195 protein-coding genes, 1 tRNA gene and 2 pseudogenes (1 of these 198 cut by a window edge) are annotated in these 230,686 nt (G+C 43.9%); 119 read left to right on the forward strand and 79 right to left on the reverse strand.

Annotated elements, in window-relative coordinates; genetic code table 11:
* Positions 1-41 precede the first annotated feature (41 nt).
* From AC04MM_RS00005 to gcvP, 8 genes are all read right to left on the reverse strand, one after another.
* A tRNA-Leu gene (locus AC04MM_RS00005) sits at positions 42-126 on the reverse strand.
* A 54-nt stretch (positions 127-180) separates the two neighbouring features.
* Positions 181-573, reverse strand: coding sequence for a glycine cleavage system protein GcvH (gene gcvH / locus AC04MM_RS00010; protein WP_475378259.1), 393 nt, complete (start codon positions 571-573; stop codon positions 181-183).
* Between the two features lie 16 nt (positions 574-589).
* Entirely contained in the window at positions 590-1,675 is a 1,086-nt protein-coding gene (gcvT, locus tag AC04MM_RS00015; RefSeq protein WP_475378260.1) for a glycine cleavage system aminomethyltransferase GcvT, read from the reverse strand.
* 74 nt (positions 1,676-1,749) lie between these two features.
* The gene (locus AC04MM_RS00020; protein WP_475378261.1) at positions 1,750-2,757 is read right to left on the reverse strand and encodes a small ribosomal subunit Rsm22 family protein; all 1,008 of its coding nucleotides are present in this window, start codon (positions 2,755-2,757) and stop codon (positions 1,750-1,752) included.
* A 9-nt stretch (positions 2,758-2,766) separates the two neighbouring features.
* Entirely contained in the window at positions 2,767-4,209 is a 1,443-nt protein-coding gene (locus tag AC04MM_RS00025; protein ID WP_475378262.1) for a hypothetical protein, read from the reverse strand.
* A gap of 168 nt (positions 4,210-4,377) precedes the next feature.
* On the reverse strand, positions 4,378-5,874 hold the full coding sequence (locus AC04MM_RS00030) for a hypothetical protein (protein ID WP_475378263.1): 1,497 nt from the start codon (positions 5,872-5,874) through the stop codon (positions 4,378-4,380).
* A gap of 161 nt (positions 5,875-6,035) precedes the next feature.
* On the reverse strand, positions 6,036-6,992 hold the full coding sequence (locus AC04MM_RS00035; protein ID WP_475378264.1) for a glycosyltransferase family 9 protein: 957 nt from the start codon (positions 6,990-6,992) through the stop codon (positions 6,036-6,038).
* 7 nt (positions 6,993-6,999) lie between these two features.
* The gene (gene gcvP, locus AC04MM_RS00040; RefSeq protein WP_475378265.1) at positions 7,000-9,855 is read right to left on the reverse strand and encodes an aminomethyl-transferring glycine dehydrogenase; all 2,856 of its coding nucleotides are present in this window, start codon (positions 9,853-9,855) and stop codon (positions 7,000-7,002) included.
* Between the two features lie 262 nt (positions 9,856-10,117).
* Here gcvP and AC04MM_RS00045 point away from each other — a divergent pair, with 262 nt between their 5' ends.
* Positions 10,118-11,227, forward strand: coding sequence for a hypothetical protein (locus AC04MM_RS00045; RefSeq protein WP_475378266.1), 1,110 nt, complete (start codon positions 10,118-10,120; stop codon positions 11,225-11,227).
* Complete coding sequence (locus AC04MM_RS00050; protein WP_475378267.1) at positions 11,197-11,802, forward strand: hypothetical protein; 606 nt, start codon at positions 11,197-11,199, stop codon at positions 11,800-11,802. The genes AC04MM_RS00045 and AC04MM_RS00050 overlap by 31 nt, the downstream gene beginning before the upstream one ends.
* 21 nt (positions 11,803-11,823) lie before the next feature.
* Here the strand turns inward: AC04MM_RS00050 and AC04MM_RS00055 are convergent, their stop codons facing one another.
* From AC04MM_RS00055 to AC04MM_RS00065, 3 genes are read right to left on the reverse strand one after another with little or no spacing between them, the layout of a single operon-like run.
* On the reverse strand, positions 11,824-12,243 hold the full coding sequence (locus AC04MM_RS00055) for a hypothetical protein (RefSeq protein ID WP_475378268.1): 420 nt from the start codon (positions 12,241-12,243) through the stop codon (positions 11,824-11,826).
* 53 nt (positions 12,244-12,296) lie between these two features.
* Positions 12,297-13,616 carry a metallopeptidase TldD-related protein gene (locus AC04MM_RS00060; RefSeq protein WP_475378269.1) on the reverse strand — a complete coding sequence of 440 codons (1,320 nt, stop codon included), beginning with the start codon at positions 13,614-13,616 and terminating at the stop codon, positions 12,297-12,299.
* 4 nt (positions 13,617-13,620) lie between these two features.
* A complete protein-coding gene (locus AC04MM_RS00065; RefSeq protein ID WP_475378270.1) occupies positions 13,621-15,093 on the reverse strand; it encodes a TldD/PmbA family protein in 1,473 nt (490 codons plus the stop codon).
* Between the two features lie 29 nt (positions 15,094-15,122).
* Here AC04MM_RS00065 and epmA point away from each other — a divergent pair, with 29 nt between their 5' ends.
* The 4 genes from epmA (at position 15,123) to AC04MM_RS00085 (ending at position 19,087) form a co-directional block, all read left to right on the forward strand.
* On the forward strand, positions 15,123-16,328 hold the full coding sequence (epmA, locus tag AC04MM_RS00070) for an EF-P lysine aminoacylase EpmA (protein WP_475378271.1): 1,206 nt from the start codon (positions 15,123-15,125) through the stop codon (positions 16,326-16,328).
* A 95-nt stretch (positions 16,329-16,423) separates the two neighbouring features.
* Complete coding sequence (locus AC04MM_RS00075; protein WP_475378272.1) at positions 16,424-17,353, forward strand: S1 family peptidase; 930 nt, start codon at positions 16,424-16,426, stop codon at positions 17,351-17,353.
* 310 nt (positions 17,354-17,663) lie between these two features.
* On the forward strand, positions 17,664-18,497 hold the full coding sequence (locus AC04MM_RS00080; protein ID WP_475378273.1) for a flagellin N-terminal helical domain-containing protein: 834 nt from the start codon (positions 17,664-17,666) through the stop codon (positions 18,495-18,497).
* Between the two features lie 209 nt (positions 18,498-18,706).
* The gene (locus AC04MM_RS00085) at positions 18,707-19,087 is read left to right on the forward strand and encodes a GNAT family N-acetyltransferase (protein WP_475378274.1); all 381 of its coding nucleotides are present in this window, start codon (positions 18,707-18,709) and stop codon (positions 19,085-19,087) included.
* 199 nt (positions 19,088-19,286) lie between these two features.
* On the opposite strand, the gene AC04MM_RS00090 is transcribed toward AC04MM_RS00085, so the two are convergent.
* The 6 genes from AC04MM_RS00090 to AC04MM_RS00115 are packed head-to-tail and all read right to left on the reverse strand — an operon-like array spanning position 19,287 to position 24,676.
* Positions 19,287-19,562, reverse strand: coding sequence for an HU family DNA-binding protein (locus AC04MM_RS00090; RefSeq protein ID WP_409478115.1), 276 nt, complete (start codon positions 19,560-19,562; stop codon positions 19,287-19,289).
* Positions 19,563-19,604: 42 nt separating this feature from the next.
* A complete protein-coding gene (locus tag AC04MM_RS00095; RefSeq protein WP_475378275.1) occupies positions 19,605-20,897 on the reverse strand; it encodes a glycosyltransferase family 4 protein in 1,293 nt (430 codons plus the stop codon).
* Between the two features lie 4 nt (positions 20,898-20,901).
* On the reverse strand, positions 20,902-21,918 hold the full coding sequence (locus AC04MM_RS00100; protein ID WP_475378276.1) for a hypothetical protein: 1,017 nt from the start codon (positions 21,916-21,918) through the stop codon (positions 20,902-20,904).
* On the reverse strand, positions 21,915-22,322 hold the full coding sequence (locus tag AC04MM_RS00105; protein WP_475378277.1) for a (deoxy)nucleoside triphosphate pyrophosphohydrolase: 408 nt from the start codon (positions 22,320-22,322) through the stop codon (positions 21,915-21,917). Before AC04MM_RS00105 ends, AC04MM_RS00100 begins: the two co-directional genes overlap by 4 nt.
* A gap of 13 nt (positions 22,323-22,335) precedes the next feature.
* Positions 22,336-23,349, reverse strand: coding sequence for a quinone-dependent dihydroorotate dehydrogenase (locus AC04MM_RS00110; protein ID WP_475378278.1), 1,014 nt, complete (start codon positions 23,347-23,349; stop codon positions 22,336-22,338).
* 34 nt (positions 23,350-23,383) lie between these two features.
* Complete coding sequence (locus AC04MM_RS00115; protein WP_475378279.1) at positions 23,384-24,676, reverse strand: Glu/Leu/Phe/Val family dehydrogenase; 1,293 nt, start codon at positions 24,674-24,676, stop codon at positions 23,384-23,386.
* 65 nt (positions 24,677-24,741) lie between these two features.
* Here AC04MM_RS00115 and AC04MM_RS00120 point away from each other — a divergent pair, with 65 nt between their 5' ends.
* Positions 24,742-26,073: a hypothetical protein gene (locus AC04MM_RS00120; RefSeq protein WP_475378280.1), complete on the forward strand. Its 1,332-nt coding sequence runs from the start codon at positions 24,742-24,744 to the stop codon at positions 26,071-26,073.
* On the opposite strand, the gene AC04MM_RS00125 is transcribed toward AC04MM_RS00120, so the two are convergent.
* Positions 26,074-26,868 carry a hypothetical protein gene (locus tag AC04MM_RS00125; protein WP_475378281.1) on the reverse strand — a complete coding sequence of 265 codons (795 nt, stop codon included), beginning with the start codon at positions 26,866-26,868 and terminating at the stop codon, positions 26,074-26,076. It abuts the gene before it with no gap.
* Positions 26,869-27,011: 143 nt separating this feature from the next.
* Here AC04MM_RS00125 and AC04MM_RS00130 point away from each other — a divergent pair, with 143 nt between their 5' ends.
* Positions 27,012-28,064, forward strand: coding sequence for a PQQ-dependent sugar dehydrogenase (locus AC04MM_RS00130; RefSeq protein WP_475378282.1), 1,053 nt, complete (start codon positions 27,012-27,014; stop codon positions 28,062-28,064).
* On the opposite strand, the gene rnk is transcribed toward AC04MM_RS00130, so the two are convergent.
* Together rnk and AC04MM_RS00140 are read right to left on the reverse strand one after the other, a co-directional pair.
* Entirely contained in the window at positions 28,061-28,444 is a 384-nt protein-coding gene (gene rnk, locus AC04MM_RS00135; RefSeq protein WP_475378283.1) for a nucleoside diphosphate kinase regulator, read from the reverse strand. The genes AC04MM_RS00130 and rnk overlap by 4 nt on opposite strands.
* 213 nt (positions 28,445-28,657) lie before the next feature.
* Positions 28,658-29,500 carry an alpha-ketoglutarate-dependent dioxygenase AlkB gene (locus AC04MM_RS00140; RefSeq protein WP_475378284.1) on the reverse strand — a complete coding sequence of 281 codons (843 nt, stop codon included), beginning with the start codon at positions 29,498-29,500 and terminating at the stop codon, positions 28,658-28,660.
* Positions 29,501-29,535: 35 nt separating this feature from the next.
* Between AC04MM_RS00140 and rfaE1 the strand changes: the two genes are divergently transcribed.
* The gene (gene rfaE1 / locus AC04MM_RS00145; protein ID WP_475378285.1) at positions 29,536-30,564 is read left to right on the forward strand and encodes a D-glycero-beta-D-manno-heptose-7-phosphate kinase; all 1,029 of its coding nucleotides are present in this window, start codon (positions 29,536-29,538) and stop codon (positions 30,562-30,564) included.
* A gap of 356 nt (positions 30,565-30,920) precedes the next feature.
* Here the strand turns inward: rfaE1 and AC04MM_RS00150 are convergent, their stop codons facing one another.
* Genes AC04MM_RS00150 through AC04MM_RS00160 form a run of 3 tightly spaced genes read right to left on the reverse strand, consistent with a single transcriptional unit; the run spans position 30,921 to position 33,561 of the window.
* The gene (locus AC04MM_RS00150) at positions 30,921-32,099 is read right to left on the reverse strand and encodes a DUF4360 domain-containing protein (protein ID WP_475378286.1); all 1,179 of its coding nucleotides are present in this window, start codon (positions 32,097-32,099) and stop codon (positions 30,921-30,923) included.
* Complete coding sequence (locus AC04MM_RS00155; protein ID WP_475378287.1) at positions 32,089-32,907, reverse strand: TIGR02147 family protein; 819 nt, start codon at positions 32,905-32,907, stop codon at positions 32,089-32,091. Before AC04MM_RS00155 ends, AC04MM_RS00150 begins: the two co-directional genes overlap by 11 nt.
* A 57-nt stretch (positions 32,908-32,964) precedes the next feature.
* Positions 32,965-33,561 (reverse strand): DUF4360 domain-containing protein, encoded by a 597-nt coding sequence (locus tag AC04MM_RS00160; protein WP_475378288.1) that lies wholly within the window; start codon positions 33,559-33,561, stop codon positions 32,965-32,967.
* Positions 33,562-33,775: 214 nt separating this feature from the next.
* On the opposite strand from AC04MM_RS00160, the gene rlmN reads away from it, so the two are divergent.
* Both rlmN and AC04MM_RS00170 read left to right on the forward strand, forming a co-directional pair.
* Positions 33,776-34,948 (forward strand): dual-specificity RNA methyltransferase RlmN, encoded by a 1,173-nt coding sequence (gene rlmN, locus AC04MM_RS00165; RefSeq protein ID WP_475378289.1) that lies wholly within the window; start codon positions 33,776-33,778, stop codon positions 34,946-34,948.
* Positions 34,923-35,846, forward strand: coding sequence for a PfkB family carbohydrate kinase (locus AC04MM_RS00170; protein WP_475378290.1), 924 nt, complete (start codon positions 34,923-34,925; stop codon positions 35,844-35,846). Before rlmN ends, AC04MM_RS00170 begins: the two co-directional genes overlap by 26 nt.
* Here AC04MM_RS00170 and AC04MM_RS00175 read toward each other — a convergent pair.
* Positions 35,843-36,589, reverse strand: coding sequence for a DUF4423 domain-containing protein (locus AC04MM_RS00175; protein WP_475378291.1), 747 nt, complete (start codon positions 36,587-36,589; stop codon positions 35,843-35,845). The two genes, AC04MM_RS00170 and AC04MM_RS00175, sit on opposite strands and share 4 nt — an antisense overlap.
* A gap of 126 nt (positions 36,590-36,715) precedes the next feature.
* Here AC04MM_RS00175 and AC04MM_RS00180 point away from each other — a divergent pair, with 126 nt between their 5' ends.
* On the forward strand, positions 36,716-37,429 hold the full coding sequence (locus AC04MM_RS00180) for a hypothetical protein (protein WP_475378292.1): 714 nt from the start codon (positions 36,716-36,718) through the stop codon (positions 37,427-37,429).
* A gap of 87 nt (positions 37,430-37,516) precedes the next feature.
* Here the strand turns inward: AC04MM_RS00180 and AC04MM_RS00185 are convergent, their stop codons facing one another.
* Entirely contained in the window at positions 37,517-38,554 is a 1,038-nt protein-coding gene (locus AC04MM_RS00185; RefSeq protein ID WP_475378293.1) for an OmpA family protein, read from the reverse strand.
* A 393-nt stretch (positions 38,555-38,947) separates the two neighbouring features.
* On the opposite strand from AC04MM_RS00185, the gene AC04MM_RS00190 reads away from it, so the two are divergent.
* From AC04MM_RS00190 to AC04MM_RS00215, 6 genes are all read left to right on the forward strand, one after another.
* Positions 38,948-41,398, forward strand: a complete 2,451-nt coding sequence (locus AC04MM_RS00190) for a beta strand repeat-containing protein (protein ID WP_475378294.1) — start codon at positions 38,948-38,950, stop codon at positions 41,396-41,398.
* 143 nt (positions 41,399-41,541) lie between these two features.
* Positions 41,542-47,676 carry a hypothetical protein gene (locus AC04MM_RS00195; RefSeq protein WP_475378295.1) on the forward strand — a complete coding sequence of 2,045 codons (6,135 nt, stop codon included), beginning with the start codon at positions 41,542-41,544 and terminating at the stop codon, positions 47,674-47,676.
* A 74-nt stretch (positions 47,677-47,750) separates the two neighbouring features.
* On the forward strand, positions 47,751-49,115 hold the full coding sequence (locus AC04MM_RS00200) for a hypothetical protein (RefSeq protein WP_475378296.1): 1,365 nt from the start codon (positions 47,751-47,753) through the stop codon (positions 49,113-49,115).
* Between the two features lie 14 nt (positions 49,116-49,129).
* Complete coding sequence (locus tag AC04MM_RS00205) at positions 49,130-50,245, forward strand: metallophosphoesterase (protein WP_475378297.1); 1,116 nt, start codon at positions 49,130-49,132, stop codon at positions 50,243-50,245.
* 133 nt (positions 50,246-50,378) lie between these two features.
* Positions 50,379-51,302: a diguanylate cyclase gene (locus tag AC04MM_RS00210; RefSeq protein ID WP_475378298.1), complete on the forward strand. Its 924-nt coding sequence runs from the start codon at positions 50,379-50,381 to the stop codon at positions 51,300-51,302.
* A 7-nt stretch (positions 51,303-51,309) separates the two neighbouring features.
* Positions 51,310-51,996 carry a PilZ domain-containing protein gene (locus AC04MM_RS00215; protein ID WP_475378299.1) on the forward strand — a complete coding sequence of 229 codons (687 nt, stop codon included), beginning with the start codon at positions 51,310-51,312 and terminating at the stop codon, positions 51,994-51,996.
* A 6-nt stretch (positions 51,997-52,002) separates the two neighbouring features.
* Here the strand turns inward: AC04MM_RS00215 and AC04MM_RS00220 are convergent, their stop codons facing one another.
* From AC04MM_RS00220 to AC04MM_RS00230, 3 genes are read right to left on the reverse strand one after another with little or no spacing between them, the layout of a single operon-like run.
* The gene (locus AC04MM_RS00220) at positions 52,003-52,410 is read right to left on the reverse strand and encodes a hypothetical protein (protein ID WP_475378300.1); all 408 of its coding nucleotides are present in this window, start codon (positions 52,408-52,410) and stop codon (positions 52,003-52,005) included.
* Between the two features lie 2 nt (positions 52,411-52,412).
* A complete protein-coding gene (locus AC04MM_RS00225; protein WP_475378301.1) occupies positions 52,413-52,613 on the reverse strand; it encodes a hypothetical protein in 201 nt (66 codons plus the stop codon).
* Positions 52,614-54,236 carry a hypothetical protein gene (locus AC04MM_RS00230; protein WP_475378302.1) on the reverse strand — a complete coding sequence of 541 codons (1,623 nt, stop codon included), beginning with the start codon at positions 54,234-54,236 and terminating at the stop codon, positions 52,614-52,616.
* Positions 54,237-54,563: 327 nt separating this feature from the next.
* On the opposite strand from AC04MM_RS00230, the gene AC04MM_RS00235 reads away from it, so the two are divergent.
* From AC04MM_RS00235 to AC04MM_RS00250, 4 genes are all read left to right on the forward strand, one after another.
* Positions 54,564-55,178, forward strand: a complete 615-nt coding sequence (locus tag AC04MM_RS00235) for an RNA polymerase sigma factor (protein ID WP_475378303.1) — start codon at positions 54,564-54,566, stop codon at positions 55,176-55,178.
* Positions 55,179-55,649 (forward strand): hypothetical protein, encoded by a 471-nt coding sequence (locus AC04MM_RS00240; protein ID WP_475378304.1) that lies wholly within the window; start codon positions 55,179-55,181, stop codon positions 55,647-55,649.
* 110 nt (positions 55,650-55,759) lie between these two features.
* Positions 55,760-56,242 (forward strand): hypothetical protein, encoded by a 483-nt coding sequence (locus AC04MM_RS00245; RefSeq protein WP_475378305.1) that lies wholly within the window; start codon positions 55,760-55,762, stop codon positions 56,240-56,242.
* A gap of 3 nt (positions 56,243-56,245) precedes the next feature.
* Complete coding sequence (locus tag AC04MM_RS00250; RefSeq protein ID WP_475378306.1) at positions 56,246-57,274, forward strand: glycosyltransferase family protein; 1,029 nt, start codon at positions 56,246-56,248, stop codon at positions 57,272-57,274.
* Here the strand turns inward: AC04MM_RS00250 and AC04MM_RS00255 are convergent.
* The 4 genes from AC04MM_RS00255 to AC04MM_RS00270 all read right to left on the reverse strand — a co-directional run bounded on the left by AC04MM_RS00255 (position 57,260) and on the right by AC04MM_RS00270 (position 65,301).
* Entirely contained in the window at positions 57,260-62,824 is a 5,565-nt protein-coding gene (locus AC04MM_RS00255) for an NHL repeat-containing protein (RefSeq protein ID WP_475378307.1), read from the reverse strand. The two genes, AC04MM_RS00250 and AC04MM_RS00255, sit on opposite strands and share 15 nt — an antisense overlap.
* 71 nt (positions 62,825-62,895) lie before the next feature.
* Positions 62,896-63,933 (reverse strand): aminopeptidase, encoded by a 1,038-nt coding sequence (locus AC04MM_RS00260; RefSeq protein ID WP_475378308.1) that lies wholly within the window; start codon positions 63,931-63,933, stop codon positions 62,896-62,898.
* Between the two features lie 2 nt (positions 63,934-63,935).
* Complete coding sequence (locus AC04MM_RS00265; protein WP_475378309.1) at positions 63,936-64,490, reverse strand: outer membrane beta-barrel protein; 555 nt, start codon at positions 64,488-64,490, stop codon at positions 63,936-63,938.
* Positions 64,491-64,530: 40 nt separating this feature from the next.
* A complete protein-coding gene (locus AC04MM_RS00270; RefSeq protein ID WP_475378310.1) occupies positions 64,531-65,301 on the reverse strand; it encodes an energy transducer TonB family protein in 771 nt (256 codons plus the stop codon).
* A gap of 177 nt (positions 65,302-65,478) precedes the next feature.
* Here AC04MM_RS00270 and AC04MM_RS00275 point away from each other — a divergent pair, with 177 nt between their 5' ends.
* The 3 genes from AC04MM_RS00275 to AC04MM_RS00285 all read left to right on the forward strand — a co-directional run bounded on the left by AC04MM_RS00275 (position 65,479) and on the right by AC04MM_RS00285 (position 67,925).
* Positions 65,479-66,003, forward strand: coding sequence for a PilZ domain-containing protein (locus tag AC04MM_RS00275; protein ID WP_475378311.1), 525 nt, complete (start codon positions 65,479-65,481; stop codon positions 66,001-66,003).
* A 107-nt stretch (positions 66,004-66,110) separates the two neighbouring features.
* The gene (locus tag AC04MM_RS00280; protein ID WP_475378312.1) at positions 66,111-67,448 is read left to right on the forward strand and encodes a PhoH family protein; all 1,338 of its coding nucleotides are present in this window, start codon (positions 66,111-66,113) and stop codon (positions 67,446-67,448) included.
* Between the two features lie 9 nt (positions 67,449-67,457).
* Entirely contained in the window at positions 67,458-67,925 is a 468-nt protein-coding gene (locus AC04MM_RS00285) for a MaoC family dehydratase (protein WP_475378313.1), read from the forward strand.
* A 10-nt stretch (positions 67,926-67,935) separates the two neighbouring features.
* On the opposite strand, the gene AC04MM_RS00290 is transcribed toward AC04MM_RS00285, so the two are convergent.
* Complete coding sequence (locus tag AC04MM_RS00290) at positions 67,936-68,376, reverse strand: MarR family winged helix-turn-helix transcriptional regulator (RefSeq protein WP_475378314.1); 441 nt, start codon at positions 68,374-68,376, stop codon at positions 67,936-67,938.
* Between the two features lie 118 nt (positions 68,377-68,494).
* Between AC04MM_RS00290 and AC04MM_RS00295 the strand changes: the two genes are divergently transcribed.
* Genes AC04MM_RS00295 through AC04MM_RS00315 form a run of 5 tightly spaced genes read left to right on the forward strand, consistent with a single transcriptional unit; the run spans position 68,495 to position 72,763 of the window.
* Positions 68,495-69,607: a pyridoxal phosphate-dependent aminotransferase gene (locus AC04MM_RS00295; protein ID WP_475378315.1), complete on the forward strand. Its 1,113-nt coding sequence runs from the start codon at positions 68,495-68,497 to the stop codon at positions 69,605-69,607.
* On the forward strand, positions 69,604-70,596 hold the full coding sequence (locus AC04MM_RS00300) for a thiamine pyrophosphate-binding protein (protein ID WP_475378316.1): 993 nt from the start codon (positions 69,604-69,606) through the stop codon (positions 70,594-70,596). Before AC04MM_RS00295 ends, AC04MM_RS00300 begins: the two co-directional genes overlap by 4 nt.
* Positions 70,586-71,167, forward strand: a complete 582-nt coding sequence (locus AC04MM_RS00305) for a thiamine pyrophosphate-dependent enzyme (RefSeq protein WP_475378317.1) — start codon at positions 70,586-70,588, stop codon at positions 71,165-71,167. The genes AC04MM_RS00300 and AC04MM_RS00305 overlap by 11 nt, the downstream gene beginning before the upstream one ends.
* Positions 71,154-71,780: an SRPBCC family protein gene (locus AC04MM_RS00310; RefSeq protein WP_475378318.1), complete on the forward strand. Its 627-nt coding sequence runs from the start codon at positions 71,154-71,156 to the stop codon at positions 71,778-71,780. Before AC04MM_RS00305 ends, AC04MM_RS00310 begins: the two co-directional genes overlap by 14 nt.
* A complete protein-coding gene (locus AC04MM_RS00315) occupies positions 71,777-72,763 on the forward strand; it encodes a 3-oxoacyl-ACP synthase III family protein (protein ID WP_475378319.1) in 987 nt (328 codons plus the stop codon). The genes AC04MM_RS00310 and AC04MM_RS00315 overlap by 4 nt, the downstream gene beginning before the upstream one ends.
* A gap of 1 nt (position 72,764) precedes the next feature.
* Here the strand turns inward: AC04MM_RS00315 and lipB are convergent, their stop codons facing one another.
* The 5 genes from lipB to lipA are packed head-to-tail and all read right to left on the reverse strand — an operon-like array spanning position 72,765 to position 77,834.
* Positions 72,765-73,361, reverse strand: a complete 597-nt coding sequence (lipB, locus tag AC04MM_RS00320; RefSeq protein ID WP_475378320.1) for a lipoyl(octanoyl) transferase LipB — start codon at positions 73,359-73,361, stop codon at positions 72,765-72,767.
* Positions 73,362-73,408: 47 nt separating this feature from the next.
* The gene (gene lpdA / locus AC04MM_RS00325) at positions 73,409-74,848 is read right to left on the reverse strand and encodes a dihydrolipoyl dehydrogenase (protein WP_475378321.1); all 1,440 of its coding nucleotides are present in this window, start codon (positions 74,846-74,848) and stop codon (positions 73,409-73,411) included.
* Between the two features lie 3 nt (positions 74,849-74,851).
* Positions 74,852-75,178: a DUF2799 domain-containing protein gene (locus AC04MM_RS00330; protein WP_475378322.1), complete on the reverse strand. Its 327-nt coding sequence runs from the start codon at positions 75,176-75,178 to the stop codon at positions 74,852-74,854.
* 8 nt (positions 75,179-75,186) lie between these two features.
* Positions 75,187-76,848, reverse strand: coding sequence for a 2-oxo acid dehydrogenase subunit E2 (locus AC04MM_RS00335; RefSeq protein ID WP_475378323.1), 1,662 nt, complete (start codon positions 76,846-76,848; stop codon positions 75,187-75,189).
* A 2-nt stretch (positions 76,849-76,850) separates the two neighbouring features.
* A complete protein-coding gene (gene lipA, locus AC04MM_RS00340; protein WP_475378324.1) occupies positions 76,851-77,834 on the reverse strand; it encodes a lipoyl synthase in 984 nt (327 codons plus the stop codon).
* Between the two features lie 248 nt (positions 77,835-78,082).
* On the opposite strand from lipA, the gene argS reads away from it, so the two are divergent.
* On the forward strand, positions 78,083-79,879 hold the full coding sequence (argS, locus tag AC04MM_RS00345; RefSeq protein WP_475378325.1) for an arginine--tRNA ligase: 1,797 nt from the start codon (positions 78,083-78,085) through the stop codon (positions 79,877-79,879).
* Positions 79,880-79,950: 71 nt separating this feature from the next.
* On the opposite strand, the gene AC04MM_RS00350 is transcribed toward argS, so the two are convergent.
* A complete protein-coding gene (locus tag AC04MM_RS00350) occupies positions 79,951-80,496 on the reverse strand; it encodes a hypothetical protein (RefSeq protein WP_475378326.1) in 546 nt (181 codons plus the stop codon).
* A gap of 30 nt (positions 80,497-80,526) precedes the next feature.
* Here AC04MM_RS00350 and AC04MM_RS00355 point away from each other — a divergent pair, with 30 nt between their 5' ends.
* Positions 80,527-80,718 (forward strand): hypothetical protein, encoded by a 192-nt coding sequence (locus AC04MM_RS00355; protein WP_475378327.1) that lies wholly within the window; start codon positions 80,527-80,529, stop codon positions 80,716-80,718.
* Positions 80,715-81,476: a DNA/RNA nuclease SfsA gene (gene sfsA, locus AC04MM_RS00360; RefSeq protein WP_475378328.1), complete on the forward strand. Its 762-nt coding sequence runs from the start codon at positions 80,715-80,717 to the stop codon at positions 81,474-81,476. The genes AC04MM_RS00355 and sfsA overlap by 4 nt, the downstream gene beginning before the upstream one ends.
* Here the strand turns inward: sfsA and AC04MM_RS00365 are convergent, their stop codons facing one another.
* From AC04MM_RS00365 to AC04MM_RS00385, 5 genes are all read right to left on the reverse strand, one after another.
* The gene (locus AC04MM_RS00365) at positions 81,477-84,590 is read right to left on the reverse strand and encodes a beta strand repeat-containing protein (protein WP_475378329.1); all 3,114 of its coding nucleotides are present in this window, start codon (positions 84,588-84,590) and stop codon (positions 81,477-81,479) included.
* Between the two features lie 87 nt (positions 84,591-84,677).
* On the reverse strand, positions 84,678-88,223 hold the full coding sequence (locus AC04MM_RS00370; protein WP_475378330.1) for a beta strand repeat-containing protein: 3,546 nt from the start codon (positions 88,221-88,223) through the stop codon (positions 84,678-84,680).
* Between the two features lie 135 nt (positions 88,224-88,358).
* The gene (locus tag AC04MM_RS00375) at positions 88,359-88,937 is read right to left on the reverse strand and encodes a hypothetical protein (protein ID WP_475378331.1); all 579 of its coding nucleotides are present in this window, start codon (positions 88,935-88,937) and stop codon (positions 88,359-88,361) included.
* Positions 88,938-89,023: 86 nt separating this feature from the next.
* Positions 89,024-89,602 carry a hypothetical protein gene (locus AC04MM_RS00380; protein ID WP_475378332.1) on the reverse strand — a complete coding sequence of 193 codons (579 nt, stop codon included), beginning with the start codon at positions 89,600-89,602 and terminating at the stop codon, positions 89,024-89,026.
* A gap of 8 nt (positions 89,603-89,610) precedes the next feature.
* A complete protein-coding gene (locus AC04MM_RS00385; RefSeq protein WP_475378333.1) occupies positions 89,611-92,244 on the reverse strand; it encodes a hypothetical protein in 2,634 nt (877 codons plus the stop codon).
* A 190-nt stretch (positions 92,245-92,434) separates the two neighbouring features.
* On the opposite strand from AC04MM_RS00385, the gene AC04MM_RS00390 reads away from it, so the two are divergent.
* From AC04MM_RS00390 to AC04MM_RS00400, 3 genes are read left to right on the forward strand one after another with little or no spacing between them, the layout of a single operon-like run.
* Entirely contained in the window at positions 92,435-94,195 is a 1,761-nt protein-coding gene (locus AC04MM_RS00390; protein ID WP_475378334.1) for a FecR family protein, read from the forward strand.
* A gap of 15 nt (positions 94,196-94,210) precedes the next feature.
* Complete coding sequence (locus AC04MM_RS00395; protein ID WP_475378335.1) at positions 94,211-95,833, forward strand: hypothetical protein; 1,623 nt, start codon at positions 94,211-94,213, stop codon at positions 95,831-95,833.
* The gene (locus AC04MM_RS00400; RefSeq protein ID WP_475378336.1) at positions 95,830-97,623 is read left to right on the forward strand and encodes an adenylate/guanylate cyclase domain-containing protein; all 1,794 of its coding nucleotides are present in this window, start codon (positions 95,830-95,832) and stop codon (positions 97,621-97,623) included. Before AC04MM_RS00395 ends, AC04MM_RS00400 begins: the two co-directional genes overlap by 4 nt.
* Positions 97,624-97,650: 27 nt before the next feature.
* On the opposite strand, the gene AC04MM_RS00405 is transcribed toward AC04MM_RS00400, so the two are convergent.
* Together AC04MM_RS00405 and AC04MM_RS00410 are read right to left on the reverse strand one after the other, a co-directional pair.
* Entirely contained in the window at positions 97,651-98,178 is a 528-nt protein-coding gene (locus AC04MM_RS00405; RefSeq protein ID WP_475378337.1) for a hypothetical protein, read from the reverse strand.
* Positions 98,179-98,258: 80 nt separating this feature from the next.
* On the reverse strand, positions 98,259-99,050 hold the full coding sequence (locus tag AC04MM_RS00410) for a DsbA family protein (protein WP_475378338.1): 792 nt from the start codon (positions 99,048-99,050) through the stop codon (positions 98,259-98,261).
* A 144-nt stretch (positions 99,051-99,194) separates the two neighbouring features.
* Between AC04MM_RS00410 and AC04MM_RS00415 the strand changes: the two genes are divergently transcribed.
* The 11 genes from AC04MM_RS00415 to polA all read left to right on the forward strand — a co-directional run bounded on the left by AC04MM_RS00415 (position 99,195) and on the right by polA (position 109,806).
* The gene (locus AC04MM_RS00415) at positions 99,195-99,857 is read left to right on the forward strand and encodes a hypothetical protein (RefSeq protein WP_475378339.1); all 663 of its coding nucleotides are present in this window, start codon (positions 99,195-99,197) and stop codon (positions 99,855-99,857) included.
* A gap of 194 nt (positions 99,858-100,051) precedes the next feature.
* Complete coding sequence (locus tag AC04MM_RS00420; RefSeq protein WP_475378340.1) at positions 100,052-100,330, forward strand: cytochrome; 279 nt, start codon at positions 100,052-100,054, stop codon at positions 100,328-100,330.
* Positions 100,290-100,961 (forward strand): cupredoxin domain-containing protein, encoded by a 672-nt coding sequence (locus tag AC04MM_RS00425; protein ID WP_475378341.1) that lies wholly within the window; start codon positions 100,290-100,292, stop codon positions 100,959-100,961. The genes AC04MM_RS00420 and AC04MM_RS00425 overlap by 41 nt, the downstream gene beginning before the upstream one ends.
* Positions 100,962-100,971: 10 nt before the next feature.
* Positions 100,972-102,111: a CpaF family protein gene (locus tag AC04MM_RS00430; RefSeq protein WP_475378342.1), complete on the forward strand. Its 1,140-nt coding sequence runs from the start codon at positions 100,972-100,974 to the stop codon at positions 102,109-102,111.
* Positions 102,112-102,276: 165 nt separating this feature from the next.
* The gene (locus tag AC04MM_RS00435; RefSeq protein WP_475378343.1) at positions 102,277-103,284 is read left to right on the forward strand and encodes a polysaccharide deacetylase family protein; all 1,008 of its coding nucleotides are present in this window, start codon (positions 102,277-102,279) and stop codon (positions 103,282-103,284) included.
* A 124-nt stretch (positions 103,285-103,408) separates the two neighbouring features.
* A complete protein-coding gene (locus AC04MM_RS00440; protein ID WP_475378344.1) occupies positions 103,409-104,353 on the forward strand; it encodes a hypothetical protein in 945 nt (314 codons plus the stop codon).
* Between the two features lie 7 nt (positions 104,354-104,360).
* Positions 104,361-105,629 (forward strand): phosphopyruvate hydratase, encoded by a 1,269-nt coding sequence (eno, locus tag AC04MM_RS00445; RefSeq protein ID WP_475378346.1) that lies wholly within the window; start codon positions 104,361-104,363, stop codon positions 105,627-105,629.
* 15 nt (positions 105,630-105,644) lie between these two features.
* A complete protein-coding gene (locus AC04MM_RS00450; protein ID WP_475378347.1) occupies positions 105,645-106,487 on the forward strand; it encodes a class I SAM-dependent methyltransferase in 843 nt (280 codons plus the stop codon).
* A gap of 46 nt (positions 106,488-106,533) precedes the next feature.
* The gene (locus AC04MM_RS00455; protein ID WP_475378348.1) at positions 106,534-106,839 is read left to right on the forward strand and encodes a septum formation initiator family protein; all 306 of its coding nucleotides are present in this window, start codon (positions 106,534-106,536) and stop codon (positions 106,837-106,839) included.
* A 72-nt stretch (positions 106,840-106,911) separates the two neighbouring features.
* Positions 106,912-107,139: a hypothetical protein gene (locus tag AC04MM_RS00460; RefSeq protein ID WP_475378349.1), complete on the forward strand. Its 228-nt coding sequence runs from the start codon at positions 106,912-106,914 to the stop codon at positions 107,137-107,139.
* 63 nt (positions 107,140-107,202) lie between these two features.
* On the forward strand, positions 107,203-109,806 hold the full coding sequence (polA, locus tag AC04MM_RS00465; protein ID WP_475378350.1) for a DNA polymerase I: 2,604 nt from the start codon (positions 107,203-107,205) through the stop codon (positions 109,804-109,806).
* Between the two features lie 67 nt (positions 109,807-109,873).
* On the opposite strand, the gene AC04MM_RS00470 is transcribed toward polA, so the two are convergent.
* A complete protein-coding gene (locus AC04MM_RS00470) occupies positions 109,874-110,551 on the reverse strand; it encodes a hypothetical protein (RefSeq protein ID WP_475378351.1) in 678 nt (225 codons plus the stop codon).
* A 112-nt stretch (positions 110,552-110,663) separates the two neighbouring features.
* Between AC04MM_RS00470 and AC04MM_RS00475 the strand changes: the two genes are divergently transcribed.
* A complete protein-coding gene (locus AC04MM_RS00475; protein ID WP_475378352.1) occupies positions 110,664-111,476 on the forward strand; it encodes a flagellar basal body-associated FliL family protein in 813 nt (270 codons plus the stop codon).
* Positions 111,477-111,554: 78 nt separating this feature from the next.
* On the opposite strand, the gene AC04MM_RS00480 is transcribed toward AC04MM_RS00475, so the two are convergent.
* Complete coding sequence (locus AC04MM_RS00480) at positions 111,555-112,823, reverse strand: sigma 54-interacting transcriptional regulator (protein WP_475378353.1); 1,269 nt, start codon at positions 112,821-112,823, stop codon at positions 111,555-111,557.
* A gap of 182 nt (positions 112,824-113,005) precedes the next feature.
* Between AC04MM_RS00480 and yihA the strand changes: the two genes are divergently transcribed.
* Genes yihA through AC04MM_RS00500 form a run of 4 tightly spaced genes read left to right on the forward strand, consistent with a single transcriptional unit; the run spans position 113,006 to position 116,968 of the window.
* On the forward strand, positions 113,006-113,602 hold the full coding sequence (gene yihA, locus AC04MM_RS00485) for a ribosome biogenesis GTP-binding protein YihA/YsxC (RefSeq protein WP_475378354.1): 597 nt from the start codon (positions 113,006-113,008) through the stop codon (positions 113,600-113,602).
* Entirely contained in the window at positions 113,599-114,321 is a 723-nt protein-coding gene (kdsB, locus tag AC04MM_RS00490; RefSeq protein ID WP_475378355.1) for a 3-deoxy-manno-octulosonate cytidylyltransferase, read from the forward strand. The genes yihA and kdsB overlap by 4 nt, the downstream gene beginning before the upstream one ends.
* Positions 114,322-114,340: 19 nt before the next feature.
* Positions 114,341-115,975, forward strand: a complete 1,635-nt coding sequence (locus AC04MM_RS00495; RefSeq protein ID WP_475379026.1) for a CTP synthase — start codon at positions 114,341-114,343, stop codon at positions 115,973-115,975.
* Between the two features lie 15 nt (positions 115,976-115,990).
* Entirely contained in the window at positions 115,991-116,968 is a 978-nt protein-coding gene (locus AC04MM_RS00500; protein ID WP_475378356.1) for a KpsF/GutQ family sugar-phosphate isomerase, read from the forward strand.
* Between the two features lie 9 nt (positions 116,969-116,977).
* Here the strand turns inward: AC04MM_RS00500 and AC04MM_RS00505 are convergent, their stop codons facing one another.
* On the reverse strand, positions 116,978-117,661 hold the full coding sequence (locus AC04MM_RS00505) for a hypothetical protein (protein ID WP_475378357.1): 684 nt from the start codon (positions 117,659-117,661) through the stop codon (positions 116,978-116,980).
* A gap of 199 nt (positions 117,662-117,860) precedes the next feature.
* On the opposite strand from AC04MM_RS00505, the gene AC04MM_RS00510 reads away from it, so the two are divergent.
* From AC04MM_RS00510 to AC04MM_RS00580, 15 genes are read left to right on the forward strand one after another with little or no spacing between them, the layout of a single operon-like run.
* Entirely contained in the window at positions 117,861-118,406 is a 546-nt protein-coding gene (locus AC04MM_RS00510) for a KdsC family phosphatase (RefSeq protein WP_475378358.1), read from the forward strand.
* 30 nt (positions 118,407-118,436) lie between these two features.
* Entirely contained in the window at positions 118,437-119,147 is a 711-nt protein-coding gene (locus AC04MM_RS00515) for an outer membrane beta-barrel domain-containing protein (protein WP_475378359.1), read from the forward strand.
* Positions 119,148-119,157: 10 nt separating this feature from the next.
* Complete coding sequence (locus AC04MM_RS00520) at positions 119,158-119,991, forward strand: outer membrane beta-barrel domain-containing protein (protein ID WP_475378360.1); 834 nt, start codon at positions 119,158-119,160, stop codon at positions 119,989-119,991.
* On the forward strand, positions 119,988-121,589 hold the full coding sequence (locus AC04MM_RS00525; RefSeq protein ID WP_475378361.1) for a tetratricopeptide repeat protein: 1,602 nt from the start codon (positions 119,988-119,990) through the stop codon (positions 121,587-121,589). Before AC04MM_RS00520 ends, AC04MM_RS00525 begins: the two co-directional genes overlap by 4 nt.
* Positions 121,590-121,592: 3 nt before the next feature.
* A complete protein-coding gene (locus AC04MM_RS00530; protein ID WP_475378362.1) occupies positions 121,593-124,718 on the forward strand; it encodes a tetratricopeptide repeat protein in 3,126 nt (1,041 codons plus the stop codon).
* Entirely contained in the window at positions 124,718-125,569 is an 852-nt protein-coding gene (locus tag AC04MM_RS00535) for a tetratricopeptide repeat protein (RefSeq protein WP_475378363.1), read from the forward strand. Before AC04MM_RS00530 ends, AC04MM_RS00535 begins: the two co-directional genes overlap by 1 nt.
* Positions 125,570-125,585: 16 nt before the next feature.
* Positions 125,586-125,861 (forward strand): hypothetical protein, encoded by a 276-nt coding sequence (locus AC04MM_RS00540; RefSeq protein WP_475378364.1) that lies wholly within the window; start codon positions 125,586-125,588, stop codon positions 125,859-125,861.
* Positions 125,858-127,891 carry an AgmX/PglI C-terminal domain-containing protein gene (locus tag AC04MM_RS00545; RefSeq protein ID WP_475378365.1) on the forward strand — a complete coding sequence of 678 codons (2,034 nt, stop codon included), beginning with the start codon at positions 125,858-125,860 and terminating at the stop codon, positions 127,889-127,891. The genes AC04MM_RS00540 and AC04MM_RS00545 overlap by 4 nt, the downstream gene beginning before the upstream one ends.
* 18 nt (positions 127,892-127,909) lie before the next feature.
* On the forward strand, positions 127,910-128,587 hold the full coding sequence (locus AC04MM_RS00550) for a MotA/TolQ/ExbB proton channel family protein (protein WP_475378366.1): 678 nt from the start codon (positions 127,910-127,912) through the stop codon (positions 128,585-128,587).
* A gap of 35 nt (positions 128,588-128,622) precedes the next feature.
* Positions 128,623-129,093, forward strand: a complete 471-nt coding sequence (locus AC04MM_RS00555; RefSeq protein ID WP_475378367.1) for an ExbD/TolR family protein — start codon at positions 128,623-128,625, stop codon at positions 129,091-129,093.
* Positions 129,093-129,701 (forward strand): ExbD/TolR family protein, encoded by a 609-nt coding sequence (locus AC04MM_RS00560; RefSeq protein WP_475378368.1) that lies wholly within the window; start codon positions 129,093-129,095, stop codon positions 129,699-129,701. The genes AC04MM_RS00555 and AC04MM_RS00560 overlap by 1 nt, the downstream gene beginning before the upstream one ends.
* On the forward strand, positions 129,673-130,701 hold the full coding sequence (gene lptC, locus AC04MM_RS00565; RefSeq protein ID WP_475378369.1) for an LPS export ABC transporter periplasmic protein LptC: 1,029 nt from the start codon (positions 129,673-129,675) through the stop codon (positions 130,699-130,701). The genes AC04MM_RS00560 and lptC overlap by 29 nt, the downstream gene beginning before the upstream one ends.
* 42 nt (positions 130,702-130,743) lie before the next feature.
* Positions 130,744-131,481, forward strand: coding sequence for an LPS export ABC transporter ATP-binding protein (gene lptB, locus AC04MM_RS00570; RefSeq protein WP_475378370.1), 738 nt, complete (start codon positions 130,744-130,746; stop codon positions 131,479-131,481).
* A gap of 17 nt (positions 131,482-131,498) precedes the next feature.
* Positions 131,499-132,941: an RNA polymerase factor sigma-54 gene (gene rpoN / locus AC04MM_RS00575; RefSeq protein ID WP_475378371.1), complete on the forward strand. Its 1,443-nt coding sequence runs from the start codon at positions 131,499-131,501 to the stop codon at positions 132,939-132,941.
* A gap of 3 nt (positions 132,942-132,944) precedes the next feature.
* A complete protein-coding gene (locus tag AC04MM_RS00580; protein WP_475378372.1) occupies positions 132,945-133,451 on the forward strand; it encodes an adenine phosphoribosyltransferase in 507 nt (168 codons plus the stop codon).
* Between the two features lie 22 nt (positions 133,452-133,473).
* On the opposite strand, the gene AC04MM_RS00585 is transcribed toward AC04MM_RS00580, so the two are convergent.
* On the reverse strand, positions 133,474-134,595 hold the full coding sequence (locus AC04MM_RS00585; protein ID WP_475378373.1) for a hypothetical protein: 1,122 nt from the start codon (positions 134,593-134,595) through the stop codon (positions 133,474-133,476).
* 187 nt (positions 134,596-134,782) lie between these two features.
* Between AC04MM_RS00585 and AC04MM_RS00590 the strand changes: the two genes are divergently transcribed.
* The 9 genes from AC04MM_RS00590 (at position 134,783) to AC04MM_RS00630 (ending at position 145,921) form a co-directional block, all read left to right on the forward strand.
* Positions 134,783-136,738: a phospholipase D-like domain-containing protein gene (locus tag AC04MM_RS00590; protein ID WP_475378374.1), complete on the forward strand. Its 1,956-nt coding sequence runs from the start codon at positions 134,783-134,785 to the stop codon at positions 136,736-136,738.
* A 185-nt stretch (positions 136,739-136,923) separates the two neighbouring features.
* Positions 136,924-138,405, forward strand: a complete 1,482-nt coding sequence (locus tag AC04MM_RS00595; RefSeq protein WP_475378375.1) for a phospholipase D-like domain-containing protein — start codon at positions 136,924-136,926, stop codon at positions 138,403-138,405.
* Entirely contained in the window at positions 138,405-138,878 is a 474-nt protein-coding gene (locus AC04MM_RS00600; protein ID WP_475378376.1) for a hypothetical protein, read from the forward strand. The genes AC04MM_RS00595 and AC04MM_RS00600 overlap by 1 nt, the downstream gene beginning before the upstream one ends.
* A gap of 11 nt (positions 138,879-138,889) precedes the next feature.
* Entirely contained in the window at positions 138,890-140,758 is a 1,869-nt protein-coding gene (locus AC04MM_RS00605) for a hypothetical protein (protein ID WP_475378377.1), read from the forward strand.
* Positions 140,759-140,770: 12 nt separating this feature from the next.
* A complete protein-coding gene (locus AC04MM_RS00610; RefSeq protein ID WP_475378378.1) occupies positions 140,771-141,538 on the forward strand; it encodes a cell division protein FtsQ/DivIB in 768 nt (255 codons plus the stop codon).
* Positions 141,539-141,642: 104 nt separating this feature from the next.
* Positions 141,643-142,929, forward strand: coding sequence for a cell division protein FtsA (gene ftsA / locus AC04MM_RS00615; protein ID WP_475378379.1), 1,287 nt, complete (start codon positions 141,643-141,645; stop codon positions 142,927-142,929).
* Positions 142,930-142,967: 38 nt separating this feature from the next.
* Entirely contained in the window at positions 142,968-144,563 is a 1,596-nt protein-coding gene (gene ftsZ / locus AC04MM_RS00620) for a cell division protein FtsZ (RefSeq protein WP_475378380.1), read from the forward strand.
* A 16-nt stretch (positions 144,564-144,579) separates the two neighbouring features.
* Positions 144,580-145,338, forward strand: coding sequence for a UDP-2,3-diacylglucosamine diphosphatase (locus AC04MM_RS00625; RefSeq protein ID WP_475378381.1), 759 nt, complete (start codon positions 144,580-144,582; stop codon positions 145,336-145,338).
* A 79-nt stretch (positions 145,339-145,417) separates the two neighbouring features.
* Positions 145,418-145,921 carry a chemotaxis protein CheX gene (locus tag AC04MM_RS00630; RefSeq protein WP_475378382.1) on the forward strand — a complete coding sequence of 168 codons (504 nt, stop codon included), beginning with the start codon at positions 145,418-145,420 and terminating at the stop codon, positions 145,919-145,921.
* Here AC04MM_RS00630 and recN read toward each other — a convergent pair.
* The 8 genes from recN to AC04MM_RS00670 all read right to left on the reverse strand — a co-directional run bounded on the left by recN (position 145,912) and on the right by AC04MM_RS00670 (position 157,483).
* Positions 145,912-147,606 (reverse strand): DNA repair protein RecN, encoded by a 1,695-nt coding sequence (gene recN, locus AC04MM_RS00635; protein ID WP_475378383.1) that lies wholly within the window; start codon positions 147,604-147,606, stop codon positions 145,912-145,914. The two genes, AC04MM_RS00630 and recN, sit on opposite strands and share 10 nt — an antisense overlap.
* The gene (locus tag AC04MM_RS00640; protein ID WP_475378384.1) at positions 147,590-148,486 is read right to left on the reverse strand and encodes an NAD(+)/NADH kinase; all 897 of its coding nucleotides are present in this window, start codon (positions 148,484-148,486) and stop codon (positions 147,590-147,592) included. Before AC04MM_RS00640 ends, recN begins: the two co-directional genes overlap by 17 nt.
* A 7-nt stretch (positions 148,487-148,493) precedes the next feature.
* Positions 148,494-150,515 (reverse strand): M3 family metallopeptidase, encoded by a 2,022-nt coding sequence (locus tag AC04MM_RS00645; RefSeq protein ID WP_475378385.1) that lies wholly within the window; start codon positions 150,513-150,515, stop codon positions 148,494-148,496.
* Between the two features lie 90 nt (positions 150,516-150,605).
* Complete coding sequence (locus AC04MM_RS00650; RefSeq protein ID WP_475378386.1) at positions 150,606-151,226, reverse strand: hypothetical protein; 621 nt, start codon at positions 151,224-151,226, stop codon at positions 150,606-150,608.
* A 137-nt stretch (positions 151,227-151,363) separates the two neighbouring features.
* Positions 151,364-152,521 (reverse strand): hypothetical protein, encoded by a 1,158-nt coding sequence (locus AC04MM_RS00655; protein ID WP_475378387.1) that lies wholly within the window; start codon positions 152,519-152,521, stop codon positions 151,364-151,366.
* 6 nt (positions 152,522-152,527) lie between these two features.
* A complete protein-coding gene (locus AC04MM_RS00660) occupies positions 152,528-153,637 on the reverse strand; it encodes a Fic family protein (protein ID WP_475378388.1) in 1,110 nt (369 codons plus the stop codon).
* A gap of 137 nt (positions 153,638-153,774) precedes the next feature.
* A complete protein-coding gene (locus tag AC04MM_RS00665) occupies positions 153,775-155,514 on the reverse strand; it encodes an AMP-dependent synthetase/ligase (RefSeq protein WP_475378389.1) in 1,740 nt (579 codons plus the stop codon).
* Positions 155,515-155,563: 49 nt separating this feature from the next.
* On the reverse strand, positions 155,564-157,483 hold the full coding sequence (locus tag AC04MM_RS00670) for a protein kinase domain-containing protein (RefSeq protein ID WP_475378390.1): 1,920 nt from the start codon (positions 157,481-157,483) through the stop codon (positions 155,564-155,566).
* Between the two features lie 111 nt (positions 157,484-157,594).
* Between AC04MM_RS00670 and coaE the strand changes: the two genes are divergently transcribed.
* From coaE to AC04MM_RS00705, 7 genes and pseudogenes are all read left to right on the forward strand, one after another.
* The gene (gene coaE, locus AC04MM_RS00675) at positions 157,595-158,185 is read left to right on the forward strand and encodes a dephospho-CoA kinase (RefSeq protein ID WP_475378391.1); all 591 of its coding nucleotides are present in this window, start codon (positions 157,595-157,597) and stop codon (positions 158,183-158,185) included.
* Between the two features lie 132 nt (positions 158,186-158,317).
* A complete protein-coding gene (locus tag AC04MM_RS00680) occupies positions 158,318-159,412 on the forward strand; it encodes a hypothetical protein (protein WP_475378392.1) in 1,095 nt (364 codons plus the stop codon).
* A gap of 25 nt (positions 159,413-159,437) precedes the next feature.
* Entirely contained in the window at positions 159,438-160,274 is an 837-nt protein-coding gene (locus tag AC04MM_RS00685) for a hypothetical protein (RefSeq protein WP_475378393.1), read from the forward strand.
* Positions 160,275-160,288: 14 nt separating this feature from the next.
* Positions 160,289-161,389 (forward strand): hypothetical protein, encoded by a 1,101-nt coding sequence (locus AC04MM_RS00690; protein WP_475378394.1) that lies wholly within the window; start codon positions 160,289-160,291, stop codon positions 161,387-161,389.
* Positions 161,390-161,406: 17 nt separating this feature from the next.
* On the forward strand, positions 161,407-164,115 hold the full coding sequence (locus AC04MM_RS00695) for a PD-(D/E)XK nuclease family protein (RefSeq protein WP_475378395.1): 2,709 nt from the start codon (positions 161,407-161,409) through the stop codon (positions 164,113-164,115).
* Positions 164,091-166,352, forward strand: a pseudogene (locus AC04MM_RS00700) (UvrD-helicase domain-containing protein); the annotation flags it as partial. The gene AC04MM_RS00695 and the pseudogene AC04MM_RS00700, both read left to right, overlap by 25 nt.
* Before the next feature lie 785 nt (positions 166,353-167,137).
* Entirely contained in the window at positions 167,138-167,581 is a 444-nt protein-coding gene (locus AC04MM_RS00705) for a hypothetical protein (RefSeq protein WP_475378396.1), read from the forward strand.
* Positions 167,582-167,672: 91 nt separating this feature from the next.
* On the opposite strand, the gene AC04MM_RS00710 is transcribed toward AC04MM_RS00705, so the two are convergent.
* Both AC04MM_RS00710 and AC04MM_RS00715 read right to left on the reverse strand, forming a co-directional pair.
* Positions 167,673-172,871, reverse strand: a complete 5,199-nt coding sequence (locus AC04MM_RS00710; protein ID WP_475378397.1) for a zinc-dependent metalloprotease — start codon at positions 172,869-172,871, stop codon at positions 167,673-167,675.
* 65 nt (positions 172,872-172,936) lie between these two features.
* On the reverse strand, positions 172,937-173,869 hold the full coding sequence (locus tag AC04MM_RS00715; RefSeq protein WP_475378398.1) for a hypothetical protein: 933 nt from the start codon (positions 173,867-173,869) through the stop codon (positions 172,937-172,939).
* A gap of 113 nt (positions 173,870-173,982) precedes the next feature.
* Here AC04MM_RS00715 and AC04MM_RS00720 point away from each other — a divergent pair, with 113 nt between their 5' ends.
* A complete protein-coding gene (locus tag AC04MM_RS00720; RefSeq protein WP_475378399.1) occupies positions 173,983-174,720 on the forward strand; it encodes a ribonuclease H1 domain-containing protein in 738 nt (245 codons plus the stop codon).
* A gap of 12 nt (positions 174,721-174,732) precedes the next feature.
* Here the strand turns inward: AC04MM_RS00720 and AC04MM_RS00725 are convergent, their stop codons facing one another.
* A complete protein-coding gene (locus tag AC04MM_RS00725) occupies positions 174,733-176,142 on the reverse strand; it encodes a TolC family protein (protein WP_475378400.1) in 1,410 nt (469 codons plus the stop codon).
* Positions 176,143-176,171: 29 nt separating this feature from the next.
* Between AC04MM_RS00725 and AC04MM_RS00730 the strand changes: the two genes are divergently transcribed.
* Both AC04MM_RS00730 and AC04MM_RS00735 read left to right on the forward strand, forming a co-directional pair.
* Positions 176,172-179,303, forward strand: a complete 3,132-nt coding sequence (locus AC04MM_RS00730) for an efflux RND transporter permease subunit (protein WP_475378401.1) — start codon at positions 176,172-176,174, stop codon at positions 179,301-179,303.
* 2 nt (positions 179,304-179,305) lie between these two features.
* The gene (locus AC04MM_RS00735; protein WP_475378402.1) at positions 179,306-180,346 is read left to right on the forward strand and encodes an NAD(P)-dependent alcohol dehydrogenase; all 1,041 of its coding nucleotides are present in this window, start codon (positions 179,306-179,308) and stop codon (positions 180,344-180,346) included.
* Here the strand turns inward: AC04MM_RS00735 and AC04MM_RS00740 are convergent, their stop codons facing one another.
* The 3 genes and pseudogenes from AC04MM_RS00740 to AC04MM_RS00750 form a co-directional block, all read right to left on the reverse strand.
* Positions 180,347-180,670, reverse strand: coding sequence for a hypothetical protein (locus tag AC04MM_RS00740; protein ID WP_475379035.1), 324 nt, complete (start codon positions 180,668-180,670; stop codon positions 180,347-180,349). It abuts the gene before it with no gap.
* A gap of 10 nt (positions 180,671-180,680) precedes the next feature.
* Positions 180,681-180,902, reverse strand: a pseudogene (locus tag AC04MM_RS00745) (YkgJ family cysteine cluster protein); the annotation flags it as partial.
* 25 nt (positions 180,903-180,927) lie between these two features.
* Complete coding sequence (locus tag AC04MM_RS00750) at positions 180,928-181,266, reverse strand: hypothetical protein (RefSeq protein ID WP_475378403.1); 339 nt, start codon at positions 181,264-181,266, stop codon at positions 180,928-180,930.
* 230 nt (positions 181,267-181,496) lie between these two features.
* Here AC04MM_RS00750 and AC04MM_RS00755 point away from each other — a divergent pair, with 230 nt between their 5' ends.
* Genes AC04MM_RS00755 through AC04MM_RS00770 form a run of 4 tightly spaced genes read left to right on the forward strand, consistent with a single transcriptional unit; the run spans position 181,497 to position 185,810 of the window.
* Positions 181,497-182,468 (forward strand): BMP family lipoprotein, encoded by a 972-nt coding sequence (locus AC04MM_RS00755; RefSeq protein WP_475378404.1) that lies wholly within the window; start codon positions 181,497-181,499, stop codon positions 182,466-182,468.
* A gap of 5 nt (positions 182,469-182,473) precedes the next feature.
* On the forward strand, positions 182,474-183,883 hold the full coding sequence (locus AC04MM_RS00760) for an ABC transporter ATP-binding protein (RefSeq protein ID WP_475378405.1): 1,410 nt from the start codon (positions 182,474-182,476) through the stop codon (positions 183,881-183,883).
* On the forward strand, positions 183,880-184,941 hold the full coding sequence (locus AC04MM_RS00765; RefSeq protein ID WP_475378406.1) for an ABC transporter permease: 1,062 nt from the start codon (positions 183,880-183,882) through the stop codon (positions 184,939-184,941). Before AC04MM_RS00760 ends, AC04MM_RS00765 begins: the two co-directional genes overlap by 4 nt.
* Entirely contained in the window at positions 184,938-185,810 is an 873-nt protein-coding gene (locus AC04MM_RS00770) for an ABC transporter permease (RefSeq protein WP_475378407.1), read from the forward strand. Before AC04MM_RS00765 ends, AC04MM_RS00770 begins: the two co-directional genes overlap by 4 nt.
* On the opposite strand, the gene AC04MM_RS00775 is transcribed toward AC04MM_RS00770, so the two are convergent.
* The 3 genes from AC04MM_RS00775 to nadB are packed head-to-tail and all read right to left on the reverse strand — an operon-like array spanning position 185,807 to position 188,933.
* Complete coding sequence (locus AC04MM_RS00775; RefSeq protein ID WP_475378408.1) at positions 185,807-186,388, reverse strand: hypothetical protein; 582 nt, start codon at positions 186,386-186,388, stop codon at positions 185,807-185,809. The genes AC04MM_RS00770 and AC04MM_RS00775 overlap by 4 nt on opposite strands.
* 13 nt (positions 186,389-186,401) lie before the next feature.
* Complete coding sequence (locus AC04MM_RS00780) at positions 186,402-187,253, reverse strand: lysophospholipase (RefSeq protein WP_475378409.1); 852 nt, start codon at positions 187,251-187,253, stop codon at positions 186,402-186,404.
* Between the two features lie 39 nt (positions 187,254-187,292).
* Complete coding sequence (nadB, locus tag AC04MM_RS00785) at positions 187,293-188,933, reverse strand: L-aspartate oxidase (RefSeq protein ID WP_475378410.1); 1,641 nt, start codon at positions 188,931-188,933, stop codon at positions 187,293-187,295.
* A 111-nt stretch (positions 188,934-189,044) separates the two neighbouring features.
* Here nadB and AC04MM_RS00790 point away from each other — a divergent pair, with 111 nt between their 5' ends.
* From AC04MM_RS00790 to epsC, 10 genes are read left to right on the forward strand one after another with little or no spacing between them, the layout of a single operon-like run.
* A complete protein-coding gene (locus AC04MM_RS00790; RefSeq protein WP_475378411.1) occupies positions 189,045-190,850 on the forward strand; it encodes a hypothetical protein in 1,806 nt (601 codons plus the stop codon).
* Positions 190,847-192,307 carry a GGDEF domain-containing protein gene (locus AC04MM_RS00795; RefSeq protein ID WP_475378412.1) on the forward strand — a complete coding sequence of 487 codons (1,461 nt, stop codon included), beginning with the start codon at positions 190,847-190,849 and terminating at the stop codon, positions 192,305-192,307. The genes AC04MM_RS00790 and AC04MM_RS00795 overlap by 4 nt, the downstream gene beginning before the upstream one ends.
* Before the next feature lie 2 nt (positions 192,308-192,309).
* Positions 192,310-193,479, forward strand: a complete 1,170-nt coding sequence (gene alr, locus AC04MM_RS00800) for an alanine racemase (RefSeq protein ID WP_475378413.1) — start codon at positions 192,310-192,312, stop codon at positions 193,477-193,479.
* Positions 193,476-194,258: an MlaE family ABC transporter permease gene (locus AC04MM_RS00805; RefSeq protein ID WP_475378414.1), complete on the forward strand. Its 783-nt coding sequence runs from the start codon at positions 193,476-193,478 to the stop codon at positions 194,256-194,258. Before alr ends, AC04MM_RS00805 begins: the two co-directional genes overlap by 4 nt.
* Positions 194,255-195,031, forward strand: coding sequence for an ABC transporter ATP-binding protein (locus AC04MM_RS00810; RefSeq protein ID WP_475378415.1), 777 nt, complete (start codon positions 194,255-194,257; stop codon positions 195,029-195,031). Before AC04MM_RS00805 ends, AC04MM_RS00810 begins: the two co-directional genes overlap by 4 nt.
* Entirely contained in the window at positions 195,028-196,407 is a 1,380-nt protein-coding gene (locus AC04MM_RS00815; protein ID WP_475378416.1) for an MlaD family protein, read from the forward strand. Before AC04MM_RS00810 ends, AC04MM_RS00815 begins: the two co-directional genes overlap by 4 nt.
* Before the next feature lie 7 nt (positions 196,408-196,414).
* On the forward strand, positions 196,415-198,187 hold the full coding sequence (locus tag AC04MM_RS00820) for a hypothetical protein (protein WP_475378417.1): 1,773 nt from the start codon (positions 196,415-196,417) through the stop codon (positions 198,185-198,187).
* A complete protein-coding gene (locus AC04MM_RS00825) occupies positions 198,184-198,825 on the forward strand; it encodes a hypothetical protein (RefSeq protein WP_475378418.1) in 642 nt (213 codons plus the stop codon). Before AC04MM_RS00820 ends, AC04MM_RS00825 begins: the two co-directional genes overlap by 4 nt.
* A gap of 17 nt (positions 198,826-198,842) precedes the next feature.
* The gene (locus AC04MM_RS00830; protein WP_475378419.1) at positions 198,843-199,823 is read left to right on the forward strand and encodes a 3'-5' exoribonuclease YhaM family protein; all 981 of its coding nucleotides are present in this window, start codon (positions 198,843-198,845) and stop codon (positions 199,821-199,823) included.
* Positions 199,808-200,317 carry a serine O-acetyltransferase EpsC gene (gene epsC / locus AC04MM_RS00835; RefSeq protein ID WP_475378420.1) on the forward strand — a complete coding sequence of 170 codons (510 nt, stop codon included), beginning with the start codon at positions 199,808-199,810 and terminating at the stop codon, positions 200,315-200,317. The genes AC04MM_RS00830 and epsC overlap by 16 nt, the downstream gene beginning before the upstream one ends.
* Here the strand turns inward: epsC and AC04MM_RS00840 are convergent.
* Genes AC04MM_RS00840 through AC04MM_RS00855 form a run of 4 tightly spaced genes read right to left on the reverse strand, consistent with a single transcriptional unit; the run spans position 200,309 to position 204,611 of the window.
* Positions 200,309-200,764, reverse strand: a complete 456-nt coding sequence (locus AC04MM_RS00840; RefSeq protein ID WP_475378421.1) for a DUF4112 domain-containing protein — start codon at positions 200,762-200,764, stop codon at positions 200,309-200,311. The genes epsC and AC04MM_RS00840 overlap by 9 nt on opposite strands.
* Positions 200,765-200,771: 7 nt before the next feature.
* Positions 200,772-203,222 (reverse strand): ATP-dependent helicase C-terminal domain-containing protein, encoded by a 2,451-nt coding sequence (locus AC04MM_RS00845; protein WP_475378422.1) that lies wholly within the window; start codon positions 203,220-203,222, stop codon positions 200,772-200,774.
* An 11-nt stretch (positions 203,223-203,233) separates the two neighbouring features.
* Positions 203,234-203,899: an SAM-dependent methyltransferase gene (locus AC04MM_RS00850; protein WP_475378423.1), complete on the reverse strand. Its 666-nt coding sequence runs from the start codon at positions 203,897-203,899 to the stop codon at positions 203,234-203,236.
* 1 nt (position 203,900) lies between these two features.
* The gene (locus tag AC04MM_RS00855; RefSeq protein ID WP_475378424.1) at positions 203,901-204,611 is read right to left on the reverse strand and encodes an HAD family hydrolase; all 711 of its coding nucleotides are present in this window, start codon (positions 204,609-204,611) and stop codon (positions 203,901-203,903) included.
* Positions 204,612-204,734: 123 nt separating this feature from the next.
* Here AC04MM_RS00855 and AC04MM_RS00860 point away from each other — a divergent pair, with 123 nt between their 5' ends.
* The 6 genes from AC04MM_RS00860 (at position 204,735) to AC04MM_RS00885 (ending at position 209,937) form a co-directional block, all read left to right on the forward strand.
* Positions 204,735-205,661, forward strand: a complete 927-nt coding sequence (locus tag AC04MM_RS00860; RefSeq protein ID WP_475378425.1) for a phosphate/phosphite/phosphonate ABC transporter substrate-binding protein — start codon at positions 204,735-204,737, stop codon at positions 205,659-205,661.
* A gap of 40 nt (positions 205,662-205,701) precedes the next feature.
* Entirely contained in the window at positions 205,702-206,490 is a 789-nt protein-coding gene (phnC, locus tag AC04MM_RS00865) for a phosphonate ABC transporter ATP-binding protein (RefSeq protein ID WP_475378426.1), read from the forward strand.
* A gap of 30 nt (positions 206,491-206,520) precedes the next feature.
* Positions 206,521-207,546, forward strand: a complete 1,026-nt coding sequence (gene phnE / locus AC04MM_RS00870) for a phosphonate ABC transporter, permease protein PhnE (protein WP_475378427.1) — start codon at positions 206,521-206,523, stop codon at positions 207,544-207,546.
* A gap of 161 nt (positions 207,547-207,707) precedes the next feature.
* A complete protein-coding gene (locus tag AC04MM_RS00875) occupies positions 207,708-208,046 on the forward strand; it encodes a DMT family transporter (protein ID WP_475378428.1) in 339 nt (112 codons plus the stop codon).
* A 122-nt stretch (positions 208,047-208,168) separates the two neighbouring features.
* Complete coding sequence (locus AC04MM_RS00880) at positions 208,169-208,936, forward strand: GYF domain-containing protein (RefSeq protein ID WP_475378429.1); 768 nt, start codon at positions 208,169-208,171, stop codon at positions 208,934-208,936.
* Between the two features lie 2 nt (positions 208,937-208,938).
* On the forward strand, positions 208,939-209,937 hold the full coding sequence (locus tag AC04MM_RS00885) for a hypothetical protein (RefSeq protein WP_475378430.1): 999 nt from the start codon (positions 208,939-208,941) through the stop codon (positions 209,935-209,937).
* Positions 209,938-209,951: 14 nt separating this feature from the next.
* On the opposite strand, the gene AC04MM_RS00890 is transcribed toward AC04MM_RS00885, so the two are convergent.
* Positions 209,952-210,599 (reverse strand): hypothetical protein, encoded by a 648-nt coding sequence (locus AC04MM_RS00890; RefSeq protein WP_475378431.1) that lies wholly within the window; start codon positions 210,597-210,599, stop codon positions 209,952-209,954.
* Positions 210,600-210,903: 304 nt separating this feature from the next.
* Between AC04MM_RS00890 and AC04MM_RS00895 the strand changes: the two genes are divergently transcribed.
* From AC04MM_RS00895 to AC04MM_RS00920, 6 genes are read left to right on the forward strand one after another with little or no spacing between them, the layout of a single operon-like run.
* Positions 210,904-211,497, forward strand: coding sequence for an NADH-quinone oxidoreductase subunit B (locus AC04MM_RS00895; protein ID WP_475378432.1), 594 nt, complete (start codon positions 210,904-210,906; stop codon positions 211,495-211,497).
* Between the two features lies 1 nt (position 211,498).
* Positions 211,499-213,193 (forward strand): NADH dehydrogenase (quinone) subunit D, encoded by a 1,695-nt coding sequence (gene nuoD / locus AC04MM_RS00900; protein ID WP_475378433.1) that lies wholly within the window; start codon positions 211,499-211,501, stop codon positions 213,191-213,193.
* A gap of 17 nt (positions 213,194-213,210) precedes the next feature.
* Positions 213,211-213,684: an NADH-quinone oxidoreductase subunit NuoE family protein gene (locus AC04MM_RS00905; RefSeq protein WP_475378434.1), complete on the forward strand. Its 474-nt coding sequence runs from the start codon at positions 213,211-213,213 to the stop codon at positions 213,682-213,684.
* Between the two features lie 9 nt (positions 213,685-213,693).
* Entirely contained in the window at positions 213,694-215,004 is a 1,311-nt protein-coding gene (gene nuoF, locus AC04MM_RS00910) for an NADH-quinone oxidoreductase subunit NuoF (RefSeq protein WP_475378435.1), read from the forward strand.
* A complete protein-coding gene (locus AC04MM_RS00915) occupies positions 214,982-216,580 on the forward strand; it encodes an NADH-quinone oxidoreductase subunit G (protein ID WP_475378436.1) in 1,599 nt (532 codons plus the stop codon). Before nuoF ends, AC04MM_RS00915 begins: the two co-directional genes overlap by 23 nt.
* 9 nt (positions 216,581-216,589) lie before the next feature.
* On the forward strand, positions 216,590-217,114 hold the full coding sequence (locus AC04MM_RS00920) for a NuoI/complex I 23 kDa subunit family protein (RefSeq protein WP_475378437.1): 525 nt from the start codon (positions 216,590-216,592) through the stop codon (positions 217,112-217,114).
* A 99-nt stretch (positions 217,115-217,213) separates the two neighbouring features.
* Here AC04MM_RS00920 and AC04MM_RS00925 read toward each other — a convergent pair whose 3' ends face one another.
* Complete coding sequence (locus AC04MM_RS00925) at positions 217,214-217,825, reverse strand: hypothetical protein (RefSeq protein WP_475378438.1); 612 nt, start codon at positions 217,823-217,825, stop codon at positions 217,214-217,216.
* Positions 217,826-217,974: 149 nt separating this feature from the next.
* Between AC04MM_RS00925 and AC04MM_RS00930 the strand changes: the two genes are divergently transcribed.
* From AC04MM_RS00930 to recO, 4 genes are read left to right on the forward strand one after another with little or no spacing between them, the layout of a single operon-like run.
* A complete protein-coding gene (locus AC04MM_RS00930) occupies positions 217,975-218,946 on the forward strand; it encodes a hypothetical protein (RefSeq protein ID WP_475378439.1) in 972 nt (323 codons plus the stop codon).
* Positions 218,947-218,978: 32 nt separating this feature from the next.
* Entirely contained in the window at positions 218,979-219,344 is a 366-nt protein-coding gene (locus AC04MM_RS00935; protein ID WP_475378440.1) for a response regulator, read from the forward strand.
* Positions 219,316-221,031, forward strand: coding sequence for a CHASE domain-containing sensor histidine kinase (locus AC04MM_RS00940; protein ID WP_475378441.1), 1,716 nt, complete (start codon positions 219,316-219,318; stop codon positions 221,029-221,031). The genes AC04MM_RS00935 and AC04MM_RS00940 overlap by 29 nt, the downstream gene beginning before the upstream one ends.
* Positions 221,024-221,638: a DNA repair protein RecO gene (gene recO, locus AC04MM_RS00945; RefSeq protein ID WP_475378442.1), complete on the forward strand. Its 615-nt coding sequence runs from the start codon at positions 221,024-221,026 to the stop codon at positions 221,636-221,638. The genes AC04MM_RS00940 and recO overlap by 8 nt, the downstream gene beginning before the upstream one ends.
* Before the next feature lies 1 nt (position 221,639).
* Here recO and AC04MM_RS00950 read toward each other — a convergent pair whose 3' ends face one another.
* On the reverse strand, positions 221,640-222,572 hold the full coding sequence (locus AC04MM_RS00950) for a tyrosine-type recombinase/integrase (RefSeq protein WP_475378443.1): 933 nt from the start codon (positions 222,570-222,572) through the stop codon (positions 221,640-221,642).
* Positions 222,573-222,774: 202 nt separating this feature from the next.
* Here AC04MM_RS00950 and AC04MM_RS00955 point away from each other — a divergent pair, with 202 nt between their 5' ends.
* Positions 222,775-223,839: a sigma-54 interaction domain-containing protein gene (locus AC04MM_RS00955; protein WP_475378444.1), complete on the forward strand. Its 1,065-nt coding sequence runs from the start codon at positions 222,775-222,777 to the stop codon at positions 223,837-223,839.
* Between the two features lie 147 nt (positions 223,840-223,986).
* Here AC04MM_RS00955 and AC04MM_RS00960 read toward each other — a convergent pair whose 3' ends face one another.
* The 5 genes from AC04MM_RS00960 to AC04MM_RS00980 all read right to left on the reverse strand — a co-directional run bounded on the left by AC04MM_RS00960 (position 223,987) and on the right by AC04MM_RS00980 (position 227,667).
* Positions 223,987-224,403, reverse strand: coding sequence for a response regulator (locus AC04MM_RS00960; protein ID WP_475378445.1), 417 nt, complete (start codon positions 224,401-224,403; stop codon positions 223,987-223,989).
* A gap of 125 nt (positions 224,404-224,528) precedes the next feature.
* Positions 224,529-225,071 (reverse strand): hypothetical protein, encoded by a 543-nt coding sequence (locus tag AC04MM_RS00965; protein WP_475378446.1) that lies wholly within the window; start codon positions 225,069-225,071, stop codon positions 224,529-224,531.
* Between the two features lie 93 nt (positions 225,072-225,164).
* Positions 225,165-225,938, reverse strand: coding sequence for a hypothetical protein (locus AC04MM_RS00970; protein WP_475378447.1), 774 nt, complete (start codon positions 225,936-225,938; stop codon positions 225,165-225,167).
* A 197-nt stretch (positions 225,939-226,135) separates the two neighbouring features.
* Positions 226,136-226,966, reverse strand: coding sequence for a flagellin N-terminal helical domain-containing protein (locus AC04MM_RS00975; protein ID WP_475378448.1), 831 nt, complete (start codon positions 226,964-226,966; stop codon positions 226,136-226,138).
* A 500-nt stretch (positions 226,967-227,466) separates the two neighbouring features.
* Positions 227,467-227,667 (reverse strand): hypothetical protein, encoded by a 201-nt coding sequence (locus AC04MM_RS00980; RefSeq protein ID WP_475378449.1) that lies wholly within the window; start codon positions 227,665-227,667, stop codon positions 227,467-227,469.
* A 157-nt stretch (positions 227,668-227,824) separates the two neighbouring features.
* Here AC04MM_RS00980 and clpB point away from each other — a divergent pair, with 157 nt between their 5' ends.
* Both clpB and AC04MM_RS00990 read left to right on the forward strand, forming a co-directional pair.
* The gene (gene clpB / locus AC04MM_RS00985) at positions 227,825-230,350 is read left to right on the forward strand and encodes an ATP-dependent chaperone ClpB (RefSeq protein WP_475379027.1); all 2,526 of its coding nucleotides are present in this window, start codon (positions 227,825-227,827) and stop codon (positions 230,348-230,350) included.
* A protein-coding gene (locus AC04MM_RS00990) for a hypothetical protein (RefSeq protein ID WP_475378450.1) crosses the window boundary here: on the forward strand, positions 230,322-230,686 show its 5' portion. The gene runs 142 nt beyond the window's last position; 365 of the gene's 507 nt are visible here — the first part of the coding sequence; the start codon lies at positions 230,322-230,324; the stop codon falls past the right edge of the window. Before clpB ends, AC04MM_RS00990 begins: the two co-directional genes overlap by 29 nt.

Consider the following 230,686-nt stretch of genomic DNA (forward strand, 5'->3'; position numbering starts at 1 on the left):
ATATAACGACTGAACAAGTGATCGAACGTGAGTGAGATAAATGGTGCCCAGTGAGGGAGTCGAACCCCCATGCCTCGCGGCGCTAGGTTCTAAGCCTAGTGTGTCTGCCAATTCCACCAACTGGGCACAGACGATAACAGAGACGGTTAAAATAACCGTCCTGATTTTAAAAAACAATATTTATTTTTCGCTGATTAACTTTTTGTAGTCTGGAGCGCGCATTAACGCAGCTAATTCTTTCTCAGAATCCATCTCGATGCGTACTAACCAGCCTAAGTTATTTGGATCGTCGTTTAAAGAAGCAGGATCGTCTAATAATGCCGAGTTCACTTCGATAACGGTGCCCGAAACTGGGGCAAATAAATCAGAAACCGCTTTAACTGATTCAACAACGCCAAAAGCTTGGTTTTGCGTTACTTTTTGGCCTTCTTCTGGAAGATCAACGTAAACGATCTCACCTAATTGGTCCTGTGCGAACTCAGTAACACCCACAGTTACGATATTCTCGTCAACTTGAGCCCATTCGTGGTCTTTAGTGTAATAAAAATCTTCAGGGATATGAAATGTACCCATTGTTAGCTCCTGGTTACTATTTTTGAATAAACGGTGTTTTTACAACGACAGCTTTAACAAGCTTTCCGCGAATGTCCACGAAAATCTCTGAACCTTCAGCTGAATGCGCAGTTTCAACGTAAGCAATGCCGATGGGTTCATCAAGGGTCGGAGAGTGGGTCCCGCTGGTGGTGATACCGATCGTTTGGCCTGCTGAAGTTTTAATCTCGTAGCCCTGACGGGGAATACCGCGCTCTAAGGTTTTATAGCCGATTAATTTACGTTTTAAGCCCTGTTCTTTGGCCGCTACGATCTGCGCCTTGTTCATAAAGTCTTTGGCCTGGGGCTTGATAACCCAGCCTAAAAGCGCTTCGTAAGGATTAGTCGTGTCATCAATCTCGTGTCCGTAAAGAGAAAACTTCATTTCAGTGCGTAATGAATCACGCGCCCCCAAACCAACCGGTACGGCTTTTAACGGGTGGGCTAAAAGTGCGTTCCATAAGGCTGAAGTTCCTGCAGTTTCTACGAAAATTTCGCAGCCGGCTTCGCCAGTGTAGCCCGTGGTTGCAATCATCACGTTGAAATTTTGGAATTTAGATTTTTTAATCGTGTTGCGGGCCCAGGTGCTGGGTTTGTCATTCGGAAATAAGGCATCACAAAGTTCTAAAGCTTTTGGGCCCTGCACCGCGATTTGTCCCCATTGTGAAGACTCATCAGTGATATCAGCACCAAACTTATTGTGTTTAGTCATCCAGGCAAAATCTTTGTCTTTGTTAGAAGCATTTACGCACACTAGGTAGTCGGCATTTTTTTCTAAACAGTAAATAAAGATATCATCGACCAAGCCGCCTTGGTCGTTCGGTAATAAGCTGTAGTGTGCTTGTCCGGCCTCTAATTTAGTTACGTCGTTGGTGGTTAACCATTGCAGAGTTTCAACAGCCTTTGGGCCTTTAACGCGAATCTCACCCATGTGCGAGACATCAAACAAACCGATGTGGTTACGGCAGGCGTTGTGCTCTTCTTTAAGGCCAGTGTATTGCACCGGCATCTGCCAGCCAGCAAAGTCTACGATGCGGGCGCCAAGTTTTACGTGATCATCAAATAGGGGAGTTTTTAAAGACATATTATCCTCTGTGCTATTGCCCCGACAACGTACCCCGTCAGCGCTCGCTGAATCAAGACTTTTCAGGTATGATGTTATGCAAAGCCTTCAATTTTCGTTTTAACTCTTAACTCATTCGATTTTTTTTCGACATCGGCGGGAATACTGATTAACTCTCCGCGCGGAATCGTCTGCTGATTTTTTTCTTTGTGCATCCATGCAAGGAATTCACGTTCACTTGATCTGCAGACCAGCTGGCGGGTTTTGCCTTTTTCTTCTAACGAATCACCCACGGTGCGCGCCAGAGATTTTAATTTTTCTGGTGGCGGCGAACGCTTCGCCAGAATGTAACTGGTGGTGATGGTTCTGTTTTTAAATGGTAAGTGTTGTTCTGTATCCCAAAACCATTTCGGGGCCGTTACATGAAAACGATCATGACACCAATCGGTTTTTGACTGGGCAAGCAACGGACAAGCCTGTTGATGCGTGCACGGCGCCCACAGGTAGTAACCTTTGTCGATCAGCTGCTGGCGAAGCTGTAAAAGTTTTCTGCCATCATCCTGGGTTGAAGGTTCTAAGATCATTAGTGCATCAAAATCAAAAAAACCATCGGGAAGCATCGCCATCTCGGTTAGGCTATACGAAAAAACTAATAAAGATTTTTTGTAATCGACATCAAGATTTTTCAGCCTTAATTCGTTCGAGTATTCAGGATTTTTTAAGTACTGTTTTAAATCGGTAAACTTTTTTAATGCCACCGGTGACTGATCAATTAAGATTTGCTTTTTTAAATCCTGTGGCAGTGTTTGTGCGAGCGCCAGGCTGGCGGTGCCAGGGCCAGTGCCCCAATCGACCGTAGATTGAATATCTTTGAAGAAGTCTACTTGAAGACCACGTAACACCACATTTTCGTTTCTGATGTAATTCAGCGGTAAATAATAATAGCGGTAAGCGTGTTGGCAGTATTCCTGATCCCACGGAGTCAGGTCGTCAGGGTTTTGTACGAAGTGATCAGATAGTGTTTTAATATAATCAGCCAGAGTTAAGGTTTTTAACTCTGGCTGATTAAGTAGATCAAAAATTTTCGAATGCCCTGCTGCCATTCATATATACTACTGCATACATTGGTTAACGCAACTTTGATGTGCCATCTGGATTTTTGGCGACTGGCATTCGGCCGTTTCTTTGTGCCGTATTAAACCATACGACGAACTCGGGGTGGCGACGCTCTTGCCGCTAAAGTAAGCTTCGCAGGCCGCTTTGCCGATACCGAGAAAGGCTTCGGCCATTTTGCTGGATTCCTGGACGTACTCTTTGGCAATGGCTTTGTTTAATCCAACACCGTTTAAAGAAGGCGAACTTTGGCTAACGGTAAAATCAAAGTTTTTTGTCGTCAGCGATTTACATTTGCTGGCGGATTTAATCTGCTTAATGCCAAACGGGTCGGCACCAACTTTATCAATGATAACGACGTGACCTTTAACAGCAACAATATCTCCCGGGCGAAGTGAAGTTTTGGCGGTCATGGCTGCGTTACTAAAGCATGAGAATCCGGATTGTTTTGCATTAATAAATTTCGATGAATTTTGGCGGATATAGATAGCTTTGTTTTCAAGACCTGGTTTGTAGCGCAAACCGCCGGCGGCAATCGCTGCTGAAACATAGGCCGAGCAGTCTACACCTAACACTGAAGTTCCGCTGCCGGCATTTTTAGAAAAGTCGATAATGTTGTTTGCGACCGCGGCTGATCCGCCATAGTCATAAATTAACGGATTACTGTGCACATTAAAACATCCCGCAGCGCCATTGCCGGCAACCTTTATGTACGGATGGGTGCTTTGAACTTTGCTTAAGCTTGTGATGCGGCGTTTGCTGCCGATGCCATCTGGGTGGGTGCCGTAACGTTCAATCCCCTGTACTGGCGGTGTTTTGGCAGTTAGGGCCGGAACTTTCAGTGTTTCACAGCTTTGATAAGCCGTAGCCAATACATTTTGTGAACCGATAAACACATTTTTTAACGGGTTAGTCATGGCTGTAGCCGTTTCTTCGGCCGCTGCTTCGGTTTCGCTGGCGCAGGCTATATCTAATTCTTTGATGGCGGCTTCGACCTTGGCAAACTGCGCTGCGGCCTCTTGATTTAACTGGATGTTTTCAGGTGTCGAGATATCGCCCATCTCGATTTCGATAATGGCTTGCAGATGTTCTAGTGAATCTTTCGGTTTTTTTAATTTAGCCGTTCTGTCGACAAGAACTTTGTAGAGCTCAGAAATATTTTGTTTTAACTTTTCGCCGGCTTCGGGATCTTCGAGTTTTTTCGCAAACACAATGGCGTCAATTTTTTCTGACAAGGGGGCTGTGAATTTAGAAACCTGGGGGGCTTCCTGTTCATTATCCAGGTAGTCGTACATCGAATCGAATATTTTACTCTTGAAGTTGCGGCAACCTATGGCGTCAGCAGTTTGCTGACTTGAAAGTTCTGTGCGTGATTGGTCCTGCATACAGCTTACAAGAAACACAAGCGATGAGAGCAGAATAGTATGTTTAAGTCTGTTCATGTAACCTCCATAGCTCTAAATTGTAGCTTTAGATAAAGGCTCATGAACCGTAAAATTGGCGCATTAAACTCGCCGTATTATGCGGTTTTAACGAAATAACGTAAAAGTAAATAATGACTGTGAACAGCGCCCCAGTTCAGCATTGATGAATGGGGCAATTTGCGCGAATTATTTCAAACACTGGCTCACGCAGCTTTGGCGCGCCATTTGAATTCTCGGAGAAAAACATTCTGCCGTGCCTTTGTGGCGTAAGATACCGTATGACGAACTTGGTGTTGCCACGTTCTTGCCGCTGAAGTACGCCTGGCAGGCCGCTTTAGCAATGCCCATGAAGGCTTCAGTCATTTTGGCAGATTCGGTAATGTAGTCTTTGGCGATATAGCGATTTAACCCAATGCCGCCCTTTGATGGTGAGCTTTGGCTCACTGAAAAATCCCAGTATGTCGTTTTCATCGAATTACATTCGCTGGCAGATTTTAAACGTTTTAATGCAAACGGATCAGCACCGACCTTATCAATGATCACCACGTGGCCTTTAACACCGACGATGTCGCCCGAGCGAATTGAGTTAGTCGGGGTAGCTGTCACGTTGTTAAAACAAGCAAAGCCCGAAGATTTTGCGTTGATAAATTTTGCTGAGTTCTGGCGGATATATACGGCTTTATTTTCTACACCCGGTTTATAGCGTAAACCACCGGCTGCTATCGAAGCTGAAACATAGGCCGAACAATCAACCCCCAAAACGGAAGTTCCAGAGCCTGCATCTTTTGAAAAGTCGATGATATTGTTGGCAACCGAAGCGGACCCACCGTAGTCATAAATGAGTGGATTACTGCGCACGTTGAAACATCCAGACTGCGCACCACCGGCTACTTTAATATAGGGGTGGGTATCTTGAACTTTACTTAAACTGGCAATACGGCGTTTGCCACCGATACCGTCTTGATGGGTACCGTAATATTCAATTCCTTGCACATCAGCAGTTGCCGCAGAAACTTCAGGAATTTCTAAAACAGCACAGCTTTGGTAAGCCGTAGCAAGCACGTTATGTGAACCCACTAATACACTTTTTTGTGCAACGGCTTGCGGCGCATCTGAAATCGCGTCAGTGGGCTGGTCGTTAACCGGTTGTTCAACCACTTCAGGATCGTTTGGTTGTTCTGGCTCTGGAGTGCTGGCGCCACATTGCACATCCATTTCTTTAACGGCCTGGTCAACTTTAGCAAAGGCTTTTGCGGTGACCTGATTTAATTGCACGTTTTCCGGAGAAGAAACGTCTTCCATCTCCATTTCGATAATTGTCTGTAAATGTTCTTTCGCTGTCTTGGTTTGTTTTAACTCAGCAGCTTTTTCGATGAGGACTTGATAAAGATCAGAAATATTTTGTTTTAACTTGGCCACTGCTTCCGGATTATCGATTTTCTGGGCAAGGGCAAGTTGATCAACTTTTTCAGCTAACGCTAAAGAGAATTCAGATAGTTCAGGAGCTGCCTGTTCGTTATCCAGGTAGTCGTACATTGAATCGAACACTTTACTTTTAAAGCTGGCACAACCGATCGCTTCTGCGGCCTTTTGGCTTGAGGCCTCTATCCTCGACTTGGCCTTCATGCAGCCTGTCGTCAGCGCCAAAGAAGAAAGTAAGATGGTTTTTAAAATGTTGTTCATGCCTGTGCCCTTCTTATTCACAAAGGCTTTATCGGAGCGGATTTCCCGCAACTGAAGACGTGTTTATTTTGTAAATAAACTTTACAAGAACAGGAAGTTTCGAGCGATTTTGCAGCGGCAATCGCTTGTGAAATGTCGAGGAAATTTACAGGACTTTTGGCTTACGGAAGCTCGATTTTAGTCATGCAATCAGAGTGATCACAGGCTTCAACGTTGGCTACCTGGGGTAAATAGATATGAATGTTTTTACCGCGCGGGCTCCAGCGTCTTGGGTGATGAACACGGATATGCGAAAAAATGGCGTGCACTTCTTTATCTAAACTAGCTGCTATATGCGCGACACCAGTCGAGGGGGCAATAACTTTCTCAGCGTAATTTAAGATCTCGAGCAATTCACTAAAAGTTAATTTACTTTGTAACCATTTAACTTGGCTGTGGTCTAAGTAAACAGATTTAATTTTATCAAGGTAGGGTTCGTCAGCATCTGTACCGGTGACGACCACGGTGCGGCCTGCTTGGATTTGTTTTGCAATATATTCGATGTATTTTTGTTGCGGCCAATTCAGCGCCGAGCCCATCATCCCCGGATGCACCACGATATAATTCGGCCGCAAGCCAAATTTATCCAGTGTGGCCGTGGACTGCGGTTTTTTAAATTTGAAATAAATATCTTTGGGATCTTCGCTGATCGGCCCGGTGATTTTTTCGATCAGTTCAAGGTTGTACGCAAACTCATGCTTAACCGCCAGTGAGCGCTTCTGGCGCACACCTTCGTTTAAAAACAGAAAGCTGTGCCACTGGCTGAGAACGCCGATGCGGTGACGGATACGCGCTTTAAAAAGTTCAAAGTTAATCCACCACGGGCACTGAAAACTAACCGCGTAGGTAAAATCATGTTCAGCGAGGAACTTGGCAAAGATTTTCTGTGACTCTTCGGGTTTGGCTTTATCAAGCTCGATGTATTTACGTTTTTTTTCGCCGAAGTTTACGATGTTACCCATGCCTTTTTGCACGACCCAGGTCACATCATACGCGCTCTGATCCAAAACTTGATCTGTCGGTAAAGTACAGATCAAGTCGCCAATTTTATCTAAGCGGATCAGAACGATTTTCTTCATCAAGGTTCTATTGGTAAGTATCTAACGGAGGGCAAGAGCACACGATGTTTTTATCGCCGTAAGCATTGTCAACGCGTCCTACTGGTGGCCAGTATTTGTTAGTCTTAACCCAAGGAGCCGGATAAGCCGCCACTTCGCGAGTGTACTTGTGATTCCATTCAGTGGCTAATAACGCTTCAGCCGTGTGAGGCGCGTTTTTAATCACATCAGGACAGCTATCTGCTTCTTTACGGATCTGGATCATAGCATCGCAGAAACGATCTAACTCACGTTTAGATTCTGATTCTGTCGGCTCGATCATTAAAGTGCCAATCACCGGCCAAGACATTGTCGGGGCGTGGAAACCGAAATCCATTAAACGTTTAGCGATGTCAGTCACATCAATCTCGTGCGATTTTTTTAACGGACGAATATCGATAATACATTCATGTGCAACTAAACCTTCTTTACCTTTGTAAACGATCGGGTAGTGCGGAGCTAATTTTTTCGCGATGTAGTTCGCTGATAAAATCGAAGTCATAGTAGCTTGTTTTAAACCAGCAGCCCCCATCATGGTGATGTATGACCAGCTGATTGGTAAAATCGAAGCTGAACCCCAAGGCGCAGACGTTGTTGAGCTTACACCTGTTGCCGGGCCTGCCTCTTTAACTAAAGAGTGTTTCGGTAAGTACGGCGCTAAGTGAGCGCCAACGCCGATCGGGCCAACACCAGGACCACCACCACCATGAGGAATCGCAAATGTTTTATGTAAGTTCATGTGAGAAACATCCGGTCCGAATTTACCTGGTTGAGCAACGCCCACTAACGCATTTAAATTCGCACCGTCCATGTAAACCTGACCGCCGTTTTTGTGAATGATTTCACAAATGTCAGTGATCGCTTCTTCAAAGATTCCATGAGTAGATGGGTAAGTAACCATCATCGCAGCAAGCTTGTCTTTGTGAAGTTCTGCTTTCGCACGTAAATCGTTAATATCAACGTTACCATTTTCATCACAAGCAGTTACCACAACCTGGAATCCAGCTAATACTGCAGAAGCAGGATTAGTTCCGTGTGCCGAAGAAGGGATTAGACACACATTTCTGTGCGATTCATTTCTTGCTTTGTAGTATTCGCGGATAACTAAAAGACCTGCGTATTCACCTTGAGCGCCAGAGTTTGGTTGTAATGAAACAGCCGAAAAACCTGTGATCGCACAAAGTTTGTTTTCTAAGTCTTTAATTAATTTTTGGTAGCCTAAAGTTTGGTTGCTTGGAGCAAACGGGTGAATTTTATTAATTTCAGGCCATGAAACCGGAATTAACTCAGTCGCTGCGTTTAACTTCATTGTGCAAGATCCAAGTGGAATCATAGAGTGAGTTAAAGTCACATCTTTATTTTGTAATTGGTAGATGTATCTCATTAACTCAGTTTCAGAGTGGTATCTGTTGAACGTTGCATGAGTCATGAAATCAGAAGTTCTTACGAACTCTTTGTTCCATTGATTTTTTAAGCCAGCTTCTAGATCAGCTAATTTGAAAGTTAAAGCTTGGCCACCGTTAAACGCCGTTAATAAATCTTGAATTAAAGCGTGGTTACAAGTTTCGTTGATCGAAAAACCAACGCCATCGTTGTAAACACGTAAGTTGATTTCTAATTTTTCAGCGGCTGCCACAATTGCAGCTGTTTTATCAGTTTTGATTTTCACCGTATCGAAAAATTGCGTCGTCGTTGTTTTAAAACCAAGTTTTTCTAAACCAGCTACTGCTAACTGGGTTAAACGGTGAGTGCGCAATGCAATCTTCTTTAATCCTTGTGGGCCATGGTATATGCCGTACATTGCAGCCATGTTCGCTAATAACACTTGAGCGGTACAAATGTTTGATGTCGCTTTTTCGCGGCGGATATGCTGCTCGCGGGTTTGTAAAGTTAAACGTAAAGCTTTTTTGCCGTGTGAATCTACCGACACACCGACCAGACGGCCGGGCAGAGAACGTTTGTAAGTATCTTTCGTTGCTAAGTAAGCGGCGTGTGGGCCGCCAAATCCCAATGGTACACCGAAACGTTGTGAGTTACCGACAACGATATCAGCACCCCATTCGCCCGGAGGAGTAAGTAGTGTTAATGCCAACAGATCCACTGATGCGATCACTAAAGCGCCGTGGTCGTGAAGTTTAGCGGTTACAGCTCGGTAATCTTCAAGAGTACCTTCAGTGGTTGGATACTGAAAAATCGCTGCGAAGATTTCTTTTTTATAATCGTAGCTTGCAGGGTCTGCGATGATCATCTCTAAGCCCAGCGGCTCTGCGCGGGTTTTTAAAACTTCGATCACATGGGCGTGCGCCTGAGGGTGAACGACAAATGTGTTGCAGTCTTTTTTCTTACACAAAGAGTGCGCCATCATCAGGGCTTCAGCCGCAGCCGTGCCTTCATCTAAAAGCGAAGCATTTGAGATTTCCATGCCGGTCAGATCAGTGATCATCGTCTGAAAGTTTAATAAACTTTCCAGGCGCCCCTGAGAAATCTCAGGTTGATAAGGTGTGTATGCCGTGTACCATACAGGGTTTTCAAAGATATTGCGTAAAATCGGCGATGGTGTGATGGTGTCGTGAAAGCCCATACCGATTAAACTTCTGAAAACCTTGTTTTCAGAAACAGTCTTTTTTAGCTGCGCTAAAATTTCAAATTCAGAAATTCCGTCACCCACATTTAATTTGGCATCTGAGAAAATTGTTTTCGGAACTACTTTGGTCATCAGCTCTTCAAAATTTGAAAAACCTAGTGCATTCAGCATTTCCTGTTGTTCTGCAGGTGTCGGGCCGATGTGGCGGCCTGTAAATTCGTTGTTAGTTGAAAGGGTAGAAAGTGACGTATTTAAATCCATGAAAGTCCCCATGTAATTGTTCGCGATTACGCTAACACGAAGGTCTGGGAAAGGCAAAAATGGCGAGGTCGTTGTGCGCTTGTACTTAGCTCTGCGGATGCACGCCTAATGGGCAGCGCGGCATTGGTCTGGTAGGCCAAAAATTTGAAAAGCCAGCTCTCGGTCCGGGAAACATGGAAAATGTATTAAATTATGACGAAAATCGTAAATTGTAGCCTTAGGTCTATCGGATTATTCTCAAATCAGACCGATAGCTTAATATATGAAAGCAAAAAACTGTTTTGTAGTTATAGCTGCTTTAGGGTTAATCGTGGTCGGTGGCTGCGCCAAAGAACCGGATGAGTCGTCATCATCATCGGATTCGCGCTACCTATATATCGCTTCAGGCGCCTGTTATTCGGGCAATAACACCACTTTTACCGCGACAACGGCATCAAACCTCATTTACCGCGTGCGTTTATCGGATGGTGGCCTTGATGCTGTGATTGCTGATTATATGGCGTCCCCATCAAATGCCGGTGATTCACCAGCAGGGATGATCAACGCTGATGATAATTACCTGTATGCCCTTGTTGGAAATGCGACTGCAGGTATGCGCCGTATTGAAAAAATTGAAAAACGTGCCAACGGATCGCGTTCGATTTTTACCAACAATGCGACAGCTTTAAGTGCGCAGCTGCGTGATTTGTTAAAATTATCTAACGGTGATTTTGCGGTTTCTAAGGGTACCGCCATTGAATATATCACCACGGGCAACGTGCGCTTAGGGGCACCGTTTATCAATGCCACGGCAGCACCTTGTAATACGTCAACGACGTTAATTCCTAAAGTCTTAACCTTATCAAATGGTAAATATGTGTTTTTACATGCGGCTACCGGACAAAACCGTGTCGGTATTTTCGCAGCCACTGGCGGAACAACCTGTGCTGCAGCCCAGGCGGCCCCAATAGCAGGAGCATTTCCGACAACAGCTTTTTACGATGCAGCTAATGCAAAGCTAATCGTGGCTTATTCGGGTAATGCGGTGACAACGGATTTAAACAGTATTTACGCGTATTCAATTGATGAGTCGGCGGGAACGATCTCGGGCGCAGAAAAAATTTATGATGCCAGCCTTTATCCGGCAACTTACCCGCATTTATTGTACGGTATCTCTGAAATGATCTACGATGCATCGACAGGCTTGGTGTATATCGCAACGGCGACATCAACGGCAACAACGGTGGCTAACTATGCGATTGAAAAATTCACTTATGATCCATCACAAATCGGCGTCGACAACACGAAAGTGTTAGTTCGTTCCGGGACAACACCATTTATCCAGTACGGGGGCGATACGAAATGTATATCAGAAATGTTTATCGCCAACTAAAAATGGTAAACATTTTAGCTGTGATGGCCGCGGTTACGTTAACTGCGGCGACGGCATTTGCACAAGTCCGCATCGGGCTTGATGTTGCGACCTTGCAGGAGAACCGCTCGTCAACGCAAGTCTCTAGCATTGGCCGTACGCTATATGATCTGTATTTAAATGTGGGATTTAAAAAAGAGTTTCCGCTGTATCTGGCGCTTGGTTATCTTAATATCAGCAGTGTGGAAAATTATGAGGATTCTTCTTACACCAAGCTGACTTCGACCAATGCTTACGTTGGTGCAAATTATCACTTCTGGCACAAAAATGCCGCGAGTCTGCTGGTCGGTGCATTTTACGCTCCGTATGCGAAACTCGCAGTTAAAGAACGCGAAGGTTCAGAGACCTGGGATGGGACAACAATCATCGCCAAAGTTGCAGGTTCTTTTAGTATGGATAAGAAAGCCAAATTCAATGCCGGCGTGTATTACATCAGCGAATCCTTCGACACACGTGCAACTGGAAGTTTGACGACAAAGTCGAGCTTTACGCAAAGTTATTTGCTGCCGTCGATCGGCGTAGCCGTCGGTTTTTAATAAACGCAACGGCTGTATAGGTTATTTTTTTACTGCTTTTTTCTTTGCTTTACGAACTGTAGTTTTTGCTTTGCTTTTTGCCTTATTGGCTTTTTTCGCTGATTTTACACCGTACTCAGCGGCCTTGGCTTTAATCGCTTTTTCGATTTTCGTTCTTTGTGCTTCAGCTTTCTTTTTGTATGACGCTAAGTTTTTTTCAACATCTGTCGCTGATTTCTTAACTTGTGCCACAACCTTATGAACTTCTTTTTGTAATTCATTTTCAGCGGCCACAACTTTTTTTGCCAGGTCTTTGTATTTTTTAACGGCCTGGTCAGCAGATAATTTTTGGATCTTAGTTTGTAGGTCGTGAGTGACGGCCTGCACATCAGCAATAACTTTTTTTACGTTTTTTTGTTCAGAAAGTTTTTGTACGATCTTTTGAATATTTGTAAGAGCCATAAGAATCTCCTTAATCGTTGTATAAACCTATTCTAACTTAAAGACAAAAGCATTTACAGAGTAAAGTTAAAATTCTTAATCAAGGCACCCGGTGTCTTGAATGCGCCAAGATCGCGTTTTAAGTAGGTCATTGTACTCACATACACTGACGACTCTTTGGTGAAGTCGACTAAGTTATCGCCGAAGACATTATAAACCGACTCGTCAAAGCGTAAGTCCTGAATAGGACCGACGATTTCGCCTTTTTCTACGTAAAAGCAGGCAAAGCGGGTCATGCCGGTCATGCGCGCGGTCTGTACGTCAGAGTAGTTGATATAGTGCAGGTTAGACAAATAGAGTCCTTGACCTAACTTTGACAAAATATCTTTTTCTTCTAGAGTGCCGGCTCTAACTTCCAGACTACGCGGAGCTTCAGAAACATCGGCAAAATTTGTCTCGATGTTGTACTCTTTTGCTGTAGCGGTGCTGGTTAACAGTGATTTCAGTTCGCCGTTTTCGATTAAATTAATTTTATTTGGACTCAGTTCGCCCATCGAATTAAACAGCGGCGATAAACCTAAATCAAAATTTTCGGTTAAAGAAAATTTCGGTGATAATTTTAATTCTTTGTCTTTTAATTTTTTTAACGGTGCATAACCTTTATTAAAATTACCCTGACTAAGTGATCCGTAGCTTAAAGTACCTAAGATTTCGGCCACGGCCATCGGCTCAAGATAAACATCGTGTTTGCCGCGCGGAATGGCCTGGGGCGGGCGGTTTAATAAATTTAATTTGTTCTTGGTCGCCAGTGCCTGTGCCTGAAATTCGCTGATCGAAAATTTTTCAGCTGAATAATACCCTTTGGCGGCTTTCGGGCCGTTATATAATGAATAATCAAAAAAGAAGTAATCGGTTTCAAAAAAATGAAACTGCCCTTCGGAATTGATCGAAGCCTGGCGTAACGGGCCAGAGCACCATAACCCGGCCAGATCGGTGTCTTTGTAGGTTTCATAGATTAAGCCCGGGATTTCAGAATCATCAGGGCGTTCTACTTTTTTAAATGTTTCAGAAGAGCCATTGTTTTTTAAAGCAATAAACTGCGGGTGCGGGTCCATTTGCATCAGCTGCACGCGGGCATCATCTAACAGATGTCTGGCGTTTTGCATGTCGTGTTCGGCGTTTAGGGTCAGGTTAAAACGCATCTTAAGTGAACGCTGTTCTTTGTTAAACTGTAAGGTGACTTCGTGCTGGTGCACCGAAGTGTTCTGGCGCACTTTACTTTGCGAAAAACGTAAGAAGGTTGAATCTTCAGAATGTAAAAATAATCCGAGCTGTTCGCCGGCTTTTAGGGTTGCAAATAAGTCACTAGAGAATTTTTTAATATATGTTTTCATTTAATTAGCCACCAAAGATTTCGATGTTGTTAAATAATGCGTACGGCGATGAGTGGCCGACACGGATAATCTGGCTCGGTTCGCCTTTACCGCAGTAAGGTGAGCCATAGGTTTCTACGGTGTTGTTGCCGGTTAATGCTTTTAAACTTTTCCAGAACGGCACGGTGATGCCGCGGTAGTTTGGATTTTTTAACGTACCGACGATTTTTCCGTCTTTAATCTGTTTGGCGATTTCGCAGCCGAACTGAAATTTACGGCGGTAATCATCAATCGACCAAGATCGGTTGGCATGCATGATTACGCCGTTTTCAACCGAAGCAATCATTTGTTCTAAGGTATGTGAGCCGCCTTCAAGATTGATATTGGCCATACGGTCGATCGGGGCGCGGTTCCACGAGCTGGAACGTGAGTTGGCAACGCCTGGGATTTGACTGCGGAACTGACTCTCAAGTGAACCTAGGCCCGCCTGTAAAATACCGTCTTTGATTAAATATTTTTTCTCGGCAGGGTTGCCGACTTCATCAAAGGCATAACTGGCCATTTCGCTTTTGGCCGTCGGATCAAACACCACGTTCATCATTTTGCTTCCGTACTCTAACGAGCCGAAATCCTGTGGTTGCACAAAGCTCCAGCCGGCAAAATTTCTTTCATCACCTAAGATGCGGTCTAACTCCAGCGGGTGGCCGATCGACTCGTGGATCTGCAATAACATCTGATCCGGTGCCAGGATCACATCACAGGTTTCAGTTGGGCAATTAGGTGCAGTTAATAATTCTAATGCTTCTTTAGATGTTTCTTCGCATTCAGCCAGCGTTCGGTCTAAGTCAAAAAACTCTGAACCGATCTGCAGGCAGATACCGCGGCCCCCGTGCAGGGAACGGGTTTGGGTTTCGTTTCCATCCTGAGCTGTCGCAGAGAATGCGCTGACGATAATATTAAAATCCTGCTCAAAGTTGGCCCCTTGTGAAGACATATACTTCTGTCGGCATTCAATCACCATAGCTTCGGCTGATGCGGTGATAATTTTGTCGTTTACTTTTAATTTAAGCGATGTCTTTTTTAAAAAATCATAAATCTGCGCCGCTGATAACTGATCAAGGCCTGTCTGACGCTGGGATTTAAATTGGCCGATCGATTTTGGTCTTACCGACATATCAAACTTTGCCACTGGATATTTCGAACTTACGCCGGTCATTTTTTCGGCTGCAGCAAAAGCTTTGGCAATACCATCAGCGGTCAATTCACAGGTTGCGCCGTAGCCGATGTGGCCATCTTTCATAACTTCGATTAATACACCGATATCATGAAACGTGTGCATCATGTCGGGCTTACCGTTACGCACAGTAAAATCGCGGGTGGTTTCAGAAATCATTTTAAAAGCGACGAAGTCAGCTTTATTTTTATAATGATTAAACTGCTGTTCGAACAGAGAGCCAAAACGTTTTGGTAATTCTTGTGAAAGAGATAGTGTTTGCATAGACTCATTTTATAAGTCATCTTTTACCAATGAGCAAAACAAGAGATGAATATCTTAAGCAACACTGGACGGCCTATCCTGATTGCCCACGTGGTTTCTTACAGTATGGCCGAGTGCATCAGTTGCGGGTCGGGGTAAACAATGTGGCTACCTATAAGGCCAAAGATGCGCCACAGTTTACCGGTGCCGATGTCTTAGCTGATGGCGATCTGATTGCTCTGATGCCACAGGCACAGTTTGTGTTACTGGCACCAAACCATACGAACAGGCCGGGTTTTTATAAAGCCGAAGTTGATCCCTGGCTTAAAAAGAAAAACTATTTCGAATACCTGCACCATTTGCGCACCTTCTTCGGCGAAAAACGTTTTTTAGAAGTTAAAACGCCGACATTGGTTGCCTGCCCGGGAACCGAGCCAAGCCTTGATGTCTTTGAAACTGAATTTATTCTTGGATCAAAAAAGACCAAATACTATTTACCGACTTCGCCTGAACTGCATTTAAAAAAGTTATTAAGTCTGGGCGCTGAACGTATTTTTGAAATTGCGCCGGTCTTTCGCAATGGCGAAAAGACCGAACGCCATCATCACGAGTTTACCATGCTTGAGTGGTACCGTGCGATGTCGTACTTAGCCAATATCAAACACGACACCATTGAACTGGTTGAATATATGGCGGATAAGTTACGTGTTGAGCGCCCGAAAGAAGTGTTAACATTTTCGGTGGCAGAATTGTTTAAAAGCTATTGTAACTTTGACTTTAAGCCGACCACCACCGCAGATGAATTAAAAGCGCTGGCGCAGCAACTTGGGGTCGATGTGCAGAGTGCGACCAGCATCGATGATTATTTCTATTTGATCTTTATGGAAAAAATTGAAAACAAGTGGCCGCAGGATCGACTGGTTTTTGTCGAGAAATACCCGCCGTATCAGGCAGCACTTGCCCGGATCGATAAAGACGGCTGGGCTGAGCGCTTTGAAGTGTACTGGAAGGGTTTAGAGCTGGCGAATGCGTTTCATGAGCTGAATAATCCTGTTATTCAGCGGGCCCGCGCCCAGGAAGACCTGGAAAAGAAGAAACTGTTAGGGAAAAATTCTGTCACTCTGGATGAAGAATTTTTCCGGTCATTAGAGTACGGAATGCCTCCGAGCGCCGGTATTGCTTTAGGCGTTGAGCGCCTCTACATGGCCCTCAAAAACGTCAACTCTATAGACAGTCTTGTTGATTATTCATCGTGATCATTTTCTGGTGGAAAGTGACTGAAATTGTCGCTAAAAGTAGTCCCACGAAACGTTATTAAAAGACGGTTAAGAGATCGTCATGGGGACTTGTTATGAAAACATCTGGTAAGCAAAAGGGTTGGGGAACTTTAGGTTTGCTTACTATGGTGGTCATGATCAGTGCCTGCGCTGAAAAAAAATCTATTAATGGTAACACAGCGCGGGCCACTGAATCAGGATTCGACTATTTTTCTCAAGAATGTAATCCAGGTCATAGAAGCGGTATTGTTGGTGGTCAGACGGTAAGGGCGTTTGACCCCGACTCTAACCGTTCGGTCTTATTAATCTATGAAGATGCAAAAGGCGCACAGCACCTGTGCTCATCAACTCTGATCGCCGATCAAACCTTGTTAACTGCAGCTCACTGTGTGAACGAAGCCATTAAAATCCAGGCTGTGTTTTATACAGATGTAACCTGTGACAGCGGCTATCAGCGTTCACAACACGCTATCCCGGCGGATAAGGCAATTTCTCATCCGGACTATAATTCTGATATCAACTCGTTAAGTGTTTTTGATGAAAATATTGATCTGGCGTTAGTGCATCTTAAGTACAAAGCCCCGGCTCATTACCCGATCTTCAGGATTGCGACTAACCCGGAGTCTTTAACCTCGGATGTCTATCTGTACGGTTATGGTGTGACCGGAACTTTTAATAAAGATCCGATGTTGTTACGCAAAACGACGATCCCTCGAATGGATGCTGATAACCAATCAAATATTTTCTTCAACGCAAAAGCATTATTCTTCGATCAAAAAAGCGGAACCGGTGTGTGCAGTGGTGATTCTGGCGGTGCAGGCTTAATGAATGATAACGGTGAGCTGGTTATCGCTTCAGTGAACTCAGAAGTTTTTAACGACGATCCGTCAAACGATTCAAAGGATCTTTGCCGTCTGTATTCAAAGTCCATCGTCGTGTATCACTATTTAGAGAGTTGGATCATTCCAACCATGGCTCAATGGGGCCAATCTTTAAAGCAGTAAAAATCTGAACAAGTTTAAATTCAGCTGGACCTTTGTCTTAAAAAACACAGGATGTAGGTCCTAATTTCAACACTAAGGTCTAGTTCGCTATAGACCATGGTCTAGTTTTTCCCGACTAGACTAAAGTGCTTCCTCGACTAGCCGAAAGGTAAGCCAAGTAAACGACGCGAGACTTGCAAAAGTTGTTGTTCGGAGAATACTTGGCGATGTGACTGTCCCAAGCCATTTGATGATGAGCCAACTGATGTGAGTGCAGGGTCACCAACACGTACAACAGAACTGCTTAAGCGGTTCAAAAAAGGGAATATCAATGGGTTTAAGAATTTCAACAAACGTAGCTTCGATCAATGCACAAAGAGTAATGGGTGGTAACACTCGTGAAATGCAAAAATCGATGGCGCAATTATCAACTGGTTCGCGTATTACAAAAGCCGGTGACGATGCTGCTGGTCTTGCGATCTCAGAAAATTTAAAGTCAACAATCCGCTCTTACGGACAGGCTTCGCGAAATGCCAACGATGGTATCTCGATGATTCAAACAGCTGAGCAGGCGATGGGTGAGGTTTCAAATATCCTGGTGCGCGTGCGTGAATTAGGTATCCAGGCTTCTTCTGATACGATCGGTGACCAAGAGCGTGGATTCATCCAGTCTGAGGTTGATGCTCTTAAAGCTGAGGTTCAGCGTGTGGCTGAGTCGACAACTTTCGGTTCGCGTAAATTATTAGATGGTACTGGTGGTTTATATGATATCCACGTAGGTACTTCGGCAAATGCTTCGACTGACTGGATCGGTTACGATGCTTCTACGACAAACGTAACAACGGATGCTTTAGGTATCGCTTCATTAGATTTTTCAAACAAAGACGGCGCCCGTGAAGGTTTATCAGCTTTAGATAACGCGCAATCACTGGTTGGTGGTTCACGCGCTAACTTAGGTGCCCTACAAAATCGTTTAACATCAACTGTTGATGTTATCGGTACAATGACTGAGTCGATGAGTGCCGCAAATTCACGTTTACGTGATGCTGATATCGCTTCAACAACTTCTGAATTAGCCCGTAATAACGTGTTATTACAAGGTACGACTTCAGTTTTAGCGCAAGCAAACCAATCGCCGCAAATGGCATTACGCTTAATCGGTTAAGCTGGTTCTATTAAATAGGGAATGATTATTTCAGGGCCTGGGTTATGATAACTCAGGCCCTTTTTTATTTCTCCGACCTTGAGCCGGATGTTTGCCGTCGTCAAAGCGCAGCATATGATATTGTTTTATCGGCTGAGCTTGAAAGAGCAATTGATGAATTGAAATGATTTCTATGTTGACCAGGGCAATTTGATAAGTACTTTGGAGGTATGGAATTATTGCTTCAAAACTTAAAAGAAAATGAGTGGATTTTGCTCCATGATTTTTATTGCGAGTCATCCGAACCCGACGCGCCCAAGTGTAAATTTGAAAATTTAAGTGAAGAAGGAAAGCTAAAAGCATCAGCGCAATACTGTTTAGATAATTTTAAATCTGTCTATTGTGAAAAATTATTAATAGGTTTTGTGGGCTTTTTTCCTGATGATAATGAAAATATCAACCTGTTCTATGTTGTTTCTCCTGAGTATAGAGGCAAGGGATATTTTTCAGCTATTTTGAGATTGTCGCTTGATTATTGCCGCGCCCAATTTGTCGATTATAAATATATTCGAGGATTAACAAGAAAAGAAAATAAAATAAGGCCTCTATAAGTGGGTTAGAGCGATTTTCTTTCATCAGAAAAGGCTCTTTGATTGAGGAAGCTCAACTCAACGTGGTCTACGAAGAATATCTTCTGCAAATTTAAAACCCCTGGTTTTCTCAACAAAAGCTGCTTGCAAACGCAAAATGAGGATTATTGCTCGTAAGAGCTAAAATTAAGTGTAATTGACTCGTAGTTCTACTTCTAAATTATTTATTTAAAGATTCTTTTAATTCTTTGCCGACTTTGAAGAAGGGTAATTTCTTTTCATCGACAGAAATGACTTCGCCGGTTCTTGGGTTTCTGCCTTTGTATGAATCGTACTCACGATTTACGAATGAACCGAAACCACGGATTTCAATACGGTCGTCTTTCATTAAAGCTTCTACCATAGTGTCAAAAATAGTATTCACCACGGCCTCTGCTTTTACGCGAGTGATGCCGGCTTTATCAGAAACAAGATTGATCAGGTCAGCTTTAGTCATATGGCCTCTAAGTTATCGAAAATACTGACCTATTATCTCTTGTTATTTGTCTTTTGCAAATAGACTTTGAAGGGGGCCAGCGATCTTTTTGCGGTGCTTAAAATACGGGGATTTTTGTATTATTTCGTAATAAGCGGCCAATAAAGCCTCAATCATCTTTTCACGGTTGAAAAATTTAAGCACTTTTTCGCGGGCTGCCTCTCCAATAAGCGAAAAAGCGTCTTGCGAGTGCAGGATTTTTTCTAATAATTGAGCAATGCTCTGGTCGTCGGCAGGACGAACAAGGTAGCCATCAAGGCCATCTTCGATAATTTCAGCAATCGGCGATAGCTCTGAGCCAATCACGATTTTTCTCTGGGCCATGGCTTCGATCAAGCTTGGCTCTAAGCCGGTCGATCTTGAACTTAAATCCACGTAAATACTTGAAGCGGCGATACTGTCTAACAGATCTTCGGCCGTCATTGAGCCGGTCATGATCACCCGGCTGCCTAACACCAGCTTTAACATGTCATATTCTACATCTTTCCATCTGGGGCCATCGCCAACCAAGAAAAGATAAATATTCGAATTTTTCATCACGATTTTTTCAAATGCTTTGAGCAGCGGGCGCAGTTCGGTTGCATTGGAAAAATCCGAGACAGCTAAAATGATCTGCGAATCTTCAGGGATCTGCATCTTTAATTTAAAATTGGCAGATTCTTCACGCGGGGCTAAGTCACCTAAGTTAATTCCGTACGGTACTGTGTAAGTGTGGTAATCCGGATATAAAAAATATCGCTCTAAAATGGTACGTTGTTGCGGGGTAGTTACGAAAATACCATCGGCCGTATCGAGTAACGTTCGGTCTTTAGAAAAATAATTATGCACAAAACGGTAACCAAGTTTAATCGAAGTTTTAAACTGCGACTGCAGAGTGCCGTCATTTTCTGCCAGTGTCGAAAATAAATCGGCCATTGTGGTGGCCTGTACGTCATAGGCGACACAGGTCTTGAAATTATTTTTGTGGCGTCCGATTTTGTAACCGCCGTCATCTAAACAATGAACAATATCAAACGGCTTTTCCATATGCAGAGAAATAAATTTTTTATGAACAGCATCGATAAAACGCTGGGTTTTGTAATGTGACTGGCCTTCAAACAGGTAATACGCGCGTACGCCATCCCGGTAGATTTCGGCTTTTTTCAGCGGCGTAGTCGACGACAGAATAGTGACCTCATGGCCTTTTTTAGAAAGTCCGCGGGCCAGTGGCCATAAAAGACCGGTATCCGAAGAGCGCGATTGCACCTGGATTTTTTGACCGACAAGGCAGATTCTTAGTTTTTCCTTCGCTGGCATATAGCTACATTTTAGCTGAATCAGGCTGCATTAAGGAAGCTCTTTGCGAAACGATTTTGGTGTAAAGTCTAGCTAGTTCGTTGAGTTTGACATCTAAAGCACTTCTAAAATCGAACTGCAGTTTAGCTGGACTTTTATGGTTTTCAAGAAAGTTGTTAATTGCCTGCCATTGAGTATTGGCCGGCAGGCGCGGAGAATAAATCAAGCAATTCTTTTCGGTTTTCCAGAAGTTTGCTAACCCAGTGCCCTGATCTTCGTGCAACACTAAAAAGTTATTATAAACAAGGGCAGTGCTTGTCCAGAAGGCCACTTGTTCGCTGGTTAGCTCTAGGTGCTGGATAAACGTGTATGACGAGTGTTCATTGAGGACTTCGGTTAAGGTTGCAGGTTCAGTGAATAATTTAAATTTTTTAAACTGTGGGTGTTTTCTGACAAAGCTGTTCCAGTTTTTTCTGATCACCGAACTGCTGACCGCATCTTTTTTTGTCCGCATCCGCATTAAGTGCGCATCGACATAAAGATTTTCCTGCCCAGTTAATACAGTTAGGGCGTGCAGGTTAATTTTAAGTAAATCATCAAAACTTTTAACCACCGGAAAAATAAATTGCTTTTGTGCAAACGAAAATTCGGTCTTAGCCACTAAGAGGCCGGGCGGAAATGACGGCAGAATTATCTTAGGTCCCCGGTAGAAACGCATTTTCTTTAATTCAGAAATATACGGTAGTGTGATCGAATCGAAAAAATTAAATTCAAATTCTTGCAGTAAGCCCGGTTCTAAGCGGCTGTAGGTCGTCAGCAGTGTGGCCGCACCCAGTGCTTTTGCCGACCAGGCCGACAACACCGTTTTTAAATCGATGCTTGAATCATTGTGAATAAAATGAATCAGATCGTACTTGTTTAAAACTAAACGTAAGGGATGGATGCTTTCGACTAATTCGATATGCAGGCTCATTTTTTCCAGCTCAGAAGCCAGAAACTGCACTTGATCGTTTATTTTAGGACAAACGATCAACACCTTCATAGATTAAATGCCTTGTAGATGCGCGGAAGGTTTTTACGGTTGGCCTCGGGAATGTTACGTGTTGGCAACTCGCTCGGGGCAACCCAATCTAAACCGATATGGTGCTGGGCTTTGGGTTCGCCTTTCCAGAACAAAACTTCGTAGAATAAAATTAAGATGCCGACATCGCCGTAAGAATGCGTGCAGGCAATTTTTAAATCACCGATTTCAGCCTCGATACCTAACTCTTCACGCAGCTCCCGGGCCAGTGCTACTTCCGGTGATTCGCCCATTTCGATTTTGCCGCCGGGAAACTCCCAAAGGCCACCCAAGGTGTGAGTTTCGGGACGTTGGCCAACCAGGATCAAATTGCCTTTTTTCAAGATACCAGCAACAACCGGAATCCAGTTCTTTTTTGCACGCATGTTCTTTGCGGGCTTATTTTGAGGTGTCCTGTTGTCGGAGTGTGGCAAGCTTTGAAACCTTTCTAAAAAAACCAGGGCCTTCAAAGACTAGGGTTGAATAAACCTGCACTAAGTCGGCGCCAAGGCTTATTCTTTCAAAAACATCGTCTGCTGTCATCACTCCTCCGACAGAAATCAGACATTTTTTCTCATTTTGCTTAAGAATAATGTTTTTAGCATGGGTTAAAGCTTGAATTGATTTTTCTTTGAGCGGTTTGCCCGAAACGCCACCTTCTGCAGGAAAATGGGGCGTATGGGTACGATCAAGAGTGGTGTTGGTCAGAATAAAGCCGTCAAAACCGTGCTCCAGCGCACCTTTAAGAACGTTTTCTTGGCCCTCTTGGTCTAAATCGGGGCTTAGTTTTAAGAATAACGGCTGCGTCAGTTTTAATTCATCGTAGTGTTTGCGGATCGGAGTAATAAATGCGGCAAAGTTCTCTTTGGAAGCCAGGTCGCGTAAGCCTTTGGTGTTCGGGCTTGAGATGTTCACGACAAAGGCGTCAGCCACATCGGCAAAATGCGAAATAAGTTCAGAATAGTCTTTGTGGGCATCAGCGTTTTCTGTTACCCGGTTTTTGCCGATATTTACAAATACCGGAGTCGAAGCGTGGGATTTGAATTTTTTGATATTAAAATAAACTTCGGCAGCGCCTTCCGACGGAAATCCCATCTTATTCCACACCGCCTGTGCATGAATATCGCGATTCATGATCACGCCAGGGTTTGGGGCCTGTGGTTGCGGGGTGACAGTGCCGACTTCAATAAAGCCACAGCCTACGCGGCGCCAGGCTTCGAGATGATCAGCGTTTTTATCAACGCCGCCGGCGATGCCCAGTCTGTTTTTAAAAACCAGGTTTTTAAATGTAAAAGGGTTCCACACCGGTGTGGTGTCGGAACCCTTTAGTAGAGAATATAATTCTAAGCCGTAGGGGCTTAGATCATGCGCTAACTTTGACGGTAAAAATAGCCAAGGTTTGCGTAACGACATAAGTCTAACTCCGTCTCCTCGGCGTCCACCGATATTAGCGTGGATACAATCCGCGTAATAACATCGCTTTTTCTAAACGTTGAATCGAAACAGCCATCGCCGCTGAACGCATATCAACTTTTTTCTCTTCTTTAAATTTAACAACATTATCGAAAGCTTTAAGGATAACGCCTTTAAGTTTCGCATCAACATCGTGCTCATCCCAGAAGAAAGACATGATATCTTGTACCCACTCAAAGTAAGAAACGATAACGCCACCGCCGTTGGCGATAACATCAGGAACGATGAAAATACCACGTTGATCTAAGATTTTTGTAGCTGCAGCAGATACCGGGCCGTTGGCACCTTCTACAATAAATTTTGCTTTGATTTTTTCGGCGTTATGAACGTCGATCTGACCTTCTAAGGCACATGGCAATAAAGCGTCGCACTCAAGCTCAAGTAACTCTGCATTCGAGATCTGGTGAGCTTTGGTGTAACCTTTTAATGATTTATTTTCTTTTACGTAATCCATCATCTCTTTCACGTTTAAGCCGTCACCGTTGAAGTAACCGCCAGAGACGTCAGAAACCGCGATGATACGGGCGCCGCGCTCAGAAGCAAACTTAGCAGCAAAAGAACCGACGTTACCAAAACCTTGAATAGCGATTTTAGCGCCATTCATTGATTTGCCTTTCATTTCCATGGCGCGTTCACAAGTGTAGATAACACCTAAACCAGTGGCGTGGTTACGGCCTAAAGATCCACCGATCTCAACAGGTTTACCGGTTACAACACCAGGTTGGGCGTAGCCACCTTGTTCTTGTGAGTAAGTGTCCATGAACCAAGCCATCGTTTGTGGATTTGTACCCACATCCGGAGCCGGGATATCTTTTGTCGGGCCGACAAATGGCGCGATTTCAGAAGTAAAACGACGAGTTAAGTTTTGGTTTTCGGTGCGTGATAACTTAGTTGGATCAACACAGATACCGCCTTTAGCGCCGCCAAGAGGAATACCTAAGACCGAGTTTTTGAAAGTCATTAATGCTGCAAGACCAACAACTTCAGCTAAGTCTACGTTTTGGTGGTAACGGATACCGCCTTTGTAGGGGCCAAGAGTTGAGTTGTATTGAACGCGGTAACCAGTAAAAACTTTTACTGAGCCATCATCCATACGGGTAGGAATAGAAACAGTAATACAACGACGTGGTTTTGTAATACGCTCATAAATATTCGGGTCGCAGTTAATTAACTTTGCGGCCTCGCTAATTGTTGCTAGAGCATTTTGAAATAAAGGCCCTTGTAAATGTGCTTCTGCGTGTGGATTTAAATTGTCTTGAGCTGCCATGAGCTTTCTCTCCTGTACATTGTCTTCTAATGACTTTTGAATGAAAGTATTGTAGAAAAACCTCTATGAACTGTCGAGTAGAAACTCTATTTGTGACTCTGATGCGTCTAACTGTTTTGGTTATAGTTATAGCTGTTAGTCCAGCACTTGCTGGTTATTCAGTGATCACCGATTCGCCGCGATTTTCAGTATACCCTGATTGGATTTATTCGCGCATGCTGAGCTCTAAAGGTTTTAAACCTTCCTTAGTTGTTTCTGACGAGTGTAAGCTTAGTTTTTCATCACCGGAATTGATGCCGGCCAAGTGCGAATCGCAGTACAATCTTAACTTTTGGGAGACTTTTTTAAGCAGAATCTACGTCGAGTTCGACGTCACTGATCAGACTAAGTTTAATCGTGTGCAGTTCGAGCCGCAACCCGGGTTAAAAATCCGCGCCTTACTGGGGCTGCAGACAGAAAACGGGCAAGTGCAGAAAAAACCGTTAGTGATCGTGCGCATGGGAATTCACGGTAATATCGATGAGCTGCTGGCCGAAAGATTTTTAGCCCGCATAGCCTATGTTGATCTCGGCTATCACCTGCTGGTGATTGAAAGTTTAACCAGTCATGGCAATCTGACTTTAAACAAAGACTTCAGTATCGGCGGTATCGAGGAAGGTTTGCACACCTTTTATGTCTTGAACATGATCACACACGACCGCGTTGACTGGGCAAAGCATGTTTCGCACCTGTATTTAATGGGAATCAGTCTGTCAGGGCCTGGAGTGTTTGTGACTAACTACCTGGATGAACATTCACTGCTAAAAGGTAAGCCGAAAAAGCCGGACTTAATGGCGATTGAAATGTTCTGCCCTTTGGTGAATTTTGAAGAGACATATAAAGAACACACGAAACCCGGAATATTTGCCGCGACCGCGGATTTTTGGAACCGCTTTCGTTTGGCCTCATTACGTCTGCGCGACAGAAACTTAGAAGATATTCCCTGGTATTACACGCTGTTTGATTTAACTCCGCGATTTATGCCACAGGCCTTAGAGGAGTTAAACCTAAAACGCGGCCAGCCGATTTTTAATTTGGATAACTTTAAGCAGTTTCCGGATTTACAGCTGCCGCCGGAGTTTGTGGCGCATGTTAAAAAAAGTAAAACACTGTATGAATTAAATGCTTTCTGGAGTTTGTATAAAAACGAAAAGACGCCGATTCATATTTATCTGACACCGAATGATCCGCTGGTGATGAATCAGTTAAATTCAGAATTAATCCGCACAAAAAAGCAACCTGGCGTTTTTAACAAAGTGACCTTCATTGATTTAAAAGGTGTACACTGCGCACTGGCTGCAGAATACCAATGGCCGTTTTTAGTCGAGGTTGTACGCCGCGGCTTTGGTATCCGGTAATTACCGGGCCATCTTCATTAACATAGTGCTGACTTTTTCCTGCTGCTCTTCAGTTTTGCTGCTAACAATGCCGGTAAATGCCAGATTCTTTCCGCGGGCGTACATCAGGTTGTAAAGGCTGACTTCGCCGTTTTCCATTTCTGTAATTACATTGATGGTTTCTTTAAAGAAGACCGTTGTATCCACATCGGCAGCATTGTAGGTGTTGTACGAATGGATAATGTACTGGTTATCGGTTTTTAAAACTCTTTTTACTACACAGTAACTGGATTTACCCAGGCCGAAAATATCTGTTTCCAGGCAAACTTCGTTGGTGTTTTTATCCAGCTTATGAAAACGCTCAAAGCCGTTGATCGCTACTTTTTGAAACTCAGCTGACATCAGCGTCGCAAATACCTTATCGATGTTTAACTTTCCAAGGCAGGCGTTAGATTCTACCTTTAAAAAATTACCTTCGAACGACAGTTTGCTTTTGAAGTTAAAAGCCGAAGTCAGCTGCTCTGGAAAACTGACGTCTACAAAGGCCTCACATTCGCTCGAATCATTAAGGTGGTGAACAAAATTGTTGGTTTCGCTGATCATTTTACCGTGCATTTGCGGGATGAATTTCTGCACGTAAGCAGAGGCCTGCGGCGAGGCATTTTTGCCGGTAAAATATTTACTCATTTCGCTATAAACAGACGGTTGCGCCACAATATCTGCCAGCCAGTCATTTCTGTCGCCCTGTTCGATGTTCCAGGCTTGCGAAGTTATCGAAGTTAAAAAAAACAGAAGAGCCATTGATTTGTTTTTCATACCAGGGATTAATTGCTATATACATGCCGCCCTAAATGCGCCGTGGTAGCCTCAGATGTAACCGGATGGGACAGGTGTAAGAATTTTTTAGACACTGTGTTCTGATTGTGACAGGTGTGTTGTTCTGAGACATTCTAAATGGCATGAAACTACTTACTTTGGCTCTGTTGTTCTATGCTTTGAATCTGTCTGCACAGACAAAAACCTACACTATTGATGGTGATAAATTCACCTTAGAAACTTTGTGTAAAACCGATGATGTTATCTGGGGGCTGGATTTTCTGGCAAGCGATGCCGGCGAAATTATATTTACCGAACGCGGCGGAAGACTTGCGATCTGCGAAGTGAAAACCAAGACCGTAAAAACTGTGGCCGGGGCACCGGCTGTGGAGGCCGACGGCCAGGGTGGTTTACTGGATGTGCTGGTTCATCCAAAAACTAAGTCTATCTATCTAACGTTTTCGGAAAAAGTCACGGCCGGGGCAACGACCAGTCTTTACCGTGCTGAACTTTCAGAAACAAAAACGCGCCTGCAAAACGGTTCGGTGATCTTTAGATCAAACGCCGTTGAAAAATCAGATATTCACTTTGGTTCGCGTCTTGTTGCTGACGGTGATACACATTTGTTTATGAGTATCGGCGAGCGCAATAAGCGCGATAAATCGCAGGATAAAAACCTGCATCACGGAAAAATCGTGCGCGTAACTTTAGACGGTAAAGCCGAGATCTGGTCAATGGGGCACCGTAATCCGCAGGGATTGGGTTTTGATGCGAAAGGTGTTCTGTACAACGCCGAGATGGGGCCACGCGGCGGCGATGAAGTTAACATCGTCAAAAAGGGACTTAACTACGGTTGGCCGGTGATCACTTACGGCCGCGAATACTGGGGCCCATCGATCGGTGAAAAAAGCAAAGCTGGTATGGAGCAACCGCTGTTAAAGTGGGTTCCCTCGATTTCGCCGTCAGGAATGACGTTTTACACCGGCGATCGTCTGAAAAAATTTAAAGACAATTTGTTTTTAGCAACGCTGAGTGGCCAACATGTGCACCGGATCGTGTTTGATAAAGAGATGAAGATGGTTAAAGAAGAAGAACTATTTTCTGATCTTGGTGAAAGATTCCGCCAGGCAAAACAGGGCCCCGACGGAGCCCTGTATTTTTCAACTGACAGCGGAAAAATCTATAAATTGTATTAAGCGGCGTCTTTGCTGACCGACATAACCAGAATTCTTTTATGCTTGCCGCTCGGTAGCGGCCATTGGATTAGTTGACCGACACGCAGACCGATTAATGCTGAGCCGATCGGTGAAAGAATCGAAATTTTATTCTCGTTGATGTTTACATCCTGCGGGTAAACTAAAATGGCCGTGGCGTCTTTGTCGGTATCCAAATCTTTAAATACAACTTTTGAGTTCATGCTGACTGCATCTGAGGGGATATCTTCATTAGCTACAATTGTCGCACGATCAAGCTCGGCCTCTAGGGGCTCAGCAATATCAGGTAATGCGTTTTTTATCAGCGAAGTGATGTTTTGAAAGTCATCTTGGCCTAAAATAATTTGTTCTTGATTATACATATGTTAATCCTTTTCTTCTTCTGTTTTGCAGAAGTTAGTATTTGTTTATTTGTGGTTGTGATTAGTAAATTGGCGACTTAAGTCTTTAGGTGAGCAGTGGTGCTTAGCCGCCAGCTAAAATAAATTTTAAAATAAAAAAGACCGATTGTGTTTGCACATACGTAGTATAACAAAATTGTGCTGCTTTGTAAATGCCGGCTCAAATGGCCAACACTAAACTGTTTGATTCTGCCAAAACACTGAATTTTGCCCAAGTTCGGTGACGTAGCCCTTGATATCCTGCTGTAAATTCTCTGGCAGCTCGCGGAAAGACTTGATGTGGTCGTTGGGTACATACCTGAAGGTAAAATTAATCCGGCGGGTTTCAAAGTCAGTGGTTTTCATGCCCGTAAATAAAATCCCTTTTTCTTCCACTCTTTGCACGCGGTGAAAAAGTTGCTTTTTGAATTTATCGCCGCCAAAAATCTGTAATGACGAATCTTCTAACCACTGCTGCAGGATCACATCGGATCTGTGGGCTTTACTTTCGCTTTTAATAAACTGAAACAAGGCTTTTTCGCCAAACGAAATCGACGCCACCGGACCCGGTTCAAAATCTTTATGTTCGCCGACGCGGGCGGTATCCAGTTTTTTACCGTCCGGTAAAATTTTATTGCCGTAATAATTGATCAGACAGGTGTTTAAATGCCAGCCGCGCGGAATATCTTTTTCGCTGAATTTTTCATGCACCATCTGCTCGATTTTTTTTACGATCTTTTCTAAAACCGGCGGATAACTTTCGGCTTCAACGCAGCGATTTTGAATTCCTTTGGGTGGATGGTAATAGTCTAAACAAGCAAATTGCCAGTTACCTAACCAGTACACAGGGCGAAGCAAGGGGCGGTTGGGTTCGCCTTCGGGTGGCGGATTACTCGCTGAAAAGCGCATTTCCCAGATCGGGTGAAGGCTTTCAAGGTACTTGAGGATCTCTTTTTTCTCATTGGGCGTAATATAGTTAGCCTGGTAAATCAGATTGAGGTTTTGCTGAAATTGTGGTTTTCTAGAGCCATTACGCATAAAAGATAGGCCATATTGGCTACGGGACTTAACAAATGTCAAATTCGATTATTCATTTCAACGTAGATTCGACTGTTAAAAAAAATATTCTTGAAAAAATTTCTGCTTTTTCGAGCAAGAAAATCCTGTTGATTGGAGATGTCGGTGTAGATGAATACGTGTTAGGTGCTGTGAAGCGCATCAGTCCTGAGGCGCCGGTTCCGGTACTGGAAGTTGATGGCGAAGACAAACGTTTAGGTCTTGCGGCCAACGTCGCACAAAACGTGGTGAGTCTGTCAGGACAAGTTAACTTAGTTTCAGTGGTCGGTGCAGATACCGGGGCAGAAATATTAAAAGACTTATTGGCCAAATCAAATGTTCCCACTGAAAACCTTATCGTCGATGAAAAGCGTCCGACCACGCGTAAAACCCGTGTCATGACCGGTCACCATCACTTAGTGCGTGTAGACTATGAAGTTCGCCGCAATTTACCGGCTGAAACCGAGGCCAAGATTTTACAACGGGTGCAGGATTTATTACCGACTGTTGATGTGGTGGTCTTAGAAGATTATGCCAAAGGTATTTTTTCGGTAGCCTTAGTTGAAAAAATCGTGGCGTTAGCTAAAAAATCCGGAAAGTACTTAATGGTTGATCCTCACCAGACAAAATTTGCTGAATTTTATAAAGGTGTGGATTTAATCAAGCCGAATTACAACGAAGCTCTGGCACTTTCAAAAATTCACGAAGAAGATATCGAAAACTTCAATGATCGCGTGCTGACCGTGGGCCGTGCCTTGCAAAAAATGACGGGTGCGCGTGATGTGGTGTTAACGCAAGGTAAAGAAGGTATGTCGATTTTTTCCAGCGACAGCCAGGTTGTACAGGTTCCGACGTTTGCAAAAAAAGTGTTCGATGTGACCGGTGCCGGTGATACCGTTATTGCGGCATTGGCGTTAGGGGTCGCGTCTGGTTTACCGCTGGCACAAGCCTGCGTGTTGGCGAATTACGCTGCAGGCATTGTGGTGGGTAAAATCGGCTGTGTACCGTGTGAACTGTCAGAGCTTAAAACAACGATTCAGGCTTAGTAGAAGGTGGGTTTTAACCACTTGCTCATAAAACTACAGTCATAGTTCTATGTCTTTTTTCGCTCCGTGACTAACTTGTTTATGTACGCAAAAGCGATCTAAAGAAGTTATCCTCAGTTGTAAACTACGGTATCAAGTCTACGATTCGTTTTATTATCTCTAAGAGTAACAAAACTAGACGTAAGTAATACTTAAGCTTCCTACGTATATTCCGAAACTGTAAGTACTGGTTAAGTACTGAAATTTCCGATTTCCGTATCATTTGGACTCCTTCCCAGTCAGGTCGGAGCCGAAATAAAATAAAAGCGAAGTGGTCAAAACCCACTTCGCTTTTTGCATTTTTAGAACCTAATTTTTTATTGAGAACAGTCTTCTAAGTTTAAATACACCGAAATCTTTTTGATTTGTGCCTGGTTCTGTTCAGAACCGGCAACGCTGCCTCTTGATTGTAAGATGTTGTTTACGTTTAAGCGTAAGATTTCAGAGCTGCCACAGCCGGTAGTGATCACATCCGTCTTTCTGAATAGCACCGTTCGGGCCTCAGAGCCTAACACCACAGTTTTGCTGTGCACTTTACCTTGTTGGCCGGCTAAAAAGCCCTCAAAGCGGATAGTGTTGGTTGATTGCAACTCTGCAGACCGCGGGCGGACTTCGCCAGTAACATCAATTAACGAAATCATTAAACGTTTACCTGCAGGTAATTGCAGCGGCACCGCTAAGTTACAGGCTTTGTAATCCACTTTGCGCGCCTCAGAGTTAGTAGTTACAAAACTTTTTAAAGTGATGTCGATCACGTTTTTAGTTAAATCAAGCTCGGTGTAAGCCGGGGCTTTTGCTGAGCAACCTGAACCTTGAACGGTCACATTACCAAGTGTAACTAAATCAATTATCGAATCAGATTCTAACATCGGAATTAACGGAAGAAGTCTTGTCGACATTTTAAACTGGCTCGGAAAATTAATTAAATCTTTAGAGATGACATAATCGTCGTCGTTAACACCAAGGCTGCGTAACATTTCGTGAAAAACGATGTAATAAACATTTCTCTCTTTTTCGAAGTGATCCATCCAGGCCGCGCCATTTAAGATCACTAGCCCCGGAATACCAATCGCATCCACGATTGAACCAGTGTTATCCATCAGGATATCATTTGTTACAACGATACGCTCAGTTGTAAGAGTAGCTTTTAAATCGTCGACAGCTAGGCCGTGCGTTGTTAACACCTGTTGCCCGTTTTCAGTTGTCGCTAAAAACTCTAATACGTTTTCGCCGATTTGGATGTACGTTGAACGGATGTAATCACCGCCGTTACCGACTTTGTGACCTTCAGTTGAAAATTGGGTTTCGGTCGTAAATTTTCCGTTGGCAAGTTTGATGAGTTTAATGCTTCCCGGGATGACGAAGGATTTACTGCCAACAGCAATAATTTGCGGAAGCTTAACTTCTAATGCTTTTAACAACGGCTGTGTTTGGGCATTGGCCGTTACGCTAAGAAGTAAAGTGATAGCGAACATAAGTAGGTTTTTATTTTTCATTCGATTCTCCTGGTGGGGAAGAGTTTGAAAGCGGGTACATGTAAAACGTTAATTTATAAACTTCAGATTTTTCGCCATCTTCTAAAAACTGCGTTAAACGATCCTGAAATTCACGGATCATCTGTTTGGCTTCGGCAATTTTATTTTTGTCGGCGGCGACCGTAACTGCGGTAAAATCACGTAATTCAACCGGGCAGTGGTCTAAGATTTTTTCGGCAAACTTTAGATCTTCGTAATGCGATTTGCGAACCGCTTGGTTTGCCACATCGTCTGAAGTTATCAGCGATTCATTGGTCGGCTGGTAGCGGTTGTACTTTTTAACCACCAGGTTCAAATCAATTAAACGCTGTAAAGTTTTTTGCACTTCAGTAACTGAGATCGCCAGGCGTTGGGCGATCCATTCATGATCCGATTGAAAATCTTTGGTTTCCATTAACGACAATAATGCGAAATGCTGCCATTCGCTGATCACGTTAAACTGGTCTGAACTGAGTTTTAAGAAATTGATGTTTTTTTTGTACTTATTTAAAACCGATTTGCTGTCAGCGTCTGCAGCCTGACCCTGGAGTTTGCCGTCGAACAGAAGTTTAATTTCTTCGGATTCTTTCGGATCTAGGTACATGCGGTCTAAAAGTTTAACCGCCATCTTTTTAGAAACTTTACGTTTGCCGGCCATGATCTCGCTTAAGGCACTTGGGCTGATATCCAGCTTCAGGGCAAATGCCCGCAGTGAGAAGGCCGGGTTTTTTCTTTGTAACTGGGCAAAGTGAGAGCGGATTTTAGCTTGAATGGCTAATTGTTCATTCATCTTTCCGCCCCTTTCTTTTTTGCCGGTTAGAACATTTTTGGTTTACCCTGGTGCAATTTAGTTCCCAGCTAGGTCTAACTGCAATTCTCCGACCGAGTCTTCGCCCGGGATTTCGGAGTCAAAACAGCTCTCAAATTTGATATCTAAGACCGACTTTGTAACATAAGCCGAAGAATTAACCTGTTTTGAGATATTCATCAGGGTGGCGTTTAAATTATAGGCCAAGACGACCTCGCTGGAAGCCGCACAGGTTGTCGCAATCGCCGAAGACAGAAACACTTCGCCGCCGTGGTGCTGAAGTTGTTCTTCATGCGGAACTTCTGTTTGCCCTGCGATAAATAACTCTTGGCTTAAGATTACTTTGTTGTTGGCCCATACGCTGACAGTGGCGTCAGACTGTAAGGTTGCAACCAGGCGCAGGCCGGCTGGAACCATGATCGGCAGTCTTAAATTACATGATACACGGCTAACAGTTTTACCGTCTTGGTTGTCGACGTGCATTTTGCTGTACTCGATAAGCATTTTATCTTCGACCGTCGAGAAGTAAACTTCTCCCTGTGGACAGCCGCTTCCGCCAATCGCCACATTGCCGATTTGAGCAAATGCCGATACTGAACTTAACCCGATCACTAAACCGATGAATAAATTTTTCATATGTACCCCCTTATGGTGTTTGGCGCAAAAGCTTAGGCCTCTGCTGTAGAAACAGAATTATCGGGGGTAGGCGGTAAAGTCACGCTATTTTGGAACAAAGTGTTCCAAAATAGCTGGAACAGGAATGAAACTCCCATGGACGTACCCTAAATTTTAAGATACAACGTCCTTTCTAAATTTAATCGACTGTAATAAGTCACAAAAAGGACGGCCTATGACGCTATCTGAACAGACGCAAAGCTCTAATGCTGCGCAAGCAGATCAATCTACTGCAGTGCAAACTGAGTTAGTTAACTTTTACAGCTTCACTCTTCCAGACCTTGAAGCTTTTCTAAAAAAATACGGTAAAGAGAAATTTCGCGCGCAGCAAATTTTCAAATGGGTTTACGAACAACGCGTAACAGACTTCGACCAGATGTTAAATCTGTCAAAAGATTTACGTTCGGAACTTAAAAATTTAATCACGTTCAAATTGCCGCCGGTTTTAAAACATTTAATTTCAGTCGATGGGACACAAAAATTCTTGTTCGATGTCCGTGATGGTAATTCAATCGAAGCGGTTGTGATTCCTTCGGATGACCGTCTTACTTTATGCGTATCTTCAGAGATCGGCTGTAATATGGCCTGCCAATTTTGTTTTACCGGCAAACAAAAACTAAAGCGTCGTTTAACCGCGGATGAAATCGTTGGTCAGTTTATGGTGGTGCAGGATTCTTTAGATAAAGAAGGTAAAGGCAGAAAACTGTCGAACATCGTATTCATGGGAATGGGCGAGCCGTTAGATAATTCAGATAACGTGTTTAAAGCGATCGAAGTGATTCACTCGCCATGGGGTGTGAACTTATCTAAAAAGAAAATCACGGTTTCAACTTCTGGTTTAATACCTGAAATGTACAAAGTTGCTGAGGCGAAAGTGCGTTTAGCGGTTTCATTAAACGGCTGGAGCGATGAAGTTCGCTCGCAGGTTATGCCGATCAACAAAAAATATCCGTTAAAAGATCTATTAGAAGAATGTAAACGCTATTACCGCGCAACGGGCGAAAAAATCACCATGGAATACGTTTTACTTAAAGGTGTAACGGATCAATTAGATCATGCTAAAGCTCTGGTAAAATTGCTTAAAGATGTTCCGTGCAAAATTAATATTATTCCTTTTAATGAACATCCGGGTTCAGGTTTTGAGCGCCCGAGTGATGAAGCGGTTCAGGCTTTTCACCAAGAGACCATGAGACTTGGCGCGCAGGTTCTTTTACGCCGCACCATGGGCCGTGATATCTTCGCAGCCTGCGGCCAGTTAACTACTAAAAATGTTGAACGTCCTGAAACTATGGACATCTCAAACTCAAAAATCGGAGGAACAAATGTCAGAAGTTTTAGTCGTGGGTAGTTTAGCGTACGATTCAGTAAAAACCCCGTCAGGAAAAGCCGAACGTTCACTAGGCGGATCAGCAAATTACTTTTCAGTTTCATCAAGTTTATTTGCCAAAGTGCGCGTTGTGGGTGTTGTCGGTTCTGATTATTCAGACGCTGACCGTGAAATCTTACATCAACGCGGCGTTGATTTAGACGGTATGCAAGTGGTGCCGGGTAAAACTTTTCACTGGGAAGGCACTTACGAGCACGACTTAAACGAAGCCGTAACATTAAAAACCGAGCTAAATGTATTTGCAGATTTTAACCCTGAGTTGCCGGCAAAATACAAAGACACACGTTTTGTTTTCTTGGCGAATATCGATCCGGTATTGCAATTAAAAGTTCTATCGCAGATTCAAAAACCGCTTTTTGTCGGTATGGATTCAATGAACTTCTGGATCAACTCAAAACAAGCCGATCTTATCGAAGTGATGAAAAAAGTTGATATCGTTTTCGTGAACGAAACCGAAGCTAAAATGTTAACTCAAGTTGATAACGCCATCGTAGCCATCAAAAAAGTAGCTGAGCTAGGGCCTGAATACGTTGTTGTAAAACGCGGTGAATATGGCTCGACAGTTTACTCTAAAACGCATGGTTTTTTCCAGTGCCCGGCATTGCCGGTAGAACAAGTGGTGGATCCGACCGGTGCCGGCGATTCTTTTGCCGGTGGTTTTTTTGGTTACTTAGCGTCGCTACGCCCATCAGGCCAAGAGCACAAACCAACCTGGAGCGAATTAAAACAAGCAACACTTGCGGGTACGGTGATGTCGTCACAGACGATCCAGGATTTCAGCTTAAAAGCGTTAGCTAAGGTTGATAAGTCGTCTTACCAATCGTTAAATGCTGATTTAGTTAAAATGATTACGGTCTAATCCAATTTGCTTAAAGGGCCCAGATAAACTGAAAGTTTATAGACTTCTGTGGCCTTTGAAGTTTCAGCGATCTCGGCTACCTGTTCTTGAAAAAGCCGGATCGCTGATTTCACTAATTCCATCTTTGATAAATCAAAAGCTAAAGTGATTGAAGACATATCACGCAATTCTACAGGAACATCATTTAGATTTTTCTTATGAATTTCTAAATCCTGGCGGTGTGACTTTTTAATAGCTTCAGAGGGGATATGATCAAAAGTTTCAACGTCCTCGGTTGAAACTGTAATTTTAGAGCCATCTCTTTGAATCAGCTTGTAGGTTTCAAGATTGTTGAGTGTTTTTTCAACGGTTTCAATTTCAAGTGAAAGTTTCTTTGCGATCCATGCCGGTGAAGAATTGAATTTTTCGGTTTTTGTTAGCGATAGGATCGCCAAGTGTTCCCAGGATAATAATTTATCAAAAGCATCGTGCTCGATTTTTTTAAACTTACGGGCTTTTTTATTATTCACCAGAGGGTTGAAGTTGAGAACATGATCCTGTTCAGCTTCGCTGTAGCCTAGCTTGCCAAGAACCTGGCGGGCTTTTTTTTGCGAAATACCGCGTTTTCCTGAAAGAAAATCAGTCAAGGCGCCAGAACTAAGTCCGATTTTTTGCGCGTAAGATCTCTTGCTGAATCTTTTGTTCTTATTAGACAGTTTTTGAAAGTTGTCTTTAATGATTTGGATAAGCAGGTCATTTTTCATGATTTCCTTAAGGGTAGTGATTGTTTGAGTGAAGTCAAAAGCAAATACAGGCTGCTCGCAAAATATGGAGCACAAAAAGCCGCGCGTTAGAGTTGCCTATGAAAACAAAATTTGGGATAAAAAGTCATGTTTAAAAAAATGATCAGCTTTATTCTTCCGCTCCTGGTGTCTTTACAGCTTCATGCAATCGGCCGTGTTGGCAATGGCGGCAATATTATTGTTTGTTTAAAACCTGGCTCGGGGGTTTGTTACGGGCGCGACCAGTATGAAGGTGCTTTCTATGATACCTATGAAGCTGATGTTCGTTATAAAATGCAACCCTTGTCCATGCATCCAGCAGCCATAGCGCCCAAGATGGCTATGGATTATGCACTTAAGCTGATTGAAGCAATTAAAAAATACGATCTAGAAATGTATGGCCGGTTATCTTTTTTTCTGAACAATTTTTATAACGAAGCCAATTTTGTTGAAGGCATGCAGCTATTGCCGATTCCTGACACGGGCATTTCATTTATTCCTTATCATTCAGAGCTTCGTCAGTTAGTGGTGCAGCGTGAACCGATTGCTCCGCAGGATAAACGCTACGTTATCTCGCTTGATCTATGGAATATGATGAGCAAGGCCGATCAAGCGCATGCAATGCTGCATGAAGTGCTTTACAGATATGCTCTAGAGCTAAAGCGTAATGTTGAAAGCTCTGAGTACATCAGATACTTTAATGCCCTTGTGATTTCGGCTGAAGTCTCTAAACTTTCACAATCTGAATTTCAAAATCTTGTGTGGACTATTTTTGCTAAAGGATACGGAAAAGGTCCGCAAAATCAGGTTGTTAGCCGCTGAGGCTTGGTATCTTTGCCAATTAACAGTGAACCAATAAAAAAGGGAGGCTATAAACCTCCCTTTAATTTTTTAATTTAAATTAAAAAACTATTTCTTCTTTTCAGCAGTTGTTTTGATTTCAGCAACTACGCGGCGGTTAGCCATGCGGCCTTCAGCAGTTTTGTTATCAGCGATTGGATCTGCTGAACCAAAGCCACTGGCTTCGATACGTTCAGCTTTGATACCAGCTTTGACTAATTCGGCTTTTACAGCCTCAGCGCGGCTAGCTGAAAGTTTTTTGTTTGTTTCAGCTTTGCCAGTGTTATCCGTGTAACCTTTGATGTGAACATTTGTTTCCGGATATTTTTTCATGAAATCAGAAAGTTTAGTTACTTCATCTAAAGTTTCAGTTTTGATAACGGCTTTACCGCTTTCGAATAAAACTTTAACGGCGATAGCTGCTTTTTCAGTTTCGGCGCAACCGTAAGAGTTAACAACAACGCCAGCTGTTGTGTTCGGGCATTTGTCGTCGTCATCAGATACGCCATCTTTATCAGTGTCTTTAGCTGCTACTTTGTCAGCGACTTTAGTGACAGCTGCTTTAGCTGCGGCGGCTGTAGCTTTACCATCGAAGTTAAATACGATGGCTAAGAAAGGATTTACAGCCTGTGGTGTTTTGATATCGCTCGTTACTTTTTCAAATAAGTGGTAAGCAATACCTGCTTGCAAGCTTACGTGTTTGAAAAGATCCAAGTTAGCACCGACAGCTGCTTTTGTTGCTAAACCATCTTTTGCTTCAACACCACCAATTGAAGTTTTGTGATCAGCAAAACCTAAACCCAATTTAGCGAAGAAATTTAATTTGTTAGCTGGGTTAAAATTATATTTTAAACCTAAAGAATAGATTTTTGATGAAAGTAAAGCTTTGTCGAAATCTAAGCTATCGTGTTCAAGTTCAGCAGACCACTTATCGGTTAAACCGTAGCCGATCCAGTAGTTGTTCGAGTGACCTTCTTCAACCATGTTTTCGAAATTATCGTATAAAGTAGGGTGGGTTTTACCAACGCCAAGGCCGGCTTCGATTTGGCCGGCTTGGGCCATGGCCATGACAGGTGCGAACATAAGTGCTGCAATAATTCTTTTCATTTTGTGTGCTCCTAAAAGTTTGTTGAAACTCGAGCATAAAGTTCTAATCAAGAAATTGTCAAATGGGTGACAGCAAATTTTGTTTTTTATTTTTCGTGCAAAAAAAAGGGGAGTTATTTGCATAACTCTCCTTAGTGTGAATAACGTCTGGTTGGAACGTTTGTGTTTGTATGTACATAATTTATCGACGTTTTGTGTTTTGTCTTGAGAGCCAGAATGCACAAACTGCTTCACTTAACTGGAGCGGATACTCGGTTTTTTTTAGTATTAATCAAACGGTTGTTTTCATCGCTCCTATTTTGTGGAGCAGAATGCTAAATTATAGACCTTTTTGGAGCAGTTAAAGGCATTAAATCTGTAACTAAATGGCCGGTAACTGCCGATAAGTTAGCCATGAACTTCCAGCACGTAAGTCAGTTTCTGTTTCTTTTGGCGTTTGCGCATATTGCGTGGGCTTCGCCACAAGTTACAACATATCAGGCCAGAATTATTAAACCGGATGGCTATCCGCTTGAAGCTGCAAACGTAAATTTTAAATTCTCTATTTTAAATCCTGCGGGTAATTGTATTTTATTTTCTGAAACTTACGCGTCAGTCAGTCTGGTCGGAAGTGGTGGGTTGATAGCGTTTCCTCTGGGTTCAGGCGTTAAGTCTTTTCCAGCCAGCAGTACAACGTTTGCCGATGTTTTTAATAATTCAGCGGCCAGTTTGGCGTGTGAGGCCGGCGGACCTAATCCTGATTATCAGCCGGATGCATTTGATAACAGAAAAATCGTCATGCAATTTAACGACGGTACTGGTTGGCAAACTCTGCCGGCGATGAGCATCAACGCTGTACCTTATGCAATCTATGCCACCGATGCGATGAGATTAGGTGGCGTCAGTGCCACTTCGTTTGTTCAATACAGCACGATTCCAACATGTGCCGCTTCTGAATCGTTAAGCTACAGCGGCACAAGTTTTTCTTGTGTGGCTGCGGGCAGTGCGCCAGTCAATGTCACATCAGGTACGGTGGTTACTGCGTTAGGTTATACGCCTGCCGATGACGCCAGCGTAACTGCTGTGTCTTCAACACTAACGTCAGTCAGTTCGTACGCTGCAGCTGTCAGTTCAACCGTGTATTCGGTGTCTTCAACAGTATCGTCATTAGAAAATTCAGTTTCAACTTTACAAAGTTCAGTGGCGGCTTCGTTAGCGGCGATAGTTTCATCACAATGGACGACATCCGGGACGGCGATTAATTATACTATTGGTAACGTCGGTATTGGGACGAGTTCGCCAGCCCATACATTAGACGTAAGTGGTACTGTAAATGCGAAAGGGTTAAAAATTAACGGTGTTGATTTTGCTCCGGCAATGCAGTGGAGTGTTAATGGAAACTCGGGCACTTCAGCAACTACGAATTTTATCGGAACCACGGATAATGTTGATTTAGTGTTTAAGCGTAACAACACTCAAGCCGGGGTAATTGGGTCGGCGCGAACAGCGTTTGGCGTAAATGCTTTATCCCCAGCATCAACAGGTTCGTATAATTCAGCTTTTGGTAACAGTGTTTTACGCAATAATACTACAGGCTATCAAAATACAGGTGTCGGTGACGGTGCATTAGAAGCGAACACAACTGGAGCGTCAAACGCGGCCTTTGGTATGAATGCTTTAGATTCTAATACGAGCGGTAATTACAATGTCGGTGTTGGCCAGTCGGCGTTGAGCAGCAATACATCGGGTTCATTTAATACAGCAGTTGGTACTGACGCTTTAGTTTTTAGTACAACAGCCGCGTATAATACTGCACTAGGTTACGATGCTTTATTTAATAATACTACGGGCAGTATGAATACCGCTGTTGGATACCAAGCAGGGTATAATCCGACAGTTTCGCTGCAGACAAACTCTAATTCAGTGTTTTTAGGAGCAAGTGCCACAACAACAGTCAATGGCTTAACAAATGTAATAGCGATCGGTTACCTAGCGCGTGCAACGCAAAGTCATCAAGTCGTTCTAGGTAATGATTCAATCACTCAAACGTTACTACGCGGTAACGTTGGTATCGGCACCGTAGCCCCAGTAACAAAGCTAGATGTGAGTGGCGGTGTTCGCATTAGCATGGAATCAGCAACCTGTGCCGTAAGCTATGCGGGAACTTTACGCTATAATGCTGGCAATGTAGAATTTTGTAATGGCACAACGTGGGCGGCGTTTAGTACAGGAAGCGTGACGAGCGCATCGATTCAAACAGCACTTGGTTACACTCCGGCGAACGAAACGGTGGTTACGAATTTATCTTTGATGACGGCAACTTCATTTAGTGCGGTGACTACAAATTTTTCTACTGTCGCTACCAGCTTTACAACCTATGCGGCTAGTCTTACGGCTATCACAAATACGGTGAGTAATATAACATCATCGCAATGGGTAAGCCTTGCAGATGGTATTAACTATACAAGTGGAACGGTAGCGATCGGAACAACGCCGACCACATCAAACACGTTAACAGTGAGTGGTAATATGGCTGCCAGCGGTCGTATGATTGCCAGTGTGGTGACCAATGCAAATACTCTAGCTGCCGTAACTGCGGATTTTACAAATACGAATTTTATTCGCGCAACGGGAGCAAGTGCTGGTTGCGGAACTTTGAACATCACAAATACCAGCCCAGGGGGAACATTTACAATCACAATTCCGAATGCAACAGCAACTTGTACGACGATCAACTGGAATGGCTCGGCAACAAATGTGAAATTACCAGTTGGATATGGCACTGGTGGTTTACTTGTTTCCGGTGTCATCTATAGTTTCTTGGATGACGGAGCATACTTGTGGGTTTCTTACGTACCTTACTAATTTTATTTGCGGGTGCATTTTTGAGTGCGTCGTTAGTCCATGCTCAAATGGCGGGATCGTCTATTCCTTTTTGGCAGCGCACAGGTTCTGAATATGGGGATGCAATTTTAGGTACAGGCCCATTATGTTTAGAGGGTGCTGCTTTGGCGGCAGCGCAGCCGATGGCTAACCGTTTAGTGATTGGCGGAAATTTTACGAAAGCCCGCCGCTGTACTGGGTCTTTTGCGGCCATTTCAAAATCGACAGGTTCACTAGCTACCCCATCAATGCCGTTGGTTAATGGTACGATAAATACGGTTATCTCAGATGAGGCAGGTGGTTGGTACATCGGCGGAAGTTTTACCAGCGCTAATGGAATTGCTCGAAGTAGAGTGGCTCGCATCAACAGTGATGGATCAGTTAATCCAACATTTGTAATGCCAGCCGTTGACTTTCAAGTAAATGCGCTACTTCTTGACGGCGGTGACCTCTATGTTGGAGGCAACTTTTCAACAGTCTCAGGAACAGCTCGCAATTTTCTAGCGAAAGTCGATGCGACCACTGGTAGTTTTAACTCTTCATGGAATGCAGGTATGCAAGCTGGTTCGACGGTTAATTCTTTACTCAAATACAACGGAAAAATTCATGCCGCTGGTATTTTTACTTTGGTCGCTGGGGAAAGCCGCGCCAACATCGCAGTTTTTGATCCGGCAACGGCGGCCTTAGAGCCAATTACTTTTGGAGTAAATAGCACTGTTAACTCGATGAAAATTGTTTCTAATACGTTACTGGTTGGCGGAGACTTTTCTATCGTAGGAAGTGGTGGTAATTCTTCTTTGGTTAATTCTACTTCAGGCACACAAGTGTCTGCTTTTCCTCAGGCCAATGGTGCTATTCAAGCTATGATTCCTGATGGTAGTGGCGGCTGGTACGTGGGAGGCAGTTTTACTAAAATCGGCAGTGTTGCGCGTAACCGTGCGGCACATATCGATGCCAATAATAATGTTACCGCATGGAACCCTGATGCAAATAACACAGTCAGTGCCCTTCATAAAAAAGGATCTGTCATTTATCTGGGCGGATCCTTTACCACTTTGAATGGGGGAGCGGCCAGATCTAGATTAGCGGCTGTTAATGATACTGATGGCTCGTTAACCAGTTGGAATCCAGGGCCTAATAGTAGTGTAACTTCGATTACATCATATCAGACTTATATTTTAATCAGTGGTGGTTTTACAGAAGTTCCTACGGGAAATTTAAGAACATATTTTGCGGTTATTGATGAAGTCACAGGAAATGTATTGTCAGCAGAAATTGCCGCCGACGCCACGATTAATTCTTTGCATGTCAAAAATGATAAATTGTATATGGGAGGCAGTTTTCAAACCATCGGACGCAATAGTTACGGCGCCCCCGTTGATACCACGAATGGTTTGCAAGATGCTAATTTTCCGGTTGTAAATGGACAAATTAGAGCGGTTATTCCCGATGGCAGCGGCGGTTGGTACATTGGCGGTCAATTTACGCAGGTGGGTTCGGTATCACGAACGAACTTAGCCCATATTCAAGCTGACCGTACAGTTTCAAGCTGGGATCCAGCACCGAATAGTGTCGTCTATGCTTTAGAAAAAAATGGTTCTACGATTTATGTCGGCGGCGCATTTAGCCAAATCGTTGGAGTCACAAAATATAGGCTTGCAGCGGTAGATACATCAGGAACTTTGGTAGCCGGGTTTACAAGTTCTTTACCCACTAACGATGAAATTACCGCACTGGCCTATGACAATGGAAAACTTTATGTGGGTGGAACCTTCGATCCATTTGCTGGAGGTGCAGGTCGTGAAGGTTTAGCCGTTTTGAATGCGAGTACTGGGCAGCTGACAGAGAATAATATTACCGTAAGCAATAATTCAGTAACCGCCCTTAAAATTGTTGGTGCGAAACTTTATGTGGGCGGGCAATTTCCTTACGCGGGTTATTCGTCAACAGGCTTAATTCTAGATAAGACGAGCGGAACAGTAAAAGCCAAAACTCCAGCTATTGAGAGTGGAGTTAATATTTCTATTCCCGATGGCAGTGGTGGTTGGTACATTGGCGGAATCTTTACGTCCGTGAACGGTGTGGCTCGTAATCGGCTCGCACACATCTTATCAGATGGCACCTTAGGAGCGCTTGATATTAATTTCAATGGCTCGATTAACGCAATGTATTTAGATGGAACAACCTTATATGTCGGCGGCAGTTTTACACTTATTGGAGGCGTACCCAGTGATCGCCTTGTGCGTTTGAATACAACTACGGGGGTTGTCGATACAACCTGGAACCCCGGTGTAACGGGCACAGTTAACGTTATTCGTAAAGTCGGAAGCGCAATCTATATCGGCGGAAGCTTTCTTACCGTCAGCGGAACAGCGCAAAAAAATCTGGCCAAATTAGATGCCGCTACAGCAGCCCTTTTAGATCGAACTTCAGCTGACAATGCAGTTTATAGTTTTGAAGATGACGGCACCAATTTGTTTGTGGGTGGGCAATTTACGACGGTTGGGCCAGTCAACCATGCGCAACCGTTAAATGCTGTCACTGGATTAACAGATTGGGCCAATTTTCCAACGATTAACGGAATAGTTTATACCGCAATTTCTGATGGTGATGGGGGTTGGTATATTGGTGGAACTTTTACAAGTGTTGGTGGCGTGACGCGTAACCGTGCGGCACATATTACTTCAGCCGGCACAGTATCAGCATGGAATCCTAACTTAAATAGTTCTGTTATTACTTTATTAAAAAATGGAAGTTATATTTATATAGGCGGAGCTTTTAGCAATGTAAGCGGCACAGCTCGCAATCGTTTAGTGCGAGTAGATGCAACAACTGCAGCATTAGATACCACATGGCTCACAACTGGCCCTAATAGTGATGTTAATACTTTATTGATGGACAGTGGAACCGGTACTTTATACGCGGGTGGAAATTTTACGACAATCGGAGGTTCTACGCGAGTATCGATTGCATCAATAAATGAGGCCAGCGGAACGGTGAACACGGCCTTTAATGCCAGTCTATCGTTAACACATGCAGTTTATACTATAGAAAAAATTGGATCTAATATTTATTTTGGATTCGGTGGTGTTAACACCATCGGTGGACAATCTCGCAGCTATGCAGCTGCGGTTGACGCGACAACGGGAGCTGTCCAAACATGGGCGCCAACATTTAACAGTGCGGTTAAATCTTTTGCAGTCTCTGGTTCCGTTTTGTATGCTGGCGGATCATTCACAAGTGTAAATAGTACGACACGCAACCGATTAGCTGCTATCGATACTGCAGGAACATTACAAGCGTGGAATCCTAATGCCAACAGTAATGTAAATAAAATTTATTTAAACGGAACAAATATTTTAGCTGCTGGTGTATTTACAACTATTGGGGGCAGTAATACCCGCAATGCTTTTGCAGAAATAACTCCTGCAGGGGCAGTCACAGCATGGACCCCCCAAGGAACTAATAGTTCAACTGGTGAATTTATTTCTGTCTTAAATGGCAGTGTATTTGTCGCAGGAAATCTTAATATTCCAGGTTACGCAGCACGGCCGAACTTAGCATCAATTAACATAGCTTCAGCAACGGTCAACAATTGGACGCCAAACCCGAACAGCACAGTTCAAGCCCTCGCTTTATCGGGTTCAGATCTATATATCGGTGGAGGCTTTACATCTGTCAGTGGGACAGCTAGAACAGCTTTTGCATCTATAAATAAAGATACTGCCGCACTGAATGCTTTGGCTTTAGCTGGTGCAACCGGAAGTGTGACGTCCATTGCCTTAGATGGCGCTAGTAATGCCTATATCGCTGGAAGCTTTACCGCAACCGGAGCTGTAGCCGGAAGAGCTGTGGCCCGTATTAGTTTAACAACGGGGCAAACTGTCGTAGGCACTCCACTGAATGCCATTGATGCTACTTTTAATATCGGAGCATCTAGTTACAACCATGTTGCTGTTCAAGGTAGCGAAGTTTTTGTTGCTGGCCCCGCCCCCCGCATGATTGGTTACCAGTCACGTACTAATTTTGTTATCTATGACCTAAACACCAAAGAAATTGAAAACTATGCTCCTAATCCTAACAGTGCTGTGTATGCCATTGAAAGCGATGGTACAAATGTATTTGTAGCTGGAATGTTTACTAACTTTGCCAGCACGGTACGAAATTATATTGCTGCATTTAACAAAGATACTTTGGCCTTAAACAGTTTTAATCCTGCATCGAATGCGTCCGTGCATGCCTTAGCCGTTGATGGCACAAAACTTTATATCGGTGGAAGTTTTTTAACTACCGGTGGTGCGCCACGTACACGGACAGCAGCTTATTTACTGTCGGATCTTTCACTAACGGCTTGGGAAGCGCCAGCAAACAATACTGTTTACGCGATAGCGCCTTCTGGGGGATCTATCTACCTCGGAGGAACTTTTACCCTTGCTGGTGGAATTAAACGTGCACGTTTGGCGTCAGTTGATTTAACCGCGCTGCAAGTTTCATCGTGGGACCCGCCGGATCCGAATAATCTTGTTTACGGAATCAGTTCACAAGGATCAAAAATTTATACGGGCGGAGCTTTCACTTCTGTAAGTGGAACAGCTCGCTCTTACATAGCAGCGTTTGATGAAACATCCGCAGCCCTGGATACCACTTGGGTACCAACGGCGGGTAACGTCGTGACTTCACTTGTGGCTACCCCAAGTGCCGTGTATATGATTGGCTCATTTTCAACTATCAATAGTACAACTCGCAATTATATGGGCGCTGTTGATTTAGTAAGTGGAACATTAACAGGTTGGAGTCCTAACAGTAGCGTAACATCAATCAGTAATATCGCGACCGACGGTACAAATGTTTTACTTAATGGGAACTTTACGCTGGTCGGTGGATCTTCACGAACAGATTTTGCGGCCTTTAATGCCGATACTGGAAATTTAAATCCGGCAGTATTAAACACGAGTTCTGGCTATATAAATATGATCGAGGCTTCAGCTGACGGAAACACAATTTATGCAGTAGGAAGTTTTACCTCGATCAACGGCACATCTCGAAATCATGGCGTAGCTTATGATTTTACGACGCAAAATTTAACCAATTGGAATCCTGGGGCAAACGGTCTAATTGCTTCCGTAAAAATTGATGGCAATACAGCATATTTAAGTGGAGGATTTAGTACTCTTGCGGGAGTTAGCCGATTCCGTATTGGCGCGATGGATGTAACCACGAATGCCGTGACCACTTGGAATCCCGAAACCGACGCCCAAGCGAATGCAATCACCATTACCAATGATTCTGTTTTTGTGGGTGGTGCTTTTACGGCGGTCGGCAATTTAGTGCGTAACAACTTATTGGCTATTGATACGACCACCGGTAATTTAACCACATGGAACCCCAACGTAAACAGTACGATCAGCGCAATTACAGCAGGTAATAACAAAATTTATATTGGTGGAATATTTTCAAGCGTTAATAATAAAGCCATCAGTTACCTGGCTGCTGTTGACAGTCGCAGCGCTTTACCGTCAAAAGTGGTCAACGGGGCGCTTAACGGTGGAGTGAATGCATTTTTATTGGATAGCAATACGCTTTATGTCGGTGGAGGATTTACAAGTTTTTCAGGGAATGTACGTAATAGAGCTGCCGCTGTTGATTTAGCTAACGGTGCAGTGCTGCCTTGGAATCCGAATTTAAATAGTACTTCTTTAACTTTAGCAAAAACTGGTTCGGCCATATACATTGGAGGAGGCTTTACAACTGTGAGTGGTACAGCACGGAGTTATTTAGCTAGTGTTGATGCTACAACTGGAGCCTTAGATACGGGCTGGAATCCTAATCCGAATAATACTATCTATAGTTTATTGTCTTCTTCGGGAACCTTGTATGTCGGCGGAAATTTTACATCTATTAGCGCGGTAGGGCGTGGCCGTATGGCAGCATACAATACGGCCGACAACAGCATTTTAAATTGGAATCCGAACGTGACAAATAACACTGTCAGAGGACTGGTGCTTTCAGGATCAAAAATATATTTCTCTGGCGATTTCACTCAGGTCAATGCTGTCAACAGAAATGGTGTTGCTGCTGTAAGTGTGGCGACCGCGGCTCTTGATGGCTGGGAGACACCTAGAGTGATCTCGGGAGCACCGAATATTTATCTGCTTTCAAACGGGGCCATTGTCTTGTTGGGTAACGGTAGTTTGTTGAATGGAGCCACTAAATCAGGTTTTAGTGTTATTGATTCAGTTATCGGCTCAATTTTATACTGATGTTTCAAAATGAGACAGAATATTTTGATACATTATGACTGAAGTTTCCCTTTCCAAAGTCCGATAAATACGATATGGCAAAAGACCAAAAACCGAAAAAAGAGCAAACGCAATCAGCGGATGATATTTTATCTTCGTTAATGGAAGATTTAAAAGATGTGGATAAAGCCATTTCTGATGATGAATCTTTTGCAAATGATTTAGGTTTAGATCCCGATCTGTTAAAAAATATTTCTGCTCCCGAAGAAGAAGTTGAAGGCCTGCTTCAATTAGAGGATCAGGCTTCAGTTTCCGGTCTTTCACCGGAAGAATTTAATATCGATGTTGATGATGTCGGTCAGCTAGAGGGATTGCCGACAACAGGTGATGTTTTCGAAATCCCGGCTGAAGAAGTTGCTGATCCATTGGCACAATTTAATTTTACGAAAGACGCCGATCCGGCAGTAGCTACGGCATTACCTTCGAAAGAAGAACCAAGTTTATTTGATAACTTGTCTTCAGAACCGGTAGCGCCGCCTGTAGCTGAAGCAGCTGTTCCGCAGCCGCCAGCGAATATACCAAGCCGTGAACCGAGCCTGTTCGGCAATGATAATATCGCAGCCGGCGGTAATGATTATTCAAGCATTGGTGAAAACGAAAAAACTGCAGCCACTGAAATTCAGGCGGATGCGCCGGAGTTATTAAGAGATTTTGCTGATAGCGACAATGGCGATGGCGAAAAAACTGTAGCGGTTGCCGGTTTCTCGCAACGAGCTTCTGAAGATTACGGTGATAAAGTTAAAGTATCCGTCGGACAAATGCGCGGTAATGCGTTTTCAAGCGGTTATGCAGCCTGGGGCTCGGCAGATTCAAATTTAGCGCAAGCTGAAAACTTACGGATTGCCCAAGAGAAAATTTTAGATTTAGAACGTGAAAATGAAAAACTTCGTTCACAAAATGAAGAGTTAATTGCAGCTTCTGAGATCGTGAAAGAACGTGCGGATTTATTAACCTCACAGCTACATGAATTTAAAGCTGACCGCGATTCACTAGAGCGTTCATTCAAAGATGAAACGGCAATTTTAAAAAGCCAGATCATGCGTAAAGACGCTGAAATCGTAAAAGCGCAGATGAAAATCGAAGAGCTTGAATCCAGAATGAAATTTGATTTAAAGAAAATTCGTGTGCGCGAGCGCGAACTAGAAAATCGTCTAGAATTAATCCGTGCCGAGAAGAATGCGCTGGTTAAGACTAAAGACGAACAAATCCTGGATGTTCGCCGTAAAATGGATCAAGTTCAGCTTGAAGTTGAAAGCTACCGTCAAAAGTGTGTAGAATTAAATAAGGTAATTGACACTAATCAGGAGTCGTTCAAACGAACAACGCGTGCTCTGCGATTAGCAATGGCTAACTTAGAGTTACAAGAAGAAAACAAACCAGCACTTAAAAAAGTAGATTAGAACAACCGAAGGTTATGGCAGCAACGATCACGGATGACGTTAAAAGACCAGCAAAAAAGATCAAACTTGTGATCAGTGATTTGCATTTGGGCAAAGGCCGTCTTTTAGAAGACGGTGGTCTTAACTCGCTCGAAGAATTCTATTATGCCGATAAATTAGTTGAGTTTTTCCAGTACTATTCATCTGGTGCGTACCGTGATTACGAAGTCGAAGTGATCGTGAACGGTGATTTTTTAAATTTCTTACAGGTCGATTATAAAGGCCACTACTTGACGGCCATCACTGAAACGGTGGCTCTTGAAGTCTTAAAAAAAATAGTGCAGGCGCATTCACAAGTCTTTAAGGCAATGGGCGATTTTTTGGCGCAGCCATTTCGTCAGATCACCTATGTGATCGGTAATCATGATCAGGGTATGATGTTTCAGGCCTGCCGTGATTATTTAGACCAGTATGTCGGTAAGCCGCTACAGTACAAAAGCATTATCTATTTTGTCGACGGAATTCATATCGAGCACGGGCACATGCATGAAGCCGCCAATAGAATGGATCCGCGCAAATTTTTTATTAAACAGGGTGTGCCTGAACCGATTTTAAATTTACCGTTTGGGTCACATTTTTTCGTTGAGTTGGTTTTGAAGATCAAAGAGCGTTACCCGCACGTCGATAAAATCCGTCCATTCGGGGCGATGATCCGCTGGGCGCTGTTTAATGAAACTGCTGTAATGATGAAGTCCGTCGGGCTTCTATCGCGGTATATCTACCAGATTTTATTCTCGGCAGATCCGCGCTATAAATGGCCGCTGAAAAAACTATTAAAAATCTTTTTAGAAAGTGCCATCTTTCCGGATTTAAGTCTAGCTGCGAAGCGCATACTCGCTGATGAACGGGTGCATTCGGTGGTTTTTGGCCACACTCATGTTTACGAATACCGTAAATGGGGTACCAGAAAAGAGTATTTTAATACCGGCACCTGGACAGAACTGACTTCTTTAGATGTTACCTCGTTGGGTCGTATCACTAAATTAACCTACGTTCTTTTCGAATACACCGAAACGGATTCACGTCCGCACGGCCGTCTGAAAGAGTGGAAGGGGTTTCACCGTATTGAAGAAGACGTTGCAGTTTCGTAGGCGGCGGGCCAAGTTGTATCATAATTTTAGTCAGTATTTTTATGCGTTTCTGACTGCCCCATAAGTCTAGGCTAAGATTGATCATCATAATTTTATCAATCATACTGTTTTGAGTAAAAGGTGAGAGTTATAAATGTCGAAGCATAACGAACAACAAGAAGCAACGGTGATGGGAGCATTGAGCGACACTTTTAAGGGTGCGCTAAAACAAGCTGATGATGCTCCACCGGCCCTTGTTTGTCTTGTGGGACCGACAGAAGCGGTGGGTAAACAATGGTTAATTACCAAACCGGATATGACGATCGGGCGCTCTACGGACTGTGATATCTACATTGCCGATTCTTCATTAAGCCGTTCACATGCAAAAATTATTCAGGCTGGTTTTGATGTTGTGATCATGGATATGAATTCAACGAATAAAACTTCGGTGAATGACCAGATGACACAACCTATGGTGCAAAAAAAATTGCATAACAGCGATAGAATTAAAGCCGGAAACGTGATTTTTAAGTTTTTGGAAAAAGGCAGTATCGAAATCATCGCCAACCAAAAAACGTTAGAAAAAGCGCAGAAAGATGCTTTAACCGGCGCTTACTCTAAAGGGGCGCTGTTAGAAAAAGCTCCTGAGTTAATTCAACGGGCAAAAAACCTAAATGAACCTTTATCAGTAATTACTTTTGATATCGATTTCTTTAAAAAGATCAATGATGGTTTCGGCCATCCGGGCGGCGACTACGTCCTACGTGAGTTAGGAAAGCTTATGCAGGCCCGCCTAGTCCGCGCCAACGATTATTTTGCCCGGTTCGGTGGGGAAGAATTTGTCACCTTACTGCAGGCGACAAATTTAAAGACAGCCGCAGAAGTGGCAGAGCGTGTACGCCAGACGGTTGAAGCCCACGAGTTTATCTTTGAAGGCCGTAAGGTGCCGGTAACGATCTCTATCGGTGTGGCCCAGTACAATAACACGGACACGTGGGAGTCTGTTTACGACCGTGCCGATAAAGCCCTGTACCAAAGTAAACAGGGTGGCCGTAACAGAGTTACCGTCGCTAATTAGTTTGTAGATGAATAACTTTTTCGAAAAACTACCAAAATCTGAAGTCGAAAATATTTATAAAAAAAATATTTTTCAGAAGTGCCAGATTACTATTGATGGTCGCACCAATGAAATCGTGCGCGTTGAACTGACCGCTTCTGAAGTAGAACGTTTCGGAAAACTCTATATCCTGCCGCAGGAAGTTTACGAACTTAAAGACAAAGTCTGTGCGTTCAGTTTCCGTGTGGGCACACGTGTGTTCTTTTTTAAGTCTAAAATTCTTCAGGACGGCAAAGGCTTTTACGTTCCTGTCAACAACCTGGATATGTTAGAGCTGCGCCGCCGCCGTCATGTGCGTTTTGAGGTGCCGGAAAATTTTCAGCACGAATGTTACGTCATTACATCGTTAAACCGCAATGCCCGGGTTGAAGCCAAGCTGATCAACTTTTCTGAGTCGGGCGCAAAAATGATCGTAATGGCAGATCTTGTCCTTTTTCAAAAGGGCAGTGGAGTTATTATATCCCTGAAAGTCGGTAAACGCGCCGTGTTCCTGGTCGGCAGTGTTATTAGGTTTGTCAGCCGTAAGCCAAAAGAAAACCCAGAGCTAGGCATTGAGTTCGTTAACCTGACCGATATCAAGAAAAGCCGTATTTTAAATGTGTGTGAAGATTTAACCCGTTTAATTGTTCAGGCAAACCGTAAACAGCGCCGCTAAAGTTATTTAAAGTCGCCAAGTTCTGCAACGGCTGAAGGCATAATTTAAAACTTCGCCGTAGCCCGGTGACGAATCTAAGACTTTTCCTAAGCACACCCAGATCGCTATATCTTCGCCATTCGGGGTGTCTTTAAAAAGTTGCTGGGTTTTGGCCAAAGACCTCTTCACAGACTCATCTAATAATAAATTTGCAATGTAAGAATTCGATTTGTACCGGCGGTCATTTAAATCCTCGGGAGTAGCCGTGATGTATTCGTATTTCGCGCCAGTCGCAGCTGCCGGCTCTTTTTTTGCCATCGATGCTGAGACAGTCACATTAGGCGCATCAGCTGTCTCTGTTTTTAAATGCAAACCGGATTTTTGCCAGTAAATTACGGCTGCGATGGCCACAATAACAAGTATTTTATATTTCATAATTAGTGATCCTTAGCTTTTCCTACAACCGCTGTTTGATAGCCATAAAGCGCAACGTAATAAAAGTTTTTTACATAACGCCCAACCGGTGCCGGAGCGCTTTTGGTCAATACAAGCGTCTGACTGAAATCTGCAGGCAGATCTTGAATCATGCCGTTATTTCTGAAGTAGCCCGAATCACCGGCAGGGATGGCAAGAGCCACTTACATATTTAAATGCGGCACTTCGGTTTTTTCATAAACTTTTAAATTATAGATTTTACCCCACGGGTCGTAAATTTTTAAATAGTCATCTTCCAGGCCGTTAACCGCCAGGGCATGGGTTTGGCCAGATTTTTTCCATTGGCATTTGAAATCAGACGTTTTCCAGTAATTGCGAAATTCATCTGATTTAGCGATCTCAACTTTTTGCGGGTAACAATCCATTATAATGGCCTGGCCGCGCGCGAAAGTATTGTTTTGTCCAACAGTTAAATTTTTTGCTGCGGCCTCAATGCTGAATTGATCCGTTAAAAGCTTAAAAGTTTTTCTTAATGTGGTGGCTTCAAAAGAAGATTTAACTAAATTTCCAACCGAAGGGTCTATGCGGCTAAAAAATTTAAGAATCGACCGGTCTGTATGTGTTCCCCCTTTAGCCCAGTTGGTCGAAGCGATTTGTCCCACTTTATAAATTAGATCAGCGTACTGCGCTGTTCTTTCATGGATATCTGTAATGTCGCGAATTTTTTCTAAGGCAGGTAAGCGGTTCTTCCAGAGAAACGGGTCTTGCAGGCTTTCGGCCTTAGACGAATACACGGCACCTAAAGTCGACATTGTTAAGGCGACGGCCCCGCACCAACCCATGTCGCGTTTAATATTACTGTCGCCGGTGGCGGCGCTGACATGCTCAACTAGCTTTGGTGATGCTTGATAGAGAATTGGCATGTCGGCTTTCACGCAAAACTTAGTTTTTGTGTAATCACAAGAATCCACTTTGTTCCATACGTTTTTTTCGCCGACGAGATCAGCGGCTGCACATTTAGCCGGTGCCATTACGATAGTGCCGCTGCCTTGCTCAATGGCAAGGTTCTCCTTACCGTTTGCAGCATCAAATTTAATCGGTTCGCTGCTTGGGTTTTTTAAGACCCCGATGATTGACCACGACCGGCTGTCAACCTCGTGTCCAGCGCACCCGTGAAACGGCAGATAATGTTTTTCGATAAACTTTTTGCAAGCAGCCGCATCGACTGTGGCTTCGCGAGAAAAAATTTCGGTTATTACTTTATTATAAGCCGGGCTGTTATCAAAAATCTGGTAAACCACACAAGTTTTTCCGGCCGTAAAATTATTTATTGGGCTTGAGAGAAAGGCGTTGCCCGGAAGAGCCGCGTAAGAAATTTCCGGTAGATTAACTGATGTGGTCACCGAAGTTACAGCCGGAGCCAGTGGGGCCGCTGCCTTGTCTGCAGAGGCAACAGCGGGCGCCACGGGTACCTTAGCCGTAGTGAAGTGGATAGCAGTTACGGCGCTTGCGGCATTTCCGTTTTGGCAGGCAACATAATAAGTATAGCTTGTCTGTGGTTTTAACCCGGTTAGGCCCTGTTCATGTAAACGTGTGCCGCCGGTAAATTTAAATTTCGCAGGCATCAACTGATAACTTTGATTTTTCGTCGACCATTTACAAATGGCGTTAGCCGAAGTTGTCACCTTTAATACAGACGAAGTCGGTGTTATCGATTTGACTCCACCGGCGCCAGAAGTCCCCACAGTAAGTGGTGTCACAGCATATATATGTAGTGGCATCGATAAAACAAAAGCTGATAGAATAGATCGCATGATCCAAGTCATTCCCCACCCCCCCCCCTGAACTAAGGTCTGGTTTACTTGTCGGAGAAATCATTAAAAGCTTTATATAGTTAGCTGCAGTTATCGCTGCAGAATGTGCGAATGTTTGCGGGCATAAAAATTTCTTATACATGATATTACTAAACGCTAAAAAGATTAATTAATTCAATATGTTAGGCCATTTTGACTCTTGTGCTGTTGGCCTGCGTATTGCTTTAATAATTGGCAAGCATGCTGGGATCTAAGGAATAGGTTCTTAGAGGGGGCAGCATGAAAAAAGGTTAAGAAGCGTAGAAAACTTGTTAACCGAACTTAGACAGGGGTGTGTCTATGATTCAAGTAGAGAAGACTGACTTACAATTGGTCGAAGAAGTACGAAACGGTCATCGTGCTTCGTTCTCAGAACTTGTGAAACGACATCAAAAGGGATTGCTACGGTTAAGTATGAGATTTGTTAAAGACCTGGATATTGCACAGGATGTGGTGCAAGAGTCTTTTATTAAGACTTACGAGAAACTAAACTCTTTCGAAGGACGTTCGTCTTTCAAGAGTTGGCTGTATCAGATTACGGTGAACACGGCACGCAATAAATTGCGTGAAGACCGCTACGATTATTCTGATATAGAGGATGTTCAATTGGGTATTGACCCCCAGGCTGAGAAATCTCTTGTTCATAGAGCCGTCGGTGAAATCTTAAATGCTGAAGTTGAAAAACTTCCGTTCAAGCAAAAAACCGCTTTGGTGTTACGTGTATACGAAGACATGAGCTTTTCTGAAATCGCTGAAGTGATGGAGTGTCCATACGACACAGCTAAAGCGAACTACAGACATGCGCTGTTAAAATTAAAAGAAGTTTTCGAAGACCGTGCAGAGTTAAAATCTTGGACAAACGAGATTGGTGGATTCTTCACGGAACTAAATACAAAGTATGCGGAGGCTGAGTAAATGAAAGAAAATCAGGGATTGAAAGAACAATTAAAGCGGGAAGACCCAATCGAGCTTCCCATGGATGATATGTTTTTCGATAGGCTGCATGACAAGATCATGGCCGATGTCGCAAAAACAGAAGTTAAGCCTGCTGCCAGCAAGTGGGCCAAGCCGTGGGTGTTCTTAGAACGTCAGGCCCGTTATTATCGCCCCTCCAACAATATAAAAACGCTTCACCTTGTGAAGATGGGTATGGTCGGTATCAGCCTGACATTGGGCTTAGGTCTGGCCACAATGAGTCTAAAACTTTTTGACATGAGTTCACAAAATCAGATCGCTTCAAATAAGCAGATGATTATTGAACAGGCGTTGCAAAACCCACAAGACTGGGTAGAGATGGCGGCAGCAGTACAAAATGATTCTGATTTTTATGCAGAAGTCTTAAATGAGAGATTAAGTTCTAACCAGGGAGTGGATTTACAACTTTGATCTCGTACCGGATTTAACGCCAGCATAGTTGGGCAACAATAAAGTGAATCTTGGAAACGGACGTCCAAATTCATTTGTTTAGTTCCGCAAAAATAGACATAATTTGAGAAATGTCTTTTTTAACAGTCCTTTTTTCAATTTTAATCAGTTTGCCAACGCTTGCGCAGATTGCTCCGGCTCCCAAGAAAAATTCTGTCGAAGACATCTTTATCTGGAAAGTCAGTGATGAACTGAATTTGTCCGCCGCAGATGAAAAAAAATTCGCCGATATTCACCGCGACTTAAATAAACAAAAAACTCTTCTTTCAATGCAGCTGCAGAAGTTGTCGTTTCAAAGTAAAGAAAATCCCGGGCTATCAAAAGCCCGCGCCAGTGAGATCATTAAAGACTACAAAAAAACTTTAACAGCCTACAACAACCTAAGTCTGCAGGAGCTAGAGAAGATGAAGTCGTTGCTGGGTGATAAAAAGTTTTTAGACTATCTGGCTATCAAACAGGATATCAATCTTAGATTAAAATCCCTGGTTTTAGGTGAAGAACCAAAAGCCAAACCGACAAAGCTTCCGCCGCCGCAGATTATTGAGGAGAAGTAAGAAATGGCTTCATCTCGCATGAAATCAGTCTTGCTGGTTGAGCTGAGCACTTCGCACACCGAAATTATTGAACCTTTTGTGCGTGCGCTGCAAGGGTGCCGAGTCGATATTGCGATACCTGAGGCCGGTTATAATAAAATGCCGCAGCTAAAACTTTTTCGTCATGTGCATCTGATCAATGAAAAGATCGGCTGGAAACAAGCAGGCGAACTGATCAATGCCAGTCACTACGATTTAATTGTTTACAATTCAGCTCAGGGTAAGAACATCCGCAATCTGGTGGTTAAAACATTTTTTAACAAAACACCGGTGGTCGGTTTTCACCATAACCCGATCAGCCTTGTTAAAAGCTTTACCCAGAAATTTATCAATATCAAAGTTAAGAATTATCTGGTGCTGGCAGATTTTAATAAAGACTATGTCGTGCGGCATGGATTTGCGCCTGAGAAAGTCGAAGCCTTTTACCCAGTGACTGTGGCCATGCCGGTTGATTTTGCAAATAACAAACTAATTGCAATTCCCGGGGTGTTAGAACAGGACCGCAGGGATTATTTTGGCCTGATAGATATGGTCAAAAAAGATGCGAAAGCTTTTAAAGGTTACCAGTTCTCGTTGTTAGGCAACAGTCAGACACATGACGGCCCGAAAATTAAAACATTGGTGCGCGAGGCTGGGCTTGAAAGCTATTTCAAGTTTTATGATGGCTATGTGCCGGATGAGACATTAGAAGAAGAGTTGCAGGCCGCCAAATTTGTTATGCCGCTGATGCATCCGAATAACCGTTATTTTGATGTGTATTTAAAAACGAAAATCTCTGGCGCATACAATCTGGCGTATGCGTATCAGTTGCCGTTACTGATGCATGAAGCATTTAAAGAGGTCAAAGAATTCGACACCAACTGTGTATTCTACAGCCTCGACAACCTGGCCGATAAAATGAAATCTCAAGTTGAGTTAGACCGCAAGTTTTATACGAAGTTTTCTCCGGGCGTGCAGTCGCACAATCTGATGCGATTTTTATTCGGTGTTTAAGTTGATTTTGAGTACACGATGGTTGTTTGTATCTGTAATACACAGATTACTTCCGCAGGCAGAAATGCCTTTAGGTCTAGCTAAAGAGTAGCCCGAGATTTCGTTCTGATTAGCCGTGACACTCAATTTGCTGTTTTGACCAATAATATGTGTCGATTTTTGATTGTTCGTTGTGGGTATAGAATCCCACACCTGAATACGGCTATTCACGTTTTCAGAGATGTAAAGTCGATTATTGAGTATGGCAAGACCCTGAGGTGAATTCATTCGTGAGTCTCCACTGGACGGACTGCCCGTGTTCATGTCGGGTTGGCCGATGACAGTGTCTGCAGGTGTACCGCTCAATGTCGGGATTGTGTTCCATACGAGCACGCGGTGATTTCCGCTATCTGCAACAATAAGTGTGCCTGAACTAATAAGCACGGCGGTGGGATTGTTTAGAGTAAATTCTGAACGGCCGCCGTTGTTAGCCGTGTTAGTCGTAAATAAGTTTTGTCCTAAAACCACATCGGCAGCTTGTTTGTTGCTGGTAGGTATCGTGTTCCAAATTAAAACTCGACGGTTAGAAGAGTCTGTCGCGACCAAAATATTTCCGTCAGAAGCTAAAGCCGTTGGTCGATTTAAACTGGTGCTACTCACGCCGCCATTATTTGCAGTATTTGTCGTAAAGAGACTTTGTCCCAAGACGACATCTGCACTTTGGTTGTTTGCTGTTGGTATTGAATTCCAGATCAAGATTCGATTGTTAATGTTGTCTGCAACAAGTAATTTACTTCCGACAATAATTGCATGCGTTGGTATATTTAAACTTGACTGAGAAACAGCACCTGTCGTGGATGAGCCATCAGGTTGACCTATAATAATAGCAGCAGTGCCGCTAACTTCATCGTTATTCCACATCAGCACGCGGTTATTGGAGCTATCAGCGACCAGGCTATGGCTGTTGTTTGTAAAGACTGAACTTGGATCACGAAGGGTATTCGCTGTCACAGCAGTTGGTGCGATACGATTTACTGAACTCTCTGCAAAGGCAGGTTGACCTAGAACATAATCTGCCGCAGAGCCATGACTTACAGGCAGTGTATTTCTTACGCTGATGCGATGGTTAGTACTTTCAGAGATAAAGAGTTTACTGGCGGCATAAGCTATACCCCAGGGTGCATTTGTTGCAGCCGATGCGGTGCCCGTTGAAGCAGAGCTAAAGTTAGCCTGGCCAATAACAATATCTGCGGCTTGTCGTTGTAGTGTAGGAAACGTATTCCATACCAAGTTCCGATGATTGATATTATCACTCACAAATAAGCGCGTATTGTCTGTGGCTAAGTACACCGGCCTATTGAGGGTAAGTGCCGATGTTCCACCATTGTTGGCTGTGCCTGAAGCTAAATCTGGCTGCCCTAATGAAAGGTCTGCAGATTGAGAGTTTATTGTAGGTATATTATTCCAGATTAAAACCCGGTTGTTGTTATAATCTGCAACAGCAAGTTTGTTAGTACCAAATGTAACTAAACCATAAGGTGAATTTAACGTTGCTCCACTGATGCCGCCATTGTTGACTGTGCTTGAAGAAAAATTAGGCTGTCCCAAGACCAAATTCGCGGGTTGTTTATTCTGGGTTGGCAAACTATCCCACATCAGTACGCGGTTGTTGGAGTTGTCGCTTACAAAAAATTGTTGATTATTATAGGTTAAAGCTGCGGGAAAGTTTAATGTTCCGGAAGAAATGCCGCCGTTGTTCGCTGTATTTGTCGTAAAGTCTGTTTGACCCAAAACAAGGTCTGCACTTTGACCGTTGACTGTAGGAATTGTATTCCAGATCAATACTCTATGGTTTGCAGAGTCCGCTACAACAAGTTTATTACCCATAAATTTAACATCATTCGGAGAATTCAGAGTCGACGCGGTCGGTGAAGCTAAGCCTTTATTGGCGCTGATACTTAAAAGAGTATCTTGTCCTAGGACTAAATCGGGAAGTTGTTGAAAGGTTGTCGGTAATGAATTCCAGATCAGTACACGGTTATTGCTGTAATCGGCTAATGCTAAGCGCGTGCCATCACTGTCAACTCCGCGTGGTGTATTAAAACCATATTGCGCAGAAAAAATAGTGCTGCTATTGATCTGGCCTAAAACGCCTAAGAAATTTTGTTGTACCGAAAGTAGCCTAGGGGTTTGATTAACATTGCCCACAGAGTCTTTATTCCAAATACGCAGAAAATGAATATTTTGAGTGGTTGTCGCGGTTGCATAGGTAAACGCTGAGGCCGCTGTTGAACACGTTTGCCAGCCTGCAGCCCCAGGTAATGGCGCTGTGTCAGTTTCGTTAATAAACAATGCTTGTGTATCATTACAATCTGCGGCAGTAAATTTAAACGTCGACTTTGTGCCGACATACTTTTCACTGATAGCCAGGATAGGTACAGCCGCCGGCGGTGTACGATCGATAGTGACTGTCATAGACGTGTAGTTTGCAGATACAAGACCCGCTAAATCTTTTTGCCAGACATAAAATGTGTATGTGCCATCAGTTAGATTCGCCGGAATTTCAAATGCATTTGCCGTGGGTGCGCAAATCTGCCAGCTGTTGTCGTTTGCTGTGGGTTTGGTTGGTGAAGTCGAAGTGTAAAACGCAGCTGAATTATTGCAATGCCCTGAGTAGTTGGTAAACGTTCCTGAAGTTGCATTCGTAGCTCCCGTTAAATTTGATCCAATGGTAGGGGTTGTAGGGTTTGAATGTTTATAAATAACTGAAACTTTACCTTGAACAACAGGATTAAAAATACCTTGATCATCTTTGTACCAGTAGTACAGATGACGCAAACCTTCTTCATTAGAAACTAACGTATGGCGAAGAGCAGATTTAGTTGTCGTGCAATTTGACCAGCCAGAACTGTTTTCATCTGGCATATCTGTGCTTTCGGTAAATAGAATTTTTGAAATATGTTGGCATGTTCTCGCGGTAAAATTGAATGTTTTGTTTGAACTCACTTGAACTTGCGAAAGTAAAATATTGGGGTAAGGTGTTACACTGATGCGTGCATTGTCGGCAATAAATAAGCGATATCCATCTGAATAAATACTTTTAATATCGTTATAAATATAGGGGTCAGGTGTAAAAGCTTTTTTCACGGCGTAGACCGAAGATAAATCAATACCAAAGACAGCATCGGCTTCTTGAAAATTTGTGGTTGGCCATGAATTCCAAATTTTTAACTGGGCGTGGCCACCGCCAATACTGGCCATTAAGTTGGTTCCGTCAGAGTAAAAACTTGACGGGAATGAATCAAATTTACGCAAAGAATCCTGATAGCCGTAGTTTGTTGTGCTGATAAAATCAGCCTGCCCTAAAACTAAGTGTGCTGGCTGATTGTAACTCGTGGGTATGGTATTCCAAATCAGTGCTCTGTAATTGTTTTCACCAATAATGAATTTTGAGCCTGCAAAAAGAACAGAGCCAGGCTGATTCATGCTGGAAGCACTGATACCTTGAAAATTCACAGTTTTCGTTGATTCTGAGTTTTGTCCAAGGATTACATCTGAGGGCTGTTTGTTATAAGTTGGAATCGAATTCCAAATTTGCACACGGTGATTATCATCATCGGCTACCGCCAGACGCGTGCCATCTGTAGTTATCTGCCCAATCGTACTAAAAGTTGATGAGGTCACCGGGGTATTTATCATGGTTGTAAAATCCGCTTGCCCGAGAACTACGTCTGCACTCTGTCCGTTTTGGGTCGGAAATGTATTCCATTTCAGTACGCGGTAATTTTTACGATCAGCTACAAATACGGCGCCACTCGCAGTCGATGTGACTGAAATAGGGTAAGAAAGCGTCGAAGCTGAGCGACTCACGTTTTGATTGGCTTTTGTACTGACAAAATCAGTCTGGCCTAAAACCAGATCTGCCGCTTGGTTATTTGTTTGTGGGTTATTCCAGATAAGAACCCTGTTCTTTTCAGGGTCTGCTGCCAGAATTTTAGATCCCTGCACATGTATGTAGGGCTCTAAAGTCGCTGCAGCACCGTTGCCGGGATTATTCGTTTCATTTGAAATCATATCTGGCTGACCGATTACGACATCGGCGCTGGCGTGGTTAGTTGTGGGTATAGAGTTAAAGACGAGAACACGATTATTATTGGCATCAGCCACAACAAGTTTGTTGCCGGCTATCGTAGCTTTTATAGGGCTATAGAGTGATTTTGCCGATACGCCCCCATTGTTTATCGCATTAGAGGTAAAGTCGGGCTGGCCAACGACAACATCCGCAGGTTGTTTATTGCTGGTTGGTAAGTTATTCCAAACTAGCACACGCTGGTTGTTATAATCAGTTACTACTAATTTCGTGCCGGAAACTGAAGCGGCAGTCGGGCCATGAAGTGAGCTAGCGCTGAGGCCTCCTTGATTGGCTTGGTTTGTTGTAAAGTCGTTTTGTCCAAGCACTAAATCTGGCAGCTGACCGGATACTGTAGGAAACGTGTTCCAGATCAAAACGCGATTGTTGAGATAATCTGCCACAATTAAGTTTGTACCATTAGAATCAAAATTCATTGGCCGGCTCATGGTGGCCGTTGAGGCGGTGTTGGTCGTCATCGTAGATTGTCCGAGAACAATGTCAGCAGGCTGGCTGTTCTGGGTTGGCACGTTATTCCAAATCAAGATGCGGTTATTGTATGAGTCGCTCACAAGAAATTTATTTCCGACAAAGTAAACGTGGTAGGGGCGATATAAGCTTTGTGCTGTTACGCCAAAATAATTTTGTTGGGCCGAAATAAAATTAGGTTGTCCGAGCACAACGTCTGCTGCAGCAAAGTTTTGACTTGGTATAGAGTTAAAAATAAGCACACGATGATTCATATGGTCAGCAACGGCAAACTTGCTTCCGTTGCTATGAACACCGAGCGGTTCGTTAAACGTTTCAGGGCCAAGTCCAGCAAAATTTTGACCGACGGTTGTAAGCCCGGTTTGTCCTAAAACCAAATCCGGTTTTGCTTGATTGCTGGTCGGAATAGAATTGTATTTTAAGACACGGTTATTGGCATAATCAGAAAACCATAATGAAGTGCCATCAAAAAACGGGTAATAAGGACGATTTAAACCAAAGACAACATGTTTTGGTAAACCATCACTCGTACCTAAAAAAAACTCCGGCGCGTAAGTGATATTTAAAGTCCGTACCGGGTTGGGATTTACGACATTGTTTTTCTGTGCAAAAACATAAATCGTTTTGGGGCCAACAGATGAATTGCGAAGTTGATAGTTGAAATCGTTAGAACTGTTAATGCAGTTTTCCCAGCCGATATCAATGGTTTCGGGCGGAGTGGCATTTTCAGAAATGTAAATTTGACTTATGCCTTCACAGGATGTGAGACGAATGGTGATATTCTTTGTTTTTGTAATTAACGGTGTCGCCAAGTAGGCTATCGGAGGAGCTGCCTGTTGAGTAGATTCTAAGTTGACAATGGTGCTTAAACCAGCGAAAGGTGAACAAGATGTCCCCCATACGACATATAAAATCGCGATTACAATCTGGATTAATTTGGTTACACACAACACGACACTATATCGGTAGTAAACTAAAACTACAGTAGTGCTAAGGTTGTCTCAGATTGATATTTGTGCGTCTTTTAAATGGAATTTATAAGTGTTTTGAGGTCGGCCGCCGGATCGTCGGATTTTTCTAGCGTTTTTACTTTTTCGATGAATTGATCCATGTTTTCGCCGCATTGAGCATAAAGCTTTTCGAAATCGCTCAAGTCTTCCATGTAGGTGCGCAGTAAACCAAGAGTTGCATTGTTCATCGTTTCAGTTAAAAACCGGCTATAGCTCGCGGCTTTCATTTTAGGGCTCAACTGCGTTCTAAAAGCTTCTTTGATCTTTGCAAACTGTTCTTGCCGCAGTTTTTCGTTTTGTTCAGAGTTAGATTTATACCAGCTCTCGAGCTGTCTGATCTGTTCAGAGATAAAAGCAGCAAAAAGCTTATCATCCTCGTACTCGGCCAAGATGGTTTTAAGAGTTGGCGAGTCTGCACCTTCATGTTTTTTATAGAACATTTCAGTGCCTTTGTTGCCGATAAACACCGCCAGACGTTCATTAAAATCAGCGTTGTTTTTGATGTAGATCGTGGTGTGGACGATTTCGTGGATAATCGTATTTACCAAATCATGGTCTTTATAACGAAGCATCGACGATAACACTGAATCTTTAAACCAACCAAGAGTTGAGTAGGCCGATACGCCGCGCACATTTGTGTCTAAGCCCTGTTTTTGTAAATCTTTGGCTTCTTCTTTGGCCTCTTCTTCGCTGAAAAAACCTTTGTACGGCATTTTACCAATGATCGGGTAAGACCATTGGTAGTTTTTGAGTTCCCATTTGTAAGCGGCATTGACCACCCAGGTTACATAGGGACGTTTAAGATCAATGTAGGTGTCGTAATTTTTAGTCTGTTTTAAATGTAAATCATTAAAAGCAAACTCACGCGCGGCTTGGCTTAAACGGAGTTTACTTTTTTGCGCTTCGGTGAGCGCGCTGTCGCCGAGGGCTTCGTGTACGGGCACGCGGTCAGCCATCATTGAAAACTGGTTTTTGGCTGACTTAAAATAATAGCCAAGCTGGCAGCTTGAAAGAAGCAGAATAGTAAAAGCAAGCAGGGTGGTTTGTATCATGATTATAAAAACCAGTTAAGTCCCGCTTTAAAGGCGGTATCTTCGGTTTTGGTGCCGTCATCCATCGGCGTTTTCCATATGTCGTAACCTAAGCGAATCGAAAATTTTTCAGTCAGTTTATATTTTAATCCCACACCGTAACTTGGGGCTACGCCATCTTTGGTGGGAATCTCATAGGCGTTGGCGTTCTGGTATTTGATCAACGCTTTTTTGGTAATGTAGGCTGCCCCACCTTTGATGTAAGGCTGAAAATCACTGCGCTGGTCAGTTAAAATAAAAATCAAATCGGTGCCTGCAATATTTGACGTCTGCTGGATCACCCGTTGTGAAGTGACATCGTTTTCCTGATTTTCGTAAAACGATTCGGTGTAACTCAGCTCTAACGCGATTTTTTCAAAGAGATAAAATGACAATGATGCGGATTTGGTTTCAGATTGGTAGTAGTTGGTCGCATTAAAATTTTTCTTTGAAAAACCGTAACTTAAACCGATCTCGGTGGTCATGGCCTGGGCGGTGAAATGTGCGAAAATAAGAGTGAAAAATAGTACTGATTTCATTCCTCTATTTTATCTGAAAACCGGGGCTGTGGCTGTGCTCTCAGTTCACGATAACGCGAATTCTGTACCTAAGACGAACGCGACCACCGTCAGACTGGACTTTGGCTTTGGGTGGATTCGGAAAAAACTTCGCATTTTTAAACGCGTAGATACCCGCTTCATCAAACGGTTTAAAACCAGAGCTCTGCATGATCAGGCCTTCTTGATAAAGACCTGTTTGATCAAGCCAGATTTCAACCTCGGTCGTCCAGGCTTTGCCAGCGAGGGTTTTGTAAACATCGGTCGGCATTCGGGCAAACAGCGCATCTAAACGCTCGGCCCACCGCGGGTAAAATAAACTTAAAATGCGGCTGTAAAACGACGCATAGATGTGGGCATCGGCATTTAAATTGGTGGCAGAGCCACTCTGAATTTCGCGGGGTAACTCATAGGGTACTGTCGATTCCTGCACCCGCGCCATTTGCTGCTGCATCTCCTGATGTAGGGCTTTGGCAAACTCAGGCACATCGCCATCTTCGTGACTTGCCGGATTTTTTTGTGCTGGTTGGTTTTGGGCGGAGTTTGCTTTCTGTTGGCCGCGCGAAGGATCGCGGTTTTCAAAAGCTCCGAGCTTTGAAGCGCGGGTTTGTTTTTCAAAACGCTGGTTTTTCTCGGCTATAAACTGCGCCGGATCGGACATGTCTTTTGGTTCTGGTGTGTTCGAATTTTTAACCACCGGTTTTTCGAAGTTATTATTGCGTTTTTCCTGCGGTTTTTCTTCGACGACTTCGATGATTGTCTCACTCGACGTAGGTCTGGTCAGTGCTGGCAAATGCCAGACCCCTTGGTACATCAGAAAGTGTATAAACAGACTAAGCGCTGTCAGCGCCGTTAAACGCAACATAATGCTTTAAACTGTATCATTTCTGGATCTCAAGTTAAGACAATTTTTTGCCGATAGGAGTAGTGCATATAGGTAGGGGAAGCTTTGTGACCCCAGGGGGATAAAATGGCAAAAGTGATCGATATTACGCCACGTCTGAAAACAGTAAATACAACAAATACTCACGAAATCGGTGGTAGCGATCAAAAACTGCTTAATATGCAGGAACTTAAAGGCAAGTTTCAGCCAATTATTCTAAAAGAACGCCGTCAGGTTGAGCGTACGATTTTATCTGACTTAATTAGTGGCATGTTGGTGTTGCCGGAAAAAGGTTTATACAAAGTTTCGATGTACGATATTTCGGGCGATGGTTTATCTTTTACTTTAGATAAACATATGGGGTCGTTCCAAGTGGGCGAAGAGATCGCATTACGTGTTTACCTTAACTCTAAAACTTACTTTCCTTTACATGTAAAAGTGAAGCACGCGACGTACGATGCACAAGAAGAAGTGGTTCGTCACGGTGTGGAGTACATGAAGGGATCTGCGACAGATGTTGCGCTTCAGCATTTTGTGAACTTCATTATTTCATTAAACGAAGGTTTACAAATCGACGACGGCGATCTGCTTGCCGGCCCGTCGCTGGCGTAAAATTAACAAAAATATTTTTTAATTTTCTTTACACTGAAGTCTGACTGATGTGCAATTTATGTAGGTGCTCGTCTGCGAGCGCCGGTCATAATTCCACGGAGGTCGAATTGAGTTCTAATCCTACACCAGCAGCCAAAACTAAACGCCGTAAAATTGTTTTAGACACGAATGTCATTCTATTTGATGCTTTCGCGTTACTAAAATTCGGTGATGCTGATTTACATATTCCGTTTGCCGTTATCGAAGAAGTCGATAAGTTCAAACGTGACCAGGGTGAGAACGGTCGAAACGCGCGTCAATTCAGCCGCTTTGTCGATGTCTTAAGATCAAAAGGTAATTTAGCTCAGGGTGTGCAGATCGATAACCACGAAACTATCGTGTACATCACAACAGACATGATGATGGCCGGAGTTCCTGCCGAATTGGATCAGAACAAAGCCGATAACCGTATTTTAAGTACGGCCTTAGCTCTGCAAAAACAGCATCCGCGCGCAAAAGTAGAGTTGATTTCTAAAGACATTAACTTACGTATCAAAGCCGATGTTTACGGCATTAATGCCAAAGATTACGATAACTCTGATGTGAACCAGGATGATCTTTACGAAGGTTATCTAGAGATCGAAGTAAAGCCCAACGACATCGATACTTTTTACCGCGAGAAAAAATTCGTTCCGGATGTAAAATTATACTCTAACCAGTACGTGATTTTAAAAGATGCTTCTAATCCGAATCATTCGGCCATTGGCCGTTTTTCGGGTATCGAAAAAGCCATTGTGCCGTTAATCAATCCGCCGGATTCGATCTGGGGAATTCATGCCCGTAACGTCGAGCAAAGTTTTGCTCTTGATGCTTTGTTAAACGACGAAATGATGATGGTTTCACTGGTTGGTAAAGCGGGTACGGGTAAAACCCTGTTAGCGATTGCAGCGGGTTTATTTAAAACTTTAGATGAAGGTCGTTTTCAGCGTTTATTAGTATCGCGCCCGATCTTTCCGATGGGTCGTGATATCGGTTATTTACCGGGTGATATCGAGCAAAAATTAAATCCGTGGATGCAGCCGATTTTTGATAACGTAGAATTTTTAATGGGTGCTGATAAAAAAGCTGCAGGCCGTGCCCAAGAGCTGATCAACCAAGGTATGCTGAATATCGAGCCACTTACGTATATCCGTGGCCGCAGTATTCCTAAGCAGTACTTGATCGTTGATGAGGCGCAGAACTTAACTCCGCACGAGATTAAAACGATTATTACCCGTGCTGGTCGCGGTACTAAGGTGATTTTAACCGGTGACGTCTATCAGATCGATAATCCGTACGTAGATTCAGCGAACTCTGGATTAACTCACGCAGTGGAAAGATTTAAAGGTCAGAATATTGCGGCCCATGTCACACTGACTAAAGGTGAGCGTTCTGAGCTTGCAGAATTAGCGGCAAATATTCTATAACTAGTTGCTATGTCATCATCAAAATTTTTAGAAGAAGAAAACGCAAGACAACAACAAAAAGACGTCGGCTACAAAGCCGTCGTCAAACAGGTTATTACCGACAAAATGGTTCGCCAGTTTGCCGAAGTGTCTGGTGATTTTAATCCGATCCATCTTGATGATGAGTACGCTAAAACGACTATTTTCAAACAACGTATCGCGCACGGGATGATCTTGGGCGCGATCATTTCTCGCTGTTTAAATACGGCAATTGGCACCGGCGGTATTTACCGCGGCCAAACGTTAAAATTTTACAACCCGGTATTTATCGACGACGAAATCACTTTTGAACTAACGATCACCAAATTACACCGTAGCCGTGGTTTAGGAGTAATTGAAACGATTGCCAAAAAGGCTAACGGTGATGTTGTTGCTAAAGGTGAAGCCACCATCGTGATGGCGGCCAATGTCGCTGGTAGCGAAGCCGGCGCTCAATAGTATAGATTTCTTATTTTTTTAATTGAGCTTCCAGATTTTTAAGAATCAGGCGAACACCATCGCGGATTTCAACGAATCTATCCATTGAAACATCAAGTTTACAGAACATTTCAAGGCCGACATCTTTGGCTTTGCTTTCCATGTCTTCGCCTTTTTTTGTAAGCTTGATAAAAATTTCGCGTCCGTCAGTGGCAGATTTTCTTTTGCTAATCAATTTTTCTTCAATCAGGCGATTAATCAACGGGGTCAGTGTTCCCGAATCTAAGAGTAAACGGTCGCCGAGCTGTTTGAGTGAAACATTGTTTTTCTCCCACAGCAGGGTCATGACAAGAAACTGCAAATAGGTCAGCTTCAGCTTTTTAAGTGGTCCTGCATAGGCCTGCCCCATAAGCCTTGAGGCAGTATATAGGTTAAAACACAGAGCTTGCTCAATTTGGATTCGTTCTGACATGCGGCTAGATATATCAAAAGGACCCTGTAAAACAATCAAAATTCACCCACCCTATAAAAAATAGATTGTATACAATCTATTTTTTGGATACAGGAAAGCTGCAAGCAATGAGGTCTCAGTGTTACAGACGATAAAATCCAGCCCTGGCGCATTCGGGATGGATGTTGTTCAGAAAAAATATAATCTAAGTTTAGGTGAGCCCCACTTAAGCCGCTTTCCTTTAAGTGTATTAGCTGATCTGGTGACTGTTAAAGAAATTCATCGTTATTATCCGTCTTGTGGCAGCGAGACTTTACGTCTGTCATTATTACGTAAATATTATCCCGGATTAAATCTTGATAATATCAGCATCACCCACGGTGCAATCGGCGCATTGGATGTGATTTTGCGCAGCTATAGTCATTTATCTGATGGCCCAACAGAGATCTTACTTCCTGATCCGGGCTTTCCGCCTTATGAAAAGTTAGCTGAATTTTCTAAGTTACAAATCAAAAGGTATAAAATTAATTTAGCGCCAAGTGCAGAAACTTTGATTGATTGGTCAGGTCTGGCTGAGCAAATCAGTGCGCAGACGAAAATTATTCTTTTTAATTCACCGAATAACCCAACGGGCAAGTTGTTTACTGCTGATGATATGTTACAGCTTCGCCGGCTGTTAGAGGCTCATCCGCAACTGCATTTCATTATGGATGAAGTATATCGCGAGTTAATTTTTACTGCAGATAGACACCCGGAACTGACTTCGTTTTTAGACCGCGGGTACATCGTTGGAAGTTTTTCGAAAATGTACCCTCTGCAGGGTGCGCGCGTAGGCTGGGTTGTCACCAGCCCACAGCATATGAAAAAACTTATGCCTTATTTTAACAATGCTTACGGCGCTATTTCATCTTTTGGTCAGGAATTGGCCCAGACGATGTTAGAGAAAAATCTTAATTTTAGGGCTCCTTATGAAGAAGCCCTGGCTACGGTTGAAAAAGTACTGACTGATTACCAGATCCCGCACGTGACTCCACAAGGTGGTTTTTTCTACTTCTTAGATTTTAAATATGATGACCGTATCGTGACCCAGAAGCTTTTAGATCAAGGGGTTATGGTCACGGCTGGATCAGCTTTTGGTGATGCAGGTAAAAATCACATTCGCATCTGCTTCGCGCAAAAAACCGCGGATTTAGAAGCAGCTTTGCAAATTATCGCGACCCTGTGGCATGAGCTGCAGCATGAGAACTTATGAGTTTAGTTAAAGATCAAATCATTCAATTTATCGAAAATTTGAATCTGCAGCATGTTTATGGTGTGAGTGGCGCTAATATTGAAGATTTGTTTTCTGCTTTTCAGCATTCTAAAAAAACTAAACCGGTTTTGGCAAAAACTGAATACCAGGCGGCTTTAATGGCCATGGGCAGTTATTTAGTGCAACAAAAACCACATGTCGTGCTAACAACCTCTGGAGCCGGTGTACTTAATACCTTGCCTGTACTTGCTGAAGCATTCACAAGCCGAGTTCCGTTTGTCCTTATTGCCGGCCTGGTTCCAACCCCGTTGCAAGGTAAAGGTGGTTTTCAGGATACTTCAAATCAAAACGGAACCCTGGATCTTGAAGCCATGATTAAACCAAGTGCTGGATTTTTACAGCAGGTCAGCAAAGCTTCAGAGGTTATGCCAGCGTTACAGCAGGCCTTTGTATCTGCAGAAGTAACGAAAAAACCAGCGGTTATCCTGATTCCCAAAAACATACTGACCGAAACTGCAGATGCCTTACCTTTTGCAGTTACACCGGCGGCGCTTACGCCATCACCCGGCTTAGAAGCTATCTTAAAGCCACTTAAAAATTTAAAAACATCGCCGCTGTTAATCCTGGGTGAAGAGGTGGTTCACTTAAAAAAACGTGAAAACTTAAATCAATTGGCGCAAAAGCTGAACGCCCGGGTAGCTGTAACTCCACAGGCCAAAGGATTTTTTAACCACAAAGATTCGCGCTTTTTAGGTTTGACCGGAATGATGGGGCACGGCTCAGTAGTAGAATTTGCCGCGCAGGCTGAGACAGTTGTTGTCTGGGGAAGCCGCTTGGATTTGTTAAACCGGGTGGGCTTAGAAGATGTGTTAGCGAAAAAAACCTTGTTTCATTTTAGTTACTTCAGTGACGACAGCTATGTACCTGCGACATTTAAGGCGGTCGGTGATTTAGATATGATCATGACGGAGTTATTAAATGACCTTTAATGAAGCGCTCTCTTTGATCAATGAGTTCATCGACCGGCAAACAAATGTGTTTGTCGATGCAGGTAATACCGGAGCTTTTGCTTTAAACCAGCTATCCTTACATGGCCAAAGCCTTTGTTATGTGTCGTTGGCGATGGGTGGTATGGGAAACAGTTTAGGGGTGGCGATGGGCGCTGCTTTTACGTCTCAAAAAAGAAGTGTTGTGCTTTTAGGGGACGGTTCATTTTTAATGTACGGCCTTGAAATTCACACGGCGATTGAGCACCACCTGCCGGTTGTTGTTTTTATTTTTAATAACAATTCGCACGGCATGTGTTCGACCCGCGAAGCCGTCTTTATGGGTAAAGAAACAGGGCTTAATAATTTTAAGAAAAGCTATTTTGCAGCAGGGCTTAAACAAATGTTTCCGACATTGGCTGCTTTTGAAGTGAATGACCTGTCTGATCTACAACAAAGTTTAAAGCAGACCGCCGACTACTCAGGCCCGGCAGTTATTTCAATTAATTTACTTAACAATGAAAATCCGCCTTTTGTGGCGTTTAACAAAAAGGAATCCTATGAGCCAAAATAATCACGTTGAGAATATTCCCGGGCTTCGTCGCACCGAAAACACTGATAAAGTGGAAATGGGCGGCTTGATGGCCGATATTACGCACGCAGTTTATCCACACGACGATATCTACGGCGATTATTGTCCGATTCAGGATTATATCAATTGTCCTCCTGAAAAAGTTTTTGAATACATGGCCAATCCCTATAGTTTACAGGAGTGGACTTACAGCATGCGCGATTTTAAAAAAGTTAACGACGATGGATTATTCGTTGGCCGCGACCGTATCGGAGATAGCACCGATATTTATTTTAAAGTTAAAAGCAATAAAGAGGCTCTGACGGTAGATTACCACTGCGCCTGGGATCAAGGTGATGATCTGTGGATGATTTATCTAAACCGCATTGTACCGGCAGAACTGGTTTTAAACAAACCAGGCTCGGTGGTTTTTTGGCAAAATTGCCGCCACCCGAATTACCTGAAAAATCCATATCCTGAAAAAGCACCGCAAGGCCGGCCGTGGGTAGGGCAGTTTTGGGATTTCTTTTACGCCGGCCACACTGTTGAATTACAAAATCTAAAGAAAATTTTGGAATACCGTCACTCAAATAATTTACCTATGGGACCGTTATGAATATCAGCCTGATCGATGTTGAAGAAATTATGCCAAAGAAAATCGTGACGAACGATTACTTTGGTGAAGCCGAAGTTCGTCAGAAAAACAGAATGTTTTCCGGAACGGTCGAGCGTCGCCATATGGAGCGTGATGAATTGGCTTCGGATTATTTAGCTGAAGCTGCCAAAAAGCTGTTACTTCGTTTAAATTTAAACCCGCAAACGGATGTCGATATGATTCTCACGAACGTATCAATTCCCGATCAGCCATTTACCGGCTGCGGAGCTGTGGTGAATAAAAAAATCGAAGGTAAAGCCAAGTGGATTTTTGATGTTCATAACACGGGATGCATTTCATTTTTATATTTATTGGATATGGCAAAAACCTACATGCAAGCGAATAAAGTTCGCCATGCTTTAATTTGTGTTGCTCAAACTGCTGCCGGGCGTATCTTTGGTCAAGAAGACACACGGCAACTGGCGCAAGCGGCTATTCCAGGTGATGGATTTGCTGTGGCCTATGTTACGGCAAGTGATGAACGCCCGATTTTAAGTATGGGATTTAAAAATTATCCCGAATATTCTGAAGATATGTATGCCGATTACAATGGCGCTAAATGGTGGGAGTCACGTTCAAGTTCTGGACGTATTGATTTTAATGAAGATAAATCAGCGATGATCGTGGCCCGAGGTAACAAGGCTGTTCCTGAAATGATCTATAAGGTATGCGCAGATATCAAAGTTAAAACAACAGACATCAGTTATTTGATTACGAATCAGCCGAATAAAACCTTCTTGCGCAACTGGCGTGAGGCTGCCCAGCTCCCTCCGGAAAAGCATCTGGATACGTTTGAAAAGTACGCTAATTTATTTGGCGCCGGTGTTCCGGTAACATTAGCCGAAGCGATCAAAAATCAAAAAATCAAAAAAGGTGATTTGGTTTGTTTAGCGGGCTTTTCGCATGCTTGTGATTACTCAGCAGCAGCCCTGATCAGATGGTAAGCTAAAGAACATCCTCTAGATTTTTTCTAAGTGTAGTCTTAAACTCATCGGCCGAGACCTTGTCTTGGCCTAATATTTTTTCAACCGAAATCATGGTTTCAGTTTTAAAACCACAGGGATTAATTCCGGTAAAAGCGGTAGGATCGTCAAAAAAGTTAATCGCGGCCCCGTGATAAGTGATCCATTTTTTTACCGCGATACCAAGAGATGCGATCTTTTGGTTTTTTATCCACACACCGGTTTCGTCGGTTTCAACTTGTTGCCCTGGCATTTTCTGCGGTGTTTTACCTTCGGCCTGAATGCCGTAATAGCCCAGAGTTTTAACAATAGCCGACTCTAAAGTTCGTAAATAAGCGCGCACATCTTTGATGCGAAAAATCGGATAAACCACGATTTGCGAAGGGCCATGATAGGTCGCACGACCGCCACGGGATACTTCGATCACCGGGCCTTGCCATGCGAATATATCAGTGGGTTGAGTTTGTCGGCCGGTAGTAACAACTGCGTGATGAGAACAAAAGATTAAGAAGCCTGGGTGCTGCTCGCCTGATGATAACAACTGATCAAGTTTTTCAACATACTCTAGCTGTTTTTTCATAGCCTCATCGTAAGAGATGAGGCCCCAGTCTTCGAAAATCATACCGGTTACGCGTGCGCCGATTTAGCGCCCGTTAAAGGCTTTTGAATAATATGAATCGCGTGACCTAAAGTAGCTTCAGCCGCTTCCATCATCGTTTCACCTAATGTTGGATGCGGATGGATGGTAAGCGCCACGTCTTCTAATCTGGCACCCATTTCAATCGCCAGTGCTGCTTCAGAGATTAAGTTTGAAGCTTCAGGGCCAACGATATGAACGCCAAGTAAAACGTGAGTTTTCTTATCCGCGATCATTTTTACAAAACCGTCAGTTTCCATCATGCTCACCGCTCTGCCGTTGGCTGCAAATGGGAACTTCGAGATTAATAAATCGTTAAAACCTTTAGCTTTGCATTCAGCTTCAGTCATACCCGCTGAGGCGATTTCTGGATCAGTAAACACCACCGCAGGAACTGTTTTTGCGTCGTAAACGCGATTAATGCCAGAGATAATCTCTGGAACCATAACACCTTCGTGCGACGCTTTGTGCGCAAGCATAGGTTGGCCGCAGATATCACCGATGGCGAAAATGTGCGGAACGTTGGTTCTGCGTTGAGCATCAACTTTAACAAAGCCGCGCTCGTCAACCGCGATACCAACACCTTTAAGATTAGCCTGATCGCCATTTGGACGACGGCCCACTGTAACTAAGATTTTATCACATTTGATCACTTCGTCTTTACCGTTGATTTCAACAGTCACTTCATAACCATCTTTAGTTTTCTTCTGGCCTTTGGCTTTAGCACCAAACTTAAACTGAATACCGGCTTTTTCAGCTTTACGGGCCACAACTTGGGCACATTCAGGATCAACTACGCCAGCAAGCAGAGAAGTCTGCGCTTCAACAACGATCACTTCAGAACCTAATTTACGTAAGTAAGAAGAAATTTCTAAACCTATGTAACCACCGCCGATCGCAACTACGCGCTTAGGGATTTCATCAAAGTTTAAAGCGCCCGTTGATGAGCAGATATCTTTTTCATCAAACGGAAAACCCGGGATCTCAATCGGGCGCGAACCCGTGGCAATAATGAAATGTTTAGCCGTGATTGAATCAGTACCAGTTGAAGATTTAAGAGTTAATTCTTTAGTCGTTTTGAAAGTCGCTTCGCCTTTTAAGATGGTAACCTGGTTACCTTTTAAAAGTTGATTCACACCGCCAGACATTTTGTCGCAGACAGATTGTTTCCACTTAACTAAAGTTTTCATATCAACGTCGATTCCGCCTTTGATATTTAAGCCCATAGTTTTAAAATCGTGTTGAGCACGGTGTAACATGTGAGTTGCCGTGATCATCGCTTTTGACGGGATACAGCCTACGTTTAAACAAACGCCGCCTAAGGCTTCGCGTTCGATAACAGCTGTTTTAAAACCTAATTGGGCCGAGCGAATTGCCGCCACATAACCACCGGGACCAGAGCCAATTACTACGATATCAAAATTTTGCATAAATTACTTATTTCCTTCTTGTGGGTGCTGTTTGTCGTATTCAGCACGGCCTTTAAGATAACCATTTTTAAATGCGCGCTCTAAAGTTTTTGGGCAGTTGCCTGTGTAAACTCCGCCTTGTCGGCCGAACCGCAAACCGCCATCGTAACTGCAGAACGAAGCTTGTTCTTTAGCCGGTTCAGGGGGGTTCGGGTCAACAGGTGCGGTTGCCTTAGATTCGCTCGAGCTTTGTTGTTCCCAATGCGTAGATGGCACTAGCACAGGCGCAGAACTGCAACCTGTCGTTTGTAGGGCCATCGCAAATAATGAGAACAATAAAATCTTTTTCATACTTATTCCTATGACATTCCCATCATCATCACGCCGGGATTTTGGATCTTAGCGAAGAACGATTTTAAGAAGTTCGCTGCCACAGCGCCATCGATTAAACGGTGGTCTGCAGTGATTGTGTAGTTCATTGATTTGATAAAACCGATAGAGCCGTCTTTGTTTAAAACCGGTTTATCAGACATTTTGTACATACCAAGGATCGCTACTTCAGGGTGATTGATGATTGGTGTTGCATAAGTACCGCCCACAGAACCGATGTTTGTGATCGTGATTGTTGCGCCTTTCATCTCGTCTGGTTTTAATTTTCCGTCACGGGCACGTTTTGAAAGATCTAAAATTTCTTTAGAGATTTCTAAAATTGTTTTTTGGTCAGCATTTTTAATCACTGGCACCACTAAACCATTTGGCGTGTCGGCGGCAAAACCGATGTTGAAGTATTTTTTATAAACGATTTGTGAATTGGCATCGTCAATTGAAGCATTAAACTGCGGAAATTCTTTGATCGTCGCAATTAACGCCTTCATCGCAAACGGTAAGTAGGTAATCTTAGTTCCGTTTTTCTCAGCGTAATCTTTTAATGACTCACGTAAGGCTACTAACTGCGTGACATCAGCTTCATCCATTAATGTGAAGTGCGGGATAATCGCTTTAGACATTTGCATGTTTTGTGCGATTTTTTTGCGGATGCCGATTAAGTCTACGCGCTCTTCTAATTGCGCATTGGTCGATTTGTATTCTGGTTTCGGGAAGTTCATAGTAGGTGTTCCCGCAGACGTAGCACCTGCACCAGTTGATACAGCGGCTTTTGCTTGGCCACCTTTAGCGCTTAATACGTCTTCACGAGTTACGCGGCCAGCGAGTCCAGAGCCAGTCATCGTGTTGATATCAACACCCATCTCGCGCGCTAAACGGCGAGTCGCCGGAGTGGCTAACACACGTGATTCAGCTACAGGAGGGTAGATGCCACCGGCTGCTGCTGCTACCGCAGCCGAAGCTGTCATTTGTGGCGCTGGCGTTGGAGCTGCTTTCGGAGCTGGAGCGTGAGCGCCATTACCATTTGCGTGGGCGGCCGGAGCCGGAGCTGCTGCGGTCGCACCAGCGGCACCTGATAAAATTAAAATCACAGATTCAACTTTGATCACATCGCCTTTTTTAAACTTTAATTCTTTAACAACGCCCGCTACAGGGGTCGGCACTTCAACGGTGGCTTTGTCAGTCATAATCTCTGCAACAGTTTGGTCAGCTTTAACTGTATCACCAACATTTACAGTCCATTTAACTAATTCACCTTCAGTAACACCTTCACCTAATTCCGGAAGTTTAACATTGGTTGTGCCACCGCCAGTTGCAGCCGGGGCTGCGGCCTGTGGGGCTGCAGCGGCCGGAGCCGTAGCCGGAGCAGCTTTTGGCGCCGGTGCAGAAACCGTCGTGCTGGCAGCGCTGTCTAATTTTAAGATCACAGACTCAACTTTGATCACTTGGCCCGGTTTAAATAATAATTCTTTAACTGTTCCTGCGATTGGGGTCGGAACTTCAACCGTTGCTTTGTCAGTCATGATTTCGCAAACAGTTTGATCAGCTTTAACTTGGTCGCCTGGTTTTACCAACCATTTTACTAATTCGCCCTCAGTTACGCCTTCACCTAATTCAGGTAATTTAATATCAGCCATTTCTAGTTGTTTCCTTTCAAACGATCTACTTTATTTAATTCTCTATTTTGTTTAATCATACCTTCTAAGAAGAACTCACCGGCGCGGTAAGAACTTCGAACCAATGGGCCAGAAGCCACGTATAAAAATCCCATAGCTTCTGCCGTCTCCTGCCAGAATTTAAATTTTTCTGGCGTTACGAACTCAATCACTTTTAAATGCTTAGGTGTTGGTTGTAAGTACTGGCCAAATGTCACCACATCGCATCCGACTTCGCGCAGGTCTTTTAAAGTTTGAATCACTTCTTCATCTGTTTCGCCTAAGCCCAGCATGATTGAAGATTTAGTATAAATTTTTGCATCAAATTTTTTAACTAACTTAAGCACGTCTAATGATTGGCGGTATTTAGCGCGCGGGTCGCGCACACGCGGGGTTAAACGCTCAACAGTTTCAATATTGTGGGCAAACACATCCGGATAACTTGCGGCTAGGTGAAGAATTAATTTTTCATCACCACGGAAGTCCGGCGTTAAAATTTCTACGATTAAATCTGGATCAAGTTTTTTAGCCGTGTTGACAGTTCTGGCGAAATGGTCAGAACCTTGATCTGGCATATCGTCGCGATCAACCGAAGTGATCACCACGTATTTTAGTTTCATTTGCGAAATCGAATACGCCACCTTTTCCGGTTCAAACGGATCAACTGGCGGAAGACCGGTTTTTGCATTTCCAGTTTTCACGTTGCAGAAGCGGCAGCCGCGCGTGCAGGTATCGCCCATGATCATGATGGTGGCTGTTCCGCCAGACCAGCATTCGCCCATATTTGGACAGCGGGCTTCTTGGCAAACAGTAGCAAGTTTTAATTCGCCTAACATGTCTTTGATGCGCGCGTAGTTTTCGCCCGCTGGAGCTTTTACTTTCAACCAATCCGGTTTGCGGACTGGTTGAGGAGTTGCTCCTGAATCTTGATTTTCGCCAGCGTTTCCGCCTGGAACGTCATTCAACATATTGCCACCTTTTAGTGCAAAAAAATATCACTGAATTTAGAGCTATATTACTAGCTTCAAAGAGGGGGCAAAGCAAAGGTTTTTACTTTGAATCGGAGAGTTAAACAGGGGTTCAAAAGCTAATAAACTGAAGCAAGCGTTTTCTCAGGGTGGCAATCGAGAATATTCGCTATAAAACAAGGCCATGCAAGGGTTTTATGTTGCTCATTGGTTGTCTAATCAACTCTTGTTTGTTAGCTATATAGGCTATGACATTAATGCATGAACCATTACGTAAACTCGTTTCTCAAACGCTTATTAAGTTAATTCAAACTCAGCTCACTGCAGGCGGTGTTGCCGAGGATGTGATGAGTGCCGGAGATGTTTATAAAGCCTTAGTTGAACCGCCAAATACTGATCTTGGCCACTTAGCTTTCGGTTGTTTTATTACCGCTAAAAATTTGAAAAAAGGTCCGCCGGTTGTTGCCCAACTTCTGGCGCAGGAATTAAAGAATGAATGTGCGCAAAATGTAATATTGAAAAAAGCCATCGCCTCGGTTGAGGCCGCTGGCCCATATATCAATATCAAATTTACGCCGGCTGGTCTTGCTGATTACGTTTTAAAACCGATTTTATCGGGCGAAACTTTTAAGGCGCAGTTAACTGAGGCGACGCCGAAAATGATGATCGAGTATTCACAGCCAAATACGCACAAAGAGTTACATGTGGGCCACATGCGCAATATGTGCTTGGGCGATGCAATCGTAAGATTACTAAGGTATTCAGGCTACAACATTTTAGCTTCGACATTTCCTGGTGATGTGGGAACACACGTAGCGAAATGCTTATGGTACATGAAATACCACAATAAAGAGTCAATCCCGATGTTAAACAAAGGGGCCTGGTTGGGTGCGATGTACTCGAAAGGTAATCTTTTACTGGAAGACCAGGAAGGCACACCGCAAGCAGAAGAGAATAAAAAAATTCTCACTGAAATCTTAAAACAATTAGAGCATAAAAACGGTGAGTACTACGATTTGTGGAAACAAACACGTGAGTGGTCGATTGAGTTAATGAAGGATGTATACAAGTGGGCTGATGTGCACTTTGACCACTGGTATTTTGAATCGGATGTGGATTCTGATTCGATTAAAACCATTAAAAAATATCATGCCGAAGGTAAACTTGTAGAGTCGCAAGGGGCTATCGGCCTTGATTTTTCAAATGAAAACCTGGGTTTTTGTCTGTTGCTGAAATCTGACGGTACCGGCTTGTATGCAACTAAAGACGTAGAGCTTGCGCGCCGTAAGTTTGAAGACTACAAAATCGAAAAATCAATTTATGTCGTTGACCAAAGACAGGCCTTACACTTTAAGCAGGTATTTAAAACTTTAGAAGTTTTGGGTTTTGAGCAGGCTAAAGATTGTTTCCACTTGCAGTATAACTACGTTGAACTTCCAGACGGGGCGATGAGCTCACGCAAAGGTAATATCGTGCCGTTAACTTCATTGGTTGAGACGATGCGAAACCATATCAAAGCCGAATACCTAAACCGTTACGCCAACGAATGGACACAGGAAGAAATCGAAACTGTGGCAGACCAAGTGGCCAAAGGTGCGATCAAATACGGCATGTTAAAACAGGATACCAATAAAAAAATCGTGTTCGATATGAATGAGTGGACAAAGCTTGACGGTGAGTCTGGTCCGTTTATTCAGTATTCATTTGCACGTATTAATTCGCTACTTAAAAAGTTCACATTCGATGCCAAGGCTGAGTTTGTGCCTGATGTTTTAGCCCACAATTCTGAGCTGAAACTGATGCAGCATTTGATGAACTTTAATACGGTGGTTTTAAATTCGGCCGAGAACTATAAGCCTGCGGCGCTTTGCTCTTACTTATACGATACGGCGAAGAAGTTTAATACCTTCTACCATGACTGTGCGATCGGTACCGCAGAAACACCTGATCTTAAAAAAGCGCGTTTAGCGCTGGCTTACTCGACAGGAGCCGTGATCAAACATGGTTTAAGCTTGTTGGGAATTCCGGCTCCGGAACGCATGTGATCTGAAATAAAAAAGCCCCGGTCTTGCGATCGAGGCTTTTGAGGTTAAGTCTTTATTATTTTTGCGAGTAATTACTCAGCAAGACCCAGCCAAACTTGTAAACGAGCACGTGAACCGATCAGGTTTCTAGACGTAGCTTCGATCACAATAGACTCAACACGTACAGAGTAGTAGCGGTCTAAACGTACACGTACGTCACGGCCTTCTCTTACGGTACCTGCTGCTAAGTGAATTGTGCGGCCGTTAGATAAACGGGCGTAAGCGCGGGCGATGTCAGTATCTGCTGATGTTGAACGTAATAAAACTTCGTTCACTAAGCGGTGATTGGCGTGGAAGCGGATAGTTTCAGTGACTTTATCCACTTTGTTTGTGCCCATATCTAACCAACGGTAAGTGCGCGCCGGACCGTAGTCACCGTAACCTGGATAAGATGGGTAACCCGGCTCATACGGGTTTGGCTCGTATGGATTTGGTTCATACGGGTTACCTGGGTATGGAGCTGGTTGTGGGTGGTGCGGGCGGCCCGGACGGCCGTGGCCATCACCGTTTCCTGGCACTAAATACTGAGCTTGTGCTAAGCCTGCGATTAACATAATCGCTAAGAATAATGATTTCATAAATCCCCCCTGTTTAAATTTTGACCCCGCTTGCGACTGCAAACTGGTGTCATTTGTTTAAAAAAACTTGTTTTAAAAGCTGTTGGAACACATGAAGCAAAAGATCAGCCAAAAAAAAGTGGCTCAAATGGCACCTTTCCTAGTATAAAAGTGGTGACATTCGGTGTTCCAAAGCAGTGGAACACAAATGGTTTTTTAATATATTTTAAGGTTGCCAAATGAAATTTGAAAAAAAATTGCATGAAGGAATTTTACTTTCTCGTTATAAAAGGTTTTTCGCTGATGTGGAATTAGACGGGGAAAAGTTAACAATTCATGTGCCGAATACGGGTTCACTTAAGGCGGTCATTGAAAAAAATCCTGCGCAGCCGCAGAGGTGCTGGTTTTCGCTGCATGGTGATGCTTCAAAAAAGCTTAAAGGCACCTTAGAAGCCGTGCAGACCGAAGAAGGGGCGTGGGTTGGTGTTAATACTTCTAATCCGAACCGCGTGGTAACTGAAGCCATTCAAAATGCGATTGATACCGGTACACCGTTTTTAAGAGAGTGGGCCGAGTATGGTTTTTACAAACCCGAATACAAAATCTCAAAAGAAACGCGTTTAGACGGGGCGTTCTTTTTTAAAGCCATGGATCTGGATAATCCGAAAGCGAAAAAACATTTTATTGAAATTAAAAACACCACCTATCGCGCCAAAATCGATAAAAAACCGCACGCGCAGTTTCCTGATGCGGTGACTGAGCGCGGGCAAAAGCATATTCAGGAGATGATGCAGCTGATGCAGCAGGGGCATAAGTGTGAACTGATTTTTGCGGTACAAAGAAATGACGTCGATTATTTCTCGCCCTGTGATTTAGATCCTGATTACGTTCGGCTTCTTAAAATGGCCGCCCAACAAGGCCTGATTATTTCGCCGCTGATCATTGATATTTCACGTGATGAAGTCAAACTGACCACGAAAAAATTAGACGTGGTTTTGTAGTTACATTTTCATGCAGATGGCATAAACAGTAATTGTATCGGTACTGCCAGCAGTGCACTTCCATGTCGTATCTGTATCCGGCATCGATCCAATTATTCGATTTGTGCCAGATGAAAGTTGACAGCCACCACCTATAATTTTTTTGCCGGCAGAGCAGCCGATTGAGCAATTCATAACACTGGTACAGCTTGCAAAGACTCGCTCGTAGCCGCCGACCGCGGTAGTTTGGGTTGAACCATCGTTAAATTCAACCCCCGCAGTTGTGCGAATAGTTCCACTGACAGTTAAGGTGCGTGTTGGAGCATTTGTACCGATACCGATATTGCCGCTATTCGACATCGTCATGTAAGCGTTCGTCGGATTGCCGAACTGAATTCCGCCGCTTGAACGCAATGCTAAAGTATCGCTAAGTCCGCCATTAGGAAACATACTTGATGCAGCGGTGCCGCTCCAGCCGATATAAGCGCGATCGCCGCCCGAGTTGGCGATCGACAAGTAACCGCTACTTGAGTTGTTTGGATAATAAAAGCGGGCCAACTGCCCGGAGAATGCCGAGATGACATCTAATGAACCATAGGTGCGCACTGTTGAAGAGGCCGTTACCAGGTTAATATCAAAGGGTGAATTAATAGCGCTAATGTTATCAATTTCATTCGGACTTTTACCCTGGGCAATGGCGTTACGGGTGCCACTGTTGTTGGTTAAAAATAAATTCTGACCGTCGTATTCAACCGAACCAGCTGTCGCTGAGGCCAATAGAGAATTACTTGAAAATTTTAACGGTACCGTGCCGCTGCTGGCGCCTAGGTGTAATTTGGCATCCGGGTAAGCGGTACCAATACCGACATTGCCTGTTTGTTTCACGACAAAGCGTGGTTGCCATGACAAACCATTATCGACACTTGATGAAAGACCAAAGAACGTTTCTGTGGCCGTTGTATCAGAGAAAATCATCGCCTGCCTGTTAGCACCGTGTTCAGATGTGGCAATGACTCGGCCGGTTGTTCCTGACATCACGCCCATATTGAACGGATCTGACGACATCGCTTCAGTCGTGCTGATTCTAAAGTTGATGGTCGACATGCTCGTCAATAATGAAGTCACACTGAATAAACTTGCCGGTGCACTTGTCACATTGGGGCCGATACTGATACTGCCAGAAGTGCTGATATTGCCAGAAGCATTAATACTGCCTGCAGAGTTGATGTTGCCGCCGACACCTAAACCGCCATTTAAAACCATGGCCCCGTTATACGGATTAGAACTATTAGCATATGAAGTAACTATGACCGTTCCACTGGTGTTCAGTGAAAGGTTAGATGGTGAATTGATATTATAAATATTATCAATTGAATTTACCGAGTTGGTCGCAAGCATACGGCGGATCGACGAGTTGTCAGTAAAATATAAATTGTAACCGTCAAACTCGACGAAGCCTGGTGCAGCCGAGGCAACCAGCGTACCTGAGGCAAACTTAAGTGGCGCAATTGCGCCATCAGAAGCCAATTCTAAACGGGCGGCCGGATTGGCCACACCGATACCGACATGACCGCTATTTAAGACAATCAGATTTGTACTGTTGTTTGAAGATACTTTCAATCCATATTTATTTGTCAGAACATTGTCGACATTAATGCGAACACCACTTCCGTTGGCATCGGTATTAACAAAATTAGCAATCAATGGATTAGTAAAACTTGGTGCAGTTACGCTTAAGCCGATGTTAGAGTAAATAGTGCTCGAACCAATCGTAGCATTAAGTGTTGTCATCACACCAGTAGCATTACTTGACCACTGGGTTCCGCCGTTGGCGACCGGCAAAACACCGGATACATCGGTTGCTAAATTGATTGTCGTTTTCGTTGCCAAGGCAGATAGGCCTAAATTATTGCGCGCAGCGGTTGCCGATGAGATATCTGCCAGATTATTTACTGATTGCAGTGCGCCTAAGATACGCGGGTCATTACCTTGTGCCACAGTTCCGGAAGAAGTGCCAAAGTTCACTGACAGAGTACCGGAAGATGTGATCGCCCCGCCGGATAAACCGGTGCCCGCATTGACTAAAGTAACGGTACCTACACCGGCTGGGATCGACGTTGGCGTCCAGCTGCTGCCATCAAAGTAGAGCACCTGACCTGAAATCGGTGCCGTTGCGGCCAAAGGTATGCCGCGGATTTTTTGTAGTGTAGCTGTTGCCGAGCCAACTGCGGTTGAGATATCACCTGAAAAACTAGGTAAGTGGGTAGCCGGTAATGGACCAGAGATATTCGCACTGCCAAGATTGATACTGTTAAGGGTTGCAAATGCGCCTAATCCCAAATTGTTGCGTGCAGCAGTTGCAGAAGTTAAATCAGATAAATTATTGGTCTTAATTGCGTAATTTGCCAACGCCGAAGCTGAAGCCGGAGTATAACCTAAGGCAGAGGTAATTGCCGCTGAAGTGACAGCGGTTGTGGTGCTTACCGGTGTGTACCCTAAGGCCGAAGTGATCGCGGATGCCGTAACTGTGTTGCTTGATGGCGTTTGCCACGCAAGCGAACCAGTCACACCTTTGGTTAAAACCTGTCCCGGTGAGCCGCTAAAAAGTAAGGTGTTGGTGTCGGCCGAAGCCTGCACAAATTCGGCAGCATTTTTTCCGTTTAACATCGTGGCGTTATGCGCGTAAGGCACGGTGCCCAGTTTAATCGTGGCGGTAATATTCTGTTCAGAAAAATAAACCTGCACTAAGCGCGTGTCAGCTGCAGAAACTGAACAGTTGTTGCCGGCAAAGGTGGTTGTGCCGGAAACCGATCCGAAAAATAAATTTTGGGTAAAGCTATTTGGAGATCCCAAAACTGGAGACGAACTACCGATGCGGTGATTAATATTGCCTGCGCTATCTCCGGCGTTTGTAACATTCTCGCCGTAAAGGTAACATCCATTGGCTGAAACATAAAATACTAAATTTTTACCGGCCAAATCAATTGCATTACCGCTGCTATCGGTGAGCGAACCTTCAACTGCGATTTGCTGGTTTTCGCCAGATTGGGCGTAAGCCGTATTTGTCACGCTAAATGACAAAGCAAAAGCAATAACTAAAAAATAAAAAATTGAGCGGTTTGCGCAGACGTTCATTCAAGAACTTATCGGCCTTTTTCTTAGCTAAGTTAAGGATAAGAATTTGTTGATTTGTTTCAACCTGAGACTTTTAAAGCCGCTGTATTAGTCATAACAGCAGCGATAATTTAGATTTGATTGATCACCGAAGTCAGTGATAGTCATGTCGCCGATGTTACAAGCGCCGGTTGTCGAAGTGCTGTATTTAAGAGCGAAAATATTGCCAGTGTTAAAAGACGACGGGATCCAGTAGTATATGCTTCGAAAACCGGGTAGCATCGTTTCGGCTTGCGTATTGAAGATCGAATACTGACGACAGGCCATCTGAAAGTTTTTTTCTGAACATAAATACGGACGGGAATTGTTGCGAGTCGTGGTACGACTCTGGCAGGTGGTTACGGCAGCAGCATACGTTGTTGCCGTCTCGTTGCTTTTACTCATGCAAAACGCACTACCAGTACCTGGCGTTCCGATTAATGTGTAAGAAACCCCGGTAGAGTGACAGTGGGTAATACCAGACATCCCTTGCCAGTAAGCGCCATCACAATACTCCATGGTTTTATAAGTTTTGTTGTAGCGTTGTTTACCTTCATCAGCAGCAGTACAGGCCACCGTGCTGTCTAAGCCATCTTGTGATAGTTTAATTGAACCACTTACGACGGTGTTATCGTTAATCTGAAGGCCAACGTTGCCTGTGCCTAAATTCTGGATAGTGATCGCAGGAGTAGTGCCTGTGGTGTTACCCTCGAGGAGTAAATTGCCGGCGTAGGTGATTTTATTTACATTATCAATAGTTCCTGATGTTACGCCACCGGCCAGTCGGCGACGTTGGGCCGCACTGTTGGTGTAAAATAAGCTAAAGCCATCATATTCGACACCGCCTGCCACCGGAGTCGATGCCATCAATGAGCTGGTAAATTGCAGAGGGACAATGGCTGTCGAAGCGGCTGCCAAGAATAGGGTATTAGAAACGGTGGCATTACCGGTGATAAAAGTATTACCATGCACCGATAATCTATTGCCTGCGATCTCTGAAGTGTTCCCCAGAGATAAATTATTGTTAATATAGTTAGGGCCACCGGTTGTAAAAAACCAGCGCGCAGTTCCAGAGGCATCAAAACCAATATTGTAGAGTTGATTGTTTGAGTCTTCGCCGGTACCGATCATTGCACTTCCAAATGATGCCGAATTTACCTGATTGTACGTATTAACACCGGGTGATCGCACCTGAAATTTGTAAATTGGATTGCTCGTGCCGATACCGACATTGCCACCGCTGGCAGCGATGGCAATATTGCCTTTGTTTGTATGATTGGTTGAATCGATCGTCAATGTTACGCCAGAAGCGGTGCCACCGTACATGTAGGGCGCAATGACTGAGCCGGCAATAACATTCATAGTTGTAACAATTGAGCCGCTGGCATTAATATTACCGGCACTGGTAATCGTACCACTGGTGTTGATATTGCCGGTGGCATTTAACTGGCCGGAAAAATTTCCGTTACCGTTAACGCCGATACCGCCTTTAACGACAAGTGCGCCGTTATTAAAGCCTGTACTTGTCGCGGTTGACGAGACAATGACGCCACCCCCGCCGGGATTAAGCGTAATGCCGCTCGAATTTGAAATTGTTGATGTATTGTCAATGACTCCGAGTGATGGTTGTGAAGCGATGATTCGGCGGGTATTGCCTTGGTCTGTTAGATAAAGCTGCTGCCCATCGAATTCGATTGCACCAGCTGTCGGCGATGCCACTAGCGGACCGCTGGCAATTCTTAATGGCGCTAAAGTACTTGAACCGGCAGCAATATGTAAGCGTGCCGTTGCTGCTGAAATACCGACGCCGACATTACCATTATTTAAGACAACAAAATTGGTGTTCGCATTATTGGTCATGACGCGTAAGCCGTAGTGAGATGCGCTGGTGTTATCAACATTGATCTTTAAACCAAAACCATCGGCGTTTGGATTGTAAATAGACGTGGCAATCGTGCTTGAAACGCCTATCGGTGCAACCGCATATAGTCCTACATTAGTAAAAGCGGTGCTTGAACCGATTGTTGTGCTGCTGACAGTGTAGATTGTCCCTAAGTTCGCCGTCCATTTTGATCCGCCATTGGTGATCGGTAGTACTCCGGAAACATCGGTAGCTAAATTTAAAATTGATTTTGTCGCCAGTGCGCCGAGATTCAAATTATTACGGGCAGCTGTGGCCGAAGTTAAATCTGAAAGGTTATTATTTTTTACCGCATAATTGGCAAGAGCGGCCACTGAAGCCGGAGTAAAGCCTAACGCGGTATTAATATCGGAAGCAGCTAATTGCCCGCCGCTCACGACACGGCCTTTGCCATCAACAGTTACTTTTGTGAACTGTGTACCAGAAGTAATGTTAGCTTGATTGGCAAGTCTGGCATCGGCGATAATGCCGGTAGCAGAAGCTGACCCCAAATCGACAGAAGACGCGGTTGCAAAACTGCCTAATCCTAAATTCGAACGGGCCACCGATGGTGATGTAAGTTCAGAGAGGTTGTTTCCTGCCTGTAAAGCGCCAAGAAGTCGTGAGTCATTACCGGCAGCAACCGTACCCGAAGTGGTACCAAAATTAACCGCGATTGTCCCCGTTGAAGTAATCGGCCCACCAGTTAACCCGGTACCGGTATTAATATTTGTAACCGTGCCAACATTACCTGGAATCGATGTCGGTGCCCAAGCGGTACCATTGTACAACATCACTTGTCCAGAAGTCGGCACTGTCGTAGAAAGCGCAATGCCACGAAGTCTTTGTACCGTGGTTGTTGCTGAGCCTGCCGGAGTAATTACATCACCAGAAAAAGCCGGTAAATTCGTAGTCGCCAAAGTACCGGTGACTTCGGCAGAACTTAAGTTGACCGAATTTTTTGTTGCTAGTGTGCCTAAGCCCAGATTACCACGTGCTAATGTCGCCGATGTTAAATCTGATAAGTTGTTACTTTTAACTGCGTAGTTGGCTAGTGCCGTCGCTGAGGCCGGCGTGTAACCCAGAGCCGTGCTGATTGCGGCAGAAGTTAAGGCCGTGGTCGCACTGGCCGGTGTGTAACCCAGAGCCGCAGATACCTGCGATGCAGTTAACGTGTTATTGGTCCAGGTTAAACCTGAAACACCTTTTGTTAAATACTGACCGGTCATCCCGGCATACAAAAGCGTGTTCGTGTCGGCGCTGACTTGAATAAAATCCGTTGCAGACTTGCCGCCAAGCATGGTTGCATTCTGCGCGTAAGGAACGGTACTAAGTTTAATTGTCGCCGTGATATTCTGAGCCGGATAATAAACTTGCGCCAAACGGGTATCTGCGGCAGTCACCGAACAGTTGTTGCCGGCAAAAGTGGTCGTGCCTGAGACATTGCCGAAAAATAGATTTTGTGAAAAAGCGTTGGGCGAACCCATCAGCAATGTGCCATTACCAAAGCGGTGCGAGATCTGACCCTGGCTATCACCGGCAGTAGCCGAAGATTCACCGTACAGGTAACAACCATTTGCAGAGATATAAAAATTTAAGGTCACACCTGATAGACTGATTGGGTTGCCGCTAACATCAGTTAACGTGCCTTCAAACACCATGTGTTGATTTTCAGAAGATTGCGAGTACGTGGGTTGGCCTAATAGCAAAGACAAAGCTATCGCCGTGAATTTCTTAAAAATTTTGGTGTTCCCCGCGTTTAAGTACATTCATTTTATCTATCGGAATTTATCTAATAAATGTTTAATGGTTAACGGAAAATTCTGTCTCAAAATGAGATTTGTTAACAACTATTTGATACGGATCGAACCTTTAAATTTATAGCTCGGGTTTGAGCTGGTCGAGCCAGCAGCAGAGATGATACGGGCCTTCAAAACAACAGGCGATCCTGAAACAACACCATTGTTTGAGCCAGAGCCTGCGGTGATCTGCAAATCGCCACTGTTTGTAACCATCCGGCGAAAGTTAAGAACAGCAGAGGCGCCGAAATCACCGGTACCGCGCAGTTTAAAATCTTTAAAGGAAGCATCAGCGGGAATATCAAAGGCGATGGTATTGTTCGGATTAATTAAAAACGAAAAAGTTCCAGCCGCACAGTTTTTGTTGGAACTTTCGGCGAACTGCCCCAGTGGCGAATAACTGGAACCGCCGTCAAAGCTAATTTCAATTTCTTTGATGGCTGTATTACATTTACCAGAAATGGTGAATGAATTTTTATTAGTTTTACTTTTTAAAATCTGGGTAGATTCGTTTAGGGCAAACCCTGCGACCTGGCCTAATACCGTAACTAACGGCGCCCCCGGCTGGCAGGCGGTGAGCAGCAGAAGAAAAGAAAACATCACTGAAATTTTAAGAGTGATCATTGTCATAGTTTACTAACCTATCGGAAAATCCAGGGTAAACATTTAACAGGCCGGTTTATAGACCAATGTTTCACTTCGGGATTTTTTAATGGCTATTTGATGCGGATGGCGCCTTTGAACTTAAAATTTGCTCCACTGTCGGTGCCGTACGATGAAACGATACGCCCTTTAAAAACTGCCGGTGTGCCGGAAACAGTTACGTTCTCGCTCACACTTCCGGCCGTAATCTGTAAATCACCGCTGTTTGAAACCATACGGCGAAGAATCTGCACCACTGTGTGACCGAAATCACTGCTGCCGCGAAATTTAAAATCTTTGTAAGAACTATCTGACGGGATATCAAAAGCAATGGTATTGTTCGGATTAATTTTGTACGAGTAGCTGCCATTCGTAGCGCAGTCAAAACTGACAGTTTCTGCAAACTGACTTAGCGGCGTGTAAGTTGCGCCATTATCAAAACTCACTTGAATATCTTTGATCGCGCCTTGGCATTTGCCGGCGATATAAAAGATATTTTTGCTGTTTTTAGTTTTTAAAATCTGGGTGGTTTCGGAAATATTAAATCCGCCGACTTCACCGATCACGGTAACAACCGGAGCTCCCGGTTGACAGGCGCTCAGCAGAAGAAGGGAAGAAATTTTTAGCATACCGGCTTTAATATTTTTCTTCATGCTTTACTCTATTCATAGCAGCAGCGATAGCTAAAGCTGTTGCTTAAGCCAGTAATACTCAGTTCGCGGCCCGAGTCACCGGATTCAATAAAGTGTAAATGACAGCTGGAAACGTATTTATAAATTATGCTGTAATTTTGATTTTGTCCGCTGACACCATAGTTGGTCCATTGTGTGGTGTTATTAAAACCCGTAACAGGCGCTCCACTTTCGCAGGCGTTGTCAAATTGTTGCACGCTGCAAACACTGACCTGTGATCTGCGATTGGTAACACGGCTGCGGCAAGCAGTTGTTGCCGTTGCATACGCGGCCGGTGTTGAAAGATTTGTGTCCATACAAAATGCCGATGGTGTGCCCGGTGTGCCGACCAGCGTGTAACCTGCATCACAGGTTGTAATACCGTTTAATCCCTGCCAGTAAGCACCGTCACAGTATTCCATCACACGATAGCTAGGATGGTAACGTTGTTTGCCAGCCTCTTGTGAAGTGCAAACCGTAGATGCGCTATTATCTGTACCGATCAGTACGCTTCCTGACACCGCTAAGTTAGAGTTGCGTATTTTTACGATGTTTTGATCGGCGTAAATTTTGGTCGTTAATGTACCGTCTGCATTTCTGGTTCCGAGACTGATTGCGCTGTAAGCTGAGCCATTAGCCGCGTTGACCCAGTTAGATTGGATATATGATTGCCATGCTAATGTTTTTGAACTGTCTTCAGCATGAAAATTAATCGACGAGCCAAAACCATGAGTTGGTGTTGAGCCTGAAGGTAGGCGACGTTGAATTGAGAGAACCGGTAGAATATTGTTAGGATCTACGTCCACCATCTGTTCGAAGGTGGCTGCGGTAGTCAACGGAGACGAAGCGCTATTGGTCACAAAAAACTTACTGTTGCCGGTAATATTAGTACCGATGGCCACATTGCCGTTGTTAAAAAACATATCTGGGCCAGAGGTTAGCCAGCGGGCATTGATCTGTCCCTGGATTTTTCCGATGGCCTGTAAAACCGTATCGGCTGCAACGACAGTGGTGTCTGAAGCGGCAACGTAGCCAACTAATGGCGTCGAGCGAACACGTGATTCAGTAAAATATAAATTAGAGGTTTCTGAGACGGCAGATGTGGTTAGGGCCTGCCAGGTTTTATCACCGCGGTAGTATTGCGACGTTGTGCCGGCGCTGACCAGATTTTCTTTCGCAGCTAGTGATGTGCCTAAGCTGGCGATTTTAGCCTGCGGAATGTCGTTATCAGTGAGGGCTAATTTGCTGTAGGTAATCGTATTAGCAGCAATATCAGCGTTAGAGATCGTGCCATCAAGGATTTTAGCAGACGTAATCCTGTCATTGGCAATTGTAGGATTCGGGTAAGTACCTGATAAATCGCCGCCGGCATTGCCGATCGGGCTTGTACCGACACCGCTCACACCTAACACCTGCCAAGCTGAACCGTTGCAAAATTCCATTGAGCCCGAATTATAGCGAAGACCACCCATAGTGCTGGATGTACAGGCTTCGCCGCCGTTACCTAAGCGCATCGTACCATTAACGTGTAAACGGGTCATTGGCGAAACCGTACCGACACCCATATTTCCTGTAGTATTTAAGTTGCCGGTAAAATTTTCGCCGGCCACATTGGCCGGAGCGTACCCCAGAGCATCATCAATATCAGCAGCTGTTAAGTTTTGTCCGCTGGTTACGCGTCCGAAAGCATCAACTGTGACTTTTACGTAGTTTCCTGCTGTGCCAACGCTTTCTAAGCCAAGGTTAATCGCGCCAGGGCCTAGTGCAACCGTAACGCCGGAAGCTCCGGCCATCGCTTTGTATTCTAAACCGGTGCCAGAATTATTTACGGTCAGAAACTGATTCATGCCACCAATTGACCCCATACCGGTACCACCGCGTGACGTCGGTAAACTTCCGGCAGTCAGTTTGCTTACGTGTAAATCCGGGATATCTGAAACCGATAATGAACTTGTACCGGTAACCCGGCCTTTGCTGTCGAATGTGATTTTCGTGCCGGTGCCACCACTGACGATGTCAGGCATGCTGAACGACGGAGTAATCCAGGTAAAACCGCTTGATCCAGAACGGCTTAGCACTTGTCCCGGGCTTCCACCGGATAAACTGGTTGCCGCAACGAAATCATTTTCTGATTTGCCGTTTAGTGAACTTGCACTTTGCGCTAAAAACGCAAGAGGAACGGCTCCTAAGGTGATTGAACCAGTGACATTTAGGACCGATGAATAAACTTCGGCGCGACGGGTACTGGTGTTTGATACCGAACACGCAACACCGCTGCCATCAGCCTTTTTACCGTTGGTCGTGCCGTTGAAAATTTCATGCGACAAAGTGTGATTGTAAGAGACCGGCGAGATAATTTCAGAACCTGAGCCAAAACGATGTAAAATGGCTCCCGAACTGTCGCCAGAGGTATCTGAAGATTCGGCAAATAATACGCACGTATTGCCGCCAGAATCCAGTGCCGTAATATAGAAAAATAAATTCTGACTTGTTAAATCAATGGCATTACCGCTCGAGTCGGTCAGGCTGCCTTCGAAAGTAATATTCGTATTCTCATCAGACACCGCTGATGCAGATAGCGAAACAAATAATGTAAGCCAGACTGCTAAAGTACGTAGTTTCATCACTGTATTTATCGGGTCCAAAGGTCTAAATGTTTAACACTTTGGTCAGATCTAGGCGGAATATTCTGGACGTTGACCCAATTCAAGTCATTTCGCTTTCTGCCGATATCATATTGAGAAATTCAGTACATTTATTTAACGGATTTGAATAAATAGGGATGTTGTGAACGAACAAGTGCGGCGTTTTATAATGGCAGGGATGATATCGGGAACAAGCTTTTGCTTGGTTCTTGCCTGGTATTATATCTCTGAACCACAAAATAAAAACGTATCCAACGCCCAGCCAATCGCGGTCGTAAAACAAATCAAAGAAGAAGTTGATCGTCGTCCGGCAAAACGCCAGGTTTGGCAGTCTATTACCAAAGGTGAAGTGGTTTACTCAGGTGAAGCGATCCGTACCGCGAAAGGTTCCGAAGTAAAGATTCAGTTCTTGGATGGTTCGCGCTCGATTGATATCGAACCGGAATCAATCGTCATGATTTTGCAAAGTGCCAATAAAGAATTCTCTCTGGATCTTATGGAAGGGGGAGCTTCCGTTATCGCCGACAAAGCCGATGCCGGTGGTTTCAACTTAATCCAGAACGGTAAAACAGTTGCCTTAAAAGGGGCGGCGACACTTTCTAAATCAGGTAGTGGCGGCTTGGAAATTCAAAGCGATGATTCCGGTGCTGGCGGCAATCCGTTTTTTGCGGTGATGAACGATAATCGGCTATCGGGCTTTAGAATGGTTCAGCCGGCAAAAGATAAAAGTGTGTTAATTGATGCCAATAATAATTCAGTAGGTATGAACTGGGCAGGAATTCCTGCAGGTTTTAAAACCAAGATCGCCATCGGTAGCGAAAGAAATAATTTAAATCAGGTCTTTGAAACCAACGATATGCAATTTAGCTTAACGTTACCGAGCGGATTTTATTTCTATAAAATGTATTTTACAAATCCAGCTACGGGACAAGTGGTGGGTGAGTCGAAATTACAACGTTTAAAAATCAATGAACGTAAATTTCCGGTTTTCGTAAGCCCTACGGCAAACCAGTTCATCCAGATCGTGAACCAATCGGCTAACCCGAAATACAAAATGCTGTTCGATTGGACCGAGGGTGAGTACGTTACAAAATATTTAATTGAAGTCGCAACGGATCCTTTGCTTACCAAAAAGGTGATTAATCAGGCTTTAACCAAAAAAGCCGGCTTTGAGTTTGAATTATCTCCGGGCGAGTATTACGCGCGTATGTCGGCGTTATTTGATGGCGAAAGCAAACCGGTTGCCGGAAAAATTGAAAAATTCACAATCAGCTTAAACCGTAAAATCGATCCGTCAACGATCGGGGTTAATTTAATCACCTGGGGTAATGATGCCGAAAAACAATTCTACATCACCCAACCAGAACTGGAAATGACGTGGGAATCGCAGTTAGGCAAAAAAATCGCAGAATTTCGTATTAAATTACAAAGTAGCGATGATCCCTATGCACCGGCGCAAGAAGTGCGTAGCCGTGACTTTGCCACTAAGGCCAAAGTTTTTAAACCGGGCCGATACATCGCCAGCATCCAGGGTGTAGACCAGGGCGAAAACGTGATCGCCAATTCGCAAAAACGAATTTTTGAAATTAAAGAATTAGATATGGTTAAACCGCCGGTGATTTTAGGCGAAGAAATATTACAAGCTAACCGCGACGGTGACTTAACCGTTAAGTGGAATTTAGCAACCGGGGCTTACAAATATAAAATCCGTTTAATTGATGAACTGGGCCAGCAGGTTGAGGGGCGTTTACTAGAATCAGCTCAGGCTGATTCGATGAACTTTGCTTCGTTAATGCCGGGAGTATATCGTTTAGAGCTGGCCGGTGTAGATATGCTGGGCCGGACCGGTCATGTGGCAGTTCGAAAAATAGAAGTGCCGAGCATGAGCAGTTTAGGGGCTCCGAAAATTAAAAAATTAAAAGTGAAATAAGAATATAGCAGCAACATGATAAAACAAAAACACCGCAACCTGATTTTAGCACTATTTATGGCAATGATGGCCGTGCTATGTCCGAATTTTGCGGTGGCTGCCCGCGAGAGCAATGTCGAGCTTGAATGGGAAGGTATTGAAAACGCCAAAAGTTATGACCTCGAAGTTAAATCAACAAAAAACACCTTTAAATTTCAGGTGAAAGAACCGATCTGGGCCGGCCGTTTATCGCCGGGCTTTTTTAAGATGCGGATCAGGGCCCGCGATAAGCGGGGAGTTCCGGGCGAGTGGTCGGAATACCAGGAGTTCAAAGTATTTTTAGACTCTCCCGAGTTTGTGAACCCAACGAGCGGTTCTATTATTGCGTCTAGCAATAACGATAATCAGAATGTTTCCTTCAGGTGGAAAAAAGTTTTTGCCGGTAAAAAATATGCCCTCGATGTTCAGGGTTTGGATTCGACATTCCGTAAACAAATGGAATTAACCGATGATAAAACGACTTTAGAACTTCCGGTGGCCACTAAATTCATGGCGACGATCCGTTCTGCCAACGAAGTATTAACGAGTAATCCCGAAAAAGACCAGTCGATCGAATTTACCGTAAGCGGTAAGAAGCTGGCGACGCCGAAGATCACCGCGCCAGAGAGTCAGTTCGTGCGCGAGATCAAATGGTCAAAACCTGAACATGCACAGGCTTACAGTTACGTTTTAGAAAAAATGGATGTTAAATCTCAAAAATTTAACACCGTCGAAGAAGGTAAAGAACTGCGTGGCGAAGCCATGCCATTTAAAAAAGAGTTGCCGGGTGGTACTTACCGATTAACAGTAAAAGCAATTGCCAACTATCGTCCGTCATCAGAACCGACGTCATTAAAGTTTACTGCTAAAGAAGGTGACCGTTCTGAGCGTGCCGAAGCCCTTGCCCGGTTACGTGAGTCGATCGAACGACTTTCTGGTTGGTTTGCTATAGCCAGCTACCTGGTCAACTCGGTCGAATATCAGAATCTAAACTACGATTTAACCGGAACCCAGACAACTTATAATGCGATCGGCGGGACATTGCGCGCCGGTATTGGTTATGTAACGACAAAAAATCCATGGGGCTATTTTTTAGCGGCCGAGGCCAGCACCCTTACCGTCGAAGGTTTCGGCGATATTAAATATAATATGTTAGAATTAAATTCGTTCTTTAAAATGAAACCCAATGATGCCGGCGAATTTCGCCAGACGGCAGGGCTGGTCTATAAAGAACTTCCGGATTTAACGACAAACTTCGCCGGTACGGTAAAAAACACCTCGGCACTTGCGGCATTAGGACTTCGTTACGGCGTTGAGTACTGGCATGCGATGACACCTAAACTTGGTTTGCAGGCTAATGCACATATCTTTCCGTTGATCATGGGCCAGAAGACGACCAACGGGCAGGCTTTTATCCCGAGTACCTCGGTGCAGGCAGGATTTTTATTAAGTTACCGTTGGAGCAAGAACCTGACCACTCTGGGCGGTTATGCGTTCCGTACTGATAAAATGGAGTACAAAACTGCGCCAACCGCAACTTTTACCAATCCAGCGGCGGATAAAAACTCTGCTACTCTTAAAGGTCACTATTTAAATCTATTCTTGGAGTACCAATTATGAATCTGAAAAACATGCGAATTCCGATTTCAGCAAAAATCATTGGCGTTACGACCTTTATCATCTTAACGGCAATGGTTCTGGTAACCAAACAGAGTTCTGATTTCTTCAGAAAAGTTATGACCCAACGTGAAGAGTTTTCAAACTTTACCGAAGCCTCACTGCGTGCCAAGCAGGTTGAGACTTTACTGGACGGTTCTTTAGATAAAGCGAGAAACTTATCGCAGATTTTATTAAAAGAAACTTTCGAAGGCCTGGGGCAATATAAATTGCCGAAAGATAAAAATCTGGTTGGTATTGAAATCTGGCAGGTGGTCGAAGGTCGTCCGCAACTTTATGTTAAAAAGGTGCAGGAAGATTTTTTAATCAAAAATAAATTAACACCGGATTTTATCGATCAGGTACGCAGCAAAAAACCATTCCCAATGGCTTCGGTGATGCAAAAAAATATCGAGTTGCAGTTTGCCGAAGTTAACCCGAGTGTGCGTGTGGTTTCGATCGGTTTCCCGTTCAGCCGTGATGCGAACAATCAGGTTAATACTTTCGTGATCGCAGCCTACAATTCTGAGCTAATCCAGAGCTTATTCTCGAGTGAATCAGAGCGTGAATTCTTCTTGATCGACCGTAACGGTTTTTTACTGGCGCATCAAAACGAAGAGTTATTGCGCCAGGGTAAAAACCTAAAAGGCGAAAATTTCGTTCAGCGCGCCCTCGCGGATCCGACGAACTCAAAACAGTTATCGTTTAAAAATGCCAAAGGTAAAGCCTTTATCGGTGCCTTTGTGAAATCAAGCTTCTGGGGTACGGTCTTACTGGCGCAAACGCCATTAAGTATCGTGAATGAGCCGGCCCAAGAAGTACAACGTAAGGCGATCTTTATCTCTGGTATCGTGTTAAGCTTTGCTCTATTTGCGGTCTTCTTATTCTCATTAACTTTAAGTAAACCAATTGAAATCCTGGCCGATCTAATCAAAGAAATTCCTAAGGGTAATTTTAATATCTCGGCCCGAAAAAAAGTTAAATCCCACGATGAAGTGGGTGATTTGGCTGCCGCGTTTGACCACATGACCGAAGGTTTAAAAGAGCGTGATAAAGTAAAAAACTTATTTAATAAGTTCCACGGCTCAAGCGTTACCGAAAACTTATTACAACAAGAAGTATCTGTCGGCGGTACCAGAAAAGAAGTGACCGTATTCTTCTCGGATATCCGTGGTTTTACGAAATTCTCAGAAGGTCATACACCGGAAGAAGTCGTATCCATGTTAAATGAATATTTCGCGGTGATGGTGGGTATCATTAACCGTCATGGTGGCGTCGTGGATAAATTTATCGGCGATGCGATCATGGCCGTGTGGGGTGTTCCTCAGGGCAGCAGTAAGGATACTGAAAATGCACTGAAAGCCTGCTTAGAGATGCGCTCAGCGCTGGTAACGTTAAATGCTTCACGTCGAGAGCGCGGTTTAACCGAAATTCATATCGGGATGGGTTTACATGCCGGTGATGCGATTTCGGGAACGATTGGTTCAGAAGAACGTATGGAGTTTACCGTTATCGGCGATACCGTGAACGTCACTTCGCGTATCGAGTCTTCAACGAAGCACTTTGAAGTAGATCTTTTAGTGAGTGATGAAGTTTATAACCGTTTATCACAGCCGGCGACTACATCAGAGCCTACGGCCGATGGTTCAGTAGCTGTTGTACAGACAGAGTCGCAGTTTAAGTTCGATCTGGCCGGCGATATCGAAGTAAAAGGTAAATCATTACCGCTTCGTTTATACAAAGTTTTAGATTAGAAGGTGCCAGGCCCTTTTCGCTACACTTTAATTGGATCTGACGAATTTAAAAGGATCAAGTGTATTGTGTCGGCGGGCCGGAGTTTTGCCGTTTAGGTTTTCGGTCGGCATACCCAAGAATAATTCTGTGCCGTTATTTTCAAGTTTATAAATACTGTATAAAAACTCATTTTCACGTGGTGTCTGGTAGTCATCGCACATTTTGCCGGTGACGATTTGCTGACCAAAAACTTTCCAGTTAGTTAAACCACAGTAATTGATCTGATTTAACACTTCAGCGACCAATTCTGATGTTGGTGTGTACGAAACTTCAACTGCCGACATATCGATATTCTGGCCATTTTGTGCGACAGAGTATTTTTCTTCGTAAATTAAATAGGGCGTGGCGCATTCGCGTTCTTCAAAGGCTGTGTGCGTGATTGTCCAGATGTTAGCCGCGATATTTAAGTTTGTCTGCAGGTAGTCGCCTTCAATATCGTGGCAGGGGCGTACATAATCAGCGGCTTGCGAAGTTAAACAGAATAGGATGGTAAATAGAGCTAATAAAGTTTTCATAAGTTAAAGTCTAGTGCGACCCAAATAAAAAAGGCAACCCGAAGGTTGCCTTTTTTGCTTTTAAAGATAGATCTCTAAAATTATTTAGCAGAAGCTAAATGACGATCGATGATTTCTTTGAATGCCGGGAACGGGTAAGCACCACGTAAAGAAACCCCGTTGATGATGAAACCAGGAGTACCGCTCATGTTGAATTTGCGGGCTTCTTCCATGTCAGCATCGATACGTTTTTGGATTTTTTCGTCTTTTAAAGACGCCTGAACTTTTTTAAGATCAGCGCCAACTTTTTTCGTTGCTTCAACGAAGTATCCTTCGCCTTTATCTTTTAACATGCCTTGGTTTTCGAAAATCAAGTCATGGAATTTTTCAGCTTTTTCAGGGCTTTGTTGCGCGATAGCTTCAAAGTAACGAGCTGCTGGCATTGCCAACGGGTGGAAATCAAGTGGTAAGTGTTTGAAAACAATACGTACTTTGTCGCCGTATTCTTTTTGCACTTGTTTCATCGTTTGGTAACCACGTGAGCAGTATGGACATTGGAAATCAGAAAATTCTACGATCGTGATCGGAGCGGCTTTGTTGCCGAAGATAACGCGGGTTTCATCGATTTCTGGTTTAAGAGGATTTGCAAACTCTTCGTCCCGTTGTTTTTTCTCTTCTTCTTGAGCTCTTTCGCCGGCTACTTTTTGTGCTTCTTGCTGAGCTTTCATCACCACTTCGATGAATTTATCCGGATGTTTTTCGATCGCACCGAATACGATTGATGGATCTTTTTCTACAGCTTCTTTTAATTGTTTAGCTGAAGGGGCACATGCAGTGATAGCTAGTACTACCGAAGCTGCTAAAGCTAGTTTGATTGACTTAATAGTTTTCAAGAGGTTCTCCTTATTATTGTTAGCCAAAACAGTGTGACATAGCCCGTTCAAAATGCAACCTAAGACTAAGGTCTGGCCCTGGACAGCGTGACCAGTACTTTTTGGTTTTATTTTCGGTATAATGAGTCAAAGGGAACTTTATTTATGCACAAAAATATTTTTATCGCCGGCCTTTTAGTTTTGGCTTTTTCTGCCTGCTCTTCATCTCCAAAGAGCTCGACCGATTCTTCTTTTGCCATGGTCGAAGCCATCCAGACCGAGCACACTTATAAATCACTTAAATTATTAGATTTAGATCAGATGACCGATCTTCTCTACGATAAGGCCAATGACTATAAAAGAAATAACCGCATACAGGCGTTGCGTGAAGGGGTTATGATCGCTTTTTCCCGCCCCAATGAAGAAGTGATTCTTGATAAGATCCTTTCAATTGTGCGCAGCCCCTTAGAAGATTTAGGTGAGTGGGAAGGAACGGTCGAGCAAATGGTCGGGCAATCTGTACAAACCTTAAAATCAGATTCATCAACCGGAACCGACCAGGTCACAGCCTCGGTTATTTTAGAAAACGTGCTGTCGGAGTTTAAGCCGATGTTTACCAAGCAATACCAAAGTGGGGGCTTTGAAACCACAGTGATCGAACGCATCGCGGCTTCAGATTTAAGGTTCTCGCAACAAGCCGTACAAGAGAAAAAACTCAACCAAATGAAGTCGGGTTTAACACCATCGCAGCTAGCCCAAAAGCTGATCGAGATCAAAAACAAAAAATTAGAAGAACAGCGCGAAGCTGAAAAGAAAAAGAAAAAATAGTTTTTCCATTCATCATCTGACGGCAGGAAGCCGTCAGAAAGGCCGGCTAGGAAAGCCAGCTAGCGCAGCGGCCATTCATAGATCCAGTTTTCTCAAAACTGTCTCATAACGACTCAAGCTTTCAAAAAATCCTCCGATAAGAATCTTGTACATCAAGGGATGATGTTCAAGAACGACTACCAGGAGGTTACAACATGTTTATTCAAGGCGATTTACAAGCAGTATTCGACGCACTTTATTCAATTGGCGCGATTGATCCTGTATTGCAAGCGGACTGGGAAAAATTAAACTGCGAAATGAACGCTAACCCGAGACAAGTCCACAATATCTGCCACTCGATTAATGCCTGTTCTGGTGATCGTAAAAAAATTATCGAAACTTTATTAGGAATGGATCAACAATCTGTTTCGTTTGTCGCTCTGGAGGTAGCTCGTGAATTCAGTGAATTTCAAGACCGCAAAGAACTACACTAATATGCCATCTACGTTTGATGTTCATACTTTTATGAAGGCGTTTTTATTCTCGTTATTCTTTTTTGTGCAGGTTAAAGTCAATGCAGAATGGAATGTCGATTTGTCGCGCCGCCAGACAGATTTCACCCGTATTCAGAACCAGAGAATGCCGGCTTCTACCAATTTAGAACCAGCAAAAGCAACTGACGCCGATATTTTAGAAGCGTTAAAAAAAGTGGTTAACCCGGTTGAACCGTCGCAGGAGATCGTGATTTTACAGACCGAAAAAGGTTTTGTACCGGAAATGATCCATTTAAAAAAGAATGACGTTTATAAAATTCACGTGGTGAATTTAAATCTTAAAGAGAAAAACACAAGCTTTGTGATGGATGCATTTTCGCAGACGCACAACACGGTTTACGGCAACATGAAAACATTTACGATTCAGCCGAAAATCGAAGGTGTGTACTCTTTCCAGAGTCCTGAAACGGGATTTTTAGGTAAAGTGGTGATTACACCAGATACCGTAAGAAAACTGGCTTCGGAAGAATCTCCTGAAGTAAAAGCCCAGGAAAAAGTTGATAAACAAGTAAACGCATCGTCCCTCCCTATCGACAACAGCGTTTTTGAAAGTGATGAGTCACTTAAATAGGTAAATAACTATGGCTTCTGACGGACAATCAAATTTTAAAGAAGTAATTCAGCGGGCGCTAGGGCCCGTTGATGAGTTTTTGGCTGATCCGGGTGTATCAGAGGTGTTAATTAATGGACCAGATCAAATCTTCGTCGAAAGAAAAGGTAAGTTAGAATTAACCAATGCCAAATTTCCCGATGAAGATACCTTACAGGCAGCGATCAATTCGATCGCACAATCCGTTGGTCGTCGTATCAACGTGATGGAGCCGCGCTTAGATGCGCGTCTTCCGATTATTGAGGGTAGCCCTGCCAGTGGCTCACGTATCGCCGCAGTTCTGCCGCCGATTTCCCGTCAGGGAACGGTGATTTCTATCCGTAAATTTACTGCCAGTAAAATTACCCCTAACGATTATATCAAATACGGAACAATCACGCCGGATGCATGGCAGTTTTTGGATCTCTGTATGTTCTTGGGTAAAAATATTATCGTAAGCGGTGGTACCGGTTCCGGTAAAACCACATTGCTTTCGCTATTGTGCACCCGTATTCCTAACGGGCAGCGCGTATTGGTCATCGAAGACTCGTCAGAGTTGCAGATCGACTACGAACACGTGGTGCGTTTTGAAACCCGTCAGGCCGACCTTATGGGTAAGGGCGAAGTCACAATCAAAGATTTATTAAAGTCAGCATTACGTCTGCGCCCGGACCGCATCATCGTCGGTGAGGTTCGAGCCAGTGAAGCTTTAGAATTAATTAATGCCATGAATACCGGTCACAAAGGTTCAATGGGTACGGTGCATGCCAACTCGCCGGAAGATGCGATCATCCGTCTTGAAGCCTTAGCGGCCAGCGGTGATGCCAAACTTTCAGAAAAAGCATTAACGTCGCAGGTGTCTTCAGCCATCGAAGTGATCGTGCAGATTTCACGTTACTCAGATGGATCGCGTAAAATCGGCGCAATCTCTGAAGTGCGCGGTTTAGATGAAGACGGTAAGTACATCGTTGTGCCGATTTTTGAAATCCAGAATCTGCAGCGTGCGCCCGACGGAAAATTAATCGGCGGTATCGAGGCCACGGGCAATGTGCCGTCGTTTTATCAGGAAATCATCGATAATAAAATCAACTTTCCGTTAACGAAATTTCAAAAAGCCAAAAAAGCCGGTTAATCACTAGTTCTGTAATTTCCAGATAAGAATATTTAAGTTTGCCGTTTTGCGGCCGGCCAACCTATTCGAAAAACGTCGCCCTAGCCAGCTTTTAGACAGCGGTGAGGGGTAAAAGCCGTTTAAAATGGCACTAACAGTGGATTGAGCTTTGCTCTATCAGACAGCGTGAAAAGATCATGGTTAATAACTGCAGCTTTATCCGTTTTTGCAACGACTTCAATAGCTTATGCTCTTGATTGTGCACCGATCACCGGGCGCTTTCCGGTCAGCGGGAACGACCTGGATAAAACCACGTACGCGACGACGATGGATACCTGCACCATTGTAAACCCTAAGGGTGAATCGATTGATGTGGTGAGTTTGCGCCGTTTTAAATTACGGGGCGAGATGATGAACTGGGTCGTAAATGCTAAATCGTTACAAACAGCTTTGGTTCCAGAAAAATGTCTGCAAAACTGCCGTGATTATTCGGCCGCAGACAATTCAAAGTACACAAACCTTTTAACCGAATCAACCCTCGTGCCATCGCCAACAGCCGGTGTAGGCATCAAGAAGGCCAAAGAGCCGACGACCGATAAATTTTTAACGGTTGATTTATGCCCATCATCAAAAAAGCTGCAGACTGAAATTTTTGAAAAGATTCAGAGTGGTTTTATGACGAACGTTCCGGTCGCCTTGGCGGTTTCGGGCTTATGGATTAAAAATCACCACGATGAATTCGTCTATCTTTTGCAATTACAAGATCAGAAAAAAATAAAAATCACCTGGGTGAATCACTCGCTCACGCATCCGTACGATAAAACCAAATCGATCGAAGAAAATTTTCTGTTATCACCGAATGTGAATTTTGAGCGCGAAGTTTTAGGTAACGAAGTAGTGATGTTAAGCCAAGGCCTGGTGCCATCAGTGTTCTTTCGTTTTCCTGGTTTAATTTCAAGTGATACTCTGATCAGGCAGCTTAAAGCCTGGGGCTTAGTGCCGTTAGGGGCCAATGCCTGGTTAGGAAAAGGCGAAAAGATCAAAAATGGCTCAATTGTGCTTGTTCATGGAAACGGCAATGAGCTCTCGGGTTTGGCCCTGCTGTACAAAGCCCTTGAAATTCAGCCGCAAATCAATGCAACTTGGTCAGATTTAAACAGGGTTTGGAACTCGGTGACCGATACGATGAACTAGCTGCCTAAATACTGCACTTTAATGCGCTTTTGCACTCTATAAAAGGTTGAAACTCTTAAGACCGGAAGCTAGCCTCTGGAGCGTGCATTTTAGCTGTAAAATTACGAATTCAATTTTGACTTACTTGGAAACCGAAAAGGTTGATCTGAATGCATATTTTTCGGATACGGATATCCCGTGGGATTTTTTAAAAGATCCGTCAAACTGGATGTACGCTCCCGACATGGAAGCGTTCTTAGAGCGTATCATCACCAAGCAAGAACAAATCGAACGCGCCGGTCACTTAACGCCGAAGTTACGTGCGTGGGGTGTGCTGGATTCAGTTCTTCGCATGATGCCGCGTCCGCAGGAAATTTTCCATCAGCCGGAAAAATTCATCGGTTATTTTATTTCTCCTGAGCCGCCGATTGAAAACGTGATCCGCACTGAAGCGGGTATTAGCTTTGATATTCCACTGCCGGCCGAACAGTACCCGTTAGTTACCAGTTATTTAAAAGCCGCCTTTGAAGCTTTACCGATTTACGTAGGCCTTACGCCGGGCCAGTGCCGCTGGACGCAGGTGCATTTCGAATTGGACTGGCCGGGTTACCAAGACACGATCTTAGATGATCAAAGTCATCACCAGGTATCGCCGCAGCTAATGCAAGAAGTGATTAACCAGTTACAGATGAATTCGCGTGATCTTGAAGAAAAAAACCGCGAGCTTCAGCGCCGCAACGAAGAGTTGCAGCGCCTTGCCGAGCAAAAGTGGACTTCAAAAGATAAACTTGAAGCGATCCAGCTTTCGCCAAATGATTTTGCGCAATTTGAATTTATCAGAAAACCCACCCATCAGGTGGCGCAGAATCTGGCGCGCTTGCATGATTACATGGTGCGTGCCCACCAGCTGGTGACATTGCTTACGGCCGGGCAAAAAGCAACGCCTGCCATGAAGGCGATGTTTCATAAAGTAGACTGGGATTTAGTAAAGAGCCAGTACCCACAGATTATTTTTGAAAGTATTGAAATTTTAAAAAAGATGAATAAGCCAGAGTCTGAAGAAGGCTCTGTTACGCCATCAGAAGGATAAGAGAGTTATGTCAGAAATCGTAAGTGTTCAAGGTCGCGAAATTTTAGATAGCCGTGGTAACCCGACGATTGAAGTAGAAGTTAAAACTGCTTCAGGCAATATGGGTCGTGCCGCTGTTCCGTCTGGGGCTTCAACTGGTGCTCACGAGGCTTACGAATTACGTGATGGTGATAAAAAACGTTTCTTAGGTAAAGGCGTTTTTAAAGCCGTTGATAACGTTCGCGAAAAAATCGCTCCGGAAATCGTCGGTCTTAACGTATTTGAACAGGTTTATATCGACAAAGTTTTACGCGATATCGACGGCTCTGAAAATAAATCCAACTTAGGTGCCAATGCGATCTTAGGTGTTTCTCTGGCTGTGGCACAGGCTGCTGCTAAAGATGCTGGCCTTCCGCTTTATCGCTACGTCGGCGGTTCGCAAGCGTGCCGTTTACCGGTTCCGCTAATGAACGTGTTAAACGGTGGTGCCCACGCCAACAACGGTTTAGATATCCAGGAATTTATGATCGTGCCTACCGTAAACAATTCTTTTGCAGAAAGTTTACGTGCCGGTTCTGAGATCTTCCACACACTGAAAAAGATCTTAAATAAAAAAGGTCTATCAACTGCGGTTGGTGATGAAGGCGGTTTTGCGCCGGTGTTAAAATCAAACGAAGAAGCGCTTGAATTATTAATGCAAGCGATTGGCGAAGCAGGCTACGAAGCCGGCCAAAACGTTTTCTTGGCGCTGGATGTGGCAGCGACTGAATTATTCAAAGACGGAAGCTACACTTGGGAGAAAAACATAATCACAGGTAAAGAGTTAGAAAACGTTTACAAAAAATGGAGTGAAAAATATCCATTGGTTTCTATCGAAGACGGTTTTTCTGAAGATGACTGGGATTCATGGGTTTCTGCAACTCAAGCCATGGGTAGCCACGTCCAGTTAGTTGGTGATGATTTATTCGTAACTAATCCAAAGCGTTTACGTATGGGCTTAGAGAAAAAAGCGGCCAATGCGTTACTGGTTAAAGTAAACCAAATCGGTACCTTAACCGAAACGTTCGAAGCGGTTAACTTAGCGCAACGCCATAAAATGAAAACTGTCATGTCACACCGATCTGGTGAAACAGAAGATGTAACTATCGCAGATCTAGCGGTTGCCCTGAACTGTCACCAAATCAAAACCGGTTCATTATGCCGTGGTGAGCGTACAGCCAAATACAACCAGCTACTAAGAATCGAAGAAGATCTGGGTGGCATGGGCGTGTACTGGGATAAAGCCGGTTTTCGTTAATCGGAACTAATAACTATGTCGGCAAAGCTGGATCTTGATTTAAAACCCGGGCAAAGTATTGAGCTTTTGAAAGAGCTGCATATTCTGACCCGCGACGGAAAATTAAATCAGGATTCACGCCGTAAGTTGAAACAGGTCTATCACCTGTATCATTTTATTGAGCCGCTATTAAAAGACCTGCAAGCAAACTCTGAACAGATTAACTTAGTTGATCACGGAGCGGGTAAATCTTATTTAGGATTTATCATCTATGATTTATTTTATAAATCATTAAATAAACCGGGCAAAGTCTACGGTATCGAGTTTCGTGAAGAGTTAGTAAAAAAATCGACCGAGCTGGCTGAAAAATTAAAATTTCCGAATATGGGCTTTTTGCACTTAACCGTGGCGGACTCGATCACGACAAAAAAATTACCTGAATCAGTTGAAATTGTGACGGCCTTACATGCCTGTGATACCGCCACTGATGATGCCATTCACTTTGCCTTAGCTAAAAATGCCAAGCACATCGTGCTGGTTCCTTGCTGTCAGGCCGAAGTGGCCTCGCACCTCCGCTCAAATAAAGCAAAATTATTGGCAAACCCAATGTCAGAACTTTTCCGTCAGCCGCTTCACACACGTGAGTTCGGTTCACATTTAACTAATGTTTTACGCGTGTTGGAACTAACTGCAGCCGGTTACGACGTGACTGTGACTGAACTTGTGGGTTTTGAACATTCGATGAAAAATGAATTGATTGTGGCCACCAAGCACGGCAATCCCGATAAAAATCATCAGGTGCGTCAGGCGAAAGAGCGTTTAGAGGCGCTGTTAAAAGAATTTCGCTTGGACGATTTACGTTCACGATTTAAAAACTAGACCATCAGCCATACCCAAAAATCGTAAAAAATTAGAAACTAAGTGCATGGATCAACTACGCAGCATGGCCTTCGCAATTCAAAAATGGTTAAGCCAACCACAGAAAGTATTTTTCGCCTGTGTGATGGGACTTGTGATTACGCTTTTTTTGAACGGCACCCTATGGAAGCTATGGGGTTTATACCGTGATCAGAACACGATTATTTCTCAATCTCTGGAAGCCAAAGCACAAATGCGCGTGATCGATAAACAGATCAGCCAGGCGACCGACACCACCTTTATCGAACGCCAGGCCCGCGATAAAATGGATCTGGTGGGCGATCATGACCTTATTTTCGTATTTCCTGAGTAAAATTTAGGCTATTTTTTTGCTGAGCGGCAGGACTTGCAACTACTTAGAGTAAAAGCTCTAATAGGAGTCCTTATGAAACTAGAACATTTATCATTAGTCTTAGGCTTAACCAAAACAGAGCTAAAACGTCGTTTAGAATTAGGTCAAATCGACCCGCAAATTTTAAACAAACAAGTTAGCGAATACGCGCAAGGACTTAAATTAGACGCTCTTTGCGACTCGTGGACCGAGTTAAAAAATCATGAGCAATTTGACCGCTATCAAAGAAATCTCCAGGCGCCAGACGCCAGCACACAATAGATTCACCGCACTTAAAAAATAACTGAAATGACATAGCTCGAACATCAGAGGTAGATTTAACGCATGAAAAAAATCTACCTCGTTGATGTCAGTTCTATGTTCTTTCGTGCGTTCTACGCCATCCGTCCTTTGTCTTCATCAAAGGGTGTGCCGGTCAATGCGGTTTACGGTTTTATTTCAATGATCGTAAAGCTTTTTAAAGAGAAAAACCCTGACCACATGGTGTTCTGTTACGACAGAAAAGAGCCCTCATTTCGCAAAGACCTTTACACTGATTACAAAGCCAACCGCACCGAAATGCCCGATGATCTTCAGGTGCAGATGCCGTACTTAAAACAGGTGGCCGATCTTTTCGGTATCGCCGATCTCGAAGTGGCTGGTTATGAAGCCGACGATCTGATCGGTACCATCGCCAAACAGGCCGAAGCCGAAGGTTATCAGGTTTATATCGTCAGCGGCGATAAAGATTTCAGTCAGCTTGTGACCGAAAACATTTTTCTTTACGACACGATGAAAGAGTACGTTTACACCATCGATGCGGTAAAAGAAAAACACGGCGTTTACCCGAATCAGTTTATTGATTTCCTGGCGATCACCGGCGATACCTCAGATCACGTGCCGGGTGTAGCCGGTATCGGCCCTAAGGGGGCGCAAAAGCTGATTGAGCAGTTCGGTACGCTGGAAAATATCTACGCCAATATCGATAAGGTCGCACCGGCCGGAGTAAAAGAAAAACTGATTAAATCCAAAGATGATGCGTTGATCTCGAAAAAATTAGTCACTATTGTGACCGATGTTAAAACCGGAAAAACGATGGATGATTACATCATCAAAGATTTTAAAACCGAAGAGTTGCGTGCATTTTTGCAGGATTTAAATTTTAAAACCTTCGAAAAAAGCCTTTTAGGTGACGGCCAGACCAATATGAAAAAAGGCGACGGCCATAAGATTACCGGTGCTGAACCTAAATTCGCCACCCCCACGGCTCCGGGGCCATCCATTGCCGGTAACAGCAGCGTGGCCGGTGATTTAAAAGCGCAGACCTGGGATGCGGTTATTGTTCAGCAGCGAATTAAGAATGAAAAATTTCTGGTGTTTACGGCAGCTGAAAAAATCTGCTTCTGTTTTAATAATTTCGATTACTACATTACAGCAACAGCTGATGCCCAGTTAGATTATAAAAATCTGACGTGGTCAGGTTTTGATATCAAAAAAGTCTGGACCGATTTAAACCTTCCGGTTGAAGACGTGGTCAATGCAAAAATTGACTGGGATATTATGCTGTTAGCCTACTGTATTAAATCCCAGGACATGCGTGATCCGGTTGAGGTCGTCAAAGACTTCTTGGATATCGATATTAAACCGGAAGCCAAGCAGCCGGTTGATGTTGATAAATTAGTGGCGGCGTTGGTTCAGCTTTCGTTAAAAGTGCAGACCGAAGTGCGCGAGAAAGACTTATTGACGATTTACGAAAAACTGGAAAAACCACTGATCCCGATTCTTTACAGTATGGAAAATGTGGGAATCAAACTCGATACGGCGACATTGGCTGAATTTTCTAAAGAGCTGGGTGATGACATTGCTAAACTTGAAACAGAAATTCACCAGATTGCGGGTGAAAAGTTTAACATCGGCTCGCCGAAGCAGTTAGGTGCAGTTTTATTCGAGCGCATGGGTTTAGAGGCCATTAAAAAAACCAAAACCGGCTATTCGACCGATAATGAAGTATTAGAAAAACTTAATCATCCGATCGCGCAGTTATTGATTAATTATCGCGAATTAACAAAATTAAAGTCGACATACGTAGATGCACTTCCGGAAATGGTTGATAGCAAACAACGGCTGCACACGCATTTTAACCAGGCGTTCACTTCTACCGGACGACTTTCAAGCACTGATCCGAACTTACAGAATATTCCGATCAAAACCGAAAAAGGCCGAAAAGTGCGCCAGGCTTTTATTGCCGAACAGGGTAAGAGTTTACTGTCATTAGACTATTCGCAGATCGAACTGCGTGTGCTGGCACATATTTCGGGTGATAAAGGCCTGATCAAGGCCTTTCAAGATGACTTAGATATCCATGCGGCTACCGCTGCCGAAGTTTTCGGAGTCGATGTCAAAGCTGTCAGCAAAGAGCACCGTCGAATAGCTAAGGCCGTTAACTTTGGTATCGCCTACGGGCAAGGGGCTTACGGTTTAGCCGAAGCTTTGGGGATTTCACGCTCGGAATCTAAAGAAATTATCGACCGTTATTTCAAAAAATTCAGCGGTATTAAAGATTATATCGAATCGACCATCGAGCAGGCCCACCAGAAAAAATATGTCGAGACTTTATTCGGGCGCCGTCGTTATTTAACTGAACTGGATTCAACCAACGCCATGGTCAAAAAATTCGGCGAACGGGCAGCGATCAATGCACCTATCCAGGGGACAGCCAGTGATCTGATGAAAATAGCGATGATTGATGTGCAGCGTGCACTTATGCAGGATAAAGCAGAAATCAGTTTGCTGTTACAGGTACACGATGAGTTGATCTTCGAAGGTGCTCCGGATGTTTTAGAGACTAATGTCGCCCGCATCCGTATGATTATGGAGAATGTAGCTAAATTTAAAGTGCCGTTAAAAGTAAACTCATCAATCGGACAGAACTGGGATCAGGCGCATTAGTTACGAAGCCACCATCCGTGGCAGACTTCTGACGGCGTCGTGCCGTCAGACCTATTTTAGAAAAACTCTACTCAGTTTCCCAGCCGACCACGCGGCCGCCTTCGAAATAGACGTAGCGGCGCTCACGTTTGTAGCCGTTGACCGTTGGTAAATCGCGGACGTATTTCCAGCGTTCGTTTTTGTAGATCGGGTTACCGCTGTGTTCAACCTGCGTCGGTTCGCCCCAGCTTTTGCGCACCAGCTCCTGAGACATGCCAAGAGTAATATCCTGTGCTTCGGCCACCGCCATAATATCCGGATTGGTTTTGTCGCGGTTCCATAATTTATTGCGGTTAACCCAGGCCTGGCGGCCCTCTAAAGACGGAATTGTTAAATAATCGATTTTTTCCTGATCGTTGGCAAAAAGTGGTAACACTTTTGAGTAGTTCACACGCTCTTTCGGAGAATCCAAGCCACGCTCGAGCTGGCGCAGTCTACGGCGGTTCATCACATTTTTACGTTCAGTTTCTGATAAGGTCTTTTTCGGGTCTAAACCGAGTTCGTACGCGTATTTTTCCAGGTCTTTATCGGATAGGCGGTCGGGATCCTTTTTCGGATCGGCAAATTCTTTTTGGCGGCCAATGATTTCTTTTTCACGTTCTGTTTCGGCCAGCTCTGGGCGCGCCGCTGTCTTGATCAGGTTCGCACACGATGACAATGATAGTAAACCAATGACTGTTAGGCCTAATAATAAAGAATTTTTCATACTCTTATATCTTAATTTATCATAAGGGGAATGTGTTTGCTTTTTCAATTTTCTGGACGAAGGTAAGAAGATCGCTGGCTTTTAAAATAATCCAAATGTACCCTTAAGGGGCATGTTAGATCTCCTTAATAAACTGAAATTTGGCAAAGGCAACGAATTCGAGGACGAAGAAAAACTCGAAGAAGGTCTGCAGTTTTTAGAAGAGATCTTAAACGAAGAAGATCCCGAGTTCATGAAATCAGTCGGGGAATTAACGATCGAAGACCCACCACCGATCGAACCTGAAGAAGTTGAAAGCGATGAGCCGCCTCGTTCGGCGATGACCCGTTTTAAAGATGCTTATTCAGGTCTGTTTGTGGCGGCAGAAAATCGTTCGCCGCTTCTGGGGCTGCTGCTTAGACCTGTGATGATTCACCGATACCCGAAACAAGCTCTGGGCTTCTGGGTTCTTCTGGCTGGTTTAGGTTATGGCGGATTCAAACTTTACCAAGCGCACTTCTGGCATCAACCGACCCAGCTATTTTTAACATCCTATGCCGCTCTTGGTTTAACCGTGCACGACTACGACATGCTTGAGCAGGTTGAACCGTATTATGATAACGTGCGTTTATCTAAAAATATCATGTCGCTCATAAAGATGACGGCCAATATCCGCCCATCGGCCAATTCTTCGAATAACCCGATGATCTCTTTTGAGATTATTATCCAGGGTGTTTCAAATGACCCGATCGTCGAAATCAAAGACCGTGAAGCCGAATTTCGTGACCTGATCCTGCGGGCTACTGAAGATTTTACTTACGACGATTTGGAGACGGCGACCGGCAAACAACAACTCAGCGATGCCATCTTGGCAAAAATCAATGCGAATTTAACTGACGGTCAAATCCGCAAAGTCTATTACAAAAACTTCGTCATCAAGCCGTAGGCTTGTAATTTGAGTGTGCCGTAGGCTTGTAATTTGAGTGTGCCGTAGGCCGGTGTTTACCTTAGTGCCGAAAAAAAACTACGATTTAAAGTCATTAACGTTAATACCATAGGATTTAATACGGTCATGCAAGGTCGATTTCGGCATTCCTAAATCCAGGGCTGTCAGTTTCTGATTGCCGTGGTTAGCGGCCAGGCGTTTCATGATCATCTGTTTTTCGATTTCGCGGATGACCGATAGCGACTGGGAGCCTACGGCCTGTGGAATCGTGTATTTTCCGTCGGTGGTCGGCATATGCGGGGTTAAGGCTAGACGATCACGTTTATTCAACAGATGGTCGATATGTTCATCCGTGATATAGGCTTTCGGGTAAAGTGCCGAAGCGCGCGCCACTAAATTTTTCAGCTCACGGATATTTCCCGGCCAGTCGTGTTTGCGCAGGCGTACGATGGCATTATAAGAAAAGCGAACCTTCATCTGGCGGGCAAAACAAAACAGTAATTCATCAAAATCTTCGATACGATCTTTTAAACTCGGGACATCGACGGTGATCACATTTAAACGAAAGTATAAATCCGAACGAAATGAGCCTTCCTGAATCTTAAGGCCGATGTTTTGGTGGGTGGCTGCGATAATGCGGACATCAGTTTTGATTACGCGGTCAGAACCGACCGGGCGAATTTCGGCATTTTCGATGGCGCGTAAAAGTTTGGCCTGTAGGCCGTAAGACAGATCGCCGATTTCATCTAAAAATAAAGTACCGCCGCGGGCTGCCTCGAACGCGCCTTTACGGTCAGAGATAGCGCCGGTAAAACTTCCGCGCACGTGACCGAACAATTCACTTTCGATTAACGTTTCGGTAAGTGCCGAACAGTTTACACTTAAAAACGGAGCTTGGCTTCGAAGCGAAGCCTGGTGCAGGTTTTTAGCTAATACATCTTTACCAGTACCTGACGGGCCTAGTAATAATACCGGGTGATCGGTTTCTGCAACCGAACCCAAGGTTTGTAATTGCTGGTTCCATAGTTCGGATTTACTGCTTAACGGAAAGCGTGCCTTGGCTTTTTCTAAATCGTGAATTACAAAATCAGCATAGCCGACCGAAATCAGATCACCGTCGGCCAGAATACTTTCAATAATCTGGGCACTGTTAACAAAAGTACCTTCGGCAGACATCAGGTCTTTGATAAAAAGTTTATCATTTTTGACTTCCAGGCGAAAATGGCGGTCGGAGACGCCGGGCAATTGAACACGAATCGGGCAGCTGTCGTCGCTCCCCACGGTTGTATAAGTGTCGATTTGCCAGCGTTGGCTTGAGCCATCTAATAGTTCCAGTGCGTATTTCATAACTTCCCTTTAAAAATAGTTTGTTTCAAACACGTGTTGGCTTATTTCAAGGGCTGCGCCAGAGCTAAAACCGCTTAAACTGCCTTAAATTTGAATAGGAGAAAGCCTTTTCCGATTTTTTAAAAAATAGGCTAAAAAAATCTAAGATTTGAGAAATTTACCAATTAGTCTTAGTATGGATCATGCCCGTTCAGAAAAAGAAAAAGCACAAGGTCACCTTTATTAAAAGCGGCTTTCTGCCCTCTGATTATCCCGTACATAAAAAGAAAGAAGTCGCTTTCGTTGGTCGATCTAACGCCGGCAAATCTTCATTAATTAATGCTTTAGCCGGATCCGATGTTGCGCACGTATCATCAAGCCCTGGTAAAACACGTTTGCTGAATTTTTTTAATTTCGGTGAAAGTTATGTGTTAGTCGATATGCCAGGCTACGGCTTTGCTTCACGCTCAGGTGATGAGATTCGTGAGTGGACACAGGCCATTGAAAACTATTTAGACCAGCGTGAATGCCTGGCCGGTTTGGTTTTGGTGATGGATGTGCGCCGTGACTGGGAAGAAGAAGAGAAGATGTTAATGCGTTATGCAAATAAGATCGGGCTTCCTGTGGTTGTGGCGATGACTAAAATCGACCGTTTAAATCAAAAAGAATTACGTGAGCGCCTTGCCGCCATCAAACAGCATGCGCATACGGATAAATTATTTCCGGTTTCAAGTACCAACGAACAAGGGTACGACGTCATGGAAGATTACATTTATAAGGAATGGATTAAAGGTTCATGAAAATTATTGCAGTAATTCCGGCGCGCTATGGTTCAACGCGATTTCCGGGTAAGCCCCTGGTACAACTTAAAGGTAAGCCGCTGATTCAATGGGTTATCGAGGGAGCAAAGTCTGCAAAACTGGTGTCTGAGATTTATGTGGCCACCGACGACCAGCGCATTGCCGATGCCGTGACCGCTGCCGGCGGAAACTTTCTTATGACCCGATCGGAATGCCCGACAGGCACGGACCGGATCTTTGAGGCAACCAAGAATTTAATTTTTGACGTGGTGTTAAACATCCAGGGTGATGAACCGCAGATAACCGCTGAATATATTGATTTGCTGGCAAAAGCGTTCATCGATCAACCGGGTCTGGATATGGCCACACTTTCACATCCGATCGCTCATGAAGACATTGAAAACATGAACGCGGTTAAGGTGATTAAAAACGCCAACCAGGAAGCGATTTATTTCTCGCGCTTTGCCATTCCTTATAGCCGCGAAAAGCTTAATGGTACACCAGCGTGTGAAAAACATATCGGTCTTTACGGTTATACAAAAACTTTTTTAAATAAATTTTGCACTAGCGAACAATCAGCGATTGAAAAAGCCGAGAGTTTAGAACAGCTGCGCGCCTTGCATTTGGGCGCAAAGATTAAAGTGCTATCAGTGAAAAAGCCGATTCAGGGCGTGGATACACCGGAAGATCTGGCCAAACTAGAGAAGATGCTATCGTAGGGGAGATACGACTATGAAAATGACGAAAGCTAAAAAAAGAAACCAAAAATTTATCTTTGTAACCGGTGGAGTTGTTTCTTCAATCGGTAAAGGTTTAACAGCAGCCAGTCTTGGTTCGTTATTAGAGTCCCGTGGTTTTAAAGTAACGATCATGAAGTTTGACCCGTACTTAAACGTCGATCCGGGCACGATGTCACCGCTACAGCACGGCGAAGTGTTTGTAACCGATGACGGCGCTGAAACTGATCTTGATTTAGGCCACTATGAGCGTTTTACCAACGTAACCTTACAGCGTTCAAATTCAGTAAGTGCCGGTCAGATCTATGATTCGGTGATTACGCGCGAGCGCAAAGGTGATTACTTGGGGGGAACTGTACAGGTAATCCCGCATATCACTGACGAGATTAAATCACGCGCCTATGAGGCCGCACAGGGCTCTGAAATTGCCATTGTTGAAATCGGCGGAACCGTGGGCGATATTGAAGCGCAACCGTTTTTTGAAGCTATTCGTCAGCTGCGTTTGGATTTAGGTGAAAATAATACCGCGTTGATTCACGTAACCTATGTGCCGTACATCGCGGTGGCGGGTGAGTTAAAATCAAAACCAACCCAGCACTCGGTTAAAGAATTACGTCAGATCGGCTTACAGCCGGATTTCTTGGTTTGCCGTTCTGAAAAAGAAATCGATGACAACTTAAAAGCAAAAATCGGTTTGTTCTGCTCAATCAATAAAGATCATGTCATTTCGGCGCAAGATTCTAAGTCGATCTTTGAAGTTCCTATTAAATTGTACTCTGAAAAACTAGATGAATTAGTTTGCGCAAAACTTGCGTTAAAGAAAACTAAGGCTGATGTTTCAGGCTGGCAGAAGATCGTTAAGATTCAGAATAACCCAAAATCCACTGTCAAAATCGCCGTTGTGGGTAAGTATGTGGATCTTAAAGAGTCGTACAAGTCATTGCATGAATCATTGATTCATGGTGGTTTAGCTAACCAGGTTAAACTTGATATTAAGTACGTTGATTCAGAAAAATTAACCTCTAAAAACGTTAAATCAGAACTGGGCGACGTATCAGGTATTTTAGTTCCCGGTGGCTTCGGCTCGCGTGGTGTTGAAGGTAAAATCACAGCCATTCAATACGCGCGCGAAAAGAAAGTGCCATTCTTTGGAATTTGCTTTGGTATGCAGTTAGCGGCGATCGAATTTGCCCGCAATGTTTGCGGTCTGCACGATGCCACTTCGCGTGAGTTTATTGGCGAAGGTGCCCGTGGCGGCAATGTCATTATCGATTCAATGGTAGAACAACGTGGCATTAAGGATTTAGGCGGCACCATGCGCTTAGGATCTTTTGCCTGTAAGCTGTTTCCTAAATCATTAGCGAACCGTGTTTATAAAAAGAACGTGGTGCAGGAACGTCACCGTCACCGTTTTGAATTTAACAATAAATACTTAGATCTGTTTTACAAAAACGGTTTGCGTGCGACCGGTATTAATCCGGATCGTAATTTGATTGAAATTATCGAAAATGCGAATCACCCTTGGTTTATCGGGGTGCAGTTCCATCCGGAATTTAAATCTAAGCCGTTAAATCCACATCCACTATTTGCAGCTTTTGTTAAAGCCAGCAGCGGAAAAAGAAGTAAATCGCGCTAATTGAGGGATCTCGCTATGTCGAAAATTATTGAACGTGGGCAAAATGTTTTAAAGTTAGAAGCTGAAAGTATTTTAAACCTGGTTGCTAAAGTTAACGGTGAATTTGAAAAAGCTGTCGAGTTAATCTTAAGCTGCAAAGGCAAAGTCGTAGTCACCGGTATCGGTAAATCCGGTCAAATCGCACGTAAAATCGCGTCGACTTTGTCTAGCACTGGAACACCGGCCTTATACCTGCACCCGGCCGAATCAAGCCACGGGGATTTAGGTGTGATCGGAGACCAGGATTTAGTAATCGCCCTTTCTTATGGCGGCGAGACAATTGAGTTAAACCACGTTTTAAATTTTATTTCCCGTCGTGATATCAAGATGATTGCGATGACCGGAAAACCTGAAAGTTCACTGGCGCAGTCGGCGACCGTGCTGATCAGCGTGGCCGTTGAGCGTGAAGCTTGTCCATTAAACTTAGCGCCGACATCGTCATCAACTGCAATGCTGGCGATGGGAGATGCTCTGGCGATGGCTGTACTGGAAATGCGCGGCTTTAAATCCGAGAACTTTGCTGAATTTCATCCGGCAGGTTCTTTAGGTGCAAAACTTTTAAAAGTAAAAGATGTCATGAAAACCGGTGCGGCGCTGCCGTTTGTAACACCGGATACGTCGATGAAAGAAATCTTAACGAAGATGACCCATCAGAGCGTGCGCGGGGCCGCCGGGGTAATTGATGCCAGCCAGAATCTGGTGGGCATTATCACCGACGGGGATATCCGCCGCTTCTTAGAAAAAAACCAGAATCCATTTCAGGCGTTGGCAAAAGATGTGATGTCGCATAACCCAAAGACCATCGACGCATCAGAACTGGCCGAAAAAGCCTTATTTTTAATGGAGCAATTCCGCATTCAGATGTTAGTGGTATTAGATAAATCATCAGCAAAACCACTTCAACCTGTAGGTATGTTAATTTACCCAGATCTCCTCGCCGCGAAAGTTAGGTAGGCCTACCGATTAGAAGTAGGTCGAGATACCGACGACGGCTTGAATGCCGGTTGTGGTGACATCGCCTGTGGCTGGGCTTGTGCGGGACCACGAGAACACTAAGCCGCCGCGGATACAGTGGTCATCACTGATACCGTACCATTTAGCAAATGGACCAACGGTTAAACCCATTGTGTTAAATGCATCAGCATCGCCAGCCTTTGTCTGTGCGAAGACAAACTCAGCATCACCTGAAAAAATTAAATCTGTGCCGATAATATTAGGCTGAAAGTTGTATGTACCAAAGCCACCTAAGCCCCAGGTGTAAGTCGGTTTAACACTGCCGGTTTTTGTGTAATCGAGCGCAAATAGCGGGCCGTATTCGTATTGTTTTTTATTCCAGCCGAATTTCAAAGTTGTATCGATGTTCAATACCGACTGCGCCCCGGTAGTATCAGCTTTTGTGTTAGATAAAGTGAAATCCAGACCGATTAAATAATTTCTTGAGCCCTTACCAGAAGCTACCGGATCGAGAGAGACTTCGCCATCAACTTTTCCGACCGCGTAGCTTTCGCCGACTTTCAGTTTTTCGCCAGTTTGAACTTCAACGATCGCGCGATTACCTTTAACCTGAATCACGTTAAGTTGTTGGGCTTCTACGAACGAAGCAAATAGAAACATAACTGTTGTCATCATTGAAATTTGTAGTTTCATGTTGTCTGGTCTCCTGATTTTTTCATTGTGCAAGACACCTGAATTATTGGGAAATAAAAAAATCCCCGTAGACGATCGTCCAGTTAAGTCAGCATTTACTCTGTAAACAATGTTACATAAGTCTTGTTCGCAGGACTAAGGTCTCTCTTAAGAGTGTGGACCAGTTGCCCATGCAGCTTTTATTTTTAACAATTAAAGAGTGGGAATAGATGTACAAAAATTAAAGAATATTAAGATGTTAGTTTTAGACGTTGACGGAATCTTGACCGATTGCAGGCTATGGATGGATTCCAACGGGCAGTGGAAAAGAATTTATTCTGTTCGTGATGGTGTTGGCATCAAAGCCTTGCTGGAAAACGGTTACAAAGTGGCAATCATCACCGGTGCCACGGCCGAAGACGTTCGTTCCCGCGCTAAAATGTTAGGAATTTCATACTTTTACGAGGGCGCTCTGAACAAAACCCCTCCGTTTGAAGACTTGCAGAAGCAATCCGGCATCTTACCGAGTGAGATGGCTTACATGGGAGATGACTATTTTGATATTCCACTACTTAAAGCAGTTGGTTTTGCCGCCACAGTGCCGGATGCAATGGAAGAAGTTCTTGAGACAGTACAGTACATCACCAAACGACCGGCCGGAAACGGTGCTGTTCGTGAAGTAGCAGATTTTATTTTAAATTACGGTTTTTACTCCAAAGAAAGTCGTGTTGATTTTACAAAAAGTCGTGCCGGGGGCACGCAATAAACAGTCGTGCTGGAAGCATGCGGAGAAACAATGAAGCAAATAATAAACATGATGTTTGTTCTATTTTTCACAAACCTTGCGATGGCTGCTGATGCAGTCGATGTACCGCTTGATGAGCTGGCGCAAGAGTCGGTTTATCCTGTGTTCGATCACCCGCAAAGCGTGAAAAACCGTACAGTCGCAACTGCAGGCCGTATCGATGTCGGCATTTTCGGTGGTTACGCTTTGACAGAGCCGATCTATGATACGGCAAAATTCGGGGTGGCAGCGAACTATCACTTTTCTGAGTTGCATTCATTAGGATTAATGTTCAGTCAGAACAGCAGTGGTCTTTCAAAAGATGCCCAAGGGTTAAAAGATGCTCACAATCTTGATTTTAACCGTGCCCCTAAGCCAACAAACACGACGATGCTGGATTACAACTATAAACCGTTTTACGGAAAGCTTTCTTTTTCTAAATTAGGTGTAATCAACACCACGATTTACGGTTCGGCCGCTGCCGGTATGGTGGCTTATGAAAATAAATCTTATCCAGCTGTAGCGGTTGGGATGGGCGAAAGATTTTACTTTAATAAATCTTTATCGTTAAAAGCAGATTTGCGTTTATTTGTGCACCAGGCGCCGATTCCGTTTAAGCGAGGATCGATGTTAACCAGCAATCCGGCCCCGGCTCTGGATTCATTTGATGAACGTATTACTTACACGACCAATTTAGAAGTCGGCTTAAATTATTTATTTTAGAGGTGATAAAGTGAAATTAAATTCTTATTTACATTTAATTTTAGTAGCATTGTTGGCGGCACCTCTGGCACAAGCACAACAAACTTTGGATGACGAAGATGTTATCAGCGTTGAAGGCATGTATTCAAATCAGGCTCCGGCTAAAGATGAAAAACAGCAGGAAAACGAAGCTCTGCCTGCGCAGTTAAAGCAACAGCCGCAGCAATCGGTTGATGTAAAAGACTTAAAAGATTTAAACCGTTTAGCTCCGTTCAGTGAAGTTTCGGTTATCCAGAAGAAATTTATGCCAAAAACCCAGCGCTTTCAGTTATTCGCGGCAGGGTCGGTCATGACCAATACACCTTGGTATAACAATTTCGGCGCTAAACTTAATTTCAGCTATAACTTTACGGAAACCTTCGGCTTAGAGCTTAGTTCAATGTTCATGACGAGTTCGCAACGCGAATCTGCAAAAGAGATCAAAGAACAGCACGGTTTAGAGGCCGAGCAGTTCGTCTACACCAAAAGATATGTCGGCGTAGATTTAGTATGGAGCCCGATCTACGGAAAAATTTCGGCTTTAGATAATAGCATTATTCCGTTTGATATGTACTTTGCGGTCGGTGGCGGAACATCATCGACTAACTCGCAAGAGGGTGATGTGCCAACCTTCCATTTTGGCCTAGGTCAGATTTTTGCCCTGTCAAAATCAATGGCCTTCCGCTGGGATTACAGCTTTAACACTTTTTCTGCAACGCCGGTTCAGCCGCAGGCGGCCAACTCACCACCGGAAAAAAGTGGTTATAACGACTTAGTTTTATCTGCGGGATTCAGTTTCTTCTTTCCGGAGGCTTCATACAGATGATTAATTTAAAAACAACCTCATTATTTGTAGCAATCGCTTTAGCTTTTACCACAGTAGATTCGGCTCAGGCGCAAACCAAGAAGCAAGCTGTGCCGAAATCGTTTCAGCGTAAAGCGGCTCCGAAAGTCTATTCGAGTTCTAAGAACAATGTGGCGCGCAACCAGATTCAGGCGGCAATTACCCAGTTTAAGAACGGAAATTACCAGTCGGCAGCAAACACATTGTATGCGCTAACCAAACGCCGTGATCTGTTGGCAGAACGCCCGCAGTTACGCCTGTATTTAGGCGAAGCTTTAATGGAGATGAATCTAAATCAAACAGCAGCGTTTCAGTTTGTTGATTTGATTAAATCCGGCGACGGCCGATTTACCCGCCAGGCGATTGAAAAATTATTGATCGTAACTGACAGATTGGGTGATGAAACACTTTTAAACTACGCAATTCAAAGAATTGACGTATCAAGTGTACCGAGTCAGCACCGTGAAATGCTTTACTACCGCTTAGGTGAGATTAAATCGGCAAACGGTGATTTTGCAGCAGCAGCTCAGTCATTTGCTAAAGTAGGTCCACAAAGCCGTTATTACTTCAATGCACTTTATGAGTTAGCACTAGCACAAGCCGAAGCAAGACAGCCTGAACTGGCGATTGCAACTTTTAAAAAGTTATTAAATGTGCGTGATAACGCTAAGGTCACAGACACCAATAAAGTAGCTGCCATGATGGGTATTGCACGTTCGCTGTACCAGAAAAAAGACTTTGAAGGCTCGATTGATATGTATTCAAAAATCCCGCGTGACCACGTAATGTGGCATGATGCGATGTTTGAAAAAAGCTGGGCTATGTTGCGTGCAGCCCGCTTCCGTTCGGCATTATCTAACTTTCAATCCCTGCACTCAAGTTACTATGAAGACTTCTTTATCCCGGAATCGTTGTTATTACGTTCAATCGTCTACTTATATATCTGTAAATATGACGAGATCGAAAAAGTGTTAAGCTTGTACGAAAGACAATACGGTCCGGTGCAAACAAGTATTGAAAACTTCATGCGTACCAAAACAGCTCCTGAAAGCTATTACTCAGAAGTTGAAAAAGCGTACATCATGAGAAAAGAAGAAGATGTTACCAAGAAAACCATTTTACCTTTAAAAGTAGTTAATAAAATTTCTCAGGAAGGTAACGTCCGCCGTTCTTTGGCCTACATCAAAAAGGTAGTTGAAGAGAGACGTTTAGTTGAAGAAAACCCGGCTCTTCGCAGCTCTGCGGTTGGTCAGTACGCTCTTAAAATCTTAAATAACCGTTTAAAAGGTGCCAAAGCCTTAACGGGTGATATGGTTAAGGCGCATTTAGAAAACATGAATACTGAACTTAAAGATTTACAGGAACAGGCAAGTTTGATCCGCTACGAAATGATCAACGGTAAAAAAGAGACGATCAAAAAACGTATTGCCGGTAAAGACTTAGCCGATCTACAGGTTGACGACAAACAGGACCGTTCTTTCTATGTTAAAAACGGTTACGAATACTATCCGTTCCAAGGCGAGTACTGGTTAGATGAAGTCGGTAACTATCACTATCTTGGAAAACAAAGCTGCGAGTAATTTATGAAAAAGATGATTCATTGGCTTATATTTATAATTGCAACAATAGGGATTCTGGTAGCCAAGGCTGAGATTGCGCACGCGCAAACGAAGAAAAAAATGACCGTGGGTGAGCTGTTAAGCAAAGTCCGCGATGACAGCCGTGGCGGTAAATTAGAGTCAATGAAGAAGAATGAGACAGCGGTTCCTGAATCGCAGTTTAACTTCAAACAGCAAACCAACCTGCAGGTGGTTAAACCGCCACGTTCAACTGAAATCTTAAAATTTGAGCCAGGTGATGACCACGCCGAATACGAGCGCACTTTAGACCGTCAGATCCAGGAACTATACAAGCTGACAAAAAAGTTTGAAAACAGCCCGAACCGCGGAGAGTTATGGCTGCGTTTAGCTGAATTGTACGTCGAAAAATCAACTTTGGTTGATGCCCGTAAACAAGATCAGTACGACGCGCAATTGCGTAACTTTCAAGAGGGCCGTACAAAAGTTAAACCTAAATTAGATACCAAAGAGTCGCAGGCCTACAACCGCCGTGCGATTCAGCTTTACGAATGGTTTTTACGTGATTACCCGAACGACGAAAAAGTCAGCCAGGCTTTATTTTTCCTGGGTTATAACTACTTTGAGTTAAATGAGCCTTCAAAAGGGGCGCAATACTACGATCAATTGACCCGTCGTTACCCGAATTCTCCGTTTGTCGGCGAGGCGCATTTTGCCTTAGGTGAGTACTATTTTGAAAGCGAAAAATGGGCCGATGCTTATAAAGAGTATTCAAAATTGATCAAAGATAAACGTCATCGTTTACACTCGTTTTCTTTATACAAAGGCGGCTGGTGTCTGTACCGTTTAGGCCGTACTGAAGAAGCGATCAAATACTTAGACTTTATTATCAAACTAGATGACAGCTCATCACGTAAAAAGACTATCCGCCGCAGCAAGCTTGAGAATGAAGCGCTACGTGATATCGTGGTGTTTTTCTCGGATATTGCTGATACCAAACGGGCGGTTAATTACTTCAGAAGCTTAGGTCTGCCTGATGCCAATAACTACATCGAAAAATTAGCTTATTATTATGCTGATAAAGGCGGAAAAGATGCATCCCGTGATGTCTTCCGTTTATTGATCAGTGATGACCCGACGTCGAAAAAAGCTTTCGAATACCAGTACCAGATTGTACAGAATTACTTTTACTCGAAAAATTCACCGCAGTTTAAAGAAGAGCTATACAACTGGATCAATAACTTTAAAAAAGATTCGCAATGGGCTGAACGTAATAAAAATGACCAGGCGTTCTTGGATAATGCTTATAAACTTCGTGAGCAAACATTAAGAAATTATATCTTACAGCAGCATCAGACGGCCCAGAATTCACGGGCTCCATACTCACGTAAGTTGGCGCAGGAAGGTTACGAAATTTACTTCCAGGAATTCTCGGATTCGGAACAAGTTGCAGATATGCACTTTTTCTTTGCCGAACTTTTATATGATATGAACAAGTTTGAAGAAGCTTCGACCCATTACTTATGGGTGGCTGAAAATGCACCTAAAAGTAAGTACGGTGCAAAAGCTGCGCAAAACTTATTATTAGCTATCGAAAAAGCCTTACCTCGTGACGAGGAGTTAGCAAAACGTAAAGGTGATTCGATTGAGCCGATTCCTCTTGATCCGCGCGTTGAGAAGTTCTTAAAATCTGCGCAGTGGTACACTGAAAAGTTTCCGAACACGGATAAAATGGCCGAAATCAAGTTTCGTATGGGCCGTTTATACTACCAATCAAACTATTTTAACGAAGCTGAAGTGATCTTTAAAGAGATCGTGGCGAAATACCCTAAGACTAAATACTCAGAGTATTCGGCAAACTTGCTTCTTGATATCTACAATCTTAAAAAAGATTTCGTAGGTTTAGAGAAAATGGGAACTGAATTACTTCAGAATGAATCTATTTCTCAGTCGAAGGCTGGCGCCGATATCCGTAACGTTTTAGAACGCGCAAGTTTTAAAAAAGGTCAGGATTTAGAGGTTGAGAAAAATTACTTAGCTTCAGCTGAACAGTTTCAGGCCTTCGCGCTGCAAAATCCAAAATCTGAACTGGTATCAATGGCTTTATTCAATGCCGGGGTTAACTTTGAGCGTTCTGGTAAAAACTATGAAGCGATCCAGAACTACAAAAAAACCATGACAACGAATGATAAAAATTCTGCGACAGTTAAGCCTAAAGCACAAAAGTTACTGGCTAAGCTTTATCAGGATGCCGGTCAGTTTGAGGAGTCAGCCAAGCTTTTCAAAAAAGCGGCTAATGATAATCCGTCTGATCCGTTAATGCCGAACTACTTATTTAATGCGGCAGTTATGTATGAAGCCCTTGGTAACAATAAAGAAGCGATCAGCACTTATAACGAGTTTTTAAAAGTAAACAAATCAGGTAAAGAAAGTTCTGAGACGTTGTACAATTTAGCTGAGCTAATGCGTAAGTCAAATTCTTCGGGCTGGCAGGGCAAATACCGTGAGTATGCGGAATCATCAGCAGACAGTGCCAAACGTGTGGCCGCATTCTACTGGGCCGGCCGCGATCACGAAAATAAAGCAATTGCCGTTTTTAACAAGCTGAAACAATCAGAGCGTTCAGAAGCTGCGAAATACATCGCTAAAATCAAACTGCGCAATGCCGGCGAGTTGTATAATGAATTAGTCGGTTTAAAAATCCCGGCAGATCCAAAGAAGCAGAAAGATATTGTTGATAGAAAGTTAAGTCTGGTTGCTAAAATCGGTGAGATCTTAACTGAAACGATCAAACTGGATTCTGCGGATGAAATCGTATCGGCATTAGATTTATTAGGTGCGACCAATGAGCATATCGGCTCTGCGATCATTAACGCTCCGATGCCATCAGGTTTTAACGATGAACAGAAAAAACAATACATGGCCGGAATTGCTAAGATCGCCGAACCATTTTTAAAGAAGGCTGACGATTCGTTCAAAGCAGCGGTTGAACGCGGCCGTGACTTAGATGTTTATAACGATGCCTACAAGCACGCACTAGCGCAGGCAGCGGCCAAAGACAGTAAAGGTTTCTATTCAGGTTCAGAAATATCGTCAGAGTCACGTCTGATCCAATGGGTGGGGGATAAATAATGAAACTGCAGATTTTAATTCCGACATTGGCGATGCTGTTGTTTATGGTGGGCTGTGCCTCATCGGAAAAACAACAGGATTCAACTCCAAGTGAAGTAACGGATGCATCGAGTGGCAAGGTCTCGGCTGACTATGCACCAAACCGAAACGCGAAAAAAGCCAATGGTTCGGCGGCTGGCGGCACTTCTGCCGGTGATCGTTTAACCGAGGCGGTACGCAATCAGAATGATGAGGGTATCTCGCAGGCTACAACCGAGATATTAACCCAGAATCCGAAGGATTTACGCGCTTTAAATGCGCTGGCGATGGTGTACTACAAGCGTGGACGCTTCGAGGCTGCAGAGTATCTGTTAAACAAGGCGCTGGCTGTAGACAATGACCGCTCAGAACTTTATTCGAATTTAGGTTTAATCAAAATGGCCCAAGGTGAAAAGCGTGAAGCGATTCAGGCTTTTCGTAAAGGCTTAAGCGTTAACAGTCAGGATGCGGTGATCGGTGCAAACTTAGGTTCGATCTACGTGAATGAAAAAGATTATTCGAAAGCCGAATTAGCTCTGGAAATTCCGTTTCGCAAGGGCACGAAAGATGTAAAAACTTTATCGAACTATGCGGTGGCCTTAACGGGCACCGGTAAGCACGATAAAGCCGAAGATATTTATGAAAAGTTAATGAAGGATAATCCGGGTAACCGTGATATTATGTTAAACTATTCAATCTTGTTGATTGAACATAAACAGAAATATCGTGAAGGATTAGATCTTATTAACAGACTAAAGTTTGTAGGTGCGCCTTCAGAATCCAGAAATCTAATAAAAGATTTGGAATCAAAGGCAAAAGCTGGTTTAAAATAGTATGACGAGGTCGTTTATGTTCCGATCACATCTTGCGTTAATTCTGGGTTTGGCAACTTTATTGGTTGCGAATGTGTCTATGGCACAAAATTACAAGCTGCGCGCAGGTCAAAAACAAACGTTAAATTTCGAAGACGAATTAGTTGAAGGTTCTGCACAGAAACCGGAACTGTTTTATCTGTTTCAGAAGAAGAACTTCAACTACACACGCTTAATTAAACTTAGAGAAAACTTTTTACCCGAAATGAGAAAAACATCTGAAGACATACAGCGACTTCGGGGGGGACGTTGAAATCTCCGATTATATTTAGAGTATTCAAGAACAATCAAATTCATTTCGTAAAACAATTTATCGACAAAGATCAAATTGTTTTCGGAAGCAGCCTGGATTCTGGCGCTGAAGTTGATGTCGATTTAGAATCAAAAGAAGTGTCGGCGATCCACTGCTTAGTGGAAAAACGCGGAACGCAGTTTTACCTTTGTGATTTAGGATCTTCACAAGGGACCTACAAAAACGGGCAAGTGGTTTTAGACGAAGCACTTAATACCAACGATGAATTTCAGGTTGGTCCGTTTAAAGTGGTGTTCTTTGTCGGCGTGCCTAAGCCGGTTCATAATCAGGAAACCAGTTCTGAGATTATCGTTACGGCTAAACCAACAGAGCCTCCGGCAAGATCAGCGGCAGCAGTTCCGCCTCCGGCTCCTGTTGCTGCAGTTGTGCCACAGGCGCAGCCACAGCAGGCAAAGCCAACGATTAATGCGGCATTTATCGGGCAGCGTCCGGCAAGTAAACATGCGGCGTATGCACGTATTAAAAAAACAAAAAACCAGAAAACTTTCGCACCAGCTTCTGAACACCAGAATTTAAATGAGTTCATCAAGCCGGGCACCGGAAGTTTAGTTGAAGTAATTGTTTCGTGGAAAGAGCGTGTGTTGCAGACACATCATTTCGAACCACGCGGCCATTACAAGTCAGGACCGGATCATTCAATTCAGTTGCCACAAGGTGCAGCCCCGAAAGACTGGGTGTTGTTAGATTGTACGACTGGTGTTGTGGTCCGCATGACCCAGGATATGAAAGGTGAAGTTCACCGAGCAGAAGATATCTTGGTGCTTTCGGAGTCAAATTACCGTTTACAGCAAAATGAAGTGTTATTTGTGCAGTTACCAAACGGTATGCAACTGGCGATTCGTTTTGCTCCGAAGACAGCATTGGTTCCGCTGGATTCACCGTTGATTTTAACGTCATCAGAATTTACCGGGATCTTGGCCGCTTCGATTTTTGCGGTTTTATTAAGTTTAATTATGTCAGTTCTTGCTCCGAAAGCGACTGAGCAGGAAGAAGAAGTGCAGCGTGTAGCCCAGGTGATTTTTAATAAACCACCGGTGCCGGTAAATCCTCCGGTGATTCCTACACCGCCAGTAACGCCGCCGGTGCAACCACCGCCGCCGCCGACGCCGCCAGAGCCACCGAAAAAGGTGGCGATCACGGATAAAGTGCAGGAAGTTAAAACAAAAGGTGACCCGAACAAACCTGAACAAAAAGCTCAGGCCGCATCGGCTTCCGGGCGTGCTAACGAAGTTAAACCGAAAGACTCTAAGCTTAAAACAAAAATGTTCACCTCGACTAAACAGGGTGGCGCAGTTAAGACCGGCCCGAAAGCCGGAGCGAATGCGCAGTCGAAAGAGCCAGATCCAACAAACGCCGGTCTATTATCTGCGTTCGGTTCAGGTGGTGCCCGTTCCCAGTTAGACAAAGCATACTCTGGTTCGGGTGAAGCCTTAGGGGCCGGCGAAAAAGCGACGGGTGCTTCTGGTTTTAACGAAAACCGTGCGGGTAATGACTTAGGTTCTAAATTTAAAGATACGGGCGCAGGCGGTAAAGGTACTGCGACTGCAGGTATCGCCGGTGTCGGAACCAAAGGTGGTTCTGGTTACGGTACAGGTACGGGTGGCTCGGGCTTTGGTAACAAAGATTCGGTGGCGATCCAGGCCGGTGGTGCGGAAGAAGAATTTATCGGTTCAATCGATAAAGAAGCTGTCCGCCGTGCGGTTCGTTCAGCGCTTTTAAGCTTTAAAGCCTGTTATGACCGTGAATACAAAAAAGATACTAAGTTAGAAGGTAAAGTCGTGATCTCTTGGGAAATCCATGAAAAAGGGATTGCAAAAAATGCACGCGTCGTAAAAGAAAAATCTACGCTGGGTAATTCAGCGGTAGAAGAGTGTGTGCGTGCAAGATTATTAACATTAAGATTCCCTGAACCACCTCCGGGTGCAATGGCTGAAGCCGTTTATCCGTTCTTGTTTCAGGGGCAAAGATAATTATACGAGGAGAGTAAAGTGGAACCAACAGCAGCAGTAGCAGCAACAGCAGATAACGTGAATCCTATCGTGCGAGCATTCGTCGAAGGTGGAAGCGTCATGTACATCATCGCGTTTATCGCGGTATTAACCCTGATTTTAGTTGTGGAGAGATTCATGACTTTAAAATCATTACGTGTGGATAAAAAAGAATTCGCAGACCAGGTGTTTCGTATGATCATTGGTGGCGATATCAGACAAGCGATTTCATTTTGTGATTCTCGCCCGACACCACTTGCTAACACAGTAAAGGCAGGTTTAGTTGGTGCATTAAATAAGCGCCCGGATGAAGAAATCCAGGTAGCTATGGACGCAGCCGTTATGCGCGAAATGCCGAAGTTAGAAGGTTGGACTTCTTTCTTAGCGGTATTTGGTAACATCGCCGTGTTAGCGGGTCTATTAGGTACAATCTTAGGTATGATCGGTTCATTCCGTGCGGTATCTTCAGCAGATCCGGCAACGAAAGCGACATTACTGTCCCAGGGTATTTCGCATGCCTTAAACTGTACCGGTTTCGGATTATCAGTTTCAATCGTTGCGATCGTGGCTTACGGTTTATTCCAGCACATGATCCAAAAATCTGAGAACGAAATGATCGAGACCAGCATGTCACTAATGAACTTAGTAGCTGCTAATCGCGATAAAATGAAAGACTAATTGACGTTTTTTTCGAGTTAACTTTGAGGTAACGAATGGCACATATTGAAACCGGTGGCCGGGGACGCAGTAAAAATTTTGATCTGAACTTAGTTCCGTTCATTGACTTAATGTCAGTGTTGATCACCTTTCTATTGATCTCTGCTGTTTGGACTCAAGTTTCGATGATTCAGTTAGGCGCTTCATTTGCGTCGCCAAAAGATCCAAATCAAGAGGTGATTACTCCTCCACCTCTTGAAGATTTAGTTTTACGTTTGGATATCAAAGCAACGGGATACGTTCTTTATGTTGGTAAAGATGTGCGTGCCATCCCGATGTTAAATGGTGAATACGACAAAGAAGCGTTAAGTGCTGATCTGGACAAAGTTAAACAAATGTATCCGGATAAAGGTGGCATCAAAATGGCCATCGAAAACGAAATTAAGTACGAACATGTGGTAACTGCAATGGACTTAGGGTTACGCGCCGGATTTTCTCCTGAGTTATTAACCGGAGGACCGAACTAATGGCTATTCAAAAACCCGGGCAAAGACACCGTTATCACAGACTGTTAAAGCGCCGCGGCGGCAAACGTTCTGTTACGGCTATTCTGTCATTAACTGCGATGGTTGACATGTTCACCGTGTTAGTTATTTTCTTATTACAAAATTACAACACCACAGGTGAAATCCTCTACATCCCTAAAGAAGTCACACTTCCAAAAGCGATGCGGGTGAACGAATTAAAGCCTGCGGTTGTCGTGACCGTGTCGTCAAAAGAAGTTTTGATCGACAGAACGCAGGTTGCGACCTTTGCTGAGGTGCAAGCATCGACTGACTGGGTTATCCCGAATTTACGTGACCAGGTGCGTGTACTTCTTGAAAAGGCCAAAGCTGACCAAGAAGCTAAATTACAGAATAAAATCCGTAACGTGGTTGATAAAACTGTGGGCAATGAAGAAATAGATCCTAACGCCTGGAGAAAAGTCACTTTACAAGCGGATAAAGATATGGATTATTTAACTTTGAAAAAAGTTATGTATTCAATCTACGAGGCCGGCGGTGGCCCGATTAATTTTGCAGTAGCAAAAGAAGCAGACAATAAAAATGCTACTCAGGAAGTTAAAACTCAATAAAATTTCTATCTTTCTATTTGTGGTGATAAGCCTGATCTTCGTTCAGGCATTATTAATGGCACCGCAGGAAATCTCTCCGTCGCAGCTTGATGCAGCTAAAAGAATTGCCGAAAAAGAAAAAGCTGACATGAAGGCTGAAGCCGAAAAAAACAAAAAACCACAGGAGCCCGCACGACGCAAAGCCGTTGAGCAAAAAATGGTGGGCGTGCATCTGGTCGAAAATTCAAACAACGCGAAAGGCTGGGAATTGCGCGCCGATGAAGCTACCGGCTCCAGTGAAGAGCTTTGGGTGTTAAAAAAGGTTAAAGTTGAATTCTTCAATGAAAACCAGTCGAGTTATGTCGTTTCGGGTGATGTCGGCGAAATCAACGGGCAAACAAAAAATATGTTGATCCGTGGGCAGGTGATTACCCAGAGTGCGAATGGCTATCAGTTTCAGACCAACGATATGAACTACCTGGCGGATTCTAAGATGCTGGTCAGTGATAACCTGGTGTCGATGTTGGGCCCCGAAGATAAAAGCGGCGCAGGTTTTAAATTAAATGGTCAGGGATTTAGAATCGATCTGAAAACCAACAAAATGTATATTGAATCCAATATCGAAGCCAGCAAAGAAATGGATAATAAAAACTTCCACGTTACTTCGAATGCGGCCGAATTCTCCAATAAAAACCAGGAAGCGCTGTTTTCCGGTAATGTACACATGACGTTTGATAAAACCAAAGTAACAGCGCCACAGGCATTTTTTCGCTATTCCGAAAAACAAAAGGCCCTGCAATCGATTTTATTGAAAGATAAAGTCGTTCTTAAAGATGAAGGCAAAAGCGCTGTGTGTCAGCAGCTGCTGATGAACCTGATCGACGACACGATGACCTTAAGTGGTCAACCTAAAGTCCAGATGGGCGAGGACGAAATCCAAGGTGAAGAAATCGTCTTCCTAGAAGGCGGAAAAAAAGTTAAGATGAATAAAGTAAAAATCGACAGTAAAAAAGTGCAATAACTTTTGTTGATTAATTAACTTTAGAAAGAATCTTGAATAGCCATGGCCGAAAATGCAACTAGTACCTTAACCATCAAAAATATCTCCAAGAAATATGGTGAGCGTTTAGTCGTAAAAGATGTCTCTTTTGAAGTGCATTCAGGGCAGGTTGTAGGACTTTTGGGACCTAACGGCGCCGGCAAAACCACATCGTTTTATATGGTGGTGGGCCTGGTTAAATCCGATTCAGGTTCGATCATGCTTAACGATCTGGAAATTTCTGAATACCCGATGTACAAGCGGGCCCGCTCAGGCCTTAGCTATTTAGCGCAGGAGCCGAGTATCTTTCGCCGTATGTCGGTCGAAGATAATATCCTGGTGGCCTTAGAGGCCCACGGTTACGACCCTCAGGAGCGCCGCGAAAAACTGGAGAGTCTGTTACAGGATTTTCGAGTCAACCATATTCGTGAGTCTTTTGGTTATGCATTATCCGGCGGTGAGCGTCGCAGAGTGGAAATCGCCCGCGCCTTGGCTGGTTCACCGCATTTTCTATTGTTAGATGAGCCATTCGCAGGTATTGATCCTATTGCGGTGGGGGAAATCCAAAATATCATTCGAGATCTTAAGGCCAAAGGTATAGGAGTTTTGATCACAGATCATAACGTGCGTGAGACTTTAGGTATTTGCGATTATGCTTATATTCTAAAGGATGGCATAATCCAAGTGAGCGGAAACTCTGAACAAATCGCGAATTCGGAAACGGCCCGCAAGTTTTACTTGGGTGAAAATTTTAAACTATAGTAGGAAGAAGTTAGTACATGGCAATGAAGCAAACGATGAATTTAAGTCAGGGCTTGGTAATTACGCCGCAGTTACAGCAGGCGATCAAGTTGCTTCAGATGTCACGCTTAGAACTTGAATCACAGGTTCGTTCAGAATTAGAAGAAAATCCGATTTTAGAAGAGGCCGAAGTTTTAAAAGAAGAAGACTTTGAGCGTACCAAAGAAGCCGCAGCCCAGGTTGACGGCACACCTACTGAAGCGCAAACAGCCGAAGCGCAAGACCCACAAAAACAGGATGAGTTTGAGTGGGAAAATTATTTAGAAATCCAGCATAAAATGCCTCGCGAAGCGAGTTCAGGTTCTGAAGAGATCATGAACTACGAAAACGTGATCTCAACCACGCAGACGCTGCATGATCACTTGTACTGGCAGGCCAAAATGGCCGGCTTTAACGCCGAAGAAGAGTTGGCTGCTGATGCGCTGATTGCCTACATCGATGACGACGGTTACATCAAAACTCCACTGGCCCAGATTGCTGAAGAAGAAAAAGTTGATCTGCAACTATTAGAAGATACGTTAACACTCATTCATGAATTCGATCCTGCCGGCGTAGGAGCCCGTGATCTTAAAGAGTGTTTATTGGTTCAGGCCAAGCACTTAGAAGAAGACACGACGGATTTAGTCACGTTGATCAACAATCACTTAAAAGACTTAGAAAAAAAGAACTACGATGCCATCGCCAAAGCTTTACAAAAGCCAATGGAAGAAGTGGTTGAGATGTGTAAAATAATCTACGCGATGGACCCAAAACCCGGTCGTGCCTATGCAGGTAACGATACACACTATGTAACACCGGATGTTTACGTGTATAAAGTGGGCGACGACTTCAGTGTATCGTTAAATGAAGATGGTCTGCCGAAGTTAAGAATCTCGAATTATTACCGTAATATGTTAAAAGGCGGCACGACGCCTACCGGAGATGCCAAAGCTGCGGATTTTATTTCTGAAAAACTAAAATCAGCGGTGTGGTTGATTAAATCAATCCACCAACGTCAACGTACGATTTACAAGGTGTCGGATTCGATTGTTAAACATCAGCGTGAATTCTTTGAAAAAGGAACAGCGTTCTTAAAGCCGATGATCTTACGTGATATTGCGGCCGACATCGGCATGCATGAGTCGACCGTATCGCGCGTAACAACAGCGAAATACATGCATACACCGCAAGGTATCTTCGAGCTTAAATACTTCTTTAACTCGGGTATCGCTTCAACTGACGGGGATGCCTTAGCTTCAGAAGCGGTTAAACTAAAAATCAAAGAGTTGGTGGCTAAAGAAGACCCGAAAAAGCCATTATCTGATCAAAAACTGGTAGATCTGCTTAAAAAAGATGGCGTCGACATTGCCCGCCGTACAGTGGCTAAGTACCGCGAAGTACTTAGGATCTTACCGTCGTCTCAACGTAAAAAGATGTTCTAGCATATGAAATCTTATCAGAAATTAATTCGTGATGTAGCTGATTTTCCGATTCCGGGTGTATTGTTCCGTGATGTGACTCCGATGTTACAGGATGCGGGTGCGTTTAAAGAAGTGACTGAAGATTTCGGCAAACTGATTAACCTGGATGAAGTTGATGTGTTTGTCGGGATTGAGTCGCGCGGATTTATTTTTGGTACGGCATTAGCTGCGCACTTTGGTAAAGGATTTCTGCCGTTACGCAAAGCCGGCAAACTTCCTCCGCCGACCATCAAGGAATCGTATAAGTTAGAATACGGCGAAGCGACTTTAGAGATTGCGCCGACACAAAAACCGTTACGTGTGGTCATCGTTGATGATGTTCTTGCAACCGGCGGAACATTAAAAGCCTCAATGAGTCTGTGCGAAAAAGCCGGCTACAAAATTTCTGATGTATTGGTGTTAATTAATTTAACTTTTCTGAACACTATGACATTTAAAAACGAACCAATTAAATCTTTGATTCAATACTAATCTGCACTGCAAATTGAGCGCGCTAGCGACCCGGTTCTTTCCATATTTCGATGCATTCAAAATGTTCGAGAGGTCTGTCGTTCACAAACGGGAAGACCTGCATATAATCCTGATATTGTCCCATACCAGAGGTGTAAAAATTAATATTACGCATGGCCGGGCTGCGCGCTTTAAAACGTGATGGAAACATCACCGCCTCAGTAGCAATGCGCACGGCATTTTTCCAGATGTCGACTTCGGCAGCGCTTGCTCGTTTGCTTTTCCAGAATGGTTTATTTACGGCGCGGGCCGGACATAAACTGTGGTGAAGCGGGCCATTGGGCTTTCCGCCTTCACTGGTTTTCCACACGTTGAATTTTTCCGGCGTAGTTACGATCTTTGTTAACGGCGGGAGGCTTGCCACTTTTCTTTTTACACGGCTTAAAGTCCACTCTTTATAGCGGGCTTTGTTGTCTCTGCGGTTAACCGCAACCAACGCGGCAGCAATCGGATACTGCAGACCTTTGCGGAAGCATCGGCCCATTTCGCCGTAAATAGTACGGGCCAGTGAATCGATATTGATTAGATCTTCCGTTGTCATCGGACGCATCTGTTCGTTGACTAAACGTGGTACTTTTTGTTTTTTTAACTTGTTATACACAAGTGTATCGAAAATATTTTCTTTCGGTAATTTTGCCGGCATTACCGTAGGCTCTTTAAGCGGGCATTCACCGACTAAGTCGTAAATCAGGGTGGCCGCTTTTAAGGAATTGGATTTTTTATTTTTACTCACCGCTGCCGGCATCCGGCTGTCACCTTCATCAGAATAAAATGCATCGAGCTTTTTTTCGGTCAATAAGTATAACGGCAGGTAACCTTCGGTATTGTCTTTAAGGCGCACCGAAACAAATGTCTCGCTGATACTGCTGTCGTCGAAAGGATCGCTCATCTGGGCTGAGAATTCTTTGCCGGTGACCGTGACTTCAGTGGCGCGGCTTAATTTGATATGGCCTTCACCGCATTTACCGTTTTTACACCAGTACAGGGGGGCGCCGGAGTCGTCGTTTTCTAACGTCGAAAGGTATAGGGTTTTGCCCGGTTCGGCCTGGCCAAAAACAGTAAATAAAAGGCCTATGAGTAAGGCCGATATTAAACGATTTTTCACATGATCTTTATCGGCAAAATGTGCGGGGATTTTGACTAAAGTCCTGTGTTTTTTGTGTGTTTTTGTCTTTAGGTGAGACGGGGTGTGTGCCAATTTACGCATAATCGTTAATGGCTCAACAGTAAAGGGCTATCAGGAAACCTATATTTGGTTAGAAGTGGCACCGGCCCTGCTGTAACCCTTTAATATGAAAAACCTAAAAAGCAAATTAAGTATCGGTTTAGCGTGTCTCACTTTAGTACAAATGATCAGTCAGCCGGTTTATGCCCGCGCTGATTTCATGGCCGCACTTGCCATTGAAAGCAACCAGGTTCAGGCCACTAAAGCCGCGGTTAAAAAAGCCTTACCGAAAGTAGCGCCGGAAAAAATCGAGCGTATCGCGACTTACTTGGTTTCCATCGGTTTAACGCCAGAAAAGTCGAATTTTAAGTTTCAATTAACACGTCTATTAAATTCTTCAACTAACTTTATCTTCTGTGAAGATGTTGAAGACTGGTCATGTTTAGAAGCGCCACCAGTCGTTGCGCCTAAATCTAAAATGCGCCAAGAAGTCTATCCAAATTTAGGTACGGCAGTTAAAGCCGGCGAATCGTTAGAGCTTGAGTATTTCTTTACAAACGGTTGGTACGATAATTTTATCAATAAACGTGAAAAATTTGTGATTCCGGAAACGACTGTAGCTGAAATCTTAGGTGAAAAAATCAGAACCGAAGGCGAAAAGAAAATTTTTTTGGCCTTGTACGGAATTGACGATATTCAGGATACGATGGCTACGGTATTTAACGCGATCGCTGACCGTGTGAAAGCCGGTGTGGCGACATATGCCGTGCTTGATGTCTCTGACGAAGCGCAGGCAAATTCGTTCCCGCGCGATTACAACATGACAAAGTTACCTGACGGCAAATATGCCTTAGGAAATAAAAAAGTTGAACTGGATTATAGCTATATTAATCCAATAGACAAAGACAACGCGGCCTTTTTGCCGCCAAGCTGGGCTAAGCAGTACTTAACCGATGTTGCCGTACTTGCCAAATCCATGAAGCAGTTTGATTTACGTAAATACTTACAAAAAGATATGTTTATAAAGCCACCGGCAACAACTAAGATCTACGATCTGCAGGTTGCCGATCTAACTTGGATCGGTCTTTATAAAGATTTATCAAATTATGAAGAAACATTGTCTCGTACACCGTTTCAATACGCGAACAGCTTGCAGGTTTTACGCTTGCTTAATTCAGTGGTCAAAACCAATGATCAGGCCCGTGCCCGCATTGAATTTCCGTTTACAGGTATCATGCATAATAAATTCGTGGTGTTTGAAAAAAACAACGGTTCTCGCAGCGTTTGGTCGGGTACAACCAACGTAGCCCGCACCTGCATGGGTGATGAGTCAAATTCAAATCTGGCGATCTTAATCAAGAACGATGCGATTGCAAATGCGTTCCTTGCAGAATTCACAGAAATGCATCAGGGTTACAACAGCAGTGCTTCAAAGCCTAAAACCCTGCTAACAGGTGCGTTTCACGATAAAAAGCGCCCGAATACCCAGCGTTATTTTTCATTTACCGACGGCACTGAAGTGCGCGTTCACTTTTCTCCGACCGATGATGGTGAACACCGCGTGATTTTACCTCTTATTTACTCGGCAAAAAAAGGCGACTTATTAAGAATTTCAATGTTCGGTGGCGGCGGTTTTGAAATGGTTCGCGCCATGCAGGCAGCAGCTGCCCGCGGTGTGGATATCCGAATTGTCTTCGATAATTTAACCGGTGCCGGTGCCAACTCTTGGTGGAAAGCCAAAGACGGAAATCTGATGCAGGAAAATCCGTATGCGAAAAATCCGACAGGTTCCATCGAGGTCAGAAAAAATGACTGGAATGGTTTAAATCACCATAAATCGGCGACTCTATCCCGCCGTCAGAAAGATGGTTCGTTAAAAGCCGAGGTGATTATCATCGGTTCACAGAACTGGTCGCAAACCGGTAACGACATCAATGACGAAAACATGGTTACGATCCGTAATAAGAAAAAAGAGTTAGAGGTCATGACTGCATTTAACAAAGAGTTCGACGAAAAAATGTGGCCTTCATCTTCGTTGGTTGGCCAGGGTAAACAAGCGGTTGCAGTCGGCGGCGAAGATTAATTTAAATAAGACACACACTAACACAGGCTGGACCAACATCCGGCTTGTTAACAATGTGAAAAGATCACCAGACCTAGGTCTTAACATAAGAGCTCCGTCCACGGAGCTCTTTTTTTATTTCATTTTAAAAAAACATATTCTCCTTTAATCTAAAAGAGTCTGTTTTAACAGCGAAGGAGACTGCTATGTTTTCATGGAAGAAAGCGGCGTTGGCTATCTGTTTGGCTTCGGTATTTTCATGTCAGACTTTTGCTCCAACAAATCGTGAAATTGCTCAGGAACAACAGGAAGAGCAAGATCAAGAAGTTAAATACTTCAATCGTTTACAAGATTATAAGCCGTACAAATACGAAGTGTTATTCACTGATCCAGAGTGCGGCGTTTATACCTACACAGAAGACGTAAGAAGTGTCAGCGGTAAAAAGCTTAAAGCTAAGCCGGAAAACGTATACTGCAAGAATAAATACGACTTACGCCGCTCGGGTGACCGTCCGCAGTCGCCGCAGTACCGAATAGTTGAGTGGATCAACATGCCATCAACAAAAGAGATTTTCTTTACCTATCTTTCTTTCAGAAACAAAACTGTTAAAAATGCTTTATGCGAAGCTGCGAAAAAAGGTGTAAAAATCCGTTTCGTGATGAGCAGCACTGAAGACACAACCATTGCTCAGGAATTAGTGGCCTGTGCCCCGCATAACGTAGAGATGAAAACCCGCGGTATGGAAGGTGATTTAGGCTTTGCGCATAATAAATTCTTTATCGTAAATCCAAACGCAAAGTACGAATTTAAAATCGTTTTCTCTTCTGGTAATATGACATCAGGCCCGGTGATCCATCATGAAAACTGGAACTTCATTACGACCAATGCCAACTCACACTTTGCCAAAGCTCACTTGTGTGCAATGAACGCTGAGTGGGATGAAGTTTCCGGCCGTTCACGCGTAGAGTACATTAAAGCCATCAAAAACTGCCGGGCTAACATCAAGGCTCCGGAAGAAAAAGACATCAAAGTTTTCTTTGTTCCCGGTGAAGGCGAGCCTGAGTTTGGTTCAACTAAAAAGACCGCACTTGATTTTTTATTACATGGCGATAAAGAAGCCGGTACTCCGGGCATCAACAACGCAAAAAGAATCTGGTTAGCATGTCATAGATTTTTCTATTCAAAAATGATCAGCGGTTTGTCAAAACGTATGTCAGGCAATCCTAAGTACCGCCCGGATATGAGAATCGTTTGTGATGACGATACATACTATAAAGCCAATGATCCGGAGTACGCTATCGGCGATACGATGCCGCAAGAGTACTACAATATGGAAAAATTAATGAACAAAGGTGCCGGACTTAAATTCATGGAAACTAACGGCGATGAGCACCAATTACACCACAGCAAGTACTTAATCTTTGCAAGCCAAAACTCTAAAGCTGATCGGCCTTCAGATTTTACAGCGGTATTTACCGGTTCAGCAAATCTGACAGGTGCAGGCTTTAATAAAAACTGGGAAAATTCTTACTACGTAACTATCCCTGAAGTTGTGTACAAGTTTGCCGACCACTACATTTACACGTGGGAAAAACTTGCTACCGCGATTCCTGACCTGCCTGCAAAGGGTACGGTCAGTCACTTGTTAAATGATCAACCTATTATTAATAAAAACGGAGATAAATAATGAAGAAGATTTATGTCATTGCAGCAATCGCCTTGCTTGCATCGTGCAGTCATAATCAAGTTGATACACACCCGAATATGGATCGTTTGCCTTCAAGCACTACTGAAGTGATGAGCTGTGGTTTATTGGGAACTACTGAAACATCACGCAATGCCGTTGATGTGAACTTTGCAGAAAAAATTGATGACCGTTTATATTCATTACAGATCGATTGTAACAAAGACAGCGTTGTTAACCTCGAAAAAGAACACCTAATCGTTGGTGTGCCGATGAGTCAGGTCAAACCTGCACAAAAAAGCTGGATCACCCGCTGGAGCAAAAGAGCGATCAGGACGCAGCATAACCCTGCGGCTAAGCCATATGTTTGTATGACTTACCAGGCTTCTTATGACCCTTGCACGGCAAATAAAAATGTTTACGGTGTTGCGCCGCGATTTTCGAGCAAAGTTCTTGTCGGTAAAAAAGTTAAATAAGGAATTACCAGATGAAAAAACTATTATTAATTTCGAGTTTATTAGTAAGTTCGGTATATGTTTCGGCAGCTGATTTCAGTGACATCATGCCGCCGGTGCCTGCGGGTTCGAACTCAGAGCAAATCTGGGCCGCCTATTGCGGCGGAAACAGAAATTCGGCTGATATCCCGACACCAAATTATAAAAACCGTGAAGTTTTATCGGCAGTAAAAAAATTAGCCTTGGTTTCGCCATACAGCTTTTATTTCTACTCTGGTCCTCTTTACACTTACAACTTACGTAATGGTAAAGAATTAGTCGATGTCCCGGCTGACTTTCCAGCAAATATCCAGGAAGTGAAAAACGGCCGTAAAAATGCGCACGCTTTCATGACTTTACTTTGCGGTGAGTTCCGCGACCGTCCGTCGTTGATCAAAGAAAAAATCCGTTGGGTTAACAGAATGTACACGCTGCCGGCTACGCCGCAACAAACGATCAATATCAGACATGAATTATGGTCGCAGGTTTCAGCTTATTCGTATAAAGGTTATATCGAAAATTCTGCAGCAATCTTTCGTGCCAAAAAAATGGAAGCGCGTAAGTACGATGTAAAACTTGGTAGATACAATGAAGATGTGCCTATTGAGCCGTTCACAGTTTGCGAAACGAAGTTCATCTTTAAAAAGTTTGTGGAAAGTAATTTAAAATTTGATCATCGCGACGATGGTTTAAAGGCATACCGTAAAGAGTACAACAAGTTTAAAGCCCGTTGTAACCGTGAAGATTTAGACTACATCTACGACTTCCGTGGTGATTCAAACTTCAAGCCAAATTCACCGGAATCAAACGGTATGATCTGGTACTCTTCGACCATCACGAACAACTGTACAAGAACCAAAGACGGTAAATACGTTCTTAAAACAGCCTCAAAAGATAAAGTGGCTGATCCTAATATCTGCGAAAAGTACGCGACAAACCCGTTTGCTTACCGTTGGTCGGCAGCACGTGCGGGTCTAGCTACATGGCTGTTGCGTGATCAAAAGCATGATTCAGTGTTTGCGGCTGAAGGAGCCTCGGTTTACATGGTTCCGAATTTAGATCCGACAAAGGGACCTTTTGGTTTCAAAATGCCGGTGAAAGACTCGTTCTATGAAGAAGAGTTAGAAGCCGATGAAGCCGGTAAATTTGTAAAATGGGACCATGAAAAAGGCGATTACGTAGAGCTTTCGGATGCGCAGGTTGAAGAGCATAAAGCGACTCAGGCTAAGTTAAAAGCTGAGCATGAGGCACGGGTAGCTTCGGCAAATGTTGTTTATCATGATTTCGTTAAATCTTGGGAAAACAGCAAAGATGTTTTCTGGAGACGTTCGGATTTAGGTTTTAACTCGTTAACGGGTTTAGGTACTAAAAATGTTGATAAGGGTTTTGCTTACGAGCGTATCCGCGATGCGGTTAACCGTCACACTGACTGGTACGCATCTGGTTACGACGACGGTATAGGCATGTCGCGTGACCAAGCTTACTCTCCATTTGTGGCTTCGTCTTATGAGATGTCGGCTTCTGATGGTTTTACGGCTCCGGGTGTAACGGTGCAGTCTCCGGCGGATGGCTGTAAACACTGGATGTTTGTGTTCAAACTTAAAAAAGACCAGTGGTACAACACCCAATCGGTACAAAATAAAGTGCCGGTTAACTTTAACTATCACTGGTTTGATGAAACCTCTTTCGGTACAAACCACTTGGCTGATTCTGAACATGCGTTTGACCGTTTAGGTACGGCTTTAGAAGGCGAAATGGATGTTATTCTTTACCTTCATAAGTTAGATACTTCTGGAGAGGTGTATGAGCAATGTGGTTACGAACAAATGGGTTTACCTGTTGAAGCAGTAGGTAAGAAGTAATAGGATATAATAGTGAACTGGTTACGGCTTAGATTTTATTTTCGATTGTTCTTTATTTTTGTGTTGGTGCCGGCGGCGATTTTTGCCTCGGTCTACACCCTGGATCAGCGCGGTTTTTTCGCGATTGAAGAGATCGACATCAAGGTGATGGCAAAATCAGAACAACTAAACTTTTCTAAGCCCTATCTGGATAAACTCAACCAAGAGTTATCCGCATATAAAGGACAGTCGTTATGGCGACTGTCTTTATCGCAAGTTTCAGAAAAACTAAAAACCAAAAGTTGGATCAAAGATTTTCGTATTTCGCGGTCTTGGCCACAGGGTTTGGATGTTGAAATCGAACCGAAAGTCTTAAGTTTGCTTTACGTTGATCAAAAAAGATTAGCGGAAGGTTTTGTGCGTCCGGTGACCAGTGACGGTGCGATCTTGCCCGAAGTAGATACCACCCAGGCACCGCCTTTAGCGATGTTAAAAGGTGAAGTTTTTGTTAAAGATCCGGCAAAAAGAAAAACGGCGATTGAGCTTTTAAAATCTCTTCCCGAAGAGGGAAAGCTCTCTCACAGAATCATCTCAGAGATCGGCTTTGATAATAAAGAAGGTTACTGGGTTGAAGTGGCAAAATCGAATATCAAAATCAAATTGGGCGATGATCAGTTTGCGGTGAAGTCCGCTCGCGTTTCGCAAGTTTTGGATTATCTCGAAAAGCGCGATCTTAAAGCACGCGTCATAGACGCAAATCTTTCGAAAAAAGTTCTTGTCAGGTTGCAGCAGACTCCTTAAGCTTAAAAAGAGGACTATAGTCTGGATGACGTTAGTCTGTGATTTTTCTGCTTAATGTATTTGCAACACACTCGTCGTTTGACGAGTAAAAACGAGGCTTACGGATGAGTGCTTCAAAATATTCTGGACCAGTTCTGGCGTCTTTAGACATTGGATCATCAGCTGTTAAGCTTGTGATGTCCCATGTAACTCTTAATGAAAAAAATGAAACTAAAATCGAAGTCACCGGCGTAGGTTTAGTTCCAAACTCTGGAATCAAGCAAGGTGTTGTAGTTAACATCGAAGCAACTACTGAATGCATCCGTCGCGCAAAAGAAGAAGCTGAGTTAATGTCAGGTTCGAAAGTAAATGAAGTGTGGGTTTCAGTTTCTGGTTCGCACATTCAGTCTTTCGACTCAAAAGGCATGGTTGCGGTTAAAAATAAAGAAGTTAACCAGCAAGATATCGACCGCGTAATTGAAGCGGCGAAAGCCATCATGATTCCGGCTGACCGCATGGTTTTGCACGTATTACCCCGCGAATTTAAAATCGACCAACAAGACGGCATCACTGATCCCATCGGCATGATGGGCGTGCGCTTAGAGGCGAATGTTCACATCGTAACGGCTTCACAATCGGCGATTTCAAATCTTACAAAATGTATCGAAAAAGCCGGTCTGCGCGTTGCGGGACTTGTGATGGATCAGGTTGCGGTAACTAAATCAGTTATCAGCTCTGATGAAAAAAATCTTGGCGTATGTGTTGCTGATATCGGCGGCGGCGCTTCGAAAATGGTTTATTTAATTAATGGATCTGTGGCTCACACTTCAATGGTACCGGTTGGCGGTATGCACTTTACTCACGATGTGGCTGTAGGTCTTCGTACACCACAGGTGTCGGCTGAAATTTTAAAGAAAAAACACGGCTGCGCTCTGGCAACTTTAGTTGATGAACAAGAATCAATCGAAGTTGACGGTGTTGGCGGCAGAAAATCACGCACAGTGCCACGTAAAGAGTTAGCACATATCTTAGAAGCGCGTGCAGAAGAAGTTTTAAATATGATCGCTCACGACATTAAAATGAGCGGCTTACAACCACTATTAGGATCAGGATTAGTGATCACCGGCGGATCAAGCCAATTAGACGGCTTAATCGAGATGGGTGAATTTATTTTTGATCTGCCATTACGCCGTGGTTATCCGGCGTTAGTGGGTGGTTTAAAAGATGTAGTAAAAGGTGGCGAGTTTGCGACAGCTATCGGATTACTGTTTCATGCCTTAGAAACGAAGAAAGAATACTACGCGCAATCGCCGCAGGATCTTTCGACGACATCTTTAATAGGTGAGGCGATGTCAGACTCTATCGGAGATGTGGCATCTAAAATGAAAAAGTTTTTTACAGATTTGTTTTAATTTTTTAAAGGGAATTTTTATCACTCGGGAGGGAACCCATGTTTGAATTAGAAGAGAACGTAAATATCGGCGCTAATATTAAAGTTGTCGGCGTCGGCGGTGGCGGATCAAATGCAATTGCAACAATGATCGAAGGCGGGATGACAGGTGTTGAGTTCTGCGTAGCGAACACCGATATCCAGGCTTTAAATTCAAGCAAAGCCGGTTACAAAATCCAATTAGGCGCAGATCTTACAAAAGGTCTTGGTGCCGGTGCGAATCCTGATGTAGGTCGCAGATCAGCTATTGAGTCTTACAACCAAATCGTTGAACAACTAAAAGGTTCAGACATGGTTTTCGTTACTGCCGGTATGGGCGGGGGAACAGGAACTGGAGGGGCTCCTGTTGTCGCGAAAGTCGCACGTGAATTAGGTGCTTTAACAATTGGTGTTGTAACTAAGCCATTCATGTTTGAAGGTAAAAAACGTACTAAGCATGCTGAAGGCGGTCTTTCTGAATTGAAAGAAAACGTTGATGCTTTGATCGTTATTCCGAACCAAAAATTATTATCAATTTCGGGAGATAAAACTCCGCTTGTTGATACTTTTAAGAAAGCTGATGAAGTTTTACTTCAGGCGGTTAAAGGTATTTCTGATTTGATCAATATCCGCGGTCTTATTAACTTAGACTTTGCCGATATCAGAACTGTTATGTCGAACAAAGGTTTGGCGTTAATGGGTACTGGTTCTGCTAAAGGTGATAACCGTGCCGTTGAAGCCGCAACCCAGGCAATTTCTTCGCCTCTGTTAGAGAACGTAAGAATCGATGGTGCGACTGGTATCATTATCAACGTTACTGGTGGTCCTGATTTATCATTATACGAAGTCAACGAAGCTTCGATGTTAATCACTGAAGCAGCTTCTGAAGATGCAGAAGTGATCTTCGGTGCAGTTATCGATCCTAACTTAACGGACGAAGTTCGCGTAACTGTAATCGCAACTGGTTTTGCCCGTGAAGAAAAAATGGATGCTCTTCCGCAAATGAACAGCATGCAGTCTTTCTTAAACGCTGGTCCTTCAATTATGTTTGATCTTCCGCAGCAACCTGCGCAGCATTTTGTGCCGAATCATATGGCTCAGCAGATGCAGCAGGCGCAACAGCAAGCGGCTATCTACGCTCAGATGATGCAAGCTCAGCAATTTGCTCAGCCACAGCCATCTATGATGATGCCGCCACAAACTCCGGCGCCGCAGCAGGCTCCGGTATTACCGCCGATGGCGCAAGTTCAAGAGTCAGTTCAGGCTTTTACGCAACCTGAAACTCCGGTAGCTGCCCCGGCAGCGGCGCCAGCTCCAGAAATGAACGCACACGCACAAACCAACGAAACTTTTGGTCAGGATTTATCTTCGGCAGTTTCGCCGGTGGCAACAAACGCAGCTTCTGCCCGCGATATGTTACTGGCAAAAGCGCGTGCTTTTCGTGAAACTCAACCGGCTGTAGCTGAAGAGAAAAACGTAGCTCCTGAACAATTAACTATGATGACTGAAGAACGCCACCCTGAACGTCAGGTCGAAGACGCGCGCAAAATGGCTCGCGACATCTTAGAAGTTCCGGCTTTCATCAGAAAGAAACAAGGTTTCGATCTAAACACTTAGATCGAAACGTGTCTCAATGAAGCATTGGTTTATCTCTGATCTTCATATTACGGACATCAACGAGCGCAATGGCAATCTGCTATTGCGCTTTTTCTTTTTATTGAACCAGAATCCATCCGGACACACCGTGTATTTTTTAGGTGATATTTTTGACTTCTGGTTATCTGATCACCAGGCCTTACAAGACCATTACAAACAGCTTATCGATGAAATCCGCAAATTTAAAAATGGCGGCGGAAAGCTTTTTTACTTCGAGGGAAACCACGATTTTCACGTCGACCGATTCTGGACTAACCAGCTCGATATTCCGGTCTATGAGAACGAGGGCTTTTTCATGATCGACGGATTAAAGGTGCGCTGTGAACACGGCGACTACATTAATCCTGATGATAAAGCTTACTTGGCTTACCGTGAGACGGTCAGGCAGCCGTGGATTGAGTGGTTTGCGCATAATCTTCCGGGTAAACTTTGGAAACGGGTGGGAGAAAGTTTAAGTAAAAAGAGCCGTAAAAAAACCGGCCAGTATGCCGCCCAGAACCCGGATAAATTAAAAGCCATGATTCAGGCTTATGCTATGAAAGTCTTTAATGCCGAACCTTTTGACGTCATTGTCACGGGCCATATGCATGTGTTTGACGATTACCGTTTTTCAGTCGGCAGCAGAAGTGTACGTTCAATTAACTTAGGCACGTGGTTAGTCGAGCCACTGGCGCTTTGTATCGACCAAGGTCAGATTGAAGTGGTTAATGTGATTACTCTGGTAAATAAAAAATGATCTAGTTTTGTTAAAAATGCTATAAATAAAAAAACATATAGTTACGATAAGTAGACATAGTCCAAAAGAAAGGTAAGTAATGTCTGCTGTAGCTGTTAAAACTGAACTTAAACATTTTTTCTTCGATGAAAATTTTGCCAACGCCGTAGCTGCCGGTCTGCAGGAAACCATCCGAGAGATGTGTCATTTAGCTTGCGATTTTGAAAGCAGCTTTGTGGCCGAACACTGGATTCCTGCCGGACACGCCAGTGCAACAGTTGAATTAAACAATGCTGATCAGCGTGGTCTGCTGCAGTTGCACTTTGCTGATGTGGCCATATTAACGATGATGGCAAAAGCTTTAGGTCGCACCCCAACACAGGTTAACGAAGATGCCATTGACTGGGCCGGCGCGGTGACAAGTGTGGTCTATGGCCGAATGAAGTCGCTGTTAAACCCGTTAGGCTATCAGTTTAAATCGGCTATTCCGACAATGAATTTTACTGAAAGACTAAATCACCCTGAAGAAAAAGCTAAACATCTGATCATTCCGTTCAGGGTGGCCAAAGCGAAGTGCTTTATTCAGGTCGTATATTACGCCTGACACTCTTTGATAAGTTCTTGCGCGTGCGCAATCGACGTTTTTGTTATTTTCTCGCCCGAAATTAAACGGGCGATTTCTTCAACGCGATCCTGCTTTTTAAGTTCATTGACCGTCATAACGGCCTGATCCTTAAGAGTCGATTTTTGAATTGAAAAGTGAACGTCACCAAAAGCCGCTACTTGCGGTAAGTGTGTTACGCAAATAACCTGTTGGCCACGGGCGATTTCTTTTAGCTTGCGGCCGACTTTTTCTGCGGTTGTTCCTGAAACGCCGGTATCGACTTCGTCAAACAGGTAAGTGCGCGGAAAATCCGATTTACCCACCGACTTTTTAAGCGAAAGAAGAATACGTGATAACTCGCCACCGCTGGCGGCTTTGTTTAAGGCGCGCTTTGGGTCTTTAGGTGACGTTTGTGACAAGAACTCAACATCAGAGCTGCCGGTTGCTGAAAGTGTCTCTAAAGACGCGATATGCACGTCAAAAAGGACCCCTTTCATGTTTAGGTCTAAAAGTTCCTGGTTTACTTTTTCGGTCAGTTTTTTGGCGTTCGCCGTGCGGGTTTTGTGAAGCTCGGCAGCCTGTTTTTTTAATTCAAGTTCAAGCACAGTCGCTTGTTTTTTAAGTTGCTCCAAGTGCTGGTCGCTGTTCTCGAGAGCTTTGATTTCGTCGGCCATTTGGCTAAAGACTGTCATTAATGCATTTAAGTCTTCACCGTGTTTTTTCTGAAGTTTGCGGATCTGGCTTAAACGCGATTCTTTTTCTTCAAGCATTTCCGGATCAGCGTCGATTTTATTGACATAGGTGCGAACAGCGTAGATCGCATCGTCAATCAAGCTTTGTGCCTGGTCTAAGGCGACGACTTTTTCCTGTAATGCAGGATCAAGTGCGGCTACCTCAAGAGCTTTTTTCTGAATTGTTTTTAACCGGGCAGAAACAGAGCCATCATCTTGGTAAACCAATTGGTCACAAAGGTCAGCAAACTGTAAAAGTTTAGAAGAATTCTTTAATTTTTTAATTTCAATTTCTAATTGGGCATCTTCTGGCTGAAGATCTAACTTTTCAAATTCCTGGAACTGGAATTTTAAAAAATCCAAACGTTGGGCTTTTTCCTGGGCTTTTATTTCAAAATCTGCAATTTGTGACTTAAGCTCTACCCATTTTTGGTATTGGCTTTCAAAGGTCATACGCTTATCCCAGTGACCCGCGTATTGGTCCAATAAATCCAGGTGATAGGCCTTTGATAAAAGATTTCTGTTGTCATGCTGGCCGGTCATTTCAATCAGCGGTGCAGACGGGCCGGTCACTTCAATGAGTGGGGCTACGATATCGCGCAACTGCGCCAGCGGTGAGAGTACACCGTTTAAGTAAACTTTTGATTTATCGCCAGAAGAAATAATGCGGCGAACGATCAATTGGTGATCTTCGATTTCAATCCCTAAAGACTCTAGGTGGTTTTTCAGATCTGGGCGGCTTTTTAAGTAAAACGAACCCTCAACTGTGGCCTGTGTACAGCCGGTACGGATCGTGTCGGCTGAGGCCTTTTCGCCCATTAACAGCGCTAATGATTTTAATAAAACCGATTTTCCCGAGCCAGTTTCGCCGGATAAAATATTTAAACCATTCTGAAATTCGATATTTAAAGAATCAATAATGGCAAACTGAGAAACTCTAAGTTCCTGAAGCATAGCGATCTCCGAATTTAAGTTTTTCTTTTAATAATTCAAAAAAGTTATGTCCGCTTCTGCGGATCATCACGTGATCTGTTTCGCAGCGGGTAATGGTCACTTCATCATCCTGTGAAAGTTCTAAGACCTTCTGACCATCGATAATTAAGTTGCTTGAAACGGTTTGCTGTTCAACTTTGATCACCAGTTTTTTATCATCCGGAAAGATCAGCGGGCGGGTCGTTAGCGAGTGCGGAGCAACCGGCGTTAACACCAGGGCTTTGGTTTCAGGATGCAGTAACGGGCCACCGGCAGCCAGGTTATAGGCGGTAGATCCGGTCGGGCTTGAAATAATCAGACCGTCGGCTTTGATGTGGTTAACGTAAGATTTATCAAAATACACGGCCGTTGAAATTAATTGCGAGAACGAACCGCGCTCAATGACCACGTCATTTAGCGCATCAAAGGCCACTCGGCGGCCAGATTTAAGTTTAACTGAAGCGTGAATACGCGATCTCGATTGCACAACCATTTTGTTTTTTAATGTTTCGTCGATAATTGCAAAAACATCAGAGGCCGCGTGAGCGGTTAAAAAGCCAAGGTAGCCCATATTAAAACCGAGAATCGGAACCTGGTGGCCCTTAAGTAAGCGCACCGCACGCAGGTATGTACCGTCGCCGCCAAGAACAATCACTAAGCTCATTTCTTTTAATTCGTTTGAGCTGATCAGCATCTGCGTGCCTTCTAGTTGTTTCTGCTCCGGTGCCGTAAATACTTTAATGCGTTTAGCTTTTAGTTTGGCGACAACTTTTTTCGCCATGCGAACTGCTTCCGGTGAATGGATACGGTAAACGATGGCGATTTTTTTATTCAGCTTAAGTCGTAAATGCTTTTCTTTCATGGGCGTATTACACCAATCCGTCGCGTTTTAATAACGCCTGAGTATCTGGTTCGCGGCCACGGAATTCTTTATACAGTTCCATCGGGTGGGAAGTGCCACCCCGGCTAAGAATAGCTGTTTTGAATTTCGTACCGATTTCTTTATTGAATAATCCTTTTTCTTTGAAGTACTCAAAGGCGTCGGCATCTAAAACTTCGGCCCACTTGTATGAGTAGTATCCGGCAGCGTAACCGCCACCGAAGATATGGCTGAAGCTTACCGACATGTTTTGTCCTTCTTCTTTAGGAAGCAGTCTTAGGCGCTCTAAAGTTTTTGTTTCAAAGGCGTCGACATCGGTGATTTGATCTGGATCAGTGGTGTACCAGTTCATATCCAACCAGCCAAAAGTTAACTGGCGTAAAGACATCCAGCCAGACTGGAACTGGGCCGAGCGTTTGATTTTTTCAACTAACTCTACAGGAATCGGGGCGCCGGTTTCATAGTGTTTGGCAAATACGTCTAAACCGTCTTTTTCTTTAACCCAGTTTTCCATGATTTGCGACGGAAGCTCTACGAAATCCCAGTACACGTTGGTGCCGGCCAGTGATTTGTATTTACAATCAGAAAGTAAGCCGTGCAGGGCATGGCCCATTTCATGGAATAACGTCGAAACCTCGTCGTACGATAGTAACGAGGGTTTGGTCGGTGTCGGTTTGGTAAAGTTACAGACGATACTTACATGCGGGCGTTTGATTTCGCCTGACCACGTACCCTGCTCACGGTAAGAGGTCATCCAGGCGCCGGATTTTTTTGTCTCACGCGGGAAGAAGTCGGTGTAGAAAAGGCCGATATATTTATTTGTGCCTTCTTCAAACACTTCGTAGGTTTTAACATCCGGGTGATAAACCGGGATGTCGTTGATCTGTTTAAACGTAAGACCAAAAAGCCTGCGGGCGTGTTCAAAAACACCTTCAACCACATTTTCCAGTTTAAAATAAGGACGCAGCTCTTCTTCGTTGAAAGCGTATTTTTGCTCTTTTAGTTTTTCTGAGTAGTATGCAAAATCCCACGGTTTGATATCGTCGGTGCCGGCGAATTTCTTTACTTCTTCCAAATCGCGTTTTGCGGCTTTCATCGAAGGTTCGATCAGCTTTTCTAAGAACGCGAAAACTGTAGATGGTTTTTGCGCCATACGTTCTTCTAAAACATACTCTGCATAAGTTTTAAAACCCAGGATCTGGGCGCGCTCGTTAGATAATTTGATGATCTTTAATACCGTGGCCTGGTTGTCAAACTGGTCGTTGAAATTTTTCGAACTGGTTGCGCGCCACATTTTTTCACGTAAGGCACGGTTATCAGCGTAGGTTAAAAACGGAATTAACGAAGGTGCTTGTAGATTAAATAACCATTGGCCTTTTTTACCTTTGGCTTCTGCAGCCAGAGCCGCAGCTTCAATGGCGCCTTCCGGAAGTCCCGCAAGATCTTTGCTATCTGTGATATACATTTCAAAAGCGTTTATCGCCTTTAAGCAGTTTTCTGAAAACAGCGGGCTTAGTACTGAAAGCTCCTGGTCAAGGGCGCGTAATTTTTCTTTTTGCTCCGGATTTAATAAAGCCCCGTTACGGGAAAAATCTTTGTACATCTTTTCGGTCAGTTTTAAATCTTCGCCGGTTAAACCTAAGCCAACGCGGTTATCAAAGATGAATTTAATTTTCTTGAAGACTTCTTCATCTAAAGAAACATCTGATGCGAATGATGACAACAACGGCGAAATTTTCTGCGCCAAGGCCTGGTGTTCCTCGCTGGCTTCGGCCGAAAACAAGTTGAAGTAGATGTTTGAAGCGCGGTCTAACTTTTCCGAAAGCTGTTCTAACGCTACGATAGTATTTTGAAACGTCAGATTTTTTTCGTTTTTGATTTTTTCTAAGTTGGCTTTGGCTTCTTTGATGGCTTCTTCCAAAGCCGGCATATAGTGCTCAGTTTTGATTTGATCAAACGGAGCGGCCTGGTCTTTATGAGTGAATTTTTCTAATAGGGGGTTTAATGCCATATTGGGTACCTCTTTGATACCCAATACTATGGCTGATTTTTACAGTTGAATCGAATAAATTATATAAAATCTATGAAATTATAGGTAAAATTAACGCCAGATTTGGCCGCCTTGACCATTCGCTCCATTCGACACACAGATACCGATGGCTGACGCAGCAGAAGAAGGGCGGCAAGTATAGCCGGTTCTGCAGGTTGCTTGATCATTCACTATGCACGATTGCACAACACCGTTGTAACAGCTGCTGTTATTGTAGCCTTGAACATTCGAAATTTGCGGAATGTTTGTCCATTGGTTATTGTTTGATGTGTTATAGCCAAAATAAGCGTAGCCCTGATAGCCGCCAAGCAAGCTTGACTGCACGCAGCCAAGACCCGCGTAGTTATTGTAGGTCGGAACCGAACCTGCCGGGCAGTTACATAAATAAGCTGAGTTATACATTTGGTGAAACGGGCTAGTGCCAGAGCCATAGTAGCCGTTATTATAGAATACGCCACCTTGTTGACCGTAGCCGTAGTAGTTATACGGGGTAAAGCCAGGCTGGTTATAATATTGAGTTTGGCAGGCTTGCGGGTAGTTAATACAGTCAGTAGTAATTACGCCGTCATCTGAGTTATTGTTCTTTTGACAAGCGGTCACCATGAAAGTCACTAAGACTAAATATGCGAAGAACATACATCTCATTGTGAATAAAGATCTAAACTTAAACATAGCAAAACTCCTTGCCTTTCCCTGTAAACAGCAAGGGCTGTGCCTCGCTTGTTTTGCCTGTAGGCGAATTTATGACAACTGAGGTGTCAAAAGTTTTTACAGGTGCCCTAGAGGGCTGACGACAGGGCGCAGTCAGTCTAATTGGACTCGGGCAGTTGTTCGATGGCGATACCGACTTCTTTTTTATTCTGAAAGTACAGTAATAGATCATTGCGGTATTTCACTTTATCTTTATGAAAAAAATTAAAAAACTTGGGCATTCTATCTTCGTAAGATGTGGGAATTCCCTTTTTGGGACGGTAGTAAATAGTTTTAATTGCTTTATTCATACTCTGTGCAAAATCTCTTTCGCACGACTGGGTCAGTAAACTGTTGGTCGACGCATACAACAGGCGCATATTATCGACAGTGGTAATCGACTGGCGAGTTAAAATTAACCCGGCATCCGTTCTGTGTGCGAGGTTTGCACCGAAGTGGGCTTCAGCTTCGCAGGCAAAAAAACCAAGTATAGCAGCGCTTTTGCCGGTGGTGTTTGTTGATGTCGAGTGATAAATATCGTCGTTCTCATAACGATCGTCTTCACCTAAACGGCTGTACATTTTTGAAGCCATCGGTCTGAATAATCCTGTGAAAAAACGTGATAGCGGATTTTTCGATAAAGGGCGAAAGCCAGGGCCAGAGCCGTGACGGGAATGGCCACTGTAAAATACGATGTCATCTGTCTCCAGGGCATGAAGAAAAGATTTCTCCAGGGCTTTAGCTTTTTTCTTTTGTTCAGCTTTACGGGCGTTGTTTACAGCGATTTCACTGGTTAAAGAGGCATTAAATAGTTTTAGGCGCACGGTCACCGACCGACCGTCTTTTGTTGTGATTTGTTTGGTGTATTGGCCAGAGATTAAATCGTCAGCTTTAAAATCACACAACTCAATGTCAGGTCGAAACTGCGGACATGGGGCTTTGATTTCTTTTTCGAAGATATCGCGTTCGGCCATATCGGTGGTGTATTTTTCGCCGGCGCCGTCACCGTAGCCAAAATAAATCGACCAGTTAAGTTCGGGTTTAGAAAATAATTTCTGATACGAATCGCGGCACTGTTCTTCTTCGGTTGTGGTCCTGGCTTGGGTCGGCAGCGTGACCAGTTCTTCTTTAAAATCGTGATAGATCCCGTAAGGGATATTATCAGGCAGCCAGTAAGTCTGTCCGGATTCACTTATTTCGAAGCGCCCGTCATCAAAAGCCAGAGCGGCTCCGCATAAGTGTAAAGTCAGAATGAAGACAGAAAGCTTACCTAGCATTTATAATTAATCCTTCTTCGGAACTTTTTTGAATAGTAGCTGTTGGGCTGGCGGAGCGGCCATGGTATTTAATTTGTCAACCGTTTGGCAGTGGTAAGCAGCGGTATTTACGGTTAAACACAGTTCTAACGCAGTTAATAGTGCTTCTGTTTTAGCATAGGTTCTTTGTAAATAGTCTTCATAAACTGCAGTTGCGTCGTCTTGTAAATCTCCACCCGGAACGAAAGGCATTTCAAAATGAGCCAAGATTAAATCTTGGATCGCACGCGAAGTTCTTCCGTTGCCATCAGAGAACGGGTGGATACTGACAAACCATTTCTGCGCAACCGTTGCTAATTCCATTGGGGATAATACCGGGTTGCCATCGCGGTAGCGTTGAAGATTTAAACTGATAAAGTTTTTGATCCAGTCTAATGCCGCCGGGACATTTGCACTTGGAGCATAAGATACGAAACTGAGAGTCTCGTTGGCTTTCATACCTGATCGTAGGTTTGCACCGTTGTGGTGAGGTGATCCAGTGCTTTGTAACAGAGATGAGAACGTGGCTCCCATCAGCGATTCCCAATGGGCCTGTAAACGGTTCATTGATTCTTCAGAGGCAGCGATCATCGGCGAGTAGTCTCTGCCACCAGAGCGAAAGCCAACGCCTGTGCTGGTCACTTTACGGTATTCACCGGGTTTTAACGTCGAGTCAGTGCCTTGGCCCTTGATATTCAGGTTCATCTGTTCGTTAAATAAAAGCACTTTATTTATATAAGCGATATTGTCTTCGTTAAGCTCAAAGCCGTTATTCAACTGGCCCTTAACACCGCCAACACGAATTACTTCACGGATTCCGGCATCCCACACGCTCCAGGTTGCCGGGGCGGGTTGATAGATTTGTTCAGGCTTAATACGGGATATTTTTGCACGTTCCCAGTTGTGGCGGTCGACAAAGCGAATGACACGGTACTCGGCTATCTCGTCGATATTTATCTGTTTGCTGGCGTACGCATTTTTTAACGAGATATAGCGGTCTTGAATCGCACAATCTCTGGCAAAAGGTTTAATTTGATCATCGCAGGCAAATGCCTGCAGCTGAAAGAAAACAATGCTCCATACGATAAGTGATTTCATATAGCTTCCGATCTGTTATTAACTTAACGTTTAAACAAATTGCGAAGCTTAGGCCAGGCAATGCCTGGCTAGCGCTAATATATGACTTGTTTATATGATAATGAACGGCGAGGAGCCCTATTTTGTCACGCAGGTGTCTATTCTTTGCCGCTTGCGCCGCCGTACATATCATCTAGAATATGCGCGTAGCGGTTTTCGATGAATTTGCGTTTTACTTTCATGGACGGTGTCAGGCAGCCGTTTTCAACCGACCAGACTTCAAAAAGCACTTCAAATTTTTTGATAGTTTCAAAACTTGCAAGTTGTGAATTCACCTTTTGAACCTGCGCTTTGATTTTTTGCAGCACTTCAGCTTTCTGTTGTGCCGTAGCTTCGATCGGTAGTGACTCAACCGTAATTAATGCCGAGATAAACTTACGTTGATCACCACAGATAAACACCTGTGAAACGATCGGTTCTTGCTTTAACAGGCCCTCTAGTTTTTGCGGAGCCACGTATTTACCGCCGGCGGTTTTGATAAGATCTTTTTTGCGGTCAGTGATTTTTAGATAACCATTAGCCGTAAACTCACCGATATCACCAGTGGCAAAAAAACCGTCTTTATCGATGGCTGCCGCTGTGGCTTCGGGGTTTTTGTAATATTCTTTTAAACACTTTCGGCTCTTAACCAGAATTTCGCCATCGCCGGCAAATTTGATCTGTACATCGCCGATCGGGCGGCCAACCGTACCTAATTCCCAGTGGGTTTCAGTGTTTACCGTGATTGCGGCAAAGGTTTCGGTTAAACCGTAACCCTCAAAAATGCGGATACCGAGGTAAGAAAAAAACAGTCCCAGGTCAGGACTTAACGGGGCGCCGCCGCTGATTGCAAAACGCAGGCGTCCGCCAAACGCCTGGCGGATAGGGCCTAAGACGATTTTAGATAAACCTTCATAAGCTAAGGCATGCACCAGGGGAGCGGCCTGTTTGGTTTCGCGGTAATAAGAGATTTTTTTCGCCAGCGCCAGGGTTTGGTCAAAAAGTTTTTTCTTTAACGGATTGGTTTCAACCAGGGCTGCGATACCGGAATAGATTTTTTCAAAAATACGCGGTACAGCCACCAGGTAAGTTGGTTTTACCTCGCTTAAGTTGCGCTTCAATAATTCGATCGATTCGGCGTAAGCCACTTGTGAGCCGCGAAACAATGCGCCCCAGTGCTCTACGCGCCCCATAACGTGCGCAAACGGTAAGAATGCAAGCGAAATATCTTCGTGCGAAATTTTAAACAGCGAGAAGGCTTCGTAAACTTCAGAAATCAATGCGTGATGTTGCAGTAAAACGCCTTTCGGGCGTCCGGTAGTTCCTGAGGTGTAAATGATCGTTGCCGGGTCTTCCAGTTTGGTCTGGGCTGCGTGGTTAATTAATAATTCTATCGAGCTGTCGCCGACATAACCGGAGTCCATATCCAGTTCTTCAAACACCAGGCACTTAATCTGTTTTTGCAATTTTGCATTAATACGTTCAAATTGCGCGTGCGTTTTTTTATTGTCGACAAATAACAATTCGGCTTCGCAGTGATCAAGAATATAAATCACATCTTCATCAGTTAAGTTAGGGTAGATCGGAACTAAAATTGCCCCCATGGCCAGAGTGGCCACGTCGGTCAAGGCCCATTCCCAGCGGGTAGCCGACATGAGCGCGACTTTACTGCCGGTTGAGATTTTATTTTCTTTTAAAAAGCCCTGCATATGGGTGATCAGCTGCAAGTACTGGTAATTATTTTTTTCTGCCCATTGGCCTTTTTTTTTGTGTTTAAATGCGATTTGCTCTTTGCGCGTATAGGCATTTTTTAACCAAAGATGAATAGATTGATCGCTCGTTTTGCTTGCTGTTGTCATGCTGGTGGCCATATCGTTAGGTGTTTTATTATAATGTTATATTATTTGCTTATTTCGTTCGACCTAAAATTAAATCGACGGTCGCTTCGCTGCCGGATTCAACTTTAACTTTTACTTCGTCTTTTAGCTGAGTAATCGGGTTTACCCCGGTCACGGTAATCTCCGTACCGGCGGTAACGGCATAACGTTTAATCGGCGGTTGTTCTGATAGACGTTGGTTGTTAACGTAGATCACAGGTTTGGCGCCGCCATTCTGGATATTGATGTTGATAAAGCCTGCCTGCGGCATCTGCTGCAACGTCGTCGTTAAAATACCTGTGTCGTTAAATGATTTAACAACTTCGTACTGGTAATAACTTTCTTTTTTAAGCGTAATTTTCGTATCCTTGTTGGCCGTCATGGTCACAATCGACGGAGTCGTACGCTGGGTATCAACACCATCAATGTAAATTCTGGCACCACTTGGTTGGCTGGAGATAGAAACTTTAACCGCTGCTGTGGCCGAAAGATCAACCTGACCTTCTTCGGTAACCTGCTGTTTTTTAGCGATTTTACGGGTTGGCGTTCCTAAATATTTATTGTAACCCCAGTAACCGGCAACGCCCATAACAGCGATGATCACAAGCTTCATGACAACATCAGCCATTGATTCATTGTTGGTTGGTTGTTGCGGCATACTGATGCGCGTATTCTGGGTTACGCGGGTGTTGTAGCCAATACTGGTTTCGTTAGACACCGGTCTTGGGTTACCGCTGCCTGCACGGGGAGTATTTTTATTGGTATGCAGCTGCTGAGTTTTCGCATTTTTGATACCATCAAGATCAATTTTAAACTGTTGTTCCTGAGTTAATCCTTTTGGTTCAAGCGAAACCAGCTTCACCGGCGGCGGTGGCGGTGGTGCCTGATTATTGCCAGCAGATTTAGATGCTGAATCTGATTTATCTTCAGCTGGTGCAAATGAAATCGGCTGCTGCTGAAGTTCTTTATCAGAAAAATCTACTTTTGCATAAGTAATCAATTTTTCGCGGCCTTCTTGGTAAGCTGTTTTAAAACATTCAATAACAGTTTTACTGAAGTCGTGCGGTGAAAAATCCGGATACTGCGTATTTAAAAAACGGTTTAAGTCTTTTTGTAAGGCCGCTGCTGTCTGGTAGCGAACGTTTTTGTCTTTCGCTAACGCTTTCATGACGATGCGGTCAAGCTCCTGCGGAACAAGAGGGTTGATTTTACGGATCGACTGCACCTGGCACTCACGCACTTTACGTAAGATGGCGTTTTCGTTGCTGCCGGTAAATAAACGGTCGTTAGCTAAAAGTTCCCAAAGAATAATACCTAAGGCAAACACGTCTGTGCGCGGGTCAACTTCTTCAGCTTCGGCCTGCTCCGGCGACATGTAAGCAAATTTACCTTTTAACGTACCGGCTTTGGTTTCTTCGCCGTTTGGTTCACTTTGTTTGGCGATACCGAAATCGATAACTTTGGCTTCACCTTCGAACGAAATCATAATGTTCTGTGGTGACATATCACGGTGAGTGATATTCAGCGGGCGGCCGGTGTTTTTATCCACGCAGCGGTGCGCGTGATCAAGGCCTGCAGCGGCTTCTTTAACAATGTAAACCGCTTCTTCAGTTTTGATTGAGCGGTTGAATTTTTTAAGTTCATTGATGATCTGGCGGAGGTTTCGGCCTTCGACGAATTCCATAACGATGAAGAACTGACCTTTTTCGGTACCGAAATCGTAGGTAGAAACCACACTCGAGTGGTTTAAGTTCATCGAAACTTTGGCTTCTTCCTGGAACATCTCGATGAATTCATCATTGTTTGAGAACTGAGGCAGAATACGTTTGACGGCAACGAATTTACTCACGCCATTGGCGCCTGCAGATTTGGCTAAGTACACTTCGGCCATACCGCCGGCGGCTAATTTTTCTAAAAGAATGTATTTACCAAATTTTTCGAAACTCGACATCTATGTCATCATCGGCTAACTGAAGTCTTACCTTTACAAAAAGCGCTTTAAGTTTCATGATATAGTCCAAGGTAGGGTGCCGCCGAGAGATGGCGTGCGTCATGTATCACAATGAAATGGATTGGACTAACGGGCGGGATTGCCACTGGCAAGTCGAGCGTTAAAAACAAATTGTTAACGATGAATATTCCGGTCATTGATGCGGATATGATCTCGCACGAACTCACGCAGGCCGGAGGTCCGGGTTATGCTGAGATCGTGTCTCAATTCGGGAAAGACATCATCAATGCCGATCGCTCGCTAAACCGCAGGCACTTGGGTGATATCGTCTTCAACGATCCGCAAAAATTACTGCAGTTAGAAAATATTCTGCATCCACTGATCCAGGCTGAAGTCCAGCAGCGCAAAAAAAAGTTTCACGAAAGCGGCGAGGCTTTGTGCTTTTATGATGTGCCGTTGTTGTTTGAAAAAAAATTAAACGCCCAATTTGACCAGATCGTTTTAGTGTACGCACCACTCACGACTCAGGTCGAGCGCATCATGCTCAGAAATAATCTAACCCATACCCAGGCGCTTGCCCGGATCAATGCGCAGCTACCAATGAGCGAAAAAATAAGCCGGGCCAACTATTGCCTGGATAATTCGACGAACCTTGAAGACTTAAATTTGCAAGTTCTTAACCTTATTCGCGCTTTAAGCTAAATGCCGTATCAAATCCCGACTTAAGTGCGGCTTTTTCGCACGCCTAAGTGTCTCAATTTAATTCAAGTTCTGCCGGCATATTCCGATAGGAAGACTGACAATGAGATAATAATTAAGAAGGAACTTAATATCATGGGTGCAAGAAGTACCAAAATTTTATCAGCATTTATAACAGCCTGTCTGCTTATGCCGGCCGCTGCGCTGGCTACTTCAGAGTGGGTAGAAGGTTATACCAACACCAGAGCATTAGGTATGGGCGGCGCTTTAATCGGTGTCACCAGTGATGAAACTTCGCTTTATCGTAATCCGGCCAACATGGGCAGTATCCGTGGCTATTTCGGTTCGTTAATTGATCCTGAGCTCGAGGGGCAGGGTACATTTACCGACATCGTGCGCGGCGATAGCTTTACCAAGGCTGTTGAAGTTGAAGGCATGGCCGAACAGCTGCAGAAAAATCCGGGCGAATTTTATCACGCTAAGGTGCAGTTTACGCCAAGTTTTACCACTAAGAATTTCGGTTTCGGATTACTTTACCGTAACGAATTAAACGCTGTGGTGAGCAAAACGGCTACAACCTCAATGGATACTTTTTATCAGAACGATTTTGGTGTGGTGTTGGGCTTTAACCAATCGTTGTTCGGCGGTGTGATTAAGATTGGTGCGAGCGCAAAAGCGATAAACCGAATTGAAGTGGTCAGTGCGACTCTTTCTACCAACGGTCCGTTTGACTTAGGTACAATCGCGGCTGAAGGTTCAGGTATCGCCTATGATGCGGCCCTCATGGTGCAAATGCCAGTGGACTGGGTTCCGACTTTATCTGTCGTTGCCCGTGATATCGGAGATACCGAATTTAATCTGCGCGATGGCGTGCGTGCGCGCACCGCTTCGCAGCCGGCAACCGTTAAGCAGTCAATCGATGCAGCGATCTCTTTGTTTCCGATCCATGGTAATAAAATCAGAAGTGTATGGACCGTTGAATACCGCGATATTGCCAACTCACGTGATGAAGAAGGCACTAAAAAACGCCTGCACATCGGTGGCGAAATCAATTTTAAGGATTTGTTTTTCTTACGCCTCGGTATGAATCAGAACTATTATACCGGCGGAATCGAGATTTCTTCAGAGAGATTTGCGTGGCAGATCTCAAGTTACGGTGAAGAGATCGGCACCGAAGATGATCCGCAGGAAGACCGCCGTTATGCAACCCGTATATTGATTAGGTATTAATGTGAAACATTATAAAGGTACTGTTATGAAAAAGAATATTTTGCTTGTACTTATATTGAGTTTATTAAGCCATTCCTGTGGCCCGAATGTTTTGTCGGGTTTGTCGTCGCAGACTTCTGATGATTATTATCTTGAAGAAGCGACCAAGGCCAACAATGCCCAGAACTATGATTACGCCCTGGATATTTTATTAAATAAATTATCGGCCGGTGCACAGGCTAAAGTAACGACTAAAGAACTTCTGGCCAGCGCGTACGCGGGTAAGTGCGGATTTAACTTTATAGAATATGTGACCTCATTTGCTGATAACACCGCAAATGCGGTCTTTGACGTGATGATGCAGCCGTTTGTGCAGGTCGAAGCAGCGCCTGAGTATTGCCTGCTGGCTTTACAGACGATGGATTCCATCGGTACGCCGGCCCAGCGTACGGCCAATCAAAATACCTTCAGTGCGATTACTGGTTTAGTGTTCATGGGCATCTCATTGCGTGCTTACGCCGATAAAGACGGCACCAATAACAATGGTAACGGCGCAATGGATGCCAACAACATGATCTGTAACGACACCCTGGTTACCGATGATCAGATGAACGATATCATTGTCGGTTATGGGTATTTTGTTACTAACGTGGCCTTTGTTTCGGCAGAGTTGTTGGGTGATGCTTCAATGGCAGGTTTAACGGATTCAATCGCCGTGTGTGAATCGATTCCAGGGGCTGAGTGTTCAGTGACAGACAAAGATGCTGTGACCAGTCAGACACGTGATGTGATCCGCAGACTTTTAAATACTTCGAATTACGGTATTGGTGACGAGCAGGGTGATGATGCGCAGGAAATCGACGCAGCTTGTCCCGGGACTTAGTGTGAGGATGTAAAATGAAAAACATCAGCCTTTTGTGCATTTTATTTTTTGCTTTTAATGCATCGGCCATAGAGCTGTTTCAGATGGGTCAATCGACCCGCTCGCAGGGTATGGGCGGTACTTCAATCGCTTTTGCCCGCGGCACGGACGCGATTTTTAATAATCCGGCAGCCTTGGCGCGTGTAAATGGTTTTAGTCTAAACATGATTACTTTTGGTCCGGCAGTTTCTACGAATGCGACCGATTTAGCTGAAGGCTTCGGTGATACTTTTGACGAGTCGGATGTCAATGAACTCTACGGTAAACAGATTTTCACCGAAATCACCGGCTACGGTGGCGTCGTCGTCCCTTATGTCGGTGTCGGTGCCTATTCAAATAATACACTATTGATGTCGTTTAATAATCCGTCATTTCCGACTTTTAATATCGACTTTACCAGCGACTATGCCTATGTGGTCGGTGGCGCGGTTCCGATCACCGATAATTTTTCTTTGGGTGTGTCGCTCCGCCATATCAAACGCTGGCAGGGTAACGCTGATATTCTGGTGAGCAGCTTGATCGGCAGCAGTCCGGAAGATGTGATCGAGTCGCAACTGTTAAACAAAGGTAAAGGTAACGCCTTGGATTTGGCCGCGCTGTATACCCACAAAGGCAGCTGGAATGTGGATTTGGCCGCGTTCTGGAAAGATGTCGGTGATACCAAATTTAATCCAACTCAAGGTGATGGTCCTGATCGCCAGGAAAATAATTTAATATTAGGTGCCGCGGCTTCAAAAGAACTGGGATTTATCACCTGGACAAATGCCTTTGAGTATAAATTTGTTCGCAATGACGGTGACATCACCAAAAAGTTACACTTAGGTACAGAACTGTCGCTGGCTTTAATCGATATCCGTGCCGGTTATAATCAGGGCTATCTCAGTTATGGTTTAGGTGTGGATTTATGGTTTTTGCAACTTGATTTGGCATCTTACACATCAGAGCTTGGAGCCACGGCGGGTCAAACGCCGAACGATCGTTACCAAGCGAGTTTAAGTTTAAACTTGGATTTCGATTCGAGCTTCAAGTTAACCAATACCGATGGAAAAAGAAGGCGACTTCAACAACGAAGATAGTATAAACTATCTTCGTTATGCTTGAATTCACATTAGTCACACATCCTGATCAGATTCGCGAAAAACTCAGTGAATTTAAGCCGCAGACCACCACCTGGGTGGTCTCTGACTTAAAATCCAAACAAGAAATTCAAGAACAGTGTATCGCTAAGTATGGCTATTATTCGGACGATTCGATATTGCGTGTATCTGACTTCTGGAAAATGTGGATGCGCCGTCTTGCGCCGGGCACTCAGATTGTTTCCAGCGAGTTTATCCGTGTTTTAATCAGCCAATATATCGAACAGCATGGCAAAGACGATAACCTTGATGGCCATGAAGCTAAAACGCTTTACAAGTATGTAAGCGACCTTGCGCCGCTGTTGCTGCACCCAAGCTCGCATGAAATTCTCTTAGACTGGGTCGGGGAAAAAGAAGTTAAACCCATCTGGAGCAAGTGGATCGCCATTGCGCAGAAGTGTCTTGATTACATCGAACAAGAACATAACTGCATCGAATCAGCCTGGATTGTCAGTTACCTGCAAAAGCTGGATCTGGAAAAAATTGTCTGGCCGAAAAAATTAGTGTTTGATCTGGGATCACAAATGACTTCGCTTGAGATGGGGCTGTTAAATACCCTGGCACGTGATAATCACATTGAAGTGATCGTTCCTGACCCGGCCTGGAAAAATAAATTTCATTATATTTTAAATACCTACAAAGACTACAGCGGTTACGGTAAGACCACGCAACTGACACAGGCCAAAGCAACAGTTAACCCGGGCGCAGATAAATTTATCCGCTTTAATTCAGAAATTAACGAGATTAAGTATATCACCACTAAGGTGCGTGAATGGATTGAGTCGGGCGTAAAACCTGAAAACATCTTAGTCTTATCTCCGCGCATCGAAGATTACTGGCCAATCTTAAAGTTTCATTTAGAGGCTGAAGGCATTCATGCGCAAAAAGAACTGGTCAGTTCAATGATCAGTCTTGGTGTGATCCAGCGCTGGTTATCGACGATTCATGCCCAGACAAAGAATGTCACATGGACAAAACTGGAAATGTCGTATGGTAGCTTTGCTGAAACTTCGAATCTGCAACAGTTTGAAAAATTTAAAGCGGCTTTTGCCGAATTGCTGGATGATGCTGACTTAGCCCGTTTAGGAACCGCTAAAGATTTATTTTATCAAAAAATTAATTTAGATCAGAAATTAAAGCGCGATGATTTTTTAGTCGCCATGCTGCAATCCTGGATCAGGGTTGATCAGACGCTTGAACATAAAAAATTACTTCAGGGTATTATTAAAGATTTTATCCAGCAAACAGTTGACGTTAAACTTCGTTTATCAGACTGGTTAAATCTACTAAGCTCTCGTTTGGCGAAGAAAGAAATCAAAGTTGAGCAACCGACGCGTTCAGGAGTTCAGATTCTTCCGATTAATTCAGCTGCGGTTCTTGATTCCACCCACAGATTATGGGTAGGCTTAGATGAATCAGGTTTAAAAGGAAGACAAACGTCTCTGATTCCACTGGCAGATATTGAAGAGCTTAAAAAGACTTTTGATCTGGCATTGGATTACCCCGAAGAATCACACGCCGATTTTAATCTGCGCTGGTATTCGATGGCCTTTTGTCACGAGCAATACTTTACCTGTGCGCACGTATCCGCCACCGGAGATCCACTAAATACGTCTTTGTACTTCTTAGAAAATAATAAAAAGCCAGAGGCCGTAACTTATCCGGCAACCATGGTGGATATAAAGCAACAGGCCTTTACGGTTGATCAGCATCCAGAGTTAAAGCGTAAGCTTGAACTGGAAGTGGCTGCGGCTGATTTAGAAGTGGATAGTTTAAATCTGAAATCACTCGCTCCGACGGACATCGAAGCTTACGATCAGTGTTCATTTAAATTTTTAGCCCGCAAGGGATTTCGCCTGCAGCAATTTGATACTCTGGGATTAGAAATTGATTCCCGCCAAAAAGGCACGCTCATCCACGATCTGTTTAAATTTATCATACAGGATAAAAATTATCTTACCATCGGCGAGAAGGATTTATCAGCGCACTTGGATAAAGAACGCAAAGAGCGAAACCTGTTTCCGTTTTTAGATGTGTTCTGGGGGCCGCATAAAGAAAAGCTCATGGCGATCGGTCTTAAGTTTATCGCCGCCGAAAAAGCAAGGCTAAGTAGCTTTACTTCGCTTCGCCACAAAACTGAAGAAGTCATTCAGGTTTTTTACGATCTGGAAAAATTCGAATTTACAAATGCTCAGCCTGCGGGAAAGCATTTTGTTATCAAAGGCCGTCTCGACCGCTTAGATGTTGATGAGACCACAAAGCAGGGGATGGTGATTGATTACAAATCCTCTAAAAATGACAGTACAAGTTTTGCCGAAGACTGGGTAGAGAACTCCGAATTCCAGTTGTTGATCTATTCGATCGCAGTTGAACAGATCTTAGGGGTTCAATCGGTCGGGGCTGTTTATTATTTTTATAAAACATTAGAGCATAAGCACGGTTATCTTCTCAATGATAATAACGTGTTTGCGAATTACGTAGAACCGGGAAAGAAAACATTCATTGCAAAAGATAAGCAATCTGAAATCTATTCTGAATTCCATGCCAAAATGAAGGATGTCTTTGCGAATATTGAAAAGCGGGTTTTTGCGGTTAAACCAAGTGATGAAGAATTATGTAAACGGTGCGAATGGGTAGAAACATGTCGAGTCAACAATTTGAAATAGATTTTTCAAACCCCAAGAATAAAGTGCAGTTTATCCGCGCCGGCGCCGGTGCGGGCAAGACCACCACGTTAATTGCGACCTGTATTGCGTTTGCCAAGCAGTTTAAAGCCGCCAACGGCCGTTATCCGAAAATTATTATTACCACTTTCACAAAAAAAGCGACCCAAGAAATTAAAGAGCGTTTAATCGTAGAGGCGCTAGAAACAAATGATGAAGAGCTTTTTCAGTATTTTAACAAAAAGTCTTTTGTACAGATCGGGACGATTCATAACATTTTAAGCCTATTCATCCGTCAGCATTCTGAAAGCATCGGCCTACCGGCGGACCTGGCCATTGTGAATGACTATAAGATTTTTTTCGCTTTAAAAAAGCATATTAAAAACGTTTTTGAGAAAAATACGCAGTATCAAATGCTTCTGGATCATTTTCGTTTTGATCAGTTGATTCAGTTACTTGTTAACTCGGCCAGCTTAAAATTGGAACACGCCGGTTTTAAGGCAGCAGATTTTGCCACTCTGGCTGCCGCGGCAAAAACTGAGCGCGACAGCGTCTTGGCGACGCTGGATACGTTTCTATCCGGCGCAGGCTCTTATCCTGAAAAGTGGCAGCAGCCTGTTGAATTTATTAAGCTGGTTAAAAAAGCCATCTTAGAACAGAATTATGAAGATCTTTTATCAGCCTACGAGGCAAAGCCAGCAAAGTTCAGAGTCAGCACAAAAAATCCGGAAATCAGTGAAGAATTGAACGATGCGATGGGGGCGATTTTTAAAGAAGTCTGCCTTTCGCCGATGTGTTTTGAGCACTATTTAAAAGTAGCTGACGAGGTGCAAACTCAGTTTTCAGCGTTAGCTGACGAGGCCTCTGCGTTTATCGAACGCCTTCGCCTGAATAACGGTGAAATGTCGATTGCGGATCTTGAATTACTTTCAATGAAGATTTTAAACGAAGCTCCGCAGGCCATGCAGCAATTTTCTTCGCAGTTTGATTTTATCATGGTCGATGAGTATCAGGACACCTCACCGTTACAGGTTAAGCTGTTAAATCAACTGATGCAGGACAAGTTTCAATTTATCGTGGGTGATCCTCAGCAGAGTATTTACCTGTTTCGTGGAGCCAGATCAGAGGTTTTTACCAATAAAGAAACTGAAATTAATAAGCGGGGTTTTGCAACAACACAAAAAATGCAGAATTTCCGCTCGCATGCACGTTTAATGACGTTTATGAATGATTTTTTTGATCATTATTCGAAGCAATTTAAGCCCATGAAAACAAAGAACGAAGACTTTGCCTCACGTTCTTTTGCTGAAGCTTTCTTTATTACAGCTTTAGAAAATCCATTTGCAGCGATTGTGGCGCAGGCAATTAACCTGCACAAAAAGGGTGTTCCCTTTTCAGATATTACAGTTCTGTTCAGAAATAACAGCGACATTCTAAAATTCGCAAAATACGCCAATCAGTTTAATCTGCCGGTGCAAGTGCAAATCTCTAAAGGTTTTGAAGATAAATCGGAAGTCGGCGATCTGTTGGCGCTCTTACGTTTTTTAATTAATCCGTTTGACAATCATAATTTGATCCGCCTTGTGCGTGCCCCTTGGTTTGCGATTTCAGACCAGGATATTATCCAACTTCGTCAGGACGAAACGACAACATCATTTTGGCTACAGTTAAAAAAGAAAAATCATCCGGTTTATGGCACGTTAAAGGCCATTGAAAAACAGTACCTGGAAAAAGGCGTATCTGAAGCCCTATTCCAGTTTATCAGCCAGTCGGTGTTCTTAGATTCAGCGTTGCACTTTGATCCAACGTCTTTGCGCGAAGCCAATATCTGGAAGTTCATGCAGACAGTGATGGCCAATGAAATGCGCGCGGATTTTAATTTAAGTGATTTTGTAAACCATGAACTTACGCAGTTTAATTCAGACCTGACTTCGTCAGATGGCGAGGGGATTCCGCTTTTTGCCGCAAACCGTGTTTCTCTGATGACCGTGCACGGGTCTAAAGGCTTGCAGTTTAAACATGTTATTGTAAGCGGCTTTAATAATATTATTAAAAATTCTGGCGCTGATGTTTTTACTTTTAACGAAGAAACAGCGCAGTTTGCTTTAAAAGTGCAGCTGCCGCAGTTTGAAAAATCATTTGCAACGACGTGGGCTGATATTGTTCATCAAAACTTCTTAAAGCGCGCGCAAGATGAAAGTGACCGTGTGCTTTATGTGGCGCTGACACGTGCGATTGATTCCTTGTCTCTGGTCCGAAAACAATATGCTAAAAATCCGCCGAAGAATTCGTGGTTAGAAAAAATTAACTGGATACCAGAGCAGTTTGCCTCAGAAAAGTATAACGTTGAATTTTTAGATATTGCTGAAGAGCCGGAAAAGCTTCACCTAGAAGTACAGAAAACAGCGCACATGCTCAAACCACTTAACTTAGAAAAGGATTACCGTGTGTCAGCCGGGGTCACGAGTATCATTTCGGCTGAGCTTGCGTATGAAGGCGAAAAAGTTCAGGCCAAGCCAGAGCGCTTGGCCGAAGAGCTTAGCGAGCAAACGGTGAAAGCGTACAATAAAACGCAAAAAGGAACCGATTTACATAAGTTTTTTGAATCATTAAAATACAACACGATCGACGAAGTGGCCGATAATTTACCCGATGCTGATCGCAAGGCTTTGCTGTGGTTAACAGAACAAACGCAAGTCGATCTTCGCGAAATGTTCGACCGCGGTCATGTCGAGTGGGGCTTTGGTTTAAAGGTCGGCTCCGGAGCGCAGTCGCGATTGGTTCAGGGGCAGATCGATGCCTGGGGGTATGTGGGCGAGGATCTGTATATTCTTGACTATAAAACAGGAAGCGCGAAATACTTAGATAAGGCCTTTGAACAGCTGCGCGCTTATGCGGGTTGTTTGAAGCAGATGGGTTTGGTTCAGCGGGGCCAACGCATCCGACTTGCTGTCATTTATCCCTTTGATCAGCAGGTTAAAATTAAAGATATTTTCGAACAAGATGTACACCTGGAGTTTGCAACATGAGCCTTTTTAGACGTCAGTATTTCATTTACCCTGAGATCCAAAAACCGCTAATGATGCAGATTTTTGTCGGTCTTACGATTTTATCCATCATCCAGATGGCCGGAATTTACCTGGCGATGAAATGGATGGGCGCACAGGTTGCCGCCGATATCACCCTAGTGGTTGATTACCGCGTGCTTGGTCCGTGGAAACAGTTTTTATATTTATCAATTATCTTACCGATGATCGTAAACTTAGTGATCGGGATTTTTATTGTGCTGTATACGTCTAATAAATTTGCCGGCCCGTTGTTTCGCTTAGAGCGTGAAATCGACCGCTACCTAGCCGGTGAGACCGACAATATCCAGGTTAAATTCAGAACCACTGATTACCTGCATTCGCTGGCGCAGAAGATCAATTCGATCGACCAAAAATCAAAACGCCAGACCAACTTAACTTAAGTAAGGCATTTAAGCATAAAAAAAGGCCCGGTTTTCACCAGGCCTCTGTACTTCTCTAAGTTTTGAGAAATTTTGACTATTTAGCTAACGTTTAGTGCGTGTTAGCTTGGTCTAAGTCTACGTAACGAGTGTATAGACTTAATTTGTCGATCACGTCTGTTAAGCGGGCTTGCTCTTCTGCTAACTGCTTAGAGTTCATCATGATACCAGAGATTTGCTCACCTGAAATTTCAGATACGCCATCCTGCAGTTTCACTTTTAACGCAGCCGTAGATTCAGCCATGAACATAAATGCCACTTGCATAGTCGGTAATGCCGAAATTTTTTCGTTCTCTTGCGCCATACCTTGTAGCTGGCCAACGATACCCTGGATAGTTGCATCCAACTGGTCTACCGGCGTTGTTGCCAAGGTCGCTAATGAGCTTTCAATTAAGCTGATCTGTGCGAACATTTGTTCTCTCATCACCTCAACTTGTGCCGCAAAGTTCACTTGTGAGTCAGCAGCATCAAATTGTTTAGGCATTAAGACTTCCTGTGCATTTAACTGACGGAACTTGTTCACTACTTTTTTAGCTTCGCTGTCAGCTTTTGCTTTAGCTTGCTTGATCGTAGGATCTTGTTTCGATAACTCAGCTACGTACTCATCATCTGATTTCTGAAGAGCTGCGATACAACCTTCAAGGTCAACCGGCTCTTGTGTTTCCGGATCTAACTGACAAGCCGCTTCTTTGATCGCAGCGATCGGAGCTTTAACTTTTTTGTCAGCCTCAGCCAATGTTTTTAACATCGGGAACAGGGCAGTTTTTGCGCCGATCAGAGTCTCAGAACGGGCAGCCTGCATGATGATTGAGTTTGCGCTCATTGCATTTTGCGCTGAGTGGTAAACAACAGTATCAGACAGCTTTCTATCCTGACCCATACGAACCACGTTTACGCGGTCTTTAGGAGCGTGTTTAACGTAAGAACGCGCTACTAATAAAGTCTCAGCAAACTTATCGTAAGAAGACCATTTAGCCTGGTTCATACCGATAACTGCAGCCACTGCCGTGTTATCAGCTAAGTTACGGTTAACTTCTACCGGCATATTAACGTTAATTAATTGGCCGTTCGGAGCATGGAAGCCCGCAGATAAGTTACCAGTTAAGATATCAAGAGTTGTCTGGATGGTTAAAGATTCAGATGGGTCTTTAACACCTAAGAAGAACTGCTCGAAATCCGTGTATGAAATCATGTTCAATTGCGAGTCATCCATTGAGTTCATTTGTGAAGCTGTCAATAGATAGTTCATCGCAAACATTTTGTCGTAACCGATACCGATAGTATCAAGTTTGTTGCTGTTCATCGCAACATCATATACCGAACGAGCTTCTAAAAGCTTGATCGATTTTTTAACTTCAGTTTCAGGTTTACCATCGGCGCCGATAACCGGTTGGCCGTTGCCATCAAGTTTTAGAACTTCGTAAGCGTAAGGAACCGGAGTAAAACGTTCACCAACTTTGATTAAGCTTGTGCCGTCTGCATCCGGGATACGTACGACTTCATGGAAGAACTGGTAACCGGCGATAGTCGCTTCAACTAAGTTGTTTAAGTGCTGGCGGTCAGCAGCTTCGCCACGGCCTGAACCGTAGATCGCAGCCATTAACGTTTGATCTAAGAAACCACGGATTTCTTCGAACAATTGAACGTTACGTAAGATCACACCAACTTTTTCGTTCCACGAGAAGTTGATACGGTCGTAAACGTAGTATCTATTTGCATAAGATCGGGTGTAGTCAGCAATTTTGTTGGCTACGATTTCTTGTGGTGAACCACCAGTATCGAAGCGGGCACACATGATATCCGTACCGACTTCCATATCCGTACACTGGGCAAAGTACTGAATTAAGCCACGTGGATTAACTGTATCTTTAGTAAAGTGTACCAATGATTTCTGTCCTAAGATTCTTACCGCATCATTGATCGAGATTAAGTTGTCGTTAACGATTTTGATACCAGCAGCTTTCCATTTATCAGTTAAAGCTGTGTTCGCTACGATCGCCGGATTTAACGGTACTAAACCAGTGTAAGCCGCACGAACTGCCATTACATCGTAAGGACCAGGGCCTGCGTAGTGTTGCTCGATATCAGAGATATAATCCATGATCGATGAGTAATTGCGCTCGGTTTTTTCGCCGGCAAATTCGTAGTTGGCTACGTCAGTTGAAGCGGTAAAGTTATGCATTAAACCAAATGCGTGACCTAACTCATGCGATAATGTGCTCATGACCGCCATTTTGAAGTTGATCATTAAGTTTTTCTTAGGATCTTTGTCGGCATTCAATGCTGCATCTTCGATATCCGGACGAGAGTGGTAGAAACAGCCCGGACGGTTAATCTGTGCACGTTCAAAACGCATAGCCAGAGATAATTTCGCCTGACGTTTTTTAAGAGCTGATTTAGTGATCTCAGAAAGGCCGGCGTGATTGATCATCACTTCGTTCATTCTGAACTCTAGTTCTTGTGGATTTCGTTTTAACGATTTATCCATCGCAAGCTCAGTTAACTTCAACGTGAAAGTATCAGCATTAACCGGGTAGTTAATTTTCTGACCTTTCTTCGTACCTTTAAACATGTCTTTAGAAAGAGCCGGTAAACCTGCAGCCGTGTTCGGTGAAGTTTTAACGTCTAACTGTTTAAGGGCTGCACGGATAGTTTTTTGATCAATTGCAAGGGCTTTTAAAGCTTGCTTTAAAGATCTCTCTTGCATTTTAATCTTGCCGGCAACTGCTGCCGCACCTGCAGGTTGGGCTTTGGCATCGCCTTCAGCCGGTACTTCTACCGGTTGAGCATCTTTGCCAGCCTGTGCTTCAGCTTCTGCTTTTTCGGCTTCTTCAATAAGACGGGCCGTTTCAGAAGCGATCATTTTTTCGTAAGAACGGGCAATTCTCGTAGATTTTAATAAGTTCTCAGTTTGTTGGAACGTGTTACCCGTGTAAACGATCACATTGGCAGATTCGATCGCACCTGATTTCGGGTTGGCGGCCGGTTGGGCAACACCTAATAATCCGTTATCAGCCGGGATTTCGTTGAACCAGATGTAGTTTTTGTCTAAATCACCAAGGCGACCGGTTTCTTTACCTGGCTCTTCCACGATTAACTCGATGTAATCGCCAGAGCGCTCTAACGCTGTGCCTTTGAATGAAATTCTGAATGAAGCATTCCACTCTTTGACAACTTGTTGAGCTGCTTCAACTAATAATTGTCTTCTTTCTGCATTTGTCGCAGCGGCGTCATTGATACCACCTAAGTACCATTTAACAACACGGCCATTTCTGAAATCGTGAATCATCGGCATGTACTTTTCAGAACCATCACGGTTATTTAAAGTGCCGTTGTTAGTAACTTTATCAGCTAGTGTAAATACACCGAAGTTAAATGCACCCTGAGCCATGTGCGAAATGTTCATTGAAAACTGGCTATCAGTGTTAGCTTTGTTCTCGTGTCTGATAAAAGAGATACGTTCTTTAACATTGTAGTTAAACTGCGCCATACCTGACCAGTAGGCTGAATTTGTATCTTTGATAGCTACGCACGAAGTATCAACAGTGTATGAACTTGCGATAGAAAAGCTTAAGATACCGTCTGTTGCCAAACGCATATCTGTATCAGTTACTTTTTGTGACGAGTTAGCGATAAAGCAAGAACCCATATCGTAGTAAGCTAGCGGAGAAGATGCATCCGGAACCGAGTTACGGGTCCAGTCGATAGAAGCTACTTCAGCTTTTTCTTTAGTTGTCTCAACCCATTTAGGGATTGCCAACTTAGTGCCGTTAGCTGTTTCGCGGATCGCACGGAAGTAACGAACCGGGATTGACATCATTTCTTCTTTATCTTTAGCACCTTGCCCAGTGTACTGGATTAAAGACATCTGGTTACGAACAACAATGCGCTCGTCTTCTAACTCAAACTTCACTAACGACATATCACCAGAAGTACCGGTGCGGCCTAAAAATGAAGAAGCGGCGTCTTCTAAGGTACGACGAAAAAAGAATTCGCCTTTTAAGTCAGCTAACACTAAAGTGCTGTTCGGATCTAAACGGTCATTTAATAACTCAACCTGAACGGCCGGAGTTTGTTGGCGGATTTGTACTAAACCAACTGATTCATTGGCAGAAACTTCTTCTAATTCAACGTCAGATGAAGTTGCACCGGTAGAATCTGTTAAAGAAAGTTTAGGTTTAACGTGCTCCAATTGAACGTTAGCCGTTAAAACCACCACACAGTTCTGCTCTTTAGAAGCGACTGCAGAAGCAACATCTTCGTCAGAACAACGCTTGATCGTGCCGTTTGAGCTGTTGGTTTGTAATAAACGTTTTTGGTTTTCAGATAAGTTCTCGATTGTAGTGATCTCGTAAATTAAAAGGCTGTCGCTATCAATTTTAGTGATAACTTTAGCGTTATCGTCGATAAACGCTAAACCGATTTTTAAACGTGATTCTAATTCGCCGGCTGTTGTAACCTGGTTTTCAAGTTTCGAAGCTACGAATAACTCGTTCATCTGCTTGGTTTGGCCGGCTTTCAAGCCGATCACTTCACGTGCATCTGATAATGAGTTGATTTGGATGTGAGTCGCGTTTTTAAAGTCAGTCGCTTTTAAAGTTAATACCGAAGTATCTTCTTTAAGATCGTTTTTAACTTTTTGTAATACACCGTAAGCCACGATGTTGTACTTAAATATCGGAACTAATAAAGCCCCTGCTGATTTGCCGGCTTTAACTTTTTCAGAAGCTAAGGCCTCTGAACGCTGCTGGGTTAACAGTGATTTTAACTCTGCACCAGATGCACGTGATACTTCAGTTAATAACTGTGCCTGGCGGGCAGAAATAGCGATAGATTTTTCTAAAGCTGTCAGTTCATTGATAGAGTCGGCCACTTTATAGGCTGTAACGGTATTTTTATCTACCGAGAAAGTAATTTTAAAGTTTTTAACCGATTGACCGATCATTGGGAGTCTATCAAACATGAACTTCATGCGGTCAGGGACATTGACCTCCGCTGAAGAAAGCTTAGCTGTCGTCTCGGTATTTAAAGCCTGTAATGAATCTTCAGCGCCTGCAGATTCAACATCAGAGCGTGCGGCAGAAAAAGCCGACGTTGCCGATGGCGTACCGAACTCAGAGATCGCAAAGATATCCGCTTTTGCGTCTTCTGGCAGTTCAGCACCACGTTTTTTAGTACATGATGTGATCACCATGATCGCAACTAAGGACATCGTCAAAGCTAGCAGCTTACGTTCCTGTTTGTTTTTCATATTTCCCTCTTTCACTTTCATTTCTTAATTTCTTGAAACTTTGTAATCTCTTAAATCTTTAAATATTAAATTGAAGCGCTGATTCCCATGTAGACTGATGAGTTATTCTCATCAACTACATCCAGGTTCGATTCGTAGCCATTGGCTTTAATCATCGAACCCTCGTTAGAGTGGCCGGCGTTAACCGAGAAATTGTCGTTAAGGCTGTAGCCGATTTCTTGGCCAAGCACGAACGATTCGCGGATATTGCCCTGATAAGTCCAGCGTGAGCGGTGTAAGTAGCTTACAGAAAAGCTGAAATCACCGATCGAATAGCCAAGGTCTAACGCTTGGTTTGAAGAGTACTTGCTAAGTACCTTGCCGTTGATATCTTCTTCGTAAGTGTGAAAATTACGTCCGGCCGAAAGTGAAACCATCACATTCCAGACGCCATCAGATTTGTAGATGCCATCGGGCTTAATACCAAAGGCAATCGCGCCTGATAATGAGCCATTTAACTGGTCGCGTTTAGTCGAACGGTCAGTGATAGGTAAAACCGTCGAAATACTCGGTCTGAAGGTTAATACATACGGTGCCGACCACGCCCAATCAGTTGATTTAAATGAGTATTTTAATGAGGGGTCTATTAAGCCTGCGGCTGTATTTTCCGGGTCGTTTAAGTCATTGGCGTAGTCAACAACCATAGATAGAGAGTGACCAAACGGAAAAGCTAAGCCCGTAACCAGGCGGAAATCTAACGAGTCAAAACGTGAACCATCCTGATGATCGTAAAGATTCGTTGAACGTGACACATCTATAGAGGCTGAAAATTTCGTGCTCTTTTTTTCTTCGACTTTTTCTGCCTGATCAGCAGACATCACATTCTTGTTTGGTGAAGTATTTACATTGGCTGCAAAACTTTTAGACGCCAAAAAGACACTGGCGAACATTGCGACAACTACCGCTAATAGTGTCACTTTCGAATCCAAATTCAATACATTGCGTTTTAAGGCTCGCATAGTTTCTTTCTGGCCAGAATCAAAAGTTCCAGCCACGTCTCTTTATGGAACTATGCGAGACGCGTGCCTAAAGAATTTAACAAACTCGAGTTTTCACCCTAATATCGTGTCATATGCGATTTATCATTTACACGGACGGTGCTTGCTCGGGTAACCCAGGCCCAGGCGGCTGGGGAGCCATCATAGGCTCAATACAGGGAAAAAACGTTGAAATTAAAGAGCTCGGCGACAGCGAAATCGCTACGACGAATAACCGTATGGAGATGTGCTCTGTCTTGGCGGCGCTTAATTACATCGATCAGCAGACAAATTCCTCTGAATTTTCGATTCAAATCTACACGGATTCTGTCTATGTGATTAAGGGGATTACCCAGTGGGTTTTCGGCTGGAAAAAACGTGGCTGGAAAAATGCCGAAGGCGCCGATGTCGTCAATCAGGATATCTGGGAGGCCCTGGATGCAGTGGTCTTTAAACTGCAGAAGAAAATGAATGCTAAAATCAAATGGGATTATGTGCGCGGCCATATGGGCACACCGGGTAACGAGCGCTGTGATAAAATCGCCGTCGCTTTATCAAAAAATGACTACGTCAATCTCTATCACGGGTCAGGCGAAAACTATCTGTTTGATATCACCACGCCGCCGCCCACTGAACCATTGCCAGAGAACAATTGGACTAAATCAGAAAAACCTAAAACCCAGTGGTATGTCGTTTTAAAAAACGGGGTGATTACGCGTTTTAAAACCTGGGCCGAATGCGAAGCTTCGGTTAAGGGTGCGCCCGGAGTAAAGTTTAAAAAAGTGACTTCTGAGGCTGAAGAGGCAGAAGTCTTAAAAGGCTGGGGAAGATAGCAGCCAGCTCAACTACTGTTGGATCAAATTTTCGTATTCTAATAGCGTTGTCGTGTAATTACCCAATGCATTGATCGCGGCCACTTCGGCCTGGATTTTTTTGTTGTAAGCATCGATTAAAAAACTGATGTCGGTTCTGCCCTGAAAGTATGTCAAATTCAGCTGTTTAACCGCTTCGGCGCGGTATTTGACGACGTTCTGGGTGGTCGTCACATTGGCAAAAGCGTTTTCAAGCTTTTGTCGGGTGTTTTCGATCTGGGTTTTTAAATCAGCTTCAGCTCGGTTAAATTTTGCCAGTTCGACTTGTTGGGTGGCACGGCGTAATTGTTTTTCTGATCTGTTTAAATCATCTCCGAAGAAGTAATCTAATTTTACTCCAATCGTGTATTTATCTTTGGGATCATCCTGCATTTCATTTAATGATTCGGATTGTGACAGGTCTAAGCCTTGCGCGGTGTACTTGCCATAAATGCTGAGTTTAGGGTGATCTTTTAGGTTTGCGGCCTCGGCGCTGGCTATAGCTGACTCGGCTTTTAGTTTTTGCACCTGATAACGACGCAAGTTTTTAACTTCGCCCTGAAATTTAGCCGGTAGCGGTTTTACCGTGTTTTGCGGCGTTGTTAACACAATCACTTGCTCGGGCGGAATATTTAGCGCTGTCTTTAAGAGCTGTAAGTTGGTCAGTAAAGTGTTTTTGTCATCAAGTAAGGCTTGTTTTCTGGTTTCAAATTCAGCCAGTGCCTGTTCAACTTCGCCGGCACTCGCGTAGGAGTTGGCTTTTTTGCTTTTAACGTTGCTGACCAGGCGGCCGTACTTACTGAGCAGGTCTTCATTTTCTTGCACTGATTTTTGTGCCGCTTGCACGCGCCAGTACAGTGACAGCACTTCGCGGGTGTTATCCATTAAATCGATATCGGTTTGCAGGCGGGTCCGTGCAACTTCGGTTTTTGCCGCTTTTAACGCCTGCATCTCAGAGTTTGAGAAAATGTACGGGTACAGATTCTGTTCTAAGCCCAGTGTGTAGTAGTTCTGCGCATAGTCGGTTGTTGTCGCATCATACTCGACATTGGTGTACTCAAGGCTGGTGGCGGTGCCAGTGTAAAAGCGCTTGTTTAATGTGAGCGTCTTTTTTTCTTTATCTGAATCGTTGGCGGTAAAAGTGGTTAACGATTCGGTTTTATCTTTTTCCAGCGAATAATCGAAGTTCAAATTTAAACGGTAATTGCCGTTTAGAAGCTGGTAGTTGTATTCGCTGGTGAGATTGCGGTTTCTGATTTCCTGGTAGTTAAAGCTCTGGGTCTGCACTAAGCGGATCACATCATCTTCGGTTAATTTCAGAGGGGATAAGGTATCTGACGTAGCGGGTTGTGAAATGAAACACAAGATCGACAAAGCAATTTTTCGCAAATAGGATTTACTCATAGCTGTACACATACAACTGGGAGCTTAGCATGCGTATTTCTGATATCTCAATTAAAAATCCTGTTATGGCATGGATGATCATGGCGTTCTTAATGGTGTTCGGAGCGATCTGTTTTTCTCGCTTAGGCATCAGCCAGTTTCCGGATGTGGATTTTCCGTCAGTCAATGTGTCGATTGCTCTTTCGGGGGCCTCACCCGAGGTTGTTGAAGCTAACATCGTTGAGCCGGTTGAAGATGTGTTGACGACTTTAGAGGGGATTAAAGGCCTAAGCTCTTCAAGCCGCAGCGGGGTCGGTAATATTTCGGTTGAATTTGATTTGGATCGCAATATTGATGCTGCCTTACAAGAGGTGCAGACCAAAGTTTCACTGGCGCAGCGCCGTTTACCAAAAGATGCAGACCCGGCGATTATTACCAAATCAAATCCTGACGATCAGCCAATTATCTGGCTTGCCGTCACCACCGAAACCGGTGATCGCCGTGAACTTATGAAGTACACGCAAGAATATCTAAAAGACCAGTTTACTTCAGTGATGGGTGTTGGTGATGTTCAGCTTGGTGGTTTTACCGATCCGATCCTGCGTGTGCAGGTGATTCCAGAAAAACTGAACCGCTACAATATCACCGTGTTGGATGTGATCAACACTATTCAGGCCGAGCATAACGAACTTCCTGGCGGCCAGGTTGATGATACTAAGAATGTTTTTAATGTGCGCGTAAAAGGTGAAGCTAAAACCTTAGAAGAGTTCAGAAGTATTATTATCTCTAAACGTGCCGGGCAAACTGTGGCCGACCCGTCGTTACGGGTGCGCCTATCAGATGTGGCCAATATTGATCTGGCCTTAGCCGATGATAAACGTTTTTCGCGCTTTAACGAAAAACTCGCCGTCGGCATCGGTATTAAAAAACAACGCGGCACCAATGCCGTAGCCGTGGCCCGTGCGGTTAAAGAGCGCATGGAAGAGATCAAAAAAAATCTGCAGCCCGGTTACTCGTTAAGTGTTAACTTTGATACCACCCAGTTTATCGAACGTTCGATCGCCGAGCTTAATAAGCACTTACTTATGGCGGTCATTCTAACGGCATTTGTGTGCTGGCTATTCTTAGGAAGTTTTACCGCTACTGTTAACGTTTTACTTTCAATTCCGACATCGATTTTAGGTACTTTTATCGCCTTATATTTCTTAGGTTTTACCTTAAATACCTTTACGCTGTTGGGTTTAACCCTCGCAATCGGTATTGTTGTCGATGATGCCATCATGGTGCTTGAAAATATTTTCCGTTACAACGAGCGCGGTAAAAACCAGATTGAATCCGCCATTATCGGAGCGCGCGAGATTACTTTTGCGGCCACCGCTGCGACGGCGGCGGTTGTGGCAATCTTTTTACCGGTAGCTTTTATGAAAGGGATTATCGGTAAATTCTTTTTACAATTTGGTATCACGATCTCGTTTGCCGTCATGTTATCGCTGCTGGAAGCTTTAACTATCACGCCGATGCGCTGTGCTTCGTTTGTCCAGCACTCACACCGTACCACTAAAATCGGTAAAGCGTTTGATGTATTTTTTGACGGCATGACAAAGTCTTATAAGCGCACTTTAGAGTGGACTGTGATTCACAAATGGAAAGTGTTTTTAGGATCAGTTGTTTTAATGGTGTTGTGTTTTGTGCTGGTTAAATTTATCCCGAAAGAGTTTACACCGGCCCAGGAGTCTGGGCTTTTAATGACCCGAATTAATCTTCCGACCGGGACCGCATTTGCAGTGACCAATGAAACCACGAAACAAGTTGAGCGCCTGCTTCTAGAAAACCCGAACGTTAAGCAGGTGTTTTCAAGTGTGGGTGGTTTTTCGGGTTCGGGGGCTGATACCAATACGGCCGTGATGTTTGTCTCACTCAAACCTAAAGCCGAACGCACGATTTCGCAGGCGGAATTTGTTAAACAGGCCCGCGAACAATTAAAATCGATCGTTAAAGGCCGCGTATCGATGCAGGACCCGACATCACGCGGATTTGGCGGTGGCGGACGTGGTTTTCCGGTAGAGTTTGTGATCAAAGGCCCAGAGTGGGAAGACTTATCGGCTCAGGCCGACCAGATGATGGAAGAGATGAAAAACAGCGGTCTGATGACTGATGTCGACAGTAACTTACTGCAGGGTTTACCCGAAATTCAGATCGTGCCGGATCGTGACCGCGCAACGGCCACCGGGGTGAGTGTGAACAGCGTGGCCAGCACCATCAATGCAATGATCGGCGGCGTGCGTGCCGGACAGTACGCCGATGGCGGTAAACGCTATGATATCCGGGTTGACTTACAAAAAACTGAGGATCAGATCAAAGACTTAGAAAAACTTTATATTTCAAATTCAAAAGGTAATTTACTGCCTTTATCGAGAATCGTCGAATTTAAAAAAACCAAAACCTTACAACAGATCAACCGCGACAGCCGTCTGCGCTCGATTTCGATTTATGCCAACTTAGAAAAAGGGGTAAAGACCGAAGCGGCGATGGCCTTTGTGCGCGAAAAAGCCAAAAATTTAAAACAGCGTTATTTCATCGAAGAATTCGGAACTTCAAAATCACAGAAAGAGTCATTTCAGGGGTTAATCAGCGCTTTAGTGCTGGGACTGTTGGTGGCCTACATGATTTTAGCGGCGCAGTTTAATTCGTTTATTGATCCGGTCACGATTTTAATGGCGCTACCGTATGCGATTGCCGGTGCATTTATTGGCTTATTTATCACCCAGCAGAGTTTAAATATCTACTCGATGATCGGGATATTATTACTGATGGGTATCGTAAAGAAGAATTCAATCCTGTTGGTTGAGTTTGCAAATTTGGTGCGCGACCGCAAAGGTGCGGCAGCTACACCAGAAGCGGCGATGGTCGAGGCCGGGCCTACGCGTTTACGTCCGATTTTAATGACCTCATTTGCCACAATGGCGGGCGCAATTCCGACCGCGATTGCCACAGGTGAAGGCGCAGAACTCACACGTTCGATGGCTATCACCATTATTTTTGGCGTATTATTTTCTACGCTGTTAACGTTATATGTAATTCCGGCACTGTACGTGATGTTTGAAAAATTTAAAACCCGCGACAAAAACCAAACAGAAGTTAAAAAAGCCTTTGTCGCTGCCGGCAATGAAGGATTGGAGTAATTATGATTTCAGCTAAAGCCTACGGCGTAAGTGATGCAAAAGCACAGTTTCAACCGATGATGATCGAACGTCGAGAGCCAAAGCCCGACGATGTGGTAATTGAAATTGCCTATTGCGGTATCTGTCACTCAGATATTCATACGGCGCGCAGTGAATGGGCCGGAACCCAGTATCCGTGTGTGCCGGGGCATGAAATCGTGGGGCACGTGATTGCGGTGGGTAAAAAAGTTAAAAAATTTAAACTGGGTGAACCGGTCGGTGTGGGTTGTTTTGTGGATTCGTGCGGCAAGTGTGCTTCGTGTAAAGCCAACGAAGAACAGTTTTGTTCAGTTGGCACAACTTATACGTATAACTCGCCGGTAAAAGAAGGCGCTTACACTTACGGCGGGTACTCGACAGTAATCACGGTTAAGCAAGACTACGTTTTAAAAATCAAAAAAGGCTTACCGTTAGATAAGATGGCACCGTTATTATGTGCAGGTATCACCACTTATTCGCCGCTAAAACGCTACGGCACTAAAAAAGGTAAAAAAGTCGGCGTTGTTGGCCTTGGCGGCTTAGGCCATATGGCGGTTAAAATCGCCAAAGCCATGGGAGCAGAAGTGACAGTGTTTTCAACTTCGCCCGATAAAGCTGTAGACGCAAAAAAACTGGGTGCTAAACATTTCGTGTACTCAAAAGAAAAAGCCAACTTTCAACCGTTGGTAAAAAAGTTTGATTTAATTATTGATACGGTGTCAGCAACCCACGATTTAACACCGTACCTACAGGTGTTAAAGATCGACGGCACTATGGTGTTATTAGGTGTTCCGCCAGAGCAGGGAAGACTTGCGGCCGGTGCCTTAATCAACGGACGTAAACGTTTAACCGGATCATTAATCGGCGGCATTAAAGAAACGCAAGAGATGTTAAATTTCTGCGCGAGCAAAAAAGTTTTTTCTGAGATTGAATTAATCAGCGCTGATAAAATCAATGAAGCTTATGACCGCACCGTCAGCGGTGATGTGAAATACCGCTTCGTGATTGATGCAAAAACGTTTTAACTATTTCGCCAATAAGCCGTAGCCGATTAATCCGGGGATCACGATATACAGCAGTGAATCCCGGATTAAATAATACACGAAAAAAATCGCAAATAATTTCCAGCCGTGTTTTTTAAACGTGGCTTTGATTCCCAGGGTTTTGAAATCATGCTTCAAGGTCCGGAACAGGTCTTTGGCTTTGGTGATAGCTGAGAAAGTCTTGTTTGGTGAGCGGTTTAAGTCCGTGCTTAGCGCGGGCCTCATCACAGCGCGGAACATGTACGCCAGCTTCGTAGCTAGCTTGAAAATTCCGGCAAGGAGAAGGGCGATTGGCGTAGATTTCACAAGAGACAAACTCGCCGATACGGCCTTTTAAAGCAATACATTTTGGGTGATGTTTATTGTCGGTGCCTTTTAAAATTCTGGCCCGATCAGAGACATCGAGCCAGTAATTGGGAGGGACGGGGTGGTCTGAATCGTCTTTTTCAGCTTCGCGCCAATAAAAAGAAACGCGGAAGCTCGCGCAACAGGCGCCACAGGTTTGGCAAGGGTGTGTGGATTTGACCGTCGATCCCATGCTGAAATTGTGACGCCAAGTTTGGCTATTTGTCAGCTTTTTCCTCTTTACGCTCAGCTTTTTCTGCTGCTTTTTTGGCTTTCCACTCTTTTTTCTCGTCGCGTAATGATTTTACCGAGGCTTTGCAGCTTTCAGATAACTCGAAAGATTTGTTCGATTTCTTGTAAGCGTGGATACACTTCATTAAGCCAGAACCAATTTCTTTGCCAGAGCAGCCTGCTTTTTCGGCGTCAGCAGCGCAGGCCTGTTCTGCAGCCGCTTTGTGCTCAGCTACTTTGGCTTTCATTTCAGCTTTTTTTTCCGGGTCATTGGCAAATGCGAGAGCTGACGTTGCTAGGACGACGATGGCTAATGCTTTTTTCATAGAAGGTTCACTTTCTCGTGTTTAAACACGCTAATGGTTATTTGTCTGTACACTATTAGCCTAATTCAGTGGCTTTAAGAGCGTATGAACATTGAATTAAAAAACATTAATTCAAAAAAAGGCCGCTAGAGCCTATCGGCTAAGCCATTAAAATCGTTGAATTAATCTTGGGGTAAATTAATATGACTTTGAATCAAACTGGACCAAAGTAATAACTAAACGGGGGATGTATGTTTAAGTTTCTATTCGTGTTCTGTCTAGCCATGGCTCAATTTGCGCACGCCAATCTAAAAATCGGATTAGTTTTAGATAAAGGCGGTAAAGACGATAAATCTTTTAACTCGGCAGCCTATGCCGGTGCAAAAAAAGCCGAGAAAGAATTAGGGATCGAGCTTAAGTATGTTGAAGCGACCGATAACAATTCTTTAGAAACTCTTCACCGTAATTTCGCACAGAAAAAATATGATTTAGTGATCGGTATCGGGTTTGCGCAAACCGACGCCGTTAAAAAAGCGGCGGCGTTATTTCCGGAAACAAAATTTGCCATCGTTGACGGCGAAGTAACGGCAAAAAATGTACGTTCACTTTTATTCGAAGAGCACGAAGGTTCTTACCTGGTAGGTGCAGCCGCGGCCATGAAATCAAAATCTGGTGTCGTCGGTTTTATCGGCGGCATGGATATTCCGTTAATCCGCAGATTTCAAAAGGGTTTTGAAGCCGGTGTTAAATCGGTAAATCCAAAAGCCTCGGTATTGGTAAGCTATATCGGCGTAACCGGCGAAGCCTGGAACAATCCGGCTAAAGCCAAAGAAATCGCGTTATCTCAGATTTCACAGAAAGCTGACGTGATCTTTCATGCCGCCGGCGCTTCTGGTTCAGGGTTGTTTGATGCCGCCGCAGATAAAAAAGTTTACGCGATCGGCGTTGATTCAAATCAAAACTGGGTAAAGCCGGGTGTAGTCCTTACTTCAATGTTAAAAAAAGTTGATGTGGCGGTTTTTGAAACAATCAAATCAGTAAAAGACGCAAAATTCACAGCTGGCGTAAACCGCTTTGGTTTAAAAGACGGTGGTATTGACTGGGCCTTAGATGCACACAACAAATCACTTTGGTCACCGGCTGAGATCGAAAAATTAGCGCAAGTAAAAAAATCAATCGTATCCGGCAAAGTTGCGGTTCCTGATTACTACAAGACCAAATAGTTTTCATGTCAGTTCAGAGCCTGATCGAATTTAAAAATATCTCGAAAAACTACGGGGACTGTGTGTCCCTGGATCAGGTGCAGTTTACCATTAGTAAAAACCAGATCCATGCCATTATCGGCGAAAACGGTGCCGGCAAATCAACGCTGATGAAAGTGTTGGCGGGGATTGTGCCGCCGTCATCGGGCACGATGGTGTTGCGTGGTGAAGTGTATAAACCGCAATCGGCGCAGGACTCGTTCCGGAAAAAGATCGGTTTTGTGCACCAGCACTTCCAGTTGGCCGATGAGTTGACCGGCTGGGATCACCTGGAGCTGGTGGCCCGCACGCAAAAGATGGATCGTAAAAAGCTTGTGAGTATTGTCGAAGAAAAGCAGGCCAGGTTTAAATGGCTTTTACCGTTAGATAAAAAGATCAAAGCCTACAGCATCGGCGAACAACAAAGATTAGAAATCTTACGCGTTTTAATTTTGGAGCCGGAGATCATCATCTTTGATGAGCCGACTGCGGTATTAAGCCCTGACGAAATCGAAGATTTTCTAAATTTCATGTTAAGCCTGAAAAGTCAGGGTCATACACTTATTTTGATTTCGCACAAGCTCAACGAAATTAAAAAAGTCGCAGATCATGTGACGATTCTTTGCCGTGGGCAGATGATCGGTTCGGATCTGGGGGCTAACTTTACGGTTGAGCAGATGGCCGAAAAGATGATCGGTCGTAAACAGCAGCTGTTAAAGGTCGAGACAAGCGGTGAGACCGGACCTGCTTACGATCTGAATTTATTAGGCCTGAAGCTTCACAAGAACGAAATTCTTGGCGTTGCCGGTGTTGATGGTAATGGCCAGGAAGATTTTATTTTTAAGCTGCGCCAGAATATCGCGTTATTAAAACTGAAGTTCGGTGATATTTCTGAAGATCGCTACCGTTACAGTATTTACCCGTTGCAAAATTTAATTGAAAACTTTTTGATCCGCCACCGTGAATACTTCACGCGTTTTGGACTGGTGAACAAATCCCAGGTCAGAAAAGAAGTGGAAAAGATCGTGCAGGAGTGGGATGTGCGTCCTGCGCAGAGCGAGATGATTATGGGCTCGTTATCGGGCGGTAATCAGCAGAAGTTCGTTATCGGCCGCGAGCTATGGCATAACCCGGATGTTATCTTAGCTGCCCACCCTTCACGCGGCGTCGATATCGGCGCGCAGGAAAAAATTCATCAAGCACTGCTTGATCAAAAGAAAAATCACCGTGCCGTCGTATTATTGTCTTCGGATTTAGATGAGGTGTTAAAATTATCCGACCGCTTTGTAATTTTATACAAAGGCGCAATCAAGGGACCGTTTACCAAGGGTTCATTAAATAACAGCCAGATCAGTCAGATCATGAACGGGGTCGAGCTAAAAGGAGCTAACCTGTGAAGCGTATAGATTTTTCGAGTCTGATCGGTTTTTTTATCGGTGTTGCCTTAAGCAGTATTTTAGTGCTGTTGTTTAAAGAAAACCCGGGCAATGTTTTAAAAGTATTAAGTGGCAGCTTTTTACAGTCGAAATTCGACATGGGGTTAACGCTGTTTTACACCACCTGTTTTGCGTTTGCGGGGCTGGCCTTTTCGATCCCGTTTAAAGCGGGTTTATTTCATATCGGAGCCGAAGGGCAGATCGTGGTATCGGCGATGATCGCCGCGGTAACGGGGATTATCCTGCCGGAATCACTGGGTAGCTTCGGAATTATCGTTATCTGTTTAACGACAATGATCGTGGGAGTTTTGGCGGCGCAGGCCATTGCGTTTTTTAAAGTTTTTAAACAGGGCCACGAAGTCGTTGTGGCGATTATGCTTAATTTTATTTTTGCGGCCGTGGCGACTTATGTGGTGCTGCAGAATTTTCAGAATACCGAATCACAAAATCCCGAGAGCGCGCTGATTAAGCCACTGTTTCAGGGTGCTAAAGCCGATAGCCTAAAATTATTTTTCGAACAATCAGCGGTCAGCAGTTTTTTACTAATTGCGGTGATCAGCTGTCTGGCTGTCTGGTATTTTGAAACCAAGACTAAATGGGGGCTGGAGATCAAGGCTTTTGGTGAAAATCCGACGGCGGCAGAACGCATGGGGATCTCGGCTAAAAAAATAAATTTTCTAAGTCTGGGTATCGCCGGTTTTTTCTCAAGCCTTGTGGGGTTAACAGAGGTTTTAGGCAGTACATTCCAGTACAAGGTGGGCTTTTCACCGGCGTACGGTTTTTTGGGTATCGTGGTAGCGTTACTTGCGCAGGGGCATCCGATCGGCATTTTATTTTCTAGTTTTATTATGGCCGTACTGCACAAGGGGGCCTCTGATTTAGATTTAGAAACGCAGTTTCTAACCCGCGATTTTTCTAAAGTGTTGCAGGCGATTATTATTTTCTGTGTGGCCGGTGCCGTTTATTTAAACCATAGAAGGGTTAAAGGGACGCTTAGTCCTTTTGGGAAAAAATCATGAGTCCGGAAATTCTGTTAGGTTTACTACTGGCCACAGTTCGAATGTCGCTTCCGATAGTGTTTGCGGCAACCGGCGGTTATTTTTCAGAAAAATCCGGAGTCGCACAAATTGCTTTAGAGGCGTACCTGTTGATCGGCGCTTTTACCGCAGCAGCGGTGGGGTTTCAGACGCAGTCACTGGTGTTAGGTTATATCGCGGCCGGAATTGCGGCCGCCATCATGGCGCAGATTTTTAATATATTAATTTTTAAGTTTAAAGCTAATTCCATCGTGGTCGGAACCGGCATGAATTTACTGGCGATGGGTTTAATCCCGATCGTGAGTAAAACATTATTCGAATCAACCGGTTCAACCCCGGCTTTAGACACCTCTGAGGCTGCGTTAAAACATTCGCTGGTGATGGTCAGCTGTGTAACGGTATTGACTATGGCGGTGAGCTATTGGATCGCCGAAAAATCAAACTGGGGCTTACAGATTAAATTTGCCGGAGAAAAATCCGAGGCGTTAACCAGCGTGGGCGTTAACCCGATTGCGCGCCGCTGGCAGGCAGTTACTTTATGTGCGCTAATAACCGGTCTTGGCGGCGCGATTTTATCAACTTACCTGGCATCGAGCTATTCACCGCTGATGAGCGCGGGGCGCGGATTTATCGCGCTGGCGGCTGTGATCTTTGCTGGTTGGACCTTGCGTAAAGCGTGGCTGGTGGTGCTGTTCTTTGGTTTTGCCGAAGCAATTCAGATCCAGTTACAAAACTTAAATCTTAGCGTGAAAGTCCCGAACGAATTTATTCAAATGCTTCCGTACGTGGCAACACTGGTGGCGCTGCTGATTCTGCGTAACAAACAGCAGGCACCAAAAGAAATTTCTTAATAAGATAACTGCGTCGTAGCCAGCGGGCCGGTCACGGTTAATGTGACTGGTTTGCCATCGGTAGCCGGCGTTGAGACTGGAAACATCACAGTATAGGCCGTTGACCAGCGGTTATGGTGCGGGTAAATCGCCTCAAGATCCAGATGTAGCGATTTGATTTTGGTCACTTTACCTTCGTAACGTTGTCCGCCGACATCAAGATAAACTTTCCATGAAGTTTTGCTGTAGGCTAAGTCGTCATGTTTTTTTTCCGGTGTGTAAAAGCTGATGAAAAATTCAGTGCCGTCAGAATGTTTGGCGATGATCTTTGCTTTTTCTTCTTTGTATTTCTCAAGATTCCACTGTTGTAATTTGGCCTGATAGGCCACCAGGGTTTCGCTCATGTCAGCGTCTAAACGGGTCGCCTGCACGGTAAGTTTGTTGTAGAGACCATCGTACACTTCTTTTTTCTGGGTTTTGCTATCGACGATGTCTTCATACTCGGATGTCGAGATATCTCTGACGCCTTCCGGAGTCGGTAGGCGGGTCACACAACTAAACACGATAAATGGTAATAAAATTAAGGCGATGTTTTTCACGGCTTGGGTACTCCTATTTGTGTCTGTTGCAGAAATCAATGACGGTTTTATAAACCTCATCACGGATGATGTCGTTATAGAGCTCGTGTTTTCCGTCGGGATAAATTTTAATTTCTTTGTCAGTCGAAGCTAAATGATCAAAAAACACTTTTGCCTGCGCCGTTGAAACGACGGGATCATTATCCGAGATATGTATCAGAGTCGGTAAAGTAATGCTTCCGGCCGTGGTAACAATGCGTTCAAATTCGCGTTTAAAACCTAAAAACACACCGGCTGAAATTTTACCGTGACGGTAAGTATCCTGTTCATACTCTTTGATCACTTCCGGGTCGCGGGTTAGTTGTTCATTGCTGATCTCATTGCCTAAAGTTACTTTCGGTAACAGGGCATTTAAAATTTCAGAGCCAGATTCTTTCCAGCCTGGCACCGGCTGGCTGATGCCAAACAGAGGTGAACTTAAGACCTGAGCTTTGAACTGGTTGTAACTTTTTTCGCGTAAAGCACATGATTGCACTAATCCACCCATCGAGTGCGCAAGAAGTATAACCGGTTTATTTTTAACGGATTCAATGCGTAAACATTCTTCTAAAAACAGATGATAATCCAAAACATATTCATCAACATCTTTGGCATAACCGCGCACACCTTCGGATTTTCCGTGGCCGCGCATATCCCACGCCAGAAAGCTCCAGTTTTTCCCAAGTGAACTTTTTTGAAAACCTTCGATGAGGCGGTTGTAACAATCAGAATGTTCGGCCTGACCATGGGTGATCAAAATCGTACCACAAGAATTGTCGGCATCCCATTTTTGCAAGTAGAGTTTAGTCTGGTCGTAGCCGCGAAAAAAAGATTCAGATCGTTTCATACAATTAAAGTCTAACCGAGCTGAATTTTAAGTCAAAAATTAATTCAGGCCTCTGAGTAAAACAGTGTCTTTTCCCTTAGAGTAGGTTTTTAAATCGATAGTCTCTGGACTTAAGGAAGGTTTATCCTGTGGCGGATAATCAATTGAGTAGTGAATACCGATGGATTCTTTTCGTTGAAGTGCGCAACGCACGGTTAGATCCGCAACAATGGCGATATTGCGCAGCTCTAAGATATCACTGTGCATTTTCATATTTGAGTAATACTCTTTTACTTCATGCATGATGTTGTTTAAGCGGTGCTGGGCGCGCTCTAAGCGCTTTGTCGAACGCACGATGCCGACATAATTCCACATCAGTCTGCGGATTTCGTCCCACATATGGTTGATCACGACCATTTCATCCTGATTGGTTTCTTCAGGTTTTGTCCATGCTTTTGGTTCGGTCGACATTTGTGTCGCCGCAGAAATTATCTCCCAGTTTTTTTCGATTTCAACCGAGGCATTGTGGGACATTACCAGACATTCCAGCAGCGAGTTCGAGGCCAAGCGGTTGGCGCCATGTAACCCTGTGCAGGCGATTTCGCCGATCGCGTAAAGACCGACGATGTCGGTTTTGCCTGAGGTGGTCGTCATCACGCCGCCACACAGATAATGTGCAGCCGGTACTACCGGAATCGGTTTTTTTGTCATATCGATACCGTACTCTTGGCAGCGGGCATAGATGGTCGGGAAGTGAGATTTTATAAATTCAGGATCACGGTGTGAGATATCTAAAAACACACACGGCTCGCCGGTTTTTTTCATTTCGGCATCAATGCCACGGGCGACGATATCGCGCGGAGCGAGTGAGCCCAGTGGATGGATTTTTTTCATGAACGCCTCACCCTTGGCGTTGATCAGTTCACCGCCTTCACCGCGGACCGCTTCAGAAATTAAAAAATTGCGTGCATCCTTGTGATATAGGCATGTCGGGTGAAACTGCATGAATTCTAAATTGGCAACACGTGCGCCGGCCCGGTAAGCCATGGCAATGCCATCGCCGGTAGCGCCGCTCCAGTTAGAGGTGTAGAGATAAACTTTGCCCGCACCACCGGTCGCAAGAATGGTGGTGTTTGCAGTGAATACTTTTACTTCGCCGGATTTTTTATCCAGCACATAGCTGCCGACCACGGCGGTGGGCGCAATCAGTGTTGGATCAACTTGTTTGTTTACAATCAGATCGATAGCAAAGTGGTTTTCAAAAACTTTGATGTTGGGGTGTTGGGTAACATTGCGCCAAAGTTTGCGGTGAATTTCAGCACCAGTTTGGTCCTCAAAGTGTAAAATACGGCGCTCGGAGTGGCCGCCTTCGCGGGTTAATTCTGGGTCAAATTCAACGCCCCATTTAACCAAATCTTTAATTCTTTCAGGAGCTTGCAAGACCACATCTTGCACAGCGTTAAGATCGCAGAGACCGGCGCCGGCAACCAGGGTGTCTTTGATGTGGCTGTCAAAGCTGTCGGATTTGTCGGTGACCGAGGCGATGCCCCCTTGGGCCATGGCCGAATTACTGTTTGGGCCGACATCTTTAGTGACGATGCAAACCGATTTTGTCGCGGCAACTTTTAACGCCATACTCAGGGCTGCGACGCCTGAGCCAACAATCATAATTTCCGCGTGGTGCTTCACCGAATTTGCCATGCAAGCTTTGTAATCTGAGTTCTACAAAATGTCTAAGGTAAATGTTGCACAACCAGAGGAAAAACAACACAATAGAGACTGAAGTCTTTTAGCAAGGATGCAAGAAGCAAAATGAAGTTAAAAACCGTTTATTCCACCATTGCGTTGATATTTGTTGTCGTAGGCATTGCACTATGGAAGCTAAACGATACCTATCGCACTGAAAAAATTGCCGTTAAACAAAATCAACTCCAAACGCAATTAACCGCGCTTCGTTCGTCGTTAGTCAGTCAACTTTCGCAGTTACGTAATACCCTCAGCGCTTACACCGTGCAGATCGACGAAGCAAAGATCAATTGGGTGCAGCTAAAACCGTTTTATGCTTTGGCGCTAGTGCAGGAAGATAGTTCCAACCGGTTAACAGTTGCAAAATTATTTTTACAATCCGGATCGGTGGCTGAACGCTGGAATACGACTACTCTGCAGCAGTATTTGCAGGGCAAAGTAAGCGGCAATCAATTGTTGCGAGCACAGACTTTTAAAGATTCAAGCGGTCTGGTGCATCTGGCCTTGGTGGTTTTTGACCGCGAAAAACGCAACAATCAGCCGCGCTCAGGGGTTATGGTTGTTGGCGATGTCAGTTACTTTCAGAGATTTTTTGATTTACAGCGCACTAGCTCGATCACTCAGGTATTGTTAACTGCAGATAAGAACGTGGCTGCCCATAGTGAATACGAGTATGTCGGCAATCTTTCTGATGAGAACAAAGTTTCTGAAGCAAACTTTTTTGTCGACCGCCAGGAAATCCGCGGTACAAATTTAAATTTACTCAGCTACTCGTCAAAAAAAGCACAGGCTAATCTGGATATCCCGCTTTCAATGTTGGGTATTATTATCGGTCTGGCCTTTTTAATGGCCGGAGTTTTACTTTTTGTGGCCAAGCCGGATAAAGAACCTGCGGCGCGCACTGTTGCTGCGAAAGGTAAACCGCTTAAAGCCAATATATACTCGGAAGAATCTGAAGAAGGTGATTTCGGTATCGGCCTGGGTGACTCAGCGCCGGCACCGGCACCACAGGTGATGAACCGCCGTGCTACGGATACGAAAAAAGCTGGGGCTTCAGCGCCATCAGTTAAGCCGACTTTTATTCCACTGTCGTTTGATCATGAACCACAAATTGTGCCGATCCAGGTGCAGGCCTGTGTGCAGCAGGCGATTTTTAATGTTGATCGCCAGTTAAAAACCAGTGGTGTGATGATTACAAAAGAATTTGTTTCTGGCGAGTCTGTCGTGCTGGATTACCCGAAGTTTATCCGAATTTTTGAAAATATTTTGCTGACCATCGCACAGAATTTAAGTGGAAACAAAAAACGCATCCAGATCAGATCTTACGATGCGGGAGCTTTAACGACATTAGAAATCCAGGCGCCGCTGGCAAGCCTGAATCTGCATGAAGCAATTGTGCCGGCGCTTGCTGAAGCCCGCTGCGAATTTTCACAGGTGGCTTCGTCAGCCGGTGAGGCGATCTTCAGGTTTACCTTTACCCGTCCGGAAGAGTTAGAGCATGCAGGCACGACACTGGTAAAAATGCCGGAGCAAACTGTGCCGGCACAGGAGCAGCGTTTTGTTTTATCCGAAGATGACGCCGGCACTTTAAAAATGCCTGATATCGTAATGCCGGCAAAAGCTGAACCACAGGCTGTGCAAAATGATTTGGATATCGATGCATTGTTGTCGCTCGATGATGAGTCTGCGGATAAAGCCGAGCCCGCACAGGCAAAACCAAAAATTAATATTGAAAAAGCAATGCAACCGGCAAAATTTAAGTTGGACGAAAAAATGTCGATCGTTGAAGATCCGGTGATTGATGTGGAGTCTCCTGAAAAAAACAAAGCCGATCAAATTAAAGTTAAAATCAGAAGGCCAGAAAAAGGATGAATATCAGAGAATACTCTTCGCAGTTCAGCGTTTCGATATTTACCCAGGATGTAAACTTAGGGACACAGACCAAACACGCCTTGTCGCAGGCCGGTTATGAAAACCATTATTTTGCTGATGTTGATGAGCAGCTGGTCCGTATCCGGGATAACCCACCGCATGTCGTGGTTTTTGATGTTCGCGGGTCATTAATGGCGCCGCACGAATATATTGAAAAGACCCTGCAGATTTCAAAAGAAATTAAATTTGTCTTTTTGGCAGCAGGCGAGCAGATCGCTGCATTTAAAAATTACAAAAAATTTAATGTCTATAATGTGCTAAATGCAGCCGAACAGGCTGCAGACCAGCAGGTTTTGCAATCGGTAGATAGTATCTGCGAGATTATTCTACGCACTTATCAGAACGAACAATTGATCGAAGATCTGCAGAAAGTAACCGTTGAAAAAGAAACTTTGCAGAAGACGCTGTCAGATGAACGTAAAGCGCCGGAAATCCGTCCGTATCAGTTGCGTATTGCTGAATACAAATCAGCGGGTTCGAAAGAAGATTTATTAAACGCTTTTTACCGCCAGACGCCGACTCAATCGTGGATCTACCTGAAATATGTTGCAAGTATCGAAACATTTTTATGTGTCTCTTATTCGCAGGTGCCAGAATCCTGGGTCGAAGGTTTGTCGTATAAAGTAAGCGCCAAAGACCGTGATAACTTCATTTCACAGATATTTACCGGCGCCTTGCCGCAGGGTTTCGGCAATTATCTGAAGAATAAATTTGAAACTGACCGGTTAAAATTTTTACCGATGATCATCCGCGATAAAATCGAAGGTATTCTGATTTCAACACAGGATATTTCTGCTGAAGTGGCCGAAGATTTTTCTTTAATGAGCCTGGTCTATACACTTTTGGTGTACGAGGCTGAACCAAAGCAGCTGGATATCGAAGATCACTTAACCGGTTTTTATAACCAGGTGTTCTATTCGCGAGTGCTGGAGCGTGAAGTTGACCGCAGTAAACGCGGCTTTGTACCGATCTCGCTGGTCAAGATCTCAATTGATAAATTCGCCGAATTCGAGGCAAGCCTTGGCCGCGATGCCACTGATCAGATTATTCGTTCAGTCTCTGAAGTGATTAAATCGACTTCGCGCTTAAACGATTATCTGTGCCGTACCGGTGTTAATGAGTTCACGTTGATATTAACGAACTGTAACCGCAAGGGGGCAGCTATCCGCTCTGAACGTTTCCGCCAGGCCCTGCATAAAGAAAATCTGATGCGTGCTGGGGTTATGGTAACTGCCAGTCAGGGCATCAGTGAGTACCCGTCATTAACACCGAACGCTTTTGATCTTGATGACAGTGCTGCACGTGCTTTGAATTTTATTTCGCAAAAAGGCGGGGATAAAATTTGTATTTACAAACCACCAGTTGAACATAAGCCTGATTTTATCGTGGAGTCGTAAGCATGGAAATGTTCCGCCGTACGTATGCAGAAATAAATTTAGACCATCTCGCCCATAACTTTTCCGAAATTAAAAGAGTCGGCGGTGAGGGGCGCTTTCTTTGCCCAATGGTTAAAGCCAATGCCTACGGCCACGGTGATATCCAGTTGGCCAAACACCTAGAAAACCTTGGGGCTTCGCATTTAGGAGTCTGCCTGATCGAAGAAGGTATATTGCTGCGTAATCAGGGCCTTAAATCCGAAATTTTAGTCTTCCGCGGCTTTGACAAACAAGGGGCTCAGAAAATTTTTGATGCGCAGATGACCCCGGTTGTGAGTACCTGGGATCAGTTGTCGGCTCTGGAAAGTGTGGCCGATGAACCGATTAAGGTTCACTTAAAATTTAATACCGGTATGAACCGTCTGGGTTTTTCTCCTCAAGAAGCCGAAAAATTGCGGACGTATTTTAAAAATTCAGTAAAATTAATATTAAAAGCTGTGTTAAGCCATTTTTACTGCGGTGAAGATGCCGTCAGTCAAAGCGGCCAGTCGGCAAAACAGGCTGCCGTTATGACAGAGATTTTTTCGTATTTTAAAGATCAGGGAGTTTTTGCCCATTTACTTAATTCAGGTGGTATCGCCAGTCTGGCTGAACCAGCAGTAAAAAATGACCCGAATCATTTTTTACATAAAGAAAACTGGGGATTCCGTCCGGGGCTTATGCTCTACGGATATTCGCCGTCTGAAAATCTGCAGGCGATCGATTTAAAACCGGTTATGACTTTTAAATCTGTGGTTAACAATATCCGCAAACTCGAGGTCGGTGAAACCGTTTCTTACGGTGCGACCTGGAAAGCGGTGCAACCTTCGACAATTGCGGTTGTTCCGGTCGGCTACGCTGATGGCGTGCACCGGCTGTTAAGCAACCGCGGCCTGGCTATGTTTGCCGGGGTGCAGGTGCCGATCATCGGCCGCATCTGTATGGATTTTTTGATGTTAGATGTGACAAATGCGGTTAAAAACAAAGATCTGCACAAATTCAACGAAGAAGAAGTGATTCTTTTTGGCTATGACCAGAACGGAAATTTTTTAAGCGCTGATCTTACGGCAAAGGCCGCAGAAACCATCACCTGGGAAGTTTTAACTGCGGTCGGTGAACGTGTGCCAAGGCATTACAAGGGCGGGCAGGTGTGATAGTCGAAAAATTCAAACAAAAAATTACTGATATCGGCGATGTGTCGCTGTTTGCGATCACCAGCCTGCGTTTGTTGTTTACGCCGCCGTACCGATATACCGAAGTGATCAAACACATGGAATTTATCGGCAATCAATCGGTAGGGATCATCAGCCTAAGCAGTATGTTTACCGGTCTGGCGCTGTCGTTTCAGATCTATCTTGGCTTTAAATTAGTTAATGCTGTAGATCTTGTCGGTCCGACCGTAGCTCTGGGTATTACGCGTGAACTAGGGCCGGTGTTAACCGGATTGATTGTGGCCGCCCGCGCCGGTGGTGCGATGGCAGCCCGTCTGGGAACAATGCGGGTGAATGAACAGATGGACGCGCTTGATGTGATGGGTGTTAATACCAAACAATACCTGATCGCACCGCGCCTGATCGCGGCGGTGTTGTGTATGCCGTTATTAACCGGATTATTTGATTTTATGGCCATGTTAGGTTCATGGTTTTTATGTACGAAAATAGTTGGCCTTGATGGCGCTGTTTTCTTTGAAAAAATCCGTCAGACGGTGGATTTTCACCACATCAATGAAGGTCTGATTAAGTCAGCGATCTTTGGTTTATTGTTTGCGGTAATTTGTACCTACCAGGGTTTTCACACTAAAGGCGGCGCTAAAGGTGTCGGTGAAGCCACTAATAACGGTGTGGTTATGAGTATGGTGGGAATCATTATTATCGATTATTTCTTAATGAATATTATCCGTATTGTTTACATCATGCTGGGGATTCAAAAATGAGTCCGCAGCAACAACCACCGCAATATGCCATTGAACTGACCGATCTCAAAAAAAGTTTTGATGGCAAAGAGTTTGTCTTAAAGGGAATTGATTTAAGGATTCCCAAAGGCAGCTTAACCGCAATTATCGGTTTTTCCGGCACTGGTAAGTCGGTGATGTTAAAACATATCTTAGGATTATTTAAACCGACTTCGGGTACGGTTAAAATTTTAGGAACTGACTTATCGACGCTTGATCCGAATGAACTGACCAAGTTTCGCTGTAACTACGGTGTCTTGTTTCAGAGTGCGGCCCTGTTTGATGATATGACTGTTTTAGAGAACGTGTGTTTTCCTCTTGAAGAACACCGCCGTAACTTAAAAAAAGATCAGATTATCCAGATTGCTCAGAATAAATTAAAAATGGTTGGTCTGGATCCGAAACACTACGGTAAATTACCGAGTGAAATTTCCGGCGGTATGCAGAAACGTACGGGGCTAGCGCGGGCGCTGGCCTTAGATCCAGAAATCATTATTTACGATGAACCGACCACCGGTTTAGATCCGATTCTGACTGAAATGGTCGATGATCTGATACTTGAGACACATAAGAATAATAAAGGCACGACTTCAGTCATGGTGTCGCACGATTTAAGTGCAGCTTTTAGAATCGCAGACTTTATTGTGATGCTCGATGCTGGTAAAGTTTTACTAGCTGGAACTGCTCAGGATTTCTTTAATTCAGACATCGAGTTAGTTAAGCGATTCGTGACAAAAGGGATGAAGCATCAATGAGTTTTTTCACAACCCCAGAATTTAAAGTAGGCGCGCTTGTCGTGGGTATTGGCGCACTTATTGCCCTTATGTCAATGCAAGTCAGCGATGATCCGGCGTTCTTAGGCCGTTCTAAAAGAGCCTGGTTTTACTTAGATAATGCGAGCGGCCTGACAAAAGGTTCCGCGATTCGTACCGCCGGTATCCCGGTCGGGGCCATCAAAGATATCTCGTTGCACGAAGGCAAAGCCCGTATTGATGTGAGCGTTAAATCAGATGTGCCGTTAACACGGTCAGCTCAGGTTGAAATGCGTGCCAGCGGTATCTTAGGTGATAAATATATCGAAATTTCTCCGGGAAATGCTGCAGATCCGCTGTTGGAAGACGGTGGTCAGATTGCCAATGTTAAAACCGGCGGCTCGTTAGATGACGTGATGTCGCAGGTGTCTTCAATTACAACGTCATTAAAAGATGTGGCAAAAAACCTGAACGAAGCAACGACGGCCAATGGCACTAACGAACATATCCTGGGTCGTATCGTACAGAATATCGAGAAGTTATCCGGCGATCTTTCACAGATGACCAGCGAAAACAAAGAGCAGATCAACGAGATCGTCGATCAAGTGCATAATATCACAGGCACGTTAGATGATTTAATCAATGACGAGAGCGAAGCTGGCTTTAAGAAGACCTGGAAAAACTCAATGGCCCGCATTGATAAATCGCTTAAAAATCTGGAAGAAATTACGGATAAAGTTAATAACGGCGAAGGTACTTTAGGTAAACTTATCTCTGATGAAAAAACTGCAGAAGATGTTTCTTCGGCAATCGAAGGTTTAAGTGGATTAGTCGATACGGCAAATAAAACGACCACCGCTTTTGATTTTAACGGGTATTATTTAAACGATATTGAAGAAGCCAAATCGGCGATCGGTATTCATATCCAGCCGGGTCTGGACCGTTTTTACTATCTCGGAATCATCGATGATCCGGCCGGCGTAGTTGAAAAGAAAAACACGGTGACGACCGCAAACGGCAATACCAACAGTGTTGATGAGACGACGACATTTAAAAGTAAAACCAAATTTACGGCCCTATTCGGTAAGAATATTTACAACTGGACATTTAAGGGTGGTTTAATCGAAAATTCCGGCGGTATCGGTATTGATTATTCTCCGTTTAAAATGCACCGACTTAAGTTTTCTGTGGAAGCATTTGATTTCGAAGATGTTAATATACGCTCGACGATTTCATACAAGTTCCGTTACGGCATGTATGTCTTAGCCGGTTATAACGACATGTTGCAAAATACCGATTCACAATCAGCTTATGCGGGTGTGGGTTTATTCTTAACCAACGATGATCTAAAACTTCTCTTAACGAAGTCCCCATTCTAGGAGAGCCATGCAAACTGCCGCCGACCGAAAATGGATGATCAAATCAGAAAATCGGGTGTTAGGTCCGTACACCTATGATCAGATCGAAGATTTACTCAAAAAAAAGCAGATCTCTTTGATCGACGAAGTTCGCGACATGAATACCCGCTGGTTATATATCCGTGAGTGTGAACCATTAAAGGCAATCGTCGAAGAAATTCGCGAAGAGCTGGCCAAGACGGATGATCATACTAAAACCTATCAGACCCGCACCTCACAGGGGCTTACTAAAACCGGCACAATTACGCAGGAAGTGGTTGCAGAAAATACCAAGTTCGAAATGCCGACATTTACCAATGTATCTGTAGAAGATGCCGAGTTTACCGAAGAAGAAACACCGGCGCCGGTACCTGTTAAACCGCTTAAACCGGTACCGCAGCAACAGCCGGCTGCTCCGAAAATAAAAGCTCCGCAATATGTTTCGGCTGCTGATCCGGCGGTGCATTCAAAAATCCGCGAACATTCTAAGCTTACCTTGATGGTGTTAATTTCAATTCTGTTGGCTGTCATCGTAGGTGCCGGCGGTTTACATATTTACCAGCAACAAGGTAAGAAAAAACAAGAACAGCAGGCCATTGCGCAGATCCGCAAATACAGTCTGTACGGCTTAGAAAGTAAAGTCGTTGAGATTTTTGGAAATATGTCTCCTGAAGTGCAGCGACAGGTTCTGACTGAAATTATTCCGATGATTCCGAAACTGGATTCGGTCGGATATATCAACGGGGCGCAGACAATCAGCAATTTAAAATCTAATCCCGGTGTCAGTGACCAGCGTAAAGCATTACTTGATATTGTTCAGTTTATCCAGGCGTTACAGGATCAGGATCTTAAAAAGGCCCGCGAATCTTTAATCCGCGCCAAAGATTTAGATCCGAGCAGTGAACTGATCAAAGAAAACGATGCCATCTTAAGTTATTACGAAGGCCGTTTTGATGTGGCGACAAAAACATTCTCTGAACTTTATAATACTGTGAGTAAAGGCCGCTGGTTATTCGGCTGGGCGGTGAGTGAGCTGGCCAAACCTGTGGCCAACACGGAAACCGAGAGCATGTTAAACCATGAGATCGAGCGCTACACAGAAAAAGCAGCGGATTACAAAAAAGAACTTCTGCTGATTAATATGTTGCTCGATAAACGCACGGCCAGAGAAGAAAGATTCTTGCGCGACTATAAGAGGTATGCGGCCATGCCGCTGGGGTTTCGCCAGAGATTTCAGGTTCCGCTATCGGTCTTCGGTGGAATTTATTCGCCCTTTACTGTTCGCAGTGTCTTTGAAAAATTAAAACCGTTTCTGACCGCTTCGCAAAAACTGGTGGTAGAAGTTCACATGAAGCTAGAGCTGGGTGAAATTTCTGCGGCGCAGACGCTGTTTTCAGCGTATCAAAGCATCATCGAAGATCCGGTTGAGGCGGCTAATTTACGCCTGCAAATCGACTTTGCGCTAAAAGATTACTCGGGAGTGGTAACCCAGGAAAAAACTATGGGTGTTGATAAGCTAAATGCTGCCGGACATTATGTCATGATCCTGGCAAAACAAAAAGTAAACACCGACAACACTTCTTTAATTGATGACGGCTATACGTATCACGTAAACGCGCTCCGTTCAGAGAACAACATTCTCGGATTATGGGCGCAATTAGTGACCATGCAGCCGGAAAAAAGAAGTTCATTTGTACAGGCCAATTCAGGTGCCGGAGAAGATTTTATCCCGTTTCTGGAAGTTAAAGGGTCTAATCCGTGAGATTTTTATCTTTACTTTTAGGTGTGGGGATTCTTTTCACAGCCTGTGAAAAGAAACAAGAAACTAAACCTAAAATTATATTGGATAATTCGCTGGCGGCAGACTTTAAAGTGCCAGAAGCGCTTTTTGCCGAAATCAAAAAAAATATGGGCGTGGATATAAAAATCGAGCCCGAATATATTTTTACCGATCTGGAAGTTGAACTGCACGCCGAGCAGAAAAATGTTTTAAGTTATTCGCGACTGATTTTTAAATTGCCGAACGGCGGTGGCGGTATTGATCTCAAAGACTATGTCACCGGCGAAGGCAGCTTTTACTTAAGTTTTCCGGCAGAACAGTTCGAAAATAAACCCGAGTTGACGTTTTTATTTTACATCAGTGATTCGCCGAAAGTGGCGGTGCGCGGCGAAGAGTACGGTTTGGGCTGCGGTCAATGGGTCGATTTAAAGCCAAAATTCAGCAAGTTAAAAGAGCGCACTTTTTTAAAACTAAATACAGTTGATCATACGTATGCGCATGTGCTCTCTGGGCAGTATGTGTTTGTCTTTAAAAAAGGAATTCAATACTATCTGACGCACTTAAACCTGTTTGATTCGCGTTACAGCGATAAGATGTGTTCGGCTATTTTTAAAAAGTAGAGCGAGAAAGTAAAAATATGATTACACCGATTAAAAATTTGAATGATAAAGATCCGGTTCAAGATCGTATTTTTTTAGTTAAAGATAAGGTTTTAGGCGTCGGTAAAACCGGTAAACCGTTTTTAACGGTGTTAATCGGCGACCAGTCCGGCCAGCTCGATGGCCGTATTTGGGATAATATCGATGATTTGCAGACACGCTTTGAAATCGGCGATCTGATCAAAGTAAAAGGTGTCATCCAGATCTACAATCAGCGTAAACAATTGATCGTGCACCGGTTAGAAAAAGTAGAAGACCCGGGGCTTAATAAAGACGATTTTAAAATCAAAGAACGTTCTATCGATGCAAATGCGCTGTATGCCGAACTTTGCCAGATGGTGCAAGAAATCGAAATTTTACCGCTTAAACAACTGATGCAGGATTGCCTGCAGGACGAAGACATCAAGTCTCGCCTATTAAAAGCGCCGGCGGCTAAGACGATTCACCATGCTCATCGCGGCGGCCTGTTAGAGCACATTGTTTCAATCTGTAAAGTGATGCAGTTTATGGCGTCACACTACAATTATCTCAACAGAGATCTTTTGATTTTCGGCGCCATCTTTCACGACCTTGGAAAAATCTGGGAGCTGGATCAGACCGAACAGCAGCAGATCTATTACACCGCTCAGGGGCAGTTGTTAGGACATATGCTGTTAGCCTGCGAGCTGGTCGAGAAAAAATCGCAGCGTATTCTAGGTTTTCCTGAAGATCTGCGCATGATTTTAAAACATATTATTTTAGCTCATCACGGAAAGCTTGAGTACGGTTCACCAAAGGTGCCGATGTTTCCGGAAGCCTTAGTGGTGGCAATGATCGACGATATGGATTCAAAAATGGACACAATGATGTCGTTTATCAACCAGGAACGTCAAAGCGGAGAGTCTTGGTCGCGCTTTAACGAAAATTTCGAACGCTACTTCTATTTAGATGATCTTAAGACGAAATGGAATTTAAAGTGATCAGCTTTTTACGCGCATATAAAAATTATGACCCGGCAGCGAAATCAATGCTTGAGATTTTATTGCTGTATCCGGGCCCACGGGCGGTGTTTTTTCACCGTATTGCGCATGCGCTTTATACCTGTAAGTTATTTTTTTTCGCCCGCTTAGTGGCGGATATTTCCCGCACGTTAACCGGTATTGAAATTCATCCCGGTGCCCAAATTGGAAAGCGCCTGGTGATCGATCACGGCGTAGGTTGTGTGATCGGCGAAACTGCAGTTATCGGCGATGACTGTGTGATTTTTCACGGGGTTACCTTAGGCGGAATGAAATTCGAACCGGTAAAACGACATCCAACCGTAGGAAATAATGTGCTTATCGGTACCGGTGCAAAAGTTCTAGGTCCGATCACTATCGGTGACGGCACAAAAATCGGCGCTAATGCCGTCGTTATCAAAGATGTACCGCCAAATTCGGTTATCGTTGCTCCACAGTCGATTACCCTAAAATAAATTAATCAGCCAAACGGTTAAGCGGTATAAGCCGTAAAAGATCAGCCCGATAATGGCCAAATAAACTGCAACAATTGTGATATTGGCTACCCACGAACGTTTGATCGTGCGCGCTGAGTTTTCCAGGTAAGAATTCATAATCTGATAGTTTTTTGCGTTAGCCTGCCAAAAAATATCGCCGATATTTCCCAGTACCGGAATCGCCGTGATAATCATATCAATGCTGATATTTAAAAGCATACGCACCAGAACGACCGCGGATACACCGTGGGTGGCCGCATACACAACAGTGAATAAAGAAATAAATGTGGTGGCAACGTTTCCGTAAAACGGAAGTAAGCCTAGGATAAAATCCCAGCCGAATTTGATGCCGAATATTTTAAACTGACTGTCCATTAAGGTGCTGATCTTGTAAAGCAGAGGATGTTGTTCTTTTAATCTTTGCATAATTTACCTAAAGCGAAGGGTCTTCCGGCCAATCGTGTTTTGGGTAGCGGGCGCGCAGATCTTTTCTGACATCGGCGTAACTGCTTTTCCAAAAAAGCCCCAACTGGCTGGTTATCTGAGCTGGTCGCATATTTGGTGCCAACAGCTCAAGGGTTAATGTGAATTTTCCGTGACAGATTTTCGGAGTATCCTTCCAGCCGAAAGCGTCCTGGATTTTAAGAGATATTAACGGCGCTTTTTCATCGCTGTAATTGACAGGATGGCTGCGCCCGCGCGGGGATTTAACCGCTTCAGGAAGATTCTGCAGTAAATCGCAAAGTTCTTCGTTGAGAACCTGGTAACTTAAGTAAAATAAATCACTGTGCTTAAAATCTTCGAAGTGGTCATAGCCCTGTAAGATGTAATCAGTCAGCAGGTCTTCAAAGCCTGCAATCTGGGTTTTTGCCAAATCCGATAAGGTGATCTCTTTCAGATCTTTTCGGGTTAAAAAATCCAGACGCGATCTGATCTTTTCAAAGTTCGGATGAATTTTTAAAAAATCCAGAGGAGTCTTCTTAAAAAATTCTTTCCAGTTATTCTTAAGTTCGTCAGCACTCAGGCGAGACTTGCCGTAATCGTTAAGTACAAAAGTCTCAAACTTAAGTTGTTCGGTTTTAAAAAATTCATGCTTTTCAAAGTCGTAATGCACTTCGCTTTGTTTGCTGGCCAGAGGCGCAAATATTTCTTGTGCAAGTTTTTTATCAAAACCCAAGGCGCAGGTAACCTGGGTAAACTGTGAATGATTCTCGCGGCCGGCAAGCGCAATAAAAAAATCAGAGTTTGCAGCCTGTGATCCCGGTGAGGCCTGTAAACCGCGGCCAAACATAGAAACGGCATTGGTTTTGTTTTTTACAAACGCCACTTTTTCGGGGAAAAATTGGGCATAAACCTGGATAAGATTTTTTTCAAAATCACCGCTGGCTGACTGCTGATCGTTGATTTTACAGCTCGCGAGGATCTGCTGGTAGATGCGCTCGCTCATAAAATCGAGCGGTTGCTGATCGGCGATCTTGGCCACATCAGAGCCGGAATAATTTTTATTTTTTTCTAATACAGATTCAGCGCTTCCGGATTCCAGCACCGCAATCAGCTTTGCCGATTCTTTCTCGAAACCGCGGCGCGAAAGCTGATAATGCAAGATTGAATTCTCGACCGACAGCGGCCACCTAGAAACAGTTTTTGCCAGCGGGGTAAGATTGGATTTTTCGTCAATCAACTGCCATTTAAGAAGTTTTGCCCGCGCCTGCTTCAACGTTAATAGCGGAGGTTTGGTTAACCACGAAAACCTTTCAAGATCGGTGACTTCCTGCTGGTAGAGTAGCAGTGCCTCTTCCAAAAGTGAGGTTTTTAAAATCTCAGGTTCGATCTGCTCTTTCATCGACATTTCGTCGCTGGCATGCCAGAGTTTAAAACAAATTCCGGCCTGTTCGCGGGCGGCACGGCCGGCGCGCTGTTTTGCCGAAAAAAGCGAAATACGCTGTAGATCAAGACCTGAAAAGCCGACCTTGTTTTCACGGTAAGATTTTTTCTCTAAGCCTGAATCAATCACACAATCCAGCCCCGATACGGTGATCGAACTTTCACTGACGTTGGTGCTTAAGATAATTCTGCGCCCTGAGCCTGAGTCGTTGCGCACAATCTGCTTTTGTTCGTTTAAGTTTAACGAGCCATGCAGTATTTCAATACGGTACTGAGGAAATAGCGGCTGAATCAGGTTCTTAAAGCGGGTAATTTCGCGTTGGCCGGGCAGAAAGACCAGAATATCTTTATGCGCTGTTTTCCAGGCTTTGAGTAAAGTGTCTTTTAAATGATTGTAGAACAAATCATCGCAGATCAGTTTTTGGTTTTTATCTGAATAGACAATATCTAACTTATGCGGCGGGGCTTCGATTTCAAAAACGACACTGTCGCCCAGAAAATTTTTAAGCTGTTGTACATTTAAAGTCGCCGACATGATCACCAGCTGCAGCTCGCGGCCCATGATCTTTTGCTCGAAACTAAGCCCTAAAATCAGATCGATCGAGCTCGAGCGCTCGTGAAATTCGTCGATAATCAAAGTGTGAATTTCGTCCCAGAAGCCCGGGGTTTGAATGCGCTTTAAAAATAGCCCCTCAGTCATGAAAATCAGCTGCGTTTGAGCGGAAATTTTATTTTCAAAACGGACCTGATAGCCGACTTCGGCTCCCAAAGCCCAGTTGTTTTCTGAGGCAATGCGGTCTGCTGCAGATAAAGCCGAAACTCTTTTCGGAACAATCACGATAATTTTTTTCGATGATTGGTTTTTGACCGCCTTTAATAAATGGGCCGGAACGCGTGTGGTTTTACCTGAACCGGGACTGGCTGTCAGGATCACCGGTTTAGCGCCGGAAATCTTAGCCACGATATCATCTAAATGCGGGTCAATCGGTAAGGCTTGCATGTGAAAACGTATTACACTTTTTCGTCCGGATAAATCAGAAGCATAAATTCTGCCTTATCACGGTCAAGGTTCTGTAGGATGTAATTGGCAGTGCCTTCTAACACCAGTTCGTTATCCTGCGATAAATCCAAAGCTAACAGGGCCGGGCGTTTTACAAAATGGCGGTTTAATTCATCGATCGTTTTTTTCAGACGGTACGGTGTATCCATGATGATGATGGCGCGTTTTTCGCTGGTCAGTTTTTGCCATTCTTTAGCACGGCTTTCAGATTCGGCCGGTAAAAAACCGCGAAACACAAATTCGTTCAAACGGCGCGAAGTCAGAGACAATAATCCCATCAGCGACGAAGCCCCCAGAACCGACTTTACCGCTATCTTCTGTTTGCGGCACAGGCCGATGAGATCATTTCCCGGGTCACAAAATCCCGGAGTACCGCAGTCAGAAACCAAGGCCACCGTTTCGTTTTTGCACATTTCGGCCAAGCGTTTTAAATCATCAAGCGTTGAGTGCTCGTTTAACAGTTCATATTTTTTGGCTTTGATATCCAATTGTTTTAAAAGCTTCGATGTTTCTTTGGTTGATTCGCATAAAATCACATCAGCCGACTTTAAGACTTCAAGCGCGCGCAGAGTAATCTCAGAGGTTGCACCAATCGGAGTTGCCACTAAATACAACATGCTAATTTTCCTCTTCGAGATAAAAATTTGAAACTTTAGTCACCGGCACGTTAACCTCTTCCTGGCGCGAATGGGTTGTGTCGAGCTGAACAATATGAATATCCGGTCGGACCCTGCCCAAGGCATTGATATTGACCGGTTCGTTTTCAAAAAAGAACACCGGTGCGCTGTCGGGCGGGTACTTTGCCACTGGAAAACGCTCAACCACCCAGTCGACCTTAAAGATATGGTCATCCATCGAGCGGTGCGGTTTTAAATGCAGGCAGCCTTCCCTGACCGGAAACCCCCATTTTAATAACACCTCTAACGTGCCGGTGCCCATACGGGTAACATCGCGGCCGGTCAGGTAGTGAACCTCGCAGCCGGTAGCAAACAGTCGTTGCACAAACGGCACGGCTCCGCGGTAGGGAATGTCGTAATGTAAGTAGCTATTGGTAAAAAAACGTTCGACCCAAAAATCACGCAAAGTATGATGCAATTCAGGGCTTTCATCAAACCCGTAACCGGCGCGAACCAGAGCTTCTTTTAGTCCCCAATCAGTGTGTAAAATCTCTACTTTTTTAAGCTCCGGCTTATGAAGTTCGGCAAACTCATGCAGGATTTTTTGGGTGCGCGGACTTACATTAAAAAGTGTTGAATCGAGGTCAAAAACACACACAGTGCGTGGTTTTTCAGCAGCCTCTGTCAGGATTGTTTTAAGACTTTGCTTCAAGGTCTGGTTAAAGGCGGGATCTTGGGGTTGAGTCATAAAAACAACGTACCATCTTATACTTGGAATTAGAAATCTTTTTTGGTACGGTTTGCGAGCCTTAAAAATCTTAATAACAGGAGACTTATGAAAAACTTTTTAAGCATCGTCGTCACTACAATGGTTGGTTTATCAATCGTAGGCTGTACTAAAAACAAAGCTGAGCTTGGCACAGCAGAAAACCCAATCAAATTACACTTTGTTCCTTCTGTGGACGCAAAAGTTATCGAGGATAACTCTAAAAAGTTTAAAGAGTATTTAGAACAAGCAACTCCTTACAAATACGAAGTAACGATCCCGCAATCGTATGTAGCGGTTATCGAAGCTTTCGGTACAAAACGTGCGGATATTTCTGCGATTAACACTTTCGGTTACATCTTAGCTAACAACAAATACGGTGCCGAAGCTAAATTAACAGTGTTGCGTCACGGTGCTGCCACTTACCAGTCTATGTTCGTTGCTAAAGCAGATGGCCCAATCAAAAAATTAGAAGATTTAGCCGGTAAAAAAGTAGCTTTCGTAGATCCTTCATCGGCTTCTGGTTACATCTTACCGCAAAAATCTATGAAAGATAAAAACGTAGAAGCAAAAGAAACTGTTTTCGCCCAAAAACACGACAATGTGATCTCAATGGTTTATCAAGGTCAGGTTGATGCAGGTGCTGCGTTCTACTCTCCACCTTCAAAAAATGCTTCAGGCACTGAAGAAATCGAAGACGCTCGTCGTTTAGTTAAAACTCAGTACCCAGATGTAGAGAAAAAAATCGCTATCATCGATTTATCTCAGCACATCCCGAACGATCCAATCATCTTCAGAAAAGATATGCCTGAAGAAATGAAGAATAAAATCGTTGATGCTTTCATCGCTTTCGTATCTACTGAAGACGGTAAAGCGGCTTTCAAATCAATCTACGGTGTAACTGATTTGAAAAAAGCAACTGATGCAGATTACGATGGTGTTCGTGAAATGTTAAAAACAGTTGGCGTGAACCCAGACGATTTAATGAAAAAGTAATTCGTGCTGAGCACGAAACAAAAAGTTTTAGGAAAATATAATGTCAGTAAAACCCATCTTAAGTATTAAGAACTTAAAAAAGACTTACCCGAACGGTGTGCAAGCGCTTAAAGGCGTTAGCTTCGACGTAAAAAAAGGTGAGTTCTTAGTTGTGATCGGTCTATCAGGTTCAGGTAAATCAACGATGTTACGTTGTATTAACCGCTTACACGAACCAACGGCTGGTGAAATGGTATTCAATGACGGCAACGTTGAAAAAGACTTAGCTAAAATCGACTCTTCATCAGAAATCAAATGGCTTCGTCAAAACGTTGGAATGATCTTCCAGCATTTTAATCTGATCCCACGTCACTCGGTTCTTAGTAACGTTTTGATGGGTAAACTATCTAAAACTTCAACGCTGAAAAGCTTGTTCGGGATGTTCTCGGACGCTGATGTTCAAGAGGCGATGAAGTATTTAAAACTGGTTGGTATCGCCGATAAAGCACATATCCGTGCCGATCAATTATCAGGCGGTCAGCAGCAGCGTGTGGCGATCGCAAGAGCACTTACACAGAATCCACAAATCCTGTTAGCCGACGAACCAGTAGCGTCTTTAGATCCAGCTACTTGTCACGTGGTTATGGATTACTTAAGAAAAGTAAATCAAGAATTAGGCATCACAATCGTATGTAATCTTCACTTCTTATCGTTAGTGCGCCAATACGCAACCCGCGTTGTGGCTCTTAAAGGTGGTGAACTTGTTTACGAAGGTGATCCGAAGAATATCGACGAAGCTTGGTTTGAAAAAATCTACGGCGCTGGCGCTAAAGAAGTACACATCAACTAACGGCGGACGCCGAGGAGACGCAGTTAGACTATGAAATCATACGTTATTAGAAGAAGTATTTTAGACGGATTCACATTCGCATTCCTTATCGCCTCGTTGGCAGTATGGATTATCAACCCGACTGATGAACAGGCCTTAAACATGAAAGTTAACGTAGCCTACTTTGCTGCGGCTTTTATTTTAGGTACATTTGTTTCTTACGCTTTAACCAAAATGAAAATCACCACCTTAGGTGAAGCGCTTTTCCAACCGCCGTACAAAAAGGCGAAAGAGACAGTGGCATGGTATAAAACATTTTCTGCCTGGCAGCTGGTTGTTTTATTAGTGGTTTTAATGATCGTAAGTATCATTAAAACTAAGTTTTCTCTTTATGAATTATTAAATGAAGACGGCTTTGACGGAGCCATTCGTTTATTTAAAGGTATTGGTTCGCCAAACTGGGAAATCTTACCTAAAGCCATCTTAAATATTATCGAAACCATTTTTATGGCCTTTTTAGCTACGGCTTTAGCTATTCCGTTTGCGTTTGTTTTATCGTTCGTTTCGGCGAAAAATATTATGACCGGCAAAGTGGGTTTTTCGATCTACTTGGCGATGCGTACACTGTTCAACGTCATGCGTTCGATCGAAGCTTTAGTTTGGGCGATCATCTTTTCGGTTTGGGTTGGTATCGGTCCATTCGCCGGTATGTTAGCTTTAATGATCCATTCAATTGCGTCATTAGCTAAACAGTACTCTGAAATGGTTGAAACCGTCAGCGAAGGTCCGATCGAGGGCGTTCAGTCGTGCGGCGCCAATAAACTTCAGACAATTTGGTACGCGATCGTGCCTCAAGTCGTATTACCTTACGTATCGTTTACGGTTTACCGCTGGGATATCAACGTACGTATGGCAACCATCATCGGTTTAGTTGGTGGTGGCGGTATCGGTACATTACTGGTACAATATCAAGGACAAGCGATGTGGCCAGAAGTAGGTACTATCATCGTAGTTATCGCTATCGTTGTATGGGCGATGGACCAAGCTTCAGCGTACATCCGCGAAGCCCTTAAATAGCAGGACGACCGGTAGGTCGGCCCTTTAGAATAAGGTTCGCCGAAGGCGAATCAAAACAATCCCCTGACGAGAGGATCCGTACCAGGGAAAACGCAAAGACGGCTCTACTTTAACCAAGATCTGCCATAAGGCAGATCGAACGAGAAAGGAGCCGTTTTTTTATGGCAAACACAGGTCTTTCAACAACATCCGCATGGATCGTCCTTATCATCGCAGGTTTATTCGAGATCTGCTGGGCGATCGGTCTTAAATACAGCCAAGGTTTTACCAAAATAGGTCCCAGTGTTTTTACTCTGGTCACGCTCGGAATCAGTATGTATTTGCTGGCCCGGGCAAGTCAGGTTCTGCCGATCGGCACCGCCTACGGCGTGTGGGTCGGTGTCGGCGCGCTGGGGACGGCGATCTTAGGTATTGTGCTTTTTCATGAGGCGGTAACGCTGTCGCGCCTGTTTTTTCTGACATTGTTATTAGTTTCAATAATTGGCTTAAAGCTAAGTTAAATAAATTTGTTGAACTGTTGTACAGGGCAATTGGTCCTGTACAAACTTTGTACGCTTTCAAAAAAATTTAAGACGATGGTCGGGGTCTCCGATATGAGTCTTGAAATAATAGGGGAAAGTGTATGTCGACTTACTACATCGCAAGCCAAGGCAAACAACAGGGACCATTTACGATTCAAGAAATTGAATTGAAATTAACTTCGCAAAAAATTAATTGGCACGATTACATTTACGACGATAAAGCCGAAGACTGGGTTTTGTTGATGGAGTACGCCCCGTTTACACATCTATTTAATAAAAGTTTCCAGACGCCTCTGGCCGTTGTCAAAGACAAGCCTGATGTTGATGCGGCTAAGCGCCGCCAGTGGTTTGTGTTAAAGCAAAACAACAATTACGGCCCATTTTCAAAATTAGATTTAATTCAGATGCTGCAAAGTAAAACTCTGCATGAGTTTGATTTTATTTGGCACGAAAATATGACTTCGTGGAAGAGATTGGCTGAAGTGCAGGAGTTTTCTGTCCAGGAAATCCGCCTGTTATTTGAAAAATATTCTCAGAAAAAAGACCCTGCAGATAAAGTGTTTTTCAGACGTAAATATGCCCGTGCCAAAGTTGATTCGCATGCCATTGTTCACGATAAAAAGAAGATCTACAAATCTGTTGGCGTGGAAATTTCTGAAGGCGGTGCGGGTCTTATGATCGAAGATGCTGAGTTTGACAAAGATCAGCAGGTGTATCTGCATTTTAAGCCGGCTCCGGAAGTTCCGGCATTCAATGCTATTTGTAAAATTGTCTCTAAAAAAGGTAACATTTACGGCGTTCAGTTTTTAAAAATCTCCGCAGCCGCAAAAACGTATATTGCAAATTATACTAAAAAGAAAGCGGCATAATTATGAAAAAAACCACGACCATCTTAATGTTAGCAGCATTGGCTGTGGCGATGCTGAATACAACCGGTTGCTCTAAAGCGGCCACAAGTTTTGCTTTGCCCCAGCAGAACGATGCATTTTCGGGTCAGGTTTTTTACAATAACAAAGTTGATCTGTTGTTCGTCGTTGATAATTCAAAATCAATGCTGCAGTACCAGCAAAGGCTGGCGGCAAAAGTTCAGGATATGATAGATACCTTAAACAGCCTTGGTATGGATTACCGTATCGCGGTAACGACATCGACCATGGCAAAAAATTCTGATTATCCGTCGTCGCGAAAACTGGTGGGAACACCACATTACCTGACGAAGGCGAATGTAAATCTGTTGCCAAACCGAATCATCGTCGGTGAGTCAGGTTCGGATTTAGAGCGCAGTCTTGATTCATTGCGTTTGGTTACATCGACCGATTATCCGGATCAGTTCTTGCGTGACGATGCTCTGTTTTCAGTAATTTTCATCAGTGACGAAGTCGATCAGAGTTCTGAATTTGGCAACCCGAATAATGATGATTTTGTAAATTATTTGAATCAGCGTAAGCCGTTGTTTGATGACGGCACACGTGGCTGGATTGCCAATTACATCGGGATTTTGACGAACCAATCGTGTGATGTATTAGGTGGGCATGTTTCAATCGGTACGCAGTTTATTAAACTCGTCGATGCTTCAAAAGGCGTTAAGTCTTCGATCTGCTCAGCGGATTTAAGCGCGGCGGTGGCAAATATCAAAGCCAAAATCATCGGTCAGTTAACAGCTTACCGTTTTAAAGATATTCCGAACAAAGCAACGATTGTTGTCACTGTCGGTGGCCGCGCCATCCATGAAGATGCCGTTAACGGTTGGACTTTGGAAACCGAAGTAAATAACGGTCACACGGTTTATTTATTAAAATTCCACGGCGATGCAATTCCTGCTGCCGACGAGCGTGTAACGGTAGATTATAAACCAAACGGCGCTACATAATTTAAAAGTAAAAATTATTTGGCAGAATCAAAATTCGAATAGATCAAGCCAAATCCTGCACGGTTCCACTTAACGGGGGCCGTGTCCAGGCTCTCGGAAAATTCTTCTTGGGTATAATCTAGTACAAATCCTAATCGCCCCTTAAGTTGGCGGGTATACTGAATGGTGTAGCCGTTATTTGCTTTGTAAGCCTGCATGGCATTATTGATGTCGGGCTTTTCCAGCTGGTAGGTGTGACTTGTGCGGTAAAACACACCGAAGCTCTGTTTGCCGTCATAATAATCAAGTCGGGGGCCAAACGCTACGCCACTGCCGGTTACGTTGGTGTTGCCAACTTCTTCGGCCAGGGTAATTTGTGAGCTTTGCATGTACTCGGCAACTGCCGACAGGCGGATCTTTCCCATGCGAACACCAACAAACAATTGTAGCGGATAAAAATACATATCGCGGTCGGGGGCATCCTCAAGGCCATTTCCCATTGTTCCCTGGCTGCCAATCAGCGAAAACCCTGCGCTCATAACTTTATTGTTCGATTTGTAAGCAGTCTTTTTGCCTTTGAAGCTGAAGCCTTTAAACTTTTTGCGCGCCAAAGCGGGCTCAGTGAGAATGATAATCATCACGGCCACAATTACGCTAAAAATAGTCAGCTTTTTAGAAAACATATTTTAATTTTAGCACAAAGTTTTGCCACTGACTAATTGCCACTCGCAAAATGGGACCTTTTCTGGGGGGGACAAAGGTCTGGGGCATTGCCAAATTCACAACTAATAAACGGTCGTAAATTGGGCCCAACTTTAGCAAAAGGTCTGCTGTCAGCCGATCAAAAATGACTGCGCATATAGCACGTTATGTCGTTGTCATTACTCAGGATTTTTGTAATGATGAGTCGTTGAAAACCAATTGAGATTATTTAAAATCAGGCGGTGCCTGATTTCATTATCTGGTCGAGTGCCAGTAGAGGTTCATATGTCGGATACAGTGTCTGATAAATCTTTAGAAGATATGTCAAAGTCGTTCGCGTTAACAACGCGACTTGATGCGATCGCAGCGTGGGGACAAAGAAATGCTTTGTGGCCACTGCCTTACGGTACAGCCTGTTGCGGTATCGAGTTAATGTCGGTGATGGGACCGAAATATGACTTAGCCCGTTTCGGTGCGGAAGTTGTACGTTTCTCTCCACGTCAGGCTGACTTACTTGTTGTTGCCGGAACGATCACAGAAAAAATGGCACCGATTTTAGTTCGTATCTACCAGCAAATGTTAGAACCAAAATATGTTTTATCAATGGGTGCCTGTGCAAGTTCTGGTGGTTTCTACCGCGCTTACCACGTGTTGCAGGGTTGCGATAAAGTTATTCCCGTAGATGTTTATGTGCCAGGTTGTCCTCCGACTCCTGAAGCTGTTCTGGATGGCGTGATGACCTTACAAAAAATGATTAAAGACAGAACGCCACGTCCATGGAAAGACAACTGGGTTTCTCCTTACGAAGTAAACGCAAACACGGTTCCGGATTCTTTAACTTCCACGCGTATTGTTACGCCTCGTCCGGTAGGAGTGTAAGATGTCATCAGCAGAACAATTAGCAACATTGAAATCTGACATCGCCGTAAAGTTCGGTGATAACGCATTTAAATTTTCTACTACACCAGTTGGTGATCACGTTGTCGAAGCTCCGAAAGAAACTGTAAGCGCGCTTTTAAGATATTTAAAAGAATACGCAGGTTATAATTTTTTAATGGACGTGTGCGGTGTGGATTACCCGACACGCGAGAAGCGTTTTGATGTGGTTTATCACCTATTCGGTTCTTCAGATGCACGTCGTTTACGTGTGAAAACCCAAGTAGCTGACGGTGACTCTGTGCCGACAGCGACAACGATCTGGAAAGGTGCTGACTGGTTTGAGCGTGAAGCTTATGACATGTTCGGTATCAAATTTTCTGGTCACCCGAATTTAAGAAAAATTTTAACTCACCACCAATTTGTCGGCCATCCGTTGCGTAAAGATTACGAAGCAGATCGTCAACAGCACTGTACTTCGGTGTTGCCAATTCACTTTGATAACACGCCTGAACAACGTGGTGACCAATTAGATTCCAGATATGTTCCGTTAAATATCGGTCCTTCGCATCCGGCGATGCACGGTACACTTCGTGTAATGGCTGAGATGGATGGTGAAACCATCGTGCGTGCAATGCCTGAAATTGGGTATTTGCACCGTTGTTTCGAAAAAATGGCCGAAACCCATCCGTACAACCAGGTAATCCCGTACACTGACCGTCTGAACTACTGTTCAGCGCCAATGAATAACGTCGGTTACTGCCGTGCAGTTGAAGACTTAATGGGCTTAGAAATCCCGGCACGTGCGCAAGCGATGCGTGTGATTCTTTGCGAACTGTCTCGCGTGATCGATCATATCATTGCCGTTGGTACTGGCGGCGTTGACTTAGGTGCCTTAACAGCGTTCTTCCACTTATTTACTTTCCGTGAAAAAGTTTATGCTTTATTTGAAAAACTTTGTGGTGCCCGTTTAACTGTGGCGATGACACGCGTTGGTGGTATGGCTTACGACGCTCCAGAAGGTTGGTTTAATGATGTTCTTCGCTTCTGTGATGAGATGTCTGACGGCGTAGAAGAAATTTCTAAAATGTTATTAGGCAACAAAATCTTTATCAAACGTACCCAAGGAGTTTGTGCGGTTTCTGCCCAGGACGCGATCGAGTGGGGTTACACAGGCCCGTTACTTAGAGCTTCTGGTGTAAACTTAGATTTACGTCGTGCACAGCCTTACTACGGCTACGAAAAATTAGATTTTGATATTCCAGTTGGAACAACTGGTGATATTTACGACCGTTACTTAGTGCGTATCGAAGAAATGCGCCAATCAATCCGTATCATCAGACAAGTTTGCAAAAACGTTCCATCTGGTGACTGGACAGTTCGTGATAAAGGCGTTGTCCTTCCTGAGAAAAAAGACGTTTATGGTAACATCGAAGGTTTAATGAACCATTTTATGTTGGTGATTAAAGGTCTTCGTCCTCCGGTTGGCGAAATTTACTCGGCGACTGAAGCTGCTAACGGCGAACTAGGTTTCTACTTGGTTTCTGACGGCTCAGCTTCTCCGTACCGTTTAAAAGTACGTCCGCCATGTTTTGCAATTTATCAATCATTCCCAGAAGTGGTTAAGGGTTCAATGTTAGCAGATGCGATCGCAACTGTAGCTTCGATGAACTTAATCGCCGGTGAGTTAGACAGATAGTTTAGGAGAATAGAAAAATGTTTCAATTATCTGCCCAAGGAAAAGAAAAAGTTTTAGCTGAATTGAAAAGATATGAATCACGTCAATCAGCGGTTCTTCCTGCGCTTTACATCGCGCAGGCTGAAAACAAAGGTTATATCTCTCCAGAGGTCATCAAAGAATTATCTCGCGTAATGGAAATTCCGGAAGCAAACATCAATGAAGTTTGCACGTTCTATACGATGTACAACAAAGAGCCGATCGGTACCCACCACATCCAGGTGTGCCGTACACTTTCTTGCTACTTAAATGGCGCCAAAGAATTATCTGAGCACATCTGTTCACAGTTAGGTACGCGCCTAGGTGAAAAGACAAAAGATGGAAAGTTCACCGTAACTGAAGTTGAGTGTTTAGGTTCTTGCGGAACAGCCCCTATGATGCAAATCGGGGATAAATACTTTGAGAATTTAACACATGAATCAGCGATGAATATCATCCGCGGTTTGAAGTAGGGACACGACATGAGCGAAGTAAAATACCTTACAGAATTTTATCACTTACCAGAATTCAAAGGCATCGAAGGCTACAAGAAAAACGGTGGATACGTTGAACTTGCTAAAGCTCTGAAAATGCAACCTCAGGAGATCATTGATGTCGTTAAAGCCTCTGGCTTACGAGGCCGTGGCGGCGCGGGTTTCCCGACAGGCATGAAATGGGGCTTCTTGCCTAAGAACAATGAAGAGCGTTACTTATTATGTAATGCCGATGAAGGCGAGCCGGGTACTTTTAAAGATCGTATGATGATGGAGCGTGCTCCTCACCAATTAATCGAAGGCATGATTATCTCAGCTTTTGCGATCAACTCTAAAAAATCTTATATCTACGTGCGCGGTGAGTACGATGATTCAATCAACTCACTAGTTAATGCTATTCAAGAGGCTTACAAGGCCGGTTACTTAGGAAAAAACATCTTAGGTTCTGGTTTTGACCACGATATGGATGTGTACCGCGGAGCCGGTGCCTATATCTGCGGTGAAGAAACAGGTATGATCTCTTCGCTTGAAGGTTTAAAAGGTCAGCCTAAATTAAAACCGCCGTTTCCGGCAGTTCAGGGGTACTTAAAAAAACCAACCATCGTTAATAACGTAGAAACATTAGCCGCAGTAAAATACATTATCCGCGACGGCGCTGAAGGCTACCGTAAATACGGTACGGAAAAATCGGCAGGTTCAAAATTATTCTCGTTATCTGGCAACGTAAATAAACCAGGTAACTACGAAGTGCCATTGGGATATCCATTAAAAGATATGATCATGAATCTTGGTGGCGGCATTAAAAACGGAAGAAAATTAAAAGCGGTTATCCCTGGTGGATCATCGGCTCCTGTTTTAACTGCTGAAGAAGCTTTAAAAGCGACACTTGATTATGAAAATTTAGCAGCCGCCGGAACAATGTTAGGATCAGGCGCGATTATCGTGATCGATGATTCTAAATGTATGGTTGAATGTTTAGCGAACTTAACTCACTTCTACCACCATGAATCTTGCGGTCAGTGTACTCCATGCCGTGAAGGTACTGGCTGGGCAGATAAAATCGTTCACTCGATTTTAGCTGGTAAAGGTCGCTTACAAGACATCGAGTTATTGGTAAAAGTTGCTGATAACATGAAAGGTAAAACAATCTGCGCGTTATCTGATGCAGCTGCATTACCGATCATCAGCTTCGTGACTAAATTCCGCGATGAATTTGAATATTTCGTTAAAGAAGGCAAATCTAAAGTAAAAGGTACAGCGTACAAAGGACATGCATATGCAGCAACAGCCTCTCATTAATTGTACAATTAACGGTGTCGCTCTTCAGGTAAAACCGGGAACGACAATTATCGAAGCGATGTATGAAAATCAACAAAAGATCGCCCACTATTGCTGGCACCCAGGTTTAAGCATTGCCGGTGTTTGCCGTTTATGTATGGTGGAAATCGAAGGAAATCCACGTCTACAAATCGCGTGTAACACGGTTGTGACCGAAGGCATGAAAGTTAATAATACGTCTGAAAAAGTAAAAGACGCGGCTAAATGGGGCTTAGATTTCCATTTAATCAACCATCCTTTAGATTGTCCGATCTGTGACCAGGCCGGTGAGTGTGGTTTACAGGAACAGTACATGGAGTTTGGTAAATACAACTCTGAAATGGCTGAGAAAAAACAAAAGAAACACAAAGTTGTAGATCTAGGGCCAACTGTGGTTTTAGATTCTGAACGTTGTATCCTTTGTTCGCGTTGCGTACGTTTCACTGATGAGGTTTCGAAGACACACGAACTTGGAATCTTTAACCGCGGTGACCACGCCGAGATCGGTACGCACGCAGGTAAACCATTAGATAATAAATATTCATTAAACACAGTTGATATCTGCCCGGTTGGCGCTTTAACGTCTAAAGACTTCCGTTTCCGCCAACGTGTATGGTTTTTAAAAGATCAAGAGACTGTTTGTAACGGTTGTTCGACGGGCTGTAACGTGAAAGTGTACTTCAATAAAGAGGGTATTTTCCGTGTTAAACCTAAGCGTAACGATGCCATCAACGGTCACTGGATGTGCGATGAAGGTCGTGACATCTATAAATTTGTAAATAAAGAGCACCGCATGATCAAAGGCCACAAATTAGCAAATGGCCAATGGCAAACTGAACTTCACGCAGGTGCAGCAGCAAAAGACGCGGCATTAAGCTTACAAGGTGCTGCAGGTAATGATGTAGCTTTAGTTGTAACCGGTCAGCACACCGTTGAAGAATTAGAAGCGATTGTTTCAACATTCGTAAACACTTACAAAACTAAAAACATCTACCACTGGTGGAATTCTGAAGCGCAAGCCAATGAATTTGACGGTATCTTACTTCGCGGCGACAAAAACCCGAACACAAAAGGTTTGCAACAAGTTTTTGCTAAACACGGAATTTCAACTAAGTTTTCTGATTTAAATCCGGCTAACGTTAAACATCTAGTCGTGGTTGGTCCTGAGAACGTTCCGGTTTACAAAGATTTTAACGAGAAATTAGAGTTTTTTGCGAAAGCTGCGAACTTAATTTACATGACATCGGCTAAAGTTGATTCGCTAAGTGCTAATAAAAACTTAAAATCAGCGACAATTATTCCGCTTAAAACTTTCGTTGAAAAATCAGGAACATTCATCAATCACGCTGGTGTTTCTCAGACTTTCAAAAAAGTTACGACGGTTGTTTCTGAAGCTTTAACTGTGGTTGAAGCCGCGGCTTTATTGGCTGGCCAAGAGATCAAAATCGAGACTTTAAGTCCGAAAAATTTATTTGTAGCAGCTAATAAACCAGCTGACCAAGTAACGCTGGATTTCCGTAAGAAAAATGAATTCATTTTCCAACGTGGGAAATTGTAGGAGTAAACCATGGCTGTAATGCAAAACACTTCTGAAAAATCAAAATGGTATTTACCGGGAATCTTCACTGGTCTTTGGATCACGATGAAGCACATGGTAAAAAACATTGCTAACAAAAAAGAAATGATCACTTTGAACTACCCGGAAGAGAAGTATGACTACTCTCCGCGTTTTAAAGGCAATCACATCTTAACGGTTAAAAAAGACGGCGCGATCCGCTGCACGGCGTGTATGTTATGTGCGACGAACTGTCCGGCCGACTGTATTAAAATCACAGCCTCTGAGCATCCAGATCCACACGTTGAAAAATACCCAATTAGCTACGAAATCGACATGCTACGTTGTGTATTCTGCGGTTTCTGTGAAGAGGCTTGTCCGGTAGATGCCATCCGTTTAGGGCCTGAGTGGCAAACTCCGGGTTTAAATGGTGCGAACTTTACTTACGACATCAAACAACTAGCATACCGCCCGGGTTTAAAAGGCGGCGTACAGTCAGTTGTTGATGATCAAGAACGTTTGAAGTCTGGTATCTAGGGTGCCAGGTCCTGAGTTAAATTAGATAAGTTGTAAAACAAAAAAAGAGAAGTGAAAACTTCTCCTTTTTTGTTATGTCGCTGGCAAAAAAACACAGGGTTAAATATCCAGGCCCAGAAAAAATTTAATGTAGGTGTTGTCTAAATCGATAGTTTTTGTGTTTGATGAGACAGAGTCACGGGCATTTTTCCATTCAGCTTTCATTAGGCCGGTCTCCGCACCAACAATCAATGGCAATACGATTAACGGCTTTACTTGAAGTTCTAATCCGATCGAAGACGACTTAATATCACCGCCACCGTAATCGACGTGATTCGTTCCGTTTTGCGTAACCTTCAGACCGGCGCTGTGATCTAAACCGTAAGATGCAATCAAGCCAAAATGAATGACCGTGTCGATAAAACGGTAGTTAATCAACGCCGCTGTACGACTGAAATCTGCTTCGCCTTCAACACCGTTTTTATTTACATCAAGACCAAGTTTTTCGGTACGTAAACCAAAGCCGATCGGCACCAGTGGAAGTTTAACGATAACGTCCGCACCTAAACCATAGAGCGGAACCATATCAGGAGCCAGGCCATCACAGGGTGTACCGGCGCAGGCGTTTTTTAGAGTATCTTTGGCAACAAGTCCGGTATAGGTTGCGCGCGCCGTGAATAAAGCCCACGAGCTCATCGGAAACAACAATACTAAAAGCAATAATTTTTTCATCTCAGAAATTCTCCCTAGAGACATATTATGGCTGAGCAAAGATGACTTGGCGAGAGCCATAAGACGTATGTCCGTGGTCTAGTCTAAATGAAAGAAGCCAGTAAATGATTGGCTTTGGCATTTATGAAATTTCAGTTTGAAATAGAAACATGAACTACTTAAATGCCGAAAAATACCAGGCCCTGAACGAGCAGCTTTCCGCAGGCTATTCGGAAAAATTTGGTACGGCGTTGAAAGTGCGTGCTTTTGAAAATTTGATGTTTGCCGGTTATGATCTGTGCTTTGGTTTACTGCAATTTTTATCACATCGTCCGAAGATCGGCATTGTTCGGGCAGGTACAAGTTTGCAGGAATATCTGCTTCCGCATTTTTACCGCCTGCAGACACCGTTGATTTTTAAAAAAGAAAACGAGAATTTCGCGCAGTATATCTCGCCATTTGATCATGAAGTGAATTTCGTTTTGTGGTCGTCAGAAAACGAAATTACCGGTGAAATCCTTTTAAATCATCAGCAGCGCCAGGAAATCCACAAAAGCCTGACAGCAAAACGTATTTTTTCAGTTGAAGTAAAATCAAAATTTACCGCCCAGGATGCTGAGCTTATTAAGCAAAGCGCTTATGCCGTGATAGTTGAAGTTGGAACCCTGTTTTCACGTGAACAGTGTCTGGTTTTTCACAGTGAAAAGTTAAAAACACCGTCGCTGATCGGCCACTATCAAAACAACCTGCGCCAAGCAGCTGACTACCTTAGCGCAGAAAAGCCGGCCGTTGACAACACACCGCTCCTGAAAGAGGTCGATGCCCACCTGTTAAATTTTTTTAACCGCTATGCCAGTAAACCGGCCACTTTAAAGGACCGCATGGTTCTTTTTTCGAAAACCGTTGCGGGCTCTGCACTTAAGGCCCACCTAAATTTGAGTTCAGAGCAGGCTTTTGCTCCAAGCGAACTTCCGAGTTGGGTTATTGACTCAATTCCGGCATGGTGGCCTGAGGCAAAAAGCAGCGATCTGATGATGGGATTATTGGTAATTAGCGTAAACGCCCTAAATAAAATTTCTATAAAGAAAATCAGCGATGTTCATGACACTCTTACGGAGCAGTCTACCTGGGCTATTTCTTGACACCTTTAGCCGACTAAACTGTATATTAAGACGTGAGCGAAAAATACGTGCTAATTGTCGACGACGATAAAGACATTCAGTCTTCGATCAAGATGATTTTAGAATTGCAAGGCTACCATGTAAATTGTGTGTCTAATGGCAAAGAAGCCTTAGAGATGATCATCCGTGGTCCGGCACCGTCGCTTATTCTTCTGGATTTAATGATGCCGGTGATGGATGGTTTCGAGTTTATGCGTACCGCAGAAAGTAGCGATAAAATTTCTAAAATTCCGATTATCGTGATGACGGCGGCCCGTAATAAAGCAGACGAAGTTAAAAAATATACTACGCTGTTAAAACCTTTCGACGTGTCAAAGCTGCTTTCGATTATTGGAGAACGTTATCAAACTAATCCTTAAAGGCCGCGGTCATAAATTTCTCTCGCTGCACTACTTGTTTCTGCTGCTTAGCTTTGCCATGGCCTTCGTTGCCTACCTGGTGTTTGCCAAATTTATCAAAGAAAAAGATATTGCCAAGGTCGCTTTTCGGGCGAAATCGGTAGAAGCTCTTTTAGAAAAATCGTTTCAACAAAACCTGGAAGTTGTGTATTCAGTGCAAAATCTGTTTTTCACCCATCCCGATACAACCCGCCAGCAGTTCAAAGATTTTGTCACTAACTCACTGTTACGCCATTCGGGCCTGCTGGCGATTGAGCACATGATCCGCATCGAGGGCCGTGACCGTTCTAAATTTGAAGCGCAGATGCAGCGTGAGGGCTTTGCTAACTTTACCCTTAAAGAGCAGGGGTCCGACGGAAAAATGCGTCCTGCGGCCATTCGCGATCACTACTACGTATTAAACTTTATCGAGCCCTTGCAGGAGAATATTGCGGCCTTGGGTTATGACATTAGCTTTACTCCGAAAGCCAATGAAGCCTTAAGGGAAGCTCAAAGTAAAGGGGTCGGAGTCTCACCTTGGTTGCAGCTGGCCCAGGGAGACCTGGGGTTTGTGGTTTATCTCAATATTCAGAAATCCGAGGGCATGGCCGTCGCTGTTTTTCGTCTAAAGAAATTTATCGAAGCGGCCATCGGTGCTTCGCAGGCTGACAGTGTCGATTTTGTTATTGAAGAAGTGACCGATACACCCGGGGTTCTTAGGGCATTAAAATTTAATTCTATCGACGGAAAAATAGAGCCTTTTGATCCGTCACAACTTGAAAATCTAAATGACGAACTGGTCGTGACGACTATGCTTTCGATCGGACAACGTTCCTGGAAAATGACACATTTTCCATCGGCCCAGTTTAAATCGGTGATTCATCCTTCTATTCCTTATTTTGCCGCTCTGACAGTGTTGTTATTGATGTTAGTCGTTACGTTCTTTATTGATGAGCGCGAGGCACGCGTTACTGCAGAAACGGCAACGAAAGTACGTGAAGAATTTATGACCGTGGCCTCTCATGAGCTGCGCACGCCACTGACTCCGCTTAAGATGGAGATCTTTTTGGTGAAAGAGCTGATGCAGACGGGTCAGTTTAGCCAACAAAAGGTGATGGAGTTGTTAGATAACGCCAATAAACATCTAAACCACATTGTGTCGCTAATTGATGATTTGCTGGATGTCGGGCGCATCAGCGAAGAGCATTACCGGTATAATTTTTCAGAATTTAAAATTGATGAACTGATCCGTTCGACGGTAGAAAAATTTGAACCGGTCTTTAAAGCGAATAACTGTTCTTTGCAGTTAAATCTGCAGCCGGATATTACCGTTAACTGGGATGCCCAGCGAATCGAACAAGTGATCGCCAATTGCTTAAGTAATTCGGTTAAATTTTCGAATCAAGCGATTATCGAGGTCAATTTACGGGCCGAAGGTAATGATGTTATCTTCGCTGTTAAGGACAACGGGATCGGTATTTCTGAGGAGTTTCAGAAGAAGATATTCAACAAGTTCGAGCGCGGAGTATCCAGCAAAAGTTATGGCGGTTTGGGAATCGGCCTGTATATCGTTCATCAGATTATCACCGCCCATAGGGGATCAGTGCGTGTAATCAGTAACCCTGGAGCAGGGTCAGAGTTCATTTTTAAGGTTCCGCGTAATGTCTGATTTGCAAGATAAGTTTATCATTCTGAAAAAGACCAAGTACGCAGAAGCGGATTTGATCATTCATGCCTTATCGGTATCGGGGGCTAAAAAGTCTTTCATCGCCCGGGGTGCTCTCAAGAGCAAGAAGCGTTTTGGCGGTGGCATCTTAGAGCCGACCCACTTTGTAAATTTAAGTTATAAGCAAGGTAAATCAGAAGATGCCTTAAATGTATTAAATGAAGCGGTCTTGATTGATGATTTTAAAGATATCAGGGCCGATTTTGATAAGTTAGAATTTGCTCTGTTCATGTTGAACTGCGCCTACAAAGTCTCGCAAGAAGGCGATTCTGATTCACACTTTTTATTCAACCTGATCGGGCATTCGCTGCGGATGCTTGGAAAAACCCGAAATCTGCAGCGGTTTAAATTACATTTTTGCCTTAAATTTTTATTTCAGCAGGGGGTTATCTCTGTTGAAGACTGGATGGCGCCGTTTTTAAAAGCAAACATGGCTGACTCAGATCAGTTAGATCAACTGCCTGAGATGGGCGAAATTGCAGATAACTACGCTGATTCAATTGAATCACAGGTGCTGCATTATATTAAAAATGCCGACACTGGTTTCTGAACTAAATTTTCTTTTTTGATAGCGGATGCCGTACTTCGACTATCCGGGCAAGGGTGTCGATATTTAAGTGGGTGTATTTCTCGGTGGCCTGCAGGCTTTCATGACCGAGCATCGTTTGTAAGGTGCGCAGATTTGTACCGCTCGCCAACATATGGGTGGCAAAACTGTGTCGGAGTGAATGCGGGTGCAGCGGGTTCATTAAGCCCACTTTTTTGCCCAGGGTTCTGATAAACTCATATCCTTTACGCGAATTCAGAGGCTCTTCGCCAAAGACATATTCAGTATTTTTGTTTCTGGCCTTCTGTGCTTTTAGAACTTCGTTACAGGCCTCAGGAATCACGATCAGTCGTTCTTTTTGACCTTTACCAAGAATCAAAATTTTACGTTCATTTAAGTTTACATCTTTCCAGCGTAAGTTACAGGCTTCACTGATGCGTAAGCCCCCGCCGTATAATAAGTTAAATAAAGTCTTCTGCGCCTGCGTTTCTGCATCGGGAGAAGTGTTTAAGTACTGCAGCACACTGATGACTTCATCAACCGAAATAAAATGCGGAATTTTCTTCGGAACTTTCGGGCAAACCAGCTGATCGGCGTAGTTTTTATCGATGATCCTCTCCGCATAGAGCCAGTTAAAAAAACTTTTAAGTGTTGCGATCTTTCTGTTGCGTGAAGCCGGTGAGAGGCGGCCCCATTGCGACAGGGATTCGCGGCACAATAGCCATAGTTCTTCGCCGGATTTAAAGGTGGCGGCCTTAACATCGGCTAAATTAATCAAATTGTTGTTTTTCTTAGCATATGGCGATTGCTGTTTGTTTTGAAAGAACGCCTGGTTCAGATCTAGCGTATAGGCTTTAAGGGTCAAAGGCGAGCAAGATTCTATATTCTCTAGATATTTCAAGAAGTTATGTATCTGTTTAGAAACTAAAAACGCCATGCTGGTACCGCCAGAACTGATTATAACTTAGGCTATAACGATTGAGGGGTCCTAAAAATATTTTAACACGATGCAAAATTTTCCTTGCAATATTTACCCGACTTTGGTTATATTACGGGCATAACACAGTGTATCAAAATGAGCTAATCAAATTGAGACACTAATTTTTAGGACGTTTTAAGTACGTGAAAGGTAGGCCCCAATGTCTTCAAATGACTCTAGCGCAACTACAGTTCTTCCGAGCTCACAGAATCAAACACAAATGAGTTGGAATCAAAACCAGACTCAAAAAGTGATCGAAAACAGATCAATCATCTACAAATCGGATGTCATGGGCCAAATGATGAAAATGATCGACCGTGTGGCTCCTTCACAAGCTAACATCCTTGTTCTTGGTGAATCTGGAACTGGTAAAGAGTTAATCGCCCGCGCTGTTCATGAGAAATCAAACCGCAGAACTAAACCGTTTGTTGCCATCAACTGCGGTGCTTTACGTGAAACATTATTAGAATCAGAATTATTCGGCCACGAAAAAGGATCTTTCACTGGCGCATACAACAAAAAAATTGGTTTAGCAGAAGCCGCTAACGGTGGAACATTATTCTTAGATGAAATCGGTGAATTACCTCTTTCAATTCAGGCTAAGTTATTACGTTTTATCCAAGAAGGCGAAATCTTCCGCGTTGGTGGTAAAGAGCCAATTAAAGTTGATATCCGTTTAATCTGTGCAACTAACCGCGAGTTAGATCAAGAAGTTGTACGTGGTAACTTCCGTGAAGATTTATTCTACCGTATCAATACCATCGTGGTAGCGGCTCCGCCTTTACGCCGTCGTAAAGAAGATATTCCGGTACTTATCCAATATTTTTTATCACAAGGTCATTCTTACCTTAACCGTGGTAAAACTATTGATGAAGAAGCACTTAAGTTATTAGTTAAGTATGACTGGCCAGGTAATATCCGTGAATTACAAAACGTCTGCGAACGTTTACAGATTTTATCTGAAGGCCACATGATCATGACTAACGATCTTCCTGACTTCGTTCGTAACCCAGAAGTTAAAGAAGAAGGCCTTGAGTTTGATCCTTCAATGCCGCTTTATGAATTAGAAAAACGTTATATCATCAAAGCGCTTGCTCATTACGGCGGAAACAAAACTCAGGCGGCGCAAGGTTTAGGTATCACGATTAAGACTCTTTACAATAAACTTCATGAGTACGGTGAGTTCGAAAAATACGCGGTACACACGAAGCCGGCTAAAGACTAATTTTTATCCCGGGAAGAACCACCAAATGCGGTACGTCAGTCGATTGGTGTTTAAACGAACTTGAATATTGAAACGTTGGCAGAACAGGTTCGTTTTATTTTATTTCTGAAAAAAAGGCTCACCGTATAGGTTGGGCCTTTTTCATTTTTATCTTTGCCGTTCGCGCGGACAATGGTGGCGGATCAAATCGAGTAGCAGGTCAAAACGTAAAGGCTTTTTGACAACGCCGTAGAAGTTTTCTTTTGAGGTAATTTGCTCAGCAAATGCGGTAACTACTAACAGGGGGATACTGCTGTACTTTGAGTTTTTTTTAATTTCTTCAGAAAACGTCCAGCCGTCCATGACCGGCATCATCATGTCGAGTAAGATCATGCAGGGTTTCGGAACCTGGGAGAGTAACTGAAAAGCATCGGCACCATTGACTGCAGTTACGACATGATAGCCTTCGGCTTCTAACATGGTCCGCATTAAGTCACGGATGTCATCATCGTCTTCGATAATCATGACAGGGTGAATCTGATTTTCAGGCAGAGTTTTTACATCTTCCGATGAGAGCTGGCTCATTGAGGTATTTATTCTGCAATCGGCGTGCAGGGAGGGCAGAGAAAAGGGTGATGCAGGATGCCCCAGAAAAAGAAAAAGCCCTCATTGTGAGGGCTTTTTGACTCAAAATTTAATTTGATATCAGACTAGATGTAACCTTCGTCATCATCATTTTCGTCTTCGTCAGTAGAAGCAAAGTTATCTTCATCTTCTAGGTCGTCTTCCATATCCTCTTCAGCAGATTCGTCTTCCATGTTTTCGAAATCAGAAGCGTCAGCTTCTTCATCAGACTCTTCACCTTCTTCGTAAGATTCCGCGCCTGTCATTGCATCATCATCGCCAACCATAGAGTCTAACTCTAATTCGTCGTCGAACTCAGAATCGATATCAGAAAATGAAGTTTGGGTAGGAACTACAGCTGGAATAACTTTTTTCGCTGCTGCAGGTTTAGCTGCCGGTTTAGCTTTTTTTGCTGGTTTAGCCGCTTTTTTCGGAGCTGCTTTTTTTGCTGTTACTTTTTTCGCAGCTTTTTTAGCTGGCTTAGCCGCTTTTTTCGGAGCCGCTTTTTTCGCAGCTTTTTTAGCTGGTTTAGCCGCTTTTTTTGCAGGCTTAGCTGCCTTCTTTGGAGCTGCTTTTTTCGCAGCTTTTTTTACTGGTTTAGCTTTTTTAGCAGGTTTTTTCTTAGCCATGTGAATTCTCCATTTTGTTGAACTAAAACACTCATAAGACTAGAGAAAAAAAAACACCTACGCAAGAGGTAGGTGCTTGGAACTAGATGTTAATTATAGTCCGAAATGGTCTTCTAGGATTCTGGCGAACTCAGGCGGTACAATTGTCGACATAAAAAGTCCGGGTTGGTGCCCACTTTTAGCGTTGACGTAGGTCAAATAACCGAAAGTTCTGGTTTTATCGCTGTTTTTAAGCGGCACAGTGATGTTAATCGGTAACGGAAGTGCTGCTTTATCCGGCAAAGTCATAAATAGGCCAACAGCACTAGTGCCGATATAAAGGTTAATTTTGGTGTTGTTATGAGAGGGGAAGCTTAACGCTAAACTCGGTAATTCGCTCTTACCTGCAGGCATCGCCGGTAACGGATCACCATTCGGAAGACGGGTAGCCGGAACCGTTGATAAACCTTTGATAATATATTTGATCGGAACCCTTACGGCCATCTTCATCTTACCAGTGCCGTCAAACATCGGGGTAAAAGAAATGTCAGGATACTTAGTGAAGGTACCAGATGGGGTGAAAATTACGCCTTGGGGCATAGGTAACATAATCACGACTTCGCCGCGCGTTTTATCAATATCAAAAGCTAAGGCGCCGTTAGCGCCCATACCTAATTTGTTGGAAGAATCGTCTACGCGGCTCTTCATATCTACTGAGTCAATATTTGGTGAAACCGGAGCTGTGGTATCAGGTGTTTGTGGAGTCGGAGTGCTTTGCCCCTGTTGGCCATCCTGAGGTTGTTGAATAGATGATAATAGTTCAGGAGATGTGCCACCACATGCAGTTAAAAAACTTAATAACAGTAGTGTTGTGATTTTTTGGTTCATAAATCCCTCGCCCGAAAAGCTGGTTTTGATTTGCTTTCAGCAAACCTTATTTCGGACCAAGGTCCTGTTTACTTAAGTAAATGCAGGCGTATTTCAGCAAAAAAAAAAGCCGATCGTAATGATCGGCTTTTTTCGTCAACCAAGTTGACAGTTTATTTTAACTTCTTTGGAACCAGCTGTATATTAATCCGTCAATATTAGCCAATTAATTTCAATGCTAACTGTGTTGATTGGTTAGCTTGGGCTAATGTTGCAGTACCAGCTTGTAAAAGGACACTGTTGCGGGCCATATCAGAAGTCGATGACGCTACGTCAGTATCACGGATACGTGAATTGGCTGCAGCTAAGTTCTCTTCAGTGATCGCTAAGGTATCTACTGTAGAGTTCATACGATTTTGTAAGGCACCTAAGTTTGCTCTCATCGCGTTTACACGTTGTTGTGCTGATTCGATTGTATCGATCGAAGAACGAGCACTGTCACGTTGTGAAAAATCCATATCAGTTAATCCTAAAGAATCCAACGTTGCTACGTTGGCGCTTGCATCAAACGTGATCTTATCGAATTCAGTTGAAAACATACCGATTTGGAAATCGAACGCCGGAGAAGAACCATCCAGTAATGAAGTTGAATTCCAACGCGTTGATTTACCAATACGTTGAACTTCATCTTTCAACTGAGCAATCTCAGTCTGGATTAATGAACGTTCTTGGTCACCGATAGTGTCAGAAGCTGCCTGGATCGCTAATTCGCGTGAACGAATTAAGATATTTGAAATCTCACCAAGACCGCCCTCTGCAGTTTGCACTAAAGAGATACCGTCGTTTGCGTTACGTTTTGCTTGAATCGCTGATCTAATTTGACCGCGCATAGTTTCAGAAATCGCTAACCCTGCTGCATCATCAGCGGCTTTATTGATTCGGTAGCCACTTGCAAGTTGTGCTGACGAATTTGACATTAATCTTTGGCTGTTCGTCATGTTACGTTGCGTGTTGATAGCATTTACGTTAGTAGAAATTCTCAATCCCATTTTAAACTCCGTTTAATATTTTTTTATAAAAATTGTTTCATTGTTTTTTCCTTCCGTGAGTTGTTTAAAGTAGAACTGCATCCGAGCAATTCATTTTGCGCCTGAGCGTCCACATGGACAGTTGAGGTTGGCGCTTGCCTATTTAATATTCCTTCAATTTTTGTTTCATCCGTAATTCGTCCTTGAGGCCTCCTTTCAAAAGGTTGAGAATCTCGCTTCTGCGTAATTGCATGACGTAGATCTTAGAGACATCCAGTCTCTGGGTTTGTTACTTATCCATTTTTTCGTCGTAGCGGGGTGAATTCTTGACAGGACACAAGAATAGAAAATAGAAAAAAAACGATTTATTTTTCTTTGATTTTCCCTCTGAAAGTATTGATTTCAAAACGTCAGTCTTAGGACTCGACGAGCCTTTCCTGCAGTCGTGGTAACTATTGTCCAGTCAAGTACAGTGTCGGATTTCTGTCGGCAGAATTTGTTTGTGTTAAGGCTTTGTAAGCTTAGTCGATTTCAAGAAAACGGCATTGAGCAATTTTTCCGCTCAACTCGTAGGAGTGAAGAGAATTAGCGCGTAGGTGATTGGCGGTATTAAAGCCTAAAGTGCAGCGAGTGGTTTCGGAAGCAAAATGTGAACAGTCTTCGCAGGCAAACGGAATTTTGTAAGCATTAAAGTCACGGGGTGAAATGACGTCTTTTTTCATAGACGGTCTAATGCGAGCTGAGGACTGTTTTAAAGGGATTTTAGCATTAGCTTTAGACATAGGATTTATATAGGACCTCGGGTTGACAAATGCAATCTATAACTCATCCTTAATGTAAGGTTAAACGAGGTAAACAGTGAGCAATGAAATTCAAAAAATGACCAGAAAAAGCCAAGAGGCCATGCAGGCTGCAGCAAAGTTAGCAGAAAGCAAAAAGAACTCTTCCGTTGAACCCGAACACTTAATTTTAGAACTAGTCGAGCAGGACGATGGCGTCGTGCCCCGTATTTTACAGGAAGCTAAGGTTCAGCCGGCAGCCTTGATTGCAACTTTAAACAAGGCGATCAGTCAGCTGCCGCAATTATCAACGGCGCAGGCGAATATTTACGCGAGTCCGCGTTTGCAGAAACTTTTTAAATACGCCGAAGCTGAAATGGTTGAACTTCAGGATGAATTAATATCAACCGAACATTTCTTTCTGGCATTATTCAAGTTTGACGACAGCAGCATCAAAAAACTTTTAGAAACAACCGGTATTAAAAAGGCGGCTTTTACCGAAGCCATGAAAAAAGTGCGTGGCAACCAGCGTGTCACCACTGATGAACCTGAAAATCAGTACGAAGTTTTAAAAAAATATGCGCGCGACCTAACAGCACTTGCACTTGAGGGTAAACTTGATCCGGTTGTAGGCCGTGATGAAGAAATCCGCCGTGTGATCCAGGTGTTGTCTCGCCGTACAAAAAATAACCCGGTGTTAATCGGTGAGCCTGGCGTCGGTAAAACTGCAATCGCCGAAGGTATGGCTTTGCGTATTATTAAAAAAGATGTGCCCGATCACTTATTAGGTAAAAAACTGATGGCGCTTGATATGGGGGCTTTGATCGCCGGCGCCAAATACCGTGGAGAATTTGAAGACCGCTTAAAGGCGGTGATCAAAGAAGTGACGGCAAGTCATGGCGAAATTATTTTATTTATCGATGAATTGCATACATTAGTCGGCGCCGGTAAAGGTGATGGCGCGATGGATGCAGGCCAGTTATTAAAGCCGGCCCTTTCGCGGGGTGAGTTGCGTTGTATCGGGGCAACGACTTTAGATGAATACCGCCAGTATATTGAAAAAGATGCGGCCCTTGAACGCCGGTTTCAGACTGTTTTAGTTGACGAACCAACTGTTGATGAAACTATTACGATCTTACGCGGATTAAAAGAAAAATACGAAGTGCATCACGGGGTACAGATCACGGATGGCGCTATTGTAGCTGCCGCAAAACTCTCACACCGTTATATCACCAACCGGTTTTTACCGGATAAGGCGATTGATCTGGTTGATGAAGCTGCCAGCAAATTAGGAATCGAAAACAGAAGCGTACCTGAAGAAGTCGATCAGATCGAGCGCCAGATTTTAAATTATAAAATCGAACTCGAAGCGTTGAAAAAAGACACTGATAAACAATCTTTAGAACGTAAAAACAAAATTTCGGCTGAGTTAAATGAGTTGCAGCTAAAATCGCAGTCATTACGCGAAAAGTGGAACTTCGAGCGTGGCCAGATTGATAAAGTTAAATTATTAAAATCTGATATTGAACAGATCAGAAATGAGATCAGCCGTGCCGAGCGTGATGCCCAGTACGAAAAAGCCGCGCAATTAAAGTACGGTAAACTTCCTGATCTTGAAAAAATGTTACTTGATTTAGAAAGTAAACTGAAAGCCAAGGACGGCTCTTTGTTAAAAGAGAAAGTCGATGCTGAAGATATCGCGGATGTGGTTTCGAAATGGACGCATATCCCGGTTAGCCGTATGTTAGAAAGCGAAACACAAAAGCTTTTACATATGGAAGATGCCTTGAAGAAAAAAGTTGTCGGTCAGGACAAAGCTTTAGAAGTCATTGCCGATGCAGTCCGCAGATCACGTGCTGAAATTGCCGACCCGAATCGTCCGATCGGTACATTTATTTTCGTGGGTCCTACCGGCGTCGGTAAAACCGAAACTGTTAAGGCTCTGGCAGATTTTTTATTTGATGATCCAACGGCAGTGGTGCGGATAGATATGTCTGAGTACATGGAGAAACATTCAGTTTCGCGTTTGATCGGCGCGCCTCCGGGCTACGTGGGGTACGAAGAAGGCGGTCAGTTAACTGAAGTCGTGCGCCGCAAACCATACGCGGTCATCCTGTTGGATGAAATCGAAAAAGCGCATCCTGATGTGTTTAATGTATTATTACAGTTATTGGACGAAGGCCGTTTAACCGACGGGCAGGGGCGCACTGTTGATTTTAAAAACACAGTGATCGTGATGACTTCTAACTTGGGCGCAAGCCAGGGCAGCGAAGCGATTCAGTCAGCGCTGAAATCTTTCTTCCGTCCCGAGTTTTTAAACCGTGTTGATGATGTCATTGAATTCAAATCGTTAAGCCAGGAAAACTTATCAGGCATCGTGAAGATTCAGTTACAACAGGTTGTTGATCGCTTGGCACAGAAAAGCATTAAAGCCGAATTTACTGATCGTGCGATTGTGTACTTAGGTGAGAAAGGTTTTGATCCGGTTTTTGGTGCCAGACCACTTAAACGGGTTATCCAGACCGAGGTCTTAAATCCGCTGGCGAAAAAAATGATTGCTGGTGAAATTAAGTCTGATTCTGTGGTAAAAATAGATTATGAAAATAATTCTATCTCTTTTAAGTAGTGTAGCGATTGCATCAACTTCTTTAGCTAAAGATCCCCCGTTAATTACCGGTGATATCGGGGGATCTTCGGGTACTAATAACGGTGTTACTTACCAAGAGGTGCATTTAGGTGTGAACTTAAATTTCACGGACTGGTTAACCTGGCGCAACTCAGGCTTTCAAAGATCGGGTTCTAAAATTGAAACGATCACCGGTTTAGATTCAACGCTGCGGTTAGTATTAAGAACTAAATTTAACCAAAGCGGCGGTGCGCACTTTTTCTTAGGCCCCGGTTACCGCTGGACAAGTAAAGAGATCAACAACGCTGTGGTCGGTGAGGCCGGTCTTGGTGTCAA

Source organism: Bdellovibrio sp. SBM16 (genome assembly GCF_056175625.1).

Excerpts from the sequence above, each read along its gene's own strand:
- AC04MM_RS00640 (WP_475378384.1), bottom strand. The coding sequence starts at position 148,486 with ATGAAAGAAAAGCATTTACGACTTAAGCTGAATAAAAAAATCGCCATC.
- ftsA (WP_475378379.1), top strand. The coding sequence starts at position 141,643 with ATGAGTGCTTCAAAATATTCTGGACCAGTTCTGGCGTCTTTAGACATT.
- AC04MM_RS00905 (WP_475378434.1), top strand. The coding sequence starts at position 213,211 with ATGTTTCAATTATCTGCCCAAGGAAAAGAAAAAGTTTTAGCTGAATTG.
- nuoD (WP_475378433.1), top strand. The coding sequence starts at position 211,499 with ATGTCATCAGCAGAACAATTAGCAACATTGAAATCTGACATCGCCGTA.
- AC04MM_RS00850 (WP_475378423.1), bottom strand. The coding sequence starts at position 203,899 with ATGTTGTATTTAGTGGCAACTCCGATTGGTGCAACCTCTGAGATTACT.
- AC04MM_RS00250 (WP_475378306.1), top strand. The coding sequence starts at position 56,246 with ATGGCTTCATCTCGCATGAAATCAGTCTTGCTGGTTGAGCTGAGCACT.
- AC04MM_RS00460 (WP_475378349.1), top strand. The coding sequence starts at position 106,912 with ATGAAACTAGAACATTTATCATTAGTCTTAGGCTTAACCAAAACAGAG.
- AC04MM_RS00200 (WP_475378296.1), top strand. The coding sequence starts at position 47,751 with ATGGCAAAAGACCAAAAACCGAAAAAAGAGCAAACGCAATCAGCGGAT.
- AC04MM_RS00925 (WP_475378438.1), bottom strand. The coding sequence starts at position 217,825 with ATGAAAAAATTATTGCTTTTAGTATTGTTGTTTCCGATGAGCTCGTGG.
- AC04MM_RS00595 (WP_475378375.1), top strand. The coding sequence starts at position 136,924 with ATGTTTTCATGGAAGAAAGCGGCGTTGGCTATCTGTTTGGCTTCGGTA.
- sfsA (WP_475378328.1), top strand. The coding sequence starts at position 80,715 with ATGAAATTTGAAAAAAAATTGCATGAAGGAATTTTACTTTCTCGTTAT.
- AC04MM_RS00020 (WP_475378261.1), bottom strand. The coding sequence starts at position 2,757 with ATGGCAGCAGGGCATTCGAAAATTTTTGATCTACTTAATCAGCCAGAG.
- AC04MM_RS00515 (WP_475378359.1), top strand. The coding sequence starts at position 118,437 with ATGAAGCAAATAATAAACATGATGTTTGTTCTATTTTTCACAAACCTT.
- AC04MM_RS00555 (WP_475378367.1), top strand. The coding sequence starts at position 128,623 with ATGGCACATATTGAAACCGGTGGCCGGGGACGCAGTAAAAATTTTGAT.
- AC04MM_RS00310 (WP_475378318.1), top strand. The coding sequence starts at position 71,154 with ATGAGCCAAAATAATCACGTTGAGAATATTCCCGGGCTTCGTCGCACC.
- AC04MM_RS00580 (WP_475378372.1), top strand. The coding sequence starts at position 132,945 with ATGAAATCTTATCAGAAATTAATTCGTGATGTAGCTGATTTTCCGATT.
- nuoF (WP_475378435.1), top strand. The coding sequence starts at position 213,694 with ATGAGCGAAGTAAAATACCTTACAGAATTTTATCACTTACCAGAATTC.
- AC04MM_RS00500 (WP_475378356.1), top strand. The coding sequence starts at position 115,991 with ATGTCGAAAATTATTGAACGTGGGCAAAATGTTTTAAAGTTAGAAGCT.
- AC04MM_RS00175 (WP_475378291.1), bottom strand. The coding sequence starts at position 36,589 with ATGAAAAATGACCTGCTTATCCAAATCATTAAAGACAACTTTCAAAAA.
- gcvP (WP_475378265.1), bottom strand. The coding sequence starts at position 9,855 with ATGGATTTAAATACGTCACTTTCTACCCTTTCAACTAACAACGAATTT.
- AC04MM_RS00025 (WP_475378262.1), bottom strand. The coding sequence starts at position 4,209 with ATGAACAGACTTAAACATACTATTCTGCTCTCATCGCTTGTGTTTCTT.
- lptB (WP_475378370.1), top strand. The coding sequence starts at position 130,744 with ATGGCCGAAAATGCAACTAGTACCTTAACCATCAAAAATATCTCCAAG.
- gcvT (WP_475378260.1), bottom strand. The coding sequence starts at position 1,675 with ATGTCTTTAAAAACTCCCCTATTTGATGATCACGTAAAACTTGGCGCC.
- AC04MM_RS00930 (WP_475378439.1), top strand. The coding sequence starts at position 217,975 with ATGAACTACTTAAATGCCGAAAAATACCAGGCCCTGAACGAGCAGCTT.
- AC04MM_RS00100 (WP_475378276.1), bottom strand. The coding sequence starts at position 21,918 with ATGAAGGTGTTGATCGTTTGTCCTAAAATAAACGATCAAGTGCAGTTT.
- AC04MM_RS00960 (WP_475378445.1), bottom strand. The coding sequence starts at position 224,403 with ATGAGCCAGCTCTCATCGGAAGATGTAAAAACTCTGCCTGAAAATCAG.
- AC04MM_RS00795 (WP_475378412.1), top strand. The coding sequence starts at position 190,847 with ATGAATATCAGAGAATACTCTTCGCAGTTCAGCGTTTCGATATTTACC.
- AC04MM_RS00215 (WP_475378299.1), top strand. The coding sequence starts at position 51,310 with ATGAATAACTTTTTCGAAAAACTACCAAAATCTGAAGTCGAAAATATT.
- AC04MM_RS00650 (WP_475378386.1), bottom strand. The coding sequence starts at position 151,226 with ATGTTTAAGTTTAGATCTTTATTCACAATGAGATGTATGTTCTTCGCA.
- AC04MM_RS00475 (WP_475378352.1), top strand. The coding sequence starts at position 110,664 with ATGTTAGATCTCCTTAATAAACTGAAATTTGGCAAAGGCAACGAATTC.
- AC04MM_RS00155 (WP_475378287.1), bottom strand. The coding sequence starts at position 32,907 with ATGAATGAACAATTAGCCATTCAAGCTAAAATCCGCTCTCACTTTGCC.
- AC04MM_RS00975 (WP_475378448.1), bottom strand. The coding sequence starts at position 226,966 with ATGGGATTGAGAATTTCTACTAACGTAAATGCTATCAACACGCAACGT.
- nadB (WP_475378410.1), bottom strand. The coding sequence starts at position 188,933 with ATGGCAAATTCGGTGAAGCACCACGCGGAAATTATGATTGTTGGCTCA.
- gcvH (WP_475378259.1), bottom strand. The coding sequence starts at position 573 with ATGGGTACATTTCATATCCCTGAAGATTTTTATTACACTAAAGACCAC.
- AC04MM_RS00980 (WP_475378449.1), bottom strand. The coding sequence starts at position 227,667 with ATGAAAAAAGACGTCATTTCACCCCGTGACTTTAATGCTTACAAAATT.
- AC04MM_RS00670 (WP_475378390.1), bottom strand. The coding sequence starts at position 157,483 with ATGTCGAGTTTCGAAAAATTTGGTAAATACATTCTTTTAGAAAAATTA.
- AC04MM_RS00205 (WP_475378297.1), top strand. The coding sequence starts at position 49,130 with ATGGCAGCAACGATCACGGATGACGTTAAAAGACCAGCAAAAAAGATC.
- AC04MM_RS00455 (WP_475378348.1), top strand. The coding sequence starts at position 106,534 with ATGGATCAACTACGCAGCATGGCCTTCGCAATTCAAAAATGGTTAAGC.
- AC04MM_RS00350 (WP_475378326.1), bottom strand. The coding sequence starts at position 80,496 with ATGAAATCATTATTCTTAGCGATTATGTTAATCGCAGGCTTAGCACAA.
- AC04MM_RS00400 (WP_475378336.1), top strand. The coding sequence starts at position 95,830 with ATGAATCTGAAAAACATGCGAATTCCGATTTCAGCAAAAATCATTGGC.
- AC04MM_RS00760 (WP_475378405.1), top strand. The coding sequence starts at position 182,474 with ATGTCAGTTCAGAGCCTGATCGAATTTAAAAATATCTCGAAAAACTAC.
- phnC (WP_475378426.1), top strand. The coding sequence starts at position 205,702 with ATGTCAGTAAAACCCATCTTAAGTATTAAGAACTTAAAAAAGACTTAC.
- AC04MM_RS00655 (WP_475378387.1), bottom strand. The coding sequence starts at position 152,521 with ATGCTAGGTAAGCTTTCTGTCTTCATTCTGACTTTACACTTATGCGGA.
- AC04MM_RS00300 (WP_475378316.1), top strand. The coding sequence starts at position 69,604 with ATGAGTTTAGTTAAAGATCAAATCATTCAATTTATCGAAAATTTGAAT.
- recO (WP_475378442.1), top strand. The coding sequence starts at position 221,024 with ATGTCTGATTTGCAAGATAAGTTTATCATTCTGAAAAAGACCAAGTAC.
- AC04MM_RS00845 (WP_475378422.1), bottom strand. The coding sequence starts at position 203,222 with ATGCAAGCCTTACCGATTGACCCGCATTTAGATGATATCGTGGCTAAG.
- AC04MM_RS00660 (WP_475378388.1), bottom strand. The coding sequence starts at position 153,637 with ATGAAATCACTTATCGTATGGAGCATTGTTTTCTTTCAGCTGCAGGCA.
- lpdA (WP_475378321.1), bottom strand. The coding sequence starts at position 74,848 with ATGCAAAATTTTGATATCGTAGTAATTGGCTCTGGTCCCGGTGGTTAT.
- argS (WP_475378325.1), top strand. The coding sequence starts at position 78,083 with ATGACATTAATGCATGAACCATTACGTAAACTCGTTTCTCAAACGCTT.
- alr (WP_475378413.1), top strand. The coding sequence starts at position 192,310 with ATGGAAATGTTCCGCCGTACGTATGCAGAAATAAATTTAGACCATCTC.
- AC04MM_RS00750 (WP_475378403.1), bottom strand. The coding sequence starts at position 181,266 with ATGAAAAAAGCATTAGCCATCGTCGTCCTAGCAACGTCAGCTCTCGCA.
- AC04MM_RS00695 (WP_475378395.1), top strand. The coding sequence starts at position 161,407 with ATGCTTGAATTCACATTAGTCACACATCCTGATCAGATTCGCGAAAAA.
- AC04MM_RS00095 (WP_475378275.1), bottom strand. The coding sequence starts at position 20,897 with ATGCCAGCGAAGGAAAAACTAAGAATCTGCCTTGTCGGTCAAAAAATC.
- AC04MM_RS00245 (WP_475378305.1), top strand. The coding sequence starts at position 55,760 with ATGTCTTTTTTAACAGTCCTTTTTTCAATTTTAATCAGTTTGCCAACG.
- AC04MM_RS00260 (WP_475378308.1), bottom strand. The coding sequence starts at position 63,933 with ATGATACAAACCACCCTGCTTGCTTTTACTATTCTGCTTCTTTCAAGC.
- AC04MM_RS00365 (WP_475378329.1), bottom strand. The coding sequence starts at position 84,590 with ATGAACGTCTGCGCAAACCGCTCAATTTTTTATTTTTTAGTTATTGCT.
- AC04MM_RS00405 (WP_475378337.1), bottom strand. The coding sequence starts at position 98,178 with ATGAAAACTTTATTAGCTCTATTTACCATCCTATTCTGTTTAACTTCG.
- AC04MM_RS00790 (WP_475378411.1), top strand. The coding sequence starts at position 189,045 with ATGAAGTTAAAAACCGTTTATTCCACCATTGCGTTGATATTTGTTGTC.
- AC04MM_RS00725 (WP_475378400.1), bottom strand. The coding sequence starts at position 176,142 with ATGAGTAAATCCTATTTGCGAAAAATTGCTTTGTCGATCTTGTGTTTC.
- AC04MM_RS00065 (WP_475378270.1), bottom strand. The coding sequence starts at position 15,093 with ATGCAAACACTATCTCTTTCACAAGAATTACCAAAACGTTTTGGCTCT.
- AC04MM_RS00890 (WP_475378431.1), bottom strand. The coding sequence starts at position 210,599 with ATGTTTTCTAAAAAGCTGACTATTTTTAGCGTAATTGTGGCCGTGATG.
- AC04MM_RS00285 (WP_475378313.1), top strand. The coding sequence starts at position 67,458 with ATGTCATCATCAAAATTTTTAGAAGAAGAAAACGCAAGACAACAACAA.
- AC04MM_RS00105 (WP_475378277.1), bottom strand. The coding sequence starts at position 22,322 with ATGCGTGCAAAAAAGAACTGGATTCCGGTTGTTGCTGGTATCTTGAAA.
- AC04MM_RS00190 (WP_475378294.1), top strand. The coding sequence starts at position 38,948 with ATGAACTTCCAGCACGTAAGTCAGTTTCTGTTTCTTTTGGCGTTTGCG.
- AC04MM_RS00630 (WP_475378382.1), top strand. The coding sequence starts at position 145,418 with ATGTCTGCTGTAGCTGTTAAAACTGAACTTAAACATTTTTTCTTCGAT.
- AC04MM_RS00770 (WP_475378407.1), top strand. The coding sequence starts at position 184,938 with ATGAGTCCGGAAATTCTGTTAGGTTTACTACTGGCCACAGTTCGAATG.
- AC04MM_RS00335 (WP_475378323.1), bottom strand. The coding sequence starts at position 76,848 with ATGGCTGATATTAAATTACCTGAATTAGGTGAAGGCGTAACTGAGGGC.
- AC04MM_RS00970 (WP_475378447.1), bottom strand. The coding sequence starts at position 225,938 with ATGAACCAAAAAATCACAACACTACTGTTATTAAGTTTTTTAACTGCA.
- AC04MM_RS00130 (WP_475378282.1), top strand. The coding sequence starts at position 27,012 with ATGAAACTACTTACTTTGGCTCTGTTGTTCTATGCTTTGAATCTGTCT.
- AC04MM_RS00885 (WP_475378430.1), top strand. The coding sequence starts at position 208,939 with ATGAAAAAAACCACGACCATCTTAATGTTAGCAGCATTGGCTGTGGCG.
- clpB (WP_475379027.1), top strand. The coding sequence starts at position 227,825 with ATGACCAGAAAAAGCCAAGAGGCCATGCAGGCTGCAGCAAAGTTAGCA.
- rlmN (WP_475378289.1), top strand. The coding sequence starts at position 33,776 with ATGACGCTATCTGAACAGACGCAAAGCTCTAATGCTGCGCAAGCAGAT.
- AC04MM_RS00150 (WP_475378286.1), bottom strand. The coding sequence starts at position 32,099 with ATGAAAAATAAAAACCTACTTATGTTCGCTATCACTTTACTTCTTAGC.
- AC04MM_RS00815 (WP_475378416.1), top strand. The coding sequence starts at position 195,028 with ATGAGTTTTTTCACAACCCCAGAATTTAAAGTAGGCGCGCTTGTCGTG.
- rfaE1 (WP_475378285.1), top strand. The coding sequence starts at position 29,536 with ATGTCAAATTCGATTATTCATTTCAACGTAGATTCGACTGTTAAAAAA.
- AC04MM_RS00045 (WP_475378266.1), top strand. The coding sequence starts at position 10,118 with ATGAAAGCAAAAAACTGTTTTGTAGTTATAGCTGCTTTAGGGTTAATC.
- AC04MM_RS00420 (WP_475378340.1), top strand. The coding sequence starts at position 100,052 with ATGTTTATTCAAGGCGATTTACAAGCAGTATTCGACGCACTTTATTCA.
- AC04MM_RS00505 (WP_475378357.1), bottom strand. The coding sequence starts at position 117,661 with ATGAAACTACAAATTTCAATGATGACAACAGTTATGTTTCTATTTGCT.
- AC04MM_RS00085 (WP_475378274.1), top strand. The coding sequence starts at position 18,707 with ATGGAATTATTGCTTCAAAACTTAAAAGAAAATGAGTGGATTTTGCTC.
- AC04MM_RS00665 (WP_475378389.1), bottom strand. The coding sequence starts at position 155,514 with ATGACAACAGCAAGCAAAACGAGCGATCAATCTATTCATCTTTGGTTA.
- AC04MM_RS00830 (WP_475378419.1), top strand. The coding sequence starts at position 198,843 with ATGATTACACCGATTAAAAATTTGAATGATAAAGATCCGGTTCAAGAT.
- AC04MM_RS00600 (WP_475378376.1), top strand. The coding sequence starts at position 138,405 with ATGAAGAAGATTTATGTCATTGCAGCAATCGCCTTGCTTGCATCGTGC.
- AC04MM_RS00160 (WP_475378288.1), bottom strand. The coding sequence starts at position 33,561 with ATGAAAAATTTATTCATCGGTTTAGTGATCGGGTTAAGTTCAGTATCG.
- AC04MM_RS00060 (WP_475378269.1), bottom strand. The coding sequence starts at position 13,616 with ATGAAAACATATATTAAAAAATTCTCTAGTGACTTATTTGCAACCCTA.
- AC04MM_RS00730 (WP_475378401.1), top strand. The coding sequence starts at position 176,172 with ATGCGTATTTCTGATATCTCAATTAAAAATCCTGTTATGGCATGGATG.
- AC04MM_RS00115 (WP_475378279.1), bottom strand. The coding sequence starts at position 24,676 with ATGGCAGCTCAAGACAATTTAAATCCACACGCAGAAGCACATTTACAA.
- AC04MM_RS00780 (WP_475378409.1), bottom strand. The coding sequence starts at position 187,253 with ATGAAACGATCTGAATCTTTTTTTCGCGGCTACGACCAGACTAAACTC.
- epmA (WP_475378271.1), top strand. The coding sequence starts at position 15,123 with ATGAGCAAAACAAGAGATGAATATCTTAAGCAACACTGGACGGCCTAT.
- AC04MM_RS00605 (WP_475378377.1), top strand. The coding sequence starts at position 138,890 with ATGAAAAAACTATTATTAATTTCGAGTTTATTAGTAAGTTCGGTATAT.
- AC04MM_RS00710 (WP_475378397.1), bottom strand. The coding sequence starts at position 172,871 with ATGAAAAACAAACAGGAACGTAAGCTGCTAGCTTTGACGATGTCCTTA.
- AC04MM_RS00915 (WP_475378436.1), top strand. The coding sequence starts at position 214,982 with ATGCAGCAACAGCCTCTCATTAATTGTACAATTAACGGTGTCGCTCTT.
- polA (WP_475378350.1), top strand. The coding sequence starts at position 107,203 with ATGAAAAAAATCTACCTCGTTGATGTCAGTTCTATGTTCTTTCGTGCG.
- AC04MM_RS00950 (WP_475378443.1), bottom strand. The coding sequence starts at position 222,572 with ATGGCGTTTTTAGTTTCTAAACAGATACATAACTTCTTGAAATATCTA.
- AC04MM_RS00685 (WP_475378393.1), top strand. The coding sequence starts at position 159,438 with ATGAAAAAGAATATTTTGCTTGTACTTATATTGAGTTTATTAAGCCAT.
- AC04MM_RS00540 (WP_475378364.1), top strand. The coding sequence starts at position 125,586 with ATGTTCCGATCACATCTTGCGTTAATTCTGGGTTTGGCAACTTTATTG.
- AC04MM_RS00590 (WP_475378374.1), top strand. The coding sequence starts at position 134,783 with ATGAAAAACCTAAAAAGCAAATTAAGTATCGGTTTAGCGTGTCTCACT.
- AC04MM_RS00375 (WP_475378331.1), bottom strand. The coding sequence starts at position 88,937 with ATGACAATGATCACTCTTAAAATTTCAGTGATGTTTTCTTTTCTTCTG.
- AC04MM_RS00385 (WP_475378333.1), bottom strand. The coding sequence starts at position 92,244 with ATGAAACTACGTACTTTAGCAGTCTGGCTTACATTATTTGTTTCGCTA.
- AC04MM_RS00720 (WP_475378399.1), top strand. The coding sequence starts at position 173,983 with ATGCGATTTATCATTTACACGGACGGTGCTTGCTCGGGTAACCCAGGC.
- AC04MM_RS00140 (WP_475378284.1), bottom strand. The coding sequence starts at position 29,500 with ATGCGTAATGGCTCTAGAAAACCACAATTTCAGCAAAACCTCAATCTG.
- phnE (WP_475378427.1), top strand. The coding sequence starts at position 206,521 with ATGAAATCATACGTTATTAGAAGAAGTATTTTAGACGGATTCACATTC.
- AC04MM_RS00860 (WP_475378425.1), top strand. The coding sequence starts at position 204,735 with ATGAAAAACTTTTTAAGCATCGTCGTCACTACAATGGTTGGTTTATCA.
- AC04MM_RS00840 (WP_475378421.1), bottom strand. The coding sequence starts at position 200,764 with ATGCAAAGATTAAAAGAACAACATCCTCTGCTTTACAAGATCAGCACC.
- rpoN (WP_475378371.1), top strand. The coding sequence starts at position 131,499 with ATGGCAATGAAGCAAACGATGAATTTAAGTCAGGGCTTGGTAATTACG.
- AC04MM_RS00235 (WP_475378303.1), top strand. The coding sequence starts at position 54,564 with ATGATTCAAGTAGAGAAGACTGACTTACAATTGGTCGAAGAAGTACGA.
- AC04MM_RS00690 (WP_475378394.1), top strand. The coding sequence starts at position 160,289 with ATGAAAAACATCAGCCTTTTGTGCATTTTATTTTTTGCTTTTAATGCA.
- AC04MM_RS00875 (WP_475378428.1), top strand. The coding sequence starts at position 207,708 with ATGGCAAACACAGGTCTTTCAACAACATCCGCATGGATCGTCCTTATC.
- yihA (WP_475378354.1), top strand. The coding sequence starts at position 113,006 with ATGCCCGTTCAGAAAAAGAAAAAGCACAAGGTCACCTTTATTAAAAGC.
- rnk (WP_475378283.1), bottom strand. The coding sequence starts at position 28,444 with ATGTATAATCAAGAACAAATTATTTTAGGCCAAGATGACTTTCAAAAC.
- AC04MM_RS00470 (WP_475378351.1), bottom strand. The coding sequence starts at position 110,551 with ATGAAAAATTCTTTATTATTAGGCCTAACAGTCATTGGTTTACTATCA.
- AC04MM_RS00035 (WP_475378264.1), bottom strand. The coding sequence starts at position 6,992 with ATGAAGAAAATCGTTCTGATCCGCTTAGATAAAATTGGCGACTTGATC.
- AC04MM_RS00495 (WP_475379026.1), top strand. The coding sequence starts at position 114,341 with ATGACGAAAGCTAAAAAAAGAAACCAAAAATTTATCTTTGTAACCGGT.
- AC04MM_RS00810 (WP_475378415.1), top strand. The coding sequence starts at position 194,255 with ATGAGTCCGCAGCAACAACCACCGCAATATGCCATTGAACTGACCGAT.
- AC04MM_RS00880 (WP_475378429.1), top strand. The coding sequence starts at position 208,169 with ATGTCGACTTACTACATCGCAAGCCAAGGCAAACAACAGGGACCATTT.
- AC04MM_RS00305 (WP_475378317.1), top strand. The coding sequence starts at position 70,586 with ATGACCTTTAATGAAGCGCTCTCTTTGATCAATGAGTTCATCGACCGG.
- AC04MM_RS00715 (WP_475378398.1), bottom strand. The coding sequence starts at position 173,869 with ATGCGAGCCTTAAAACGCAATGTATTGAATTTGGATTCGAAAGTGACA.
- AC04MM_RS00080 (WP_475378273.1), top strand. The coding sequence starts at position 17,664 with ATGGGTTTAAGAATTTCAACAAACGTAGCTTCGATCAATGCACAAAGA.
- AC04MM_RS00705 (WP_475378396.1), top strand. The coding sequence starts at position 167,138 with ATGAGCCTTTTTAGACGTCAGTATTTCATTTACCCTGAGATCCAAAAA.
- AC04MM_RS00680 (WP_475378392.1), top strand. The coding sequence starts at position 158,318 with ATGGGTGCAAGAAGTACCAAAATTTTATCAGCATTTATAACAGCCTGT.
- AC04MM_RS00735 (WP_475378402.1), top strand. The coding sequence starts at position 179,306 with ATGATTTCAGCTAAAGCCTACGGCGTAAGTGATGCAAAAGCACAGTTT.
- AC04MM_RS00525 (WP_475378361.1), top strand. The coding sequence starts at position 119,988 with ATGATTAATTTAAAAACAACCTCATTATTTGTAGCAATCGCTTTAGCT.
- kdsB (WP_475378355.1), top strand. The coding sequence starts at position 113,599 with ATGAAAATTATTGCAGTAATTCCGGCGCGCTATGGTTCAACGCGATTT.
- AC04MM_RS00075 (WP_475378272.1), top strand. The coding sequence starts at position 16,424 with ATGAAAACATCTGGTAAGCAAAAGGGTTGGGGAACTTTAGGTTTGCTT.
- eno (WP_475378346.1), top strand. The coding sequence starts at position 104,361 with ATGTCAGAAATCGTAAGTGTTCAAGGTCGCGAAATTTTAGATAGCCGT.
- AC04MM_RS00895 (WP_475378432.1), top strand. The coding sequence starts at position 210,904 with ATGTCGGATACAGTGTCTGATAAATCTTTAGAAGATATGTCAAAGTCG.
- AC04MM_RS00185 (WP_475378293.1), bottom strand. The coding sequence starts at position 38,554 with ATGAAAAGAATTATTGCAGCACTTATGTTCGCACCTGTCATGGCCATG.
- AC04MM_RS00330 (WP_475378322.1), bottom strand. The coding sequence starts at position 75,178 with ATGAAAAAGATTTTATTGTTCTCATTATTTGCGATGGCCCTACAAACG.
- AC04MM_RS00415 (WP_475378339.1), top strand. The coding sequence starts at position 99,195 with ATGCACAAAAATATTTTTATCGCCGGCCTTTTAGTTTTGGCTTTTTCT.
- AC04MM_RS00480 (WP_475378353.1), bottom strand. The coding sequence starts at position 112,823 with ATGAAATACGCACTGGAACTATTAGATGGCTCAAGCCAACGCTGGCAA.
- AC04MM_RS00430 (WP_475378342.1), top strand. The coding sequence starts at position 100,972 with ATGGCTTCTGACGGACAATCAAATTTTAAAGAAGTAATTCAGCGGGCG.
- AC04MM_RS00450 (WP_475378347.1), top strand. The coding sequence starts at position 105,645 with ATGTCGGCAAAGCTGGATCTTGATTTAAAACCCGGGCAAAGTATTGAG.
- AC04MM_RS00125 (WP_475378281.1), bottom strand. The coding sequence starts at position 26,868 with ATGAAAAACAAATCAATGGCTCTTCTGTTTTTTTTAACTTCGATAACT.
- AC04MM_RS00625 (WP_475378381.1), top strand. The coding sequence starts at position 144,580 with ATGAAGCATTGGTTTATCTCTGATCTTCATATTACGGACATCAACGAG.
- AC04MM_RS00535 (WP_475378363.1), top strand. The coding sequence starts at position 124,718 with ATGAAACTGCAGATTTTAATTCCGACATTGGCGATGCTGTTGTTTATG.
- lipB (WP_475378320.1), bottom strand. The coding sequence starts at position 73,361 with ATGAAAAAACAGCTAGAGTATGTTGAAAAACTTGATCAGTTGTTATCA.
- AC04MM_RS00965 (WP_475378446.1), bottom strand. The coding sequence starts at position 225,071 with ATGGCTAAGAAAAAACCTGCTAAAAAAGCTAAACCAGTAAAAAAAGCT.
- AC04MM_RS00265 (WP_475378309.1), bottom strand. The coding sequence starts at position 64,490 with ATGAAATCAGTACTATTTTTCACTCTTATTTTCGCACATTTCACCGCC.
- AC04MM_RS00380 (WP_475378332.1), bottom strand. The coding sequence starts at position 89,602 with ATGAAGAAAAATATTAAAGCCGGTATGCTAAAAATTTCTTCCCTTCTT.
- AC04MM_RS00230 (WP_475378302.1), bottom strand. The coding sequence starts at position 54,236 with ATGACTTGGATCATGCGATCTATTCTATCAGCTTTTGTTTTATCGATG.
- AC04MM_RS00955 (WP_475378444.1), top strand. The coding sequence starts at position 222,775 with ATGTCTTCAAATGACTCTAGCGCAACTACAGTTCTTCCGAGCTCACAG.
- AC04MM_RS00210 (WP_475378298.1), top strand. The coding sequence starts at position 50,379 with ATGTCGAAGCATAACGAACAACAAGAAGCAACGGTGATGGGAGCATTG.
- AC04MM_RS00530 (WP_475378362.1), top strand. The coding sequence starts at position 121,593 with ATGAAAAAGATGATTCATTGGCTTATATTTATAATTGCAACAATAGGG.
- AC04MM_RS00170 (WP_475378290.1), top strand. The coding sequence starts at position 34,923 with ATGTCAGAAGTTTTAGTCGTGGGTAGTTTAGCGTACGATTCAGTAAAA.
- AC04MM_RS00820 (WP_475378417.1), top strand. The coding sequence starts at position 196,415 with ATGCAAACTGCCGCCGACCGAAAATGGATGATCAAATCAGAAAATCGG.
- AC04MM_RS00560 (WP_475378368.1), top strand. The coding sequence starts at position 129,093 with ATGGCTATTCAAAAACCCGGGCAAAGACACCGTTATCACAGACTGTTA.
- AC04MM_RS00110 (WP_475378278.1), bottom strand. The coding sequence starts at position 23,349 with ATGTCGTTACGCAAACCTTGGCTATTTTTACCGTCAAAGTTAGCGCAT.
- AC04MM_RS00645 (WP_475378385.1), bottom strand. The coding sequence starts at position 150,515 with ATGGCATTAAACCCCCTATTAGAAAAATTCACTCATAAAGACCAGGCC.
- coaE (WP_475378391.1), top strand. The coding sequence starts at position 157,595 with ATGAAATGGATTGGACTAACGGGCGGGATTGCCACTGGCAAGTCGAGC.
- AC04MM_RS00220 (WP_475378300.1), bottom strand. The coding sequence starts at position 52,410 with ATGAAATATAAAATACTTGTTATTGTGGCCATCGCAGCCGTAATTTAC.
- AC04MM_RS00180 (WP_475378292.1), top strand. The coding sequence starts at position 36,716 with ATGTTTAAAAAAATGATCAGCTTTATTCTTCCGCTCCTGGTGTCTTTA.
- AC04MM_RS00920 (WP_475378437.1), top strand. The coding sequence starts at position 216,590 with ATGGCTGTAATGCAAAACACTTCTGAAAAATCAAAATGGTATTTACCG.
- AC04MM_RS00290 (WP_475378314.1), bottom strand. The coding sequence starts at position 68,376 with ATGTCAGAACGAATCCAAATTGAGCAAGCTCTGTGTTTTAACCTATAT.
- AC04MM_RS00030 (WP_475378263.1), bottom strand. The coding sequence starts at position 5,874 with ATGAACAACATTTTAAAAACCATCTTACTTTCTTCTTTGGCGCTGACG.
- AC04MM_RS00090 (WP_409478115.1), bottom strand. The coding sequence starts at position 19,562 with ATGACTAAAGCTGACCTGATCAATCTTGTTTCTGATAAAGCCGGCATC.
- AC04MM_RS00755 (WP_475378404.1), top strand. The coding sequence starts at position 181,497 with ATGTTTAAGTTTCTATTCGTGTTCTGTCTAGCCATGGCTCAATTTGCG.
- ftsZ (WP_475378380.1), top strand. The coding sequence starts at position 142,968 with ATGTTTGAATTAGAAGAGAACGTAAATATCGGCGCTAATATTAAAGTT.
- AC04MM_RS00390 (WP_475378334.1), top strand. The coding sequence starts at position 92,435 with ATGGCAGGGATGATATCGGGAACAAGCTTTTGCTTGGTTCTTGCCTGG.
- lipA (WP_475378324.1), bottom strand. The coding sequence starts at position 77,834 with ATGTTGAATGACGTTCCAGGCGGAAACGCTGGCGAAAATCAAGATTCA.
- AC04MM_RS00240 (WP_475378304.1), top strand. The coding sequence starts at position 55,179 with ATGAAAGAAAATCAGGGATTGAAAGAACAATTAAAGCGGGAAGACCCA.
- AC04MM_RS00050 (WP_475378267.1), top strand. The coding sequence starts at position 11,197 with ATGTATATCAGAAATGTTTATCGCCAACTAAAAATGGTAAACATTTTA.
- AC04MM_RS00275 (WP_475378311.1), top strand. The coding sequence starts at position 65,479 with ATGGCAAAAGTGATCGATATTACGCCACGTCTGAAAACAGTAAATACA.
- AC04MM_RS00055 (WP_475378268.1), bottom strand. The coding sequence starts at position 12,243 with ATGGCTCTTACAAATATTCAAAAGATCGTACAAAAACTTTCTGAACAA.
- AC04MM_RS00120 (WP_475378280.1), top strand. The coding sequence starts at position 24,742 with ATGAACTGTCGAGTAGAAACTCTATTTGTGACTCTGATGCGTCTAACT.
- epsC (WP_475378420.1), top strand. The coding sequence starts at position 199,808 with ATGGAATTTAAAGTGATCAGCTTTTTACGCGCATATAAAAATTATGAC.
- AC04MM_RS00395 (WP_475378335.1), top strand. The coding sequence starts at position 94,211 with ATGATAAAACAAAAACACCGCAACCTGATTTTAGCACTATTTATGGCA.
- AC04MM_RS00315 (WP_475378319.1), top strand. The coding sequence starts at position 71,777 with ATGAATATCAGCCTGATCGATGTTGAAGAAATTATGCCAAAGAAAATC.
- recN (WP_475378383.1), bottom strand. The coding sequence starts at position 147,606 with ATGCTTCAGGAACTTAGAGTTTCTCAGTTTGCCATTATTGATTCTTTA.
- lptC (WP_475378369.1), top strand. The coding sequence starts at position 129,673 with ATGCTACTCAGGAAGTTAAAACTCAATAAAATTTCTATCTTTCTATTT.